The sequence below is a fragment of the Desulfosporosinus nitroreducens genome (genome assembly GCF_023897015.1).
GTDB lineage: Bacteria > Bacillota > Desulfitobacteriia > Desulfitobacteriales > Desulfitobacteriaceae > Desulfosporosinus > Desulfosporosinus nitroreducens.
This window is the reverse complement of record NZ_JAMHFY010000008.1, coordinates 1-188,602: the sequence shown is the minus strand read 5'-3', so window position 1 is coordinate 188,602 and position 188,602 is coordinate 1. Positions and strand designations below refer to the sequence as shown.

The following is a 188,602-nucleotide window of genomic DNA, read 5'->3' as shown; positions in this document are numbered from 1 at the left end:
TAGCCATTGTATACTTTTTAATAAAATTTTAGTAGATAAAATAATTATAAATAACGTTAATATACTTCGCTAAAGACTGCATTAGCGAAATTAACTTAGCGTCGTCCAGCAAACTCATCTTTTGAAATCCCAAGTCCTGCCGCTAACCGTGCAAGCGTATAAATCCGAACCCTAGCCTTATGGCCGGCTTCAATATTACTCAGATACTTAGGGCTTATTCTTGTTTTAGCAGCTAACTGCGCCCTGGGATAGCTGTCGCTTTTTCCTCTGTTAGGCTATTTGCTGTCCAAGAGTTTTATTGTGTAATAGCAAGTGAATCACTCCTCTCCTGCAATAAGACTCCCACCGTTTTAGTGAGAGCCAAAAGCGACTGCTGCCTCTTCAGGAGTGATAGCCTGTACGGATTTTTTTCATCCATCTGCCACACAAACCATCCATCATCATACAATATACATCTTCAATGGTACCTCTAAGTCTTGCATCTTCTTAAGAAGGGCGATAGCTTAGACCTAGGGAATGGACTCTTTCTATTGTCTGCCTAAAAACTTCAGAGCTCCCCCAATTTATCCCTGTAAATAAGTCCGGTATGAATTGCTTTAACCCGATAAGATAATATCCTCCATCATGAGCCGGTCCCAGAACGACATCGTGTTGTTCAAGTGCTTCAAAGGCACTCTGGAGTATCCGCACAGTTAAATGAGGTAAATCCGAACCAACCATAACTGTGAACTTATAGTCTTGGAGCGATATTCGGAAAGCTTGACTCGTCCTCTCCCCTAGATTATCCCCTTCCTGAGAAATAAATTGGCTCTCTTTCGGGAACATCGACATAAACTTCTCGGTGAGTTTTTCCGAATAAAAGATATTCGCGGGCTTCTTGAGTTCTCTTTGAACTTTAATGATATCCTTCAAACTCCGCAGAAAGATGAGGCATAAGCCTCGTTTTCGTCTTCCCTGGAACCGGAACTCGGGTCATAAGAATGAGTGCTTGAGAATTCACTGTGCCATCCATATTTGCTTCCTTTCACCCATATCCTCTTCTTAAACCCTTTGAAAGAAACTTTGGATTAACTCGAAGATAAAACTCTAGTTTTAATAACTGCATAAGCAGAAGTATTCGAATGATTCCTTTTCGAAAACGCCTTGAGCTGGTTTGAAGAGGCCTCTGAACCATTTGTACTTTGGTCGCTCGCTTAAGTCGACGAGAGAACTCAAGATCCTTCATCACAAGAGGCTGCTGCTCTGCGAACTTCTTCGTTTTGCAGCAGTCCCTTCAACTATCGCAAACCCTCATGCACCTGGGCCCGCTGCCTTACAGTCTCTCCGCTATTTTCCCGATCAGCCCGCTAACCTCACTCTTATACTTTTCATGAGCTTCCGGGTCCGCCGGAGCCAGCTTAGTCAGTTCCTTCAGCAACTCTTCGAATTCTTTGGCTATATTGTTGTAGAGAAAGCTGACTTTGTTGGCGGACAACTTGATCCGGGTGGCTTTGATATCCTTTTCCAGGGCGGCGATTTTCGCAGCTGAAGCCTCGCCCTCCTTGGCTGAGTTCAATTTCTCTTGTAACGTCTTGATGGTTAACTCTTTAGTGTGGATGGCCGCTTGGAGACCTGAGGCCTGTTTTCTCAACCCATCACGCTCAGAGGTTATTTCCGTGACTGCACCCTGGTTGACGGTCAGAGCATTTTGAAGCTCCGCTTTTTCGTTAAGGGCCTGGTCCCTTTCTTGGACTGCCTGTTTAAGCTCCCGGGTCGACATACTCGCCACATCATGCTCTGCCGTAAAGGACTCCCGTTCCTCCTCGGAAATTCCCAGAAGGATAATCGCCTGTGTGTAGCTCAAATTCGGAATCGATTCCGAATTTGAACTGTCCTGGTGGCCGGCGGCGAGCTTGGCCCCATACTCTTCAAAGAGGCGCATGAGTTTATTGGCCGTGCTTTGGGAGTAACTCACCGAGTTCTCCAGCCACTTTCCCCATTCCCCATGATTGACCATGGATTTGGCCTCCGTCAGGCGCCGTCCGATCTCGACGGAGCTGTAAAGCAGCATTCTGCCGGTCTGATCTTTAATACTGTTAATTTCGGCCGCGATAATCTGCGGCGTCCGCTCGGTTATTCCCTTCATCATGATTTTCGAGCTCCTCTGCTTATTCATAAGCTTTTCCGGAAGAAAAGCTCCCATAAGAAGAAGATGGATTTGAACAACCTTACTCATAGCCTATGTGTTCAAGCCCTCACTTGTGACAAAATAATGGCAAGACCATAAAGCGCATAGGCACTTTACGGTTTTGCCATTATTTTGTCTAAATACCCTAGACAAGGGTAACCCCTGCCGGACAAGGTGCATATGATAAGAAGGACAAACCAAGGCTTGACCAGTGAAATTCAGAATAAGGGAGGACTATGCCATCCTGTTGTGCCTAATTCCGCGCTTCAATAAACCCGCGTGTGCGAGCGCGTTCGCGCCCACACCAGTATTTCCTGTGTTGTGTACGGTAATATATTTCGCGGTCATTGCCTTCGCGGGTCTGCCCGAAACCCCAGTGGGGATAATATCTTTAATAATGTTCATTCGCAACCCCCCTTTGTCACTTAAGGAAGGTAATCTTGATATTAACGAATTAAATATGCTTATACTAAAAAAATAAGTTGGATGAAACACACCTCAATCATCGACAGGGCAACGATCTTTCCGTGACTTCTAGCGCTAGATTCAGGTTCTAGTGCTCGCAAGGGCATCGAGGTTCAAGTCCTCTCGACCGCACCACATTGATATTAAAGGCCTTAGGGCCTTTTTTCTTTTGCCCTTGTTGACACTAAAAATATGAAAATAGTCAACAAAAATATATAAGCATTTGTTATAGATCACGGATTTCGCACTAACTATTACTAGGGTTTCTAGCAATGACGATGATCTTACACTGCTAGAAACCCTACAATAAAACTATAAGCCACTGTAAAATTTATTTGCGCAAAAAATCTAAACCCAAAAATTCTGTTTCATTACATTTTGTCCCTGAACCTATCTTGTAACCCCATCTTCTTTCTAAGAATGACAATAATTTTATTCCTCTATCCAAAATGTTCTTAGCGTTCCATTCCGAGTAATTTGTCAATTCAATTTCCGAGTAAGAACCATATTTATAACCAACCATATTTTTATCGTTACCAACCTTTTCAGGAAAGGGTTTATTACTAAGACTAGAATTTTTGGCTTTTGAAATTGGAACGCGGATGGAAATTGAGCAATTTTATAGTTATGAATCATGGAACAATTTCAAAAACAGTACCTTGGTTAAAATCAGTCACTTTCATAGAGCCATAAACCCCTAAATATAGTCTGGTTTGATCCAGATTCGTTCCCAAACTAACATAAAAGGCTGATTGAGACCCAAAATTATAATCGGTTTCAATAACACTAAAATCATTTAGTTTACAATCTATTCTTGCCCTGGTATAAGCTAAAACCCCTCTAACGGTCGGTAGAGATTTATCATCCCGAGCTAAGTCGATAAACACAACGCTTCCCGTTAAATCGGGGATTTCATTCCCCATATATGGCTGGACTCCAGTAAGTGCAGTTCCTCCAAACTTATCGGGTCGGGGATCTTTATGAAAATAACTAATATGAGGCTGAAGACGCCGCGCTGAAGTTTTTACTGCTTCATTGTAATAAGCAATTGTTTTTTGATTTAAAGTCGGATTGGCAGAGCAGTCTCTTATTATCGAAGCAGGAAAAGCACCTTCCCACCCTCGCCAGCCAAAGTTAATAAATCCTTCTTGGTCAGGTTCAGATTTCATTACATAAGCATGAATAAGCCGAGTAACCGGTATTGCTTTATAATGAACAAATGAAAAAATCGACTCTACCAGATCCTGTCCGGCATTTCCCACATATTTGATATACTGATTATAAAACCTTTGAAATGAAATGCCTGATATATTACGAACCCCTTTGGCAATTACTGTAAGCGTTTCCTGAATAGGTACGGGAAGTTCATTAAAACGTGTAACTACGGGTGGATTATTGATAAATATAGTTTTAACTACATCAATTTCAATTATTTTACCGGCGATTTCCATGTCATCCTGGCTTAAATTAAATGGATCATACCCTGATCCACCATCTCCGGTTGTTAAAATAAGTTTTCCTGTTTCAGGTGAAAAGTTTAAGCTATTGACACCATTATGATTAAAAAATGGTCTTCTTAAATTAAGTAATGTCCGCCGTTTTTGAAGTTGACCATTCGAATGTAAAATCCATTCTTCAACTGTATCAATATGATCATAGTGAATTTCTCTATTTATCCACTTTAGGTTTAAGGTTCTGGGGTCACATGGGTTAGGCATAAAAGATTCAGGAAGAGCACCTGGACCTTGTGTTCCAGCTACTGAATAATGAAGATAAAACAGGCCGTTATAATAAAATTCGGGATGAAACGCTAGACCTATCAATCCCCGTTCATCATATCCACGACCAGAAGCACCTAGTTTTATGATTTGCGGGCGAATATCTAAGAAAGTCCCTATGACTCCGTTTCCAATGTAAAAGATCTCTCCTGTCTGGGTTGCAATAAATAATCGTTCGATTGAGTCACCCGGAAGTATCGTTGTTTTTAAAACAGTGGGTAAATTTATCTTACTAATGATGGGCCGTAAACTAACTTTTATCAACTACTTTATACTCCTTCTTATTGTTATCTTTCATAAGAATATGATTAGAACTGTTATATTAGTACCAAGTTTGGGCCAGGGAATCTGATGAGGCATTGCACTATTTTCCACACCAGCATCTGGAGAATCCAGGGCAGTCATTGGGGACGTGCCTAAATTTGTACATCGAATCTGTATCTCTGGGGCAAGTTCCCGCCGTCACCCCAACGATTTCCACCTGATGATACCGAACACACTGAGACTGTCTAGGTACAACCCATTCAGAGTTTAAAACAGGTTGTCCATAAAACTAAAATTTACATTTCTCATGCAAATACCCTATAGGATAGACTTTTAAAAGGTCTACTCTATAGGGTACAGTTAAAGGCAGTTCTCGTTTATTCCTTAAGTCATTTTTCTCCAGGCCTTCCCTAACATCATTGCACTACCTATACCAATAAGTAGAGTTATCTTTTTTAAATTCAAAATATATTAATGTTTTATAGCATTATAAATTCCGACTTTATGTAAATATCTTGACTTTGCAACATCCTCCGGTACAGGAAACTTAACGTCAGGACATAAATCAATTCCGGCCTTGCGGTAGGCTTCTGACCAAAGTGTTGAACAAAGGCTACTATCCTTGTTGTCGTAGAGCCATACCCAGTTAAACAAGTAGCGTGAGGCAGAAGCTACTATTTCAGGCATACAAGTAGAGGAAATAGTTGAATAACCCCACCAAACCCTTCCTGGGCAAGCAATTCTTTCGTTCTAAATGTAGTAAATCAATCTAGCAAAAAAATACATAATTCCCTTAAAATAGGGAATATTAATCTAAATAATATTTTTCGAGGTAAAATGCATGGAATTATCCCCTCTCTTCTACCATTGGTTTGTTCGTCCAGATTTTTTAAACAATTTGTACATAAAAGGTGTCTTGGGCCGATATTTTAATTTTACTGACCAAAAGGTACTTGATTTTGGTTCGGGAATTGGGTCAGCTAGCTCCCTATGTTCGAAAAACCACTATATAGGGGTAGATCCGGATTCTCGACGCATTGCTTATGCCAAATGTTTAAACCCGGGTTACAACTTTCTAGTCTTGGAAGGTACCAATCTGCCTCTGAAGGACAATTCTGTCGATTACATCCTTACGTTATCGGTATTACATCACATCGCTTCAGAAGATTTCTTACCTTATCTCTCTGAGTTTCAGCGAATTCTAAAGCCTTATGGTAAAGTTGTTGTCTTGGAACCATGTCTATTAAAAAATTCATTTTTTTCTAACTACGTAATGAAATTATGTGATAACGGTAGCTTTATTCGAGATTACGACTCTTATATTAAAATGTTTGAACTTAAAGACTTTAAAACCGAATTCCTAACACAATTTAAGAAGGTTTTATATAATGAGATTCTATTTACAGCAACAATCGCATAAAAATGATGTTTTTTATCTGTTAACATTACGCTTAATAAATATTCGAAAAGGTGAAAAATGGAGCCAGGATATGTTAAACTCTTGAAAAACCATCTACTGGAACAAAGAGTGCTTAAGGCCAAAGAACATCTGATAAGGTGTAATCTTTGTCATGATATTATACCCTTTTTTGCTTTTTCAATCAGGAACGAAAGTTTATGTCCCAGAAGCTTTCGGGGCACTATTTACACCCAACAGAAATAAAGTCTGGCAGTTAAGATCTCCTCCTTGTAATGTGTTTTCGACATCTACGTGATTTGATCTGAAATCTCCACGATTTTTTCCCATGCACTCCTTTCTAGCCTATCGAAGTAACTATCAACCCGTTTCCGCCAGTTTGCCTGCTTAAATTTATCACTTAAAATACTGAGCAATTGTTCCTGTGCTGAGGGTTCCTGAGTTAAGGGATAAACTAAACCTTGAGTTGTAAGGTATTGCTGATTAAATTGTTCCTGTCCAGGTAGGGCGGAATAGACAAAGATAGGTATCCTCTTCCGAAGAGCTTCACTAATTGTTACACCACCTGGTTTAGTCACAATTGCATCGACTTGATCGTATAAGAGCGCCATTTCTCTCTTCGATGAAATATAAGGAAGAGGATAAATGTTTTTAATCTGCCAGGAGATGATTTTTGCAAGGAGTCTTTTATTATTACCACAAAGAACAGTGCAATTAAAATTTGTAGAATTTTTCAAGGTCTGTAGAAGCTCGTTTATATTTCCTAATCCGCTATTTCCACCTGCTATCAGGATATGGTAAGGCGGGAATAATTTCGGCTGACGTGTCGTAGGGGCCAACCACTCATCGACCGGAATACCGGTTATAAATACCTGATGTTTGGGTACTCTATATTTTTGTACTAACTCGTTTTTCAACGGAACATCCGCAACAAAATGGTAATCGATTCCCATACGTCCCCAAATGTTATTGATAAACAAATCGGTATAAACGTTAATGACAGGGGTCTTAATTTTTCCTTGAACTTTCAGACAGGAAATCAATAGAGATGGATAAGCTTGGGTACAAATTATTAGATCAGGCTGCTCTTCTGATAGCAGACGTTGCATCTTTGTTAGGAACAATCTTTCATACACTTGCGTATATTTTTTACTACTTGACGGGTAAACGAAGTAACTATAAGCCCAATTGTAAGTTTCGGGAGAGTGACTAATCCAGTTTAAATAGAGGTTCGTAACGGCTCTTTCCAGTCGTGGGCTAAAATAACTCAGGAAGTCAATACTCGCAAATTCTCCTTGAATCCGTTTTTTAAGAGAGCTAATTAAGGTATTGGCCACCGAGTGATGCCCTGTAGGTATGGTTAAAAACGGCAAGAACAAAATCTTCTTCAAGCTTCTTCTCTTCTTTCTTCACGGACTTCCTCGTAGGGTAATGATTATTTGAAGCTTTACTATTATTCCTCACAGATCCCTTTTAAGTAACTATCTTTACAAGAAATTTAAATCCTAATAAAAATTGAAATCCTCATATGAAGAGGACTCAATAAAGAAGGAGGAAGGAAAAAGCAACTAGGGCTAATATTTACAATGTATAATACTTTTATTCTGTAAAGTTTACTATTCCCTCCAAAATATCACCGGTTGTAAAGTCATAATAGGAAGGATCTCTGTTTAAATCCCTAAAATACGCCTCAATCGTATCGACTGCCGCCGGAGCCATGGCTGCCCCCATATTAAAGGGGTTAGACCCATATCGATGACTCGGCCAATAGTAGCCGAGGTTACTATTGGACCCTCGCCTTGATCCGAGATAGAGACTTATTCCTAGACCTCTTTGATGATGCAGTGGAACTTCACAACCAAAGGTTAAGGAGTTGCTTTTTGCTAAACAGCCCTCCCCTTTTGGGTTTTCGACATCGATGAACTCTATAAGGATGGTTCAGAAGACTTGACCCTGCTTAATACTTGGTTAAGGGTAAGACGGAGAATCATTCCCGGCGTATGCATGCCTATGCCTATCGTTAAAGGTTGTAACGCCTTGGTAATAGTGGACATGACCGCCCCTGAGAAGGTAAATGGCAGGTCCAGTTACACCTCCATAGTAATGAACATGTCCATCATCCAGGGTGGTAGCCCCATGGTAATGATGGACGTGGGTATTTCCTCTTAAAATTCCCGGAGTGGTAATACCGAACATTCTGTGGGTATGACCGTCTTCAAATGTGGTTCGAAAGCTGTAGTGATGAACGTGATATATCTCTGCAGCATAATTCAATAAAATTCACCTCTCTTCTCAATCTTCATTCCATAATATGGTATTAGAAGAATAAAAGAGACTGACCACATTTGGCTTACCTGAAAAGATGGGATTATGGAACCGACGTCACTTACATAATATTTAAAATTTGATAGTGAAGTATACCTTCAGGAACATTAACCTCAACGATGGCTCCTTTGGCCTGTCCCAGAGCCGCTTTTCCGACTGGCGACTCATTGGAAATTCTATTAGTGTCTGGATTCGCCTCTGCCGAACCAACGATGTAGTACTCTTCTTCATCCCCAAAGTCCATGGCTTTCAGACGCACTTTTCCCCCTAGTGCCACGATATCTGTTCTTTCAACTTTATCAATAACTCGTACATTCCTGAGCATTTTTACGAGAGTTATGATTCGTCCTTCAATAAAACCCTGATCGTTCTTAGCTTCATCGTACTCTGAGTTTTCACTAATATCTCCAAAGTCCATGGCCTGCCTTATTCGTTCAACAACTTCCCGCCGCTTCACAGTTTTAAATAGTTCTAACTCTTCTTCAAGCTTTTTAAGACCTTCTAACGTTAGAATGACTTCTTTCTCAGCCATAATTTCTCGCTCCCTTTTCTCGTTCTGCGCATTGCGATTTTGATCGTGTTGATTCGCCTTCAAAATATTATGAAGATCTGCTCTTGTTACGTAAGCATTACTCGATATTTTTGCTTGTTTTTTAAAATATTATTCTATGTCTTCTAGCCTTCAATTCATTTCTGGGTAGATTTGCCCTATTTGTTCGGCTACTTTCTACATTAATTCCAAAAGATACTGCACGGCCCGCAGGACGAGCTGTAAGAGAGACAAAAACTACCAGCATACAGATTCACTCCTTGGATATAATAGTTATCAGAATGAAGCTGAGGGTTTTTCATATCCCATGGAATATTATTCTGTATTGGGGTGTCGCCAAGCGGTAAGGCACCAGACTTTGACTCTGGCATTCGTTGGTTCAAATCCAGCCTCCCCAGCCATTAATCTAGTAAACAGACAAAAATTTCGGTAAATTGAGAAATCAATTTACCTTTCGATTTACAAGGGTATGCAGTGGATTCTGTGAAATCAGACAATAGGAGAAGCGCAAAATGGAAATCTCAAGCCTAAAATCAGGCAAACTGATACATTTTTTCCTTTTGACTATTTTCTTCATAGTTTTTATATGGTCTGCTTATAAACCTTACCAATTAGTTACCTGGTTTTTAGAGGTTACCCCTATTGTTTTGGGGGCAATTATTATTATATATTCCTATAATAAGTTTCGTCTCACGACCCCCGTTTATTTGCTTCTATGTTTGGGTGCAATCATAGTCCTCATCGGGGGACATTACACCTATGGCAAAGTACCTTTGTTTAACTGGCTACAAGATTCTTTTAATCTTGGGAGGAATTACTATGATCGGTTTGGCCATTTTGTCAATGGTTTCGTTTGGGCCCTTACTTTACGGGAAATCCTGCTGCGAACATCTGCCTTCCAAAAAGGGAAATTACTCATAACCATTGTTCTCGGATTAGTTCTTGGGGTAAGTGCTCTTTATGAATTGGTTGAGTGGTGTGTGGCAATACTATTGGGCGGAGATGCAGAGGCTTTCCTTGGACTTCAAGGAGATATTTGGGACACACAGTGGGACATGTTTCTTGCATTAGCTGGGGCTATAATTTGCTTGTTAATTTTATCATCGATTCATGACCAATTTTTAATCAATGAAATCGACATTACAGTTTAGCGCCGAGCTGCCTTCAATATCGATCTTTCTTTTCCGTTAACACAATGCTTAAAATCTATTTGGAAAAGGTGAAAAATGGAGCCAAGTTACGTCAAACTCTTGAAAAACCATCAACTGGAACAGAGAGTCCTCAAGGCCAAAAAGCAACTAATAAAGTGTAATCTTTGTCCTCACCAATGCGGAGTCAACCGGCTCGAGAAGCATGGTTTTTGCCAGGCTCCCGAGATGGCTGTGATCGCTAGCTATGGTCCGCACTACGGGGAGGAGCCGCCTTTAGTTGGACACAATGGATCAGGCACAATATTTTTTGCATATTGCAATATGCGTTGTGTTTTTTGCCAGAACTGCGAGCTTAGTTTTAACGGCGAAGGGCAATTAACTACGAACGAGTCTTTAGCGGAAATTATGCTCCTACTTCAGAATCATTACCGCTGTCACAATATCAATCTTGTCACACCCACCCATTTTGTGCCGAACATCCTGGACGCTGTTTTTATGGCAGCTCAAAAAGGATTAAGCCTCCCGCTGGTTTATAATTGCGGCGGCTATGAACATCTTGAAACGTTGGCTTTGTTAGAGGGTGTGGTTGACATCTACATGCCCGACTTTAAGTATCATCTCGCTGAAAGGGGAAGCCGCTATTCCAATGTGGAGGATTATCCGGAAAAGGTGAAGTTAGCTTTAAAGGAAATGGACCGTCAGGTAGGCGGACTGAAGGTGAACAACGATGGCATAGCTTACCGAGGACTGATTATTAGGCATTTAATGATGCCAGGGGGACTTGAAGATAGTAAAGAAATCTTGAAATTCATCAAGCACGAATTGTCGCCCGATTGCGTAGTCAACTTAATGGATCAGTATCGCCCGGCCCATCAAGCGTCCAAATATTTCGAGATATCTAAAAGACTGTCTAAATCAGATTATAAGGAAGCTTTAACATTTGCCCAAAGACTTGGTTTAAACCTTGTAAGGTAACCAATAACTGGTCGGGCTTTTAATATCCTCGTTACCACTGATTCAGCCAACGGACTACTTCTCGTACTCCTGTGTAAGTCATCGTTTGGGCCATTAGACTTTTTCGAAGCTCAACGTTTTTCTATTGCGATCCACCTTATTATGGTTTAACGGATTATTCAAGCCAAGGGAGTAAGCCATTTTCTAAGGAAACCCAGTTAGAAGGCTAGACGGTGAGTATTGGAGATCTAGAGGTACAGCGGGAGAAGTTATGCTTGAGTTTTCACATGTTAATAAAGTTTCTAGTTTTGCAGACCTTTCAGGGCTAAAGAATGGTGGCATCATGGCTAGTAGTTAGGTATATTAAAATACATTTGACTCTCATCTGAAACGGCGAGAGCCTTTTTTGTTTGTTAAGTAAAATATGTAAAAGGAGAGCCTAGCTGCTCTCCTTTTGTGGCAGTTCTCCTTGAAGTTAGTGGCTTTATTTCTCCAAGAAGTCAACCATCTGATTCTATTATATCCAAGTATCAATCATGTAAGCTGGTATTTTTTGTCTGTGCGTCTCTGGATAATAGACCTTATTATGAAAGACACTTCCAAAATGTAATTTCATATTATATGCAGCACCAGGTAAAGAAATATTCTATGAAAAGCTAACCTTTAAGAAAATGAAGACAGGGATGGCATTATTTTGTAATGCCACTAAAATGCAGAAGAAGGGTTTTACAGAATGACCAGAAGTCCTTACCTGTAAATTTTATCTCATCTGCTTAATAATCAGAGCAGGCGTTCTGATTAGAGGCGAATATATGTAGTATGAAAACAATTGCCGCACCTGTGGAAATGGTCTGAGCTCGCCGTTCAATTGAGATTTAAAAGCTTTATTGGGAGTAAGTAGGCGTGAGTTTTCTTATGCCTAACTTCGGATAATTAGCTATGAATAATCCTGCTAATAAAAGCGGAAACCAAATGAAAGGGCATTTAATGGATATAAATGGAAGTTGGTAGAATGGGTGATCTCTAGAACTGACCTTTTTGTATGGCCATAGCCTTAATGACTGGATTGGATATTATGGAGTATACTGAATTTAAATCGAGACGTTGGGGTTAGAAACTACTGTTAACCAATTTAAATATGATAATATTAGATATCATTATCTAAGGAGATTTAATTATTATGAAGAAAATCCTATATCAGATAGCGACAGTACTTCAAATTTTATTAATTATAACCGCCTATTTAATTCAGACATTATCAATGAAAAAGATGGGAGTAATGCGATTTATCGTCTATATGAACCACACATGGAATAATTTATACCCTATCGATAAATTTCAACATATTACGATTACTATCTTGGCTATATTGACTGTTATCATTCTTATTATATTTTTTAAGATTAATAAAAACGGTACTGTTTTAGATAAAGTGGCTTTGCGTATGGTCGTTTTACTAACAATCATTACAATGGTATCTGTCATTTTTACCTTAGGATTCTCAACAGCAGACTATCGATCCTATTATTTCATCAGTTTTATTTTGGCAATGGTCACATTGATACAAGATATTAAGATTTCCGTCTATTTAAGAAAGCTAGCCCATTAATTACTGTACTCGCTCGCTTTTTGAGATTAATAATTCTGGGGTATAGGTCTACCATGTTTAATTAACACAAGTATCGAAAAAAGTCTGAATGCTTATGCAATCAGACTTTTTTCGATGTTATTTATTTTTTGTATTTTGCTGCTGCTTCTTCAGGAGTGATAGCCTGTACGGGATTTTTTTCATCCATCTGCCACACAAACCATCCATCATCATACAATTTTACATTTTTCCAACCATTTTCATAGGCCATTAGCCAAGGGATAGTTGCTCTCCAACCAGTTCCACAGTAAAATGCAATTTCATTATCTTTTGTTATACCCTGTTCAGTCCACATGGCTACCGCCTTATCAAAGTTGATAAACGTTCCATCTTCATTGAGGTAATCAGTTTCATCATGACCCCAAACTGCTCCTTTGGGTTCACCTGCTCTTTTAATATAACTATATCCGCTTTTCTTACCCGTAAATTCATCTAAACTCCGAATACTTACCAATCTGAAGTTGTTATCTTTTGCCAGCTTATCTTTTACTTCGTCAGACGATAAGACATAGTCCGGATGTGCAGGTATTGTTACACCAAAATCTTTTGAAGTTGCTTTAGCAGTTTCTATACCGTCCTTAGTTGCATACCCTGCATTTTTCCAAGTGTTCAATCCACCATCGAGGACTTTTACATTTTCAACACCAGCCCAAATACATACGAATGCAACTCTCGCTGCACCTGAGTCTGCACCATAAATGATTACATTAGTATCTTTGGTTATACCATAATTTTTCATTACCTGTGTAATTTCCGCGCCTGTTCTGATATCCCAATTCTTTTCTTCTTCGATTTCATCTGTATTTAGATGGATCGCTCCTGGAATATGGGCTTCTGTGTATGCTTTATCCTCGCTAACCTGGCCCCAAGCGGCCTCAATAATTACATAATCTTTTGACTCTGGTTGTTGACCCTCAATGACACTTTTTACCCAATCTGCGGATACAAATACCTTTGTCTTTTCGACTGCCTTAACGGTCGGAGTTTCTGCCGCAGGCTTTTCCGGTGTTGCAGTAGAACTGCAGCCTGTTGCAAATGTAGCTACCACTGCAATACAAATAAGAATAGCAAGTAATTTCTTTTTCATTAATTTTTTCTCCTCACAAAATATAATTGGGCAAACCTTCTTATAGTTAATTTCGCCGCTCACCAACCCTATTGAATCTTACTGTGGGGTCAACGGATGAAATTATAATTTTCCACCTCCATATTTTTGAAAATGTCAGAGACTATTTTAAATGAATATATCCAAGTTAAATGTTATCATCGATACCTGCTCATGTAAATATATTATCACAATATATTTATGCAAATACATTTGCGAATAGTTATCCATCCTGCCCCAGCTTTGCCTGGAGCCTTTTCTTAAACCCTAAACTTAAAAAAATGAGAACCATGAAACCGCTAACCGCCCAGAGAGCATACTTCGCCGATAACGTCATATTTTCCCCGAGCCAGGAGTAGATAAGGGTTGCTGGAAGTTGGCCCACCCCCGTTGCCCAGAAGAAGCTCCAAAAACTGATGCGTGTAAGGCCTGCCGCATAAGAAATAATATCGAAGGGCACTACGGGGATAAGTCGAGCAATAACAATAGAATACTTTCCATAGGTTTCGAAGAAACGATCGGTCATTTCAAGCCCTTTTGTCCCAACCATCTTTTCAACCAACGGGCGGCCATAAGCCTTGGCTATAAAATAACAGACTGAAGCGCCAATCATTGCCCCCGTCCAAGAATAAACAGCACCCCAGAACCATCCAAATATCCAGGAGTTTGCAAATGTAATGACGAAGGCTGGCAAAGGAGAGGCCAAGGCCTGAAGAACCATGAGTGCCATAGAAACCAAGGGCGCTAAAATACCAAAGCTCGAAACATACAATCTTAGCCCCTGGATATCTGCCTGAGCGATTAAACGAACCGCAGTATTGACCTCATGTTTAAACCCTGGTAGGAGAAGATAAAGTAAGACTAGCCCAATTAAGCACAAGGTAACCATTCCGCTGATAATTTTCCGTTTTGAAAACGGCACAAAAGCTCACCTCTCTTATACCCCTAACTACCGGAAGAACTGTGAAGGTCCTGAAAGAACTTCCCAATCTGCTTCCCAATAAATTTCTCTACACCGCTTAACACTAATCCCACGGTGAGTTTCACCCGCCACATCACGAGGATTCGACCCCACTTCAGCCCATAAAAGATTGGCGCCAGCTACCGCCCCGTGGACATTGGGTTCATGAGTACAATTTCCGAGAATATGGTGTCCCATCGCTAAGCGGACCACGGCTAGAATATGGGCCATTTTCCCTTCACTAAGCATTCCATACTGACTCAAGGGCGTGGTGGGAATCGTAATACGCCGCATTGCTCCACTGAATACCGGGTTCGCTTCTCGAGCGATGAGGGTTTTCTCGACGAGTTCTTCCACCGTGTGTTCAGGTCCTACAGGTTCCACACAATTTCCTAGGATAAGTCCTGCTTCTTTCGCTGCTGCAAAGCTCTCTAGCCGTCTCTTCGGATTGATGGCTGTCGTATTCCCTTCTCCTAAGCGTAGAGCGTGATAAACACCATTTATACCGACCTGTTTAAGCTCTAAGGCTTGCTCGTAGGAAAAGTCCCCGATATTGGCTACGAGTACGCTTTCCTTTTGAAGCTTATTCCTAACCTCGTGCGCAATCTCAATAAACCGTTCAAAACTAAAGTTTGCAGTGGTCATTAAGTAGATAGCATTTGCACCCGCTTCTTCTAAATCAAGACATCGGCTGATAATCTCAGCCGTTGGGAGAACAGAGGGCTCAGGGAACACTTTATTGCACGCCGCAAAGGAACAAAACTGGCAGTTCTTCGGGCAAGGTCCGATATTGATTCCAACCTGACCGTGAATTTCTGCTTTACCTCGGGATACTGATTCACTGATTTTACGAGAGGCGTATTGAATCGCATAAAAGGCTTCACTTTTGCTTGGAACTCGGAAAAGCTCTTCGATCTCTTCTTTATCCAGAATTTCTCCTCTTAAAGCCTTATCGAGACTTCTAAAGGCCTCGGTCTGGTTTGCTTCTAATCTCTGCATCTACTTTACTCCTCCCAATTGATCAATGAATTTCCAGGCTTGATGGTCTTTGTTAGCAGGATTTGTCATGAAGACCCGAAGATCTTCAATGGTATCTAAGTCTTGCATCTTCTTAAGAAGGCGATAGCTTAAGCCAAGGGAATGGACTCTTTCTATAGTCTGCCTAAAAACTTCAGAACTCCCCCAATTAATCCCTGTAAATAAGTCCGATATGTATTGCTTTAACCCGATAAGATAATATCCTCCATCAAGAGCCGGTCCCAGAACGACATCGTGTTGTTCAAGTGCTTCAAAGGCACTCTGGAGTATCCGCACAGTTAAATGAGGTAAATCCGAACCAACCATAAGGGTGAACTTATAGTCTTGGAGCGATATTCGGAAAGCTTGACTCATCCTCTCCCCTAGATTATCCCCTTCCTGAGAAATAAATTGGCTCTCTTTCGGGAACATCGACATAAACTTCTCGGTGAGTTTTTCCGAATAAAAGATATTCGCAGGCTTCTTGAGTTCTCTTTGAACTTTAATGATATCCTTTAAACAAGCCTCGTGAAAACCTGCGCATTCCTCCGCAGAAAGATGAGGCATAAGCCTCGTTTTCGTCTTCCCTGGAACCGGAACTCGGGTCATAAGAATGAGAGCTTGAGAATTCACTGTGCCATACATATTTGCTTCCTTTCACTCTTATCCTCTTCCTAAACCATACACCCTTGAAAGAAACTTTGGATTCACTTGAAGATAAAACCCTAGTTTTAATAACTGCATTACAAGAAGTGTTCGCAGGATTCCTTTTCGAAAACGCCTTGAGCTGGTTTGAAGAGGCCTCTGAATCACTTGTACTTTGGTCGCTCGCTTAAGTCGACGAGAGAACTCCAGATCCTCCATCAGAGGAATGGGACGAAAACCACCCAGTTTCTGAAAAACCTCTCTCTTCACGAATATTCCCTGGTCTCCATAAAAGCTTTTAAACCATTTCGCCCTTTGATTCGAACTCCAGGCAATACACTGATAGATAAAACCTTTGGAATCAAAGGTAATTTCAAAACAACCTCCGCCTATGCCTTGTTCCGTCGTTTTTACAATATCGAGAACATAATCCTTCTCCAACTGCGAATCAGCATGTAAGAACCATAAAATCTCTCCGCATGAATTTTCCGCCCCCCGATTCAATTGTCCACCACGTCCTGGAGACATAATAATCACTTGATCTGCATATCGCGAGGCGATCTGGCACGTTGAGTCAGTGCTCCCCCCATCGACGATAATGACTTCTAAGGTGACCCGTTCTTTGTTTTCATGTAAAGTCCGAAGGGTATTTTCAATCACAGCCTCTTCATTTAACGTCGGAATAATGACCGACACTCGGGGTTTGGTTTCCATTGGTACTCTCCCAAAACTCATAGAAAACTCCTGCCGTCATAAAGGTTATTCGTTTACATCCTTTATACCCTATTTTATCCATAATGCTTTGCTTTTTACGCAACTCCGAACACTGAGTTGTGCCAAATGTCTGATTAAATTCTTCGGAAAGCTTGCGGGCGTATTTATTTGAGAGTTTTGTTTCATATCGGTTATCCAGGATACCTAATACCATATGGGCACCAATTAAAGCGCCACAGGTAGACCCGCACCCCATTCCATGTTGAAAGAACCGTCCTGAAGCTATAATCGCTTGATCAAGATTCAACTCCCAAATATCATTGGCTGCAAGCAATATACTCTGACAGCAATTAAAACCTTTACTGAAATAATGGGCGGCTTGCCTCTCTATCGTCGTGAGGAACTCTTTTTTCTCCAACATCTTGTCGTCCTTCCTTTATCCATATCCATCCTCCCCAAAGACTGGAGAAGCTGACAAGTAGTGCAAATAGAATTGAAGCGGTGAGCGCAATAGGACCGGAAATTCCCATAGGAGCAAATAACGCGATATAAGCCCCCTCCCGTACGCCATAGCCATTGATTCCTATGGGGAGCATCGCGGCCACAGAGGTTGCCGGTATGATTACAGCGGCCTGGATAGGATTCAAGTCAGTTACCGAAAGGGCTTTGAATATACACCAATTCACCATCACAACACACATCTGGAAGAGCACAGATCCGATTAACGCATAGAACATTAAACTCGGCTGGTTTCTTAAGCGCATTCCATGAGATATTATTCCTACTAAAAAACTTTGAGCCTTCGGCAAGAAACCCAACCGCTTTTGTAGCCATCCAGTAAAATGAGGAAAAAGAAAAAATGATAGAATAAGAATCCCCACAAACATGACCGCCCCAAAAAATGCTAAAAGATAAGGTATTTGAACTTCAGTCAACAAAATAGCAAGGATTGCTGTAAGACAAAGACCGATTGTCGCTAAAACACGCTCGACAACTACGGAAGTCGTTGAGCCAGCCATTTCCCCGGTGACTTTGCCCACCCAATAAATTCTAAGTCCATCCCCACCAATACTCGAAGGGAGGAAGTTATTTAAAAAAAGTCCTGCCCAATAAGTTTTCCATAAAACCCTTAGAGGAACATGAAGTTGCGAGGCCCTTAAGATGAGCTGCCATTTATAGGCACTTACTCCCACAGAAATAACAACCCATCCTAAAGCCATTGCCATCCATATCCCGTTAACGCGAAGGAGAATTTGAGTGATTTGCTGCCACTCAATGGTACTGAACATCCAGGAAAGCATAAGTATGGAGGCAAGGATTTTTAAGGGGAGTAAAAATCTTTTGAAATTGCTTTGTTCTCTTAAAGTGCTTGCCATACTTCTTGTCCCCCTAAATAAAGAACCCCTCCATTAACGGCTGGAAGGGTTCGAATCGACTTACTTCTCAAGTAACTCACTATAAGGCCAGCCGCTTTGGCCTTTCTCGAGGGTGAACAAACGCGATTCATCAATTCCTTGATCATAAAGATACTGATAGGTACGCTCGGCTCCCCCTTTACCTGCAGGGCAAACAATTACGATGGGATCTTTAGACGCTTTAAGTTGGGGAAGAATTTTAGCGAGCTTCGCTTTCTCTTCCTCTGTTTTTACTGGATAAGCATAGGTTGGGATAACCCCTTTGATATGATGTGCATCATATTCAGCCTCAACTTGGATATCCACGATTTGAAGGGGGGATTTCTTCTCGATTGCCTCTTTCAGTTGATCTGCGCTATAGTATTTCCAATCCTTAATGGCTTTCGGAGCGGGCTGAGCAGTTTGGCTCGCTGCTGCAGATTCTGCAGGTTTATTCTCCGCACTGGTCTTGTTCGCTGTGATACTCGATCCACAGCCTGTTAAAAGGAGAGTTAGTCCTAAGGCTAAAGAAATTGCAACCGTTGAAATCTTTTTCACTCTATTTTCCTCCTATGTCTGTTCATTTACAAAAACAGATTAACAGTTAAATATCATGCTGTCAATAACCATTTATTTATGTTGTCATATTATTTTTTAGTTATAAACATATTTACCGAACCGCCCGTATGAATAATGCTGATCCGCAAATAAATTCAATGAGCTGTTCGATCATCCTTAAATGGGAGTTTAGCAAACCAAAGTGCCAGTGATGAAACCCTAAGCAAAGCTTTCATACAGAAAGGAATTATTCATTAATTTAATTTATAGGTACTTTTTATAACTATTTTCAATCTAAAGAGGATATCCTCAAATATGCCTTGGCACAAAAAATCAGTGAGGCTAAAAGATCGCTAGAAGAACTGAACCAATCATCGATTAATCCTCCACAAAAAATCTCTCAAATTTTATTGATTTTAGGTAAGATATTTGAAGATAATCAACAATTATTTAAATTATATCGTAACCAGTCACTATCACCAATACAACCGCCACATGGTCCGGAGTTTAAAGACCTTTTAGTAAATGTTATTCAGGAAGGGCAGGAAAATGGAGAATTTAGAGTCACTATTCCAATTGAAATAGTGACTGAGATGTTCATGGGCCTGATCCAATCAGCTATAACTAGCCGTTCACAAATCCCTTTCAAGGAAAACCTTAAATACAAATTAGCTTTGTTTCTGGAGGGACTAACGGAGAAAAAATAGCAAGCAATGTTTTTTTACATGCAATTAACCCCTTGCTGTACGCAAAGGGTTAATTGCTTTTTGTATTATAGAACTAATACTTATGACTTCGCTTTCTTCCGGCAGAAGGCCGAAAGTGCCGTCTTGATCCCTGTTTATGCTGGCGTGATGTACTTGGAGCAGTAAACGAATGTGGTGTATTAAAATCCACTAATATTAGCATCAAGAACACAGGAATAGGCATTTCTGAGGAAGATCTCCCTTTGATCTTCGAACGATTTTACCGTGCCGATAAATCCCGAACTCGTGAGACGGGGGGAACTGGGTACAGACCATTTCTTTACTTACAAAACCTAGACTTGTATCATCACTAACTACGACTCAAGTATCCACGCTCTTATCCCATTATCCTTTTCTTCACCACAGGAATTACGATCGGCATGAAGACAATCATGCTCAGAATGAAAACCCAAATCATACCCCCGACCCGGGCCACAGAAGTATAGGCATTTCCGTTCACTAAAGTGATGGCCAGAAAAATAAGGGTTATAGTCAGTGAAAGCGCAATATAAACCACGGAAGCCTGCCTAGCGGCTTTTGATTCTAAATCGTTCATTGTAAGACCTCCTCCCTTAGCGTGCTGTTTGTGGTTGAGGCACTGGGGGCATACTGGTTTTTACCTGTTCCCTCCGAAATGATGGTTGGTAACGCTTTAAGAGAAGCGTGTTAATCGTCACTGATACCGAACTCATAGCCATAAAGAAGGAAGCAAGTTCCGGACTAACTAGAAACCCTGTGAAAGGATACAGGATACCTGCAGCTAAGGGAATTCCCGTGATATTGTACACGAAAGCCCATACCAAGTTCTGTTTGATCTTGCGCATGGTAGCCCGTCCGATTTCAATGGCTCCGACCACATCGCGGATATCGTCCTTGATGAGGATGATGTCGCCTGTTTCTTTGGCAACATCTGTTCCAGATCCAATCGCAATCCCCACGTTGGCCTGAGCTAAGGCTGGGGCATCATTAATCCCATCTCCAACCATGGCCACATTTAGGCCCTTCTCTTGCAACTTAATCACTTCTGCAGCCTTATCTTTGGGCAAGACTTCGGCCAGTACTGTCTTAATCCCCACTTGTCGAGCTATGGCTTCAGCCGTCCGTTGGTTATCTCCGGTAATCATGGCTACTTGTACACCCATCTGTTGCAAGCGCTCTACGGCCACTTTTGCATTTTCTTTCAGGATATCAGCCACTGCGATAATTCCGGCAGCCTTATTATCAACAGCCATTAACATGGCTGTCTTTCCTTCTTCCTCCAACTGCTCCATCTTCTCACTTAGGTTTCCGATATCAATATTTTGTTGCTGCATCAAACGACGGTTTCCTAACAAGATTATCTGTCCTTGATAGGTCGCCCGCACACCGTGTCCAGGTATAGCTTCAAAATCATCGGCATCTCCAACCGACAATCCTTCTCCCTTAGCCCCCCGTACGATAGCTTCACCTAAAGGGTGCTCAGACGGTTTTTCAGTGACCGCTGCTAGCGCGAGAATATCATCCCGATCAAAGCCCTCTGTCGCAAACACGTCAGTTACCGAGGGTTCTCCTTTCGTCAGAGTACCGGTCTTATCGAAAACAACTGCATTAAGCTTGCTGCTCGCTTCGACGGCATCAGCCCCTTTGAATAGAATACCGTTTTCAGCACCCTTACCCGTACCTGCCATAATGGCACTGGGTGTAGCCAAGCCGAGAGCGCACGGGCAAGAAATAATCAAGGTCGTCACTGACAAGAGAAGTGCAAAACCAAAGACACCGACTTCTGCTAAGCTATAGGGTGAGAGTATAAACTGGCTTGTTGGTGTGAAGAAAGCCCCGTAACCGATAAAGAACCAGAAGAAGAAGACGATCAAAGCGAGGATATGCACTCCAGCGATAAAATGGCCTGCTACAAAATCGGCTAATTTTTGGATGGGCGCCTTGGAAGCCTGAGCGTCTTCCACCATTTTTATGATTTGGGCCAAAGCAGTTTCGCTACCAACCCTTGTTGCTTTGAATTTAAACGAACCCGTCTTGTTAATCGTGGCACCTGTGACTTGGGACCCAGCTCGTTTTTCCACTGGCATACTTTCTCCAGTGATCATCGCTTCATCGACTGCTGAATAACCTTCCGTAACTTCACCGTCTACGGGTATGCTCTCCCCTGGTCGCACAACCACGATATCCCCGATCTTCACCTCATCGGCGGCGATCTCTACTTCTTCACCACTACGGATTACTCGAGCGGTTTTAGCCTGTAAACTCATCAGATTGCGAATTGCCTCCGAAGTCCGACCCCGGGTGAGCGCTTCCATAAAGCGACCTAAAACGATGAACGCCGTAAGTAAAGCGGCTGACTCGAAAAAGGTCGCTCCCCGTCCGCCGAAGCCGGCATCGGGCCAGAAGGTATTGATTGTCGCAATAATATAGGCAGCACCAATCCCGGTTGCATAGAGTAAATTCATATCCGTTGCGCCACGTTTTAATCCGTTCCAGCTGTGTTTAAAAAACTGCCACCCGGGTATAAAGGCTATTGGTGTGGTCAAGGCCCAAAGGACATACACGTTACCTAAAAACTCTGGGACAAAATAAGGAAAGATCCACATATCTCGGAACATGCCAATCATCACCAACATGGCCAAAGGCCAAGCAATCCACATATTGCGAGTTTGGAACCGGAATTCCTTTTGCCGCGCCTCTTTCTCCCGGTCTAAAGCTTCTTGACCTGTCACCTTTTCGCTAACCTCATATCCCAAGGCTTGGATCTCTTTTTTGATCCGAGTTTTATCCACAGCACCGGGATAAAACTTTACCTTAGCTGACTCGGCCGGTAAATTAACGACAACAGAGGTTACTCCTGGCATTCCCTTAACGGCCTTCTCAACTTTAGCAACACAAGCTGCACAACTCATACCCCGCACAGTGAGCAAAACTTCCTCCTCCGGCACTTCGTAACCGATGTCTTGAATCATTTTTACCATCTGGGGTACTCCTGCCTGATTACTCTCATAAGTCACAGCAGCTTTGCCTGAAAGCAAATTGACATGAACTTCTTGCACACCGGTCATGGTTTTTAAGGTCTTTTCAACTTTTGCCACACAAGCTGCACAACTCATACCCTGTACCGGTAAACTTACCTGTGCAAGATGTTCGTTTCTTATCGTTTCACTCATAACTTGTACCTCCAATCAACCATCTGATTTCAGATTCCTTTCGCTTTATATTATCTACCAAAGATTATCTCAACATCCGGAACACCGTTTTTAAGACTTCATCCACTACCGCAGTGTCACCGCTTTCCAACCGTTCCCTTACGCATGATTTCATGTGCTTTTCCAAAAGCAACTTCGAGACCCCGTCGAGGGCAGATTGGGCCGAGGCTATCTGATTCAGGACGTCATCACAATAAGTTTGACGCTCGATCATTCCTTTAATGCCCCGTATTTGACCCTCGATTCGGTTCATCCGGGCGACAAGCTGTCGGATTGTCTTTTCGTCATGATGGCTCCTAGGTTTGCCTCCTTCTTGGTTCAGATCCTTGCAATCAATAGAAATATCTTTTACCGGATTATTCATTCACTCACCACCAATTCGAATATACTATAGAGGGGTACCCTATTTGCCTTAACAAAAAAAAATGCTCAAACTCACTCGTGGATTAATCTTATGTCTTACAATAATCCCCAAATACGATAAACTCATGAATTAGTTGTGAATTTCTTGTGAAGAGACCCTAATTTGACAGAATGGATGTGTCAGTATGAGCGGAAGTTTTAGACCCTAAGAACATTAATGTCCGTGGATATCTTTCTGTTGTTGCGTCTGCTGCTGTTGCTGAGATGGTGGTATGACGGCTGATATCGCTTGCGGCAAGGATGTAATAACCAAAATAATCGAGATAATAGAAGATATAAGATACACCCACGCAGCAGGACGGTCATAACTCCACTTACGTTTTGCAACACGTATAAACCACGCCGAAATAACAAGGGAAACTAGTAGAAAGATAATCTTTGTTGACGGAGATAGAGATAATAGACCTGAGCTTAGAGTGGTTAGACCCAATGCGATCAAAAGAGTATGAACCCAGTGGTGCGAAGACGCTATAATTGCAAACAGAACTGAACCAATTGCTTTGATTATGCCTCTCTTCTTTTTTACGTCCTGAACTACTTCGCTTTTGCTCATATGTGACCTCCTTAGCAACTTCTACATCCTCAGTGTAACTCTCTGATTCGAGGATCTCATGAAAAAGTTGTGAATTTCTCATGAAGCCCCCATTGAAACAGTTATAGGGGGGATATCCCTCATGTCTAAAAGGCCCAGACCCTTAATACGGTCTGAGCCTTTTATTAGCCTAAGCTAAGATTATTCGGCTTCATGAAGATTTATCTTCCCATTCTTCCCATGGACCCCATCCTGTTCTGGCTGCTTGATTTTTGGGCAGGCTGTTGAGAAGCGTTAGCATTGTTCGAATTGTTTGTTCCGGCCATTCCTTGTATGTGTTTGGGATTATTCACCTGGCCATTTCTTTGGGTATTCATTGGCATATTTTGCATTTGGTCATCCATAGGCATATTCTGCATTTGAGCATTTTCGGACATGTTTTGCATCTGAGGATCGGTCACCATGTTTTGCATTTGGTTATTCATGGTAGGGTTGGAACTCATCATTTGATCGTAGACATCTGTCTGGGAGGGAACTGTTTGATCTGGCTGAGTGGTTTCTACCTTCTCCACTTCCGTGCTTGTTACATCATTGTTATCCATATAGGCCTGTGCGTACGTAGTCTTTGGATGCATATTGGTTGTATTGCTGCCAATTGTAGTAGCATTTACAGCCCCCGCTAATCCCAATACCATAGCCATTGATAGTGTAACCATTAAAGCTTTGTTCTTCATCATAATTCATTCAAATCCTTTCAAAATACATCTATTGGTGTTTGCTTGATAGATCTAATACGGATCCAATTTGAGATTCTTTCAATCTAGCGATCACCTCCTGGATCACCAATATATTCGTCCACCTGTTTAATTATCGAGGGGTAGGTTAAGAAATTCTATGATAAGCATTTTTCACAGGGTACCCCCTGAAATTTCCGATACTTATACGAAAATCTATTAAATGGAGAGGTTTAAGTGTCAAACGATTCAGCTACTAAGAATTAAGCTAGAATATGCCAAAATTAGAGGGAATACTGAAATAAAACGAGAATAATATGTAAAGGAGGATGAGGATGAGCATATTCAAACTAGGTTTATTCGGTGGAATGACGGGCATTGGTATTATGTACGCGTTGATTATTCATAAAATCTCAATGTCACTTTTTAATAGTCTATTAGTTCAGAGTATTATATTGGGTCTCGGATTCGGAATGTTAAATTTTCTATTTGCACACTGGTATTTCTACAAATACACTGAACTTAAAAATCATTCAGAGACGTTGAAGTCCCAGCTTGTTATTGACAATCTAACGGGTTTGTATAATCGCAGGGCGTTTAATTTAGAATTAGAAAAGATAGATGTACCGATTTATTCTGTGATTTTTATCGACGTTGATAATTTTCGTGTTTTTAATAATCAATATGGCCATAAAATAGGGGATACAGTTCTTCGTAAAGTCAGTCAAACAATCAAAAGAACAGTACGAACCGAGGATATAGCCTACCGATATGGCGGAGAGGAAATTGTGGTTTTACTAAAGAATTGCCCTAAAGTAATTGCTAAGGAAATTGCTGAAAATATACGCACCCGAGTTAGTGAATTAAATAATAACCTATATCCACAGATAACAATTTCTCTAGGGGTAGCAAGTTGTCCAACAGATGGAGAATCTGTACAGGATGTAATCGAGAAATCGGATGCTGCATTATTGCTTGCGAAAAATTCAGGAAAAAACTGTACGGTGTGTTTTTGATTTTACAGATTGATAGACAGAATCAATTTAAGTTGAAGGGGCAGTCTCAAATTATAGAAACTAAAATCCGTTTCTATTTTGAGACTGCCCTTATTTTGTGTCAATAACTAAATACCTATCTATAGACAAATATTCATAGTTATAGTATCCTTGATTGTATATTTATATCCAAGTAATTTGCTATGTTTAGGGGGTATTATTTTGAATAAAGTATGGACAACTGACTATAATGAACTCAACGACTTTGAAAAGCTAAAGCTAGTAAATGATGGCTTAGATATTGTTGAAAGACTTCCGAAGTACCAAAAATCCGGATTTGAATCCATTGATCTTAAAGAACGTAATCTCTTAAAATGGGCAGGAGTCAATGTTCAAAAACCACGGAATGCAGGATATTTTCTAATGAGAGTGAAAATCCCCAGTGGAGTTATGAATTCTGATCAAGCCCGTGTCTTAGCAACAATCGCCAAAGATTATGGTCGAGGAATTCTCGATTTGACAACTCGTCAGGCATTCCAGTTTCATTGGCTCACGATAGAAACTATCCCTATGGTTATGAAGATCTTGAATAAAGTTGACTTGCAAACCATCGGGTCCGAAGGAGACTGTCCACGAACAATTATAGGGAATCCACTTGCGGGAATAGATCCTAATGAAACAATCGATACTCGGGAGCTTGTACAGGAGGTTTCCGAATTTTTTCAGGGAAACAGAGAGTTTTCAAATCTCCCGAGAAAGTTCAAAATTTCGATTTCAGCAAATGTTTATAACGTTGGGCATGCTGAGATCAACGATTTAGCATTCACACCGGCGATTAAAAAAGATGGCAAAAATGAACGTTACGGATTTCATGTTTATGTGGGCGGAGGTTTATCAGCACAACCCTATCTTGCCCAGAAGTTGAATCTATTTGTACATCCTGGTGAAGTGTTAAAAGTTTCAATTGCTGTTACAACTCTTTTTAGAGATTATGGTTATAGAAAGAATCGTCGACACGCGAGGCTTAAATTTCTCTTGGCGGATTGGGGAAAAGCTAAGTTTGAAACTGAACTTTTGAAACTAACTGGCCCTCTTGAAACAGCTGGAATTGACTTAACTCGTGGCTGGAATGCTGGGTATTTTTACGGTGTTCATCCTCAAAAACAATCAGAGCTCAACTATGTGGGGTTATCCGTACCTCTAGGTCGGTTATCTGCTGAAGATCTACTTGAAGTTGCGGAATGTGCCGATAAGTACGGAGATGGTTCCATTCGGACGTGTCTTTCGAAAAATCTAGTACTTGCTAATATACCAACTGAAAATATAGCGGCCCTCCTAGCGGAAAAGATTATCCGGCGTTTTACACCATATCCAAAGCCCTTTGTGGGATACACGGTTTCGTGTACTGGAAAGGAATTCTGTACTTTGGCTTTAGTCGAAACAAAAGAGTTTGCCTTGAGATTGGCACAAACTCTTGATAAAAAGGTTAAGTTAGATACTCCACTTCGAATCCATGTAAATGGCTGTCCTAATTCCTGTGGGCATTTACAAATTGCTGATATTGGATTAAGAGGTACGATAGAGAAGCTGAATGGTGAGGCCGTCGAGAAATTCGAACTATCCATTGGAGGAAGCCTCGGAATGAGTACAGGATTTGCAACCACGCTCCAAGGCGTGATCCCCTCCGACAGAGTTCACCAAGTTCTAGAGGACTTTATCAACTTTTACAAAACTCAAAGACATTTCCAAGAGTCATTCAATGATTTTGTTTCAAGGCTCGGAACTGAAACCTTTCAGGAACTTCTTAATCCCTATATAGAATCCCCAAGCAAATTAGCTTGTTTTTAGGTAGTACCCACTAGAGTTCACTAGCAATGATGATTCTGATGCTACTCAATGCATTTGTATTTCCAACATTATTGGAGCAACAGGTCACCCAGGTTACTACAGTACCTCTCTTAACCAAGTAGAACGTGGAGCTGTGAGTAAGGCTATACGATTTTCCCATGAAAAAGTTGTGAATTTCTCATGAAGATGGGATATAACGAAACTAATTTCGCTACATCCCATCTTCATAATGAGGAATTAAAATTCAAAACCATCATAAATTCCAACAAGGAACAACAAAAAGAAAAATGGCTTTCTCTTATGCAATAAAAGAGAGCCATTTTTCTCAACGATATCTATAACTTATGCGTAAATGGTGATGTTTACTCTATTAATTACTCGGGTAGAAACGTTGCGCAGTCAGTCATTTCAGTGCTCTTTGCATTTGGGGATTGAACTTCAATTTTATCTGCATGGCAATGATCCCCTGAACCATAATAATGGCATGTATTTACGATACATTTGATCCCACTGTTAGGTTGAGCCATTTTTTGAGCGCGTCCAGTCATGTAAACATTCCTCTTTTGTTTTTAAGTTCTATAGTATTTTGGTCTAACGAAAATGATTTTATGAATTTAATTTATGTATCCTTCTTACCACTAAAAAACACGTTATTCAGTATGAGGGTCCGGCAGCAAATGACACTCCCAGCAATTCGGTTTTACAGCAGCGTAATTATGACATGAAACACAAAATTGCTCCGACGTTTTTACTCCTGGTTTATAATGACAGTTCAAGCACGTTTGAAAGCTAAGTCTGTATTCTTTCCCTTTACTATTAATATACTCCGTTTTGCCCTCACGCACGCCTTCTTCTCTCCATTGGTACAGAAGTTTCATATGATTAGCCTTCATAAATTCCGTTGACTCAATACACTCCTTAACCTCTAGTTGCCGGATAGCTGGAGTATCCAAATTTATGACAGGCCCCTTGTTAGATTTCCCTAAATTATAAAAGAGAGGAATGCTCAGTAAAGCAACAACGAATATAAGCCCCGCAATTATTCTTCTTCCTTTGAACAATATCCAATACCCTCCTTTTGAGGTGGAGATGCCTTAGCCCATAACTCAAATTTCATACAGAACCTAGTACCACGTCTCTTTTAGCCACTCACTTTTGACATATTATCTCTAAATGTGTGATTTATTATGTAAAATGATTTGATCCAAGGATCGGCATAGCCTTAAGAGTTAACATAAAAGCGACTAAGGATTGACTCCTCAGCCGCTTTTTATATGTTTACGGTACTTACTTAAACCTTCTGTATAGACAAAAGGGGAATTACTTTAATAACCTCATTATTTAACTTCAATCGATCGAATAATTGGTCCCTGCCAATTCTGTAACCAGACTTGCCCCGTATATCCATTTACATCAAGTTCCGCATAATCCTTGTCATCTTTTTGAACCATAAATTCATAATACCCCGGTGCTAGTTCGGGTTTTCCGATCGAGTATCCTTGTCCCATTTTGGTTACGAACTCTTGAGCGTTATTAGTAGCCTGTTCTTCGCTAACTGTAACGGCTCCATCGTTTCCCCAATTCATATGTCCATATTTTGTGTTCCACATAATATTTGGCCCCATGTCAGTTATGATCCGTCCCCCATTCTTGAAAACCATAACTTCGTAGGCTTTAGCCCCTGTCCTTCCCTCATTAAACTCTACCCCATAAACATTTGAAAATTCATGGAGCTGGGAAATAACAAGGTCCTGGTTAATCTTCTGTGCGTAAGCTTTTGCAATTGCCACGGCTTGATCAGATGAGGCAACTTCACCGTTGGTGAGATCAACTCCCAGGCTTTTAGCGTCATAGCCTCCACCCATCATGCCATAACCACCCTGCCCCCCCATCATACCGTAGCCACCCTGGCCCCCCATCATGCCGTAGCCACCCTGGCCCCCCATCATGCCGTAGCCACCCTGGCCCCCCATTATGCCGTAGCCACCCTGGCCCCCCATTATGCCGTAGCCACCGCCATATCCGTTAACACCCTGGGCCCCCATCATGCCGTAGCTACCACTATATCCATCTAATTCAGGAGTAGAAACAGAATCCGGGTTATTATTTGTGGAAGAAAGCGTTAATGTTGAGAGCTGAGGAGTAGTTTCTTGAATCTGAGTTGTTGCCACCACCGGTACATAACCGAGGGTCTGTCCTACAGATTTTGCTGCAACCGAGCCTGAATTTAGTGCAAACGCCGTACCCGAAAGCGCCACTAAGCTTACAATTGAGAGTCCTACGATCCATTTTGTCTTTTTCATATCTTTACCTCCTTAAAGTTTACCCAAGACCACTTTCAAAGCAGCCTTGTCTTCATGGCTCAAAGTATATTGGATCAATTCGATTATGCTGTGAATGAGTTGTGAATTTCTTATGAAGAAGGAGAGCCAGACTGAGTTTATTAATCCACTAATTCACAAGAAATTCATAGGTCTTTCATAGGAAGTTCATAAAGAAATGGTACCTTGAGCTAGTTGGGTGACAACTTGCAACAACGAAAGGAGCTGTCATTGTTAATGAAAAAACTAATTAGCTTAGCTATTCTTGGTGCTTTTCTAATGCTGGCACCTGCCCAAACAGTTCAGGCTGCAGTGGGGGATACCTTATTAAGGTTTGGATCAAATACTCAAGCAGCAGTAAAAGCTTTCCAAACTGCTCAAACCTTGAGCTCAGATGGAATCGTTGGTCCAATTACTGGTAAGCAACTCAACTCTCTTTATATTACTAAAGACGGCCAGTCGAATAATACCCAACCCCGTCAAGAGAAGGTAAATGCTATTATCTCTACTGCAAAAAAGTATATGGGTGTTCCATATTTATGGGGTGGCCTTCAATAACCTCCAGCCGGGGGACTTAGTCTTCTTTTCCATGGCAAAAAACGGGAATGTCGACCATGATGGCATCTATATAGGAAACGGTCAGTTTATCAACTCTTCCAGTTCTAAAGGTGTTACCGTTTACAATCTTGGTCCCTACTGGAAATCTGTATACGTTGGCGCCAAGCGAGTATTTTAGTCATTTTAGGCAAGATTGACTGGCTTTTTAAACTTAGCGAGATGTCTAAGAGGCTCAGACCCTTAATAATGGTCTGAGCCTTCTTTTATCCTAAGCAGGGGTAGGCAGGAAAATTTCCATTAACTTTTTCATCGGGTACCCCCCAAAATTACCGATAAGTATACGAAAACAATCTATTAAGTGGAGGGGTTGAAGTGCCAGAACTAACGATTCAGCAATCTTTACTACTAGCGAAAAAAGGAAACGTACTAATTAGAGAGGAATTTATACAAAATCACAAACCATTTATTGTAAAAGTTAGCTCCCAACTCTGTAAACGCTATCTGACTTGGGGACATGATGAGGAGTTAAGCATTGCTCTACTTGCTTTTAATGAAGCTATAGACGGTTATAAACCTGACCAGAAAGCGTCTTTCTACAGTTTTTCCAAAACAGTTATTGCAAGACGACTGATAGACTACTTTCGCAAAGAGTCTAAACATCAAGTACTCTCTCTTACTCCATTGGAGGCTGAGGAAGATAATCTCTATGACTATGAGTCAGCATCGTCGTTTAAACACTATAAGGAGGAAGAACAAAATAGTAATTTTTCCGAAACTGTAAAAATCTACACGACAGTTTTAGCCGAGTATGGAATAAAATTGGAAGACTTAGTGGAAGTTTCCCCGAAGCATAGAGACAGCAAGGCTACTCTCTGGAGAGTAGCCCAAGAGCTTTGTGAGCACCCAAATTTATTAATGCAACTAACTAAAACTAAGCTTTTACCTCTCAAAGAGTTGGAACTCTTAACAGGCGTGAAGCGAAAGGTTCTAGAAAGAGGCAGGAAATATCTAATCGCGACAGCTTTAATCCTATCAGACCCCGAATTCGTGTCTTTAAAAGGGTTTACACAGGTAGATTCTATAGTCAAAGAGAGGAGTTAGCCATAATGAAAAAAACGACTGGCATTGTCATGAAGATATCAAAAAAAGTCACCATTCTTTATACTGAAAGTGGTGACTATTTAGAAATTAAAACGCCGAAGGCTACTCCTACCCTGGGGCAGGTTCTTGATATCGAGCTACCTGTTCATAAACCTTTAAGTCATAGACTCATCAAATTTGGTTCAATCGCTGCAATTCTACTACTCGCCTTGTCTCTAAGTGTCTTCAACTTAGTCTCAGGAGCTAATAATGCTGTAGCAGCTGTTGTGCTGGATATGGATTCTAGTATGGAATTATTAATTGACGGAAATGCAAAAGTTCTTAAGGTAATTGATGAAACTCAGGACTCACCATCGAACTTACAACTTCAAGGGATGGACATTTACACTGCAGTAGACTTGATTATTGATAAAGCGAATGAACATGGAGTCTTTAATCAAGCAAATACCCTGATTCTAACTAGTGTTATACCCGTAGGAGACCAACCATTAGATGTTATCGATCAGACCAGACTCCGAGAATCTATAGAGCGCCATATGCTTGAAGAGAACATTTCTGCATACATGATGGTTAGTAGAACAGATGAAGATACCCGTAAAGCGGCTCAAAGTCTTGGAATGAGTGTGAATCAGTATCAGATTTACAAGCGGATTCAGGAGAAGGGCTTGATTGTAACTGCAGATGGTTCTAATCCTAAGGATGCCCTTCATATGTTGGCTGAGGCAAATACAACCTTAACCACACTTTTCCCGACAGAAAGCATGGCTATTTCTCACCAAGTCGGGATGCAAGAGGAGATGCCCGACTCAATGGGAAATCCGATGATCGGTGAGAATACTCATTCAAATGATTCCTCCAATTCAGGAGGATCAAATCAAAGCTTACTCAACAATGATTCAATATCCTCAGGATACACTATGCCTGGCAGCCAACATAAAAGCAGTAATTCTTCAGAATCTATGCCAATACCCATGCAAAGTAACCCAGATAACTCAGATGGCTTAAGAGAACATCAAATGAAGCGTTAAGTACTGTGCATTGACAAAGTCAACTAATAACGCCCATGTTTAACAATGTTCTGTATTGAAATAAAAGGCAGAGACGCTATGCTCCCTTAGTGAAAACTAGATCGAAATAATCAATAAGAGTGATTTCTCAAGTACTCGGCCGAACATGGAGGAAGATATCAAAAAGAGGATGCTCTTGTGAGACATCCTCTTGCCTGCACCTGGGCCCGCTGCCTTACAGTCTCTCCGCTATTTTCCCGATAAAACCGCTAACCTCACTCTTATACTTTTCATGAGCTTCCGGGTCCGCCGGAGCCAGCTTAGTCAGTTCCTTCAGCAACTCTTCGAATTCTTTGGCGATATTGTTGTAGAGAAAGCTGACTTTGTTGGCGGACAACTTGATCCGGGTGGCTTTGATATCCTTTTCCAGGGCGGCGATTTTCCCAGCTGAAGCCTCGCCCTCCTTGGCTGAGTCCAGTTTCTCCTGTAAAGTCTTGATGGTTAACTCTTTCGTGTGGATGGCCGCTTGGAGACCTGAGGCCTGTTTTCTCAACTCATCCCGCTCATAGGTTATTTCCGTGACTGCACCCTGGTTGGCGGTCAGAGTATTTTGAAGCTCCGCTTTTTCGTTAAGGGCCTGGTCCCTTTCCTGGACTGCCTGTTTAAGCTCCCGGGTCGACATACTCGCCACATCATGCTCTGCCATAAAGGACTCCCGTTCCTCCTCGGGAATTCCCAGAAGGATAATCGCCTGAGTGTAGCTCAAATTCGGAATCGATTCCGAATTTGAACTGTCCTGTCCGGCGGTGAGCTTGGCCTCATACTCTTCAAAGAGGCGCATGAGTTTATTGGCCGTGCTTTGAGAGTAACTCACCGAGTTCTCCAGCCACTTCCCCCATTCTCCATGATTGACCATGGATTTGGCCTCCGTCAGGCGCCGTCCGATCTCGACGGAGCTGTAAAGCAGCATTCTGCCGGTCTGATCTTTAATACTGTTAATTTCGGCCGCGATAATCTGCGGCGTCCGCTCGCTTATTCCCTTCGCCATGATCTTCGAGCTCCTCTGCTTATTCATAAGCTTTTCCGGAGGAAAAGCTCCCATAAGAGAAGATGGATTTGAACAACCTTACTCATAGCCTATGTGTTCAAGCCCTCACTTGTGAGAAAATAATGGCAAGACCATAAAGTGCATAGGCACTTTACGGTTTTGCCATTATTTTGTCATAAATACCCTGGACAAGGGTAACCCCTGCCGGACAAGGTGCATATGATAAGAAGGACAAACCAAGGCTTGACCAGTGAAATCCAGAATAAGGGAGGATTATAAATGCCTATCATTTCGTCAGGGGTGGAAACCGAGATGGTTGTCCGTTATCAGATCGGTATGACTGCCGACGGTTCCCCGGTTTTCCGGCAAAAAAGCTTTTCCGGGCTGAAGATGGACGTGTCCGATGAGGATCTTTACGAAGTAGCAACCACATTATTCGATTTGCTGGAATACCCGTTGGTATCCGTAACCCGGAATAACCGCTTTGACCTGGCTCAGGAATAGATCCCTGTTCAATCGATCATACGAGGAGAGGGGGTATTGGTATGGCAAATACTCAGAAGACCCTTCGGCTGACCTTTGTTACAACATTGGGGAGCACATTTACCCTTACGCTGCCGGCACCACGGGCAGACCTGACCGCAGCGGAAGCTGAGGCCGCTATGGACCTCATCATTTCAAAAAATATGTTTGTCACCACCGGCGGCGAATTGATCGGCAAAAAAGATATAAAAATAACGGATTCAACAACAACCGATTTGTATGATCCGCCCATATATTAAAGCCTGCCAGAGGGGAAATGCCTCACCTGCCGATGGCTGTTGATTTTGCGGCCCAAGGGCCGCTCTTATGGATAAAAACCTGGCCCGGCTCCAAACATGGCAGTTCAAATTCGGAATCGATTCCGAATTTGAGCAGAAACCAGGCAGTGATCCTCCTAAGCTAATGCTTAAAAAATTCTTCTGCTTTATTCGGGTGGATCTCGAAGACCGCTGTCGATGGGCAGACGGTTCAGTACAACAAAAGATTCATCTATGAACATCATAAATCCCTAAATAGTCGCAAAACAATTAATATTGTAGAAAAGCAGGAAATTCAGAATTCTTAGCGAACTTTATTTATTGAGAAGAAGGAGGAAATGAGATATCGTAAAATGAGGTTAAGACAAAGAAATGTAATCCTTCGGTAGCGAGATACTAAACTTGCGAAGGTGCCCTTACATATTCATCTAAAAAGGAGAGAAGCTTATGAGAGGAAGATATTATGTAATTGATAACCGAAACAAGAAATTAAATGGGAACTTTAAGGCCGCCGTAAGAGAAACTGCTGATATCATTTATTTAAGGACATGGTACGACTATAGTGCTGCAAAAGAAGACCAAGAAGATGGTAAAAGAGCGATTATTTCGGTGAGCATAATCATCGCATTTTTATTCTTCTATACTTTTATTGTTATGGTTTCAAATTATAATTAAATAAAATCTTCATCTTCCAAGGCTTTCATTTATAACAAATCTAGAGTAACTGCTATTAAACGCCGAAATCATTCAGAAATGAACTGATTTCGGCGTTTAATGTTGTCTACACTGCCGCCCGAACATTCACGACTTGATTCTGTTCCAGTCAACCTCTAAAACATTAAAGGACAATTCCGTTTCTTTACCCAATTCTTTGTAACTTCTTCACATTTACTAATAATAAAAAAACCTGCAAAACCAAATGGTTAAGCAGGTTTAAGGCAATACAGCACAATAAATAACTAGCCTTAATTAATCAATAGTTTTTATCAGCGTAACCAACCCAGCCGCCTTCTTTAACAAGTGTCTTGTCAAACTCGCCGACTTTGAAATCAATTTCTTCTGATTGATCTGATGAAGTTACAATGATCTTCTCTTTATCAATGTCAATTGCTATTGAAGTCTCTTTCCCCGCGAAGTTTTCAAAAAGATATTCGATCTTATCTTTAGGTAATTCAATGGCAAACATACCGCAATTATACATATTCTGTCTGAATATTCTTGCGAAACTTTCAGCAATCACTACATTGATTCCATTTACTTCAAACGCCCATGGAGCATGCTCTCTGGAAGAACCACAACCAAAATTCGCTCTTGTTACAAGCACAGCTTTGTCTTTAATATCTTCTTTAGTGTTAAATCCGGCGAGAGACAAATCCTCTAATAAATATGGTTTCAATGCCTCTTTAGTGATTTCAGTAAGATACTTTGCCGGAATGATTTCATCGGTATTGATATCACTTCTATCCAAGAATAAGACTTTTCCGCTAAATTCTTTCATTTTTCCCTCCGATACTTACGCTTTATAAAATTGTGAATTGGTTATTTTTCCTACAATAGCTGAAGCTGCAGCAGTAGCAGGACTCATCAGATGAACCGTACCGCCTTTTCCCATTCTGCCATTAAAATTTCGGTTTGTTGTAGAAGCACAGGATTCACCATTAGCAAGAACCCCATTACTCATGCCAAGACAAGCCCCGCATGTTGGGTTTGTAACGCAGAAACCAGCGTTCTGGAAAATCTCAATTATTCCTTCTTTTAAGGCCATGGAGTAAATATCCGGAGTTGCAGGGCTCACAATTGCACGAACATCATCACTTATTTTTTTATCCTTGAGGATACTTGCAGCAATCCTCAGATCTTCTATACGACCATTGGTACAACTTCCTATATAAACCTGATCAATTTTTGTATCTGCCATTTCATTGACTGTTTTTACCTGGTCTGGTTTGAACCCGAAAGTTACCATTGGTTCTAAATTAGTAACATCATATTCATACACTTTTTCATAGGACGCATCCGCATCGGAAATCCATTTTGAGTATTCTTTCAAAGCATCTTCCCTTGTGCTAAATTCGTCTTTAATGAATTCCCATAGGTATTCCACTGTTGTCATATCCGGATAGCATATTCCACAAGTGCCTCCGGCTTCAATTGCCATATTACATAATGTCATACGTGATTCCATTGACATTGCATCGATAACCGGTCCGGTAAATTCTATGACCATGTTAGTTGCACCATTAACCGTCAGTTTTTTAATAATAAAAAGTATCAAGTCTTTGGCATAAACCCCTGGTTTTAAGGTGCCATTAAGCACAAATTTAATGGTTTTCGGAAAATGAAAGGCACATACACCTTTAAATATACCTACTTCAAGGTCAGTGGTTCCGACACCTGCAGCAAAAGCTCCAAACGCTCCATGAGTACATGTGTGCGAATCCCCCATGATAACTGTATAACCCGGTCTTACAAATCCTTTTTCCGGGAATATTGCATGACAAACACCATTTCTTCCAATGTCAAAAAAGTCTTTGATACCATGCCTTTTAGCCCAATCGCGCAGTATCTTTCCTTGTTCAGCAGTTTTAGAATCTTTTGCAGGTGTTACATGGTCTATGACAGCTTTTATCTTTGTGGGATCGAAGACCCTGTCCATTCCCCTTGCCATTAGATCTGTGATAGCAATCGGTGTGGTAATCTCGTGACAGAAAACCCTATCCAATTTTAATACATGGGTATCAGGAAACGGCATGTTTACCCTGTGTGCATCAAATATTTTCTCAGCTATTGTTTTTCCCATTTTCTTCTCCTTGTTATCTTAAAAATAATTTTTTGCTGATTATTTAAACCTTCTATTCCCATTCTATAATAAATCCTTGCAGTATAAAAGGGATATTTTTAACAACATATTAAATCCTGCTCTCAAAGCATCTTTTTCGTGTATGATATGCAACAATTTATTGTCCGTTTCTTGTCACGTCATTCCTTGTTTTGAAGTACCTGTCTACTTTCTTTGCAAGTTCCTTCAAATCTTCATCAATCTAGGAGATGAAATCAACGAACATTCATCGGACATGCTGAATAGAATAGTTTATATCAAGAACCTTCTCATCTTATTGGATCCTATATATGGGGAGGTGACGTAGAATGTTTTTAATTGGACTCTTAGGATTTTTGGCGTTTATAGTCGCATTATTACTGTTAATTTCTCCATGGTTATGGCCCGTCGGACAAATCCCTGTACCTGCACCAGTAGCAGGTTAAAGAAACTGGCCTAGGTTTAACGCCTAGGCCTTTTACATTGGAATTCCTCCTGTAGGGAACTTGAACCTCCTGTGACAAGAATACTTGACAGGCATATTGCCAAACTCGAAGCTAGAACTTTCCTATTAAATATGAAGTCCCCCTCCAGCTTTATTATACATAAAGCAAAATTACAAGAATAGCGCCTATCTATGATTTATCCATGATGAACTTGGACATGCTAGACCTGCAACACTAAACGATATGTAAGCCAGATGGAAATGTATGATAGAATCTGCGATTTGAAGAGTAGGCATGAGTTAAGCAACATGGGCTACTCGATTCGCAACCTCTTTAAATATTTTTAATTAACAGGGGTTTTTCTTTTTATGTCGAATTTTGTTAGTTGGACATAAAATACCAAATCTTTTTTCATTAAGGGGGTGATATTATGAGTTATCAAATCGATGGCGCCGTTGTTAAGGAGCAGGATATTACTTTTGCTATTGTGGTAGTTAAACCTCATATAATCAAGAGCAGCGTTGAGACTCAAGCAGCAAGAGATGCTTATCGTCATATTTTTCCTGGTATGCCAATCATCTTAATGGGCGAAAACGCGGAAGGAAAACCTGCTTATTATGGGCGAAAAGATATCGTCAAATTTCTTGCAAAGGTAGATCCCCACAGAATTCCATGGAAGCGTTATATAATTACTTGATAAGTTCAGACCCTAGCAGTCATATTTTATAGCCTCCTCAGAGAAACTATTGTTACTTAAAATTACATGCAAAGCCCCTGATCATTACGATCAGGGGCTTTGCGTTTGCTTTTTGTGTCTAAATAACCAAGAACACTCAATTGAAATGTAAACGATATCCCATGTTTTTAATCAGGTCGTCATGCCGATCTTTTATTCTTCCAATAACATCCAACGGACATGCTGAATAGAATGCATAAGGAACCATCTCAATCTTAGAGAATCTAAAATAGAGGAGTGAGGTATATGATTCTAACTGCATTAATCACAATTATTATCTTATTGTTAATCATCATATGGGAACTGTTAGCAATACTCCAAAGACCGCCTAGCCCACCCATCCCACCTAAACCACCAAAATCGCCCAACTTAATAAACCTGTAACCGTTTAGCCTAGGTATAAATACCTAGGCCTTCTTTCTGACTAATTGAAGTCTCATATATTACAATCCATCCATTTAGCTGTATTAATTATTTCCTCAAGGACAGAAATCAAGGGAACTTAGTTACTTTGTCCAAGGTAACATACACAGTATTAATCTTTGCTGACATCTTTTAACCCCCAAACGTTGATTGGAAACTCGTCCAAAAGAATTCCATCAAGGTATACTTCTGATCTATATTCTCCATTGACACCTAAGATTGTGTTCCTTAAATTCATGTCAAAAAAAACGCCCAGTAATTCTTGAGGTAAGTTATTGATATTACGTTGAGGTGGAATTGTAATATTATCCCCAGAATCAACGATCACCAGCGAGTCTGGCTTAGGCCCAATAAATTTATACTTAATACAATGCTCTACGCTAGTATCAAGATCAATAATACCAACGCCAATTACAAACGAAAATTGGCAAGGAATCAATGGAGGGGTTAAAACATTTAATGGATTAATCAGATGAACTCTCGGTCCATTAGGATTCATTTCATTCAAGTGTTCTTGCGCGTATATAAACGTGGTAACACGAGCCACAGTTTTCAACTCCCCTCTTTATATGATTAGATTATTACATACCCTTGTCCAAAAACATGTCGAAAATTGGCTGAACATTATAAATTCAAAAGGCCCTCTCAGGGGTTCACCCCCTCCAAGAACCTTCAAAGGACATGCTGAATAGCATGTATTGAGACTCATCTGAACGAATACAAAAGGAGTGAAATGTATGCTGACCGCATTAATAATCATTATTGTTCTATTATTAATAATCATCTTGGAACTGCAAGGACTCAGAAGACCACCAGCTCCACCACCAAAACCATGCAGATACTATTAACGATTAGCTTTGAATTTTAGCCTAGGTATAATAACCTAGGCCCTCTTTCTATTTATAAACCTAAGAACATTTAGGGACATGCCGAATAGTATATAAAAGGACTTCTCCTTCTTATGGGAATCTAAATAAGGTGGTGAAGTGAATGCTTTTAGGTCTTTTACGTGTCATAGTAGCATTGTGGAGAATTATTACTCGATTGCTCGGATTCATTGGAAAAATCACTGTACCTGCACCCGCGAATTCTTAAAGGTTTGGGCCTGGGCATTTATGCCTGGGCTTTCTTCGTACTGGTCTCCAGACTCTAAATTATCTCGCTTAGCCTGATCTGAACATTAATGGACATGCTGAATAGTATACAGCAAAAGCCCTCCTGCTCCTCCTCTCATTTGATCAGTGCCTTATATTCCTGCATCCTCAATTAAGCCACATTTCCGTACGAAAATGTGGCAAGCGCCTGCAATGTCCTATTACGGGGTTAATTCACTTGACTGTGTTTATTACTGTAACTAACTGATTAAAGATGTAGCTTGACATTAGCTTATACCCCTTGTCATTTGGATGAAGTCCATCTATCAAATAGTCTGTTAAGGTGACTTGATCTTGTGGAAATACACTCCATACATCTAATAAGTGCGATTCAGTCTTAGCAGATACATTAATAATTGTTGTTCTGATGCCTAGAAATAATGATTCGTCTGCAGAAACCATTGGAGGTTCAACGATGCAAAATATATCCGCATCAGGCGCTTTGCTTTTAATGTCATAGATTAACTGCGTATATTTTTCACTGAACTGATCTGGCGTGTCAAAGTTTCTATCTATTCTTCCTGTGCAAATAAAGACAGCGTCTGTAGTATTTACTATCTCTGTTGCTCTCGTTAAACTATAATCTATGAGATGTCCTGAAGAAGCCTTGTTGTTCCAGACTATGTCATTTGAGTATTTGTTGGATAAAGACGTTTTAAGCTCAGAATTCCATCCAGTTGTTGCTGGATCCGAAGCCCCTTGACTGACTGCAATTGAGTCCCCAAGGATCACGGCGTTTACTGTACCGCTTTTTAGCCTGCTAATACCCGTTAAGGTATAAACTTCAGTAGCTGTTGGAGTGGCCATAGCTAACAGCAGTGTTGCAGATAATAAAAATATAATTATCTTCTTCATGGCTCTTACTCTCTTTCTTCATTCCAGATACTACACCTTATTTTATTACTTTATCTTTACTTTCAAAGTGTTTGCTGATTAATCCGTCTTGCATAGTCTTCTACTGTTTTCTAATTATATCTTCAAAAATCCATTTCATGCAGGCAAAAATATTATAATAGTATCAATTATTATTCATTAACCTCTGAAACAGGGGTTATCTTTTATTTCAAGAGATTGGAATACACACGTAGATTACTAGATTCTTATAGAAGTGCCTAATAAGAATTTCGTGCGTAAAGTCCTATTCAAATATGACTAACGACATATGCTCATATTATCCTTTCTCTTGTAAACTGTAGGAAAAAGTTGAAAGGGGTTTTATGAGCAATGTATGTAAAAGCAACCAAACTTGGTACTTTACTAACCACTCAAATGTTGGGTGAAAAAGAAGAGACTCCTTCTTCGGTAGGTGATTGCATCACTCGAAAAATGACACCTGACGATTGGGAGAAATATGGTCCATTAAATTTGAGCGAAAGTAAAATCATTAAGAAATCTAAAACTTTTAATAGGGGTTCATCTCACGTCCGACCGTAAGAATGCGGTCGGCTTTTTCATGAGAACTTCTATCTATTAATAACGATTTCTTTTCCTTCTTTACGTAACTTAGCAAATTCAGCTGTTGCTGTGAAAAGTACGTCCGTGGAGGAGTTAAGTGCCGTTTCGAAAGAGTCTTGTAAAACACCTACGATAAACCCTACCCCAACTATCTGCATAGCAATGTCATTTGGGATTCCGAATAAGCTTGCGGCTAGAGGAATAAGCAATAGCGAACCACCAGCTACCCCTGAAGCACCGCAAGCGCTTACAGCCGCCAGCACACTAAGAATTAATGCCGTAGCCATATCCACTTCAATGCCAAGTGTGTTAACCGCTGCAAGCGTCATAACAGAAATGGTAACAGCCGCACCAGCCATATTGATGGTAGCGCCTAATGGAATGGATACCGAATACGTATCCTTATCTAAGCCTAGATTTTCACACAAGCTCATATTTACAGGAATGTTTGCCGCTGAGCTCCGTGTAAAAAATGCCGTAATACCGCTTTCCCTTAAACACTTGAACACAAGTGGATATGGGTTTTTACGAATGTTTAGGTAAACAATAGTTGGATTGACAACAAGAGCTATAAAAACCATACATCCAATCAGAACTGCAAGTAATTGTCCATAGCCAAGTAAGACTTTGATTCCACTTGTAGCAATTGAATCAAATACGAGGCCCATGATACCTAACGGTGCAAATTTTATAACCCACCTTACTATCTTAGTTAAGGCTTCGGAAAAGTTCGAGATGATCGTTTTTGTAGAATCTGGCGCATTTTTTAAAGCAAAGCCAAGAATCAATGCCCAAGACAATATACCGATATAGTTGGCATTAAAAAGTGCTTTTACCGGGTTGTCAACAACATTCATCAATAATGCTTTGAGGACCTCTACTACACCGCCGGGAGGAGTGACATTCTCTGCGCCCGCAGCAAATGTTAAGGTTACCGGAAACATAAAGCTTGCAACAACCGCTACCAGTGCAGACACAAATGTCCCTAATAGATAGAGGAAGATAATGGGTTTCATATTGGTCTGATGACCGCTCTTATGTTGAGAGATGGCTGACATGACCAAGAAGAAGACCATCATTGGTGCAATTGCTTTCAAAGCACCTACAAATAAAGATCCAAAAATCGTGATTGGTTTTGCTATTTCTGGGATCGTTACCGCCAAGACAATACCGATAATCAAACCTATAATTATTTGTTTTACAAGGCTCAATTGATTCCACTTGTTCATTAGATTACTCATAATCACATACCTCCAATAGTACCCTTTTTCTTTTATTTTTTTGTATATAAAAACTAAGACACTCATAGGGGACTTCCCTAGGTGCCTTTTAACATGGTCCTTTGTTGTCTATGACTGAATTATAGTATTAATTCTGTTCTAGCTTTTTAATTAACTGTAGTTAACTTTTGAAGTTGTTTAATCTTCACAATTATACTTCCCCAAATAAGCATTAAAATTCTATCGGTAATGAAATATTATAAATGTATTTCAACTAGGGTTAAGAGCAATGGAATACTGCTAAATTTTTTGGGGGAAGATTAAAGATAGCTTAATTTGATTGCGAGGGATAAATTGTGCAACTTGAATTCAAAAGAAATCTCGGGGTAAAAGATCGGATAATTCGTATTGCAATTGGATTAATTCTGGTGATTTTAGTAATGATGCATGTAGTCACGGGTTGGATGAGTTCATCTGCTCTTTTTATTGCTGGCCTCATGATTTTTGAAGCTGTAATCGGCTACTGAATTTTTTATGATATAATGGGTTGGTCAACCCGCGAACGAATTGATCTCCATTAAATATTCAAGGAAGCTTTAAATAAATTAAGCAGGACGAGTTCGGTTTGTCCTGCTTTCACTCTCAAAAGGGGATGTGCCTAATGCCTGGCAAATTAAAGATTGAAATAGTTGATGATAAAAATGTGCTTCAAATCTATGAATCCGAACCTGGAAAACTTACGTTTGTGATGTACCCAGACGACCCTAAAGATGAAACCTTTCTCGAAGTCGACATGGATACATCTGAGTTCTCTTCATTACTTAAAAGATTGCTTGATACTTCAGATGAGGTTCATTAATTAAAATGATTTCCTAGCAATTAACCAACTATTATTAATAAGCAGCCTAAAATGGCTGCTTTATTAATAATCTTACCCAAATTTATCTCTTTCCTCTTAATTGAATTCCCCTGTTTGATTATTTAGTTGTACTATCAAGCATTTACATTTAAATGTAATGAAATCCCCAGATAAGAATTAACACAAGCGCAATCGGATAAATTACCATCTGAAATATGGTCAGTGGCAGGCTTTTTCTGTACTTATAATATTGTGACATATCAGCCCTCCTTCTATTAAATTACATAATCGAGAATATTCTAATGCTAGTGAAAAATGTCTGACAAATAAAAAGGCAGTAATAACAAGGCCTGATCAGTCGGAATATTGGGAAAGTAATTTCTTTTTATGGAAGGTATTTCCAATTAACATCTTGAACTGTTAACTTAAATTTCTTTTTGGAGGTTAGCAGCAATGAAAAATTGCACCCTTATAGCAAGCCCACTTAATGAAGAAGGACTTTGGTTGGCAGAAATAATCGGAGTTAAAGGTTGTATAACACAAGGCAATGATCTTATGGAGGTAATACAAAGAGCCGAAGAATTGAGAGACGCCCTTGATACCATTAATGGACTTCAATTCAAAGAAGAGGAACCGGCGGAGGAAGAACAAGTGCAGAACGACAGTGATGTGATAGGTTATTTTGTATCACATAAAAATAAGGCCAATGGGTCAATTTGTTCTAATACAAACGAAGTGTTAGGAATTATTGAGGAATTTGATGTTATAGATGACAGGGGGAGTAAAGCATTTAGAAGACACTTAGGGATTATGATAACTCATTTATCTTTACAAATTCCTACTCTTTGTATAGGACCTTGGACTATACAGTGCAAATCAATTAAAAAACAACTGGCGTCTGCCCCCAAATGGGATGGCTGGAAGGATAAATGGAATGGAAGTGAGGAAACGGCCTAAGACTCTTCAGGTTGCTCTCTAGCATAAAACATAAAGAATAAAGAATATAAAAATAATCCCTGAAAGCTCAGCTTCCAGGGATTATTTTCTCTCTAAGTAATTCAATATTTGATAAAACCTTATTCAGATATCTTCCCCAGCTAGATTCCAGGCAATTGCTCTTTTTGAAGAAGCTTATATCACCGTTAATAAACGGGAATTAACTCAAGTATAGATCATCATATTAGTCTAAGTATTCATTCGTTGGTAGCATTCTTAAAAATGAGGGTATCATCCCGATTAAGAGTAAGGTGATAATCAATTTCATGGTTTTAACATCTCCCTTCCTAATTTTTTTAAGGGTCTATAATTAATATAATCTATATATGTTGCATTTCCGTGACCTATTTGTGTAGAATCTGTGAGGAATTTTCTATGTGCTCGTCTCGCGTATTGAGTTCACTGTGACATGAAAGAGTAATGTAGCATAACCCATAGCCCAAAACGGAGAAACAAATGGATGTAATCAAAAAGTCCAGTCCGCTCATATAAATCCCCCCCAAAATTTTTCTATATAATATTAATAACGTATTTGGTGCTTGTTTTCTGACGGTCGTTATCGAAAAATAACGAATTATTACGTTAACCTGGAACAGAATGGATAACCTAAATATCCCTTATACGAAAAAAACGGACAGCAAATGCTGTCCATTTTGGTATTACTATATATTACTACTTGAAAGTTCCTCAAGTAATTTTAACATTTTAAACCCATCCTATTTAATGTTGGGCCCAGCGGAACGAATATCAGCTGAAACGTCATCAAATCTTTTGAAATTCTGACGAAAGCTCTCTGCGAGAGAGTTTGCCGTTTTGTTATAAGCCTCAGTGTCTTCCCAAGTATTACGCGGAGTTAAAATTCCAACAGGTACACCTTTTACCGCTTCTGGTACTAGAATACCAAAGACCGGATCAGGACGATAAGCAACCTTCTCCAAGTCTCCATTTAAAGCAGCTGTTATCATAGCTCTGGTAAACGTTAGATTCAGACGTTTTCCAATTCCATAAGGGCCGCCGGACCAGCCGGTATTTACCAGATAAACCTTAGCCTGATGCTGTTCAATGCGATTTCCTAACATTTCCGCATAAACGGCCGGGCTTAATGGCAAAAATGGTTCCCCAAAACAAGTCGAAAATGTGGCTTCAGGTTCTCTGATTCCTAGTTCCGTACCGGCAAGCTTTGATGTATAGCCGGATAAAAAATGATACATGGCTTGTTCTTTGGTTAGCTTGGCAATCGGCGGTAATACCCCAAAGGCATCGGCGGTCAAAAAAACAACCACACGCGGATGGCCGGCTAGACTAGGTATTAAAGCGTTATCAATATAAGTTACAGGATAACCAGCCCGCGTATTTTCAGTAAGAGAGTTGTCTTTGTAATTTGGCACCCTGCAATTTGTATCTAAAATAACATTCTCCATAACTGTCCCGAAATGAATGGCATTCCAAATTTGGGGTTCTTTTTCTTGAGACAGGTCAATGCATTTAGCGTAACAACCGCCTTCGAAATTAAATACTCCGTTTTCGGACCAACCATGCTCATCATCACCAATTAGACTGCGTTCTGGATCAGCCGATAAAGTAGTTTTCCCCGTGCCTGACAGACCAAAGAAAAGTGCGACATCTTGATTAGCTCCGACATTAGCCGAACAGTGCATAGGCAAAACTTCACGGAAAGGCATTAAGTAATTAAGGACACTGAAAATTGACTTTTTCATTTCTCCAGCGTACTCAGTACCGCCTAAGATAATGACTTTTTTCTCAAGTGATAAAATAATATAAGCTTCAGAATTCGTTCCGTCTGTTTCGGGATCCGCTTTTAGACCTGGCGTACATATCATGGTGAATTCTGGTTGATGGCTTTCTAGTTGTTCAGCAGTCGGTTTAATAAATAACTGTTGGACAAAAATATTGTGCCAGGCATATTCATTAATTACTCTTATTGGCATACTGTATTTGTTGTCTGCCCCTGCAAACCCTTCAAACACGAAGTATTCTTTAGTTTCCAAATACGCCAAAGCCCGCTGATAAAGTTTATTAAATGTTTCAGGGCTAATAGGTTTATTAACTTCTCCCCAAGCAATCTGACTACGCACCGAAGACTCCTCAACGATAAATCGATCCTTTGGAGAACGGCCAGTGTAGTTTCCGGTAGTACAACAAAGCGCACCGGTATTAGACAGCACTCCTTCCCGCCGATCTAATGCTATTTCCACAAGCCTGCTTACAGGCAAGTTCCTGCCGACAGGAGGATTTATGGTAAACAAGCGACCTACACTGGAACTGGTATCCATCTTCTAATTAACCCCCTAGATTCTTCAATATGTATTATGCATACCAACCAACCATGACCAGAAATCCAATACAGGAATATTTGACCATTGTATACATTGAACAATCATTGACTCTATAGGTTATATTAACAGAAACCGCCAAGCTTTTCCAAGTATTTTTTATTTGGGATAAAATAGCCATTTTTGATGAAATCTAAGTTAAAATCAATTTTAGATAGTGAGGTATAATTTATGGATGATAAATTTATTTCTCGGTTAAAAGAATTCTATAAATTAGAAAAGTTTCAAGTTGCATTTTATGAATCTCAAATCTCGACCTCGACAAATGAATACTACATTAAAGCGTTCGAAAAAATGATAGAAATCGAAAAGGGTCACGCTGATTTTTTTGCCCAAGTGTTAGACAAGGCAAATATTGAAGTACCTACTATTACTGGTTCAGTCTTTAAATTAGCAGGTGGCTTTATTGGAGATATGGTGGGATTAACCGGCGCCAGTAACACCTGCAAGCTCGGTGTTGCTCTGGAAAACAAGGCCATAGAGGCCTATCGCACTTTTATCACCGAGAGTAAAGATAAGCATTATTCTGAGCTTCGAAATACACTTATGGATTATCTGCTCGATGAAGAATTCCACACACTTTGGCTTAAGGATTACATGAAAAAACATCCTAATTAAACCATTTAGAGTTTTTCTGTCCGCGAGGCAGGTTTTTTTCTCTTTCTATCGAATCACTAGATTAGAGGTGATTTATAATGAAAACTCAATATCTTGTGATCCCTGTTTCTGACGAAGATCGTAAACGTCTTAATTATGTATGTACTAAACTTGGTATTACTATTGAACAATTCTTTAATACTGCTCTTCGTGAAGGAGAAATGGAGATTCTTAGCACTGATGCATTTAAACAAGGTGGTACGTTTTGGAATAATGAAGAACATCCGTTCAAGAATGACTCGGAATAAGCTAAATACTATTACTTTATTGTCATTTATATTATAATGTATCTAGCTGTCCAAAAGTCGTTAATACAAACTCAACATTAGTAAAGGTGGAGAAAGAACGTTATGAATGACAATAATAAATCTGATTTAGACCGCTTAGCTGAAAACTTGGAAAAGAACGCTGAAAAATCCGAGCAAAAACTTGGTATGGTAAGCTTTACTGATTTGTTTACACCATCTTTTATGAGCACTTATACTCAATTTGCAAATTTTGGTGAGCTACTCACTGTTGGAAAGTTTAACGTAAATAGTCTAGAAGACTTTATGGCTCTCCTCAATGACGATTTTGACTTATTTATAAAGAAAAAAACCAAATTCAAAAACTGGGATGAAATGCAATCTACTGCTGTTTCTGATTATTTTAAGAAGCAGGAAGCTTCAAATTAGCATTCTTGCCCTCCGATGTATAAAAGCCATCACCTCTAAATTGATCAAGGTGATGGCTTTTGCCATACTCTATAGGATGTATTACTTATCTTTTCGCTTTAAAACCATCTCTTTAGCGGCATCATGAATAGTTTCCAGCTTGTATCTTTTATTTTTTTGAGTTACTCCAATAAAGTCAAACCTTTCAGCTTTTACATGCGTAAGAAATCTTTCCATTGAGGTGAGACATGACGTTATTCCATTACCGCTTCCCCCTGCTGCGGCAACGGTTATCACTGGTTTTTCTTCGAAAAACGTCTTCTCTTTTTTCAATGCCTCGCAACGTCTTAACCGATCAGTGAAAGATTTCGCTGATTCACTCATTTCTCCCCAATAAACTGGGGTTATTAAGACAAAGGCATCCATATCCGCCATAGAAGCATGTAAATTTTGAAAGTCATCCTTTACTTGACATTCATGCTCATTGCGGCAAGTTCCCCAGCCATTGCCACAGGCATGGCAGTTGCCGATCCGTTGCTGATTTAGGTTTACCATTACGACTTTTGCCCCAGTCTCTTCTGCTCCTGCCTTGGCAGCGTTTCCACAGGCAGCAGTCAACCCATCAATATTTGGGCTGCTTGTTAAAATCATCACGTTCATACTTCTCATATCCTTACATTACTTATTTATTTATTTCCCTATTGTATCAGTAAAGCAATGTCCCTGAAAGGATTTTTATGCCATATTTACTCGAATTATATTCTATGCTCTAAAATTGCCTTAGCAACAATAATTCATTATGATATAATTACTAAGTCACATGTTACAAAACCTAAAGTGACACGAAGGTGTATGCTTATGGATATCGTTATATATGCTAAAAAGATGTTAAGCAGTAGATTTCCCGCCTTAACCCATGGTAATTTCCGAATTTATTGGCTTGGACAATGTGTTTCTTTAATTGGAACATGGATGCAAAGCATTGGGCAAACATGGCTTGTATTTTCTTTAACAGGATCTCCAATGCTGGTGGGCTTATTAGGAGCTATTCAATTCTTACCGATTACTTTCTTTTCATTGTTTGCTGGTGTGATGATTGACAAATATCCTAAAAGAACCATCCTGCTGATCACTCAATTCATTTCAATGATTTTGGCCTTCACATTATTTATGCTAGTCTTCACTCATACAGTCCGCTATGAATACATTCTTATTCTGGCTTTAATACTAGGATTCCTAAACACTGTTGATATACCTACAAGACAATCCTTTACTATTGAATTGGCAGGCAAGCAGGATTTAATGAACGCCATTGCTTTAAATTCTGCTACCTTTAATTTGGCAAGAATTATAGGGCCGGCTATAGGAGCCTTAATCATGGCTTCCTTAGGACCCGCATGGTGCTTTTTTCTCAATGGATTAAGCTTTATGGCAGTTCTTATCAGCCTGCTTAAGATTAAGGTCAAGCCTTATGTAAGAAAGAAAGTTAAGAACAATATACTTAAAGAGATTAAGGATGGGTTGAAGTATATAGCTGGTGAGCCACCCCTTCTTAAAACGCTTTTGATGGTATTAATTATCGGAATTTTTGTTTTTAACTTCAATGTCTTAATTCCAGTCTTCACGAAAAATGTGCTTCACCAAGGAGAATATGTCTATGGATTCTTGATGTCGGCCTTAGGCGCGGGATCATTTTTGGGAGCTTTAATGGTATCCTTAAACAGCAAATCCGGTCCTAAGGCTAATGTTTTGATAGGCAGCGCTGTGGTGGTTTCCATCAATTTAATCTTAATTAGCGTTACTAAAATGTATTATTACACTGGGGTACTATTAATTATCACCGGGATCTTTAATATTTGGTTTAGCACGACGGCTAATTCAATCCTCCAGATTAATGCTAAAGATGAATATCGAGGAAGAGTGATGAGTGTCTATTCTCTCGTCTTTGCCGGAGCGAGTCCAATTGGAAACATGTTTGCTGGTTTTGCAGCAGATAGGTTTGGGGCTCATACGGCCTTTTGGCTTACCGGGGCATTAACCCTCATTTCTATTGCATTGTTAATGTTAGGATTCAAGATTTATATTCAAGCTAATAAGCCATCCCTAAAACTCACTTAAGGAAAAAACAAAACCCAATATTTCGGATTTAAAAAAAACGACTGTAAATATAATATGTTCCAGCGATACTTGCTGGGATTGCACACGCTATTATGTATGCCCAAATTGTTGGCTTGATTAGATCATTCCAAATTCTTGTTTTATGCAATATTTTTCACCTCTGAGTCTTCGAGTACTACTATATATTTTGACCGAAATATTGGTAAAATACTCGTTTCTACTCCGGCACGTGTCCATCATATTGACACATGCCGGAGTTTTTTACTTAATTTAATCAGTACATGATTGGGCTATTAGCATTACCGTTTGGGATTTGTGTTGTTGAGCCCTTGCATGATCCCCTTATCATGAAAGACCTCCTTAACCTCTAAGGTTAACATGCCGCCCTTAGCATTCTTGCCTCCATTATCACCGTACTTTGGAGTTTTATCATCTTCTATTACACTCACTACACCTGCCGGTTCCCAGGGCTGACGATTTAATTGAGATGCATGTTCTTTATCATTTTCATTTCTCATTAAATTTGCCTCCTCAATGTTTTTATTGTTCCTCTGATTAATTCAAACTGGCTTAGCTCGAACATTTTTAGATTCCCCCATAGAATTAATCTTACTCATATTGCTAACTTGTCATTAAGTTTGTTACGAGGTTAAGAATTTAGAAATATTTTAACTTTAGGTATCCTATCTTCCGCTTTATGACATAATATAAAAGCTTTTACTATATTTCAAAAAAAGAGGACAGAGGCGGATGCAATGAGTATACAACAACTTTATATCAATACGGAAACGTCTATTCCCAATCTCCAATTCACGGAACTCCTCTTTGTTGAGGATCAGTTGCAGACTGTACTCCAAAAAGCCGATGGTCTCATTCGACAAACCTGTATAAGTTTGTTGCAATCCGGTGGCAAAAGAATTCGACCACTCCTCACCCTTTATAGTGGTATGTGTTTTGCTCCCTTAAATCCATTAATGATTGAAGCAGCTGTTGCGTCAGAACTTATTCACATGGCTTCCCTGATTCATGACGATGTTATTGATGAATCAGCTACTCGACGAGGAAAACCAACAATAGTCTCGGAATATGGTAACCATGCAGCAATATTAACTGGAGACTACCTCTTCGCTGAAGCCTTTAATATCCTTTCTAAACAACAGTTATTAACCAGTATGACCTTTCTGGTTGATGCCATTCAAGCTATGTGCCATGGGGAAGTTCATCAAGCGGATGATCAATTTTCGAGCTCGGTTGACACGGAAGGTTATTTTAATCGAATTGCTAAAAAAACCGGAATTCTTCTGGCAGCATGCTGTCAATCTGGGGCTATCCTGGCAGGTGCCAAGCCAGAAGAGCTGGGTCTAATGAGAGAATACGGACTAAATCTAGGTTATGCCTATCAGATCACTGATGACATCCTGGATATTAACGGGGATACTGAATCGCTTGGTAAGCCGGTCGGAGCTGATCTGGTCAATGGAAATATTACTCTTCCAATACTATATCTTTTAGAAAAACCGATTTATGGGAGCTGGCTAAAGGAAATCATGGGACTTCGTAAAATTACATATCAAGGCACTCAAAGCATCAAAGAAGCTCTTATTAATACGGGATGTATTGATCAAGCTTATCTGACCGCAACTCAATGTATTAACCATGCCAAGGAAAGCCTGAATGGAATTCCTTCGAGCCATTATAAAACAACACTGATCAATCTCGCTGATTCGATCTTACACCGCAGAGTGTAAAATCATGCGACAATAAAAGGGATCCATTATGGTCTATTCAAAGCCATTATGGATCCTTCGCAATTTATATGTTATCGACTCTTTCAGTCCCTTATTCTAAATAACTTTACTTTTTCGAAGTTGCCGACACAATCGATAGAGCAACTTAACTCCTACCCCGCTCCTGTCTAATAGTTTCTTCACAATAGACTGAATGTCAACATCCATGCTCTTTTCATCGGACAGATACATAGCGAGAAGTCCTTTAATGACAACTTCATGAAACTTGGGATATTCCAAAAGCTGTGCTTGTTTTAGGGAATTTTCCAGAAATAAGTGCATGCGCTCATAAATCATATCCGCATGTTCGTAATAGGCTACGAAATTTAACTGATTCGTCTCGTGATCTTCGCGCAGATCAATGAAGTAATCCAATAGGATGTGGAGGCCGCATATCCAGGGGAAATAGGCACTAGTAATCATCTTAACTTGTCGTATTGGTAATTTGGGATGATGAGCCACTGCATACAGACAGAAAATTCCTAAGGTCGACCCTGTTGCAGCTGCAAATTCCCAGGCCGTAATCTGAGAATCGTTCGATATATGAGGGTCAATCCACTCTAGCATTTTCGCTTCTCGTTTATCCATTGCTAAATGTTTATAAGTTTGTAAGTAAGAATATAGCTCAGCTAACTTAATGGCTTCCTCTTGAACTGTTTTATACGACGGCAACTTGCGTATACTTTCTTGGCAGGCTTTGACCAACTGTTCCAGGTACCCACCATCCTCGCGATAAGGATAGTATAAATAATAGTCTGAAGGAACCGCCTCAGGATCTAAGGCTTCTTGCATGGCTAAATGCAATTGTGAGAATGCTTTTTCGTCTTGCACTTCAAGACTGTCCACAAGATTATCCAAATAATCGCTCATAGTTTGATAAGCTACGATAAATCGAATAGTTTCTGCCCTATTTATGCCTGGATAAAGAGCATAAATACTCCCTCCTTGGCAGTGAAAGGCTTTTAAGCGAATACTCTCTACGGCTTGTTGACTTAATCGTGCATCAGGCGCCTCTCTAGCTTTTTGCTTCCAGACTTTTAGCTCTTGTTTCACAATTGGAAAGACCTTCATTACGTATAGATAAATCAACTTCACGCTATTTGAGGGCTTGACATCCGAAGTAATACTCATATATTTATTTCTCCTTATTTAGAAAACTTAACTAGCAACTTTCTAAAATATTGTTTCCAAAATAATCCACTTCAACCCCAATTTATATTCCTGAGGTAAAATGTAAGTAATTATTTATCTTTTTAATTTCAAATATACATACTTCATCTTTAATGTGAACATCCTATATAAGTGTTAAATATACCGAGAGGAGAATTACTATGAATACTGCAAATCCCGAATTAACAGCAAAAAATTTGACCATTTTAAATGACCAACTTGGCGCAGAAGCATTGCTAGTTCATAAGTTTGCCCAAGCAGCTCAATCCGTTCAAGACCAAGCCATTAGTTCCCAACTTACTTCCATTTCCCAACAACATCGTAAGCATTACGATACCTTGCTCAATTATTTGAATTCCCATCAGTAAACAGAAAGGACGGGATTTAATATGCAAAATACGTTGTCTGAACAGGAAATTTTGACAGATTTATTGACCTCAGAAAAGCATACTGCTTCCAGTATTAATACGTTCATTACCGAATCGACGTGTGCTAATTTAAGGCAAAACTTAAAGGATATCCTAACGGAAGAACATAGTATTCATGAAAACCTGTATAATGTAATGAACCAAAAAGGATGGTATCCGACTAGTGATGCTCAGGCCCAGGAAGTTCAAAAGACCAAAGATAAGTTTAACTCCTTACAGCTTTAAATTTTAAATTGATCTATTTCTGAAAAAAGCAAAAAGACGGGGCTTCTGCTCCGTCTTTCTATCTGTGTGATTATTACTCTTTTTCGATTTTTACAGTCTTGACTTCTTTGATTTCTTTAACTTCTTCTGGTTTTTCATCTTCAGTAGCGGATTTGAATTCTTTAATCCCTTTTCCAAGGGCTTTCCCCAAATCCGGGAGTTTTCCTGGTCCAAAAATAACTAGAGCAATTACAAGGGCGATTCCCGCAGTCACTGGAGTAATTAATCCAAACGTTGTTAGCATATTCAGGCACCTCCAAAACTATCTACTCATCATCTAATCATATACTTAACATAATTAAATTGCAAAACCAAGCATTATGCTTATCCTACCTCATTAATCGATAACCTGCAATATGTTATCACTGGAAACTAAAGAAAACTTGTCTATCGACAAGGCGTTAGGCGATCGCCTTAGTTGTTTCTGACAATATGAGAAAAAGACCGCATATGCGAGTCTTTTTATTCATTCTCCTTAAATAGTTTTTCATAGCCAAGATACAGATTCCAAATAATATCCCATAGTTCTCCATGTGCTTCAGTTACTTTAATCCCTAGTTCTTTAGCTTCTCGACGTCCGATTGGATATCCGTGGGAAAAGTATCCTTCCGTTAACGCATGGGTAACGATGGAAACCTTTTCCGGAGAATTTTTAAGCATATAGCGCGATAATAATGTTTCTGCATATTGCCTTGATGCCTTGATTGTCTTTTCGTAGTCTCCGATAAGCCAAGGATCAAACTTAGCAAGCATTGGAGCAGCAATATCGGTTGCAACTTCAGGGGTAGAACTATTGACAATTAACCTTTGAAAAAAATCTAGGCAATGCCAAACTGCTTGAACGGGTACTAAGACGTCTTTATAAATTGGATGCTTAACCAATGGATCAATGGGACCTAGTTCGGAGATCGGTCCCATCACCACCTCATCTGCCCCTAGGGCGAGCATCGAAGCAGCTGATTTGGCAACAAACGGAACAATTACTGCAAATTCTTCACAAAACTCTCGAATGAGCATCACAACTTTATAAGGTGTATCCACCGCTCCCCCATAACTGTGTAGAACTAAATCAATCTTCTTAGTATGCCCTATTTCTTTCAACTGTTTATACAGGGGGACCAAGATCGAATCATCTAACGGTGTATAAGAAAAATAGACTAAGACTTTTGACTCTCTTAATTCTTCTAAACGTTCGATATAACAAACCCGTTCCTCTGCTTCCAAACCGGTCGCCTCCCAGTTCCATCCTCACATCCCATATTATTCCTGCAGGGCTTTTGTTGTGAGTACTGGGAGGATATATTGTGATCTGAATAAGTTTATTTTAAAGTCAATCTCTCACAAAAATTGCCTCCTTGCTAAAATAGTATTAGCTAGGAGGCATTGAATAACTCTACCATTGTCCCATTTACAACATCTGTTGAATCTTGCTTAATTAATGTCTGGTATCAAAACGTTCATTTTGTCCATTACCTTCAGTCATCGCTATAGCTCCTTTAATGTCCGCATTCATCGTGGTGCTGATGTTCATGGCAAACTGAGCCAGTAGTTTTTAGTTTGCCTTGTGAATAGAGATCTGCTGCAGCCTTTGCCAGCCCTTTTGCGCCTGTGATTACTTCGATACCCTTCTCGTTAAATATTTGGATCGCGCCACCACCCATACCACCTGAAATAATAACATTGATTCCTATGTCATTTAAGAAGTTCGGTAAAAAGCCCGGCTTATGCCCGGGGTTTGGGATGGACTCACTCTTAACAATCTGATTGTTTTCAGTTTCAAAGATGCTGAAACTCTCGCAATGACCAAAATGCTCTGTAACCATTCCATTATTACTTGCTACTGCGATTTTCATGTTATCTTCCTCCATTTTTACCTAAAATTTACAATACATGATCAAGCCAGTCCCCATCAAAAGATTCATACATGCCTTTATCAAGTTGCTAAGCTGATCGGTTTGTTCATATTAAACTTACAACACTAAACTTTCATTGAATAACAGTTTAATTGTCTTATCAAAAACAACTTTGGCAGCACGTCCTGCTTCGCAATCCATCTCAACAATGCTCTGACCTTGGTTGATTGCTTTAACCGCTTCCGGGTCATAGGGTATTCTTCCTGCACAAGGCAGATAGAGTTTTTGACAAAACCACTCTATCCTTTTTGTATTTTCAATATTGGTGTCATATTTATTAATACAAATGGCGATTCTGGTATGGAATTTTTCCGCTGTTTTAATGATGCGTTCCATATCACTAATGCCTGAGATAGAAGGTTCTGCAACTATTAGCACCATATCAACACCGCTAAGCGAGGCAATGACCGGGCATCCTATACCTGGAGATCCATCAATGATTGCAAGCCCAGAATCTGTAGCCACTGACTTCATCTGCTTTTTCACCTCGGTGACAAGCATCCCTGAGTTACCGCTCCCCATTTTGAGCTCTGCAGTTGAAAATAGGTCATCATTCACGTAGAGCATTAATTCTCCTGCCAGGGCAGGTTTGAGCGATACAGCTCCTGCCGGACAAACGGCTTGACAAACGCCGCAACCTTCACAACCATAGTAATCAACTTTATAATCAATATCCGCCTGAATAGCATTAAACCGGCAGTTTTGCCTGCACAAATCACATTGCACACATTCATTTAGATCAATATGTGCCTTGGGCATTCCATAATAGCCTGAGCGTTTGGCAACGGATGCCTGATTCATTATTAAATGCAAATTAGGTGCATCCACATCACAATCTGCATACACTTTAGCCTTTGATAACTGGATAAAAGCACTGGCGATTGTTGTCTTTCCCGTACCGCCCTTGCCGCTAAGAATTAGCAACTGTTTCATGTTGCACCTCCTTAGCCACAATTTGAAGCATGGAAGAGAACATATCACGATACTTTTGGTTCTCTCTAACTGAGATGAGAGCATTTGAATTCAGTGTTCCAAGCTCACTGTCAAAGGGTATCTTGCCTAAAATCTTAATATCCTTTTCTCGGCAAAAGTCTTCAGCAGGATTTTCTCCCTCCAGACATTTGTTAAGTACTGCGGCATGCGGCTTTTTGAACAACTTTACAAGTTCATAAACCATATTGAGATTATGTACTCCAAACAGGGTGGGCTCGGCAACCATAAGACAATAGTCTGCATCCTTGATGCTTTCCATGACAATACAGGCACTCCCAGGTGGACAATCTATAAAGGTCAATGCTTTCCCTGCTAAATTGTTATTCAGGAGCTTCTTGATAAGGGGGACGCCGGATGCTTCACCGGTATTTAATATTCCAGTAATGACACTGACATTTTCTGAAACACCGCTCTGAACTTCTCCAATAATTTTGTCTTTCTCCGACAAGGCTTTCTCCGGACAAAAAAGTACGCACCCTCCACAAGAATGACAAACGTCATCAAACACGATCACCTTGTTGATGATAAAGGCTATAGCATTGAACTTACAAAAATCAATGCATTTCCGGCAACCAATACAAAGCTTTTGATCTGCGAAAGGAATTTTAATTGAGACGCTTTCTGATGTAATGTTCTTGGGCTTAAAAAAAAGACGTCCGTTTGGCTCTTCAACATCGCAGTCCATATAGATAGCTTCCTTAGCTGCCGAAGCCAGATTTACAGATACAAGTGTTTTTCCTGTGCCTCCCTTGCCGCTTAGCACAGCTATCTTCATGCTATTAGCCTCCATGACCATGAAACCCAGGATGGATATCTTCTAACAAGGATAGCTTCCCGTCATTTAATGCATCAATATTGTCTTGAATAGAAGCATTTACAGTCTTGTATAATTTGATATTGGCTGCCTTGAGAACATCTGCGGCATTCTCCCCACATCGAGGAGTAAGTAAAGCGCTCACCTTGCTGTCTACAATCGTCTGCGCGGCCTTGATCCCAGCGCCGCCTTGGCTGGCTGCTGCACTGTTATCTAAAAAAACACTCTCCTTTGATTCGGTATCATAAATCAGATAATAAGGGGTACGACCAAAGGATTGGCAGACACTTGTTTCCGTGGATTTGTCATCTACTGGAATTGCAATTTTCATTGAGAATCCTCCTTAACACTTGTCTTTGTTGATTTGCGGTAATTGTTTATAGCATCACGCAAAGCACTAACTCCTAGATTTGAACAGTGCACCTTAGCCTCAGGGAGACCATCCAGTGCCTGGATAATATTTTCTTCGGTAATAGCCAAAGCATCCTCCAGGCTTTTTCCTTTAGCCAATACTGACGTCATACTAGATGTTGCAATTGATGCACAACAACCAAACACCAGATAACTAATCTCTTGAATGTAATTATCTTGTACTTTTAGAAAAATGATGAGTTCATCTCCGCATGAAGAATCCCCACATACTCCCTGCGCATTGGCATCAGGCATACTGTAAGCATTTTGTGGACACATAAAGTGTTCTATCACTTTCTCAGAATATATGATCACTCACCTCCATTATCCTCAAGCCTAAAACTTCTATCGCATTTATGTCTGAGGCAGCCACCACAACCGCATGTTTTTTCAAGTCCGTCACACAGCTTATAATCACCGCCCTCAATTCTTAACATTTTTCCGTTGACCAAGGAATCTGCCAGTTTTCTCCTCGCATCATTATAAATGCGCTGGACGGTTGTACGTGCTATATTCATTTGGTCGGCTGACTCTTCCTGGGTAAAACCTTCTAAGTCAATGAGCCGTATCGTCTCATACTCATCAACTGTCATGATTACAAAATGTTCTTGATTGATTAATGTATTTAGTGGCCCAAAGCTGTTGCTTTCCGGCAAGCAACAAACTTTTCTCCATTTTCTGGGTCTTGGCATAATTCGTACACCTCAATTATTTCATTAAGAAACTTACAAGCCTGCAGGCGTGCTTTCAACTACCAGTTATAAAATCTCTAATTGCTTGCTAATATCAGCAAGCCTTTTTTCAAGTTGCTCTTTTCGCTCTTGTAACAATTCCTTTTGCGTTTTTGATACTATTAAATCTTTTGTGAAATTTCTTCCTGGGCCCCTTCTGTAACCTGACCCTTGGCCTAAGCCAGCACTGTTCATTGATTCGCCCATAGGACCCGTTCCATCTCTTCTAGGCACACTACCGCCCCCTTTAGTTATTGACATATGCCCTTTATAAATTGAATTATACTCTATTTTGAACATATGTCAATAACTATGTGTTCTGTTCACTGGTGACCTCCCTCAATACCAAGAAAGTTTTCTTTCTCAGCGTAAATTCAGACTTTTTATTTGCTGCACCTTACCTCCCTCCATTAAAAACACAACTATTCCAGATATTAAGAAATTCAATGCATAGGATAATAAAAAACGTTTATTGACATATGTTCAATACAGAGTATAATAAAATCGAATGGGGCATATGTCAATAACTAAGCACTATATTGACATGAATTATATCATATTAAGATTATCTTTTTACTCACTTCGTTATTAGGCGATAAGACGCATCCCAAGGAATAACTACATATTTTGGAGAGTTAACTTGTCGAAAGAGGAGAGTTAAATATGATCAATCAAAAAGATTTACGCCCAAAGGATATGGGACGATCAGATGAGCAACTAATCAAACTTGAACCTGAACAGCTAATGCCTTTATTTCCGCCCTATGATAAACCTGGAATGGAACCGCCCTTAACCGATCCTAAGCCTGCATGGAAAGAAAAATTCTGTACATCTTTGGATGGCTACGTCGGAATCGATACGTTGATTCGCCCAAAAACCAAAGCTGAAGAGGATGAATTTGTACGGAAATTCCTCAATGGTTTAGAAAAAAGCTTTTCAGATGCCAACAATGGAGTGCTCCAGCCCCTCTTATTATCCTTTGAATACTGCGCAAAATGTGATACGTGTTCAGCGGCCTGTCATATCTACGAAGCCTCGGGAAACAATGAGCTGTATCGCCCAATTTTCCGCTCCGAAGTTCTTCGAAAGATTGTAAAGAAGTACTTTACCAAAAGCGGAAAGCTTCTAGGCAGTTTTGTCGGAGCTGATATCGATGTAAATTGGGAAACAATTGCTCGGCTTGGAGAATTATCCTATCGATGTAATCTTTGCCGTCGTTGTGCTCAGACTTGTCCATTGGGCTTAGATAATGCCATTCTCACGAAAGAAATCCGAAAAATATTTAGCCAAGAAATGGGCATTGCTCCTCTTCCCTTGCATACCAAAGGTACGATGCTTCAGATAAAAACAGGTTCGTCTACGGGAGTTAGCAAACCGGCTTTCTTAGATACGATAGAGTTTTTAGAAGAGGATATCGAAGAGAAGTATGGCTTAAAAATCAAATTTCCGATGGACAAAAAAGGTGCAGATATTCTTCTATTACATAATGCGGGCGAATATATGGCTTGGCCTGAAAACCCCATAGCTTTTGCCATTCTCTTCGAAGAAGCTGGCCTAAACTGGACGCTTAGCAGTGAAATCACAGGATATGACAATGTAAACTATGGCATCTGGTATGATGATTTTCAAGCTAAAACTCTGGCCACAATGCAGATGAAAGTTGCCAAAGAATTAGGAGTCAACCGAATAGTCATCGCAGAGTGCGGACATGCCCATAAGGCTTCGGCGCTAATAGCGGATCGCATGGTGTTTGCAGATGCTAAAGTTCCAGTTGAGAGTTGTCTCCCTCTTCTTTGGGATATGGTCAGGCTCAAACAATTAAGGTTAGATCCCCGAAAAAATAACTTTCCTGTAACGCTACATGATCCTTGTAATTATGTTCGAGGAATGGGGATTGTGGAACCGCAACGAAATGTCTTAAAAGCCATATGTCCTCAGTTCAGAGAAATGACACCGCATGGTGTTGACAATTACTGCTGTGGCGGCGGCGGTGGTTTTGCTATTACGAATTCTATGAACTTCTCTGAATGGAGAAACAAAGTAAGCTCTCGTATGAAGTTTAACCAGATCCTAGGAGCCTTTCAGGATAGTATGAAAAATACTGCCTTGCCTAAATATGTGTGTGCACCTTGTTCTAATTGTAAAGGAGCTATTCGCGACATTCTAGAGTTTTACGAGGCGACAGACAAATTTAATGTTCAATATGGCGGTTTAGTAGAATTGATGGTTAATGCACTTGTAAGTATGGAAAAACCATTTTTAGAGTTCTTGGAATAATGATTGTGCATTTCTTAATTTAATGAGGGGGAGCTTTCATGAAAGTAATTATTGTAGGCGGGGTTGCTATTGGTCCTAAAGTGGCTGCACGTTTAAGGCGTATTAATCCGGATGCTGAGATTACCATCCTAGAAAAAGGAAGTCTAATCTCTTACGGAGGATGTGGACTGCCATTTTATGTCGCTAACTTAGTGCCCCGATTAGAAGATTTAATGACGACCTCCTACGGTGTAATTAGAGATACGGAATTTTTTGCGGCACAAAAGAATGCAAAAGTTCACACTCAAACAGAAGCTATAAAAATTGACAGGAGTAATAAAAAGGTTTGGGTCCGAAATTTGCTTACTAATCTCGAGGATGCCTTGCCTTATGATTATTTAGTTCTCGCAACCGGGGCTAAGCCGAGTATACCGCCAATTCCTGGAGTTAAGTTAGGACGGATATTCACCATGCATCATCCGCATGATGCCCAAAGTGTCAAGGATTTGATTAAAACAAAGCAGGTGAAGCATGTCACTGTAATTGGGTCCGGGTTAATCGGAATAGAAACAGCGGATGCCCTAGTCAGCCCTCGTTTGAAGGTTACAATGTGTGAGGCAGATTCTCGGGTATTGCCGAAGTTACTTGATTCTGACATGTCCAAACTGGTTGAGCAAAAAATAAAGGGACATGGCGTTGATTTGCAACTTTCCTGTAAAGTGAAGGCTTTCGAAGGGGATGCTGAAGACAATGTATGCCGAGTCATAACAGAACAAGGAACAATTGAAACGGAAATGGTGATTATCGCCACTGGCGTTCGTCCAGAAATTGGACTTGCCAGAGAGGCCGGGCTCACGATTGGCAACACAGGAGCAATTCAAGTCAATGAGCATCAGATGACCAATGATCCGGCTATATATGCTGGCGGAGACTGTGCCGAACAACGCCATCTTCTTACAGGGGAACCTGTTTATATTCCGCTGGCCTCGACCGCTAACAAGCAAGGCCGCGTAATCGCAGATCATATTGCTGGAATCCCCGCTCGCTTTGCCCCAGTCGAGGGAACCTCTATTCTTCAAGCCTTTGATCTTACTATCGGTCGCACGGGATTAAGCGAAGAAGAGGCTCGCAAACGCGGATACAATGTCGTAACCAGTGTGAGCAGTGGCCTTGATGCTACTCACTATTATCCCATGCATGCTCTTATCACGATTAAATTAATCGCTGAACAGGAAAATGGCCGCTTACTCGGCGCCCAAGTCTGTGGCATAGGGGAATGTGCCAAAAGACTAGATGTACTGGCAACCGCGCTTAAATTTGGCGCTAAGGCAGAAGATTTGATTGATTTAGACCTAGCCTATGCACCGCCATTTGCCACCGCTATTGATGTGCTCATACATGCTGCTACAACGTTAGAAAACATGCGTCAGGGGATAGCGTTAGGAATCACAGCGGAAAACGTCACAAAACGCTTAGAAGCCGGGGAAAAGCTCTGCATACTTGATATTCGTGAGCCGGACGAAGTGGCGGCTAACCCGCTGTCCCTGAATGGGACCATGGTGATTGGGTTAGGCGAACTGCGAGATCGTTGGGAAGAGATCCCAAGGGATTCTTTGATTATAACTGTATGTGGATTAGGAATAAGGGGCTACGAAGCGGCATGCATGCTCCAAAGCAAAGGTCTCTCTCAAGTGGCGTTTCTCCAAGGAGGACTTAATGTTGGAAGTGCCTTCTTTAAACAGTAGTCCCTCCGGCTGTTGAGAAGGTATTTCCTTGACTTTCCTGTCACCATCCTCCCTCGCCTTATTCATAGAGGAAACATGACAGGAATCATAGTGAAAGCACGTTGACGTGGACAATCAACGTGCTTTTCATATTGTTAAAACTTCCTTCCTTAGCAAAAGTTGAGATACTCCCTCCAAAAAATATGGTCTAAATGGAAGAAATTTATTAATTACCTCTATAGCCTGAACTTTACAACAATATTTATGATATGATATTTATTGTCTATATTGTTTTAGGTGACTATGTGAGGGGGAGATTGGTCAGTGTCGATCAATAGTGCTTTTCATTCCCAAAGGAAATGGAATATCGGGTTTATCCTTTTTCTCACATTGTTGCTCGTTCTCCTTTCTCAAATAAGTATCCGTCTTACGCTAATTACGGCTCTAGGAATAAGTTTGGGTTTTGTTTTACAGAAGTCTCGCTTTTGTCTTGTGTCTGCATTACGTGATCCTATATTGATCGGTATGACTCAACTTACTCGAGCCTTTCTTTTGCTTTTAGGGATTAGTATCCTTGGTTTTGCACTGGTTTCCTGGGGAGCTTCGCAGAGAAACATCCCGTTATCCCTCAATGTTTTTCCCATGGGCGTGCATACTGTTGTCGGTGGTTTGTTGTTCGGGATAGGGATGGTGTTGGCTGGCGGCTGTTCAACCGGAATTATAATCCGTATCGGAGAAGGTTTTGCAATGCAGATGCTGGCTTTTTTCGGTTTAGCTGTAGGCTCAGTTTTAGGAGAGCGATCGTTGAAAAGCTGGAGATATACCTTTGGTGAATGGCCTGGAATTTTTTTGCCGGACATTTTCGGTTGGGTTCCAACCCTTATTCTTGAAATAATCGTTTTATTAACCTTATGGCAGTTAGCTAGATGGTGGCAAAAAAAACAATTAGGGGAATAGGTGAAAGCTATGACTCGTTTTTCAATTGATATATGGGGAGAAATGTGTCCAATTCCCCTAATTAAAGCAAAACAGAAGTTGTCGTCCATGCAATGCGGTGATATTTTAGTCCTAGAAACTGAACACAGTTGTACCTCAAGGGGTATTGTTGTATGGGCAAAAGCCAATCGATATATTATTGAAGAAAAAGAAGTGGCGAATGGAATATGGCATCTTGAGCTGACAAAAACGCATGATTAAAGAGAGTGTGTAGCAATGAAAAAGACTTTACAGACAATCATCCATGGCCCTTGGGCTTATTGGATAGGGGCAATTATTTTAGGTCTGCTAAACATACTTGTGCTGATCGTGAGGCGCCAACCCTGGGGAGTTACTTGGAATATAGAAATTTGGGCGGAATGGATCGGTACTAACCTTGGAGTTCTCAGTGACCGAGGATTTACGTTTGAGGGATTAATGGCTGCCTCAGGAACCTATTTGAACCTCGGTTTGTTACTGGGTGCTTTTTGGGCAACATTGGTGGCTTCACAAGTTCGCTTTCGACCAATCCGGGATAAAAAGTTCTTTTTTTCTGCATTAATCGGTGGACTGCTCATGGGATACGGAGCACGAATTGCGTATGGTTGCAATGTAGGCGCCCTGTTAAATGGAATTGCTTCTAGTTCTCTTACTGGATGGATTTTTGCATTCGCGGTCTTTTTGGGAACATGGCTAGGATCAAAACTCCTCCTTAAATATTTAATGTAAAGAGACAGCCGACGCTGTCTCTTTACATTTGTTCCTATTTTCAACAAAGGCAACTTTCTTCAGGATTCGTAAGGAATTTAATAAACAGCTTTGCCTTCGTCGTAAGTGGTCGATTATTAGGATAAACAATATTAAAGATGAGAGGCATTTCCATGTCCATAATCCTTAGGACTTTAAGCGTCCCCGTGTAAGCTTCTTTGCGAACTGCGAGCAGTGGCATAACTGATCCCCCTAATCCTGCCTCAACGGCAGATTTAATGGCATAGATATTCTTCATCTCGGTAATCACTTTCAGCTGATTCACAGAATAGCCATGACGAGCTAAAGCTGTTGCTAAAATCTTACGTGTGCCTGATCCATCTTCTCGCATAATTAGCGGTTGTTTGAGGAAGTCTTGTAGGGAGATAACGTCTCCTTCAGCAGGATGCTGAGGAGGAACAATAAGTACTAATTCATCCGATGCAACATGAAGGGATTTAAGGGTAGAAGACTCTGTGTCCCCTTCCACAACACCGATATCAACGACATCAGAAATCACCATACTAAGGACCTCTTCGGCATTGGCGATATTTAGGCAAAGCTCGACCTCCGGGTATTGTTCTTTAAACAAATAGATCGAACAGGGAAGAGAGACATTTCCGATAGTGGTACTTGCCCCAATTATGACTTGATTGTTTTCATGCTTGAAGACAGTTTCGATTTGTTGTTCCATTTCGTCTTGAAGGTCAAGGATCTTTTGTGCATAGTTATAAAAGACTTCGCCAGCCTTGGTAAGCGTCACGCCCTGTGGAGTTCGGTCAAGCAATTGCCCCTGGTAGTATTCTTCTAAATTTTTAACATGTGTGCTAACGGCTGGTTGACTCATATGCAATAATTTTGCTGCTTTTGAAAAACTTTGTTGACGCGTTACCATACAAAAGATCTTGAGTTGGTTACTATCCAATACAATTTCACCATCCTCTAAGTTTCTAAGGAATTAAACATATATCAGTATTGTATAGCCAAGCACTATAGAATTCAATCAACCAAGCTTTGGCCTCCAGTCATTTCTGACTATCTGCCACATACTTCTTCCCCCTCGTCGCTTCAGTTGCAGTCTCATTCTCCTCCCGAGGAAGGTTTATCCTTCGAGACATCATGACATTTATGGCAGTCATCGGAAGACTGTTTATCCGGGTCCTGACGACATTGACTATCAATAACCTGCGGAATTAGATATTTTTCTCCATTTGTTTTACGATAACTGAACCATTTGCCGTCTTCCTGACGGACGTAAGCTAATTCCTCGCCCTTTGCCGTCTTCAGAATGACATCCCCCATTTCGAGAGATGGAAAGGCTGGATTGATGCGTGCTTCCACCCAGGCCATATCGGATTTATCCGTTATCTCCCACTCAATGGGCTTACTAACCGTACTTCCATGGCAATCCCGACATTGGATTTTCAACGCTTTCCATTCAGAGGAATACATCTCCCCGTCTCCCATGGTCTCCTGGCGGGTATGGCAGTCTACACAGTCCAAGTTGACTTCGCATTTGGTAAAGACCAATCCCGGGGAATATACATTCTGCCAGCGCGTCTCCAGACTTTCCTTATCCGGGGGTGGCGAAGATTTAACACGGTCTAAATCAGAGCGAGGAATAAAATCCATAGTATCGACCTTATAATCTCCCTGATTATGACATTGATTACACTGGGTGTAGGGGATTTGCACGGTTAGAGAGTGGGACATCCCATAACCTGATTTTGACCGAGGGATCGTGACATCCTTTCCCTCATAGGTGTGTTGTGGATTGCTTAATACATGACAGCTCTCACACCCGTTGGCCTGGACTTCTTGCCCCAGTAGTTCTCCCCCGGTCAGGTGGCAAACTGCTAAACAGTTCTGCTGAAATTTCGGCTCTTCCCCACGCTGGTTAAAAGGCGCTGGAAAATCCGCCGCGGTCTCTCCAGGTTTCAGCAGCACCCGTGGCGGAATATCCAGCCCGTGCATATATCTGCTCATGGAGAGTTCTCCTCCTTTGCTGGCCATCAAGGCAGTGGTCAGCAAATCTACTTGATTGTCAGACTCTTGCCGATTTCCGCTGTGACATTGCCCTACTTCCGAGTTCCCTCCACAACTTAGGCGAGTCACCTCTAACTGACCAGGATGCCCCCCGCCAAACATCCCCTCATGGGCAGTCTGCTCATCCACAGACAGGGCATTCCCTCCGTGACAAACTGTACAGCCAATACTATCACTGGGGTGAGAAACAGAAATTTCTTCGATTCCCAAATGACAAGTGGTGCAACGTTCAATGCGACCATTTGATAAGCGTATCTCCTGCAGAGCCGGCTTCTTATCCTGCCACACCTTAATTTCCTGTGCCAGTTTTTTTACATGCTCTTCTCCTTGAACAGTGGACATAGTTCCTTGAAGCTCTTCAATCTGCGCTTGGAAATACTTTCTTTGCCAATCCTGCCAAGGGGATGCGCTAAACGAATTGATCGCCAGGAAAACCATGGTGAGGCAAAAGATAATGGCTAACCCCAGAAGTACTATTAATCGTAATCGCTTGGTCATGTCGAAAAATCCTCCTTCACCCCATAAACATATATAAGAAAGTTAATCCTACCCAAACCAAACTTAGGATCAGGAAAATTATCCAGGCCCATGTCTTTCCCACTTTTCGCCCCCACCAAGGCAGGATTAATAATACTGCCATAGACAGAAGAGGTAGAACCCACCCACTCAGCCACGCCGGCCACTGTTGTAACAGCCACTGGATTGCGCCAAATACCCAGGGAGCTTTGGATATACTTACCGCCTCAGCCTTCGGTGAGCTGTCCAAAGGAACTTTCACACTAGCAGTCAACGCAAATAAAAGACCCAACCAAAGAAAAATACCAATATACTCCCTTACCTGTAATTCAATCAACGGTACTTTTTCCTGACGTCCGCTCTGCTCAACCTCTGCAGGCACTTGAGGCCTGTCACTTTCTTTTAGGTCCATGTATTCTCACCTCACGTCAGAGCATGTTCGTTTTTATAAGTTTTCTTTACCCTAATCTAGTCTCCACCTACAAAGCCGTTCTTATAAAGGTCGCACCCCACCGCCTCGTCGGATCCGCCAAAAATGAAACATCTGCAGAAAACCAACGGCACCTGCTAAAATAAAAACGTGCCAGACAAACATATTTAAGGTACTGCCATTGAGGGGGGATGGTTGTCCAAAAAAAACAGTTGCCAAAGCTTGTCCCCCTGGTAACGATGTAAACAAAGCTTGACCAACGGTTGCCGCGGCCCCGCTTTCTTGCCCCCCTCGAAGCAGGTAACCGGAATAATCTAAGATTACTGTCAAGCCAAAAAGCACTACCCCCGTAATCCAATTAAGCTCGCGTAAAGGTCGGTAAGCCCTTGACCATACAACCCGTACCATATGCAGAAAAACACTGATCACCATCATCTGGCCTGCCCAGAAATGCAGGGATCGGACGAATCCCCCGTAAGGCAGCACCGAATTAATTTCACTCAGAGAAGCAAAAGCCCTATCTCCGGGCTGGTAATAGAACAAGAGTAACACACCCGTAATAGTCAATACTATAAAGGCCAAAAAAGAAAATCCACCCAAACAGAATGTGGCTCTTAACCGTAGAGCACCCGCTCTTATTTGGCGGGGGCGAATATGTCCCGTAAAGGAATTGTCTCCTTGCTTTCCCATGTTATTCTCCCCATCCAGCTTAATCAGAATTGCCTTCCCTGCTCATCACTTTGCCTACCAGTTAAGACCAGCGGCACTAGCAGTAAAGCTATTATTTGACAGCCATCTAATGTCCTATACTGCTGGTTGGTGTAGCAGATAAAAACCGTCTTTCTCCTTCACTTCAGCCCGAACTAAGGGACTCACCGCCGGACCTAATACAGGCTGCCCATCCCTGTCGAAGTGGCTTCCGTGGCAGGGACAAAGCCACTGATCCTGTTCAGAGTCGTAATTCACCTCACACCCCAAATGAGTGCAACTGGCCCACATCGCTTCCACTCTATCGTTTCCTTGCCGCAACCAAAAGCGGGTTTGGCCTAGTCGTTGCCAATTTATCTTCAAGGGCATCTCACTGCTGGCAATACGGGCCACAGCCAGCGAATTTTCTTTAGCTCTTAAATAGTGACTGACAGGGTAAAGACAACCTACCCCTAGCACTAACAGAGTCTTTCGCCCCAGACTTAATACTTGCCGCCTGCTATAGAGTGACTGATCAATTGTCAACAGGTCCACCCCCTTTTAAACGATGTTTGTAAACTTCGCACTCTAAAACTTTAGGAAGGATAATTTAGTCTATTATGCTATTAATGTTATTTTCAATTTTAAGGTTAAGGCATGATTCTCCTGCATAAAACCATAGTGGATCGTATAATTTAAATACTTTTACTTTTACAGTTGAATCATGCCTTTGATGCTAAAAGAAACGAGCTCTAAGCCCGTATAAGTAAGAATAGAATAGAAAATTTAACATAACTTGACAAGATCATTTAAAACAGCTGTCCAGTATACACAACGAAATATCTCAAACTCAATCCCCCAATGACTACCATCCCGCAAACCGGTAAAATCACATTTTTGTGCTTTGTGATACCATAGAATGATAAAAGTAAGGGAACTATTAATCCTACAATAACGACGCCTAACCAGAACAGGGCAGCCATGCTTCCACCAAAGAATATAGGTTCAACCGATAGATAAAGAATGGCGATTAAAACTATCTCAAGCATAATTAGAACCATATCAACTTTTTTATAGGCTGTTAGATCCCCGCAGTTACAAGCACCAATCAAGGTTGCTGCTAAACCAGTCGAAGAAGCAGACACTAAAAATAGAATCGGCAAGAATGGAACTGCCTCAATACCAAGAAACGGTGTGTGCCAGAAGTTATTGGTTGTAACAGCGGATAATAAGAAACCAGTGTAGGTCGCAGTCCCAATAGAAAATAAAACTCCCAAGCCAGCCACCGGTTTACGAAACGCTTGAAGGCCCTGGCCTGCAGAAGCAGCGGCTACTTCTTTGTTCGCAGATGTAATCTGAATCTGTTTTTGCGCTACAGCACTTGACCATACAAGATAACCATAGACAACTGACAAGGCTGTGAAACCTGAGACGATAAAGACGCCGATCGACATGACGGATCCCATATTCACATTAAGAAGAAGCTTCCAAAAGCTTAACGGACGACCTAAGTCAACAACTAATAACCCCAAACCGACAATAATACTAACCACAGCAAGGTAGGCCCCGGACCGAATTACCTTTGGATACTGCTGTTTGCTGAAAAGATCCGTCAATGAAGCAGTTAAGAAGGCTCCGCCGGCAATCCCAGCCAGGAATAAATAAATAGCTATCAATCCGCCCCAAGCAACTTCATTGACACTAACACCCCAAATAACATCCACGTTACTTCACCACCCCTTCATAAATGTAATAAACACCTGGGTGAGTGCCTAACTCAGGTTTGCGAACTTCTCCTTTATGCTTTGCCAAGAACTGAGAAGCTTGGCTAAGTGGGTCATTAAGGTCGCCAAAGATTAATGCACCCCCGACGCAGGTTGAAACACAAGCAGGTTTTTCCCCTTTAGAAACCTTTAATTCGTAACAAAAGGTACATTTGTCTACCGCACCAGTTTCATTGTTGAGAAAACGAGCATCGTAGGGGCAGGCAGTCATACAATACAGGCAACCAACACACTTATCCTCATCGACTAAGACCACTCCATCTTCATTGTAGTAAGAAGCTTTTGTCGGACAAACACTGACACAAGGTGCTTTTTGGCACATTTGACAGGCTTCTTTTACAAAATATAGCGAAACATTTGGATAGGTTCCCTTCAGCTCATTTGCAGGAGTCTTCGTTCTAAACTTTCCATCTGGTACATTATTTTGGAACTTACAAGCGACTGTGCACGCCTGACAGCCAATACATTTCGCCAGATTAATGATCATGGTATACTTTTTAGCCAACAAAATCACCCTCTTTCTGTAAATTTAGCTGTCTAACTTCAAGAATTGTGGCAATCTCAGAGTAAACTGGACGATCAGAATTCTTAATCCTTGGTAAAATACTTTTTAAAAAAGGGGTTAAATGCTTTTTTTGAAACTCCATCAAGGCTTCAGCCTGTCCATTTCGGGCTAGCAAGGCACAGAACTCTAATTCCACCGCTAAATGGTCAGGAAGTTCTGCACTTTTTTCTCCCATAACGTACCCACAATTTGCGTAGAATTGTTGAACATTAAAAGCCTCTTTACCTAGCACTAAACCTTTTTCCCCGCTATAAACCGAGGCATAAGGGGAGGCTTCAACTGCACCCGTTTCAAAAAGTGGAATATAGTGTTCCCATAAAGCATTGAGCCGCTGCTCCCCTGGGGGAAATCCCCTGCAAAAGGTTGATAATTTTTGAACCGCTTCGTCTATTTCTGGAATTACTTCAGACCAAAGATCAACTAACTCTTCTAAATGATCCGAGACATCTTGATTAGGTCGATGAAAAACTGCTGCAAACGACAAATACAGTTCGGCAATCATGCTTTTGTCCATTAGGCTTTCCGAACCGTTACGAACGTGGTCGAGGTAACAGTGTTGCCAACTTCCCCAATTTCATTCGGGATTAAGTGATTATCATTGATGCCCTTACCAAAGGCTCTTTTAAGCTCCGGTGAAACTCGACCAAAACCATGATAACAGAAAACTGTATCCGGTCGAATTCCTTCGGTCATTTTTATTTTACCCTTATGCTCATTTAGACCAGAGGATATAACAATCTCATCTCCGTCTTTCAAGCTGAGTTTCGTACAGCTTATTGGATTCATCCACAACGTGTTTGTCGGCATTAACTCATTCAGGATCGGAACATTGGCCGTTCCTGCATTCGTGTGTACAGCTACTTTACCCTGGACAAAACGGAATTTCCCTTCTTCTGGTTGAGGATGACTAACATATTTCGGAACACCTTGTTTTGTTGCTTCTTCAACATCTACAGAGAAGATTTCAATCTTTTTACTATGGTTCGACAAAACGGTATCCATGGAGGCTTTGGCATCGTTAGCACGAACATAGAACGCGTTCATCCCAGGAGGAGTCCAAACCCCCATTTCCTTCATTTTGTCTAAGGTTATACCCGTAGGACGGAGTTGTTGAGTCACAAAGTCTTCCATATCCTTAAATTCAAAATAATCACCAAGGCCCATTTTCTCTCCAAGTTCTTTATAAATCTGCCAGTAGGGTTTTGTATCCGGATAAACCAGTGGTACCGCAGGTTGCCTTATCACATATTTTGGAGTTAATCCCGCCATATCAAAAATCGGTTCATAGCGTTCTAAATAGGTGCATTCCGGTAATACCACATCCGAAAAATAAGCGGTGTCAGTCATATAAACATCACAAGTTACCAAGAGGTCTAGCTTTTTGAACGCCTCTAAAACCCTCGGACTTTCAGTAAGCGATATATAGGGATTAAATCGATGGACAAGCCATGCTCGGATAGGGTAGGGCTCTTCAGTTAAGATGCTCTCTACAATTTTCCCCACGGCCCCATCATAAGCCGGAATGATTTGACCGGGTGTGCCTTTAACGCCTGTGCCATCAATTCTTCCTTTAGAAGCCTTGGGGAAACTCGGTTGTGTAATATTCCCTAACACTTTAGCGTGAACGGCTTGATCAGGGAAATCTTTTAAGAAATTTGCCGGTTTGGTTCGATAATATCCACCTGGAACTTCTAAGTTTCCAATCATCATATTAACGATCAGAATTGCCCGACGCAGTTGATAGTCATTGGGTGTATAAGCTGTTCGCCAGCCAAAGTCTAAGATAGCTTGAGGTTTGGCAGCCGCAAACTCTCTAGTTATCTGAATGATTTTGTCTTTCGAGATTCCAGTCTCTTTCTCTGCCCATTCAGGAGTTTTATCCTTTACTTCTTCAGCCCATTTCTCAAAACCCTCAGTATATTGAGAGATAAAGTTTTGATCATAGAGATTTTCCTGAATCAAGATATTAGCCATGGCCATCACAAAGGCCAAATCAGTGGTGGCTTTGATAGGAAGCCATTCTCCTTTTGAGGCAGTAATACTAAAACGCGGATCGAGTACTACCAGTTTAGCCCCATTGCTAAGCGCTTTGGAAACAGCTCTGGTCTGAGCAACGTGAATTCCTTCAAACCAGTTTCGACCAATCGAGATAAGATATTTGGTATTGGCATAATCAGCAGCAATCGCTTCATTCCCAAAGGTAGTGTCTAAGGCCACGGAACGAGTCATAGGGCAAGTTGCCTCATGTGAAAACACATTCGGGGAACCCAGAGCTTTGCCAATCGACCGGAAAAACCAATCATGGGGTCCTTTACGACTAGCCAAGGCGATCGCTTCCCCGCCGTATTGATCCTTGACGTTATATAATTTATCAGATATATAGGTGTATGCTTCGTCCCAACTTACTTCTTTAAATTTCCCTTCCCCTCGTTCACCTGTACGAATCATCGGTTTCTTAATCCGTTGGGGGTCATATAGCAGCGACGGACCTGCATTTCCTCTAGCACAGATTACGCCACCGAAAGCTGCATCATCCGGATGACCATCAATCTTGACAACTTTCCCGTCTTTGACTTTAACAGCAATGGGACACTGGTTTCTACACATTTCACAGGAAGAAAAAACATTTGTTTCAAGATCCTTATCTATAGCCTCAGCTTTTAACGAGTCCAGTTTATTAAAGGTACCGAACCCACCCACGAGCGCCATGGTAGCGCCAGTTCCATAAAGTACACCCTTTAAGAAATTTCTTCGTTTCATAGTTTTCCCTCCATCCCTCACAACATCATGACAGCCTTGATAATTTGACAACCACAACTATTCTAACAGCCGCCTACCATTTCCTGGACCTCAGGCTTCGGCTCTGCAGCATTACCACCGCTAGTATTTGTTTCACTGCTTTTAATTGTGTCAGCGCCGCTGTTGTTGCCGGCTGAGCTGACGATCCCTCTCCACTGTAACATGCCCCCAGTTAAGACTTTAACTTTGTTTTGGTCATAGCCATTCTCTACCAGAACATTCCACGCTGATTGGGCGCGGCTGCCATTAAGATCGATTAATACAAGGTCTTTGTCCTTACTAATCTGGGCAAGGTTGTTCTTCAAATCACCTAAAGGTCTGTTAAGCGCCATCTTAATATGCCCAGTGGCAAATTCTCTGGCTTCCCGTACGTCAATTAACTGCCACCCTTTATTATCCTCTATGGCCGCCTCCAATTCATCGACCGATAAGTTGGCTGTAGACGGTATATCGGCGGGAACGCCTTGGACCGGTTGGGTGGTATTCTGGTTAACGTTAGCCTTCGACGGGTCTTGCTCCTTGTCAACGGTGCCCACCGTTGACGAGCTATTGCCGCAGCCGACTAAAAAAGTCATGCCAAAACCTAATAACAATAAATAGATAACGGTCAAACCCATGGATCGCATTGACATCGACTTAGCTTTCAAAGTTTTCGCCCTCCTCTTAATAATTAATTCACAAGTCCAATTAAGATGGTTTCTTCAATTATCGTCAAGAAACTTATTGATATATTATTCGCTAAACAGCAAATTTCTCCTGCTACTATTAATTAATGCTCTTATTCTTTAATGTTATAAGTATATAATAAAAATTTATAGGCATATATTTTGTTTATCATTAATAAACTAGTTCATACTTAGAGAACATTTATCTTATTCTTTATTATTATAGGTATATAATAAAAGTTTATAGGCTAATTCAATTGTGATAAAGGTATTTTTCACATACCCATCGAATGTTAACTTAAATTACATATTCTAAATTAAGCTTAGAATATAGTTTAAAGTTGAAAGGATGTTTTAAATGCTAAAAAGGAAATTATCTCCCATCTTGTCCCTTTTCCTGATTGTCGGCTTTCTTGTTACTGGTTGTGGTCAAGCAGCACAGCCCGCTGCCACTACTCCGTCAACTCCACCAGTAACAACTTCATCTACTCCTGCGGAAGACCCCGCAAAAGAAATTAAAGGGGCTATTGAAACTTATTTCAATGATATTGGCTCCAATGTTAAAAATTCCTATAAGATTGCTGAGAAAGACTTAAAGGATGAGCTCGATAAAAACCCTGATAAATACGCAGTATTGGATCTTCGTCGAGCAGAAGATTATGCTAAAGGGCATATCAAGGGAGCGATTAACGTGCCCTATGGCCCAGATATCGCCAAAAACCTCGATAGCATTCGTGCAATCGCCAAAGACAAAACCTTAATCGTTGCTTGCTATACCGGACAGACCGCTGGGCAAACGAATTCACTTCTCAACGTTGCAGGAATCAAGACCCTCTCCTTAAACTCTGGTATGGGTGGCAGCAGTACTGTAGGCTTTGAGACCAGAGGCTGGTTGGGACAGAAGTACCCGACAGTAACAGAACCGACTGCAATGCCGACGGTTCCCGCAGTTGCTAGTAAGAGCAAAGCAATTGACGAGGCAGTCAAGAAGTATTTTAATGAAGTACCGAAAGACTCCTATAAGATTGATCTCCCGGTTATGAAAGATGCCCTGGCTAAAGAAGCTGACAAATACTACATTGTTGATGTTCGCACAGCAGTAGATTACGCCAAAGGCCACATTAAAGGCGCCGTGAACATTCCCTACGGTCCTGACGTCGCGAAAAACCTCGATTCGATCAAGGATAAAAGCAAAGGCAAAACTGTCGTTGTCTATTGTTATACCGGACAAACGGCTGGACAGACCGACTCCTTGCTTAATATCTTTGGCATTCCCACAAAGAGTCTGAATTACGGATTCGGTATGGCTGGCTTTAGCAAAGGCTGGAGTTCTGACAAATCTTACGAAGTTGTTCAATAATTGCTTTTAATATCAGAAACAGAACCACCTTTAATAAAACGAAAGAAGAGATGGCTTAGCCATCTCTTCTTTCGTTTTAAATGTATCACTATAGCTTCTAACTGCTCAACCTCGTGGCATCCTCGTATACATAAGAGTCGTTACCATCTTGAAAGAAACCTAGGCAGGTTAAATCGGAAATTGATATGCTCAAGCAATATGATCCAAAACTGATTTGTCGGACACGGGTAAGTTAGAGTACAATAAAACATGCGGGGAAAAATGAGTAAAATGGTTTAGAAAAGAAAGTTATAAAGGAAGGTAGTTTATGTTTGAAGAAAACCAAAACATTACTAGAATAAATTTAGATGGTAAGGAATTTATTCTTATCGGAACTGCACACGTATCAAAGCAAAGTGCTGAACTAGTGAAGGAAGTTATTGAATTCGAAAAGCCGGACTCTGTTTGTATCGAGTTGGATGAACCTAGATATCAGACAATTATTGAGGGTAACAAGTGGAAAGAGACCGATATTTTTAAGATTATTAAAGATAAAAAAGCCACTTTACTCTTGATAAATCTTGTAATATCCTCCTTTCAAAAGCGTATAGCAAAACAATTTGGTATTAATGCTGGTCAAGAAATGATTCAGGGAGCTGAATCGGCCAAAGAAATAGGTGCAAACTTGGTATTGGCTGATAGAAATATTCAAATAACCTTTGCTCGTATTTGGAAAGGTGTAGGGTTTTGGGGTAAAGCTAAGCTTCTGACAGGGATTTTCTTTAGTATTTTTGATGATGAAGACATTTCAGAAGAGGATCTTGAAAAGATGAAATCTCAAGATATGCTTAATTCTATACTTAATGAGTTTACTGTAAATTTTCCTAAATTAAAGCTTCCTCTAATTGATGAGCGAGATCAGTATTTATCTCAGAAAATTAAAGAAGCTCCAGGCAGTAAGATTGTCGCAGTTTTAGGAGCGGCTCACGTTCCTGGTATTAAAGAAGAACTAAAAAAAGAGCATGATTTAGCGCTTTTATCTCAACTTCCTGCTAAATCAAAGGCTCTTAAAGTTATTGGTTGGTCAGTTCCACTCCTTATTTTGGCGGTTATTGTCTATACTTTCATAGCAAATCCTTCTGCTGGAGTTCAGCAAACTATAAGTTGGGTGCTATGGACTGGATCTTTTGCAGCGCTGGGAACTGCGCTTGCTTTTGGACATCCTCTTACTATTCTTACAGCCTTTGTAGTCGCTCCCATAACTACCTTACATCCACTAATTGCAGCTGGATGGTTTGCTGGTATTGTACAAGCTTATATCCGACGCCCCAGCGTAAGAGATTTCGAAAATCTTTCTGAGGATGTTTTTACTCTTAAAGGTTTTTGGAATAATAAGGTGACACGGATTCTGCTTATAGTTACATTAGCAAACTTAGGCGGCTCTATAGGGACAATAATTGGCGGGGCTGATGTAGTCCGTTTATTCATAGAGAATTTGTAGAGCGATATGAATGATGAGCTCTTCTAATATGCGAGAAGCACGTTGGCAATCAACTTGCTTCTCGCATATTTTGTTCTTAAGATACGTTTCAAGCAGTAAATTGTTTGTTACAGTGCCTTTAGGACTTTAAGGGTGTTGGCAATGTAAATTGTGATATTACTCATGCAAAAAGACTACTTTCGATGATCGAGATAATAACGGTAGTAATCCTCATAACCCGTTACTTGAGTAAGCTCGTTACCATTTTGATAGTGGTCTGCACTAAAAGCCACGAATCCACTTACATGGGCTGACTCTATGGATAATTGCTCACGGATTCGACTTTGTTGCGCTGGCAAATATTCCGTTGCATTCACCTCAAAAGTTTCGGTAATCGCAAAAAGAATCATGCCGATTTCGTCGGCAGCCTTCTTGGTGTAAGCATAGATTTCATCTAAATGCTCCAACGTGTTAAAACCTGCCCCGATGCTATCTTGCAAAGCAAGAATATCTATCCCCGTATCTTTAAGAATATGGTGAACAAAATATGACCAAGAGGCCAAGGTTATATTCCAAGTCAACTGAGCCTTATAAAATGGGGCAATCATGATATTTTTCTTACTATAAACCTTGATCGTACCAGCGATTTTTTGGAAGAATCGGTTTAACTCGGCTTGTTGGACAAAACTTAGAGCCGTCAACGGGTGAAACTCATAGGGAATATACCAACCAGTAAGTGCTCTATGCCCACCATACATCGTAACAATCTCTGTGACGATCACTTTGTTAACTTCGGCCTCATCATCTAACCACGTCTGATCATAAATGTTTTTTGACCACCAGTCATCATTAAACCCTAGACCGATACGGACATTCATGCCAATGGTATCAGCAGCACACAGGGCCGTCTCAACCATATCAATACTGTTGCAAGTATATCCATCCATCTTTGTCGGATAAACAGCGTAATGTGATTTGGTATCAGCGATGTTCTGAAGGATTATTTCGTTGATGCCTATTTTTTGTAACATTTTATACTCTTCAATCCAGCGATCAAAGTCCCAGTTTTGACAGTACCAATATTGAATGAAAGAGCTGCCGAACGTTGGTTGAATCTGTGTTTTCTTAGGGAACCGCCGGAAAAAGTAACAGATCCGCTTCCACCAATTATTAAGCACCCGCCCTATCTTCATTTTTTTCCACCCCTTTTCCTTTGATTCACTCTATTTTCTTTCAGCTGAATTCTTCTTCGCCACTGGGTAAGCAGTTTCCCTTTTCTTCAATATATTCTATGAACAACTGTCAGGCTGGTTAAGAAACCCCTAAGATAATCGAATCAAAAACTTCACATTTGCATATAGGAGTGATACTCTTATAGGGCAATTTAATTAACAAAGAGTCACTTAACGAAATTCATTGACCTAGGCCTTTTTAAGTACTCTAGAATTGACTGGGGTGATTGTGCTATAGATATTGTCTTCCGTGAGCAAAAAGGGGAAACGACTGGACATAATTTAATAAAACCTAACAATATTCCTACTCCTAACAAATGGTCAAACAATGAAGTCACTGTCGCTTGGCTTGGACACGCCAGTTTTTTGATCAACTTCTTTGGTACAAGAATTCTTATTGATCCTGCCCTAAACTCACATATAGGTATTACACCCATAGGTAACCTAACAATAGGGCCCAGCCGTTATATAGATTCGGCTCTGAAAAGTGACGAAGTTGGTCCTATTGATTTATTACTTCTATCGCATGCTCATACAGATCACTTCGATTATCCAACCTTACGCAAGTTGCAATCACCCGATACCCTTGTCATTACCGCCAAAAATACCCTTCCCTTGTGGAACGGTATGAAGTTTAAGTCCATAGAAGAAATGCACTGGCAAGAAAGCAAGTCTTTGGCCGGAGTCAACGTCAAGGCAATCGAAGGCAAACACTGGGGAGCCCGAATACCATGGAAGAAAGGTATGGAAGCAAACAGTCTGCTATTATCTAAAAACGATGTTAATCTATTTTTCGGAGCCGATACTGGCTATACTGAACTCATTAAACAACAACTGAGTGAGGTACCGATTGATTTAGCCATAATGGGTATTGGCGCCTACTCTCCAAAGTCCTTTGAAGCTAGCCATGCTACTCCAGAACAGGCCTGGAAAATGGCCGAGGAAATCTCGGCGAAATGGATTATACCCATGCATTGGGGATCGTTCAGCCTATCCCGAGAGCCCATGGAAGAACCCATTATCCGTTTCCGTCAAGCTGCATCAGGGCAAATCGAAAAGGTTGCTATCCAAGAAACAGGGGTTACTTGGATACTGCCACGTTAATATGAAAAAGGCCAACCACGATGGTTGGCCTTTTTGCTAAAGTCACAGTTTAGTATCGTCCACTCCGTCAAGCCAGTCTTCTATGACCTTAACCACGGAGGCGATGCATCCATCTTGAAATGGAGAAACTAAGTTAGCTGACTTAGTTAAATCTATAAAGGATTGACTGCCCCCGGCCTGACAGAGCCTCAGGTAATCTGCCCAAGCGGATTCGCGATTTTCACGGGACCTTATCCAGAACTGGAAGGCACATATTTGAGCTAAGGTGTAGTCTATATAATAAAACGGGTCCCCAAAAATATGCCCTTGTTGATGCCAGTAACTGCCCTTTTCAAGATAGTCATTGTCTTCATATTCTCTATGCGGCAGGTATTTTCTTTCAATCTCTCTCCAGGCTGCTTTTCTATCCTGTGGAGAGGCCTCTGGATGATCATAGACAAAATGCTGAAATTCATCCACACTGACCCCATAAGGGATAAACAGTAAGGCATCACTCAAATGGCTAAACTTATATTTATCAGTGTCACCTTTGAAAAAAAGTTCCATCCAAGGCCACGTGAAAAATTCCATGCTCATCGAGTGGATCTCGCATGCTTCGTATGTTGGCCAATGATATTCGGGAATTTGAAAATTTCTGCTGCAATAAACTTGAAAAGCATGTCCTGCTTCATGCGTCAAAACATCGATATCCCCTGATGTCCCATTAAAATTCGAGAAGATAAAGGGAACCTGATATTGACTAATATAAGTGCAATAGCCGCCCCCCGCCTTGCCCCTTTTACTTACCAAATCCATTAGTTCATTTTCCACCATAAACTCAAAAAATTCACTGGTCTCTTTTGACAGCTCATTATACATACGTCGACCGTTGCTCACTATCCATTCAGAATCCCCTTGAGGAGTAGCATTACCCGTTTGAAAACTGAATTTCTCATCATAATATGGCAGAGTATCTAACTCCAGCCGTTTTCTTTGTCGTTCTCGCAACTTGCTTCCCACTGGGACAATAGACTCTTTAACCTGCTTACGGAAGTCTGCCACCATTTCTGGGGTGTAGTCTGACCTAAGCATCCTGGCATAACCAAGTTCAATATAATTTGCAAAACCCAGCTTTTGGGCCATCCGTGTCCTGATTTTAACCAAGCCGTCATAGATTTCATCCAGCTTTACTTCATTAGCCTTAAAGAAAGCATATTTAGCCTCATTGGCACGTTTCCTCGTGGCTCGATCAGTTGATAGCTGAAAAGGAACCAACCCCGGCAAATTTCTTTCTTCACCTTCAAACATTATCTTCGCCGAAGCAATGAGTTTGGTATATTCACTAGATAGTTTGTTTTCCTGTTGCAAGTCTTCAATGATTTCTGGTTCGAAGGTTTTGATTGTTAGATCGGCTTTGACAAAAAGCTGTTTTCCCCATTTTTCTTCTAAGGCCTGTCTGAATTTAGATTTGACCAAGGACCGATAATATCGGGAGATCAAGCCCTGATAAATCGGTGTTCCTTCGTCAAAAAAGGCCTGCTCTTCCTCGTAAAAAGGGTCCGTAGTATCAATGGTATGCCGTATATGTACAAGTTGCTCCATTGACTCAAATTCGCTTCTTAGCTTATTAAGCGCTACCATCACAACGTCCTGTTGCTGAAAATCTTCAGCCTGATCGAACTTTATTAAAAGGTCAGAAAACTTGGTCTCTACCTCTCTTAAGTCTGGCCGTATATAAGCAAACTCTTTAAATTTCATGGCATTCACCTTCCTTATGTCTGATTCTACCTTTATTATTTCACAGATTCAAATTTACAAGTACAAAAGTCTTAGTAATAGTTTAAGCCGGGAAACTAAGAGTTTTTCCCCGGCTAATGATTGCAGCGTGACTATGACTATATGGTTTTGTTTAAATAACTAATGTACATACGCTAAGTTCCATTTCCTTTTCTTGAAGTTCAGCTATCTTAGGCATCGCTTCCTGAAAATGTTTTGAGTTTATATGTCTTTGCAACGCTTCATTGCTTACCCAGTCTTCAACAAAACTTAGCATCTTTTTATTTTTAACATCCTGAAACAACTGATAACTAAGACATCCATCTTCCTTTCTGGTTTCTGCAACCAATTCAGGAATGATGCTCTTTAATTCTTCAATCTTATCCTCTTTAATCGTTAGCTTAGCAATAACTTTAATCATATTCTTACCCCCTCATTACTTCAAGATTACATGTTCTAATTATACCATTTATAACCTATAATGGGATTAATATAATAATTTTTTACAAATTTAATAAAGACACTATTATGTATTAAACCACCCCTTGCGTTTAAACCACAGGAACATGGAGATACCGATACCGATCATTACTCCTAAAACTATGAAATAACCATATTTCCAATTCAATTCCGGCATATTTACAAAGTTCATGCCGTAAATTCCGGCTACGAAGTTTAACGGAATAAAAATGGTGGTTATCACCGTCAATACCATCATATTTTTATTCATCCAATTTGAGTTCATCGATAAATAACTGTCACGCAGGTCAGAAGTTATTTCTCGGTTTGATTCAATCATATCCGTGAGCTTTAATAAGTGATCATGAATATCAGAAAAATACAGTTTATGCTCTTTGAAGCTGGGTAGGCGCTCAGAATTTAATATTCTATACAACAAGTCTCTCATCGAAGTTACGATTCTTCGTAATTTCAGTAAATCTCCTCTTATTTGAAATACATCATCTAACAATTTATGGCTTGATTTATTATCCAGATTTGAGTCTATCCTATCTAATTTATCCTCTATCTCATAAACAGCCGGGAAATACTGATCTACTATTTTATCAAGAATTTGATATGCGACAAATGAGGGCCCTTTTTCCCAATTGCTTCGTTCTCCAGTCACTCGTTCCCAGGCTTCATCTATTTCGGTCAAACTTTCTGTATGGAAGGATATAATATAATTTTGGTCAACAAATAAGGATATTTCCGTTGGGCCAAGAGTATCCCTTTTTAAAGCATTAAGAATAAAAAAGCTGTATCCTTCATAGTAGTCTAATTTTGGTTTGTTTAATGAGTAAATACTGTCTTCAATAGACAACGGGTGAAAATTAAAGTACTTGCGTAACCAGTCTATTTCAGGTTCGCTCGGATTATTAAAATCAACCCAATACCATTGAAAGTCATTTTCAACTAAACTATCTAAATTGAAGTTAAAAGAAGCGTCTGAGTCCTTCTTTAGTCCAAAGGTTCGAATCAAAATAACTGTCCCCCTGTCTGTTGTCTCTACTCTTAACTCTTTATCTAATATTAGCTCTTAACTATATATCTTTATCTTTGTCTTTATCTTTACTCATTACTTTAACACTAATTTATACTAAAACCTGTTCACGTTGACTTTTGCCTTTGTCCAGCAGTTGATCTTGGTCCTCAAGGATTTCGTTGCGTAACCGATTGAGCAAACCTCGCATACTTAATAAAAGGTTTAAATAGTGAGACTTATATCATAATAAACCACTTTTACATTATATTCTCATAATACTGCTTTAAGCTCTGCCTATCAATCAGGGCAAGATGAAAGGAGACTAAACATGCCTCTCCTTACTACGAGACAGCCAAGGCAAACTTCTATCAAGACTTGAAAGATTATCTCTAAGGGTTCACGAAGCTACTGCTGCCTGCCTAATAATTAATGAATTATCTTTTAGCTCTTAGTTTTCAGCAGGAGTGTTTAGTCGTTTAGTCTGCTTCGAAAAGAATAGCTGAAATCGCAAAAACGCTGATAAAAGATCATCTTTTTCAGCGTTTTATTTAAGTAACAGACAGTAAATAAATATTTCTTGGATCAGTAGAGCCTAACAACTACTGCGAAGGTTTTTGGGGTATCAGTACGTTTACACCTGATTGATCATGACAACTCTGACAATAAACTTCGCCGCCCAAACCTTTCTTTTCATGACATTCATAGCACTGTTTCCAAGGTTGCTGGTTGTTCATGACAGCATACCCGTGTCCTTTGGGGCCATGAATCCAAGTTTCTTCCGGCACCGATGAATGTGGATTCGATGGATCGCTATTTTGTGAAGCATAAAGCACAGCTATCAAGGCTGCTATTAGGCCTAACGTAATAAGAGTTCTCACGACCCTTTTAGATTTCATGCAGAAGACACCTCTCTAATAAGGTTACCATAAATAACCCAGTTTACCCCTCTGTTCTCTTTCAGGACTAGCTTACGAGAGAGTTTTAAGGACGATCCGAGCTTGCTCTAAGGTTTGGTCTATGTCTGAGTCTGTATGTGCCATTGATAAAAAGACTGCTTCAAATTGACTGGGAGCTAAGTAAATGCCACGCTCTAACATTCCCCTGAAGAACTTAGCAAACCGTTCTACATCTGATGTACAGGCGCTGGCATAATCTTTGACCGGTATATTTGTAAAAAACGCGGAAAACATGGCACCAACGGCATTGGTCCAAATAGGAAGTCCGGCTTCTTGCGCAAGCTGTTTTAAACCTTCAGCAAGCCGAGTCGTCTTGGCTTGTAAATTTTGATATGTACCTGGTTGTTGAAGTAATTTTAAAGTCGCTAAACCGGCGTTCATCGCCAAGGGATTACCCGACAAAGTACCCGCTTGATAAATTGGTCCGCTAGGGGATATCTGGGCCATGTATTGACGCTTTCCACCATAAGCGCCTACTGGAAGTCCCCCGCCAATGACTTTGCCTAGACAGGTCAAATCCGGATCTATCCCATAATGGGCCTGGGCCCCTCCATAACTTACTCTAAAACCAGTCATTACTTCATCAAAGATAAGTAAAGCACCATACTCTTCTGTTAGACGTCGAACCCCTTGTAAAAACTCTCCCTCAGGTAAAACTACACCCATGTTTCCTGCAACTGGTTCTAAGATTACACAAGCAATCTCTTCCCCTTCGCGTTTAAAGATTTCTCTTAACCCTTCAAGATCATTAAACTGAGCAGAGATTGTGGTGGCTGCCGTTTGGGCCGGAACTCCTGGAGAAGTTGGAACACCAAAGGTAAGAGCTCCACTCCCAGCCTTAATCAGAAGTTGGTCAGCATGACCATGATAGCAACCCTCAAATTTAACAATTTTGGCCCTGCCAGTCACCCCTCGAGCCAGACGTAAGGCACTCATGGTCGCTTCCGTTCCGGAATTGACCATGCGTATCATCTCCATGGAAGGATAAGCTTTCAAGACTTCCTCTGCTAATACAGTTTCAACTTCGGTAGGTGCACCGTAACTCGTTCCGCGCTCGGCTACTCGCTTAATCGCAGCCACAACATCCGGATGAGCATGTCCAACAATCAATGGGCCCCAAGAACCGACAAAATCAAGATATTGATTACCGTCAATATCCCAGATATGGGCTCCCTGTCCCCGATCTATAAATACTGGGTCACGACCTACGGATTTGAAGGCCCTAACCGGCGAATTTACTCCTCCGGGAATAACAACCTGGGCCCTGGCAAACGCTTGGCGGCTTTTTTCATCTACAAAGCTCAATATTTTGCAGCCCCTTTCTAATCAGCCTCTTCTTCTAGAAAATATTGCATACTGCTCTTTTTTAATTCAGCAACACTAAAGAGCATAGAATAAGTCTTTACCCCAGTTGCCAGCGAAATTCTCCTCATGATGTCTTCACAATCCTCCGCCGAGCGACCATGTATCATGGTAAAGAGGTTATAGGGCCAATCAGGAAGTGTTGGCCGCTGGTAACAATGGCTAACTTCCTTAAAGCGTGCCATGATTTGCCCGACCGTATCCGCCTCTTCTGGATCAACCTGCCATACTCCCATAGCATTGGCTACGAAGCCCGCTTTTTGATGACGAAGAACTGCTCCAAAACGCCGCAGGATTTTTACTTCTAACAAACGATTTGCAACGGAAATAACCTTGTCAGTAGGCCAATGGATGCTTTCGGCCAGGACTGTAAAGGGAGTTGGGGAATCCGGTAGATTACCCTGAATTACTCGAATTAGGGCTATCTCATCATTCGTTAATTCATAAGGAGAGACTTCTTCATTATGCGCACCGCGCAATACATCATCCCCAGAAGCATTCTGGCCTTCTTCGCGTTCCATATCGTCAATAGACTGATCAAAATCGAAATTCACGTTGATTTTAAAAACCCGGGAGGCCGGAAGGGTAAAGATGTCGGTTATTCCCATCACTTCACGAATGTTTTGAAGGATGCTTTCTGCGACAGCGTGTGAGCGAGCTATTAGAGTAAACCAAACATTATAGGCGTGATCACGAATATAGTTGTGTGTCACCCCGGAAATTCCGTCAAGGAGTTCAGCCAAAACAGGGATTTTCTCTTCAGTGATCTTACCGGCACATAATGTACTGTAATACCCTAAACGGCGGGAATCAAAAACCCCGCCTAAGCGACGAATAATCCCTTCCTGTCTAAGTTGTTGAATTCGTTTAAAGGCGTCTGTTTCATTTATTCCAACTGCTTCCCCTAAGATTCGATAGGGATATTCGGCTATCGGAAAATCATTTTGGATGGCATTCAGTAAGGACCGATCGGTTGCATCCATACTAAACCCCCTTCCTTCCGTGATATAAGCACCACGGCTCCTCGGCCATGTAATCCCCTTCGTTATAATAGGCAGCACGTGCACGGCAACCGCCACAAGCACGTTTATACTGACATGATCCGCAGCCGCCTTTATAATCAAGGGTACGCAAGGTCTGCAATACTTCGTGATTACGCCAAATTTCATCAAAGGGAGTCTCTCTAACATCCCCTAGCGGAATATTTAAATAAGCACAGGGTTGGACTTGGCCCTTTGGTCCAATGATGCAATAAGCCGTACCAGCTAAGCAACCGCGGCTAAAGCGCATATCAACGCCCATTTGTTTAGCAATTCTCATAAACTGCGGGGCACATGTAGGTTTTAATTCGATATCGACGGTCTGCTGTTTTTTCATGATTCGAGTTAAGATATCTTCGTAGGCCTCAGCCCTTAAGGACTCTTCCTCGATGGACACAGCTCTCCCTGTCGGTACGAGGAAAAAGAAATGGTGAGCTACTGCGCCCATTTCTACAGCAAAATCCGTGATGGCCTCCACCTCGTGTGCATTCCAATCCATAACTGTTGTATGAATCTGGAATGGGAGCCCGACTTCGCGGCAATTTTTCATCCCACGCACTGCCCCGTCCCAGGCGTCCGGAAATTTGCGAAATTTATCATGCTTTGCTTTGTCAAGAGAGTCTAGTGATATACCCATTCCCATGGCACCGGCCTCTTTTAGTTGACGCGCTAACTCTATGGTAATTAGAGTTCCGTTCGTTCCGAAAACAGGTCGCAATCCAAGTGAGGTGGCATAGGCTACTAGTTCAACAATATCCGGTCTTAATAAAGGCTCTCCCCCACTAAAAATCATAATCTTGAACCCTGCTTTAGCAATTTGCTCTAGCAAAGTCCTTGCCTCAGACGTGCTGAGTTCATCTTCTGCTTTGCAACCTGCATCACGATAGCAATGATCACAAAACATATTGCAATCATTTGTCGTATTCCAAGAAACAATCATACTTAACGCTCCTCTCTAAGCCAACGGGCCACATCCAAAGCGTGATAAGTGATCAGCAAATCTGCACCGGCACGCTTCATACTCAGAAGGGCCTCTAAGACAATGCGCTTCTCATCAATCCACCCATTGGCAGCAGCAGCCTTGACCATGGCGTATTCTCCGCTGACATTATAGGCCGCAAGTGGTACACCGTATTTCTCTTTAGTTCGATATATTATATCTCCATAAGACAAAGCCGGCTTTACAATGATCATGTCGGCTCCCTCTTCTATATCCAAATCCGTCTCCAGCATAGCTTCATTGCCATTGGCTGAATCCATTTGATAGGTTCTGCGATCTCCAAACTGAGGGGTCGATCCCGCTGCCTCTCGGAAAGGTCCATAAAATCCGGAGGCGAACTTAGCCGAATAGGCCATAATCGGAATATGAGAAAAACCTTCTTTATCTAACAGTTCCCTGATAGCTGCGACTCGCCCATCCATCATATCGGAAGGGGCAACCATATCCGCACCTGCACGGACCTGAGAAAGAGCCGTCTTGGCAAGCAAGTCAAGCGTCGGGTCATTTAATACTTGTCCATTTTCAATCAGGCCACAGTGTCCATGATCCGTATATTCACACAAACAGACGTCCGTAATAACATAGAGGTTTGGGTAATGTTGTTTAGCTAATCGTGCAGCTTGCTGTACAATTCCATGCTCATGGTAAGCCCCTGACCCCACACTGTCCTTGCTCTCCGGAATCCCGAATAACAAGACAGCAGGTACTCCCAGTTCTACAACTTCATGAAGTGCAACTATAAATTCATCGAGTGAATAATTATATACTCCAGGCATGGAGGAAATCTCCATCTTTTTCTTTTCTCCAGGCATCACAAACATTGGGTAAATTAAGTTCTCAATTCTGATATGGTTTTCCCGTACCATACTGCGGATAGTCTCGTTAGCCCGCAAACGGCGGGGACGCCTTTTCAATTCCATCTTTAATAGACCCCCCTCTCGTCCTAAACCTCGTCATTTACCTCGTCGTATCCAGGCCAATGAATGAAATGAAATTGCAAAGAGAACCATTAAGCCAACCACAAAGAACCGCTTCCTGAAGCTTTGGTGAACGTGCAATTTCATTTCTATTCATTCAATTTCATTTCTATATCATTCACTTTATCCCGATCTCTTCATCCGTCAAATAGCATGCCGGATCGGACTCCCAGAAATCACCGGTAACAGCTTCCGCCCGTGTCCGGAAATTACCGTTACACATGTCTAAGTATTGACAAGCTGCGCATCGTCCTTTGAGCAAGGCTTTGCGGTCTTTGAGTCCAGCCATGATGGGATGGGTGACATCTGTCCAGATCTCTGCGATTTTTCGTTCGCGAACATTTCCAAACGAGATGTGCTGGGTGAACTGATCTGGATGCATATACCCTAGGGGATCAACTTCTCCAAAAGCTATACCCGAACGGTTTCCCCCGTTAAGGCCAATTAGATCCTTGATTCTTTGAGCTCTGGCGGGATCCTCTTTTAACGCTTGGATGTACATATATACTCCATCGCAATGATTATCAACCGTTAGGATTTCCTTTTTCAAGCCGCGTTCTTCGAAATCTCGAGTTCTGCGAATTATCGTGTCCATCGCTTGACGGGACTCTTCCGGCGTCACATCTTCTGCAATCATTTGGTTTCCTCGGCCCGAATAGACCAGGTGGTAAAAGCAAACGCGATCAATATTCTCTTCTTCGATGAAATCAAAGATCTTGTCTAGTTCTTTAATATTATGATGATTGATTGTAAAACGAAGTCCTACACGTTGGTCTACAGCGACGCAATTTTGAATTCCTTGCATTGCCGCTTTAAAGGCTCCTTCTTTACCTCTGAATTTGTCGTTAACATCTGCAAGCCCATCGAGTGAGATACCGACATAGGAGATCCCAATCTCTTTTATGCGGCTTGCCACTTCAGGCGTAATCAAAGTGCCATTTGTTGAAAGTGTTGCCCTAAGCCCTTTGGAAATAGTATACTCTGCCAACTCGAAAAAATCGGGGCGAATCAGCGGCTCTCCTCCAGAAAAGAGCAGAACGGGAGATTTGAATTCAGCCAGGTCATCGATAAAGCGCTTAGCTTCTTCTGTGGTCATTTCTCCCTCATATTTTTGAGCATCAGACTCCATATAACAATGCGCACATTTCAAGTTACAGGTCTTGGTCGAATTCCAAACGACCACAGGCCCAGAAAGAGTGGTTGTTCCATTTCGAGCACCATGCGAGTTTTTATTATAGCGCAGAGAGTCTCCGAAGTATTCTGTATCAAATAAGAGCTTTGTGACACTAATCATACTTTCACCCCTCCAATAAGGCTTCCACTAATCCCTGAATCGTATATTCGTTAGCCTCTTTATAGACCGTCAGACCAAGCTTTCGAGCAGTTCCACTGGTAATAGGCCCGATGGAAAAGAGAGAGACACCTTTTAGTAAAGAGATTTCTCCTTCCAAAAGTTCTACAAAATTGCGCACTGTCGAAGAGCTTGTAAATGTGACCATATGAATCTCTTTTTCACGAAGCATACGTTGCAATTCTTCTCGATTTGCTCCTCCGAGTACTGTCTTATATACTGGCACATCCCAGACTTCCAAGCCCATAGCCTTAAGCGATTCGGGCAAAATATCTCGCGCCTCTTCCGCCCGAGCCAGCAGCACCTTTTGACCGGCTGAAACACGGCCGGTAAGACCTTCAACAATCTTTTCGGCGCGGTACTCTTCCGGAACGTAGGCCGCACGAAGTCCTCTTTTCTCAATAGCCGCTTGCGTAGCCGGACCTATAGCAACTATCTCTAAGCCTATCAAATCACGAACATCTCGTTCTTGATTCTTAAGCTCTTCAAAAAACGCCTCTACCCCATTAACGCTGGTAAAAATAAGCCATTGGAACTGTCCAAGATCATTCAGCGCTTTGATTATATGCGAATTGTCAGTGGGAGGGGCAATGTCAATCGTCGGAAATTCCCAGGCCTCTCCGCCCAAAGCTTCGATTTCCTGTGATAACACACTGGCCTGATGACGCGCCCGAGTAACCACAATCCTTTTCCCAAATAAGGGCTTCTTTTCGAACCATTGGAGTTTTTCTCGCAGAGAGACGACTTCGCCGACGATAATAATAGAGGGATTCGTAAATTCCTGCATTTTAACCTCTTCGGCAATAGTATCCAGTTGCCCTACGAGGGTTCGTTGTTCTGGTCGGGTACCCCATTGAATGATTCCGACTGGAGTCGTTGGCTTCTTCCCATTCTCCATTAGTTTTTGAGCAATTAAGGGGAGATTTTCCATGCCCATGAGGAACACAAGGGTTCCATGGGATAGGGCAAGGTGGTCCCAATGAATGCTTGTTTCATTTTTCGTAGGATCTTCGTGTCCTGTGATAACCGCGAAGGAAGACGTCAGATCTCTATGGGTTACGGGTATACCTGCATATGCTGGAACTGCAATAGCGGACGTAATGCCAGGTACTACTTCAAACTGAATCCCTGCGTTGAGTAAAGCTTCGGCTTCCTCGCCCCCCCGACCAAAGACAAAAGGATCCCCTCCTTTTAGGCGGGTTACTATTTTTCCTTCTAGTCCTTTATCCACAAGAACTTGGTTAATTTCATCTTGTTTAAGTGTATGGCGATCCGGAGATTTCCCCACATAGATGAGTTCACAATCAGGGCGGGCTAATGTTAAAAGGCGCCGCGAAGCTAACCGATCATAGACTAAAACATCTGCTTTGGCAATACATTCTGACCCTTTAATGGTTATCAACTTAGGGTCTCCTGGACCAGCACCCACCAAATATACATATCCCTTACTCAAACCAAACACTCCTATTCAATCATCTTACCTTCGTCTCCTGGCCCGGAACTTCGCGCTTACAAAAGCGAACCTCTTTGATAAAGTGGCCCGCCCTCCTGCAAGAAGGCTAATCCGTGCGAAGACAGTGTCTTCGGGCTCCGGTGACACTTGGCCATCCATGGCCTGCGGATGACGGCACAAGACGTGCCTAGTGCAGGGTGCGCCATGGATGGCATAGCACACTGCCGCCGCTTTGGCCGAAACACATGTGTTTCGCGCCGCCCTCTCGCATCAGACCGCTTTAGCCCTAGTTTGGCCCACGACATCACGAGGTGAACGTTGTAACGCAAGTTCCCTATGTTCCCTATCGAATTTCCGCTAATATCGAGTTAGCCCCTAGTTCTATCAGACGATTGGCGACTTCGATGCCCACTGATTCGGGATCGGTCCCTTTGGCTTCCGACTTAATCAAGCGAGTTCCATCCAGGCTTGCCACCATTCCCCGAAGAATAATTTCTCCCTCAACCACTTGTCCTAAAGCCCCAATGGGAACTTGGCAACCGCCTTCAAGCTTACGCATTAATGCACGCTCTGCCTTTACCGCTTTTTCAGTGGCAATATGGTTTAGACCAGACAGCAATTCCGCGATATCTGAACGCTTCTCGTCGATTTCCACAGCTATGGACCCTTGCCCGACTGCTGAAAGCATCATATCTTCGGGTAAGATTTGAGTGATTCGCTCTTCCCATCCTAACCGTTTCACCCCCGCTGCAGCAAGGACAATACCAGCCATGTCAGACTCTTGCAATTTCCTCCATCGGGTTTGCAGATTACCTCTCAGATCCATAAAATTAAGATCCGGACGATAATGCTTAAGCTGTGATTTACGACGCAAACTACTTGTGCCGATAATAGCGCCCTCGGGTAAGTCCTCAATTGGGACCCCGTTTCGGCTTAGAAAAACGTCCCTAGGTTCTTCCCGTTCACAAAAAGCACTGATGATTAATCCTGGGGGTAATAATGTCGGCATATCCTTAAGACTGTGAACTGCCATATCAAGTTCATCGTTCAGCAGACCCTGTTCCAACTCTTTAGTAAACAATCCCTTGTCCCCAATTTTAGAAAGGGGAACATCCAATATTTTATCCCCTTTGGTTTTCATAGAGACAAGCTCAAAGTTAAGATGAGGATAAAGCTCGGTTAATTGACTTTGTACCCACTCGGCTTGCCACATTGCTAATTGACTATCCCGAGTTCCAATGCGGATGTTCTTCATTCAGCCCTCCTATGATACCCTTGCTTATGACTCTTTTTCAACATCAGATTTGGGCGTTCGCCCTCTTCTTTAACATTTAAATCAAATAAATTCTGTAATATTTCTGTATAGAGATGACCTTGGCTTGTATTGGCATACTCTTTAAGGTTAATAATTGGCAGATGCAAGAGATGATTGACGATGGAATTAGCCATAGAACGTATTACCTTTTCCTGTTTTGGAGTTAACCCTGTCAAATGCCCCAGAGCGCGCTCCACTTGCATATCTCTGATCTGTTCACCTTTTTCCTGTAAGGCTAAAATCGTCGGTACAACAAACAATGAATTGTGCCAGTTCAGAAATAATTCCATCTCTTCGTCGATAATCTTTTCTGCCTTGATTGCTGCGATTTCACGTTCTTGATGATGATGATCGATAACTCCCCGCAAATCATCAATATCAAATAAAGTAATATGAGGAATTTCCCCTACTTCAGGGTGTATATCTCGAGGCACCGCAATATCAATGAGCAACATAGGGCGATTCTTACGGTTTTTCATAATTTCCTGCATACGCTCAGGAAGCAACACAAAATGTTTCGAGGCAGTTGCGGATATCACTATATCCACTTCTTCAAGATACTGATCTACATCATCAAGCCGTACTGCCCGACCGCTGCACTCCTTTGCTAATACAACGGCTTTTTCATAAGACCGATTCGACACTAAAACAGTGGTGGCTCCTGCTGAAACCAAATGTTTGGCAGTCAGAGTACTCATTTCCCCCGCTCCCATAATAAGAATCCCTTTACCTTCAAGTTCTCCAAATTGTTGTTTGGCAAGCTCAACGGCTGTATAACTTATGGAAACTGGATGTTGATCAATCAATGTATCTGTGCGTACGCGCTTGCCTACTGCTAAAGCAGTTTGAAAAAACACATTGATCACTTTATTAGTGGCTTCTGCATCATTTGCTTGTTGATATGCCTGACTGACCTGTCCAAGGATTTGTGTTTCACCTCGGACCATCGAATCCAACCCAGATACTACCCGAAACAAGTGGCGGACAGCATCATACAAGGTATGCGCGTACAAATATTGCTCCAGGATATTTTCTTCAATTCCATGGTGACTGGCAAAAAAGTCCTTAATGGAGCGAATCCCTGTTTCTACATCCGTAGTAGCAGCATAAACCTCAGTACGATTACAAGTGCTGAGTATTACAACCCCTTGAATTGCTTGACAGTTTTTTAATTCTTTGAGGGCCTTCTGCATTTGAGAAGGGTGAAAGCTCATTTTTTCCCTTATTTCAACAGGAGCGCTCCTGTGATTTAATCCGATTGCGACAGGAAACATTTTTCTAACACCCCTTTCGCTTCGGTCAATCGTTGAGCTTTAATAAGCGTTCTAACTTCTCCGTCTGTAGCACGATTCCAAAAAATACTTCGCTTTTCCGGAGGCAAGTCAGACTTAGCTCTCTTTCTCCAACTTTTAAGCAATGTTAGATATTCAGCCATTTCATGACCGTATAAATCTTCTAACTCTGCTCGCACTTGTCGAGCTACAATGGGGCTGCTTCCTCCAGTTGATACTGCAATCTTCAGATCTCCTTGTTCCATAATGGAAGGTACTATAAAACTGCATTTCTCTGGATCATCAACAACATTCACAAGGCGATAACTGGCTTTAGCATCCTGTGAGACTTGCGCGTTGACTTCCTCGATTTCTGTACATGAAAAAACAAGCCTGGCATCTTGAATATCGTCAGATGAATATTCTTTTTCGACCCAAAAACATGATTTTCCATCAATCAGCTCCCGTAGCTCAGGAACAAGACGGGGAGAGATAACTCGCACCAAAGATCCATGGTGCAAAAGGGTTTGAACTTTCCTTAATGCTACATTTCCTCCACCGACGACCAAAACCGGCAGAGCGTTTAAGTCTATGAATATGGGATAATACTGCGACATAAACAATAGTCACCTTCTCCACTTTTCTCCTAGATTTAAATTCGTTCTATTTGGACATATTTCCTGCTAAAACTCATAGATTCTCGAATTATCAATTGTACAATTGTCTTATACAAGTATATTAGGTTGACTAATCGCGTAAGAATGCAACCCTGGCAAAAAGTAATTTACACCAAAGAACGTGAACAACACCGCAGCAAACCCAAATACCGTCATCCAGGCCGCCCTTTTCCCTTTCCATCCATACATCAACCTGGCATGTAAGTACGCCGCATAGATAATCCAGGTGATCAGCGACCACGTCTCTTTAGGGTCCCATGACCAATATGTACCCCAAGCATAATTTGCCCAAATTGCACCTGTAATAATGCAAAGAGTCAGTAATGGAAACGCAAATCCAATGACCTTGTATGACAGCTCATCGATTATGTCTAAGGCAGGGAAACGCGAAATTATTCCATGTGGATTTGATTTTTTCCCTTTGCCTTCTTCACCTATTTTTAGCAAATACATGATTCCTAATCCGAAGGATATGGCAAAAGCACCGTAGGAAAACATGGCTGTCACTACGTGAAAGGTTAGCCACTTACTTTTAAGTGCTGGTGGAATTGCCTGGGCAATTCTCTCCTCCGGTCCCATGCTCATGATAATAAACATCAAGATTAAAAAAGCGATGGGCATGACAAAAGCGCCGAGGGACCTCAGCTTATAGCGATACTCTATAAACAGATAAACAAATATAATACCCCAGACAAACGACAACAAAAACTCGTAGGAATTCGAAAGCGGCGGACGTCCTGCAATAATCATACGCAAGATGATAGCCGCAGTGTTAGCGACTAAGCCAACAATTGTAAGATATGTTGCAAATCGGCCCATTAATTCTTTTTTTGTGCCTATCCAAGCCCAATAAAACAACATACAAAGGGTATAGGCCATTAACATAACATAAAATGATGAAGTTTCAAGGTTTTGCAATCCCTGATCCACAGTGCTTATCCTCCCTTTTTCTGTACTAATCTTTAGACAGTCAGGCTTTATGTTGAGTTATTTTGCTTGAATGTCATGAATCAAACGATCAAACTCTTGCTGAACCCCACCTGTAACTTTGCCAGCCATCGTCCCCATTGTCAGTTCTCCATTGGTTCCCTGTCCAGATTCAAAAACTCCTAATACAACCATGGGACGCCAATAGAACGATAACAACAGTCCTAAAAGCAATAAGGCACATCCGAGCCAAACGACCATTACACCAGGGTCTTGTTTTACTTGTAATCCGGTAAATCCTGCGCTCCCCTCGAGAGTTAACTTATATTCACCCTGAACGTCAATAGTTTGTCCTGTGTTGAGTTGCCCCGTTTGTACAGGTTGGACGCCTTTACCTTTATAGACTTGATACTGAATAATCGGCTTTTGTGGATCGCTTTTTATTGCTGCGACAATAAGATAGAGTTCAGTTCCCGGAGCCTGAAAATAATTCCCTCCGCGATCTTGCAAAACTACAGGGATCTTTTGTCCCTTCAAGTCAACTGACAGACGAGCTCCATTGGCAAAACTGGATTGATAAAATGTTACCCCTTTATATGTAAGTGGATGATTCACGGAGATTGTTTTACGGAGTACTTCCTTTCCGTTTTCGATAATCCCCATATCTGTATACCAATTATCTCGTTCCCCATTTGCCAAGAAACGATCCTCGGCTGAGTAGATATGGACACTAAAATCTTGTTTAACCGTTCCTCTTGATACATTAATCGAGTTTATAGGTATAGTTGTACCAGCACTGGTCATCATAAAACCCTTAAAACCCATCGTTGTTCCTAAGATCGCTCCGATGACTAAGACAACAAATGAAATATGGGAAATAAGTGACCCCCAATTTCCTAGGCGTCGTTTAATCGCTATAAAACTCCAGCCTTTATCTCCTGTATTGGTTGTAACTTTGAACCCACTTCGTTGCAGCACTTCTTGAACAGAACTCTTCAGAGGTTCACTTTCTCCAGCTAATCTCGCTTTAACCTTATTGGGCACGGTAGAAACACTTTCAGGCGGCTTAAGCGCAAAGGTTCGATTATAAATCCCCTGAAAACGTTGGATACTGCAAACTATCAAATTGATACAAAGTAAACCCATTAATAAGCGAAACCAAATAGTACTATAAATTTGTGTAAAACCAAGAGTTTGCCAAATCTGGCCTACTTCTTTGGCCTTCTCTGGGTCTAAGTTCACTTGAGGAAAAACGGTTCCCACTCCTGAGACAAGAGCTACTAAGCCTAATAATATCAGCCCTAATTTCATTGAGCTGAACACGCGCCATATATACTCTACAATGCCCTCGCGTTGTTCTTTCACTAAATCGCCCCTTCTCTAGCTATCTCATTTCATTATTATGGAAAATCAAGCAAATGCTTCATACGTTTTTTATTATACCCCAAAATATGATGGATATGAAGTTTGGGCAAAGGGTAGGAGGTAGCAGTTATCAGTTATCACACCTCGCCATCGTTCCTCTTAATAACACCCTCTAAGAGCAAAGAATGTTTATAATTGATATTAGCTATAAAGGAAAATTCCAGCTTACTACTCATTGTGGACTGAAGAATACCAGAGAACATCTCAATGATTATTTCGGGTGGAATGTCTTTTCTGAACTCATTTTTGACTTGTCCTTCTATAATGATAGCGGATAGAATCTCCTTAAACCATTCCCCATGGGGTGCCTTCTTATCACCTTTATCGGGATTATGGTAAAATTTCATATATAAACTTATCAGTAACTGGTTTTCCTCATGAGTTTTTCCTACGGCTTGCAGCATTTGGGATAATTTTAGGGTTGCATTTAAAGTCGATGTCTTTATATCTTCACAAGTTTGTTTAGCATTCTCTATTCTTTCAGCAAGGCAGTATTTAAGAATAGCTTCCTTAGATTCGAAGTAATTATAAAAAGTACCCGTTCCAAGAGCCGCTTTCTCCATTATTTCCGCGATTGTAGTTTCATTCAGCCCTTTGCTAAAAAATAATTTTAAAGCAATTTCTGCTATCGTCTTTTTCGTCTGAATTTTCTTTCTCTCACGTCTGCCCATTTCCTGCATCATTTTTATCCCCCCAGAGATTCAACCCGTTTTTGAATGTTCGTGTTCACCTTATATGTTAAAAGTGAATCAATTCACTTTATTATATTTGCAGATACATACGTTGTCAACCGAAAATGAATGCATTCATTTTTAATCAATTCCGACTTCTTCAAGTGGGTGTTCCTTTTTTTACTTCGGTGACGATACTCTCCAGTACGATAGTCTCCGGTGGAGAGTATCGGCGAAGTCGTGGTCCCAATAGGAAATCCTACCGGCGTAGGATAGAGAATCGCCGAGCCGCCTTCCTATATAGAAATACTTGGCGGCGAAGGAGGTAGACTCCCGATCTCAATGTTCAGCTTTAGCTGAACGAGTTCACTGACGACGTCCGTATTAATAGGGCTTTTTGCTTATCTTATCTTTGAAACTTCTTGTAAATTAATCAAGCCCCGCAGACGAACTGCAGGGCTTGATCAATTTGCTTATAAGCTTGTGGTTTCTTCTAAAACTTGCGGGTCCGAATGAATTCAGCCAGCTCTTCCAAGGCTTTACGTGTAGGAATCTTAGGCAGTTCCTGCAGATGTTTTTTAGCCTTCTCAATATATAAATCCACAAGCTGCATTGACTGATCAATCGCCCCGGTGGATCTAATAAGGTCTATAGTTTCCCCTACTTCATCATCCGTCTTATCCATTTTCTTGAGTAAAGACTTTAATTGGGAAGACTCCGGGGAAGAATTTAGGGCAAGGATCATGGGTAAGGTCATTATCCCTTGACGCAAATCCCCCCCAATTGGTTTCCCGAATTCTGAGGCCTTAGCTGTAATATCTAAAACATCATCGACAATCTGAAAGGCCATTCCAAGAGAGTGACCGTAAGCCCCTAAGGCCCATACTTGTCGTTTAGGGGCTCCCGAAACCAAAGCTCCTAATTTGCAACAGGCAGAAATCAATAAGGCTGTTTTACGTTTAATACGGTAATAGTACTGTTTTAGAGTTTGCTCTACGTCAAAGGAACATTTAATCTGCTGAATCTCTCCTTGGCACATTTCAACACTGATTTCTGCTAAAATGCGTGCCACCTCTGGATGATCAATCTTCGAGATGAGCATCAGTGATTTTGCCAATAGATAATCACCCGTTTCCACCGAAACGATATTGCCCCATTTCGCTTTAACCGTCGCCCGCCCTCTTCTGGTCATTGACGCATCTACGACATCATCATGGACAAGGGAAGACATATGAATAAGTTCTAAAGCCATCGCAACTGGCATTATTTTTTCCAACGGATAGCCATAAAATTTACCGGCTAAGAGCGTAAATGCAGGGCGTAATCGCTTACCGCCGGCAGCCAATAAATGGACAGCAGAATCTTGGAGAATCGGATAACCCGTCTCCACGAATTTAGTCAGTTCTTTTTCAACCCGTTGTAAATCTGAATTTATCTGATTGAAGAGCCAGAGTTGTTTCAAAACCGATTCACCTGCTCGCACCCTTTTCTTCATAAGATACCATATCTAATGGCAGTTCCGCCAGTGGGTCCTTCGGGATTTCATCCTCGTAGGTCAGAAGTTCTTCATCTGATTTAGGATTTTCCGCCCCGCTTTGGGGTGCGTCTGTATCCTTTTCGGAAGCACGTGGCGCAGTAGTTTGTTCGAATGCTTTATTAATAATATTGCTAGGTGTATTTATTGTACTTTGGAATTCTTTAGTTAATTCATTCGTTGCTTTGCGAATTTCTAAAACAAGTTTACCAATCGACCGAGCGATAACCGGTAGGTCTTCAGGTCCAAACAGGATTAGTACAACAACCAAAATCAAGAGGATCTCACTTAAACCCATGTTTTGCCCCCCTTACTTTAATGCTAGCTCTTTTTCTCTGCTGCGAGCGACAAGATAGCCTAGCCAGATGCTCATTTCATAGAGGAGATACATTGGCCCAGCCATAAGGAGTTGGGTCAGTAAATCTGGAGTTGGCGAAACAACTACCGCCAAAATGACAATCGTGAGGATCGCCCAACGTCTTTTGGCAGCTAACATCTGAGGTGTTAATACGCCTATTCTAATTAAAACTAACAAGACAATGGGAAGTTGAAACACTAACCCAAAGGTTAAGAACATTGTCATAAGAAAACCAATGTAGGAGGTCTTCGTCAGCAATGGGGTATACGAAGTTACGGCATCACCACCTACAAAAAGCAAGAACTTAAGCCCAATTGGCAATACCACAAAAAAACATAACCCAACTCCGCTGAGAAAGAGGAGTACTGAGCTTGGAAAAATAAGATATAAGTATTTCCGTTCATTTTGCTTTAAAGCTGGCAGGACGAAACTCCAAATTTGCCAGAATACCAAAGGGAGAGCCAGGACTACCCCAATGAGCATAGAAACTTTAACTTTGACTAACATTGGCTCCAAGGGCGTTGTCGTTATGAACGTAATTTCTTGTAGTTGGATTATCGGATCTGCAAGATAGGCAAAGGCACGATCACTGAAAAACCAGCCGATAACAGTACCTAATAATATTGCATAGGCAGAAATAATCAGGACTTTACGTAAGGCTTTCAGATGTTCCAATAAAGGCAAATTCGCCTCACTAAGCTGTCGCTTGCGCCTGCGCATTCTCCTACACTTCCTTCCTGTACACCTTTAGGGATTCGTAGTGCGTATTACGTTGCACAGCTTGGAAACCGGCATCTTCAATACAACGAATAATCTCCTGTAACGGGACACGCGTCTGCACACCAGCAGCTCGAACCACATTTTCCTCTAACATAGTGCTGCCAAAATCGTTAGCCCCGAAACTCAAGGCAACTTGAGCCATCTTAGAACCTTGAGTCACCCAAGACGCTTGGATATTAGGTACATTATCCAGCATCAAACGTGCTACTGCCAGTGTCCTAAGATATTCAACCCCTGTGCTGCTCTCTCCACCCAATAAAGTGTTTGAAGGAGCAAAACTCCAAGGGATAAACGCAGTAAACCCACCCGTTTGGTCCTGGGCTTCCCGAACACGTACCATATGTAAAATTCGTTCTTCAAAGGTTTCGACGTGTCCAAACATCATGGTCGCAGTGGTTTTCATCCCAAGCTTGTGTGCCGTGGTCATGACGTCCATCCATTTTTGCCAACCAATCTTATTAGGGCTAATCAGATGTCGTACACGATCATCCAAGATTTCCGCTCCTCCCCCCGGAATGGAATCTAACCCTGCATTTCGAAGGCGAATGATAACTTCCTCAATCGGCAATTCAGATTTATTCGCAAGGTCCCATATTTCAGGAGGGCTAAATGAGTGAATGTGAATGGGGTAATGGGCTTTAATATCACGCAACAGGTTTTCAAAGTACTCTAAATTCAACTCAGGATGCAGTCCTCCTTGAATTAAGAGCTGAGTTCCCCCGACTGCAATAGTTTGTTCAATTTTAGCATGTAATTCGTCCTGTGACAAAATATATCCTTCAGGATCTCCCTGTTTACAATAGAAAGCACAAAATTTACATTGACAGGAACAAATATTTGTATAGTTAATGTTTCGGTCAATAACAAATGTCACCACTTTTTGGGGATGCATCTGACCTCGGACGAGATTTGCTCCTTGTCCCAAAGAAAGGAGATCGGCATTTTGCAACAGTTCAATTCCATCTGCTATGGACAACCGTTCACCAGCCAAACGTTTTTCAATAATTTTTAAGGGTTCCGTTTGCATGCACTTCTCCTCCTTCCCAGCTTAGCCGGTCTTGCAGACCCGATAGAGAGTATCCCGCTCCACGGCATCTCGCCCTGCCTTTTGAATGAGTTGGATCAAGGCACGCTTACTCATACTGTGATCTGACCCTTCCCCGGCCATAGAAGTACTTCGGTCTTCAATAACGGTACCGTCTAAATCATCTACTCCAAAAGCCAATGAAACTTGTGCCAATTTGGGACCTAACATCATCCAAAAAGCTTTAATATGATCAAAATTATCTAGCAGAATCCGCGAAATCGTTAGCATCTTCAGATCTTCATACCCTGTTGTATTTCCGACACCCATAGTTCCTTCCAATTTCGCAGTTTTCGAGAAAAAAGGAATTGGGCTAAAGCTTAAAAATTCTTTGGTCTGGTCTTGAAGTGTTCGAAGTTCTAATAAACCCTTAATCAATTCCTCTTGGTTTTTTTTACCGTAGACCATCATTGCGTTAGAGCGGTTTTCATTTTCTTCAAACGAAGCACAGATATCCCTATAATCAATCGGACGATTGACAATGAAATAGGTTTGGTTGCCATTTTTACGTTCGCGTATGAGATTAGCCATATATCCAAGTGTCAAAATCTCTTGACTGTTGATCAGGCGTAAGCCTTCATCAAAGTTCAATCGCTGACCCTCTTCAACCTTGACGATCAGGTCCCAAAGTTCGCTTTGCGCGTACAGCGAGGGCATAAGCCTACCCCTCCTTTATTTCAGCTCAATAAGATTATATCCAAAACCGAGAAAACAAAAAGCAGGATGCTTAAGTAACCGTTAAGGTCGAAAAAAGCAACTCCAATCTTTGAGAAATCGTCTGCCGAGACAAGACGATGTTGACGAAAAAGCAATACGATTGCGATCGCGACCCCCGCATAGTAGAGCCAACTCAATGACATTACCACTCCGACAGCGATAAAAAGCAACGGTGCGATGGTATGCAGAAATGCTGAAATCTCTAACCCTCTCTGTAATCCAAAAACGGCGGGAATAGAGTGCAGTCCTTCCTTGCGGTCAAACTCGACATCTTGACAGGCATAAACCACATCAAAACCTGCCACCCAGGTCATGACTCCCAACCCTAAGAGAACAGGCGCCAGAGCCCAATGACCGGTTATCCCGATCCAAGCTCCTGCCGGAGCTAAGCCCAGTGAAATTCCTAATACTAAATGGCAGGCCCAAGTAAACCGTTTAGTATAAGAATATAAAACCAGAAAAAACACAGCGATCGGCATCAAGTACAGTGCCAGTAAATTAAGTTGATACGCAGAAATGCCCAGAAGCAGAAATGAGAATACAACATATAGGTAAACCTCATCTACTCTAAGCTGGCCCGCGGGCAGTGCTCTCTGGGCCGTCCGAGGATTACGCGCATCAATATGCCGATCAACCAACCGATTCAAAGACATTGCGGCTGTTCTAGCCCCTACCATAGCCAGCGTTATCCACAAAAGCTTCATAGCAGAAGGAATACCTTCCGCTGCCAAAAAGGCCCCTAAGTAAGCAAAGGGTAGCGCAAAAATTGTATGTTCAAATTTAATCATTTCGAAGAAAACTTTTAGTTTATGCATACTCCACCCCGTTCGTTACGATCCTATCTCAAGAGGTTTATAATCTCCACTCAATTGCATGGCCAAATACTGATGAACTTCACGGAGAGGACAGAGTTCAAGTTGTGATTCCGCCGAAATATCCTCTAAGATATCATTCGCCCGCTGTAGAATTGACTGAACAACTGTAACCTCCATGCTTTCCTTCCAAGCTCCCCATGCTAATCCTATTTCCCAACCGAAAGCCTCCAGTTTTTCTTGCAAAGGAAGTGAGACCCCCGCGAGTTCAGCACTGAGTCGAGCAGCCGTCCCAGTTAAGGAGGCACTCTCTAATTCAATAATTTGAAGCAACTCATTCACGCTTAACTTCTTATCTCGAGAAAGCCATCGCGAAATACCCCCTTGGCTCATTGTTCCCATCACTTGAGCTAGGGGTTCTAAGAAGAGCAATAGCTTCTCTCGACAAAGTTCCAGAAAAAACTTTCCATATAACAAGTCTCCGACGAGCACTGGAAATTGTCTCAGCTCTTCAGCAAGATCATCATCATCCTTCATGAGCCTATGAACCTTATTAGCCATAAATATAAACTGAATAATACCAGCCAACGCTTCTGATTTACGGTTATTATCTGCACACGACCCACTTACAGCTAATACTATAGCGGGATTAACCGTTTGATCCAGCTCATTCATTTCTAGGTGTACTAATTCCTCAAAACCAGCTGGCTTAAAATTAATTTCCTCGCGCAAATGCGCCTGAACTGTGTTCAGTTCCCCACGGAAGCTGAAATCTACCGGAACCATCTTATCGCTCCTTGCCTTCCCACTCAGACATTAACCTATTATGTATTCGATATATTTATTCAATCTCCTGCCCTATATATGCAATATACTCTGATAATATGACATTATTATCGAAAGAATATGTACCTTTTCCTAAAATATAAATAGACCCTGCAACTTTATATTCGTAAGTTACAAGGTCTATCTAGTACCCGTAATAAAGAATAACCTGTCTTCTTCATCCGTACTCAACTTAGTCCGGAGTAAAATAAATATCCCTCCTAAATATTTACCGCTTCCTTTGGATCCTCAACAATACCACGCTTCATTTCTGTTGCTGTCATATGCCCTGCTTCGAAATGGTCGGTTAGATAGTTACAGGCATCCCAGGGATTGACACTGTCCCCGCACGTGAAGACGTCTACCGCCGCGTATCCGAGTTCTGGCCACGTATGGATGGCTAAGTGTGATTCAGAAATAACTACCACACCACTCACCCCTTGAGGACTAAACTTGTGAAATACAACCTCACGAACCTCGGCACCAGCTTCCAAAGCTGCGTTGACCATTAGTGCTTCGACCTTCTCACGATCATTTAAAATGTCGAAGCTACACCCATAAATCTCAGCCAACACATGACGTCCAAGAGAATTTGCCAATTGTGATCTTTGCCCCCTTTTCTACTAAAAAACAGGAAAGATCTGGGCCCGATCTTCATTTTCCTCAGATCATCCCCAAATTTCCATCACGTTAAATTTTAGCATAAAGTACGGTCTTGTCAATAAAATTTTATTTTATATCAAATCATTCTACTCAGCCTCACTTCAATATGTGTCGTTAAAATTCTTTACAATTAAAACCAGACTTAAACACACATATTATTTTGACAAAAACGTTAACTAAATCCGTTTGATGAAGCTAACTAAACTTTAGGATAACCAGCTTAACCAAATTAAATCCTATTTATCCTATCATCTCTATTGACTTGCAAGCACCAGTTATTCTAAACTTAAAATGACGAGGTATAAAGAGAGGTGAAATTATTTGAGCCTAACCTTAACGGCTGCTGAAGCAGCTAAAATTCTAAAGGTTTCTAAGTATACTCTTTACGAACTTGTAAAACGGGGAGAGATACCAGCGCACCACATTGGTCGCCAGCTTCGAATTGACCCTGCCGTTTTAGACCAATACCTGAGAGGAACCTATGGCGCCGCCAATACTCCGCCTGCGGCTGTATCTGCGCCCCCTCCTGTGTCGCCAACGATTCGCTTCATAGGAAGCCACGATCCTGTCGTTGAACTTCTGTTTGAGTTTCTTAAACATGCTCCCTTCCCTGTAGAATCCTCACTTTCCTTTAAAGGAAGCATGGATGGACTCATTGCTCTTTATCGGCAAGAGGCTGATATCTCCGGAATACACCTCTGGGACGATGTCTCACAAGACTATAATATTTCCTTCGTTAAACATGTTATCCCCGGCGAATCTGTATGTATTGTTAATCTGGTTCAACGCGAGCAAGGTTTTATTGTCGCCCCAGGCAATCCCTTAAATCTTCAAACTTGGGATGATATCACTATTGAAGGTCTGAACTTTATTAATCGTCAGAAAGGATCCGGAACCCGCCTCCGTCTCGACGCTTACCTGCGAGCGGCAAAGATTTCTCCGGGTCGAATCCTAGGCTATGAAAATGAAGAAACCACTCATTCGGGCGTTGCATGTCACGTTGCCAATGGACAAGCTGATGTCGGAGTCGGTGTAAAAGCAGCCGCCCAACGCCTGGGCCTCGATTTCATCCCATTATTCCAAGAACGTTATGATCTGGTTTGCTTGGGAAAAACCACCAAAACCCCAGTCTGGCAACAACTGATTAATATTCTAAAATCACCAGGATTTATTCAAGCTGTTCATCAACAAAATGGGTATGATACTTCTTTGACAGGGAAAATCCTTTTGAATCCGTGAACTCCACTAATGTGTTCTCTTTGCAATTTCCCCTTGTTTCTGGTCGTTAGGTATTTTCAAGTGGGTTTGCAAGTTGTGGAAATTGTTTGGGGCGGTTCCTAACTTGCATTCCTTGCATGCCTACTTAGGAATGGGCGCAACCATGTGAAAAATAACTTAAATTAGAGGAGGAAACTATTTAATGAGAAAGAACTTACTTACCCGTTTAAACTTTTTCGCTTTATTTATGATTGTCATCATGGTGACCCTCGTCGGATGCGGAACAACTGCAACACCAAGTCAAACAACACCCCCACCTCAAGCCGAAACTCCCAAACCAGAACGACCTGATATTATCTTAGCAACTACTACCAGTACACAAGACAGCGGTTTACTTGATGTGCTTGTTCCCGATTTTGAGAAAAAAACCGGCTACAAAGTTAAAACTATTGCTGTTGGCACAGGTGCTGCTTTAGCCATGGGGGAAAAAGGAGATGCTGACGTTTTGTTAGTCCATGCTCCCGCCTCAGAAAAAAAATTAGTGGATAATAAATCGGCTATTAACTATCAACTTGTAATGCATAACGATTTTATCATCGTTGGACCGGCAGCGGACCCTGCTAAAGTAAAAGAAACTAAAACTATCGCAGATGCCTTTAAGCGGATTGTTGATAGTTCCTCAATCTTTGTTACCCGTGGGGATGATTCCGGAACCGATAAAATGGAAAAAGGATTATGGACAAAGCTTAATATCAAACCAGCGACAGATAAGTACCAGTCGACTGGTCAAGGCATGGGACAAACTCTCACAATCACCTCGGAAAAAGCAGGGTATACTCTAACCGATCGTGCAACCTATTTGGCTACCAAGAAAAATTTACAACTTGATATTGTCCTAGAGGGCGACGCTTCTCTCTTAAATATTTATCATGTCATGCAAGTTAACCCTGAAAAATTCCCTAAAGTCAATGCTGATGGTGCTAAAGCCTTTGTCGACTTTATGATTGATGCTGAAACCCAAGCAACCATTGGCTCCTTTGGTAAAGATAAATATGGTCAAGCCCTCTTCTTCGCAGATGCAGTTAAATAAATAGGATCTAAGCTAGATACTGTCCTATAGTTTACTTGAATATCCGTATTAGTGTAAGCATGAAGTTTGGGGCTCGAAGCCGTAGTTCGCGATCTTAGTCTAGGTTCGAACCTCGCACATCGAGCTTCGAACTTCGTTTTAATCCTTGCATCGAAAGGGAAATGCAACGTATGGAAATGATCTGGCAAGGAATTTTAGCCGCCCTGCACCTCCTCCTAACCGGGGATCCTGAGGTGATTGACATCACGCTCCTCACCCTAAAAATATCGGGCACCGGAACTTTTATCAGCCTGCTTATCGGCATTCCATTTGGCACCCTTCTAGCGCTGAAACCCTTTCCGGGCCGTCGACTTGTCTTAAGTGTCGTGAATACGGGGATGGGCTTGCCTCCGGTAGTCGTTGGACTTTGGGTCTCAATCTTCCTTTGGCGCTCAGGCCCCTTTGGCTTTTTGAACATTATGTATACCCCAACGGCCATAATTATCGCTCAGGCAATCATCGCCTCTCCCATTGTCGCTGCCTTAACCTGTGCCGCTCTTCAACAAACCAACCCCAAACTCAGGCTGCAAATTCAAGCACTAGGTGCCACTCGCCTGCAGTATATATGGCTCCTTCTAAAAGAAGTCCGTTATTCTCTGCTTGCAGCCATTATCGCCGGGTTTGGGGCTGTTGTATCAGAGATTGGAGCTTCTATGGCAGTAGGGGGAAACATTGAAGGACAGACCCGTGTTTTAACAACTGCAACAGTCTTGGAAGTCTCTAAAGGCAACTTCGACATTGCTATTGCCTTAAGTATTATCTTATGCTTGCTAGCTTACGGAGCTACCTTAGGTTTAACCTTACTTCAACAAAAACAGCAAGGAGGGCCTTAGTTTGCTTGAAGCGAAGGAGATAAGCTGGATACAGGACCATAAAACTATTTTACACCCTCTTCATTTTCATCTATTGCCCGGAGAATGTGTTGGGCTAATCGGTCCCAATGGTTCTGGCAAAAGCAGCTTGTTGAAAATTCTCGCCTTTTTAGAATCTCCAACTTCTGGACAACTCTATTTCCAAGGGCAAGCAGTTCCAAAGTCGGTTCCGCTTACGATTAGGCGTAAAATTGCGATTGTCTTTCAGGAATCTCTCTTATTAAACACTGGCGTTTTTAACAATGTTGCCATGGGACTCAAAATTCGTGGCCTCCCCAAAGAAAGGATTCGAGAAAAGGTGGACTATTGGTTGGAACAGTTTGGAGTGATCCATCTTTCTAAACAATCTGCACGCTCCCTTTCAGGCGGAGAGGCCCAACGTGTTAGTCTGGCACGAGCTTTTGCTATAGAGCCTGATGTTTTATTTCTGGACGAACCATTTTCAGCCCTGGATGCACCCACCAAAGAAGGACTGCGTATCGATCTGGCTAAGGTTTTCAAATCTACTCAAACTTCGACCGTCTTAGTTAGTCATGATTTCAAGGACATCGCACATTTAACAAGCAGAGCCTTGATTCTCCTTAATGGACAAGTCCTGGCAGAAGGTCCTCCCTCTGAACTTCTAAAGAATAGCCATAAAGCTGAACTTCAAAAGAGTAGCCATATAGAAGAGGTTGACCGTTTCCTCGCGTATTTCTCGCTTTAAGCGAACTGCTTCCAGCAAACTGTATCATGTACATTAAACATTATTCAATTATAAAGAAAGGATAGGCTGCAACAAATTTTCTCCAGCTTGTTACAGCCTATCCTTTATACAAAAATTAAATTAAATCTATCCGAAAATATCGTTAAATCTTACAAATTCGTTTTTTTCGTTTAGCAGTTTATTCTCCAATTCCCCTTTGAACTTTAATCAACTCACTGAGAATGCTGACAGCTATTTCTTCCGGAGTTTCCGCACCAATTTTCAGACCTATAGGAGAATACAGCTTTTGCAAGGCTTCTTTGGCTACTCCCTCCTCTTCCAAGTCAACGAGTAATGATTTAACCCGTTTTCGACTGCCAATCATCCCGATATATGCGGCAGGGTGATTAATTACTTTCTTCAGACACACCTTGTCATAACGATGCCCTCTGGTAATAATCACGACAAATGTTTGAGGATTTATATCAATAGTCTCTAAGGCTCTTTCAAAGTCGGCGCATAAAACTTTATTAGCCGTGCTAAATCGGTTGACATTGGCAAAGGATGGACGGTCATCGACGACAGTTACTTCATACCCTACTATTTTAGCCATTGTTGCAAGCGGGACAGCAATATGTCCTGCGCCTAAAATCAACAATTGTACAACCGTTGTCGGTGGCTCAACCAGTAAGCGGTAAGCTGCTTTTGGGGATGAGCTTTCACACGGATTGAACTCAAAATCTAAACAGATTAAGAATGGCTGACATTTTCTGCTACCTATTTTGCCTTTCTCAAACCCAATATTATTTAGTTCCTTTTTACCTAGATCGCCCGTAACGTCTCCATTAGTCTTAATGACAAGCTTATTTCCCAGCCATGACTCTTCCGCCGCTTCGATCACAGTTACAAGTACCGGATGATTATGACTCTCTACAGCTGCAAGATAATCCTTATTAAGATCCGCATTTTCAACGGGGGTATGCGTCCCTATATACTCCATGAATAATTCCATAATACCCCCGCAGACCATCCCCTCCTCCTGGGCTATATCTGCGGTCATATTCAAACTATATGTTTTAGAGTCGTATTTTGTTAGAACATTGAGAGCCTCCCGTTTCGCCTCGGCCTCTCCACATCCGCCACCGATGGTACCAACTGTCGTACCATCCGCAAAAACTAGCATTTTCGCCCCGGGCTTGCGAGGTGTCGACCCCAGTACACTGGTTACGGTAATAAGGACAGCTTCTAAGTTTTGTTCAAATACTTTTTTTAGTCCAAGATACACTTGTTTATCCATAAGTTCTCTCCCTCTGGAACCGTCTTCACTTCAAAGGCATCTTTATTATATCAGTTTAGCACAGTTGATGGGAATAGTATAAGAACCTTTTACCAATTCCAGAGCTTAGGACCGGCTCATTACTTGACCTCCTGCTGAGAATGCGATACCATTTAGTAAGAACAGGTCATTTGTGTCACGGTCACGCCTTACTCTTTGGCCTTTTCAGCTGACTGAAATATGTATCATACAAACTTACCTTTATGATGTATTGGAGGCTGCCACATGGAAAAAATTAAAGTGCGTGATTCTGTTGGTGCCATTCTTATTCATGACATGACGCAAATTATCCCAGGTGTTATTAAAGGCCCTCGATTTCGCAAGGGACATGTCATAAGTGAAGAGGATATCCCTGTTCTCTTAAGTATGGGCAAAGAACATATTTACGTCTGGGATCAAAAGCCCGGCCTTATACATGAGAATGAAGCCGCGGAGCGACTCGCCCACGCAGTATCCGGTTCCGGATTAATCCTTGACGAGCCCAAAGAAGGGAAAATCACCCTAATGGCTGCCCACGATGGGCTTCTATACTCTTCAGTGGACGGAATTTTAGCTTTGAATACCTTAGATGGGGTCATTCTCTCCACACTTCACAATCATTACCCTGTGAAAAAAGGTGCCAAAGTCGCGGGAACCCGTGTTGTTCCTCTAATGATTGATGAGAAGGTAATTCTCGAAGCAGAGGAAATCGTCCAAACATTTACAACTCCTATTTTGGAAGTTAAGCCACTAAAGCCTGCAAAGGTCGGCATTACGATAACCGGCAGCGAAGTTTTTCACGGGCGAATTCAGGATAAATTCGGTCCAGTACTGCGCTCAAAAGTCGAAAATTGGGGTTCAACCGTCTTAGAGCAAACCTATGCAAGTGATGATGTATCCCTGATACAAGGTAGCATTCGTGATCAACTCGCTAAGGGAGCAGAAATGATCCTAGTTAGCGGCGGTATGTCTGTCGATCCCGATGATGTCACCCCGACAGCCATTAAAGAGATGGGAGCGGAACTGATCACTTATGGTGCGCCTGTTTTACCTGGTGCTATGTTTCTGCTTGCCTATATGGGAGATGTCCCCATTATGGGATTACCTGGATGCGTCATGTATTCTAAGACAACGGCCTTTGATTTAGTCGCTCCAAGATTGCTCACGGGAGAGAGATTGACACGCCACGACATTGTCAAACTTGGAAGTGGCGGTCTTTGTCTCGACTGCCCGGTCTGCACCTATCCCCATTGTTCCTTTGGAAAATAATCAGTTAGCATGTCGACAAGCTGAACGTCTTAAGAGCATATAAATATTGGTAAAGAAAACTAAGGCTACCGCTAAGCTGCAGGCGCGGAGGTAGCCTTAGTTGCATTTATGCGCTGGCCAAGGATAGCCGAATCTCCCTGTAGCCAAGACTCGAACAGGGATGTTCGAGGTTAGTATACCGCCATAGATGACAAGGTGTCGTGATGGCGAGAAGGGACTTTCCAGAAAGTATATACGGAAAGATTATACTTTCTGACTAGTACAAAAAAGCTCGTTGAGGAATTCCCCAACGAGCTTTTTGTATATTTCATTTGATTAGACACTCCCAATTACAGAGCGTTTTTATAGATTTGAATTACTTGTTCAAGTGTCGCAGTACGAGGATTGGTGAATTGACAAGCGTCTAATTTGGCATTGCCAGCCATTAGTTTAAAGTCTTCTTCTTTGACATTCAGTTCTTTCAACCCGGAAGGAATTCCAACATCAGCAGACAATGTAGCGATTGCAGTTAAGCATTTTTCTGCTGCATCCCTGACAGAAAGTCCATCAATATTTTCTCCCATTGCCTCAGCAATCTCTGCAAAACGATCGAGATTTCCGATCATATTAAAGCGTGAGACGTGGGGGAGAAGAATTGCATTACATACACCATGAGGTAAATTATAGAATCCACCTAATTGATGGGCCATTGCATGAACATAACCTAAACTAGCATTATTGAATGCCATTCCAGCTAATAATTGGGCATAAGCCATTTTGTCCCGAGCCTCAAAATCATCACCATTTGCTACAGCACGACGCAGATATCTAGGGATTAGTTTAAATGCCATTAAGGCGGCCGAATCGGTCAGTGGTGTGGCGGCTGTAGATACATATGCCTCAACCGCATGAGTGAGCGCATCCATTCCGGTAGCAGCTGTCAAACTAGGAGGTTGTTTCATCATTAATAAGGGATCATTAATCGAGACATTAGGAGTTACGTGCCAATCAACGATAGCCATTTTAATATGTCGTGCAGCATCCGTGATAATACAGAATCTCGTCATTTCAGCTGCCGTACCAGCAGTGGTATTAATCGCAATCATTGGAGCCATAGGCAACGGAGATTTATCTACGCCTTCATAGTCATTAATCTTTCCGCCATTACCTGCAACAAGGCCAATCCCCTTGGCGCAGTCATGGGAAGATCCCCCGCCAACTGAAACGATCAGGTCACATCCTTCTTTGGTATAGATGTCAAACCCATCATGTACGTTTTTATCGGTCGGATTTGGTTCAGCACCGCCATAAATTACAACTTTGACGCCTTCTTTTTCAATTATGTCAGCAATTTCCTGAGCCATACCCATTTTTTCGAGATAGGCATCGGTCACTAGCAGAACTTTTTTTCCACCCAGTAATTTTGCTTGCTTTCCTGTTTCTTGTGCTGCTCCAGCACCCATAAGGTTAACTGTAGGCATGAAATACCCATAAACTTGATGAACAATTGACATATACATTTGCCTCCTTTTTCTTGGCGTTTGTTACGCTTGTCTTTAAAGTATTGCAAGACCCATGCCAATAATCTGAATATTTGATTTCGTCGGGACCTAACCATTGATTCTCAAGACATTATTAAAAATAATCCTAATTTTATCTTAAATTAAAACTATTTACTGTTCTAATTTAACTCACTTTGCTCGGAACACAGTTAAGTTTTGGAACACTTTTTGATATTCAGAATACAGATTAACGAATCGATGCTTAAACTAAGAATGGATTAAATTGTTTATGAACAATTTAATCCATTCTGTATAGATCCCGATTTATTATATAGTTAAAATATTTCAATCGGTTCTTTAAACCCTCCTTGGTGATTAAGTTAACACAACCATAATTTTGTTCAAGTCGAAAGACATTTTCTAAAGGTATCCCTAGTACATGGCATAAGATTACTCTGTTTACCCCTGCATGTCCAACAATTAAAATTGTCGTTTCAACGGATTCGGAAAGGTATTCAAAGACTGGCTTCACTCTACCGTAGCAGTCAGAAAAACTTTCTCCCTTGGGTGGACGGTAATTCACGATATCCTTACCACGTTCTTTAAATTCTTCAGGATACTTAGCTTTAATTTCGGCGAAGGATTTTCCCTCCCAAACGCCCATATGCAATTCCCGCAACTCCGCACAAGTAGTAGGAATGATAGGGTGGGCAGAGGCAATGATCTCTGCAGTTTGTTGAGCTCTTAATAAATCACTGCAATATATGTTATCTATAGGTACTCGGCTAAATATTTTCTTCAATAGGATGGCTTGTTCACGACCAAGGGTACTTAGCGGCAGATCAGACTGTCCAATAAAGCGTTTCTCTTTTTCTAGTCCGATATCTCCGTGTCTTACTAAATAAATAAGCTTTCTAACCATGCTTCTTTATGCTCATTTTAGTTTACCGTTCTGATTCGACTCCCGCTGAACCTTAATCAGCTCGCTAAGAATGCTTACGGCTATTTCCTCAGGAGTTTCTGCCCCAATTTTCAGGCCGATTGGTGAATACAGCCTTTGCAAGGCTTCACAGGAAATTCCTTCTTCCTCCAATTCTTCAAGCAAGGCTTTAACCCTCTTCCGGCTGCCGATCATGCCAATATAGGAGGCTGACTGATTAATTACTTTGCACAGACACATTTTGTCATAACGATGCCCACGAGTAATAATGACGACAAAAGTTTGCGGATTGATCGTTATTTCATCTAAGGCACGTTCAAAATCATCACATATGATCTTATCAGCTGTAGGAAAACGATTCGAATTGGCAAAAGATCGACGATCATCGACCACTGTAACCTCATAGCCAACGATTTTGGCCATGGTGGCGAGGGGATGTGCAATATGGCCTGCTCCTAAAATCAACAATTGGACAACTGTAGTCGGGGTCTCCACCAAAAAACGGAATGTTGCTTTGTTTACGGTGGTATCACACGGCTCAAACTCAGAATCTAAACTAACTAAGAGCGGCTGACACCGTTTACCCCCTAATTTGATGCTCTCCAGTCCCACTCTCGTGAGTTCTTCTAAACCCAGATCACCTGTTACCTCCCCGTTATCCTTAACGAACATTTTTTTTCCTGCTAATCGCCCTTCAGTTGCCTCTATCACCGTTACGAGAACAGGATTTGCAGCTTCATTGACAGCTGACAGATAATCCTTCATGAGAGTGACCTGTTCCACTGGGCTCTGAGAACCTAAATATTCAATGAACAATCCCATGATTCCTCCACAAACCATTCCCTCCTCCTGGGCAATGTCTGCGGTCATATTCAAATAATGAACTTTCGGAGCGTGAGATGCTAAAACATTAAGAGCCTCCCGCCGCCCCTCTGCTTCTCCACATCCTCCGCCGATGGTTCCCACAGTCGTTCCGTCAGCAAACACTAACATTTTAGCGCCAGGCTTACGGGGAGTTGACCCCAGCACACTTATAATTGTAATTAGAGCCACATCCAAATATTTGTCACTCGCTTTTTTAAGCCCTTGGTATATTTCCTTTTCCATTAGCCTTGTCCCCCTAGATCAACCTTCCTTATTTCATGTAAAGGTATCTTAATAATTTGTTCTATTCTTGTCTGGATTCTTTCGGCGTTACTTAAGCGTTGCTTAATTTTCTCCGTTACCTCTTGATCGTTTTTATACTGCTCTACGGGGCCAGAAAATCTAGCCTGGAGTGAAATAATCTGGTCATCTATGACAAGCTTATCGGCCAAATAGACGATTTCTTTTTCTGTTATGGATGAATCACCCGGGTTCAGACAAATATCCGTATGTTCTGCAACAATTTCTGCTACCTTTGGGTAATTGACAAGCATTTCGGCTCCAACTTGGGCATGGTGGGGTTCACCTTTGGCCAAGTCATGTAACAGTGCAGCTGCCCTGATTAATTCGAGGTCCAAATTACTGCCAGACCTGATTAAATGGCTTCCCATTGCACTGCTTAACTGAGCTACCTGCTTGCAATGATTAAACACCTTTACAGACGTGTTAGCATTTTTTAAGATTGTATAACACTCTTCTTCTGTGGGGACTTGGGGATCGGTATCACCACAGTACTTCAGCATCTGCCGGTAATCCTCCGGTGTATCCATGTCGAGTAAAATACCCGGATCATCAACCTCAACATTGATGGCATCATGTTCATACTGTTCCAATAAAGCTCTCATTCCCCCCGGTTTATCCCAAGACATTACCTTGTTCACATAGCGGCTGGAAATTAAGGGGGGATGTCCCCTCATTCCCTGATAAGTTGGATAGATAATGCCGAACTCCGTTGTGAAGAACGTGCTCTGAAGCTTTTCCAAAGTCTCCCTGTTCACGATAGGATTATCGACCGGTAATAGGAAAAATCCTTTGACTGTTGGTAACAAGCTTTTAACTCCTGCTGTCACTGAGGAGAACATTCCTTCCGAAAAATTGGGGTTAACAATGGTCTGTACTCCTAATCTATCTAAGACTGGACACAATTCATTGGCCCGATGCCCAACCACCACTCGGATATCCTCAACCCCGCTCTTCAGAAAACTATTCACAGCTTTCTCTAAGACTGTGTCTCCCCCCAACGATAAAAGTGGTTTAAAGCGTTTCATTCGAAAAGAGTATCCTGCGGCAACTATGATCGCTGCTAAGAAATCCTCACCTGGTTTAGCAAGCAATTTAGGCACTCCCTCTCTTGTCTTGAATCTGTCGTTTAGCTGTACTTTTTCTAACTGTCACTTCAGAGCTTGAGAATAGATAAAAGAGCACCCTCAACCTGCCGCTCTGTCTGGCACCCTTTAGTACAGGGATTTTATCTAAAGCCAGTTGAACATTTCTTTTCGCTTCTAAGGAAACAGGTCCCTTTAGCTGAATATCGAGTTGTAAGTAGTTTGCTTTTTCTAGCAGGCTCTTTGTTAGGGACACCTCGAAATCAAGAACGTTATCAAGCGCAAACAAAACCTCATCAAAGTCTGCCATAGTTAAGAAATCTGCTGAAGTCAGATAAACCTTTTCTCTGGACTTTATTCGTTCCAGTCGCTTTAGTACCGTGTGGCAGGTACAAGGGCCTATCAGAAACCTAGAAATATCACCCGTACGATAACGAATTAAAGGCATAGCTGATCTGGTTAAAGTGCTAAAGACTATCTCGCCCAGTTGCCCATCCACAGCCGGCAGCCCTGAACTGGGATCGATAATTTCGATAAAGAGGTCTGCTTCTCTGAGGTGGTAACCACAGAAGCCCTCACATTCCAGTCCGCCTCCCAACCCCATCTCAGTCATGCCATAGTGATTAAACACCTTACACCCCCATGCCCTTTCGAGTTCTTCCACAATAGCCCAAGGTACATGGTCTGTACTTAATAAAACATTTCTCAAACTCAAAGAGGGAGTGTTGCCCTGGGAATCTTTATACCTCGCTAAACTCAATACTTGAGTAGGTATCCCTACTAATACGTTGATATTGTCCCGTTTAATTTGTTCTAGGGTGGACTCTGGATTCGTAACCAGACCATGGACAACCCCTGTTGCTCCTGCTCTTTCTAAACCTATACGCAATAAATCCCCGACACTTCCCGGTGTATCTCCAGGTAACATTATCAAAACCCTGTCCTCGGGCTTTACCAAGGTTAACATGCCATGTTGAAAAAAATCGATGGTCAATTCTTGATCCGCCTCAGTAAAGAACAAACGTTTAGGTTTACCCGTGGTACCGGAACTCTGCAAAGTGACGATCCTGTCGATCTCATTTTGAGGAACACACAAGAAATCGAGAGGATTATCCTTTAAATCTTCGGCTGAAGTAAAGGGCAGTTTTGAGATGTCTTGTAAACTTGACAGCTTACAATCTACTCCAGAGTACAAACGTTGATAAAATCGACTTTTACTGGTTACCAAGTTGAGTGTTTCTTGAAGTTTGCCCAACTGATAGTCCTCAATCAACTTTCGGGTTAAGACGCCTGAACTTTCTCCGGTAATCTTGTGCTTTATCCAACCCTCCAGGGAGGTGGTTTTGATGCCCAAGCCTATCTCTCCCTTCGATAAATTGAGTGCCCAAACTTATCCGTGAGGTTATAGGCGCAAAAAGGAATTAACTTGCCTTCAGGGCTTACCACATGTATGCAGCAATTCTTTAATCTGTCAATATCCAGATTCCACACGTCTTGAAAGGCCATACCGCTGATGGAAAAAGCATAGGTTTTTAGCTGTTGGATTAGATTATCCCATGAGTTATTAACGGGAGACTCAATTGTTAGCTTTTCTGCTCCTGACCACTGCCTGGCCACAAAGGTTCGTGTTTTTCTGGCTAATTCATCCGCTCGCTCTGGTCCGGCACAGCACGAATTATTGATAATTGCTTTCAAGCTGCCATCCTGTTGTCTCGTGAAGTTGCCGCTAAAAGAACAGCGTCCATTGTGAGGTTTCAGGTTGGCTGCTTTGATGAGTCCATCCGTCTGTTCCTCGATGGCTTGAATGACTTCGGGGAGTGTGATCCGGTCTTGATCCAGGGGTTCTTTAGGAATTCTCCCAAAATAACTGACAGGTTGAAAGTGCACCCCTCGGACTGCAGGAAGATTTTCCAGGGCAAACTTGATGATTCCTCCGATATTATGAGTGTTTATCCCTGGTATCAGCGTAGGTACTAACACAACCCCAATCCCATGTTGGGCACAGTTCTCTATCGCTTTGGCTTTAACCTCAAAGAGCCTGCGACCCCTGATTGCCTGATAAATCGAATCCTCTGTACCGTCAAATTGCAAAAACACGGAACTAAGACCAGCTTCCTTCAATCGGCCCACAAAGCCAGGATCTTCCGCCAGTCGCAAGCCATTCGTGTTAAGCTGGATGAAGTTAAAACCCAATGTCCTTCCCATCTCCAGTATTGCCGGCAAGTCATTTCTGAGGGTTGGCTCACCGCCGGATAACTGAATATTGACAGGGCCGCTGGCAGCAAGGACGTTTTTGTACCACCCTTCTATGACGGCCAAGGAAGGTTCGTCGAGCTCCGTTCCTGCATTAGCAAAACAAAATCGGCAGTTCAAATTACAACGCTGCGTAACTTCTATCAAGGCTGTACAAGTCGTCTTGTAATGATCTTCACATAAGCCGCAATCAAAAGGACAGCCTCTCTCAACCTGGGTAAAACACTCCTTGGGAGGGGTTGGAATCGTTGGTCTGACCCATAAATCCCATTGAGGGTTCCCCCGCCAAAGCAGAGTTCGATACTCCCCGTGTTCAGGGCATTGTTTCACCATATAAACCTTTTCTCCCTGAACCACTCTTTGCGCTGGAATCCTCTGCAAACATTCCGGACACAAACTCTCGGTACATGAACTTTCGGCCGTGGCAATTAAACATTTATCCATTATGTCCATATGCTATCCCTCTCTAACTGCAGTGAGCATCCTTTTGGGCGATTAGTTGAAAATATCCCATCTTCGCCTGCTTTAACGCAACCTGAACCAGGCTGGGCTCAACCGAATCTGCGCCTGAGCATGAGCCTAAAGAGGTCTTTAGCCAAAACTGGGTCATAGAGCCATGGGCCATGATTAGATCGACAGTCAGCTGGGTCAATAGGTTCGTATGATCCGTCCAATCAACGATCTTAAACCCATGTACGACAAGTTTATTAACGAATTGCTCCTTGGGTAACGCTCTTCGGATACAAGAGTCAATCTTGAGCTCCCGAAGCCCTTGGAGACCCTCAGGATTGCGTGCATATACATCATTTACGAGCAACCATCCCCTCGGTTTAAGCACCCTAAAAATTTCGTTTAGGACTTGATCCAGGTCTTCCATCACAGACAAGGCACATTCAGCCAACACTCCATCCATGTGGTTCACTGGAAAGGGCAGGTCTTCCCCCAGCCCTCGTATCAGGTTTAAGTCCGGATTCCTCTTTTTTCCACTCTCTAGCAATACCTCTGAAGAATCCAACCCTATAGCTTGGAGCTGATACTGAGAAACTAAACGTTCTACCGTTGCACCGCTGCCGCATCCTACATCCAGAACCCGTGCTCCCGTGAGCAAGTCACATTTTCCGATTCCCAGGTCGGTTAAAGCAAACCCGCCCGGTCTCAAAGTAACCCCTGTGGTCTGACTCAGCAGGTCACTCTCATACAATTTAAACGTATCATTTTTCATAGTCTTTAATCCTCGTCCATCGACTCAGGGTCTTCGGTATAGACCGCTAAAATTTCATATACCTTACTAAAGGTGGTTGAAACAATATTGCCGCATTGTACAGGATACTCATTGCCCTCATCCAGAGAGTGATCTAAAATTCCTGAGCATTTGATACTGCCATGGGTTTCTTCAAACCACTCCAGTAAGACATTAATCATACGGTTAATTTTAGCGTGGCTGAACTCGCTGGGACTCCCCTTCCCTGCGTTCAATCCTACTAAACATGCCCCCCCGGTAAGTGCACCACAGGTTTTCCCCGACCTGCCTATACCACCACATAACCCTTGCATTGCTTTAATTAAGTCAGAGTTTTCCTTTCCTTGTTCATCTAACCCGAGAATTAACATAATCTGACTACAACAGAATCCCTGAGTGGCTAATTGAAACAGGCGAAAGGCATCGACTGCCATTCTGCTCCCCCCTCTACTTATCCTCAAGGCTTTGTTCTACTTCAAACATTTTGCCTAAAGCCAGCTCTTCGGTGATCAACACCAAGCCGCAATTAAGGCATTTCAGTTCTTCAACTCTAAGATCATTTCCTAGATAGGTTATTTTTACCGTACCATGCTTTAGTTCACCACCACATTTTCCGCACTTCCATACGGGTTTGGGCGGCAGATTATCTGTCTTATTCATGGTTTCACTTCCTCGACAATTTCCATCCGGTGGCTATATGAGTTCAAGACTACAAAACCATTCTCTTGAGGTTGGTATTCAACCCAATATGTCACTCTGGCAGGGCGAAAATAGGCTAAATAGTTGTCGTTATCCGGATTGATAAATTTTCTTCCCGTGCCTTCCGCATGTTCAATTACCTGTTGAACATCTTCGAGCAAGATTAGTCTTTCTTCCATAAGCTTACTTATTTCTTCATTACATATTATTTTTATAGTCCTATAACCCCTTTCCTTTTCCTGCGGCGTTTGCCAGAATCTATGCAGTAACGTTCTTTTTAGTCTTGCCCGGTGCTCATGCCGTTGAGAAAATCCCGAATCAGGTCTGGTGGCAGCATTTTGCAGATCATCAGCAAAAATGAGATCTAATAAATGTAATGTACGCTTACCATGAGCAGCAAATCTATCTCTACACATGGCACAGTAGGCTACATAGTCCGCTGTGCTTTCTTTTATCCTATTTTCAACGATCTTCCGCGCAAGTCCCGGATTGGCGAAGGCTGTTAGGCCGCCAAAACCGCAACACTTAGTTAGTTCTTTACTATAAGGCAATTCTTCAATTTCACAACCTAGCCTGAGCAAGATATGGCGAACTGCTTCATGTATTCCTTGTTCATATCTAGTGGTACAGGGATCCTGTACAGCTACTTTCCCGTAATTTGTACCGGCCCCTTGAACGGGTAAGTCCATATCTTTTATTAATTCCCAAAGAGAAACAACTCCGGGTAATTTTTCCCTAAATATACTGTGACAGGTAGAACAGGCTACAATCAGCTGCGGTTTACCCAAGCTCTCCCATTCCGCAACCATCTCCTCAAAGCTGGTTTGAAACTGTCCCTGATCACCGCCCCAATGCGCAGGAGCGCCGCAGCAACGCAACATCAGCCCTACTCCTCCGGCAAGCTGTTCTGTTAAATAGGCATATACTTTTTCCACATGTTCCGGAGATGAGCCGCTCAATTGACAGCCTGGAAAGAAAACATATTTGCTGGAATCAAACCCTGGTTGATGTCTAGTCAAAGCAAATTGTTCACTGTTACTAAAAGCCATATCCCGCAGGGCAAAATCATGGGCAGACGGTGGCATTTTCCCTCTCCTAACCATACTTTCCCGGGATGCAAGACAAACCTGTCCCATGTCTAGATCATTCGGACATACTTCAGCGCACAACCCACACTGGGTGCAGGAATTAATCATCTTGTTGGCGTGGCGTGTGCCCATGACGATAGATTCGTTATTGTATATTTCCCGCAAATATTTTTTGGGATAACCACCATAGGACTCCAAATATTTGCAGGCTTTTACACATTCAAGGCATTGACAATTTAAGCACCTACCGGCTTCCCGGACAGCTTCTTCGCCAGTGTAACCCCCGGATTCATGACTCATGGGTACAGCAGGCAGGGATGGGATTTTGTTCAGGTTGACGAATAGATTCGATTCGAAGGCCCCTTCGCCATCGCGGGAGGCAGTTAGAGAGGCTCCTTGCAGGTACCTGTCGATAGATACTGCACCTCTCCGGCCATCAGCAACAGCATTGATTGGGGAATTATTGCCAAGCTGTCCACCAGCAAATACACCTGCTATTGGCGTAGTGCAACTTATCGGGTCAATTCTGCTATTCTCACCCAACAGTTCCAAGGCGTCTTCAGATTGTGCAGCAAAGCCAATATATAAAGCATCAAACCGTTCTTTTAGTTGAGACAAATCCTGTCGGGTTATTCCTGCATTACGCTCAATTGTCACATTTGGACGATTCAAAACTGAAAGTTCGTTCGTAATTACCTGAGCTGGAAGTTGTTGCTCTGGATGTTTCCACAAGTTTCCGCCCAAGCGATCTGATTTTTCAAACAGCGTAACAATGTACCCTTTTCGTGCTAGGTCATAGGCTGTAGTCAGGCCTCTTAACCCACTGCCAACCACCGCAACGGTCTGGCTTTTAGGGGGAACAGCTCCGACATTGGCAATTTTGGGAGCATGGTTTTCCAGACAGAATTTTTCTAAGTTAGAAATAGCTACGGTTGCTCCAACATCTTTACGTTTACACACATCCTCACAGGGATGGTCACAAATCCTGCTAATAATTCCCGGAAAGGGCTGTTTCTGCTGTAGTATTGATGCGGCGCTTTTCCAGTCTTGATTTTGAATGGCCTGCATCAGCTTACGAACATCTACATGGATTGGACACCCAGCTGTACAAGCGGGAGGATTTTCTTGGCTGCACTTACTTTCTAGCCTTCTCAGTTCAACCTGATCCATAGCAGCACCAACTTCTTTAATATTTGCTGTGTGGGTAACCACAGGGAACCTAAACTTGTTCAAACAATTTTTGGTCCCCTGTGGTAAAACTAATTATTACTGAGCCTTTAATCCCGCAAGTACTTTTTCAGGCAGGGCTGGTAACTTGGTAATCCTTACCCCGCAGGCGTTTGTAATTGCATTAATGATGGAAGCATGAGGAGAGGTCAGCGGTGCTTCACCAGCACCAGAAGCTCCAAAGGGACCATGTTCTCTTGGAGTCATAACATAATCGACGACAAGTTTGTCAGGTGCGTCTTTAATGAAGGGCAAACCGCAGCTAACCAGATCAATATGCTTTTTAAGATCTTCGAAATCTTCGCTGAGGGCCAAGCCAATACCTTGTACCATTCCGCCAAACATTTGCCCGTCAACGACTAGCTTATTAGCAAGGGTGCCAACATCAAATATTCCGTTCATGCCAAGAACCTTGGTTTTACCTGTCTTGACATCGACTTCCACTTCAGAGAGGAACGCTGCATACATATAAGTGGTGAAGGGGACTCCTTGTCCGGTTTCAAGGTCACAACCATTATACCCGGCTGGAGTGCTATATTTGCCTACAAAGTGGGTTGGTAACCCAGCTGCAACCTGTTCTGCATAGGTCCGGTAAGTTCCATCGGGTTTTTGAATTGCTTTTAACAGTTCTTCGCAAGCAATTTTGATGGCATTGCCGGTCATTACTTGCGAACGGCTGCCACCGGCAGGTCCGCTGGCGGGGACTTTAGAGGTGTCATTCATAACCAATTTGATTTGTTCGGGTTTAATTCCCAAGGGAAGCAAGGCCTCGTGGGAAGTAGCCAGTGTCCCCATGTCCGCACCTTGGCCGTGATCTTCCCAACCGTTGAAAATTGTGACACCGGTTTCAGTATAATCAGCCCAAGCCTCTGAACCGTCGGGGTTATCCAGACCGGCACCGTAGACGCCGAGAGAGATGCCTGCGCCGCGTTTCTTGTCGGCAGTGGATTCAGCTTCGGCCTTTTTCTTAGCTGCATCATAGAGGGGCTTAAGTTTATCCATTATTTCCACCATACTGTGTACGTCAGGCTCACTGCCGGTAGGAGTAGTATCACCAGGTCTGTAAACGTTTTTGTAACGCAGCTCAAAGGGGTCCATCCCTAGTTTTTCGGCCAGTTCATCCATCAATACCTCGGTTGCGAACAGGCTCTGCGGAGATCCGTAACCCCGGAAAGCCGAACCCCAAGCATGATTTGTGCAGACAGTTCGGCCATTGCTGCGAATATTAGGAATCATATAACCGGCGCCAATGAATTGGCTGCCCCGCAGGGTAACCAGATCACCAAACTCAGAATACGGACCATGATCGCAGCTCCAATCGGCTTCCATGGCAACCAGTTTACCTTCTTTAGTAGCCCCGTATTTAAGATTGATAAAGAACGGTGAACGTTTCCCGGTGTAAGTAATTTGTTGATAGTAGTCAAACTCCAAGAATACAGGTTTACCTGTAGCCAACGCAGCTACCCCTAGTAAGGCTTCTATGGTTGGGCTGAACTTATAACCAAAGGTACCGCCAGAGGGATTTTGTACGATAACCAATTTGTCTAGTTCCAGTCCCAGCCCCGGGGCAATCATAGCCTGATGGAGATGAATGCCGATGCTTTTGGAATGAATCACTACGCGGTCCTCTTCATCAATAAAGGCAAAACCAACGTCAGGCTCGATGGGCAGGTGGGGCTGGCGTCCTACATAAAAGTCGTCTTGAACAACTATATCTGCTTTTTCCATCAGAGGAGCTGTTTCCTCGCCTTTAATCACCTTGGTTTCCCAATAAACGTTAGGAGTTCCGGGATGAATCTCGATAGCGTCGTCTGCCATGGCTGCTGGGGCACTCATGTAGGCAGGGAGAATTTCCAACTCCACCTTAACTTTGTCAACTGCAGCTTGAGCATGCTCAGCGGTATCGGCCGCTACAATGGCGATGGCGTCACCAAATTGGAACACTTTTTCGTCGCAAAGGATCGGCCTGTCCCAACCATCCCCTTTGTTATTCGGAAAGGTGATTAAGCCGGTAATCCGGTTTTTGCCTTTGACATCTTTATGAGTGATAACTTTATATACACCAGGCATTTTTTCAGCTTCAGAGGTATCGATAGATATAATATTGGCATGAGAAACCTTGGCCTGAACCAGTTTCAACTGCAGAGTACCACAAGGCATTTTAACCCCTAAATCTGCGCCAAAGTCACAAGTACCGGTAACCTTGGCCAAAGCGGATGGACGAATGTAATTGCTTCCCCAGATAGAACCACTGGACGGCAGTTTTTCCCATAGATCTTCGGTCTTCATCTCGCCGCGAATCAACTTGGCTGCAGTCATAACCGCGTCAACCAAGGGTTTGTACCCTGTGCAACGGCAGGCATTTCTGTGTTTTTGGAACCAGTCGCGGACGTCTTCTCTTGTAGGATTGGTATTATCATCTAAGAGCTGTTTAGCAGATACAATAAATCCTGGACTGCAGAAACCGCATTGAGCAGCTCCATGGACCATCCATGCCAGCTGTACGGGATGTAAGTTATTCTTGGTACCTACGCCTTCAATCGTAGTAATCTGAGCATCATCGGCTACTCGTTTCATTTTTGTAACACAAGACCGGATGACTTTTCCATCCACAATGACAGAACAGGCACCGCATTGAGCTTTTCCGCACCCAATTTTCGTTCCGGTCATGTGCAGTTGTCCCCGCAACACATTTGCTAGGGTCACTTCACCATCGACTATCAATGTCTGAGGGACACCGTTAATAATGACATGTTTTTTAATCAATCTTTTTCTCTCCTTTTCTAAATCACATTTACTCTCTGTTCTGGTTACTTCATTAAGTCTATCGAGTTATTGTCTTGTCGAATTTCCAAACCTCCATTTCTTTTTCTCTTGTCATTAGCGACAATTTTTTAATTTGGTTTAGTTTGATATTATTTGTTCTACTTGGATATACTTATGATCTATGCAATATTCATGCCAATATTTCGACAATTCCATATTTGCCGATCCAGATGTATTTCCACACATAAAACAGCACTACTAATTGGAATAATTTGTCGAAAAATAACAGCTAAATTATGGAATATATACATGACAGTGAGAAGAGCATTCGCGCTTGACATATTCATCGCACAAATTTAAAAGCACCTCCCCATCATTAGGAAGGTGCTTTTAATTAAATTATCGACAATGTTAAAGACGAAAGCGATTGATTATGCGTAAAATACCCCGGTCTCTCGGACATCATACCCGCCAAGTGCCAGAACATCCTCTTGGAAGGCTTTACTTTGGATAACAGAAATCATCGCCTTCATGCGGGGTTCTTCAAGATATTCACGTGGAATTGCCAGATCATATCGTTCTTCACCAATCACAACATAATCTAAGCCCAAGGCTTCCGCCGCACTTTGAATACCCAATCCAACATCGGCTGCCCCCGAGGCAACTGCTATAGCAACCGCTAAATGCGTAAATTCTTCTCGCTCATACCCTAAAATTTGCTCTTTGCTAAGCCCTTGTTGCTGGAGCAAGAAATCAAAAAGCACTCGGGTCCCGGAACCGCCCTGACGATTAATAAATCGAACACCCGGCTTAGTAAAATCCGCCAGGGTCTTAATATTCAGCGGGTTACCTTTGGGTACGATAAGAACTTGAGTCCTATAGACCAAGTTCATCAAGGCGATATCTCTTCCCGGTAAAAACCGTTTTAAATAGGCGTGATTGTATTCCCCTGTCTCAGGATCGAGCAAGTGAATTCCTGCGAAATGGGCTTCCTCTTTGCGCAAGGACAGAATTCCAGCAAGACTGCCTACATGTGCTGAAGCAATGCCCCCATACCCGCCTCTAGCCTTCATATGACTGCTTAAAACATCCAGGGTAAGATCATGGGAGCCAATGCATACGAGAGTTTCTTCCAACTCCGAAACAGGGCGCAAAAGTTCTATTGGCACTGTTTCTCCCTCGTGAAACCCTTCCTGTAAGCGAGGAACCCGGAGCATCCCATCCGCCCTTACCAAGCTCATCGTGACACCCGCCCCTCTGCTCAAAGGAGCGGCAACCCAACGCTCTCCGACTTTCCCCACCTTAACCCGCACGAACTCTTCGCTGCCGAGTGAGGAAAAGACTTTTTTACTGATCACAGCATCTAACGAAGTCTGAGTATCTTTACCCAAACCTTGATAATGCTTCACCCAAGGTTCCAAAAATAAATGCGCGGTCAAGTAAGCCGACACCGGATAGCCCGGGATCCCAATAGCAGGCTTATCTTGAACTTCTCCTAAGACAACAGGTTTGCCTGGTTTAATGGCAACACCATGCAGATAAAGGGTTCCATGCTTGCCAACTAAATGAGACGTATAATCGTCCCGCCCCTGGGATGATCCGGCAATGATGACTAGAATATCCTGAGAAGCTGCCATTTGCAAGATTGCAGCTTCCAGTTGCTCTTGTTTATCCGGTGTAATCGGCCATATCGTTGCAGATCCACCCCATTCTTCCACTAAGGAAGCAAGCACAGTCGAATTACTGTCTACAATATCTCCCACCTGCAGATCAGCTTCAACGGGCCGGATTTCATCACCAGTCGGCAAGATTCCTACCTTAGGTTTGCATCGGACTTCAACCTCTATAACCCCAGCAGCCAGTAATGCCCCCTGGTCTTGAGGCCGAATGCGGTGATGAATAGGCAGCAGCACTTCCCCTTCAACAATATCCTCCCCTACTGGGCGAACATGATTCCAAGGAACGATAGGTGCTTGGAGCAGAATTCCCTTTTCGCCCAATTCCAAGACATCTTCGAGCATGACGACTGCATCCATTCCTTCAGGAAGCGGATCACCAGTATCTACTTGAATTGCTTGAACTCCAAGTTCTAACCAACGAGGCTCACGCTCCGAGATTCCATGGGTATCCTTAGCCCTAACAGCATATCCGTCCATCGCTGAAGCCGCAAAATGAGGCGAACTTTTTTTGGCTCTGACAATTGCCCCCGTGATTCTATGCAATGCTAGACGAACATCTATCGATTCGTTTTGGGGAAGACAACGCCCGGCAAGCTTGTCCATCATTAACTTTAGACCTTCTTGCCAAGCCGTATTTTCAAGATATATTTGTCGTTCCAAGTTTCTTTACCTCCTCTTCAAGACAGTTATATTTTAACGCAAGAGCCGGAAAGAAACCTCTTTCCCTGCTTCAATACCTTCTGTATCTAAGGGAATGTGAACTATGGCATCAGCTAGTACCATTGTTCTTATTAAGCCGGATTTTCCTCGAACCGGCTCAACCTGCCATCCTTCACCCTTCGGTATGATCCTAACTCGTACAAACTCCTCACGCCCGCTTCCTGAATATAAGTTTTGGGATAAGGCCCCTTTTGGCAGAGGATCAACTTGGGGGTTTAACAATGAACCATCCAACAACGGACGAACGAGTGTGTCAAAAACGACCATCGCCGAGGCAGGATGTCCTGGAAGTCCGAAAATTAATTTGCCATCAACCACCCCACCGATCGTTGGCTTACCTGGCTTAAGTGCTAAACCATGAAAAAGCAGTCCCGGCTCTCCTAATTCGCCGATAAGTTGGGCGGATAGATCACGTAACCCTACCGAACTCCCGCCGGAGAGCAAAACAACATCATTTTCCTTTAACATCTGGGCAAGCACTTTACGGAGCTCTTCCAAATCATCTTTCACTATTCCGTAATAGCGAGCATCTGCACCACTTGCTAAGGCCTGACCCAGCAAGGTATAGCCGTTAATATCTCTTGACTGACCAGGCAAAGGTTCTTGTTCAGGAGGAATGATTTCATCCCCAGTCGAAAGAATCCCGACGTGAAAACGAGGTAATACCGGAACATAAGCCAGTCCAAGAGACGCCAGGAGTCCCATTTCCTGGGCTCTGATTCGTGTAAATTCAGAAAGAATAATTTCCCCTTCGACCAGATCTTCCCCAATGTCAATGAGATTTTCTCCAGGTGCAACGGCCTTCGTGACACCATAAAGAGTTTCCCCAAAGTGTTCAAGCCGTTCAACCATCACAACTGCATCCGCTCCCTCAGGAAGCATTCCGCCTGTGGGCATTAGTAGTCCCGTCCCCTGTTCCAGTGTTTTTGAGGGAGCTTCACCCATTCGTATTTCGCCACAACACTCTATTAAGGCTGGCATACTTTCACTGGCACCAAATGTATCTGCCGCTCGAACAGCCATCCCATCCATCGTAGATTTACGAAAATGAGGTAACGCACAGGTCGCTGGAATATCCTGCGTTAGAATACGTCCCAGTGATTCAGCCAAAGGTATCTTTTCAACCCGCTGATAAAATGAGAGAACATAGGGTTTTAATGAGTCGATTGCCTCAGCCAACGTTTGGACCTTAAATAATTCACTGCTGCTTCCCATGCTCTATTACACCTTCCACGATCATATTTTTGTCATATAGAAAAAGGCAGAATTTTAAAGTACTAAACCCAAAATGAAAAATTATGTATTATTGATTTCAAAGCGTTCAAATTCCATAGTAAGTAAATCCACCTGCAACCATGCCCTGCGCAGGGCAGGCATACGTCCTGCCAATAATTTTACACCCTCTGCTACACTTAGGCTTGCTAAGACAGCGGGCGTGAACGCAGGATTGCCCCACGTACTCTCTACTCCCCGTTCCCCATTCCCAAATAAGCGCGAGACGCTAAAATCCCCGGGTAAACTAACTCCTATTTGGCCAAACCACCCAGCAATGCTAGCAAAAACCAGTGGTAACTTAAGGCGGTGACAGACCCTTTCCAACTCGACTCGAGTAGCTAGGGAGTCAAGAGCATCAAAAACCAAGTCGACTTCTCGAAACATTTCCGGTCCCTTTTCCTCCTTAAACCACTCTTTAATAATTTCCACTTTCACCTCAGAATTTACACTTCGCAATCTGTCCCGGGCAGCTTCCACCTTCCACTGCCCGATATTCAGTTCGGTCGCCATAATCTGGCGATTGAGATTACTAACCTCTAAGCGGTCCCCATCAATCAGCACTAATCGACCAACTCCGATTCGTGCGAGCTCTTCGGCTATATAACCGCCAAGCCCTCCACAGCCCACGATTGCAACACATGAGTTTGCCAGTTTATGCTGATCCTCATCAGTCAAAGTTTTCTTGTTTCGAACGTAACGACCTTCTATCGTCATTTAGCCCCCTCCCACAGGTGGAAAGAGTGCAATAGTATCTCCATCGTTCAAGAGGTGCTGTTCCTTAACATCCCGGCCATTAACCAAACAAATGGCCACTTCTTCCGGCAGAATATTCAACAGTTGGAGGACATCAAGAACCCGACTGTCTTCTGAAAGATTTTTCTCTTCAACTTTAAAACGACCATCTCGAAACGTCGCAAATAGTTTAACCGTCACACGCATTTCACTACCCCCCTCTCTGTTATATACCCTGGAAAGCCGATAGTTATTTGCACATCTTGCAGATGATGATTATTTGTTCTAGTATACCATGACTTCAAGGGGAGACCCTAAAAAAAGGTCCCCCCTCAATATTTGTTCATCGATTACCGTCTAGTCTAAGTTCGTAACAACAGTTTTAGTTTCGGATTTCTAACCTATGCTTGAAAATCCTAGATTCCCAGCATATTTAGACGCTCTGGGGTTGGCACACCTGCTTTATCCCATCCGCGTTCAGCATAGTACTGTACCAGAAGCTCAGGCAAGTTATGCATTTGTCCTTTTGAAGGACCGGAAGGAATTGGATCGTTTAATAAACGTTTAGGCAAGGTGTCATCGGCAGCAGAGTATCCAACTTTCAGGTTGTGTAAACGCTCTATATTCCAAATTCGTTCTCCACAAGCTAGAAGCTCCTCATCGGTATAATTAAAACCAGTCACAGCATTTACGAGTGATGTATAATCAGTTAAGCCCAGTGCGAAGGAAGAGAACAAACAGAGTCCTACAGCATCAATAACGGCTGTGAGATCTTGGAAAATCTTAGTCCATGTCGCTTTTCCTTCGAGGGAATTACGATCAAGTTTTTCTGGAAGCCCCAAAATTTCCGGAGAAATCATGTACCCGCGAACGTGACATCCTCCACGGTTGCTTGTTGCATAGGATAAGGCTTGCCCTTGTATGCCACGTGGGTCGTAGGCTGGCAGTTCTTGCTTCTTAACGCTCATTGAAAGTTCCGGGGCGCCATAGCTTTCTGCTAGATTATAAGAACCCATCGCCATTTTGGCTCCCAATCCTTCAACATAAGCGATTTTTCGTACCCATTCAACCATGCCTTTAGCATTGCCAAACTCTAACGGTGTACCATCGAGTTCTTCTGGTTTAATGTAGCCGCGCTGAACGAGTTCCATTCCCGCTGCAATTGTTCCACCGACAGAAATAGTGTCTAAACCTAGTTTGTTACATAAATCGTTAGCCTCATGAATTGCATCAAAGTCGTGGATACCACAATCTGAACCAAAGACCCAAGCAGTTTCATACTCTGGGCCTGCCCCTTCTTTGCCATCCCATTTACTATAGCGACCACATGCAATGGGGCAACGATAACAAGGATGCTTCTTAAGCAAATATTTCTCAGTCAAGGTTTCTCCGCTGATTAAATCTGCCTCAGGATCATAGGAACCTTGGAAGTTATTGACCGGATATACTCCTGTTTCATTGATAATATTGACAAGCACAGCCGATCCGTAAGTTGGGAGCCCTTGTCCTGTTACGCCATTTTCCCGAATTTTCTTCAAGGAATTAGCAACGACTTCTTTCATTTGGTCAGGATTCGCATTCTCTACTTTTCCTGTTCCACGGACTACAATCCCTTTAACGTTTTTAGATCCCATAACAGCGCCTACCCCAGTACGCCCTGCAGCCCGATAGAGGTCATTTACAATCGCTGCCATTAAGGAAAGATTTTCTCCAGCTGGTCCGATGGCTAAAACTTTCGCTTTGTCATCTCCAAATTCTTGTTTTAAAGCATCAGTTGTCTCATAAACATCCTTACCCCAAACCTTGCCTGCGTCCTTGATTTCCACTTGTCCATCCTTAATGGAAATATAGACAGGATGATCTGACTTGCCTTCCAAGACAAGCATATCATAACCAGCAAATTTGAGTTCTGCACCCCAATATCCCCCAGAATTCGAAGATGCGATAACCCCATTCAGAGGAGACTTGGTCACAACCATATACCTTGATGGAGTTGGGGCGTTTGTACCAGTCAGCACTCCAGAAGCAATAAACAACTTGTTCGCTGGAGAAAGCGCATCTACATCTGAAGCTACCTCATCCGCAAACATTTTGCCAGCAAGACCCCGCCCGCCTAAATATTTCTTTGCAAGTTCCATGCTTAAAGGCTCAGTACTAGTTTTTCCTTCTGTGAGATTAATTCTTAATATTTTCCCAGTATACCCACCCATGAATCTTCCCCCTTATTTCTATAAAATATTTTTACTAAACCTTTTCTTAAGAGAATAAATCTTTCTCTCATATAGAGATATAGCAATATTCATGCCATTTTTAACAATCAAAAAAATAGATTTAAATATTCTAATAAATCTAACTATATCAAAATAAAACAAATTAAAACAAATTAAAACAAGCAAGTTTATTTTCATTAAAGTGCCCTCCAAGGATATGTAGATGACCATTATTATTATGTTGCGCTAAAAGTGTTCCCTATTTGAGCATTTTACTCGGATAATATGTCCCAATATAGAACACTAATGGAATATTTATATTTTTTGGACTAGTTGTTTGAATTGAACAGATATGGTATTGTGAAAATATTAAAGACAAAAAAAACCATGTCAGAGAGGAAAGGAAAGCGATATATGGATAACTATTGGAAACGTTTTATAAATGGCGAGAGCGTTGAATCCGAAGTATCTCCTACCATCTATCGTTCCTGGCAAAGAAGCATTGAGTATCATGTAGACCATACTCTAATTTCTCATCAGGATATTCTTTCTACTCCGCGCTTAAGTGAACGCCGCGAGGCACAAGACACCCTGATCAGAGCGAGTGAACCCGTTTTGCCATACATTTTCAGCTTGCTTGGAAATACTAATTATACCGTGTTGTTGGGTGATAACGATGGCTACATTATCGAGGCCGTCGGAGATGCGCCCTTTATGAGTAAAGCTCAAAAAGTAAATCTAAGTCCAGGTGCCAGTTGGAGTGAGGAAATCCGAGGGACTAATGCCATTGGAACTGCCCTCCGCGATAATGCCCCCATGTCCGTCTTTGGTTGGGAGCACTTTGTGCATGATAATCATTTTTTGGCCTGTTGGGCTGCCCCAATTCAAAGTAGCCAGGGTACCCCGCTTGGGGTTTTAGATATTAGCGGAGATGCTAATCCAGACCGTCAAAAGATTTTAAATATTGCCATGATGGGTGCGAGTATGATCGAAAAAAACTTGCGACTTTTCGAGCTGGAAAACCAATTAAAATTTTACCAAGAAGGTTCCAAGTTAGCTTCCTCACTATTGCAACAAGGATTTCTGGCTATTGATCAAAATGGCGTCATTACTAACATCAACTCCTACGGTGCCGGACTGCTTGGCCGCAGACAAGAAGATATCATTGGGCGACTCGCTGGCGAAGTTTTTAGTACGCCAAAAGGATGGATGTTGAACGGACATTCCCTGAATCTCCATTTAAAAGATAGCTCAGGGAAAGAAATTACCTCCCACTTAAATCAGGTAGTCAATGAAGCCGGTCAATCACTGGGCGCAGTAGGAACGTTGCAAATCTCAAAGAAAGCTCCTCTGTCCAATATTACGTGGATAGGGACCAGCCAGCTTTCCCAGCGAACTTTGGCACGAGCTTCCAAAATTGCCTCAACCCACTCTTCTGTGCTCATTCATGGAGAAAGCGGAACTGGCAAGGAGATTATTTCTCATACAATCCATCAACTTAGCTCACGCAGCGAAGGACCTTTTGTCGCCTTAAACTGTGCCTCACTCCCAGCCTCACTCATCGAAAGTGAGTTATTTGGCTATGTTGAGGGTGCCTTCACTGGAGCGCGCAGGGGAGGAAAACCCGGTAAATTTGAATTAGCAAACAAAGGGACTATTTTCCTTGATGAAATTGGAGACATGCCCTTAAATGTTCAAGTTGCACTCCTTCGAGTACTCCAAGAAAAAGAAGTTTCTCGAATAGGAGATACAAAGGCGATTAAAATAGATGTACGAGTTATTGCAGCAACCCACAAGGATCTTACTGCCCTAGTCGCTGCGGAAAAATTCCGTCTGGATTTATACTATCGCCTGAAAGTCGTCACTTTAGAATTACCTCCATTACGCGAACGTTCTGAAGACATTTTAGAGTTTGTTCCGTATTTTATCGATAAAACATGTACATCCCTTGATCTTCCTCCACTAGGAGTTCAAGAGGAAGTATATACTCATTTATTGTCCCATCACTGGCCTGGTAATGTCCGAGAATTGGAAAACTGTATTGAGGGCATGGTAGGTTTAGCAGAAGGCCCTCTTCTAACGGTAGCTGACTTACCCGACGAAATCGTGCAGAACCTGGGTAAATCTGAATCGTCAGCCTCAACCGAACCCTTGCTTGATCAACATACTAAACAAGCAATCCTCTATGCACTAACCCAAACCAAGGGAAAAATCGCGCCAGCCTCTAAGCTTCTTGGGATTGGACGAAATACGCTCTACAGAAAGATAAAAGAGCTTGATATTAAGTTTTAAGTCCTGTATCTTCAGTGAATAAAGAATCCTAAAAACAAATAATCCCTGGAAGCCTAGTTTTTGCGGGCTCCAGGGATTATTTATTATATGCAGAGGGGACAGAGGGAATTTCTTGTATTTAAGCTCTGCCTACAGCTTTGAGCAAGCCTTGAATCAAGGCTTGCGGCCGCGGTGGACAGCCTGGTATAAAGACATCTACCGGTATGATATTATTGACTCCCCCGGAGCTGGCATAGCTTTTACCGCAAATCCCCCCACTGCAGGCACATGTCCCGACAGCTAATACAATTTTTGGCGCGGGGGTCGCCGCAAAAGTCTTATGCACTGCAATTTCTAAGTTTCTAGTTACTGGCCCAGTTACCATTAACACATCGGCATGACGGGGAGAGGCCACAAAATCAAAGCCCATACGTTGTATATCGTAAACAGGCCCTGTCAGAGTCGTCATTTCCCAGTCACAGGCATTACAAGACCCTGAATCAAGGTGTCGTATGTGAACTGAATGTTTAAAAGCCTGAACTTGAGGAGCTCTATCAACACTTTCCACGAATTCATATTGCTCACCTTGAACAATTGCGCGGGTACAAACCTCAACACAGTACCCACAAAAAATACATTTCTTGGGATCTACTATCCAAAAGGCTTCCTTCTTTCCGCTTTGCAATTTTATGGCCTTTGTTGGACATATGTCTGCACACTGACCACATTGAACGCAACTTTGCACCTGCCATACCGGCAACCCTTGAAAACCAGTCCCCGGAACACTTGGAGTTTGCGGATAGTCCGTCGTAACTGTACCTGTCTTTAAGCTCTTGCGAAAAAGTCTGAGCATCATAGCCCTCCTATTAAAACATACTCATAGCATCATCTATCCAGACAAGAATAACATAGCTCAAAACTCTTGTTAATTACCGGAAAATCAGGAATGATATTTCCTGGTACCGTTGAAGGAATCACCGGCCAATTAACATAGGACGCTGATCGCACCATATAGCGATATATTGTTTGATCCTTACCTATCATGATAAAATGTACATTTTCTCCCCTAGCGGACTCTGTCATTCCTACAGCATAATTGTAGGGAATCATCTCTCCTAAGGTTTGAATTAATTTACCATTGGGCATCGATGCTAGAATCTGTCTAATGATGTTGATGGATTCATAGGTTTCATCAATCCGCACTTTGACCCTGGCTAAAACATCCCCTTGCTCATAAACTGGCACTTTGAATGAAACGCAATTGTAAGCGGCATAAGGATGGTCCCGCCGCACATCCCGATCAACGCCTGAAGCTCTTGCTGCTGGTCCGACTGCATGCAAGTCCCTGGCAATCTGATTGAATAATATACCGGTAGTCTGGACTCTATCCATATAGGAATTAGTATCTAACAGAATTTCAACTAACTCTCTAAACTCAAGTTCAAGTTTATCTAACGTAGCTAAAATGAGGTCACTGTCTAGAACTGAAATATCCCTTCTAACCCCACCGGGGGTATTAATTCCTCTCAAGAACCTGCTTCCAAAAACTGTTTCGTTGAGTCTCATGATATCTTCTTTCAGACGTGCTCCATGCATCGTTCCGAAAGCGAAACCAACCCCTGCACAAATATTTCCAACATCCCCGACGTGATTATATAAACGCTCAAGTTCCAGAACTACCGTCCTGATATAATTGACCCTTGTGGAAACTTCAGTTCCAGAGAGTTTTTCTATGGCCTGACAATAAGATGTGGCATGAGAAAAAGAACAAGCCCCGCAGATTCGTTCCACGATTGGAAATGCATCTAAAGGAGTTTTTCCTTCAGTTAATTTCTCCATTCCTCTATGAGTGAAGAATAACCTGGCCTCCAAATTAATGACAGTATCTCCCACAGCACTAAATAGAAAATGCCCTGGTTCAATGATTCCCGCATGAATAGGCCCAACGGGAACTTGCATTACTCCTTCACCTTCAACCCTATCGTAGGATTGCCGGCCCTCCGTCCTTGGGACCTCAAAATCGAAACTGAAATCCTTACGCAAGGGATACAATCCCTCCGGCCAATCTTCATGGACAGCCAAGCACCTTTTGTCCGGGTGCCCAATAGGATCCAAGCCAAAAAGATCCTGAATCTCGCGTTCATACCAATGAGCTGCTGGAACTACCTCCGTTATCGAAGGAAAAGACAGCTCGGTTTCAGCTATGGACACACTCACAACAATCAGAAAATTTTCGAGGTCATTGGCAAAAGTATAAAACAGACGAAAATGCCCGGTATTGCCCCGCTCATCTGCAGCCGTAAGTTGAATTAAAGGGAAGCCCCAATCCCGTAATTTAACAGCCAGGATAGGAATTTCGTTCTTATCAATTTCCAGATGAAGCTCATTAAAATGGGCCTTAGCGATGATTACCCCTTCCCCAAAGCAACTAGAAATCATAGCAATGACCCTGTCTTGCCTTATCATCACTGGTTCCCCCCTATAAACACGGTCGTTACTTGTTGCAGAATGTCTTCTATAAATCCTGGGATGTATACCCCGAAAACAACTACAGGTACTAGTGAAATCAGAATAAGTGCATTGCCGAATTTCCCATCCTCGCCCACTTTAACCCTGGTCGGCGGTGTCCCCAAGGCCATCTTGCTAATCGCATAAACAAATCCCGTAAAGATTAAAGTAATTAAGATTAAGATTAAACTTGTAACCGCGTACCTCCCTTGAGCAAAGCCTGAACTAAGAATGATAAATTCGCTGGTAAAAATACTAAATGGAGGCGCTCCAGCGATTGCTAAGCCCCCAATCATTAAGGCCGGACCTGTTACGGGCATTGTTTTAAGTAATCCTTTTATTCTAAGAATCCTTTTGGTGTGATAATGTTGACTAACATTACCCGCTATGAAAAAAAGTGATGATTTGGTTAAGGCGTGATTAATCATGTGCAGGAAAGCACCATACAAGGCTAATTTACTTCCAAAGCCTACTGCAACAGCGATAATTCCCATATGCTCAATACTTGAATAAGCGAGCAACCTCTTAATGTCATGCTGAATAAGAATAAATGGTAAGGCAACAGCAATTGATACTACTCCAAAGATTAAAATTAAATTTGATGAGAACTGCGGCCCCAGGGATTCCGAAACAACCAAGTGAAAGCGAACAATACTATAAAAGGCACAATTTAAAAGCACCCCTGAAAGCATTGCACTGATCGGAGAAGGAGCTTGGCTGTGAGCGTCAGGCAACCAAGTATGCATAGGCGCTAAACCAACCTTTGTCCCAAAGCCTACTAAGGCAAAAATGAATGCTAGTTTAAGCAACATCGGATCAAGTCGTTCGGCGACCTGTCTCAGAGTCTGCCAATCCAAAGAACCGCTTTCGCCAGTCACCGAAACAGCAGCATAATGCAAAAGGAGGGTTCCGAACAAAGCAAAAATAATGCCTACTGTACAAATGATGATGTACTTCCAGGCAGCTTCCAAAGAATTCTTTTTGTTGTAAAAACCTACTAATAAAGCAGTAGCAAGCGTCGTCCCTTCGACAGCTACCCACATGATGCCCAGGTTTGCAGATACTAGCGCGAGAAACATGGTAAATACAAAGATATACATCCAAAAATAATACCATTTGACTCGACTTTCTGAAAACTCCCCTATTCTAATATCATGAGCGAGATAACCTACAGAGTACAAAGCAACCATCAACCCAATAATGGCGACCAGACAAAGAATCAAAGCACTTAATGCATCAATAACGATAAATTGACCCCAAACCACACTAGAGCCGGCAAAAACCTGTCGAGCAATGAGTAATGCCGTTAAGACGGTCGTCGCAGAGCCCACTATACTGATAGCCCCTAATAGTCTTCTATTCGAAACCATCATGCTTAAGAGTGCTATAACTAAGGGTAGAGCAAGTAAAATCAGCGGCATACAATCAACCCCGTAAATTCCTTAGATTTTTTGTGTCAATCGTGTCAAAGCTCCTATTAATTTGGAACACTAACACACCCATGATTAAAACACCTACTAAAATATCCATGAAGATTCCCAGCTCAACAACCAAAGGCATACCATGGGTTGTACCAATCCCAGCCAAAAAGATTCCATTTTCTATGACAACTAAGCCTACGATTTGCATAATTGGAAACTTTAGATTTATCATGAGAAACAACCCAATCAGCATCATGGAGATGGCAGCTGGCAACGCCTCGTGAATAAGACCAGATCCGTTTCCAATGACTTGCCCAGTCGCTAAATAAGATGTGAAAACGAGACAAAAGGCAAACAAAAACATTAGTTTCAAGCTTAGAAAGGATTCTACTGCCCTGTTGATTGCCACTTTATGGACAGCTTTATTTAGAACAAACGGAATTATCCCCGCTTTCACCACTAATGTTAGTAACGCAGCGATATACATCTCATAATTCCCAGTCGCCCATCCCAACGCAATACATAAAACCCCGAGTAAAACTCCTTGGATAATCACCGCCATAATCACATTATTAAACCGGCGGGCAATAATGATTAAAAAGACAGTTGCTAAGACAAGCTCTATTAAGAAATTAACGAGGCCCTGATAATTTTGCATTTCCACGTAAATTACCCCCTGAACACAAACTTAGAAACGAGTCCTATTAAGCCTATTAAAAAGGATCCCAGGAGTAAATCGGGTACCTTAAATAACCTGGTTTTAGCGAAAGAAGTTTCTACAATAGCCATGATTATCCCTATGACTGTTACTTTTAAAATAAACACCAGGGTGCCTAAAATCAAAGCTCCTATCCCAAAGACGGAAGCTATTCCCCAGGGGAAAAAGATATTAACCAGCAATGTAAAGATCAGCAACTGTTTAATCGAAACAGCCACTGACAGCAACGCTAGATTCTTACCTGAGTATTCCAACATCATGCCTTCATGGATCATGGTTAACTCTAAATGAGTATCTGGATTATCGACCGGAATTCGCCCGGTTTCCGCAACAGCCACAATAAATAAAGCCACAAACGACATTAGATGAGCGAGGGTTAAGACCCCCTCTCCGCCATTGATAACACTTTGTACAATTCCCGTCAGGTTTGTCGTCCCCGCAGCAACTGCCATAGTAAAGAGCGGCAACATAAACGCTGGCTCTGAGATTGCGGCAACGGCCATTTCCCTGCTGCTGCCCATTCCGCCAAAAGCACTTCCGGCATCTAAACCTGCCAGAGCCAAGAAAAATCGAGCAAGAGCGAAGAGGTAAATGATAAGAATGAGATCCCCAGTGAAGCCTAAAAAGCTTTTAGTTGCTACTACCGGAACTATTGCGGCTGCCATTAACATCGAAGTGAGATAAATATGAGGAGTTACTCTAAAAATCCATGAAGCATGTTCTGATACCACCGACTCTTTTTGCATATATTTATAAAGATCATAATAGGGTTGAAAAACACTAGGCCCCTTACGTGTTTGAAAAAAAGCCTTAGTCTTCTTGATTATTCCTGTGAGTAAAGGTGCAAATAATACAATCAAGAGCATTTGATAAGCACCGACAGCTGCTTCCCGAAGCACATAATCCCCTCCTATCTCGCAAAAATAAGCAGTACAACCAAGGTAACAAAGATATACGATAAATAAAGCTGAATACTTCCGGATTGTAATACCGTAAATTTATTTGCCAATTTTAAGAAAAATTTAAATTGAGGTCTGTAAAGAGTATCTTCAAAAAAGGGTTTAATGCCCCCTTTATATTTGATACGACTGGTAAAATACGGTTTAAGAACATATTCTTTCTCGATCTTTCTAGTTGGCCGCAATATTGCTCGAAACATGATTCGGATGGGTTTAGAAAAAGAGGTGGCAGTATACTCCATATTGGAAGTTTGAGCTACCCCGCAATTCCAGGTTTCATCAATTCGAGTATTTCTAAACTTGCCAAATCTATTGAAAATTAAATAAACTGACAAAGCACTTAACATCAAAACAGTCAGTATAATTACAGGGGATATGGAAGTGGCTCCAAGAACTGTCCCCTGCTCGATAAGCGAAGTAATGGCCAGCCAACGATACCCACCCATCTGAATCGTTACTACACTAAGGAGGCTAGCCGTAACAGGACTCAATAGGTCAATAACCAACGAGGGCACAACCCCAAAGAGAAAGCATAATGAAGCTAATAGACCCATGCCAACCAGCATTGTGCGAGGTACTTCTTTGGCCTTTTCCGCCTTGGTACTGCGAGGTAAGGCAAGAAACATAATCCCGAAGGCTTTGACAAAACAGGCAGCGGCCAGAGCACCTGTTAAGGCTAAAGCAGCTGCTAGAACTGGTCCCATAATATTAATGCCCGCTCCCAGATTTGCCGTACCCAAGCCCAATAATGATTGGAAAGTCATCCACTCGCTGGCGAAACCATTGAAAGGAGGGATAGCGGAGATTGAAATTGACCCAATAAGAAAAAAGAATCCCGTCCATGGCATTCTTTTTAAAAGCCCACCCATTTCTTCTATGTCTCTCGTATGTGTCGCATAATGAACCGCTCCGGCTCCTAAAAAGAGTAAACCTTTGAAAACCGCATGATTGAACGTATGAAATAAGCCCGCTGTCAAACCGATCATAGCAAGATGATGGCGGCCATCGCTAACAAAAATAAGAGCGGAGCCGATACCTAATAAAATTATTCCGATATTCTCTACGCTATGGTAGGCCAACAAACGTTTAATATCATGCTCCATTAAGGCATACATAACCCCCAGTAAGGCTGATACTGCCCCAATAATGAGGATTAATACCCCCCACCAAAGAGGGCCGGTCCCTAAGACCCCAAAGGTGATTCTAATAAATCCATAAATCGCTGTTTTTAGCATTATTCCGGACATGAGGGCTGAAACATTGCTTGGAGCAGCAGGGTGAGCTTTAGGTAACCAAATATGTAAGGGTACAATGCCTGCTTTAGTCCCAAATCCAAGGGTGACTAGAATAAAGATAACAGATTTCATAGTTGGGGAAAGATTTTGCGATATACCAGCGTATTGACTAAAAAGAAGATAACTGCCTGTTTCTTTATATAAAAGTAAAAATGCGATAATTAAAAACGCTGTGCCAATATGTGTCATCACTATATAAATAAAACCAGCCCGGCGAACTCGAGAATCCTGATGTTCAAATACTACCAAGAAATAAGACACTAGAGACATTATCTCCCAAAAAAACAGAAACATAAATGTATTACTGCTGGACACTAGGGCTAACATCGATAAGATAAAAAGGTTATAAAATAACCCCAAAACTCCTACATTTTGTTTGCCAATATAAGCTCTGGCATAGCCATAAGAAAAGATAGACGCCGATAGACCGAGGACCGAGATAACCGTAATAAAAAACGCTGTTAAAGGGTCAACACTAAATTGAAGGGCAGTCCCAAAAATTGACCAAGGCAAGATTATTTCTAACGAGCGCTCAGACAACAAGAGTGTCGGACCTAAAATTATACCAGACAGGCTAGCCAAACTGGCAAACGAATAACCCATTAAAATACTTATGTGTGGTTTCTTTTGCAGGACATAAGAGAGTATGGCTCCTAATAACAGAGATCCTAACATAAATACAAATAATAATTCATCAGATACTGGCATTTCTACCCCCCTTCCAAATTGTATAAATTAATATATTTATCCTAATATTAGCAGATAATGTGAATTTAATCATAAGCAACTACTTCATAAAGATCAATCAGCAAAAATAGCCTTTCTAAGCCAAAAATCATAATATTCCGTCGTATTTGCGCGTATAACAGCTTATTTCCCATGTTATCAACATTTTCAAGACAATCTTCCTAAGATATTTGTAAAATCCTTTAGCTCAAGCCTTTTGACGCCAGCTGGAATGTCTCTTTGGTTAACGACCGAATGAAAAGAGACGCCCCCAAATCATGGATGCGTCTCTTAATATATACGTTTAACCTACTTGTAAACCATAGTTTGCGCAAAGGGCAGCCAATCCCCCTGAGAAACCACTGCCGATAGCATTAAACTTCCATTCTCCTTGGTGACGATAAAGTTCGCAAACTACAAGCGCTGTTTCAACCGAGAAATCTTCTCCTAAATCATATCGCATGACTTCTTGTCCATTGGTTTCGTTTATAACGCGCACAAATGCATTTGATACTTGACCAAAGTTCTGCGATCTTTGTGCTGCATCATGAATTGTAACTGTAAAAGCAATCTTTTCTACATGGGCAGGTACTGTGGCCAGATCAACATTAACTTGTTCATCATCTCCATCACCTGCTCCAGTAAGATTGTCGCCTGTATGTTGTACTGATCCGTTACCCCCAACGAGGTTGTTGTAATATATGAAATCTTCAATACCACCGGCTTTACCATTTTTATCAAGTAAGAACACCGAGGCATCCAAGTCAAAATCCGACCCGCCAGAATACTTGTTGGTATCCCAACCTAATCCGACAATGATCTTCGTTAGACCAGGGTTTCCCTTAGTTAAGTCAATCTTTTGTCCTTTTTGAAGACTAATGACTGCCATAAAAACACCTCTTATTATTCATTTAGGACATACTTTATATCAAATTGAAGTTAGAAAACCAATTGACTAAAGCTTAATATCAAATCTTTAGATGAAATAAAGCTGTTACTCATCCGACCTCTGGCTTCTGACCTCCGACCTCCGATTTATACGTCTAATCCGAAATCTTTACACAATCCGGCTAAGCCGTTTTGGTAACCGCTGCCGATGGCATTAAACTTCCACTCTGCATTATTCCGATAAAGCTCACCCACCACAACGGCTGTCTCAACTGAGAAGTCTTCACCGAGGTCGTAACGAATTAACTCTTCACCAGATGCTTCATTTAAAACTCGTACATAGGCGTTGGAAACTTGTCCAAAATTTTGACTGCGCTCTTGGGCTTCATGAATTGTAATCGCAAAGGTAACCTTGGATACATTACTAGAGACGAGTGCTAAGTCAACCTTGATTTGCTCATCATCCCCATCACCAGCACCAGAACGATTGTCGCCAGTATGTGTCACTGAACCGTCAGGACTCTTTGGGTTGTTAAAAAAGACAAAGTTTTTTTCATCTGTGACTTTTCCTTCAGGATTTAACATAAAGACAGAGGAATCTAAATCAAAATCCTTACCGCCATCATACTTGTTGACATCCCAACCCAATCCAATAATAATTTTCGTTAGACCCGGGTTTGTTTTGGTAAGATCTACTTTTTGACCTTTTTGTAAACTAATTGCCATTTTATTATCCCCCTTAATATTTTTTGAAACTATTGATATCGACGGATAAGTTCACTTAAGGATGCATCATTCGTACCTTCACCAATGGCGGCGAATTTCCACTCATTGTTGTGACGATATACTTCTGCAACCACTAAGCTCGTTTTGCCAGCATAGCTTTCAGTTAGATTGTAACGACAAAATTCTTGCCCATTTACTGGATTAACTACCCTAATAAAGGCATTGGAAATCAGCCCAAAGTCCTGTTTGCGTTTAATACAATCATAAATATTCACCACGAAAACAATTTTTTGTACACTGCTAGGGACACTGCTTAGTTCCACATTAATTTGCTCATCGTCTCCATCCCCAGCACCCGTTAGATTATCTCCACTATGTTTTACACTCTTGTCACCGCTTTGCAGATTACCAAAGTAGACCAAGCGATCTTTAGAAGTAAGCTTTTCTTGTTGATCGAGAAGGATTGCAGATGCGTCACAGTCAATTGAAGCGCTTCCGCCGCTGCCCCCTCCGAAAAGGCCTCCAAGGAGTCCTCCCGATTTCGGTTTCGATACTTCATCCCATCCTAAGCCTACCATTATTTTTGATAAGCCAGGATTTCCTTTTGTTAAATCAATCTTTTGCCCTTTTTGCAAATTAATTCCCACTATGAATCCCCCTTTTTTAGATACCAGGTATTATATCATCTGTCTTCTCTACTTCTTCATTTTTTCCTTTATTTCTTCAAGCAAAATGTGAAAATAATGGAATACTTGTATCTTACCACAGGAAAGCTTTGGGGAAAAACCCAAAACATAATGTTTCACATAACTTTCACATATTTTGCAACCAGCAATTAATAATTCATTAATTAGTAATCACCTTTATTATTACATAGTTATTTTACCTCTCCACCCAATGTTTACCATTATATATTTTACAATTAATATGAATTTTATACTACTAACCCCTGGGACAGGGTACCATCAACACAATCTAAAATCTCTTCTCCAGCTTTAATTCCACTTTTCTCAGTAAATCTTATCATTTCCAAGTCAGAATTTCTCTGTGAATAAAGGGAATATAATTCTCCATGTGCTGGTGCGACAGCAAAATCTGCAGCTTTTAGCATATCCAGATCCAGCAAGGAATCTCCCGCTGCTATAACCAGGTCAATCCCTTCCTTTGCTCTGATATATTGGACAGCCGCGTTCTTATTGACATTCATGGGAACTAAATAAAGCTTTCTCCCTTGAATAGATAACTCCCAGTTTTTATCCCTCGCCCATAGTTTAAAGGCTGCTAACTCGGCTATGGGAATTTTTTCACGTTCTATTAAACAGTAAAAAAATAAGTCATCCGCTAATTTACCGGAATCCGGATTTACCCATGAAGGATGTCTTATTTCATTAAACCTACTGATGAGATCCTCTGCTTCCAAACAATTATCTTTAGAAGCAGAAATTTTTCGCATCCAGTCTTGATCTTCAATCCCGTTATAAAAGATTGTTCCGCCATTACTAGTTACAGCGTATTGATATGAAATGTTATATTCAAGAAAGTTTATCCTCTGATATTGAAGTTTAGTTCGAGTTGTTACTGGCACGAAAAGAAACTCTCGAGAAATCTGCTGTAATTTAGCTAGGGCGCTTTCAGTCATATAAGAAATATATCGATCCTCGAACCATTCAACCGGACGGGTTTGCACCTCAACCTTTTCGTTGATAATTGATCGGTATGAATAAATCAAAGTTTGATCAAGATCGCTCGCAAACATCTTTTTATTCATCATGATATTTGTTTAACTATGCCGCAACACGAGTAGGTAAGATAAGGATACTCTTCAACCGGAACTCCTTTATCCTCACAAAGCAACATAATATGTTTCAATTTGGTGTTCTCAATACTATCTACTAAAACCCTATCCGGTAATCGCCTTAAAAGAACTCTCGTTGTTTCTCCAATACCAGGTTTAATAAAGTTGATATCTTTAATCCCATACTTCTCTTTGATCGTTGTTAATGATTTTAAGCCTTGCCAAGAGACCTCAGCATTGTCATCAATATTCTGGAATTTCGCATCTTGCAGTTTCAGCTCTTTAAATTCCTTAGAAATTGTATCTACGAAAAGATTAGACACTTCTCCTTTTAGAAGTTCTTCATAAAATCTTGCCCCGTGGAATTCTTTATCTCCAATTAGATCAGTCCGAAATACAGTGCGACTAACCAGCCCCGAGACGGTTGAATTCAGACAAGCACTAGGGATTAAAAAGTCCTCTCTTGTTCCAAATGTTTTCACACAGTGCCCTGGATCTGCAAGGACTGCTAAATCACTATCTAATTCGAACTGGTATTTAGCTTTAAAATCTGCGCACGCTTGCCTTAAAACTTCGGTTATTGCCCCTTTGCCCGTCCAACCATCAACAAACTGAATTTTTGCACCCCTGTGATTCTGAAGAATATATAGTATCGCATTCTCATCAATACCTCTGCCTCGAATAATTGAAATGCTGTAATGAGGCAGATCTAAGCCCTTTTTTTCTAAGAGGTAACGTTTAATAAGGATTCCAATGGGAGTTCCTGCACGTGCCAAAGAAACAAGCACCATCTTTGGTCCGTTATTCTGAAAAATACGTTCTGACACTATACCCACTGCCTTGGCAACTTTAGTCGCACTCTCATGAAGTGTTTGATAGAAAAGATCGAGATAGTCCTTGGTTGGTTCATATTCTATCGGCAACATTTCTGAATAATGACCGCCAGACTGAATTTTTTGCTCACGAGTTTGAAGATCAGTCTCTGTCAATAAGCCATTAAGATTTTTAAGTAAAAAAACGACATCTTTAGGGTTATAACATCCTATTGGCACGGGTTCAGGAATGGGATGAGTGAAGAGCTTATCGTTCACCTAACAGTCACCTCTTTTCTTTTTTCATTATGCTAATTGCTGCTTAACAAAATAGTCTTGGATGGCTCTGGAAGAACTAATAACTAAAACCAGTCGTGGTATACCTATCTTATGAAAGACATTCAACAAGGAATTTAATCCCTCGGGACTAACTTCTCTTTCAAGGAACAAATACACCTCATCATAATAGTTTAAGGGGAGATTATAAACGTAATTAGTGATACTCTCATTGTCAGGACAGTTATAGGCAAAACCATTTTGAATCCCATACTGAGCTTTAGGAAAGGGATAGATTGGACTCCTCGTAGTGGAATGATACCTTATTCCATTTCCCATATAAGCTGAGATGAGCATGGGCAAATATATAAATTCGCCGGTTCCCAGGCAAAGAGTTTTTCCACCTGCCCTATCGCACTTTAGTGATTCAGCAATCCTCTTTGCCAAAGGCAGAATTTCCCGGTCCTCCCTGCTTGACAGTCCAAATCTCCCTGTTAACCTTAGATACGGTGACAGGCTGCTGTTACCCCTTGAATCTACGGAAAAAACCGAAATCACATCCTGCATGTTGAGGAATTTTTGTTCTTGATTCAAAGGGAAACCTTCTGGGAATGGGAAATCAGTCTCTGACACAAGGTCCCTTTGACCCATTTGCTCACAAAAGGGTTGGCCGCTAACCTCTATTTCCCCTTCTAAAAGGGAAATAGTATCAATTCTAATATCCAACTGTTGCTCCAGCTTTTTATAATTGTCCCTTTCTTCTCTCGTTCTCCAATCTAAGAGGGATAAGACAACATAATTCGTTTTGGGAAATTTCAAATGAATTGCCCTAATTATATTTAAAGCAGTATTTCCCGTCGTAATCTCATCATCAACGAGAACGACAGTTTTTGGATTTCTAAGTAACTCAGAGTCTATCGGATAACACCGATGATTAACAGCATGGGAATGGTCTTCACTAAAGTCAAGTTCAACCGGCAACAGCGGTATTTCTTCACGTGTTGTATGAAGGTAATATGCATTATCAAACAAACTAAACACTGCATGCCCCAGTCCTGTCGCTGTTTCGGCGAAGCCAATAAATAATGTTTCCAGGGGCAAGGCAAAGCGCGATTTTGTGATTACGGATTCATAAACCTTTCTCGTATCCTCATTCTTCTTCAGGGCCTGTATAATTGCTTGGGTATGGACATGATTGATGTTATGTATCTTACTCATGAATTGTACAGCAAGCGCAAACCCTGCAAGCAAAGGGACGAAAGGATCAACAGGCACATGTTTACCAAGAACGTTGCTTACAAATAAGAACCCTCGTTTCTTATTCTTTCTAGCCGCTAATGAAAATAAAGTCTGAGGGTCAAAATCAAAGGGGTTGCTTTCCAGGGCAACGGATACCCTTTGCCCTTCAAGGTTATACGTATATATCTTCGGTGAAGAGGCTGATGAAATTGTGTTGTTCATGAAACACTCCATAATTCTTTGCTCTTAACAAGATCTTTTGGGCCCATTTATAATGGGGTTTAACTTCATTCATTTTATTAGTATAATGGCTTTTCGTCACGCCTTGCAAGCCATTACTGTTTTCAATGATACTTAATGCGTCTAAATATTCTTCATGCCCGACAATGTACAAAGATTGTACGGGTATGATATGACTCGGATGAATGATGGTTTTCCCAATAATTCCATTTTCCTTGTCTAAAATCACTTCTCGGATTAGACCATCAACATATTTATTTAAAAGCTGGCTTCTAATCTTAGTTCTATTATTCCCCTGAGTATCATGGAACTGTTCAAAGGGACTCTTACGAAGCTGAGGTTTAAGAACTCTTCCTCCATTTGAGAAGTACTCCCAAACGGGTCCCGAGATTACATAATCGCTTTCAACACGTCCAAAAATGTTGATTATATCTGCGATGCAATCACGGATCACCGTGATATCATAGATGGTTACATCTGGTCCTCGACGGATACCATAATACCCGGAAAAATCTGTTGCCCCTATTCGAACATTTAAAACTAAGTCATGATAGCTGTCTAAGAGCCGCTTGGTTTCCATCAATTCATGGATGCGTGATTCGCGATAAATGGCTTGAGTACTTTCAATAATCGGCATTCCGTAAAAAGGACCGACTGATTGTTGATTGAGGCTCTTAACAGCTTCAAAATATTCATGACTTTCCGACGTAAATTTCGGAAAGATAAAACCTGTAATAAGCTTTGAACTGTCACCCATCTTATCCGTTAGTCTGAGGATCTGTTCTGCACTGCGAACCCTTATAAAAATGAGGGGAAGATCAATCGGTTCGATCTCCTGCTCGTTCAAAGCCTTATAAATTTCTTGTACTTGGGTTGTAATATTCTGCTCGGCACGAGGCACCTCTGCATCCCCGATGGAATCCTCCAGGCAAAACACGGTTGATGCAAGTCCCCTATTTTTTTTAGAGATTATATCTTTCGCTATTGTTTCTCTGGTTCCAGGCATATAAAGCGTCGCACCAAGTGCATGGGAAAGAATCCCTCGAGGAGTATTATTATCGAAAACCTCTGGAGCTCTAAAGAAGGTGGCTTCTGCACCCTCTTTTGTCAGATAGTTAAAATGTCTCACTTAATCGTACTAGCCAAAGCTGTACTTCTCTCCTTTCAATTTTCGAATGAAAACATGTGGCTTAGCCACATCTCAAGCTTACTACTAATTCCTTCCTATTTGGTGAAGTTTCGGTGAAATTTGTGTTAAATTTTGACTAAATTCAACTATATTATTAAGGCAACATAAAAGAAACCCGGATTAAACTAAACGTTAAAGCGAGTTTCCTTTAGTTGCTTTAATAATACTGCTATACTGCCATTTTGAAACCATTATTGCATCCCGCTGTAAACCGTTAAACTAGAATGTAAACACTTTCGAGTCGGCAGCTAAATCGATTAGGTGTGCGGCTGTAGATAATTTTGCGCCCTCGATAAATTCGTCCTCCCCGAAAAGCCTGTACCTTGCGCAAGGTGTACAAATATAAAATGCTACCTTCTTCTCGACTAAATAATCGATATAAGCTTTTGCATCATCTCCAGTCGGTGCCTTAACATTATCAGCTAAGCCCAAAACTCCATAAACCACAGCATCATCAACTAAGAAAACATTAACTTCATGACCCTTTTCTTTGGCGACCTTCGCAAGTTGAAATGCCCGGGTTGCACGAACCGGATCCTCAAGTCCGCGACTGAGGATAAATAAAAATTTCTCCAAAGTTATTCCCTCCTCAAACTTAATCTGTAACCTGTTATGTCTAATATCTTAGCTGCCAGTTTGAGCATATGCCCAATAGCAGTTTCTTTTACTCTTTCTCCATAAATTGTAATTCTCCTGTTAAAAAGTACAATACCACATAATTTTTTTTAGAAAAGTCTTAAAATAGATGTCCCTCTCATGTATGAGAAAGACATCTAAAATACTTGTGCTGAACAAGCCCTTAAAAGGACTTAAGTGACCCATTATAACCTTTAACACAATCAGACATCGATTACCCATAGCATCGAGCTCCCTCAAGTCGAAGAACGTACGGACTCAGTCTGATTTCTGACGACGACGACAGAGCCCAAATATACGCCTGACAGGACGAGCAGTCCTCCGGCTAAATGATACCAACTGATACTTTCGCCTAGAAAAACCGCAGCCAAAATTGCCGTATAAATAGGAAGAAGGTTATAGAAATAACCAGCTTTAGTAGGACCTACCGCTTGAATACCCTTGTTCCAAAGAATATAAGTGATCGCAGGAAACGATCAACTAGTAATCTTACGACTGCTTGATGTAACATGTAACAATCGCAATCTTTTGTTGCTTCTGCAAAAGGAATAAAAAATAGCCTTTTAGGTTAGCTTCCACCCCCAAAAGGCTATCTCTCGAAAATTTGTTATTACCAGTTTCTATCAATAGCGGTCCTCTAAGACCCGTCTTTCGAACATTAATATTAATAATTGGAATATGGAATTGATGTATCCGTCTTATATTAAATTTAATTTTTTGGCCTCTTCGCGGAGTTCGGCCCGAAAATCAGGATGTGCAATGCCCATTAACTCTTGCGCACGCTCTCTCATAGTCTTCCCTCGCAGTTGGGCAACTCCGTATTCAGTTACAACGTAATTAACTTCGTGACGGGGAACGGTAACCGTAGTACCGTGGTTTAACAATGGAGCAATTTTAGAAACTCGGCCCTTCTTAGTATTGGCTGTTGAACGAAGGCATATAAAGGCTTTTCCTCCAGACGAAAGTTGTGCTCCCCGGACGAAATCCAACTGACCGCCAGTACCACTATGTTGCCTGGGACCGATGCTTTCAGACGCCACCTGACCTGTGAGATCCACTTCAACCGCTTGATTTATGGCAATAAGTTTATTATTTTGACCTATTACATAGGAATTATTAGTCCAAGATGTGCTGTGCATCTCTATGGACGGATTCTCGTGCATCCACTTATAGGTTTCAGCTGACCCCATAGCAAAACATGCACATATTTTATTGGGACACAAGGTTTTCTTTCTTCCGTTTAGGACGCCTAATTCCCATAGATATTTATAGGCATCTCCCAACATCTCCGTATGGGCTCCTAAATCATGCTTATTTGCCAAGAGTCTTCCCAGTACATTAGGCATCCCACCAATGCCCAACTGTATTGTAGACCCATCCTCAATCATGTCTAATAACAAATCCGCAATAGCAATCTCCTCTGGAGTGCCCTCTGTCACCGGAGGAATCGTAAAGAGTGGTCGGTTGCTTTCTACGATACAATCAACCTGGGATATGTGCATAAAGTTATCACCAAATACATACGGTTGATTCTCGTTAACTTCCATGATGATAGTTGTATTGTCCATCTTTGCCACATCGTGAAAGTATAGAGGTGCAGTTGCAGTACAGAAATACCCATTCTTATCCATTGGAGCTGAAGCGGATATTACCTTGGCCTTACCTGGCTCAAGGTCTTGAATCCTGTACTTAAAAGAAGCAGCATTACCGCTTACATTATCCGGAATATAATTAGCGTAACCTTTACTTACACCTTCTCTCAATTTCGCAGAATTAATGAACACAGAACTTGCTCTTAGGTGAGGGTAAATTTCGGGTGTTATCCAATCTGTCGATGATGTAGGCCCAAGCCCAAGGACCTCAACATCATCAAATTCTCCTGCTTCAGCCCGTTTACCGATTGCATTTAAGATACCTATCGGTTCGCTGACGAATTGATTTGCCACAATCTTGTCTCCAGATTGAATCAGCTTCGCGGCTTCTTCCAGTGACTTTAACTTTCCTTTATATTGTTCTTTGAATTTCGAATACAAAAGAAACTCCCCCTTATGATACATGACAGTTAGTTAAATAATTAGGTGTTCTGCTGCTAAACCCCAATTTGTGATTTTATGATGCAATATATAGTGCCGATTAATTTTAAACACTATATATTGCATGTAAATTCACTAAATGTTTGCAGATATAGTCTTCCAAGCAACTAAATAATTCGGAATGTTTTAGGCTTTAACACCGGAAATGTTATCGATGCTTTTTCCTTTACTCTCAACAACAAAGAGATATGCAACCATTGCAGCCATTACTGATGGAATGGCAAAGTATACGAAAGTCCCAGTAAATCCGAAACCCATTTGTTGTACCCAACCAGCACCGATAGGGCCAATGAATCCTCCAACGCGACCGAATGCCTGAGCCCAAGAAACACCGGTATTTCTAAATTCGGTTGGGTAAGCTTCCGCCATGATCGGCTGTGTACCACTTATCGCCCAATTTATGGCAAAACCCACTATCACACCGCAAACAACAACTTGCCATTGGTTTCCGGCAACTCCCAGCAAGAGAATTGCTATGGCTGTGAATATCCAACCAAAAATAACATTTTTCCGGCGTCCAACTATATCTGCTACAAAACCGGTAGCCGCCCCGCCAATCATTCCAAATATATTTTGTAAAATGGCGAAAGAATAACCCTTAACCAAACCATATCCTTTTTCAACAAGAAGGGTAGGCAGCCAGCCTGATATTCCATATATCACCATTGTGCCAAAGAAGTACAATACCCAAATAGTCATAGTCACTTTGCGATATTCTGGACCAAAGATAGCACTCACACCAACTTTTTTACGAGCAGGTGGTGCAATTAAACTACCCAGAGCCCGTTCAGTTCCTACACCCTTAACAGCTATCTCCATCTTTTTGATTATTCCTAAAGCTTCTTTTTCTCGCCCTTTGCCTAAAAGCCAGTGTGCAGATTCGTTAAGTTTGAAAACCAATAATAAAGAGTACAGAGCAGGAAGCGCTCCGATAAGATAGACAACCCTCCAGCCAAAGGTAGGAACTACGTAGATAGCCACAATACCTGCAATTACCCAGCCAAAGACATAAAAACTCATGACTGATCCTATAAAATAGCCCCTATTTTTGGTCGGTGCATTCTCCGACATCATTGTTATGGCAATAGGGATACACGCACCAAGACCAATACCGCTAAGTATCCTTAGCAAGGCAAATGTTTGGAAACTTTGCGCAAAATAAATAGGCAATGTTAACAAGGAGTAAAAGGCCACAAAGAAAATAAGCGTCTTTTTCCTGCCAATGAAATCAGAGATAAGCCCTGACATCACTCCCCCAAATATTAAACCTATAACGCTCCAGGAAGAAAGACTTCCTGTTTGGATCTTTGTCAGCGCCCATTCTTTGGCCATCTGCGGCATTGTATACGCAACAATCATATAATCAAACCCATCAAAAAGAAGCGCCAGACCAACTAAAAAATAAACAGTCCAAGTATATTTTGAAACGCCTAAATCATCAACAATCTCAGAAATTGTGGATTTTTTATCCATTCCTTTGTAACCTCCCCTTATAAATACCATATAGGGCTGATGGTTTAAAACCATCCCTAACGTTCCTTATAACATTCCTTATAACGTTCTCTTTAATAATTCCGATGAATTAATTGACACGCTGGATCTCAAGCACTAAATATCGTTCAACGCTTTTACCAGAGAGATAGATAGATGTACGTCCCTCCGCTTTAACTCCGACATTGTTCTTGGCGCTCACCTCTTTTCGCATAAATTTTTGTAACTCCTATCGACCCAGACGATTCCTTTTTCCTGACCAGTCATGGCCAGGCATGATTCAATAGTTGCAATATTCATTCCAATTCAATTAGAATTTATATTCAATATTTTCAGATAATTAAAGCAGTATTTGGCCCTTTCTTCTCTTTACTTCCTGATTCTTATTAGTTTGAGAACTCTCTATTAGTCATTTACGAGCGTCAATTTTGACTTTCTTAGTCTTCTAATCCTTCTAGTTAGACTGGATAAACTGATATCCAGCTGTACAGCTGCTTCTTCCCTGCTCCCGCAGTGTGAAATCATCTGAGCGATATATTTATTTTCGAATTCTTCCATAGCATCATTAAGGGTCTTAGCTTGATAATTATATTCTAATGTTAGAGGTTCGCAAGCCGAATGGTATTTAGGGGGGATGTGTTCAGGAGTTATCACTGTTTCTTGAGCAATAATGATCAAGCGCTCTACTAAATTGGTTAACTCTCGCACGTTACCCGGCCAATCGTATTTTGACAAGATTTCAATTGCTTCTTTACTGAATTTCACATTGAGATTATATTTTTTGTTGAAATGATCCGCGTAATGTTGAGCAATTAAAAGTATGTCTTCTCTTCTCTCTCGCAAGGGGGGAATTGTGATGGGCAAAACATTTAATCGATAATACAAATCTTCACGGAAAAGTCCATGCATAACCATTTCCTCAAGGTTTTTATTGGTGGCAGCCAATATCCGTACATCAATCTCTTTTGGCTTAACCCCTCCCACCCTGGTTACTTTTTGATCCTGAATAACATTCAAGAGTTTGACTTGCATGTTTTTTGGTAAATCCCCTATTTCATCCAAAAAAAGTGTGCCTTTATTAACAAATTCAAAATATCCCGCTTTACCTTCTTTGCTGGCTCCGGTAAAGGCCCCTGTTTCATATCCGAATAACTCAGATTCCAAAAGATTCTCAGGAATAGCTCCACAATTAATTTTTAAAAACAAACCCGCTTCATTACGCGGGCTTGCCTTATGAATTATTTTAGCAATTAAGTCTTTCCCCACCCCAGACTCGCCTAGCAACAGCACCGAACTGTCGACATTAGCTACTCGATACGCCAAATCAATAACCTTGCGCATTTCTTTGCTATGGGCGATGATCTCCGAGTTATTATTTTTCTTAAGTTGATTAAGTTCTGCTAAATATTTCGAGGCAAGCACTTGAGTTTGCTGGTGTTTTTGCTTTAGTTGATTTAAATCCGTGATATCCCGCACGTTACAATAGACCCTGTGGATTTTTCCGTTACTATCGTAACTTGGAACACCAGTACTTAGAGCAATTTTGCCATTAATCGTATTAATCACTACAGTTTCTTTCTGACCGGACTCAATAACCTTCAACGTTGCACTGGCGTCAGTTATCCCCGCTTCGGTCAGTCCTTTTGTTGTTTTACCAATGGAATCCGGGTACTTAAGCCCCATAATTCGTTCTATCGAGGGATTGATGTATAAAATCCTGCTTTCTCCATCCGCTATAAGCAACCCATCATAAGAGTTTTCAAGCATTCCCAAATAGTCCCGATTTAGGTGCTCTAATTCCATAATTCGTTTCTGAAGTTGTTCGGGCAGTTCCTGGTTACTTATTTCTTCTGACGATCCCATTCAATCCACTCCTTTTTTGAGACTAAACAACAAGCTAGACCAAGATTTTATCAATCCTTTATATTTGAACGATTCTAATCTTTCATAAACCAATGTTGCATAGTAGGTCATGAAATTTGCCTAGATCGTAGTATTTGCATGGTTAGGGTTCAAAAATATCATTTGTATGAGACGTTGTTATATTTGTTTTAATATTTAGTGTCAGGACTGTGTACAAGGTACTAGGATCTATATGAAGGTTTTATGTCACAAGGAACTTATGTTTTTTATAGAATTGTATAGCCTTCTGGAGTTAAATGATTGCTTTAACCCCAAGAAGGCTAGAATTCACAATTATGGTATTAACCGGTTCCTGGGCTTCTTATATCCTGTTTAAGAAACCTTGATAACCATGGCTGCACCAGTGTCTCCGGCCGCACATCCAGTGAACAGACCATACCCTCCGCCTAGAATAGCCAGTTCCTCAATCATTTCCATAATTCCCCGACCGCCGGTAGGCCCTTGGGGATGCCCGTAAACAAGTGAACAACCGTAATTATTCATGGTCATAACATCAAGACCCATTTCGTTAGCCATGTACAAATCATTAGCCGTAAATGGATTATGAGACTTAATTGCTTTGACGTCCTTGATGCCAATCCCGGCTCTTTCTAGAGCCATTCTTGCTGAGGGGACTACAGCCATAGCCATATGCGCCTGTTCGGCACGGGCATAACCATAGGATACTATCTGAACTTCCAGGTTTTTATCTGTACTCAGTTCCCGCGCTTTATCTCTTGTGGTTACAATAAGCCCGCAGTTGCCATCCGCCGGATGGGTTTGAGCGCCAAATGAGTGTACCCCGCCTGGAATAACTGGTTTTAAGGGAGTCAAACTTTCCAGAGTCGTGGGAGTAATCCCTTCATCTGCTTCAACAATGCCCATTTTCTTTTTGCTTATTTTATATTCTGCGGGTATCATATAACGTTTTTGAAACGCTCGATCATTAGCCAAAGCATCCTGATATTGCTCGTAACGTCTGGCAGTAACCCTATCAACGTCTTCCTTTGTAATTCCGCCGGCCTTATTGACCACGTTTTCAGCAGTTTGAATCATGGCAACCCCGCCCCAGGGACCACCGTCAAAGTTATCCATCATCCAACTTTCCTTAATCACTTCGCCTCCTGGACCCTTTGGGTTAGGCCAAATTGTGAAAGGGCCATTAGAACAACGGTCTGTCAGCAAGCAAAATGAGGTTTCGTAAAGACCTGTTTCGATCGCTGCAGCGGCTTGATTTAAAACTGTCGTGGAAGTAGAGCAGGCCTGACTAATATGCATACCTGAAATATTTGGGGCACCCATTAGAGATGCAGCCCAAGGAGCATCGTAAAATGTATACAGTTGTCCGATGGTTTTACCAAAAACAAGGTATTCAAATATCTTTGGATCAATTTCTTTGGTGGCGAGCCATTTTTTAGCCGTCGACCCTGCCAGTTCAACAGCATGTTCATTTTGCAAACTCCCCTGCCAACGAGCAAAGGGTGTACTGTAGTAACCGCCATATGGAATATAAGCCTTTGAATACAATTAAAAAACCTCCTATATTCTATAAGTCAAAACCCCTCGGTTCTCCCACTGGAACTCGAGATGATCCCTGTCTGATATTTACTTGTTCTTAAACACTGCAGGGCGTTTATTGATAAATGCCTCAATGCCCTCTTGCAGATCCTCTGAACCAAAGATCTTTTCAACATGTTGCATTTCCATTTCCATTGCATCCTGCAACGGAATCTCAGTCCCCTTATTAACTAGATGCTTTGCATAACCCATGGCCACACCGGCCCCCTTAGCAAGCTTTTGAGCCAGCTTAAGAGCTTCTCCTAACGCTGTACCTTGAGGCACAACTTGATTGACCAGTCCAATCCGTAAAGCCTCATCAGCAGAAATGAATGTTCCTGTAAACATCAATTCTTTAGCTTTAGATGGCCCGATCAACCTCGCCAGTCTTTGCGTACCGCCGAGTCCGGGAATCAAGCCCAGGGTCACTTCCGGCAAACCGATCTTCATCTTTTCATCGGCTATTCTAATGTCACAGGCTAAAGCCAACTCACACCCTCCGCCCAAAGCCAGGCCATTTAAGGCTGCGATGACAGGCCTGGGCGTTTCCTCCAGATAAGTAAACATTTCTTTATAGATCGTCGCATTTTCTCTCGGACCGCTTTCCATCTGCTTGGGAAAATCTTTAATATCTGCACCTGCAACAAAACACTTTGCTCCACCCCCGGTAATTACCAAGGCACGGATCTCCGCATTTCCTTCTACTTCCTGCAGTACCTGTTTCAATTGCTCTCTAACATCCAAGGTAAGAGCGTTTACAGGCGGATTATTAATGGTAATAATCCCAACACCTTCAGTAATCAAAAGTTCAACGACCTTATTCTCAGCCATAATATTTTTTCCTCCCGTTACCTATTAATTGTAGGTAAAAAAGCCTTTGCCGGTTTTTCGGCCCAGATGTCCCGCTTGAACCAGCCGCTTGTGAACAGTACGTGGCCAAAACTTCATATCTCCTGTGCCCTCATACATAACGTTGAATACGTCTAAAGCAGTATCGAGCCCTATCAGATCTAATAAAGCCAAAGGACCGATAGGATGATTCATCCCTAGTACGCATGCTTTGTCGATATCCTCAGCCGAGGATAGTCCTGCCTCATACGCTGCTACCGCCCCGTTAAGCAAGGGAATCTGAAGATAGTTCACTAAAAAACCCGTGGTATCTTTTGCTTTGATCACCTTTTTGCCAATTTGTTCACAAAAAGCCGCTGAAGCCTGATAAGTTTCTTCGCTGGTCGCCAAACCCATTACCAACTCGACCAACTTCATTACGGGCACTGGGTTAAAGAAATGCAACCCTATAACTTTGTCCGGTCTTTTGGTAGCACTGGCTATTTCCGTCAGAGACAAAGCGGATGTGTTACTAGCAAGGATAGCCTCAGGCTTAACAATTTCATCAAGTTGTTTAAAGATATCTTTTTTCAACTGGATATTCTCAAAAACTGCTTCAATTACCAAATCTACCTCAGCCATTGCTTGATAATTGTCACATAAAATGATCCTGTCCAGCATATTCTGCTTATCTTGAGCGGATACTTTACCTTTATCCACTAGTTTTTGGACGACCTTGTCCAGCTTTATCTTTCCCTTTTGAGCTACTTCCAGATTTGTTTCAAAGAGTAAGACTTCGATCCCAGCTTGAGCAATGGTTTGTACAATACCAGATCCCATAGTGCCTGCCCCGCCAATAACAGCTGCTTTCTTGAATTCCATTGTACATCCTCCTTTATTAATTAACCTTTACACTTTAAGACATAACACAGTTCCTCAAAAAAACTACACTGCATACTTACCGTCTTCGGAAATAGCTGCAGCAATCTCCTGTCTTAGAGATACCGTGTTCCGAGTAGTATATTTGGTCAACCTCTGCAAATTATCCAGTAGGCTTGCCAATTCCTCACCTTCAGCAAGAGCTGTCAGGGTTTCTTTCGCCGAATATTCCAACAGGCCAACAGTAGAATTAATGTAGGCCATAGCCATATTCTGGTTAAGTTTTGCCTTGGTCCCACCATCATTGGCTGCTGCCTTTTGAGACCGAAGCCAGGCGCTTTCAATGGCAAAGGCTCTAATCGCTAAATCAGCCAGTCTGCCAAGTATTTCTTGATGTTTCTGCAAGTCTTTCCCATACTTTTGAAGCCCTGCACCCGTGGTCAGCAGGAAGATATCCTTTGCTGCCTGTACTAACCCCGCTTCCCCTTTTCTGACCAAGCTTCCGGCGGCGATCTCTCCCTTAAGTTTTTCGATGGCTTCCTGAAGGGGTAACTCCCCTTTAGCCGCTCGACGCAGCAGGGTAGTAGGAATCAAAACCCGGTTTATTTCATTGGTCCCTTCGAAAATACGGTAAATCCTTGCATCCCTATATAGTCTTTCGATAGTGTATTCGGAACTAAATCCATACCCGCCATGGATTTGTACCCCTTCATCTACAACATAGCCTAATGTTTCTGTGCCAAAAACCTTGTTCATCGAGCACTCCAGGGCATATTCCTCAATACCCTTGGCAGCTACCAGGCCCCCGTCATTACCCGAAGTATCCAGACTGTTCATCATGTTCTCTAACATGCCACCAGTCCGGTAGACCATGCTCTCGGTGACGTAAATTTTAATCGCCATTTCGGCCAGTTTCTCCTTAATGAGACCGAAATTTTCAATAGGTGTGCCAAACTGCTTGCGGTCATTAGCATAGGTTGCTGCTAGCTCCAAAGCAAATTTAGCCATACCAACAGAAGTAGCTGCCAGTTTAAAACGGCCCAGGTTCAGTATATTAAAAGCCACCACATGACCTCGACCGATCTCAAACAACAAGTTTTCTACCGGCACCTTTACATCTTCGAAGATTACTGATCGGGTGGAGGAGCCTTTTATACCCATTTTGTGCTCTTCCGCCCCGGTAGAAAGACCCTCAGAATCTCCGTCAACGATAAAAGCAGTGAACTTATCCCCGTCTATTTTGGCATAAACAATGAATATATCGGCCATTCCGGCATTGGTAATAAACTGTTTGGTTCCGTTTAGGATATAATACTTTCCATCAGGACTTAAGTCTGCTCTAGTCTTAGCAGACAAAGCGTCCGACCCCGCTCCCGGTTCAGTCAAAGCATAGGCCCCGACTTTTTCAGCGTTGGCTAATCCCGGCAGATACTTCTTCTTTTGTTCATGGGTTCCGAACATGACAATAGGCATACTGCCAATACCTGCTTGGCCACCTTGGGTCTGAGCAAAGGAACCTGCTCTTCCTATACATTCGGCAATGATGGTAGTGCTGATTTTATCCATCTCCATGCCGCCATATTCTTCCGAAATATCAGCACCATTAAGACCTAACTCACTGGCTGCCTCCAAAAGTTCATTAATTAGACCTTCTTTTTTGTTTTCCAGTTCATCCATTCTGGTCAGAACGCTATCCGTTATGAAACCCGCCGTCGTCCTATAAATCATTTTGTGCTCAAGCGTGAAATCCTCGGGCGTGAATATATCTTGGGGGTTGGTTTGCCCGAAGAGAAAACTTCCCCCTTTAGGTAAGCTACTCATTGGCTCACTCTCACTTTCATTGAGAATAATTATAGGATATGAACTCCATTATACCTCCTTCTTTATTTTTCCGAGATAAGATTTCTCATTATTCAGTATATTTTAAATATATGCAATTTTTGTGCCATGATAATTATGTGTGTCAACACTCCTTGTTCGCTCATCAGAGTTAGTAAGTTCTTGTACTGTGTGGGGTCATATTCTTTTGCTGGACCATAATTCAAGCCTCATGGTTAGCAGTCTCTATTTGATATCGTCTAATTGAACAGTCCTAAAAAGAGAGATGAGAAGATTAAAAAGGTCAAAATTGACGTTCAAAAATGACCACCTAATTCTTGGAAAAAGAATTGGGTGGTCATTTAAAGTCATTAGAGTCATAAATTTACCTTTTTGTCTTGAAATATATAATAAAATAGTAATTCAATTAGGATTAATATAGGTTCATAATATCATAAAAACAAGTTTCTTAGTAGTGCCTTAGTTCATGACAGCAGCCGCTGCTGTCATGAACTAAGGCACTAACCCTAATTCTTGGCACTGGCGTCGTTTTCGCTGCAAACGCTCCGGCTGATATAATTTAATTTACTATTTTGAGTATTCAATATTTTTCTTTTTGTGGTATTATCAACCTGTTGGCAAAGATTTCTAATTCCCCTTTGCATCTAAACGCGATGTTTAAGGTGCAAGGGGTACCAGTGAATCAATAATCGCCAAGAGGAGGTAAAGGATTTGGATGAGGCTTTAGCTGGATCATTTAAACGCACGATCGAGGAATTGCCCCTTCATAAATTTTTAGGACTAAAGATATCTTCAGTCGGGGAATTAGAAGCCAGCCTGATCATTGTCGTCGGGGACTCCACCATTAATCCTGCGGGTTCGTTGCATGGAGGCGTAATTTACCTCGTGGCAGATGTATCATCTTCCGTCGCCATTGAAACATCATTATCCAGTGACGAGCATGCCGTCACGATAGACACTCAGACGAGTATTTATCGAGGCACGACTGAAGGTGAAGTGACCTTTCAAGCACTGGTTGCCAGACGCACCCGTCGTTTAGCCTTTATCAATGTCAAAATCACGGACTCGAAAGGTCAGTTAATTGCTGAATCGAGAATAACCAAGGCAATCGTCAATGGGGTTCACTCGTCGAAAAAGGATTAGATGAGTTGTTGAGTATCATACACGGGAAAGATGTTTTGAGAGAGGTACTCGCACAGTAGAAAAATCATCACCATCGTTTAGCGTCGCAACATGTTTTACTCTTGCCTCTTTTACGTCAGAGTATAGGGATCTATCTCATCACTCATAGCCCATAGTTCTATTTCTCCAAACTCAATACCGGAAGAATTCCAGAGCTAGCCATAAAAAGGTTTTCTGTTCTGATGGTCTATAATTTTTTGCTGGTTTTGTATGACTCTGCAACTCACTTTCAAATAAAAAGGTACTTACAGCCTAGACATGTCTATAATCGTGTCAAGTCCATATGTAACAGTTCATCTTATATATCTTTCTAACTATTGAAGAAGGGGTACCGTACAACTTAATGTAACGGTACCCCTTCTGCCGAATTAATCTAAGTCAAAAAACAGAGTTGTATTTTTAAATGAGAATTTTAAGCCATGAACAGTTTGATATCCTCTTCAACACTTGAAATGCCTGCAATACCAAAGTTTTCAACTAGAACGTTCACCACATTAGGGGACAAGAAGCCAGGTAGTGTCGGTCCTAAGTGAATATTTTTCACTCCAAGGTGGAGTAGTGCCAGTAAGACGATCACGGCTTTTTGCTCGTACCATGCGATGTTGAAGGAGAGCGGTAGTTGATTAATGTCTTCTAGACCAAACACTTCTTTCAGTTTTAAAGCGATCACAGCTAAGGAATAGGAGTCATTACATTGTCCAGCGTCAAGCACTCTCGGAATCCCGCCGATGTCTCCTAAATCCAGTTTGTTATATTGATACTTTGCGCACCCTGCAGTCAGGATTACGGTGTCTTTGGGTAGTGCTTGCGCGAATTCTGCATAATAGTTACGACTCTTCATCCGTCCGTCGCAGCCAGCCATAACGAAGAATCGCTTAATGGCTCCCGTTTTGACGGCTTCGACGACTTTGTCTGCCAGAGCCATGACTTGATTGTGAGCAAATCCCCCGATGATCTCACCCTTCTCGATTTCCGTCGGTGCCGGGCAGTTCTTAGCGTGAGCGATAAGTGCTGCGAAGTCTTTAGGCTTTCCATCTGCACGGTCAGCAATATGCTTAACGCCTTCGAAGCCAACCACTCCAGTGGTGTAGACGCGATCTTTATAGGAATCTTTCGGCGGCACGAGGCAGTTGGTCGTTAAGAAAATTGGGCCGTTAAACGACTCGAATTCTGTCACTTGTTTATGCCAAGCATTTCCGTAGTTGCCGACAAAATTGTCATACTTCTTGAAGGCAGGATAGTAGTGGGCCGGGAGCATTTCTCCGTGAGTATAGACATCCACACCGGAACCCTGAGTTTGGATGAGCAACTCTTCTAGATCCTTCAAATCATGACCGCTGATCAAAATAGCTGGGTTGTTTCTAACCCCAATATTCACCTTAGTGAGTTCTGGATTACCATAGGAGGTGGTGTTAGCTTTATCCAGTAAGGCCATTACATCAACTCCGTATTTCCCAGCTTCTAAGACGAGTGCCACGAGATCACCTACAACAAGTGTGTCATCGAGGGTGGACGCTAAGGCTTTTTCGATAAAGGCGAAAATGCCCGGCTCTTTGTATTCTAAAGTATACGCATGCTCAGCATAAGCGGCAATCCCTTTTAGGCCGTAGGTGAGCAATTCTCTCAGTGAGCGAACATCTTCATTCTCTGTCGCTAAGACGCCCACATGTGCGGCTTTCGCTTCAAATTCCTCTGCTGGAGCCGTCCATGTTACGGCATCGTGTAAGTTTGCTGGAATTGACCCGCCCACTTCAAGGACTGCTTGTTTAAGATCTTCGCGAAGCTTGAGACCGTCTTGAATTCGTTCTACGAATCGGCTGCTATCAAAGTTAGCATTTGTAATCGTGCTAAAGAGGCTTTCCATAATGAACTTATCAACATCTTTGCGCTCGAGGTGGAGTTCACGCGCTTGAACCGCGTAAACGGCAATCCCTTTTAAGGTGTAGATCAGAAGGTCCTGCAATTTGGCAACATCTTCGGGTTTCCCACAAACCCCTTTAATTGTACAACCGGTTCCTTTAGCTGTTTCCTGACACTGATAACAAAACATACTCATTCTTGTTTCCCCCTAATTTTTTTATTATATAAATTTTTGACAACTCAAGTTCACTTGCTTTAGTTTAGATCAAATCAAAAAGTTATTCTGTGATTTGATGTGTCTTTTCAGTGTGATAAAAGACACAACTATTTACAATATTTTCTTCTCAACCCTTTTATGACGATTTGCAAAGGAAGTTACGTTATCAATTGTAGAGAGAAACCAAATGCTTGATTAGCTTCATCTAATTGGACCCGTCTTCTTGCCGGCGAGAGGAGGACTACTGAACGTGACTCATGGCCTGAGTCGCTTTTTGGGTAGCCTGATGACCTAAGTTAATTGCTTCCCCAAGCACACGCAAGGCTTCAGTTGGATTATGGAAGCCCATACTATTTTCTGAAGCCACAAAATCCCAGTTGAAACTAGCATCGCGATGAAGCTGACGAGCCTCTTCTAAAAGTTTTGGGTCAGCCTTCGGATCATTGGTCGCTTTGGTAAGAGCCTCAATAGCCCCCAATAGAATTAGTGCTTTTAGAGACTTCCATTTGCCCACGTTTAACCTCCTCTCTTCAGTCCTAACAAGCAATCCCACTTGCCTGATTTGTCACTAAATATAAATATTCCACATGTTTCCTTTTATTCCTCCAGTATCCAAAGGAATTCCAAATAATATCCGAAGGATTATAATTCAATGAAGCAATTATTACTTGTCTGAGAGATGAAAAAATGTAATTACTCCTCCTTTTCATGCTTTTAATGTTCCATAAAAAATGCCGCTACCTTTTATCAAAGTAACGGCCCCCTCCTTGTTATTAACTTTTGAACTACATACTGTTTCACTTTATCTCTAACCTCAATATTATTCTCCGGCCGAATTCTACACCTACTCGAAGAATCTTATGTACTGTTTTAGGCCATCGGCATTTTCAGCTTCCAGTTTCCCTCAGAAAATGCTCGTCAAAATAGAGATAACTACGGCATTTATCCCTCTTCTCGAATTCGATGACCATTATGTTCATAAAATCCGTGACATCTTCATCTTTCTGGCAATAGTTTATTAACGCTACATCTCCCCCGAAATCTTTAACCGTAAATGCTTTGTATTGGTTTTTCCGCCAAGCAGACCTAAAACGCATTTTGAATTATCTGCCCCCCATTCTCTCCTGCATCGCTTTGATCAAAAAATCATTCACCATTTTTTTATACGCTGCATGCACATCCTCGTCAATTGAAGCAAACTTGGTCATCTCATAAGCCAGTTCCTAAAATGCTTTGTCCAGGTTCTCGTATAAAAAAGCGATTTTATTGGCGGCCACCTTGTTATACGCGGCAGTAAGATTATCATTCATCCTTTGGATGCTCTTGTAACCTGCCTTTTCTTTGAGCTTGTCATACTCCAATTGCTTTTTCTCGACACCCTGCTCAAGTGCCCGGTTGGACTTCTGCAGATCGCCCGCCTTCGTCTTCAGGTTGTCGCGCTCCTTAGTCAGCTGAGTGTTTATGGCCTTTTCACCGTCCAGAACCTTCTGGAGATCGGCTTTTTCCTGAAGGGCCCGGTCCCGATCCTGAAATGCCTGTTCCCGATCCTGAAGAGCTTGTTCCCGAGCCTTCACTGCCTTCTGGAGTTCCCGAACGGACATGTTTTCAATATCCATCTCAGCGATGAACTGCTCCCGTTCTTCTTCCGGAACCCCGAGAAGGATGAGCGCCTGAGAATAGCTCATGTTCGGCAGTCGCTGCGTTTGAGCGCCGGCGTTGAGGGCAACAGGCTGTTTGTCCCCGTACGCATCAAAGACGAGCAGAAATCTTTGAGCAGTTCTCTCCGTGTAACTCACCGACTCCTCCAGCCACTTCAGCCATTCCCCATGCTGAAGCATCTCTTTGGCCTCCTTCAGCCGCCGCCCAACCTCGACGGCGTTGTTAAGTACTACTTTTTCGGTCTGCTCTTTAATCATATTAATTTCAGCCGCGATGACGAGCGGCGTGCGTTCTGTTATCAAAACGTTCATGATTATGCCAATCCCTTCTTGTACTTTATTCACATCATATGGGATTAGCTTGAAAAGCGTGACAGCCTCCTATAAACGGCTTGTCCCAAATGCGAAAACGTTGTCGTATTTGGGACAAGCTAATAAAATTTAAAAAAACGGTCCACAAATAATAACCTTCGGACAAGCAAAATCATAGGCTATACGGACAAGCCGAAATTCAAGCGACTTGTCCATGCAGAGGAAAGGATGTGAAAAAGATGGCGGTAGTAGGGATGCCTTTAAATTCGACGCTGGTTGTCGTATACCAGACCGGGCTCACCCCCGCCGGCGGCCCGATACTCAGGCAGAAAAGCCTGAGTGATGTGAGATCCGACGCCGCGGAACAGGCTGTTTATGAGGCGGCGCACGCTTTATTCGGTCTAGCGGTGCATCCGGTGATCGACGTACTCTATAGGAAAAACTTTGAGCTGGTCGATGAATAACCGGCCGAAAAATCTGATGGAAAGGAGGGGAAGGCATGGCCCTCATAACAAGTAGTGTGTTAAGGTTAACTTTCACAACAGCCGGCAGCAAAACGTTTGCGATTACAATCCCCAATCCGAAGCAAGACCTGCAGCAGGCAGAGGTTATGGCTGTGATGGACTCGATTATTGCCAGTGATCTATTCCTTACGTCCAGCGGCGCGCTGACCGGAATACGGGACATTAAGGTTATAGATACCACAACAAACGACCTTTTTGACCCGCAAGCTTAAGCGGCAGCTTTTAAGACAGCGTTAATTCAACCCCCGGCTGAACCAATGAACAGACTGCTGACAAAGTCATATTTGTCAGTAGTCTGCCCGGTCTCCTTAGCTCAGTTGCCGGAATATCCTATGCTTAAATAAGAATGTGCCATAGCAAATAATATTCACTCTATTTTATTAGAAAAGACCAAAATTAATGTAGCTAATGGCCCTAAAAATAGCGTTAATAAAAACCAATTAAAGCCTGATCTATTTTTGCCCTGTGCTATTCCAGCGTTTATTAATGACAACGTACCCCATCCCACTGCGTATTGATTTACTATTTGATTTGCATCCATAACTTATCCCTCCGGTAAAGCTTATTTAAAGATAATGCTCGTAATATTCTATCTCCGAAGGAAATTCCTAGAATATCCCGGTATTTGCATTGAATATTTGATTTTTCCTAAAATGATATAATTCGCCAAATGCAGCACCGCCAAAAATCAAAAACGCACCGACGATTTGAACCATACTCAGATGTTCGTTAAGAATGATTGCCGAGAAAACCAGAGCGGATAAAGGGTCAATATAACTACATATAGCCACTGACTGCGCTGGAAGTTCATTAATAGAAGAAAAATATAAATAACATCCAACCCCTGTATTTACCACCCCGAGAAATAAAATTGGGATAATATTTGTACCAGATATTGAAATTGTTCCTTTGTGCATCAGCAAGGTGTAAACAGCTACTACAGCACAGGCTGTAACAAGTTGAACCAGGGTAATTTCTAGGCCAGTAAGCCTTACCACTTTTTTATTCGAAATTATCATTGTGGCATAAAGCAATGCGGAAATTATTCCACACATAAGTCCCCAAGACATACCATCTGTTAAAAAATCCGAACCGTTTACTAACACCATACCCACAGCAACTAAGATAATACCGATCATTTTGTTTATTGTCATTTTTTCATGAAATATGAAAGGCGCAACTGCTATCACAATAACAGGTCCGCAATAATATACAAGAGTTGCAGTACTAACACTGGTTAGCCGATAGGCCTCAAATAAAAAAATCCAACTTAACCCCATAGAAATACCGGAACCCAACAGATAAAACCATTGCTTTTTTATTTGCTGGAATTGTGGTCTTTTCCTTCCGAATATAAAAACGAGTCCCAAGAACAAGCTACCTATTATGGTTCTTGATAATACGATTTCAGAACTGCTGAGTAAAATATAACTGGCTACTATGCCATTTGAGCCAAAAATAAGCAGAGATAATATGTATTTTACATACGATTTCATCATTTATTCTTGTTTCCTTTCGAAACCTTTGCTTCACCGAATATAACTAATCTAACACGCCATCTTGCTATTGTGTAGCCAAATTATATTTTTTTAAAATTATTTTTTTTAATTTGCTATTAAGGGAACCTTCCAAGTTCATTGTACCCATAGAACAATTCATGTTAATTAATTATCATATTGTTTAGACTTTCATTAAATTCCCGTGCCAAAAATGAAAATTCGCAAAACACCAACCCCTATTTGATTTTTCCGATAGAAATATTAACTCGGTAATTTCCGTATTTCAAAACGGAATCTAAAAAATCATTTAAATCCTCTTGGGAATTAACTTGGACTTTTAGCATATAACATCCCTCTCCGCTGATCCGATTAGCTTCCATTACTGATTCATTATTGGATAAAAATTCGCAAAATACTTCATGATTAGTTGTTTTCATAAAAATGGTTATGTAAGCGGTTAAGGATTTATTAAGCATTTTTTCATCAAGCAAAACGGTATAACCTTTTATTACTCCTAAATTTTCCATTCTTGAAATTCTATTGGAAACTGCTTGTCCGGTTAAATGAACTACTTCGCCAATGTCTCTAAATTGCATTTTGCAGTTTGATTTTAATAGTTTTAAAATCTTCAAATCAGTATTATCAAGCATTTCTCATTAAATCCTTTCCTGGAGAAAGCAAAAAACGTCCGATACTTTCCCGGCACAATTACATTAGTCTGTATAATAATTATAGCAACGGACTTTGCAGGAATACACAAAAATTTAAGGGAAAAGTTTGGAGGAATTATAAATGAAGAGAGCATTAATGGTGGTTGATGTACAATATGAATACTTTACAGGAAAGATGCCGGTTACGTATCCTGAAGGTAGTTTCGCTAATGTCCTTAAAGCTATAGATGCAGCCGATCGAAGTAAAATAGAAGTAATTCTAATCAGACATGAAGCACCGCAAAAGAATGCTACTACTTTTGTTAAAAACAGTAGAGGATGGAATATTCTTGAGGAGCTCCTCAAAAAAGAACATTTATGCATTATTGATAAAAAATTGCCAGGAAGCTTTACAGATACCGAACTTGAGGATTTATTGAAGAAAATGGGTATAGATACAGTTGTCATCTGTGGATACATGACTCAGATGTGCTGCGATACGACTGCAAGACAGGCAGTTCATCTCGGTTTCTCAGTTGAATTTTTGTCAGATGCCACCGGCACTATGGATGTATCAAATTATGCTGGAAAAATAACAGCGAAGGAACTTCACAACGCCATTCTTGTTACGCAAGCTATGCGGTTCTCCAAGGTGATTTCTACAGATGATTGGATTAAAGGGTTAAATTAAAAATAAAGTTCCAAAGATTTTTAAGGGGTGTTTAAATGTCAAAAAGAATGCTTAAAGAATCCGACTATAACACAATAATTTCTGTGCCGAATGGTTGGTGGGGTGAACTCCATATGACTGATATGTTACCGAGGTTATTCTTTAAGCATTTTAATATAAAAGCTATATAATGGAAAAAGACAATAAATTAATTGCCTTTTTAATCGGATTTATATCACAGGTCTATCCGAACCAAGCTTATGTTCATTTTACCGGAGTTCATCTGGAATTCAGGAAACGAGGTTTTGGCGGACTATTGTGCCAAAGATTCTTTGATGTTGTAAAACAAAAAGGATGTTATGTAGTATATCTTGTTACTTCCCCGCAATAAAAATGCTATTGCTTTTCATATGCATATTGGATTTCGTATTGAAGATGAAACTGCAATGAAGGTGGTGTAGCTATAAATGCTAATTATGATGGTCCAGGGGAAGACAGGGTTTTATTCAGAAAATCATTATAAGTAATTATTATAATCGCAGAGTGATTATCAGAAAGTTAGTAGGGAACTTATGGTCAGGGGTTAATTATAATGTTAGTCAGCTTCCTATTATTCAACGTCTCTGTCATTATTTTCATTCCCCTTCATTCACCACTTGCTGAAGAAGGATAAAACTGGATATTACAGACCCATAAGAACCCCTTCTTCAGACCATTTAGAGTACATTGAATGCTTTGTGAAGGCAGTTTTAATAGAACAGGTCCGAGACGAATTGGGATGGCATAATCAAAGTATTGCCAGTAGACTGCCCAAATGGGTACAGAACTCAAAATTGGGATGAAATTTTAAAAGGCATCATGAAACTAAGAGAAAAGCTGTGATTCACATTATTCTTAAACTTTGACGTGTTCGATAAATAGGCATGCTAAGGAGGTTTTATGTATGGATGAAATCAGCTTTTGCTGTGCGAGATTAAGGGATATGTATGAGGAGGTCGTTGGTACTGTTTCAGTTTTCCTCCATAGAACTCTTTAGTAATTGGTTCAGCAACATATTAAAATGCAGCTCGTAAAACACTAAAGCAGAAATCAAAGAAATGCTAAAAGCATTACATTAATCATTATTGATTTTTGTCTTAAAACTTATGCTCAATTTTTTTCTATAATCAAGTTCGTATTATGCCCTATGTTTCCGCTACTTCGCAGGATTATTCTTATTACGCTACCTTGAGGGTATTCTTATCTATAGTTAACCAGAGAAGTGCAGCTGTTTCATGACCTGCTGATAAACAAGGTCTAATCCTGGTTCTTCAACCGTAAAATCTTCGATCTCAACACCCTCCTTAAGGAGGCTTTGCAGTATCGCCATTTTCTCCTGCGATTCACAATAACAGCTCAGCGTATTATCTTGGATCTCAAATTGCCCCATAGTATTAGCACCCTGTTCCAGGCTAGAAATCATGGCTATCTGATCGGTAGAAACTCTCACTTCGATTCTCGTCATTAACTTGTAATCATGTTTAAGCTTTGCTAAAGACCCTTCAGCAGCCATAGAACCGCTGTTCATTATCGCCATGTTTTCGGCAAGCTCTTGAACGTCTGATAAATTATGGGAGGAAAAGAAAATCGTTGTTCCTTCCCTATTCCAAGTTCGTATCATCTCTTTTAATTCGAGGATTCCAATAGGGTCTAGCCCCGTTGTCGGTTCATCGAGGACGAGCAATTTAGGTCTGTGAATAATGGCTTGGGCAAGGCCAAGCCTTTGTTGCATCCCTTTAGAAAACGCCCCGACTCTCCTGTGTTTGACCTCTGCGAGTCCTACCTGTTCCAAAGCCTCTTTACAACGGGCAGACGAAACTCCTTTTAACTTTGCATAAAAGGTTAATGTCTCCCAAGCGCTTAAATTATCATAAAAGTTCATCCTTTCTGGCAGATACCCAATAAGATTCTTAATGTCTTTACTTTTTGGTCCGTATTGAAGCCCATCAATTAGAATTTCACCCGCCGTAGGATTCACCAAGCCTAGAATCATCTTGATCAGAGTGGATTTACCTGCTCCATTATGCCCAAGTAGAGCGAATACTTCGCCTTGATTGACTCGCATGTTAATTTTATTGACAGCGACGAAATCTCCATAGTTCTTTTCCAAATTATTTACTTCTAATATATATCCCATAGCATTCTCTCCTAATAATCTTGTTTTCGGCTAAATATCCAAACAGATAAACCCAAAGGTCCAAAGAGCCACAGGAAAAGAACCACACCCAGTAATACTTCACCTGAACCACTCCCCATCATTCGCGTAAGAGCTGCCAGGGTCGGACCAAATGTCTCTTCTCCACCCAATTGCAAAATAACCAAGACTCTGACCATATCGGCTGGGTTCAGGAGAAGAAGGGTTAGCAATAGGGGAACGACTACCGTAACTTGTTGCAAAGAGGCAATTCCAATGGCCAAAAAATCATAAACTAAAATGGTAAAAAACCATACAAAGATGGCTAAGGCTACTGCTTGAGAACGCCTAGTAGTAACTACCGATATCAGCAAGGACATACTCAAGAAAACAAGCGTTAAGACAATCGACAAAATCACAAATACCAAATAGTCGACAATATTTATGGTCCCTGTCTTCCAGGCAATAACTACCCCAGCACTTCCGAACCCTGCTAAGATGGAAGCCGTTAAAGCCAAGGCTAGTCCCAGGAACTTACCAATAATCACTTCGCTTTTGCTAACTGGCTGAGTTAAGAGAACGTGAAGTGAGCCCACTTCTTTCTCGCCTGCGATTGTCGAAGAGCCGATCACTAAAGCGATCAAGGGCAGAAGATATAGCACTAGATTCAAGAGGCTTGCTGTAACGCGATTAAACCCTTGATAGCCCCCAACCCCCATCCCAGATAGACCAAAGAACGAGATAAGCAAGGCTAATAAGCCGAAAATAATCGTAAAGGTAACCAACCAGCGACTTCGCATGGACTCCAGAAGTTCTTTTTCAGCAATGACCATTACGTTAGCTCCGCTCATCATACATTTCACCCCCTTTTTGCCTGTTGCCAATATAAACTAGTCCCTATCTGCAGATTTCTTAAAAGCTCACCGTCTGCTTTGCTGATAAGACTTCTTGCCAATTCATTAATGTGGCGTCTTCTAACTCGCCCCCAAACAATTGAGCTGCTTCTTGAGATCCAAACCCCACGATTCCAAAATTCATGGGAGTATTAATATGCGCTTTAATATACGTGGCCTCGGAAGCAATAATCCAGTCCATGGTATTATAATCCTTGACATAGACCACGCTCTCTTTTAAGGCTGGCTCTTGACTGTGCTTTTTGAGGTATAGCACCAAACAACCAATGTCATCAAATTTCTCCGCCTGACCTTCTTGAGTAACAATTTCAGCAGCATAGTGCAGGTCGATAATGCTCATATTACAAGTCGGGCAAATATCAAGGCTCGAGTCAATCAGCTGAGGAGATGTATCCACCTGCTTAGAACATCCCATCAATAGTAGACTCATGGCTAAGACAAAGATGATCGCTGCTATTTTTCGACTCATATCAGACCCCCCTTTGTTTTCTAACCCGATAAAATATCAACCCAGCAACGAGCAGCATAGCCATCGAATAACCACCTAATACTTTATTGCTACTTGCTGGCACCGAAAACTCAGCTAGATTCGGAAGCTGCAAGTTAATAGGTTCGACATATGGGTACGAATCCTTTACCTTCGGAACATTGATAATCGGAAACATTCTCTCTGAAAATTCTAGAGCGGTGGCTGCTGGACTATTGAGAAATAGTCGCACGGCAGGCGCCTTTTTCATCAAATACGTAAAGGGATCCCCGCTTAGGTAAGGAATATCTCCAATCCCGTTGCGGTCTAAATCAAAGCCCCGATAATCATTCCAATAATTTCCTTGACCATCTTTAGCAAACGCGTTTCCATCACCAACTTGACCGGCAATCATCGCCACTTGTTGCAAGTTGTCAATCAAATTATTACCCACGAAAAGATTATCCGTAGAACTCGAGATAAGATCGATGCCGACATCATTTGACGCGACTAGATTGTTACGAAACTCATTGCGCAGGGAAACATCAAAAAAGGCTCCACGCGTATTATCAATGAAAATATTTCCTTCGGCTAAGCTATCATCACAGGTTGCAAATAGGAGTCCATATGATCGGTGCCCTCGGCTATGAGCAAAAATATTTTCTGTAAAGGTTATATCTTTTGAAAACATCAAGGCCGCACCCGCGACATTGTTTAATAAAGTATTCTCTTGAAAGGTATTACTATCAGAGTACATATAGTGAATTCCGTAGCGGACATTAGAAATCCGGTTCCCAATCAGTTGATTATCGCTGGCATAATTGAAGTAGATCCCGTCGCGCGTATCCTTAATCGTATTATTGATAACCATATTCTCAGAGGCTGCAAACAAATGAATTCCGTCTCCGCCATCCCCTTCAAAGGCAGGATGCAATCCAGCGTATTGATTATCATCAGCTTGGGATTTTTCAAGCTTTTTCTGAACGGGCAGCCCTTGAATAAGATTCCCTTCCAGAATGTTTTGGGATGCTTTATTGAGGTATAGTCCAAACAAATTATCTAGGATATGGTTATCTTTGATAATATTCTTTTTAGAATAAATCTTGATTCCAGCATCCGAGTGCTCTAATCTCCTTCCACTGCCCCTCACCTCAAAACCCTGAACAGTGACACTATCCGCTTTGATAGTTATGGCATCCCCAATATTTCCTCCCTCGATTTTAGGATAGTTTAAACCAATCAGCTTTACACTCTTATCGATCAGTACTTGGCCCTTATAAACACCAGGCTGAACCGTGATTTCATCACCTGGTTCAGCCTTGGCTATGGCTTCGTTTATCGAGGTAATCGCTCCATTTGGGCTCACTTCGATAGTCTGAGCTTGAATTGGCTTAGTCCAAACTAATGCCCAAAAAAGAACCCCAAGGATCAAGCCTGGATAGTTGGCTTGGAATCGTTTTCTTTGTTTTCCCATGTCCTAAACCTCCAAAGCGCAATAATCATGCAACAAATACTTAGGCCTAAGAGGTAACCCCCGATACCAAAGCCTGTATGGGTTACGAAATTCGCTACGTCATTACTCCCAATCATTGGAGGTACGAACGGAGGGATTATAATGGGCGCTTTAGAATCTAATTCTGTTCCAAAGCGGTGTAACCAGTACCAAAGATCATACATTCCCAACCCCCCACCAATTATGAGCAGTACCAAGGTGCCTAGCCCAAACCATACTCTTCTTACCAACGCTGCGATAAACGCCAACCCTGCTAAGCCAAATGCTATGTAGGTCATATATTGCATTTCCGGGAAATCCGATTCTGCAATTTCCTTCATGCCAATATAATGGTTCAAGTTATTAATGATATCGATGCGACCCCCGATATGATCCATGAAAACAATCATCGATAACCCTTCAGGATACTGCGGCGCATCCAAACTCATATACCACAAAGGAAAGTAAGTACTCGCAATCAGACAAAGCCCTGCAACTAGCAGCAAAATTCTTCCTGACAGACTCAGCTTGCCTTGCAAAAATTTCATCTTAACCCCTCCAAGTTTTTCTCCCTAGTGAAACCCAATCCCCTTTAATTTTTTCAAGAGGAGCAACAGACCGTCTGGGTAATTCCCATCGGTCTGCACTCCGAATAAGGCTCGGATCTCAGTTACGATTTTGGTTTAATTAACAGATATCCTTGCATTTCTTGATGTAAGGCTGAACAGAAATTCGTACAATAGTACGGATATACCCCCGCTTTATCTGCCACGAATTCAAGTTTTTGAGTCTGTCCTGGTTGTGACTCACAGTTGATATCGTAGAACATGATCCCAAAGCCATGGGTAATATCCTCGTCAAAATCCGTATTCGTGATATACCAAGTTACATGATCACCTTCATTGATTTCAACCGCATCAGGGTAGTAGCGGCTCCGGAAGGCCATCATATACACCGTCACATTATTGCCATCCCGGACAACCTTGGCATCTTCCTTCGCATAGACAGCGCCTTCTCTTGCTTCATCCTTAGGATAGACTTCAAAGGTTTTGATTTTATCCGCTTTAATCATTTGTGCAAAATGTGGTTCTGGATCTGTTGGACTATCGTATAGAACTTTCATCTTAGAACTAGTGAGATCAATCAACTGCATACTTTCTGGATGGGAAGGTCCAACCGAGAGGTATTTATCTTTGGCTAACTTATTCAAGGAGACTAGGTATTTCCCATCAGGATTCACGGTATCCCCTTCGGCCGAAGCTAGGTGTCCTGGGCAATAGTGTACTTGTGTTTTATCAGTGACTTTAAAGTCAGTTAAACTCCATTTGGCGACGGCGCTTTCAACGAACAAACTCGTGTAAGCATTGCCTTTGTCATCAAATTGAGTATGCAAAGGTCCTAAGCCAACTTCTACTTCAGCGACCCGCGTCTTTTCATAATTCACAATTGGGAAGCCCCTTTCTTCCCCCTGAAAATCCTTAGTGTTAACACACTCCATGAAGTTTTCAAAACTAAAAACAGTGACAGTAGGAGCAAGTTTACCATTTCCAATAAAATATTTGCCGTCAGGGGTAACATCCACCCCATGTGGACTTTTTGCGCAAGGAACGAGGTAGACTGAACCTGGAACATCCATGGGATCAATGACCTTTGCTCCACCAATATCTTTTACCTTTCCGTCCTTAGCCGCTTGTTCGAGCATCTTCCAGTTAATTGCCATGATATAGTCCCGTTCTCTTTGGGAGGATTCCACTTCTAATAGGTGGTACGCTTCTTCTGTATTATAAGTTGTCAGGAAACACCAGCCGTCACTGACACCCTTACCAGCATCTGAAAGGTCGTAAGACCAAGGAGGAAGTAACACTTCCCACCCGACACTCATCTCGCCATCTTTGGGATCAATGGCTATGGCAGCCATAACGCCTTTATAGTCCTCTTTGAAGTTATCAAGCTCCGAGTAGGTACCATAGGGAATCGGACCAGCAAAACGTGAAGCCATCATGAAATACTCTGAATTTGGCGTTAGAAAGACCGAACCATGAGGACCATATACGTTAGGTACTGGCCCAAGGATCTGTTGAGTTGTGAAAGAATCTAAATTAACGCGGGCAACCCGACTGTTGGCATTATCATTCATGAAAAGCCACCGTCCATCATAATCACCTTTAGTTTCGCTGAGGGCCGGATGATGTGCATCCCCCCAAGCAAAATCCCCGAGCATTTCTTTACTTTCTGTCGTCCAGCCATAACCAACGGCGGACTCCTTATTAAAGACTGGAATTGAACGAATACGTCTCATGGATGGCACCCCATACACAAACAGTTGACCAGAGTGTCCACCCGATGCGAAGAGATAATATTCATCTAATTGACCGGGTGGGACATAGGTTTTCAGGGCAGCGTCGATGAGATCCTCTGACACGCCCTCTTTAGAAGCCTTCAATCCTCCCGTAGTAGTTGGGCTTATTTGAGACGATATGGAATAAGCCAATAATAAGCCGACAAAAAGCCCTGCAACAGCAACGAATAGAGTTTTTAGCTTTATTTTATGCATATACTCTCACCTCCAAGATTAATTATCTCTAGCTTAATGATTCTATTTATTTAGCCTTTACTTCTGCCGCCTTGCTCAACAAATCAAGGATTTGTTTCCTATCCTCAGCGGTAGTGCGCTGGGGAAGCAAATCGCCCATAGTCCCTTCAGGTTTTTCCAAAAACTCCTCAAGGCTTTTGCCAAATCGTTTCGGAGCATCCGAATAAGCAACGGAAAGATCTGGCCCTGTCGCTCCACCTAAGATATTGTAGAAGGAAACAGAATGGCACTGAATACACCCTTTTTGCTTAAAGATATCTCCTTCGAGAGTTTTAGGATCAATGGCGTCCGTCGGAGCTTGGGCCTGAGGCTGAAGTCCTGTATTGTAGACGGTTTGGACGGTATTATCAACGGTTGGAGGATTGCTTGGTGTGGCCAAAACATTATAACTAACCATAGTTAGAAAACCGATTCCCAACCATAAAACAAAGTTTGGTCCTACACCCTTCTTGAAAAGATTGAACACGCTTGCACCTCCTAGTACATCCTAACAACTTATTCTTTTACACCGATCACCGACAGTACGATCATGAAACACACGGTCAATATTATGAGCATGAGAATCTTACGCCTTCCCTTTAAGGTATTATTATTACTGCGATCAAGCCACGGAAGAAGTAGGACTCCCATGATCAACAACCCCGAAAGAAATAATCCTAATAGCTCAGGTACGATTTTCAGAAGCCCGAACAGCCAAAGGAAATACCATTCCGGAACAATCCGTGACGGAGTCATAATCGTATTTGCCGGGGGGCCTAACTCCTTGGGCCATACTCCAGCTAAGATAAACACTAATCCAAGGACCGCAAAGGCCATCACGACTTCCGTTAATAGATGACCAGGGAAAAAAGGTATCTCATCAGACTCCAAAGAACTTAGTTTTTGATCACGCTCCAATTTAACTTCCCCTCCTATAGCCCACCAGAAATTCCTTGCTTACGGATCATCAGAAAATGAATAACCATCGAAACAATTGCAACCACTGGTAAGATCACAATATGAAGAGCATAAAACCTAGTTAAGGTGTACCCGGTAATTTTGCTGCCTGCCTGGCTCAAGAGCAGTAACTGTTCACCGAGCCAAGGGAGCGAGCCCATTATTTTTGTACCTATGACAGCAGCCCAATACCCCAACTGATCCCAGGGTAAAAGATAACCCGTAAAGCAAAAAGCGAGGACAATAATCAACAAGCACGCTCCGATAATCCAGTTTAATTGACGCGGGGGTTTATATGAACCCGTATAGATGACTCGAAACATATGCATCAGCACAGCGATAACCATCAGGTTCGCGGCAACATTATGGATTGAACGAATTGCTGCTCCCATCCATACGTCTTGCTCGATAAACATCACACTTTCATAGGCCAGCTCGGGTGTCGGCTTGTAGTAAATAGCGAGCAAAATCCCCGTAATGACCTGAATTAAAAAGAGTAAAAATGTAATTCCTCCGAAGCAATACATGTAACTACGGGCATGTTTCGGTACGGGATGGCTCCCAAGTTCCTTAAACATTTCTGATAAGCTTTGTTCATTTTTTTTTGCAATTCCCTTAGGTTCGATAGCCAAAATTTAAACCTCCTTCAGTTGAGCCATGACAACCCCTTCTTCCAACCAAGTTGCCAATTTGAGCAGAGGTTTGGGAGGCGGTCCTTCTACCACATCTCCGTTGGCATTAAAAATTCCGCCATGGCACGGACACTCGAACTGCTGACCTTCAGCATTCCAAAGCACAATACAGCCAAGATGTGTGCAGACTCGAGAGAAAGCGATCATTTCATCTTCTCGCTTAAATAGCATGGCTGGAGCCCCATCATAGACAAACTCCACTGGCTCGTCCTGAAGATCTACTTCTTTAATTACCGCCATTTTGGGAGGAGCAGGCATTAATGATTTCGGGGGGTAAAGGGTTCCACCCAGCAAAGTCATAGGGGTTAGAACGGCTAAGCACGCTGGTATGCTCGCGGTTATGGTTATAAATTGGCGTCGGGATAGTTTTCGATTATTACTGGAATTCTCCATGGCTTTTCATCCCCTCCCCCTTCTCTAAAACAAAAAATCGCCATATATAAATGGAAATAGCGGTACTAATAAAAATCAAGCCAATTAATATGGCAACCCAACGGGAATTCCCAGCGATATAGCTTTTAACAAGCATCATGGCGAACATAAGAGCTGCCCACGCGTCTAAGCCAAGTAACACTAACCCATAAGAAGACTGATCTTCCTGATCAAGACTCATATGCACGACTTCCTTTCATCCGGTTAATTTTATCTTGGATATGTTTTTTGCAGATAATCCTCTATTTCCTTAGTTTGATCCTCCGTAACAAAGGCCCCAAACCCACGCATTTGGGTGATAACCTCAGACCACGACTCGGTACCGCTGGAATTTTGCACGGTAGTAGCCTCATGACAAGTGGTACAGACTGATTGAAAAGTTAAGTATTCTCTCCCTCCATGATTTTCTTTAGGCATTGGTTGCGCATAAGACGACATCGCCGACAGCCCTATTGCCGTGCCTACCATCATTAGAGTTATTCCTGTAGCTATCTTAGTGGAAAATCCTTTTGCCAAATTTCATCACCTCCTTAAAATAGCGGTGGGACTTATTTGTCTCTATTCAAATCTCTTTTCACGTTATTGGTTCAAGGTTTATCCGAAAAGGGTCCTTTCATCAATCCTAAGGCCAAACCCACTAAGGTTAGCACTCCTCCGAATCCATACAAATATTTAGCTGTTGTATGGCATTCCATAGGCGACATACAAACCCCAATCCCCCAATCAGTAGGCATCAAAATTACCATCACACCAAGGACTGCCAATAGAAAGCCAAGATAGCGACGTGCGACACCATGGCTAAACAGAACCATCAGCGAAACAATCACTATCAATATGCCAAAATAAATCTCAGCCTGCCCTGTATAATGACAGCGCATATGAGTCATATTGCCAGATTTCAATTCAATTAATTTCTGACACACGGGGGCTAAATGAAAGGGCGTAAAAATAATGAACATACCGATAATAGAACCCAAAATACCAGCTACTTTATTCCCTTTAGTTTGAGTGATCATGGTTTCCCCTCTTTCACACATTTATTAGGCAAGCACCTATAGAGCCTCATGGCTTTTCCCCGGCTTCGCTTTTAGAAGTAGCAGTCCTTTGTTTAAAGTGTAAACACGACTCGCCACACCCGTAAGAAAAGGGTCATGGGTTGCAATAACGACTGATTTACCTTTATCCGCTAACTCTAATAACCACGTACTAATTAGGGAGCGATTGACATCATCAAGCTCCGCTGTTGGTTCATCTGCTAAAATTAGCTCTGGATCGTGAACTAATGCTCTCACAATAGCAACCCGTCGTCTTTGCCCCCCGCTTAACTGATGCGGTAAAAACTTTGCTCGTTCCAGTAATCCTGATTCTTCAAGGAGTGATGTCACTTTCTGCTCTGCGCTTTTTTTATTAAAAGGTTTAGGCCCGATCCATAATGGCAGGAGTACATTTTCCCGAACCGTAAGGGTTGGGAGGAGAACACTCTGTTGTAAAATGAATCCTATCTTGCGTGAGCGTAGCTCTGCTAGCTCGTCTTCTACTAACCTATAAGTAGGTATACTATCAATCACTACCTCACCTTGAGTTGGTTTGAGCAGGCACCCTAAAATGAATAAAAGCGTGCTTTTACCGCAACCTGATGGTCCTAAAATAGTCAGTACTTCCCCCCGATCTATGCTTAAATCAACGTCTTGGAGAGGAATAATGACCTCTCCGAACTTATTGGCATACTGATGACTAACCTTTGATAGTTTGAGTTGCATAGTATATCCTCCTAACGAAGCTGGCCTTCAGATAAGGCAAGCACTGGATCAATGAACGCCGAACGTCTTGCTGGCCAAAGCGCGGCTAAAAGACTAATAACGAGTGTTGCTAGGATGAGACCACTTAGGGCAATCACTATTTGTGACAAATTGGGCATGAGAAAAGGAAATGAACTATATTCCTTGAGCATTAACTTGTAATGTATGAGCAAGCCTAAACCAAATAGTGACCCTAAGAATGAAGCAGTCAGTACCGTAATGAAGGACTCCGCCAAAATCATCTTGAAAACTTGGTTTCTCCTCGCCCCTAGGATCCGCAACAATCCCACTTCTTCCCGTTTTTCAAGCATCAAAGAGGAGTACCTCGTACAAAGGGAAGCTAACGTAATGGCACCTATGATAAGTACTAGAACCCATATTACTGAACGAAAAGCCACCAATTGTTCCTGCAAGTCTTGCATGAGTTTCCCTGCCGTCACAGCCTTTAAGCCAGGAATATTCGAGATCGTTTGCCCAATAATCTCAGGTGATACACTCTCACTCGTTTTGATTAAAACGGCGGATATCAAATCTTGAGGGTTTCCGGCACCATGCCAAATTTCCTGCAAATAAGGACTTTGGAAGGCGACTTGACGGGCTGTAGCAATAGGAACAAAAATTGTCCGATCAATACTCCCTCCTTTTGGCTTTAGATAACCAGCAACATCAAAAGGTTGCCCTAGAATGACGACCCGGTCCCCTAGGAAGGCAGGAATTTCGCTGCCGATAATCACTTCCTCCTGATTTAACTCTCTTCCAATCCCTTGGGCTAAGCCATTAACTAAGAAATCACTGGCAGGATCATATCCGACTAATCGATATTCATCCGGCAGGCTACAACAACTTTGATTGAGCGTTTGACTGAAAAATTGAGGAGTCGCTTTCTCCACACCGTCAATCTCTGAAACCTCCTCAATAACTTGTGCCTTCATGTAAATGTTGGCAGGGGAACCCGTAAATAGCACCTCTTCAGGGCTATACTCTGCCTGAGCTGGTAATACCAGAATATCTGCCCCCCATTGGTTAAGCGCACTTTTTGCACCATTCTCGATACTCCATAACATCAGCAAACTTGAAACTAACGCTGCACTACAAGCTGCCACAACAAAAATTGTCAAGGAGGATTGCCAGGGTCGTCGTACTAAATTCCTCCAAACTAGTTTTAATAGCAACTCATCACTCCTATCCTTCATGGCCTAGGTACAATCATAGCTTTTGCAAATCCCATGCCAGGCTCCATGGATGCGTCAACTCCGCCTAATTCAAGGTTTCATTAACAAAAGAACTGTGGCAACAGTAAAAACCACAGGTTTAGAGACGTTAATGTCCCTTCACCTGTGGCTTTTATGTCACAATTTGCTGAGAAGAAGGATTATTGAGACTATAAACTAGACAACCTGCCCTTACTAAGTATGGTATATAAATTGCATATAATCCTTTTTAACACCGATCTAAGGAAGCTGTCTATTTAAATACATACTGGGGAGGCCACTTATTATGAAACGCTTTAGGATAGTAAATTTAGCTCTGATGACTATCATTACTGCAGCAACGCTAACTCTGACTAGTTGCTCTGCCACTTCAATGGTTGAAAAAGGTCAAGAACCACCCACGAACATTCCAAGCTATAGTAAGACCCAACAACTTGATACCATCGTCAACCTTGGCTCAATCAAAATCAGAATCGATAGTGTTTCCATGATCAAAAATACTACAGAGTCTCAACCTGACCTCCAAGGCCATCTTGCCCTTGGATTAGAAGTCGGAAATATCTCGTCTGAAAGCGTCCGCTTCTATCCGGAACAAATTGTTGTGACGACGAATACCGGGGAACAACTTTTAGCCGATATGCCTGAGAGTGCAGACTTAGGAGGTCTTTTGGGAGGGGTCTTCCCACCGAAACGAATCTTACAGGGCTACGTAATGTTTCCACTCCAGAAATCAAGCCCCACTGATATTAGTGAGATTACAATTCTTATCAAAGCACCTCAGAATGAAAAAGACCAGCCTCTCGGTGACGATCATAGGCTGGTCATCCCTATTCAGCAATCCTAGACAAGTGGTGTTTCTTTAGAAGGCGATGAATGGTTTTCCGATCGATCCCAGCCCATTCTGCAGCACGAGTAATATTTCCATCAAAGCGGTCTAATAACGTTGGCAGATAATGAGCTTCAAGATGATTCATCCATAGTTCTTTCGCTTCCCGATAGGGAAGGTTCGTGGAGATCTCATTACCCTTCATAGGCTCTCTATTTACTTCCAACACCTGCTGGACCAAATCTTGAGTCCCCACAACTTCATTTTCGGCAAGGGTAACCGCTCTTTCCATGATATTCCGTAATTCACGCACATTACCCGGCCACGAGTACTGAGTAAGTAGCTCCATAACCCTTGGTTCACAACCCTTGATTACTTTTCCCGTTTTACGTGCAAACTTAGCACAAAAGTGCAAAACAAATAACGGAATATCTTCTTTCCGCTCCCTTAAGGGCGGAAGTTGTAAGCTAATGACATTCAAGCGATAGTAAAGATCTTCTCTAAATTCCTTACTAGCAACCATTTGTTCTAAGTCTCGGTTAGTGGCTGCCACAATTCGCACATCAACTTTGATCAGTTGATGACCGCCTACCCGCCGAAATTCTTTCTCTTCTAAGGCCCTTAAAAGTTTCGCCTGTAAGGCGAGACTTAACTCCCCGATCTCATCTAAAAATAAGGTTCCGCCACTTGCCAGTTCGAAGAGCCCCTCTTTCGTTCGATTAGCTCCTGTAAAGGCTCCTCTTTCGTAACCGAACAACTCGCTTTCGAGCAAGTTTTCTGGAAGGGAAGCACAGTCAATAGGAATGAATGGCCCGATCGAACGATGACTATTCTTATGAATAGTATGGGCAATAAGCTCCTTACCTGTACCGCTTTCGCCTAAGATTAATGTAGTTACGTTTGTCTTGGCAATTTTACCAATCTGCTTGAAAATAGTTTGCAACCCACCATTGGCTCCAATAAGATTCTCGCTATTAATCACTTCCTGGAGCTGATTGCGCAAGAGTTGGTTTTCTGCCTTTAATTCGATCTGTTGAAATGCTTTAGTAATCGTAAACTGTAGCTGGTCAAGCTTGAACGGTTTTGGCAAATAATCGAAGGCTCCATTTTTCATGGCAATGATCGCTGAATCAATGGAGGAAAAACCTGTGATCACCACCACGAGTGTTTCGGGTAGATTTTCTTTGATCCACTCCAAAATTCGGAATCCATCAACCCCGGGCATTTGCAGGTCTGTAATGATCAGGTCTGGAGTAATATCCAGCATCTTATTCAGGGCTTCCACACTGTCATTAAAAGTAACACTCCTATAACCCATGCGTTTGATAATTCGAGAACAAATCTCTAACATATCCTTTTCGTCATCGATTACAAGGATTGTGCGTTCCTCCTTCATGACGCATCACCCGCCTTTGCCTCAATGAATAACGGCAACAATAGACTGAAACAGCTTCCCTTACCTAGTTCGCTTTCGACCTTTAAACTTCCACCATGGTTTTCAAGAATTCCATAACTAATAGAAAGCCCAAGACCCGTTCCTACTCCTTTTTCCTTGGTCGTAAAAAACGGGTCAAAAATCCTATTCTTTATCTCGTCAGAGATCCCTGTCCCCGAATCGCTGACCTCAACTTGAACCATTTTTTGATCTAGATCAACCTTTGAACAGATACTAATTTCCCCACCTTCAACTATCGCATCTTTCGCGTTATTAAGAAGGTTCACTAAGACCTGCTCCAATTGCCCGGGATTCCCAAGGACCCACGCATTGCTCGCCAATTTTAAGTCTAACTGGATATTCTTACTTAGGAATTGACTTCTCAGCCAATCGGTGGTTTCGATAATCATGGTATTTAGGTCTAGGGGCGACATGCAATCCACCGTTTGACGTGAGAATGAAAGCAAGCCCTTAGTCGTTCTGGCAATCCGCTCAGTATGCTTCACCATTATTTGCATATCCTCAATCACTTGATCTGGCAAACTATTCTCCTCAGCCTCTAATAACAACCATTCTAGCCTCGAAAGAATAACCCCTATGGGGTTGTTGATTTCATGAGCCAAATTGGCCGACAATTGGCCAGCCGCCGCTAAGCGCTCAGATATAACAAGCTGTTCTTGAGCTTTATTCAATTGCTCAATCGATTTTTGCAACTCCTGATTGAGCTGATTGATTTCGGTATTGGCTTTTTCAAGATTTGCCTTTTCCTGGGCTAAACGTGAAAAGAGCCGAGCCCTTTGAATTGTAGCCGCAATCTGACTTACAACCGCTAATAGCAATTCCATAGAATCACGATGAAACTCTGTTTTCTGCTTACTTTTGAGAGTAACTACACCGAGCTTGTCAACTCCTGCAATAAGGGGTACGCAAACATGGAATTGATAGCAATTAGCACAGAATTCGGCCTCACAACAAAGTCTTTCTCCTTGTTCTAAAGTCAAAGGAAGTTGATCATTTAATGCTTTACAGCAATCATCTTTAATATATGTGCAACAAGTTTCCAAACGCCCCTCAGTGATGAGATGAAGTTCACATTTATAGGGAAAAAATATATTATCAATTTCTTTGATTATTGCACTCAGTAGATTGTCGAGCTTGACTGGCAAAAAACCCGTTAGATTGTTGATCTTGATGAGTACCGCCATCTCCCGCTGCAACTGCTCATATAATTGTTCAGACCCTGTATTCACAGTTTGACCTGACATTTTTCCCCTCCCTTTAAAACCCATGCTTTGCTTCATACGGACTAGCCGTGGCACTTTATGCTCTCTATTAACTCTAGAAAGTAAGTAATCTTTTCTTCACTGGCATCTAGAGGGGTTTCACAGCCTGTACCCATGACATAACCAAACTCTCGACGTTGCTCAAGTATCTGTCTTAAGGTGCTGGCTAATTGATTAAACGTTGCATTTCGGAACAACATGGGATTCATATTCCCCACGACAACTTTGTTCTGAAGACTGTGAAAGGCATCCGGAAGTTTAACTGCCGTATCAATCGTCACCATTTCGAGATTAAAGTCAGCCATATGATGCAATACCGAAGTGGTATTGCCGATAATTTGGAGCCACAGATAAGTCTCTTGCCGTTTCTTAATACGCTCGAACATTGCTTTAAGCTGAGGTGCTATGAAACTAGTAAATACTCCTTTTGATAAAACATCTGGTGAGGCCGAAGGGTCATGTAGCATAATAGCGTGTATACCAGTTTCACCCAGGGCTTCACAATAGCGTTCGGTAACCTGAGAAGTGAATTTTAAGAGCTCCATAAATCCCTCAGGATCATCGACAATTAAGTAAATAAGCTTCTCAATTCCATAAATTTGGGAGGCGATGGTCACGGGTCCTAAGACTTGTCCAACAATAAAGTGCTCTCCCGCATCCTTTTCTACAATAACCTTAGCAGCCTGCAGTATCAGTGGCATCCGTCCAGATGACCATGGATCCGGCACAGTTAGGCGATCAAGCTGATGCCAATCTGTGATCAGCGAGCTCGAAATGTATGGATAAGCGGAATTAGAAAACACCACTTTGGAGCCCAAGGCTTCAGCTTCTACACACGAATCCAGGCCTAAGCTCATAATGTCGGTCCTAAACTTTTTGACTGCCTCTAATTTCACAGCAACCATGATATCGGCCTCTGTAAGATATCTCTCAAGGGATATCCCCGCCAATCTAGCGACAAACCCACTATGTTCGAGAAAAACTGGAGCGCAGTCAACGTCTGTAAAATTCAAGGTGCCTAAAACCCTTGCTAACGATCTCATTCTCTCACCTCATCCGTTGGACATAGTGCAGGCCATCAAAAGCATTCTTGGCCACATAATCGACATTTAAATCCTCTGCCTTCATTTGCTGGAGAGCTGCGCCTCCAGCTACAACCGGGATCGTCAAATTTTGCTGCAGAAGAAATGCCCTAACTTCTCTGACCTGTGGAACGATAACACTAATCAGACCTGAAATGAAAATATAATCTGCCTTTGCTTCAACGGCCGCTTCTACAAATCGCTTAGGCTCCACGTCTTGGCCTAAATCAATAACTTTATACCCGGCACAACTAAGTAGGATCCGCACCACGTGTTTTCCTAACTCATGGATATCCCCCTTGATGGATCCTAGGATAATCGTGTCCAGTTGTTTCACAGGCTGATCCTGATCTAAGTGTTTGGCAATAACGTTATTCATCACTTCCAGCATGGCTCTCCCGGCTAACATGATTTCCAATAAATTGAACTCATCGGATGTGCATTTTACATCTAACGCCTTTAAAGCGGGTGATAAACCATGTTCTACGATGGTGTATACATCAATCCCAGAAGAAAGCAATTGTTCAGCAAGAGCAACTGCATCCCTATGTCTTCCTTGGATTACTGACTCCACTAGGGTATCTAGGTTATTCAACAATCCATCACCCCTTAGTTAAGTTTTACTGCATGTATCAAGACAGCCAGCCCGGCGGGTTTGGGGGGTACAAACTTGCAGAATTAAGGATTATTTATGTGATGAGTATTAAAATAATGACTTCAATTTATCCCCAATTTATATGGAGATCCAAAGGCTCCATGAAAGAATCCCCATACCATTTTAACCTCATATAGTGTGAATTGTAAACTTTCCGCTTGTTCCTTATAGGGAAGTAGCATAAGCTCGGGGTGCTTCGTTACGGCATCATAAAAGATAAGTATCTTCTTAAAACGGTCCGTTTTCAAGAAGGTTTGTAAATTTCACTTTATAAGCCCCTCCTCCTTAAAGGTTATGCTCCACGATGCCATTAAGGGGAAAAGCCCTGCACGGGGCGTAAATTGCCACTAAGAAATCGGGGAAGTGTTTGCCCTCAAGTAAAGACACGTACCACCTTGTTAACTTAGTCTATTCTGTTAAAACCCTTTAGTACCAAGGGTATCAGGCATCGGTCATACCGGTGCCTTTTCTTATTTTGTTATGCTTTATTACCTATTATTACCCTCGTTGCATTACTTTTTAAAAGCTGTGGGTCCAGGCGTTGTACCCCAATTAATCCACGGAGCCTCATAGAAAGTTTCGCGAAATTAGAAAAGCTGCAAAACTCTCGACGGATATAACGGTACATTCACTTCGCCACAAGACTCCTAGAACGTGGCGAAAGTCTTAAGACAGCCAAATATTACTGGGTCATGCGGATATAGCTACTACGGGTAATACCTACACGCATGTCATGCCTAAAGTAAAAGTCACAGCTGGTGTAAATATTAATGGCCTACTAAAAAAAGATAAAAAAAGATCCCCCCAAAATGGGAGGAATCTAATTGGAAAAGCTAACTAAAAAACGGTTGCATTATTTCACGGTTTTGCCTTTTTCAGTAAGGCTGAAACCCGCATGTTTACTGGTCGGAGCGACATGATTTGAACATGCGACCTCTACCACCCCAAGGTAAAAAGTTGGCCTAAGCGAAACTTTAATCATTTTACCACGGATGCAGACTTTCTAACACCTTGACTTTACTTAAATTTGTTTCGTATATTCAACTCTTACAATATACTTTAAGAGTTATAAATATAGTAAAATTGGATGGTAGGTTTTTTGGTAGGTATGGAGGTCATGAATTTGGTCTATTTTTTATCCCCATTTCTAGCCTTTAACCCTAAGCGATAAGCGTTTTCTATGCAATAACTTTCTGCTAAGTAAATCGATTTTTCGTATTCGAGGAATAATAACCCATGGTCAGGACCTAGGAGGTTTAATATCTGCCGTCCCAATTTTCTTGTTTTGGATTCCATTCCTGAAATATTAACACTCTTATTCACATCGTTAAAGAGTTTTTCTATTACACTAAATGACTTTGTAAATTTGCTAGATCTTGAATGACGCCTTAATCTTACCTTAAACAAATTTCATTTCTCCTTCATTTACCACTTGCCTAAGAAGGATAAAACTGGATATAATACAGGCATAAGAACCCTTCTTCGGAAGTGTTTTTGTGATGGGAAGTCCGGACTCTCTCCAGGGTGCACGGGCTTCCTTATTATTTTACTTTCGTTTTGATACTTTTTTTCCACTGGCTGGTTTCCCCATTAGCTCAATCGTTATGCCAAAATCTCCAGATAGCACCTTATACTTCTCCCCATTGAGCTGAAAGATCTCCCCAGCCGAAAGGCCCGATTCGTCTATGTCGCCTCCAAGATTGATTTTTCGCCTAGTCCACGTTTCTCCGCCATCGTCGCTTACCTTAGCTTCTACCAGCGCATCCGCTATGTCCAGATCCTCATAACTTTCTTCCACTAGCTCATGCTCATACTTAAATTCATCCTTATTCAATTCTTGCTCTTGCATTTCCACGACAATTACTCCCTTCAGAACATATAATCTTTAAATATTAGAACATATGTTCTATTTATCTTCAAGGGGTATTTTGTCGAAATCCTTCCTTGCTGCTAGCTTACAACTAGTATTTCTATTATCAGAAACAATTTATTCACTTAAGTATATATTACCATGTATAACCTCTTCGTCGCAGGAGTTAACATATTTTTGCCGAATTCAAATCATCGGTGATGAGTATTGAAGCAACACAGACGATGTAGACTCTATGAAGTTATGACAAAAAAAGGTATCACACAAAAAGACCTGAAAGAAATAACTGGGTATTCTCAGTCGCACATATCTCAAATTGTGAACGGCAAGGATCTTTACTTATCTACCGCCCAAGAAATAGCAATTGCTGTAGGCGAGAAAGTGGATTATCTTTGGCCAGATTATTTCCATGAATGAAGACCCCGGCATAAATGCCGGGGTCTTAGTTTGTCGCAAAACCATTAAGAATGTCGGAAAGCAGGAAATGCCATCAATTAGTTGAACTAAGCAAATAAATTAGAAACTCGAGAAAAAGGGTTGAACCGATTGAAAAAAATCACGTACTTATTATTAATCGGACTTATGTTTATGTTGTTAGGGTGCGGATCAACAGGGACATCCAGTCCTGTGAGGAAAGATCTAACGATGGCGGACTTTATTAAGACATTCGCCGATGCTGGGATTAAAGAAGATGCCGAGAAGAAACCATTTTTCACAATGATCGGAGCGAAAGATGGTGTAGGTTTCGGAACAGATGAGAACCCTAAGGCTAAAATTGTAATTTACGAATATAATTCTAATAAGGATTTAGACCAAGCAAAGAAAGACTTTGTCAATGTAATGAAAGACTGGCCGATTAATGGAATGTTTGTATTAGAATCAAGCGACGATAAGGCCAGTGAGATATTCAAGAATCTTAAATAGCCTTATTGAGTCGATACAAAGAATTGAACATGATGTCCACGAAATTAAGATGGAAGCAACCAAAAAGGAGAGCAACTAAGCTCTCCTTTCGTATGCCGCCGTGAAATTCCCTTCCCGGCGGCACCTGTTGATTGTCAATGAAAATTGACCCCTTTTTTGGGGTCAGGTTTCAGTATAAATCAATAGCACCTTTATGCCCTTGTAATCCTGACTGAATATTTCGGTGTGATAGCGGTTCTTCCGCATATTTGAGTATGTATGGTCAAAATAAAAAGCTAATATATAATCTTAGCCCTGAGAAGATCCAAAC

At 41.8% G+C, this 188,602-nt stretch carries 193 protein-coding genes, 1 tRNA gene and 5 pseudogenes; 52 read left to right on the top strand and 147 right to left on the bottom strand.

The window, feature by feature from the left end; all coding sequences use genetic code 11:
* Positions 1–95 precede the first annotated feature (95 nt).
* The 5 genes and pseudogenes from M8E35_RS26910 to M8E35_RS11460 form a co-directional block, all read right to left on the bottom strand.
* Positions 96–233: pseudogene (locus M8E35_RS26910) on the bottom strand (helix-turn-helix domain-containing protein); the annotation flags it as partial.
* Positions 234–486: 253 nt separating this feature from the next.
* A complete protein-coding gene (locus M8E35_RS11475; protein WP_252469166.1) occupies positions 487–912 on the bottom strand; it encodes a TIGR04282 family arsenosugar biosynthesis glycosyltransferase in 426 nt (141 codons plus the stop codon).
* Between the two features lie 400 nt (positions 913–1,312).
* A complete protein-coding gene (locus tag M8E35_RS11470; RefSeq protein WP_252469192.1) occupies positions 1,313–2,128 on the bottom strand; it encodes a DUF3102 domain-containing protein in 816 nt (271 codons plus the stop codon).
* Positions 2,129–2,401: 273 nt separating this feature from the next.
* On the bottom strand, positions 2,402–2,572 hold the full coding sequence (locus M8E35_RS11465; protein ID WP_252469164.1) for a hypothetical protein: 171 nt from the start codon (positions 2,570–2,572) through the stop codon (positions 2,402–2,404).
* Positions 2,573–3,264: 692 nt separating this feature from the next.
* Entirely contained in the window at positions 3,265–4,674 is a 1,410-nt protein-coding gene (locus tag M8E35_RS11460) for a PQQ-dependent sugar dehydrogenase (protein ID WP_252469163.1), read from the bottom strand.
* Between the two features lie 841 nt (positions 4,675–5,515).
* On the opposite strand from M8E35_RS11460, the gene M8E35_RS11455 reads away from it, so the two are divergent.
* Positions 5,516–6,094 (top strand): class I SAM-dependent methyltransferase, encoded by a 579-nt coding sequence (locus tag M8E35_RS11455; RefSeq protein WP_252469161.1) that lies wholly within the window; start codon positions 5,516–5,518, stop codon positions 6,092–6,094.
* 287 nt (positions 6,095–6,381) lie between these two features.
* Here M8E35_RS11455 and M8E35_RS11450 read toward each other — a convergent pair whose 3' ends face one another.
* The 4 genes and pseudogenes from M8E35_RS11450 to greA all read right to left on the bottom strand — a co-directional run bounded on the left by M8E35_RS11450 (position 6,382) and on the right by greA (position 8,948).
* Positions 6,382–7,482, bottom strand: a complete 1,101-nt coding sequence (locus M8E35_RS11450; RefSeq protein WP_252469159.1) for an MGDG synthase family glycosyltransferase — start codon at positions 7,480–7,482, stop codon at positions 6,382–6,384.
* Between the two features lie 238 nt (positions 7,483–7,720).
* Positions 7,721–7,890 (bottom strand): annotated as a pseudogene (locus tag M8E35_RS11445) (stage V sporulation protein AD); the annotation flags it as partial.
* Positions 7,891–8,059: 169 nt separating this feature from the next.
* Positions 8,060–8,365 carry a YmaF family protein gene (locus tag M8E35_RS11440; RefSeq protein ID WP_252469157.1) on the bottom strand — a complete coding sequence of 102 codons (306 nt, stop codon included), beginning with the start codon at positions 8,363–8,365 and terminating at the stop codon, positions 8,060–8,062.
* Between the two features lie 112 nt (positions 8,366–8,477).
* On the bottom strand, positions 8,478–8,948 hold the full coding sequence (gene greA, locus M8E35_RS11435) for a transcription elongation factor GreA (protein ID WP_252469155.1): 471 nt from the start codon (positions 8,946–8,948) through the stop codon (positions 8,478–8,480).
* A 344-nt stretch (positions 8,949–9,292) separates the two neighbouring features.
* On the opposite strand from greA, the gene M8E35_RS11430 reads away from it, so the two are divergent.
* The 5 genes and pseudogenes from M8E35_RS11430 (at position 9,293) to M8E35_RS11410 (ending at position 12,680) form a co-directional block, all read left to right on the top strand.
* Positions 9,293–9,367, top strand: a tRNA-Gln gene (locus tag M8E35_RS11430).
* A gap of 111 nt (positions 9,368–9,478) precedes the next feature.
* On the top strand, positions 9,479–10,117 hold the full coding sequence (locus M8E35_RS11425; RefSeq protein ID WP_252469153.1) for a DUF2238 domain-containing protein: 639 nt from the start codon (positions 9,479–9,481) through the stop codon (positions 10,115–10,117).
* Between the two features lie 75 nt (positions 10,118–10,192).
* Positions 10,193–11,092, top strand: a complete 900-nt coding sequence (locus M8E35_RS11420) for a radical SAM protein (protein WP_252469151.1) — start codon at positions 10,193–10,195, stop codon at positions 11,090–11,092.
* A gap of 569 nt (positions 11,093–11,661) precedes the next feature.
* Positions 11,662–11,808: pseudogene (locus M8E35_RS11415) on the top strand (GNAT family N-acetyltransferase); the annotation flags it as partial.
* A 443-nt stretch (positions 11,809–12,251) separates the two neighbouring features.
* On the top strand, positions 12,252–12,680 hold the full coding sequence (locus M8E35_RS11410) for a hypothetical protein (protein WP_252469149.1): 429 nt from the start codon (positions 12,252–12,254) through the stop codon (positions 12,678–12,680).
* A gap of 121 nt (positions 12,681–12,801) precedes the next feature.
* Here M8E35_RS11410 and M8E35_RS11405 read toward each other — a convergent pair whose 3' ends face one another.
* The 8 genes from M8E35_RS11405 to M8E35_RS26710 all read right to left on the bottom strand — a co-directional run bounded on the left by M8E35_RS11405 (position 12,802) and on the right by M8E35_RS26710 (position 19,113).
* Entirely contained in the window at positions 12,802–13,806 is a 1,005-nt protein-coding gene (locus M8E35_RS11405; protein ID WP_252469146.1) for a sulfurtransferase, read from the bottom strand.
* Positions 13,807–14,047: 241 nt separating this feature from the next.
* Positions 14,048–14,713 (bottom strand): TVP38/TMEM64 family protein, encoded by a 666-nt coding sequence (locus tag M8E35_RS11400; protein ID WP_289710796.1) that lies wholly within the window; start codon positions 14,711–14,713, stop codon positions 14,048–14,050.
* Positions 14,714–14,773: 60 nt separating this feature from the next.
* A complete protein-coding gene (locus tag M8E35_RS11395; RefSeq protein WP_252469142.1) occupies positions 14,774–15,784 on the bottom strand; it encodes a radical SAM protein in 1,011 nt (336 codons plus the stop codon).
* Positions 15,785–16,447, bottom strand: a complete 663-nt coding sequence (locus M8E35_RS11390) for a TIGR04282 family arsenosugar biosynthesis glycosyltransferase (RefSeq protein WP_252469140.1) — start codon at positions 16,445–16,447, stop codon at positions 15,785–15,787.
* Between the two features lie 18 nt (positions 16,448–16,465).
* Positions 16,466–17,161: a TIGR04283 family arsenosugar biosynthesis glycosyltransferase gene (locus M8E35_RS11385; protein ID WP_252469138.1), complete on the bottom strand. Its 696-nt coding sequence runs from the start codon at positions 17,159–17,161 to the stop codon at positions 16,466–16,468.
* Complete coding sequence (locus M8E35_RS11380; protein WP_252469136.1) at positions 17,115–17,582, bottom strand: C-GCAxxG-C-C family protein; 468 nt, start codon at positions 17,580–17,582, stop codon at positions 17,115–17,117. The genes M8E35_RS11385 and M8E35_RS11380 overlap by 47 nt, the downstream gene beginning before the upstream one ends.
* Positions 17,521–18,537: a lysylphosphatidylglycerol synthase transmembrane domain-containing protein gene (locus M8E35_RS11375; RefSeq protein WP_252469134.1), complete on the bottom strand. Its 1,017-nt coding sequence runs from the start codon at positions 18,535–18,537 to the stop codon at positions 17,521–17,523. Before M8E35_RS11375 ends, M8E35_RS11380 begins: the two co-directional genes overlap by 62 nt.
* A gap of 60 nt (positions 18,538–18,597) precedes the next feature.
* Positions 18,598–19,113 carry a rhodanese-like domain-containing protein gene (locus M8E35_RS26710; RefSeq protein WP_252469132.1) on the bottom strand — a complete coding sequence of 172 codons (516 nt, stop codon included), beginning with the start codon at positions 19,111–19,113 and terminating at the stop codon, positions 18,598–18,600.
* A 320-nt stretch (positions 19,114–19,433) separates the two neighbouring features.
* Here M8E35_RS26710 and M8E35_RS11365 point away from each other — a divergent pair, with 320 nt between their 5' ends.
* Complete coding sequence (locus tag M8E35_RS11365) at positions 19,434–19,820, top strand: hypothetical protein (RefSeq protein WP_252469130.1); 387 nt, start codon at positions 19,434–19,436, stop codon at positions 19,818–19,820.
* A gap of 194 nt (positions 19,821–20,014) precedes the next feature.
* A pseudogene (locus M8E35_RS11360) lies at positions 20,015–20,125 on the top strand (ATP-binding protein); the annotation flags it as partial.
* A gap of 71 nt (positions 20,126–20,196) precedes the next feature.
* Here the strand turns inward: M8E35_RS11360 and M8E35_RS11355 are convergent.
* The 5 genes from M8E35_RS11355 to M8E35_RS11335 form a co-directional block, all read right to left on the bottom strand.
* Positions 20,197–20,415 (bottom strand): hypothetical protein, encoded by a 219-nt coding sequence (locus tag M8E35_RS11355; RefSeq protein WP_252469128.1) that lies wholly within the window; start codon positions 20,413–20,415, stop codon positions 20,197–20,199.
* A gap of 16 nt (positions 20,416–20,431) precedes the next feature.
* Positions 20,432–23,011, bottom strand: a complete 2,580-nt coding sequence (locus tag M8E35_RS11350) for a heavy metal translocating P-type ATPase (RefSeq protein WP_252469126.1) — start codon at positions 23,009–23,011, stop codon at positions 20,432–20,434.
* Between the two features lie 64 nt (positions 23,012–23,075).
* The gene (locus tag M8E35_RS11345) at positions 23,076–23,414 is read right to left on the bottom strand and encodes a metal-sensitive transcriptional regulator (protein WP_252469125.1); all 339 of its coding nucleotides are present in this window, start codon (positions 23,412–23,414) and stop codon (positions 23,076–23,078) included.
* Positions 23,415–23,627: 213 nt separating this feature from the next.
* Positions 23,628–24,026 carry a hypothetical protein gene (locus M8E35_RS11340; protein ID WP_252469123.1) on the bottom strand — a complete coding sequence of 133 codons (399 nt, stop codon included), beginning with the start codon at positions 24,024–24,026 and terminating at the stop codon, positions 23,628–23,630.
* 200 nt (positions 24,027–24,226) lie between these two features.
* Positions 24,227–24,742, bottom strand: coding sequence for a hypothetical protein (locus M8E35_RS11335; protein ID WP_252469121.1), 516 nt, complete (start codon positions 24,740–24,742; stop codon positions 24,227–24,229).
* Between the two features lie 332 nt (positions 24,743–25,074).
* Between M8E35_RS11335 and M8E35_RS11330 the strand changes: the two genes are divergently transcribed.
* Both M8E35_RS11330 and M8E35_RS11325 read left to right on the top strand, forming a co-directional pair.
* Positions 25,075–25,755, top strand: a complete 681-nt coding sequence (locus M8E35_RS11330; protein WP_252469119.1) for a GGDEF domain-containing protein — start codon at positions 25,075–25,077, stop codon at positions 25,753–25,755.
* 201 nt (positions 25,756–25,956) lie between these two features.
* The gene (locus M8E35_RS11325; RefSeq protein ID WP_252469117.1) at positions 25,957–27,582 is read left to right on the top strand and encodes a nitrite/sulfite reductase; all 1,626 of its coding nucleotides are present in this window, start codon (positions 25,957–25,959) and stop codon (positions 27,580–27,582) included.
* Between the two features lie 374 nt (positions 27,583–27,956).
* On the opposite strand, the gene M8E35_RS11320 is transcribed toward M8E35_RS11325, so the two are convergent.
* The 3 genes from M8E35_RS11320 to M8E35_RS11310 form a co-directional block, all read right to left on the bottom strand.
* Positions 27,957–28,130, bottom strand: a complete 174-nt coding sequence (locus M8E35_RS11320) for a DUF1540 domain-containing protein (protein ID WP_252469115.1) — start codon at positions 28,128–28,130, stop codon at positions 27,957–27,959.
* Between the two features lie 102 nt (positions 28,131–28,232).
* A complete protein-coding gene (dsrJ, locus tag M8E35_RS11315) occupies positions 28,233–28,643 on the bottom strand; it encodes a sulfate reduction electron transfer complex DsrMKJOP subunit DsrJ (protein WP_252469113.1) in 411 nt (136 codons plus the stop codon).
* Between the two features lie 276 nt (positions 28,644–28,919).
* Positions 28,920–29,885 (bottom strand): PepSY domain-containing protein, encoded by a 966-nt coding sequence (locus tag M8E35_RS11310; protein WP_252469111.1) that lies wholly within the window; start codon positions 29,883–29,885, stop codon positions 28,920–28,922.
* Between the two features lie 255 nt (positions 29,886–30,140).
* Here M8E35_RS11310 and M8E35_RS26905 point away from each other — a divergent pair, with 255 nt between their 5' ends.
* The 4 genes from M8E35_RS26905 to M8E35_RS11295 all read left to right on the top strand — a co-directional run bounded on the left by M8E35_RS26905 (position 30,141) and on the right by M8E35_RS11295 (position 32,590).
* On the top strand, positions 30,141–30,461 hold the full coding sequence (locus tag M8E35_RS26905; RefSeq protein WP_373887438.1) for a C40 family peptidase: 321 nt from the start codon (positions 30,141–30,143) through the stop codon (positions 30,459–30,461).
* Positions 30,397–30,639, top strand: coding sequence for a C40 family peptidase (locus tag M8E35_RS26900; protein ID WP_373887437.1), 243 nt, complete (start codon positions 30,397–30,399; stop codon positions 30,637–30,639). The genes M8E35_RS26905 and M8E35_RS26900 overlap by 65 nt, the downstream gene beginning before the upstream one ends.
* Before the next feature lie 194 nt (positions 30,640–30,833).
* The gene (gene sigI / locus M8E35_RS11300) at positions 30,834–31,562 is read left to right on the top strand and encodes an RNA polymerase sigma-I factor (protein ID WP_252469109.1); all 729 of its coding nucleotides are present in this window, start codon (positions 30,834–30,836) and stop codon (positions 31,560–31,562) included.
* A gap of 5 nt (positions 31,563–31,567) precedes the next feature.
* Complete coding sequence (locus tag M8E35_RS11295) at positions 31,568–32,590, top strand: anti-sigma factor domain-containing protein (RefSeq protein ID WP_252469107.1); 1,023 nt, start codon at positions 31,568–31,570, stop codon at positions 32,588–32,590.
* A gap of 214 nt (positions 32,591–32,804) precedes the next feature.
* On the opposite strand, the gene M8E35_RS11290 is transcribed toward M8E35_RS11295, so the two are convergent.
* Positions 32,805–33,617 (bottom strand): DUF3102 domain-containing protein, encoded by an 813-nt coding sequence (locus tag M8E35_RS11290; protein ID WP_309446459.1) that lies wholly within the window; start codon positions 33,615–33,617, stop codon positions 32,805–32,807.
* Positions 33,618–33,896: 279 nt separating this feature from the next.
* Between M8E35_RS11290 and M8E35_RS11285 the strand changes: the two genes are divergently transcribed.
* From M8E35_RS11285 to M8E35_RS11270, 4 genes are all read left to right on the top strand, one after another.
* The gene (locus M8E35_RS11285) at positions 33,897–34,121 is read left to right on the top strand and encodes a DUF1659 domain-containing protein (RefSeq protein WP_252469103.1); all 225 of its coding nucleotides are present in this window, start codon (positions 33,897–33,899) and stop codon (positions 34,119–34,121) included.
* Positions 34,122–34,162: 41 nt separating this feature from the next.
* Positions 34,163–34,399 (top strand): DUF2922 domain-containing protein, encoded by a 237-nt coding sequence (locus M8E35_RS11280; protein WP_252469101.1) that lies wholly within the window; start codon positions 34,163–34,165, stop codon positions 34,397–34,399.
* 67 nt (positions 34,400–34,466) lie between these two features.
* Complete coding sequence (locus M8E35_RS11275) at positions 34,467–34,655, top strand: hypothetical protein (RefSeq protein WP_252469099.1); 189 nt, start codon at positions 34,467–34,469, stop codon at positions 34,653–34,655.
* A gap of 209 nt (positions 34,656–34,864) precedes the next feature.
* Positions 34,865–35,092 (top strand): hypothetical protein, encoded by a 228-nt coding sequence (locus M8E35_RS11270; RefSeq protein WP_252469098.1) that lies wholly within the window; start codon positions 34,865–34,867, stop codon positions 35,090–35,092.
* 298 nt (positions 35,093–35,390) lie between these two features.
* On the opposite strand, the gene M8E35_RS11265 is transcribed toward M8E35_RS11270, so the two are convergent.
* Together M8E35_RS11265 and M8E35_RS11260 are read right to left on the bottom strand one after the other, a co-directional pair.
* Positions 35,391–35,915 carry a 3-isopropylmalate dehydratase small subunit gene (locus tag M8E35_RS11265; RefSeq protein WP_252469097.1) on the bottom strand — a complete coding sequence of 175 codons (525 nt, stop codon included), beginning with the start codon at positions 35,913–35,915 and terminating at the stop codon, positions 35,391–35,393.
* A gap of 15 nt (positions 35,916–35,930) precedes the next feature.
* Positions 35,931–37,217 carry a 3-isopropylmalate dehydratase large subunit gene (locus tag M8E35_RS11260; protein ID WP_252469095.1) on the bottom strand — a complete coding sequence of 429 codons (1,287 nt, stop codon included), beginning with the start codon at positions 37,215–37,217 and terminating at the stop codon, positions 35,931–35,933.
* Between the two features lie 894 nt (positions 37,218–38,111).
* Between M8E35_RS11260 and M8E35_RS11255 the strand changes: the two genes are divergently transcribed.
* Positions 38,112–38,378 (top strand): hypothetical protein, encoded by a 267-nt coding sequence (locus M8E35_RS11255; protein ID WP_229250748.1) that lies wholly within the window; start codon positions 38,112–38,114, stop codon positions 38,376–38,378.
* A gap of 574 nt (positions 38,379–38,952) precedes the next feature.
* Here the strand turns inward: M8E35_RS11255 and M8E35_RS11250 are convergent.
* Both M8E35_RS11250 and M8E35_RS11245 read right to left on the bottom strand, forming a co-directional pair.
* On the bottom strand, positions 38,953–39,387 hold the full coding sequence (locus tag M8E35_RS11250) for a hypothetical protein (protein ID WP_252469093.1): 435 nt from the start codon (positions 39,385–39,387) through the stop codon (positions 38,953–38,955).
* 781 nt (positions 39,388–40,168) lie between these two features.
* Positions 40,169–40,849, bottom strand: coding sequence for an SGNH/GDSL hydrolase family protein (locus M8E35_RS11245; RefSeq protein ID WP_252469091.1), 681 nt, complete (start codon positions 40,847–40,849; stop codon positions 40,169–40,171).
* Between the two features lie 369 nt (positions 40,850–41,218).
* Here M8E35_RS11245 and M8E35_RS11240 point away from each other — a divergent pair, with 369 nt between their 5' ends.
* Positions 41,219–41,428 carry a hypothetical protein gene (locus M8E35_RS11240; RefSeq protein WP_252469089.1) on the top strand — a complete coding sequence of 70 codons (210 nt, stop codon included), beginning with the start codon at positions 41,219–41,221 and terminating at the stop codon, positions 41,426–41,428.
* 29 nt (positions 41,429–41,457) lie between these two features.
* Here the strand turns inward: M8E35_RS11240 and sstT are convergent, their stop codons facing one another.
* Positions 41,458–42,690, bottom strand: coding sequence for a serine/threonine transporter SstT (sstT, locus tag M8E35_RS11235; protein WP_252469087.1), 1,233 nt, complete (start codon positions 42,688–42,690; stop codon positions 41,458–41,460).
* 335 nt (positions 42,691–43,025) lie between these two features.
* On the opposite strand from sstT, the gene M8E35_RS11230 reads away from it, so the two are divergent.
* The 3 genes from M8E35_RS11230 (at position 43,026) to M8E35_RS11220 (ending at position 44,485) form a co-directional block, all read left to right on the top strand.
* Positions 43,026–43,196, top strand: coding sequence for a YgaP family membrane protein (locus tag M8E35_RS11230; protein ID WP_252469085.1), 171 nt, complete (start codon positions 43,026–43,028; stop codon positions 43,194–43,196).
* 134 nt (positions 43,197–43,330) lie between these two features.
* Positions 43,331–43,528: a hypothetical protein gene (locus M8E35_RS11225; protein ID WP_252469083.1), complete on the top strand. Its 198-nt coding sequence runs from the start codon at positions 43,331–43,333 to the stop codon at positions 43,526–43,528.
* Between the two features lie 504 nt (positions 43,529–44,032).
* Positions 44,033–44,485 (top strand): type II toxin-antitoxin system HicB family antitoxin, encoded by a 453-nt coding sequence (locus M8E35_RS11220; RefSeq protein WP_252469081.1) that lies wholly within the window; start codon positions 44,033–44,035, stop codon positions 44,483–44,485.
* 755 nt (positions 44,486–45,240) lie between these two features.
* Here the strand turns inward: M8E35_RS11220 and pckA are convergent.
* Positions 45,241–46,818, bottom strand: a complete 1,578-nt coding sequence (gene pckA / locus M8E35_RS11215) for a phosphoenolpyruvate carboxykinase (ATP) (RefSeq protein WP_252469079.1) — start codon at positions 46,816–46,818, stop codon at positions 45,241–45,243.
* Between the two features lie 231 nt (positions 46,819–47,049).
* Here pckA and M8E35_RS11210 point away from each other — a divergent pair, with 231 nt between their 5' ends.
* The 3 genes from M8E35_RS11210 (at position 47,050) to M8E35_RS11200 (ending at position 48,209) form a co-directional block, all read left to right on the top strand.
* Positions 47,050–47,496 (top strand): demethoxyubiquinone hydroxylase family protein, encoded by a 447-nt coding sequence (locus M8E35_RS11210; RefSeq protein ID WP_252469077.1) that lies wholly within the window; start codon positions 47,050–47,052, stop codon positions 47,494–47,496.
* A 77-nt stretch (positions 47,497–47,573) separates the two neighbouring features.
* Positions 47,574–47,783: a hypothetical protein gene (locus M8E35_RS11205; protein ID WP_073029572.1), complete on the top strand. Its 210-nt coding sequence runs from the start codon at positions 47,574–47,576 to the stop codon at positions 47,781–47,783.
* 102 nt (positions 47,784–47,885) lie between these two features.
* Positions 47,886–48,209: a hypothetical protein gene (locus M8E35_RS11200; protein ID WP_252469075.1), complete on the top strand. Its 324-nt coding sequence runs from the start codon at positions 47,886–47,888 to the stop codon at positions 48,207–48,209.
* A gap of 81 nt (positions 48,210–48,290) precedes the next feature.
* On the opposite strand, the gene M8E35_RS11195 is transcribed toward M8E35_RS11200, so the two are convergent.
* A complete protein-coding gene (locus M8E35_RS11195; RefSeq protein WP_252469073.1) occupies positions 48,291–48,848 on the bottom strand; it encodes a flavodoxin family protein in 558 nt (185 codons plus the stop codon).
* 198 nt (positions 48,849–49,046) lie between these two features.
* Here M8E35_RS11195 and M8E35_RS11190 point away from each other — a divergent pair, with 198 nt between their 5' ends.
* Entirely contained in the window at positions 49,047–50,306 is a 1,260-nt protein-coding gene (locus M8E35_RS11190; protein WP_252469070.1) for an MFS transporter, read from the top strand.
* 299 nt (positions 50,307–50,605) lie between these two features.
* On the opposite strand, the gene M8E35_RS11185 is transcribed toward M8E35_RS11190, so the two are convergent.
* Entirely contained in the window at positions 50,606–50,824 is a 219-nt protein-coding gene (locus tag M8E35_RS11185; RefSeq protein ID WP_252469068.1) for a hypothetical protein, read from the bottom strand.
* Positions 50,825–51,061: 237 nt separating this feature from the next.
* Here M8E35_RS11185 and M8E35_RS11180 point away from each other — a divergent pair, with 237 nt between their 5' ends.
* Entirely contained in the window at positions 51,062–52,054 is a 993-nt protein-coding gene (locus tag M8E35_RS11180; protein WP_252469066.1) for a polyprenyl synthetase family protein, read from the top strand.
* Between the two features lie 96 nt (positions 52,055–52,150).
* On the opposite strand, the gene M8E35_RS11175 is transcribed toward M8E35_RS11180, so the two are convergent.
* Entirely contained in the window at positions 52,151–53,224 is a 1,074-nt protein-coding gene (locus tag M8E35_RS11175; protein WP_252469064.1) for a tetraprenyl-beta-curcumene synthase family protein, read from the bottom strand.
* Positions 53,225–53,424: 200 nt separating this feature from the next.
* Between M8E35_RS11175 and M8E35_RS11170 the strand changes: the two genes are divergently transcribed.
* Both M8E35_RS11170 and M8E35_RS11165 read left to right on the top strand, forming a co-directional pair.
* A complete protein-coding gene (locus M8E35_RS11170) occupies positions 53,425–53,631 on the top strand; it encodes a ferritin family protein (RefSeq protein ID WP_252469062.1) in 207 nt (68 codons plus the stop codon).
* Between the two features lie 21 nt (positions 53,632–53,652).
* Positions 53,653–53,916: a spore coat protein gene (locus M8E35_RS11165; RefSeq protein ID WP_252469061.1), complete on the top strand. Its 264-nt coding sequence runs from the start codon at positions 53,653–53,655 to the stop codon at positions 53,914–53,916.
* 73 nt (positions 53,917–53,989) lie between these two features.
* On the opposite strand, the gene M8E35_RS11160 is transcribed toward M8E35_RS11165, so the two are convergent.
* The 9 genes from M8E35_RS11160 to M8E35_RS11120 form a co-directional block, all read right to left on the bottom strand.
* Positions 53,990–54,199 carry a Sec-independent protein translocase subunit TatA/TatB gene (locus M8E35_RS11160; protein WP_252469059.1) on the bottom strand — a complete coding sequence of 70 codons (210 nt, stop codon included), beginning with the start codon at positions 54,197–54,199 and terminating at the stop codon, positions 53,990–53,992.
* Between the two features lie 218 nt (positions 54,200–54,417).
* Positions 54,418–55,179: an SDH family Clp fold serine proteinase gene (locus M8E35_RS11155; RefSeq protein ID WP_252469057.1), complete on the bottom strand. Its 762-nt coding sequence runs from the start codon at positions 55,177–55,179 to the stop codon at positions 54,418–54,420.
* Positions 55,180–55,451: 272 nt separating this feature from the next.
* The gene (locus M8E35_RS11150; RefSeq protein ID WP_252469055.1) at positions 55,452–55,808 is read right to left on the bottom strand and encodes a NifB/NifX family molybdenum-iron cluster-binding protein; all 357 of its coding nucleotides are present in this window, start codon (positions 55,806–55,808) and stop codon (positions 55,452–55,454) included.
* Between the two features lie 117 nt (positions 55,809–55,925).
* The gene (locus tag M8E35_RS11145) at positions 55,926–56,801 is read right to left on the bottom strand and encodes an ATP-binding protein (protein ID WP_252469053.1); all 876 of its coding nucleotides are present in this window, start codon (positions 56,799–56,801) and stop codon (positions 55,926–55,928) included.
* Positions 56,779–57,636 (bottom strand): nucleotide-binding protein, encoded by an 858-nt coding sequence (locus M8E35_RS11140; RefSeq protein ID WP_252469051.1) that lies wholly within the window; start codon positions 57,634–57,636, stop codon positions 56,779–56,781. The genes M8E35_RS11145 and M8E35_RS11140 overlap by 23 nt, the downstream gene beginning before the upstream one ends.
* 4 nt (positions 57,637–57,640) lie before the next feature.
* Complete coding sequence (locus tag M8E35_RS11135) at positions 57,641–58,006, bottom strand: NifB/NifX family molybdenum-iron cluster-binding protein (RefSeq protein WP_252469049.1); 366 nt, start codon at positions 58,004–58,006, stop codon at positions 57,641–57,643.
* On the bottom strand, positions 58,003–58,401 hold the full coding sequence (locus M8E35_RS11130; protein ID WP_309446457.1) for an iron-sulfur cluster assembly scaffold protein: 399 nt from the start codon (positions 58,399–58,401) through the stop codon (positions 58,003–58,005). The genes M8E35_RS11135 and M8E35_RS11130 overlap by 4 nt, the downstream gene beginning before the upstream one ends.
* Positions 58,398–58,778, bottom strand: coding sequence for a DUF134 domain-containing protein (locus M8E35_RS11125; protein WP_073029588.1), 381 nt, complete (start codon positions 58,776–58,778; stop codon positions 58,398–58,400). Before M8E35_RS11125 ends, M8E35_RS11130 begins: the two co-directional genes overlap by 4 nt.
* A gap of 66 nt (positions 58,779–58,844) precedes the next feature.
* Positions 58,845–59,051, bottom strand: coding sequence for a DUF5320 domain-containing protein (locus M8E35_RS11120; protein ID WP_252469047.1), 207 nt, complete (start codon positions 59,049–59,051; stop codon positions 58,845–58,847).
* Between the two features lie 429 nt (positions 59,052–59,480).
* Between M8E35_RS11120 and M8E35_RS11115 the strand changes: the two genes are divergently transcribed.
* From M8E35_RS11115 to M8E35_RS11095, 5 genes are all read left to right on the top strand, one after another.
* On the top strand, positions 59,481–61,094 hold the full coding sequence (locus M8E35_RS11115; RefSeq protein WP_252469045.1) for a (Fe-S)-binding protein: 1,614 nt from the start codon (positions 59,481–59,483) through the stop codon (positions 61,092–61,094).
* Positions 61,095–61,132: 38 nt separating this feature from the next.
* Positions 61,133–62,818, top strand: a complete 1,686-nt coding sequence (locus M8E35_RS11110; protein WP_252469043.1) for an FAD-dependent oxidoreductase — start codon at positions 61,133–61,135, stop codon at positions 62,816–62,818.
* A 303-nt stretch (positions 62,819–63,121) separates the two neighbouring features.
* A complete protein-coding gene (locus M8E35_RS11105; protein ID WP_252469041.1) occupies positions 63,122–63,754 on the top strand; it encodes a YeeE/YedE thiosulfate transporter family protein in 633 nt (210 codons plus the stop codon).
* A 9-nt stretch (positions 63,755–63,763) separates the two neighbouring features.
* Entirely contained in the window at positions 63,764–63,994 is a 231-nt protein-coding gene (locus M8E35_RS11100) for a sulfurtransferase TusA family protein (RefSeq protein WP_252469186.1), read from the top strand.
* Positions 63,995–64,009: 15 nt separating this feature from the next.
* Complete coding sequence (locus M8E35_RS11095; RefSeq protein ID WP_073029592.1) at positions 64,010–64,501, top strand: YeeE/YedE thiosulfate transporter family protein; 492 nt, start codon at positions 64,010–64,012, stop codon at positions 64,499–64,501.
* A gap of 40 nt (positions 64,502–64,541) precedes the next feature.
* Here M8E35_RS11095 and M8E35_RS11090 read toward each other — a convergent pair whose 3' ends face one another.
* The 10 genes from M8E35_RS11090 to M8E35_RS11045 form a co-directional block, all read right to left on the bottom strand.
* Positions 64,542–65,444 (bottom strand): selenium metabolism-associated LysR family transcriptional regulator, encoded by a 903-nt coding sequence (locus M8E35_RS11090; protein ID WP_252469039.1) that lies wholly within the window; start codon positions 65,442–65,444, stop codon positions 64,542–64,544.
* A 155-nt stretch (positions 65,445–65,599) separates the two neighbouring features.
* Positions 65,600–67,063: a hypothetical protein gene (locus M8E35_RS11085; RefSeq protein ID WP_252469038.1), complete on the bottom strand. Its 1,464-nt coding sequence runs from the start codon at positions 67,061–67,063 to the stop codon at positions 65,600–65,602.
* Between the two features lie 16 nt (positions 67,064–67,079).
* The gene (locus M8E35_RS11080; RefSeq protein ID WP_252469036.1) at positions 67,080–67,493 is read right to left on the bottom strand and encodes a hypothetical protein; all 414 of its coding nucleotides are present in this window, start codon (positions 67,491–67,493) and stop codon (positions 67,080–67,082) included.
* Between the two features lie 81 nt (positions 67,494–67,574).
* The gene (locus tag M8E35_RS11075; RefSeq protein WP_252469033.1) at positions 67,575–68,201 is read right to left on the bottom strand and encodes a cytochrome b N-terminal domain-containing protein; all 627 of its coding nucleotides are present in this window, start codon (positions 68,199–68,201) and stop codon (positions 67,575–67,577) included.
* A 114-nt stretch (positions 68,202–68,315) separates the two neighbouring features.
* Complete coding sequence (locus M8E35_RS11070) at positions 68,316–68,744, bottom strand: Rieske (2Fe-2S) protein (protein WP_252469029.1); 429 nt, start codon at positions 68,742–68,744, stop codon at positions 68,316–68,318.
* A gap of 263 nt (positions 68,745–69,007) precedes the next feature.
* A complete protein-coding gene (nrfD, locus tag M8E35_RS11065; protein WP_252469026.1) occupies positions 69,008–69,922 on the bottom strand; it encodes an NrfD/PsrC family molybdoenzyme membrane anchor subunit in 915 nt (304 codons plus the stop codon).
* Between the two features lies 1 nt (position 69,923).
* Positions 69,924–70,487, bottom strand: coding sequence for a 4Fe-4S dicluster domain-containing protein (locus tag M8E35_RS11060; RefSeq protein WP_252469023.1), 564 nt, complete (start codon positions 70,485–70,487; stop codon positions 69,924–69,926).
* Positions 70,480–71,061 (bottom strand): TorD/DmsD family molecular chaperone, encoded by a 582-nt coding sequence (locus M8E35_RS11055; protein ID WP_252469022.1) that lies wholly within the window; start codon positions 71,059–71,061, stop codon positions 70,480–70,482. Before M8E35_RS11055 ends, M8E35_RS11060 begins: the two co-directional genes overlap by 8 nt.
* Positions 71,061–73,307, bottom strand: coding sequence for a thiosulfate reductase PhsA (gene phsA / locus M8E35_RS11050; protein WP_252469020.1), 2,247 nt, complete (start codon positions 73,305–73,307; stop codon positions 71,061–71,063). Before phsA ends, M8E35_RS11055 begins: the two co-directional genes overlap by 1 nt.
* A gap of 62 nt (positions 73,308–73,369) precedes the next feature.
* Positions 73,370–73,993, bottom strand: a complete 624-nt coding sequence (locus M8E35_RS11045) for a rhodanese-like domain-containing protein (RefSeq protein WP_252469018.1) — start codon at positions 73,991–73,993, stop codon at positions 73,370–73,372.
* A gap of 376 nt (positions 73,994–74,369) precedes the next feature.
* On the opposite strand from M8E35_RS11045, the gene M8E35_RS11040 reads away from it, so the two are divergent.
* Positions 74,370–75,371 carry a rhodanese-like domain-containing protein gene (locus tag M8E35_RS11040; RefSeq protein ID WP_252469016.1) on the top strand — a complete coding sequence of 334 codons (1,002 nt, stop codon included), beginning with the start codon at positions 74,370–74,372 and terminating at the stop codon, positions 75,369–75,371.
* A gap of 307 nt (positions 75,372–75,678) precedes the next feature.
* Positions 75,679–76,851, top strand: a complete 1,173-nt coding sequence (locus tag M8E35_RS11035; protein WP_252469014.1) for a TraB/GumN family protein — start codon at positions 75,679–75,681, stop codon at positions 76,849–76,851.
* A gap of 173 nt (positions 76,852–77,024) precedes the next feature.
* Here the strand turns inward: M8E35_RS11035 and M8E35_RS11030 are convergent, their stop codons facing one another.
* Positions 77,025–78,023: a DUF4434 domain-containing protein gene (locus M8E35_RS11030; protein ID WP_252469012.1), complete on the bottom strand. Its 999-nt coding sequence runs from the start codon at positions 78,021–78,023 to the stop codon at positions 77,025–77,027.
* Positions 78,024–78,296: 273 nt separating this feature from the next.
* Between M8E35_RS11030 and M8E35_RS11025 the strand changes: the two genes are divergently transcribed.
* Complete coding sequence (locus tag M8E35_RS11025) at positions 78,297–79,166, top strand: MBL fold metallo-hydrolase (protein WP_373887439.1); 870 nt, start codon at positions 78,297–78,299, stop codon at positions 79,164–79,166.
* A 42-nt stretch (positions 79,167–79,208) separates the two neighbouring features.
* On the opposite strand, the gene M8E35_RS11020 is transcribed toward M8E35_RS11025, so the two are convergent.
* From M8E35_RS11020 to speD, 24 genes are all read right to left on the bottom strand, one after another.
* On the bottom strand, positions 79,209–80,903 hold the full coding sequence (locus M8E35_RS11020) for a M3 family oligoendopeptidase (protein ID WP_252469010.1): 1,695 nt from the start codon (positions 80,901–80,903) through the stop codon (positions 79,209–79,211).
* Between the two features lie 151 nt (positions 80,904–81,054).
* Positions 81,055–81,342 (bottom strand): putative quinol monooxygenase, encoded by a 288-nt coding sequence (locus M8E35_RS11015; protein WP_252469008.1) that lies wholly within the window; start codon positions 81,340–81,342, stop codon positions 81,055–81,057.
* 105 nt (positions 81,343–81,447) lie between these two features.
* The gene (gene corA / locus M8E35_RS11010) at positions 81,448–82,401 is read right to left on the bottom strand and encodes a magnesium/cobalt transporter CorA (protein ID WP_252469006.1); all 954 of its coding nucleotides are present in this window, start codon (positions 82,399–82,401) and stop codon (positions 81,448–81,450) included.
* Positions 82,402–83,003: 602 nt separating this feature from the next.
* Positions 83,004–83,300 (bottom strand): hypothetical protein, encoded by a 297-nt coding sequence (locus M8E35_RS11005; RefSeq protein ID WP_073029607.1) that lies wholly within the window; start codon positions 83,298–83,300, stop codon positions 83,004–83,006.
* A 72-nt stretch (positions 83,301–83,372) separates the two neighbouring features.
* Positions 83,373–84,665, bottom strand: a complete 1,293-nt coding sequence (gene hemL, locus M8E35_RS11000; protein WP_252469004.1) for a glutamate-1-semialdehyde 2,1-aminomutase — start codon at positions 84,663–84,665, stop codon at positions 83,373–83,375.
* Positions 84,666–84,682: 17 nt separating this feature from the next.
* Positions 84,683–85,705, bottom strand: a complete 1,023-nt coding sequence (ahbB, locus tag M8E35_RS10995) for a siroheme decarboxylase subunit beta (RefSeq protein ID WP_252469002.1) — start codon at positions 85,703–85,705, stop codon at positions 84,683–84,685.
* Position 85,706: 1 nt separating this feature from the next.
* On the bottom strand, positions 85,707–86,702 hold the full coding sequence (gene nirJ2, locus M8E35_RS10990; RefSeq protein ID WP_252469000.1) for a putative heme d1 biosynthesis radical SAM protein NirJ2: 996 nt from the start codon (positions 86,700–86,702) through the stop codon (positions 85,707–85,709).
* Positions 86,703–86,704: 2 nt separating this feature from the next.
* A complete protein-coding gene (gene hemB / locus M8E35_RS10985; protein WP_252468998.1) occupies positions 86,705–87,682 on the bottom strand; it encodes a porphobilinogen synthase in 978 nt (325 codons plus the stop codon).
* A 175-nt stretch (positions 87,683–87,857) separates the two neighbouring features.
* Positions 87,858–89,033, bottom strand: a complete 1,176-nt coding sequence (gene nirJ1, locus M8E35_RS10980) for a putative heme d1 biosynthesis radical SAM protein NirJ1 (protein ID WP_252468996.1) — start codon at positions 89,031–89,033, stop codon at positions 87,858–87,860.
* Positions 89,034–89,037: 4 nt separating this feature from the next.
* Positions 89,038–90,543 (bottom strand): uroporphyrinogen-III C-methyltransferase, encoded by a 1,506-nt coding sequence (gene cobA / locus M8E35_RS10975; RefSeq protein ID WP_252468994.1) that lies wholly within the window; start codon positions 90,541–90,543, stop codon positions 89,038–89,040.
* A gap of 343 nt (positions 90,544–90,886) precedes the next feature.
* Positions 90,887–91,798 carry a hydroxymethylbilane synthase gene (gene hemC / locus M8E35_RS10970; RefSeq protein WP_252468992.1) on the bottom strand — a complete coding sequence of 304 codons (912 nt, stop codon included), beginning with the start codon at positions 91,796–91,798 and terminating at the stop codon, positions 90,887–90,889.
* Positions 91,795–93,132, bottom strand: coding sequence for a glutamyl-tRNA reductase (gene hemA, locus M8E35_RS10965; protein WP_252468990.1), 1,338 nt, complete (start codon positions 93,130–93,132; stop codon positions 91,795–91,797). The genes hemC and hemA overlap by 4 nt, the downstream gene beginning before the upstream one ends.
* Positions 93,108–93,746, bottom strand: coding sequence for a precorrin-2 dehydrogenase/sirohydrochlorin ferrochelatase family protein (locus tag M8E35_RS10960; protein WP_252468988.1), 639 nt, complete (start codon positions 93,744–93,746; stop codon positions 93,108–93,110). The genes hemA and M8E35_RS10960 overlap by 25 nt, the downstream gene beginning before the upstream one ends.
* A gap of 108 nt (positions 93,747–93,854) precedes the next feature.
* Complete coding sequence (gene ccsB, locus M8E35_RS10955) at positions 93,855–94,736, bottom strand: c-type cytochrome biogenesis protein CcsB (protein WP_252468986.1); 882 nt, start codon at positions 94,734–94,736, stop codon at positions 93,855–93,857.
* A gap of 57 nt (positions 94,737–94,793) precedes the next feature.
* Positions 94,794–96,098: a cytochrome c biogenesis ResB family protein gene (locus M8E35_RS10950; protein WP_252468984.1), complete on the bottom strand. Its 1,305-nt coding sequence runs from the start codon at positions 96,096–96,098 to the stop codon at positions 94,794–94,796.
* 137 nt (positions 96,099–96,235) lie between these two features.
* Entirely contained in the window at positions 96,236–96,841 is a 606-nt protein-coding gene (locus tag M8E35_RS10945; protein ID WP_252468981.1) for a TetR/AcrR family transcriptional regulator, read from the bottom strand.
* Between the two features lie 481 nt (positions 96,842–97,322).
* Positions 97,323–98,291: a polyprenyl synthetase family protein gene (locus M8E35_RS10940; protein WP_252468979.1), complete on the bottom strand. Its 969-nt coding sequence runs from the start codon at positions 98,289–98,291 to the stop codon at positions 97,323–97,325.
* 7 nt (positions 98,292–98,298) lie between these two features.
* Positions 98,299–98,661, bottom strand: a complete 363-nt coding sequence (locus M8E35_RS10935) for a Sec-independent protein translocase subunit TatA/TatB (protein ID WP_252468977.1) — start codon at positions 98,659–98,661, stop codon at positions 98,299–98,301.
* 12 nt (positions 98,662–98,673) lie between these two features.
* Positions 98,674–99,441 (bottom strand): twin-arginine translocase subunit TatC, encoded by a 768-nt coding sequence (gene tatC / locus M8E35_RS10930; protein ID WP_252468975.1) that lies wholly within the window; start codon positions 99,439–99,441, stop codon positions 98,674–98,676.
* Between the two features lie 4 nt (positions 99,442–99,445).
* Positions 99,446–100,528 (bottom strand): cyclic dehypoxanthinyl futalosine synthase, encoded by a 1,083-nt coding sequence (gene mqnC / locus M8E35_RS10925; RefSeq protein WP_252468974.1) that lies wholly within the window; start codon positions 100,526–100,528, stop codon positions 99,446–99,448.
* Positions 100,529–100,549: 21 nt separating this feature from the next.
* Entirely contained in the window at positions 100,550–101,242 is a 693-nt protein-coding gene (locus tag M8E35_RS10920) for an FO synthase (RefSeq protein ID WP_252468972.1), read from the bottom strand.
* Positions 101,243–101,262: 20 nt separating this feature from the next.
* Positions 101,263–102,117, bottom strand: a complete 855-nt coding sequence (locus M8E35_RS10915) for a UbiA-like polyprenyltransferase (protein WP_073029623.1) — start codon at positions 102,115–102,117, stop codon at positions 101,263–101,265.
* A 15-nt stretch (positions 102,118–102,132) separates the two neighbouring features.
* Positions 102,133–102,900: a polyprenyl synthetase family protein gene (locus M8E35_RS10910; RefSeq protein WP_252468970.1), complete on the bottom strand. Its 768-nt coding sequence runs from the start codon at positions 102,898–102,900 to the stop codon at positions 102,133–102,135.
* Between the two features lie 260 nt (positions 102,901–103,160).
* Positions 103,161–103,538, bottom strand: a complete 378-nt coding sequence (speD, locus tag M8E35_RS10905; RefSeq protein WP_073029624.1) for an adenosylmethionine decarboxylase — start codon at positions 103,536–103,538, stop codon at positions 103,161–103,163.
* 385 nt (positions 103,539–103,923) lie between these two features.
* Here speD and M8E35_RS10900 point away from each other — a divergent pair, with 385 nt between their 5' ends.
* From M8E35_RS10900 to M8E35_RS10885, 4 genes are all read left to right on the top strand, one after another.
* Positions 103,924–104,841 (top strand): helix-turn-helix transcriptional regulator, encoded by a 918-nt coding sequence (locus tag M8E35_RS10900; protein WP_252468968.1) that lies wholly within the window; start codon positions 103,924–103,926, stop codon positions 104,839–104,841.
* 181 nt (positions 104,842–105,022) lie between these two features.
* Positions 105,023–105,910, top strand: a complete 888-nt coding sequence (locus M8E35_RS10895; protein WP_252468966.1) for an ABC transporter substrate-binding protein — start codon at positions 105,023–105,025, stop codon at positions 105,908–105,910.
* A gap of 170 nt (positions 105,911–106,080) precedes the next feature.
* Positions 106,081–106,782, top strand: a complete 702-nt coding sequence (locus tag M8E35_RS10890; protein WP_252468964.1) for an ABC transporter permease — start codon at positions 106,081–106,083, stop codon at positions 106,780–106,782.
* 1 nt (position 106,783) lies between these two features.
* A complete protein-coding gene (locus M8E35_RS10885) occupies positions 106,784–107,527 on the top strand; it encodes an energy-coupling factor ABC transporter ATP-binding protein (protein WP_252468962.1) in 744 nt (247 codons plus the stop codon).
* A 178-nt stretch (positions 107,528–107,705) separates the two neighbouring features.
* On the opposite strand, the gene M8E35_RS10880 is transcribed toward M8E35_RS10885, so the two are convergent.
* A complete protein-coding gene (locus tag M8E35_RS10880; RefSeq protein WP_252468960.1) occupies positions 107,706–108,803 on the bottom strand; it encodes an XdhC family protein in 1,098 nt (365 codons plus the stop codon).
* Between the two features lie 264 nt (positions 108,804–109,067).
* Here M8E35_RS10880 and M8E35_RS10875 point away from each other — a divergent pair, with 264 nt between their 5' ends.
* The gene (locus tag M8E35_RS10875; protein ID WP_252468959.1) at positions 109,068–110,090 is read left to right on the top strand and encodes a molybdopterin-binding protein; all 1,023 of its coding nucleotides are present in this window, start codon (positions 109,068–109,070) and stop codon (positions 110,088–110,090) included.
* A 329-nt stretch (positions 110,091–110,419) separates the two neighbouring features.
* On the opposite strand, the gene M8E35_RS10870 is transcribed toward M8E35_RS10875, so the two are convergent.
* The 16 genes from M8E35_RS10870 to M8E35_RS10795 all read right to left on the bottom strand — a co-directional run bounded on the left by M8E35_RS10870 (position 110,420) and on the right by M8E35_RS10795 (position 130,649).
* Positions 110,420–111,583, bottom strand: a complete 1,164-nt coding sequence (locus M8E35_RS10870) for an iron-containing alcohol dehydrogenase (protein WP_289710784.1) — start codon at positions 111,581–111,583, stop codon at positions 110,420–110,422.
* 286 nt (positions 111,584–111,869) lie between these two features.
* Positions 111,870–112,493 carry an alpha-ribazole phosphatase gene (cobC, locus tag M8E35_RS10865; RefSeq protein WP_252468956.1) on the bottom strand — a complete coding sequence of 208 codons (624 nt, stop codon included), beginning with the start codon at positions 112,491–112,493 and terminating at the stop codon, positions 111,870–111,872.
* A gap of 12 nt (positions 112,494–112,505) precedes the next feature.
* On the bottom strand, positions 112,506–113,618 hold the full coding sequence (locus M8E35_RS10860; protein WP_252468953.1) for an XdhC family protein: 1,113 nt from the start codon (positions 113,616–113,618) through the stop codon (positions 112,506–112,508).
* Complete coding sequence (locus M8E35_RS10855; protein ID WP_289710783.1) at positions 113,618–114,769, bottom strand: DVU_1551 family NTP transferase; 1,152 nt, start codon at positions 114,767–114,769, stop codon at positions 113,618–113,620. The genes M8E35_RS10860 and M8E35_RS10855 overlap by 1 nt, the downstream gene beginning before the upstream one ends.
* Before the next feature lies 1 nt (position 114,770).
* Entirely contained in the window at positions 114,771–116,114 is a 1,344-nt protein-coding gene (locus tag M8E35_RS10850; RefSeq protein WP_252468950.1) for a DVU_1553 family AMP-dependent CoA ligase, read from the bottom strand.
* A 2-nt stretch (positions 116,115–116,116) separates the two neighbouring features.
* Positions 116,117–117,466: a radical SAM (seleno)protein TrsS gene (gene trsS / locus M8E35_RS10845; RefSeq protein WP_252468947.1), complete on the bottom strand. Its 1,350-nt coding sequence runs from the start codon at positions 117,464–117,466 to the stop codon at positions 116,117–116,119.
* 13 nt (positions 117,467–117,479) lie between these two features.
* Entirely contained in the window at positions 117,480–118,235 is a 756-nt protein-coding gene (gene trsM / locus M8E35_RS10840) for a DVU_1556 family methyltransferase (protein WP_252468944.1), read from the bottom strand.
* Positions 118,236–118,240: 5 nt separating this feature from the next.
* Entirely contained in the window at positions 118,241–118,687 is a 447-nt protein-coding gene (locus M8E35_RS10835; RefSeq protein WP_252468941.1) for a DVU_1555 family C-GCAxxG-C-C protein, read from the bottom strand.
* Between the two features lie 13 nt (positions 118,688–118,700).
* Positions 118,701–118,913 (bottom strand): DVU_1557 family redox protein, encoded by a 213-nt coding sequence (locus M8E35_RS10830; RefSeq protein ID WP_252468938.1) that lies wholly within the window; start codon positions 118,911–118,913, stop codon positions 118,701–118,703.
* Positions 118,910–121,210 carry a pyridine nucleotide-disulfide oxidoreductase/dicluster-binding protein gene (locus M8E35_RS10825; protein WP_252469178.1) on the bottom strand — a complete coding sequence of 767 codons (2,301 nt, stop codon included), beginning with the start codon at positions 121,208–121,210 and terminating at the stop codon, positions 118,910–118,912. The genes M8E35_RS10830 and M8E35_RS10825 overlap by 4 nt, the downstream gene beginning before the upstream one ends.
* A gap of 96 nt (positions 121,211–121,306) precedes the next feature.
* The gene (locus M8E35_RS10820) at positions 121,307–124,033 is read right to left on the bottom strand and encodes a molybdopterin-dependent aldehyde oxidoreductase (protein ID WP_252468935.1); all 2,727 of its coding nucleotides are present in this window, start codon (positions 124,031–124,033) and stop codon (positions 121,307–121,309) included.
* A gap of 431 nt (positions 124,034–124,464) precedes the next feature.
* Positions 124,465–126,372, bottom strand: a complete 1,908-nt coding sequence (locus tag M8E35_RS10815) for a molybdopterin biosynthesis protein (protein ID WP_252468932.1) — start codon at positions 126,370–126,372, stop codon at positions 124,465–124,467.
* Between the two features lie 33 nt (positions 126,373–126,405).
* On the bottom strand, positions 126,406–127,647 hold the full coding sequence (locus M8E35_RS10810) for a molybdopterin molybdotransferase MoeA (protein ID WP_252468929.1): 1,242 nt from the start codon (positions 127,645–127,647) through the stop codon (positions 126,406–126,408).
* Positions 127,648–127,728: 81 nt separating this feature from the next.
* A complete protein-coding gene (locus tag M8E35_RS10805; protein ID WP_252468927.1) occupies positions 127,729–128,421 on the bottom strand; it encodes a HesA/MoeB/ThiF family protein in 693 nt (230 codons plus the stop codon).
* A complete protein-coding gene (locus tag M8E35_RS10800) occupies positions 128,422–128,646 on the bottom strand; it encodes a MoaD/ThiS family protein (RefSeq protein WP_252468925.1) in 225 nt (74 codons plus the stop codon).
* Between the two features lie 209 nt (positions 128,647–128,855).
* A complete protein-coding gene (locus M8E35_RS10795) occupies positions 128,856–130,649 on the bottom strand; it encodes an aldehyde ferredoxin oxidoreductase family protein (RefSeq protein ID WP_252468923.1) in 1,794 nt (597 codons plus the stop codon).
* A gap of 414 nt (positions 130,650–131,063) precedes the next feature.
* On the opposite strand from M8E35_RS10795, the gene M8E35_RS10790 reads away from it, so the two are divergent.
* A complete protein-coding gene (locus M8E35_RS10790; RefSeq protein ID WP_252468921.1) occupies positions 131,064–132,941 on the top strand; it encodes a sigma-54-dependent Fis family transcriptional regulator in 1,878 nt (625 codons plus the stop codon).
* A 118-nt stretch (positions 132,942–133,059) separates the two neighbouring features.
* Here M8E35_RS10790 and M8E35_RS10785 read toward each other — a convergent pair whose 3' ends face one another.
* From M8E35_RS10785 to M8E35_RS10685, 23 genes are all read right to left on the bottom strand, one after another.
* The gene (locus tag M8E35_RS10785; RefSeq protein WP_252468919.1) at positions 133,060–133,773 is read right to left on the bottom strand and encodes an NADH-quinone oxidoreductase subunit B family protein; all 714 of its coding nucleotides are present in this window, start codon (positions 133,771–133,773) and stop codon (positions 133,060–133,062) included.
* A 32-nt stretch (positions 133,774–133,805) separates the two neighbouring features.
* Complete coding sequence (locus M8E35_RS10780) at positions 133,806–135,386, bottom strand: hydrogenase large subunit (protein WP_252468917.1); 1,581 nt, start codon at positions 135,384–135,386, stop codon at positions 133,806–133,808.
* Positions 135,386–136,849: a hydrogenase 4 subunit F gene (locus M8E35_RS10775; protein WP_252468915.1), complete on the bottom strand. Its 1,464-nt coding sequence runs from the start codon at positions 136,847–136,849 to the stop codon at positions 135,386–135,388. The genes M8E35_RS10780 and M8E35_RS10775 overlap by 1 nt, the downstream gene beginning before the upstream one ends.
* A gap of 4 nt (positions 136,850–136,853) precedes the next feature.
* On the bottom strand, positions 136,854–137,507 hold the full coding sequence (locus tag M8E35_RS10770) for a hydrogenase (protein WP_252469177.1): 654 nt from the start codon (positions 137,505–137,507) through the stop codon (positions 136,854–136,856).
* A gap of 11 nt (positions 137,508–137,518) precedes the next feature.
* A complete protein-coding gene (locus tag M8E35_RS10765) occupies positions 137,519–138,466 on the bottom strand; it encodes a respiratory chain complex I subunit 1 family protein (protein ID WP_252468913.1) in 948 nt (315 codons plus the stop codon).
* Between the two features lie 11 nt (positions 138,467–138,477).
* Positions 138,478–140,529, bottom strand: coding sequence for a hydrogenase 4 subunit B (gene hyfB / locus M8E35_RS10760; protein WP_252468911.1), 2,052 nt, complete (start codon positions 140,527–140,529; stop codon positions 138,478–138,480).
* Positions 140,530–140,851: 322 nt separating this feature from the next.
* The gene (locus M8E35_RS10755) at positions 140,852–141,436 is read right to left on the bottom strand and encodes a TerD family protein (RefSeq protein ID WP_229249099.1); all 585 of its coding nucleotides are present in this window, start codon (positions 141,434–141,436) and stop codon (positions 140,852–140,854) included.
* A gap of 146 nt (positions 141,437–141,582) precedes the next feature.
* Entirely contained in the window at positions 141,583–142,161 is a 579-nt protein-coding gene (locus M8E35_RS10750) for a TerD family protein (protein ID WP_252468909.1), read from the bottom strand.
* A 29-nt stretch (positions 142,162–142,190) separates the two neighbouring features.
* The gene (locus tag M8E35_RS10745; protein ID WP_252468907.1) at positions 142,191–142,808 is read right to left on the bottom strand and encodes a TerD family protein; all 618 of its coding nucleotides are present in this window, start codon (positions 142,806–142,808) and stop codon (positions 142,191–142,193) included.
* A 287-nt stretch (positions 142,809–143,095) separates the two neighbouring features.
* Positions 143,096–143,917, bottom strand: a complete 822-nt coding sequence (locus M8E35_RS10740; RefSeq protein WP_252468904.1) for an HAD family hydrolase — start codon at positions 143,915–143,917, stop codon at positions 143,096–143,098.
* A gap of 11 nt (positions 143,918–143,928) precedes the next feature.
* The gene (locus M8E35_RS10735; RefSeq protein WP_252468901.1) at positions 143,929–145,047 is read right to left on the bottom strand and encodes a cysteine protease StiP family protein; all 1,119 of its coding nucleotides are present in this window, start codon (positions 145,045–145,047) and stop codon (positions 143,929–143,931) included.
* A 27-nt stretch (positions 145,048–145,074) separates the two neighbouring features.
* The gene (locus M8E35_RS10730; protein ID WP_252468899.1) at positions 145,075–146,505 is read right to left on the bottom strand and encodes a phosphoribosyltransferase family protein; all 1,431 of its coding nucleotides are present in this window, start codon (positions 146,503–146,505) and stop codon (positions 145,075–145,077) included.
* Complete coding sequence (locus M8E35_RS10725; protein ID WP_252468897.1) at positions 146,456–147,652, bottom strand: HpcH/HpaI aldolase/citrate lyase family protein; 1,197 nt, start codon at positions 147,650–147,652, stop codon at positions 146,456–146,458. Before M8E35_RS10725 ends, M8E35_RS10730 begins: the two co-directional genes overlap by 50 nt.
* Before the next feature lie 279 nt (positions 147,653–147,931).
* Complete coding sequence (locus M8E35_RS10720) at positions 147,932–148,288, bottom strand: DsrE family protein (protein WP_252468894.1); 357 nt, start codon at positions 148,286–148,288, stop codon at positions 147,932–147,934.
* Positions 148,289–148,584: 296 nt separating this feature from the next.
* Entirely contained in the window at positions 148,585–148,803 is a 219-nt protein-coding gene (locus M8E35_RS26895; RefSeq protein WP_366946815.1) for an EamA family transporter, read from the bottom strand.
* Positions 148,804–149,046: 243 nt separating this feature from the next.
* Positions 149,047–150,381: an acetyl-CoA hydrolase/transferase family protein gene (locus tag M8E35_RS10715; protein ID WP_252468893.1), complete on the bottom strand. Its 1,335-nt coding sequence runs from the start codon at positions 150,379–150,381 to the stop codon at positions 149,047–149,049.
* Positions 150,382–150,567: 186 nt separating this feature from the next.
* Positions 150,568–151,914: an MFS transporter gene (locus M8E35_RS10710; protein ID WP_252468890.1), complete on the bottom strand. Its 1,347-nt coding sequence runs from the start codon at positions 151,912–151,914 to the stop codon at positions 150,568–150,570.
* 109 nt (positions 151,915–152,023) lie between these two features.
* Positions 152,024–152,146 carry a hypothetical protein gene (locus M8E35_RS26490; protein WP_289710781.1) on the bottom strand — a complete coding sequence of 41 codons (123 nt, stop codon included), beginning with the start codon at positions 152,144–152,146 and terminating at the stop codon, positions 152,024–152,026.
* Between the two features lie 191 nt (positions 152,147–152,337).
* The gene (locus M8E35_RS10705) at positions 152,338–153,795 is read right to left on the bottom strand and encodes a sigma-54 interaction domain-containing protein (protein ID WP_252468887.1); all 1,458 of its coding nucleotides are present in this window, start codon (positions 153,793–153,795) and stop codon (positions 152,338–152,340) included.
* A gap of 372 nt (positions 153,796–154,167) precedes the next feature.
* Positions 154,168–155,361, bottom strand: a complete 1,194-nt coding sequence (locus tag M8E35_RS10700; protein WP_252468884.1) for a thiolase family protein — start codon at positions 155,359–155,361, stop codon at positions 154,168–154,170.
* Positions 155,362–155,439: 78 nt separating this feature from the next.
* Positions 155,440–156,222: an enoyl-CoA hydratase gene (locus M8E35_RS10695; RefSeq protein WP_252468881.1), complete on the bottom strand. Its 783-nt coding sequence runs from the start codon at positions 156,220–156,222 to the stop codon at positions 155,440–155,442.
* Between the two features lie 24 nt (positions 156,223–156,246).
* Positions 156,247–157,101 (bottom strand): 3-hydroxyacyl-CoA dehydrogenase family protein, encoded by an 855-nt coding sequence (locus M8E35_RS10690; protein WP_252468878.1) that lies wholly within the window; start codon positions 157,099–157,101, stop codon positions 156,247–156,249.
* Positions 157,102–157,164: 63 nt separating this feature from the next.
* Positions 157,165–158,919, bottom strand: a complete 1,755-nt coding sequence (locus M8E35_RS10685; protein ID WP_252468876.1) for an acyl-CoA dehydrogenase FadE — start codon at positions 158,917–158,919, stop codon at positions 157,165–157,167.
* Between the two features lie 729 nt (positions 158,920–159,648).
* Between M8E35_RS10685 and M8E35_RS10680 the strand changes: the two genes are divergently transcribed.
* Positions 159,649–160,080, top strand: a complete 432-nt coding sequence (locus M8E35_RS10680; protein ID WP_252468866.1) for a PaaI family thioesterase — start codon at positions 159,649–159,651, stop codon at positions 160,078–160,080.
* Positions 160,081–160,531: 451 nt separating this feature from the next.
* On the opposite strand, the gene hcp is transcribed toward M8E35_RS10680, so the two are convergent.
* The 4 genes and pseudogenes from hcp to M8E35_RS10660 form a co-directional block, all read right to left on the bottom strand.
* Entirely contained in the window at positions 160,532–162,175 is a 1,644-nt protein-coding gene (gene hcp, locus M8E35_RS10675) for a hydroxylamine reductase (RefSeq protein ID WP_252468865.1), read from the bottom strand.
* 262 nt (positions 162,176–162,437) lie between these two features.
* Positions 162,438–162,710 carry an ammonia-forming cytochrome c nitrite reductase subunit c552 gene (locus M8E35_RS10670; protein ID WP_252468864.1) on the bottom strand — a complete coding sequence of 91 codons (273 nt, stop codon included), beginning with the start codon at positions 162,708–162,710 and terminating at the stop codon, positions 162,438–162,440.
* Positions 162,711–163,083: 373 nt separating this feature from the next.
* Positions 163,084–163,293: a hypothetical protein gene (locus M8E35_RS10665; RefSeq protein ID WP_252468863.1), complete on the bottom strand. Its 210-nt coding sequence runs from the start codon at positions 163,291–163,293 to the stop codon at positions 163,084–163,086.
* A 6-nt stretch (positions 163,294–163,299) separates the two neighbouring features.
* Positions 163,300–164,166 (bottom strand): annotated as a pseudogene (locus M8E35_RS10660) (DUF3102 domain-containing protein).
* A 239-nt stretch (positions 164,167–164,405) separates the two neighbouring features.
* Here M8E35_RS10660 and M8E35_RS10655 point away from each other — a divergent pair.
* The gene (locus M8E35_RS10655; protein WP_252468862.1) at positions 164,406–164,630 is read left to right on the top strand and encodes a DUF1659 domain-containing protein; all 225 of its coding nucleotides are present in this window, start codon (positions 164,406–164,408) and stop codon (positions 164,628–164,630) included.
* 35 nt (positions 164,631–164,665) lie between these two features.
* Entirely contained in the window at positions 164,666–164,902 is a 237-nt protein-coding gene (locus M8E35_RS10650) for a DUF2922 domain-containing protein (protein ID WP_252468861.1), read from the top strand.
* Between the two features lie 155 nt (positions 164,903–165,057).
* On the opposite strand, the gene M8E35_RS10645 is transcribed toward M8E35_RS10650, so the two are convergent.
* The 3 genes from M8E35_RS10645 to M8E35_RS10635 all read right to left on the bottom strand — a co-directional run bounded on the left by M8E35_RS10645 (position 165,058) and on the right by M8E35_RS10635 (position 166,839).
* Positions 165,058–165,231 carry a hypothetical protein gene (locus M8E35_RS10645; protein ID WP_252468860.1) on the bottom strand — a complete coding sequence of 58 codons (174 nt, stop codon included), beginning with the start codon at positions 165,229–165,231 and terminating at the stop codon, positions 165,058–165,060.
* Between the two features lie 67 nt (positions 165,232–165,298).
* Positions 165,299–166,189 carry a DMT family transporter gene (locus M8E35_RS10640; protein WP_252468859.1) on the bottom strand — a complete coding sequence of 297 codons (891 nt, stop codon included), beginning with the start codon at positions 166,187–166,189 and terminating at the stop codon, positions 165,299–165,301.
* Between the two features lie 236 nt (positions 166,190–166,425).
* On the bottom strand, positions 166,426–166,839 hold the full coding sequence (locus M8E35_RS10635; RefSeq protein ID WP_252468858.1) for an Lrp/AsnC family transcriptional regulator: 414 nt from the start codon (positions 166,837–166,839) through the stop codon (positions 166,426–166,428).
* Between the two features lie 142 nt (positions 166,840–166,981).
* Between M8E35_RS10635 and M8E35_RS10630 the strand changes: the two genes are divergently transcribed.
* Positions 166,982–167,530 carry a cysteine hydrolase family protein gene (locus M8E35_RS10630; protein WP_252468857.1) on the top strand — a complete coding sequence of 183 codons (549 nt, stop codon included), beginning with the start codon at positions 166,982–166,984 and terminating at the stop codon, positions 167,528–167,530.
* 169 nt (positions 167,531–167,699) lie between these two features.
* The gene (locus tag M8E35_RS26890) at positions 167,700–167,900 is read left to right on the top strand and encodes a GNAT family N-acetyltransferase (protein ID WP_366946810.1); all 201 of its coding nucleotides are present in this window, start codon (positions 167,700–167,702) and stop codon (positions 167,898–167,900) included.
* Between the two features lie 858 nt (positions 167,901–168,758).
* Here M8E35_RS26890 and M8E35_RS10625 read toward each other — a convergent pair.
* The 15 genes from M8E35_RS10625 to M8E35_RS10555 all read right to left on the bottom strand — a co-directional run bounded on the left by M8E35_RS10625 (position 168,759) and on the right by M8E35_RS10555 (position 180,178).
* Positions 168,759–169,685 (bottom strand): ABC transporter ATP-binding protein, encoded by a 927-nt coding sequence (locus M8E35_RS10625; RefSeq protein ID WP_252468856.1) that lies wholly within the window; start codon positions 169,683–169,685, stop codon positions 168,759–168,761.
* A gap of 11 nt (positions 169,686–169,696) precedes the next feature.
* Positions 169,697–170,533 carry an ABC transporter permease gene (locus tag M8E35_RS10620; RefSeq protein WP_252469175.1) on the bottom strand — a complete coding sequence of 279 codons (837 nt, stop codon included), beginning with the start codon at positions 170,531–170,533 and terminating at the stop codon, positions 169,697–169,699.
* 61 nt (positions 170,534–170,594) lie between these two features.
* Positions 170,595–171,065, bottom strand: coding sequence for a nitrous oxide reductase accessory protein NosL (locus tag M8E35_RS10615; RefSeq protein ID WP_252468855.1), 471 nt, complete (start codon positions 171,063–171,065; stop codon positions 170,595–170,597).
* Position 171,066: 1 nt separating this feature from the next.
* The gene (locus tag M8E35_RS10610) at positions 171,067–172,536 is read right to left on the bottom strand and encodes a NosD domain-containing protein (RefSeq protein ID WP_252468854.1); all 1,470 of its coding nucleotides are present in this window, start codon (positions 172,534–172,536) and stop codon (positions 171,067–171,069) included.
* Positions 172,491–173,102 carry a hypothetical protein gene (locus M8E35_RS10605; RefSeq protein ID WP_252468853.1) on the bottom strand — a complete coding sequence of 204 codons (612 nt, stop codon included), beginning with the start codon at positions 173,100–173,102 and terminating at the stop codon, positions 172,491–172,493. The genes M8E35_RS10610 and M8E35_RS10605 overlap by 46 nt, the downstream gene beginning before the upstream one ends.
* 122 nt (positions 173,103–173,224) lie before the next feature.
* Complete coding sequence (nosZ, locus tag M8E35_RS10600; RefSeq protein WP_252468852.1) at positions 173,225–175,108, bottom strand: Sec-dependent nitrous-oxide reductase; 1,884 nt, start codon at positions 175,106–175,108, stop codon at positions 173,225–173,227.
* Between the two features lie 46 nt (positions 175,109–175,154).
* Positions 175,155–175,613 carry a cytochrome C gene (locus M8E35_RS10595; protein ID WP_252468851.1) on the bottom strand — a complete coding sequence of 153 codons (459 nt, stop codon included), beginning with the start codon at positions 175,611–175,613 and terminating at the stop codon, positions 175,155–175,157.
* Positions 175,614–175,642: 29 nt separating this feature from the next.
* Positions 175,643–176,044: a cytochrome b family protein gene (locus tag M8E35_RS10590; protein ID WP_309446455.1), complete on the bottom strand. Its 402-nt coding sequence runs from the start codon at positions 176,042–176,044 to the stop codon at positions 175,643–175,645.
* A 14-nt stretch (positions 176,045–176,058) separates the two neighbouring features.
* Positions 176,059–176,661: a cytochrome b N-terminal domain-containing protein gene (locus M8E35_RS10585; protein WP_252469171.1), complete on the bottom strand. Its 603-nt coding sequence runs from the start codon at positions 176,659–176,661 to the stop codon at positions 176,059–176,061.
* A 57-nt stretch (positions 176,662–176,718) separates the two neighbouring features.
* The gene (locus M8E35_RS10580; protein WP_252468850.1) at positions 176,719–177,168 is read right to left on the bottom strand and encodes a QcrA and Rieske domain-containing protein; all 450 of its coding nucleotides are present in this window, start codon (positions 177,166–177,168) and stop codon (positions 176,719–176,721) included.
* Positions 177,152–177,388, bottom strand: coding sequence for a hypothetical protein (locus M8E35_RS10575; protein WP_252468849.1), 237 nt, complete (start codon positions 177,386–177,388; stop codon positions 177,152–177,154). The genes M8E35_RS10580 and M8E35_RS10575 overlap by 17 nt, the downstream gene beginning before the upstream one ends.
* Positions 177,389–177,417: 29 nt before the next feature.
* Positions 177,418–177,723 carry a hypothetical protein gene (locus tag M8E35_RS10570; protein WP_252468848.1) on the bottom strand — a complete coding sequence of 102 codons (306 nt, stop codon included), beginning with the start codon at positions 177,721–177,723 and terminating at the stop codon, positions 177,418–177,420.
* A 71-nt stretch (positions 177,724–177,794) separates the two neighbouring features.
* On the bottom strand, positions 177,795–178,223 hold the full coding sequence (locus M8E35_RS10565; protein ID WP_252468847.1) for a DUF4418 family protein: 429 nt from the start codon (positions 178,221–178,223) through the stop codon (positions 177,795–177,797).
* Positions 178,224–178,259: 36 nt separating this feature from the next.
* Complete coding sequence (locus M8E35_RS10560; RefSeq protein ID WP_252468846.1) at positions 178,260–178,967, bottom strand: ABC transporter ATP-binding protein; 708 nt, start codon at positions 178,965–178,967, stop codon at positions 178,260–178,262.
* Positions 178,968–178,978: 11 nt separating this feature from the next.
* A complete protein-coding gene (locus M8E35_RS10555) occupies positions 178,979–180,178 on the bottom strand; it encodes an ABC transporter permease (protein WP_252468845.1) in 1,200 nt (399 codons plus the stop codon).
* Positions 180,179–180,503: 325 nt separating this feature from the next.
* Here M8E35_RS10555 and M8E35_RS10550 point away from each other — a divergent pair, with 325 nt between their 5' ends.
* Positions 180,504–181,061 carry a hypothetical protein gene (locus tag M8E35_RS10550; RefSeq protein ID WP_252468844.1) on the top strand — a complete coding sequence of 186 codons (558 nt, stop codon included), beginning with the start codon at positions 180,504–180,506 and terminating at the stop codon, positions 181,059–181,061.
* Here M8E35_RS10550 and M8E35_RS10545 read toward each other — a convergent pair.
* From M8E35_RS10545 to M8E35_RS10520, 6 genes are all read right to left on the bottom strand, one after another.
* Positions 181,045–182,439 (bottom strand): sigma-54-dependent transcriptional regulator, encoded by a 1,395-nt coding sequence (locus tag M8E35_RS10545; protein ID WP_252468843.1) that lies wholly within the window; start codon positions 182,437–182,439, stop codon positions 181,045–181,047. The genes M8E35_RS10550 and M8E35_RS10545 overlap by 17 nt on opposite strands.
* Positions 182,436–183,743: a GAF domain-containing sensor histidine kinase gene (locus tag M8E35_RS10540; RefSeq protein ID WP_252468842.1), complete on the bottom strand. Its 1,308-nt coding sequence runs from the start codon at positions 183,741–183,743 to the stop codon at positions 182,436–182,438. The genes M8E35_RS10545 and M8E35_RS10540 overlap by 4 nt, the downstream gene beginning before the upstream one ends.
* A 41-nt stretch (positions 183,744–183,784) precedes the next feature.
* A complete protein-coding gene (locus tag M8E35_RS10535; protein ID WP_252468841.1) occupies positions 183,785–184,804 on the bottom strand; it encodes a uroporphyrinogen decarboxylase family protein in 1,020 nt (339 codons plus the stop codon).
* A gap of 4 nt (positions 184,805–184,808) precedes the next feature.
* A complete protein-coding gene (locus tag M8E35_RS10530; protein WP_252468840.1) occupies positions 184,809–185,438 on the bottom strand; it encodes a cobalamin B12-binding domain-containing protein in 630 nt (209 codons plus the stop codon).
* Positions 185,439–186,626: 1,188 nt separating this feature from the next.
* Entirely contained in the window at positions 186,627–186,905 is a 279-nt protein-coding gene (locus M8E35_RS10525) for a hypothetical protein (protein ID WP_252468839.1), read from the bottom strand.
* A 139-nt stretch (positions 186,906–187,044) separates the two neighbouring features.
* Positions 187,045–187,347, bottom strand: coding sequence for a hypothetical protein (locus M8E35_RS10520; RefSeq protein ID WP_252469169.1), 303 nt, complete (start codon positions 187,345–187,347; stop codon positions 187,045–187,047).
* Positions 187,348–187,575: 228 nt separating this feature from the next.
* Here M8E35_RS10520 and M8E35_RS26885 point away from each other — a divergent pair, with 228 nt between their 5' ends.
* The gene (locus M8E35_RS26885) at positions 187,576–187,785 is read left to right on the top strand and encodes a helix-turn-helix transcriptional regulator (RefSeq protein ID WP_373887436.1); all 210 of its coding nucleotides are present in this window, start codon (positions 187,576–187,578) and stop codon (positions 187,783–187,785) included.
* 129 nt (positions 187,786–187,914) lie between these two features.
* On the top strand, positions 187,915–188,292 hold the full coding sequence (locus M8E35_RS10515; RefSeq protein WP_252468838.1) for a hypothetical protein: 378 nt from the start codon (positions 187,915–187,917) through the stop codon (positions 188,290–188,292).
* Positions 188,293–188,602: the final 310 nt, after the last annotated feature.

Bases quoted from the DNA above. Each gene is read 5' to 3' on its own strand.
- M8E35_RS10755 (WP_229249099.1), bottom strand. From the start codon at position 141,436: ATGGCAGTCATTAGTCTTCAAAAAGGACAAAAGATTGACTTAACTAAG.
- M8E35_RS10575 (WP_252468849.1), bottom strand. From the start codon at position 177,388: ATGAGTCTTGATCAGGAAGATCAGTCTTCTTATGGGTTAGTGTTACTT.
- M8E35_RS10800 (WP_252468925.1), bottom strand. From the start codon at position 128,646: ATGCGTGTGACGGTTAAACTATTTGCGACGTTTCGAGATGGTCGTTTT.
- M8E35_RS26890 (WP_366946810.1), top strand. From the start codon at position 167,700: ATGGAAAAAGACAATAAATTAATTGCCTTTTTAATCGGATTTATATCA.
- phsA (WP_252469020.1), bottom strand. From the start codon at position 73,307: ATGAAACGAAGAAATTTCTTAAAGGGTGTACTTTATGGAACTGGCGCT.
- M8E35_RS11285 (WP_252469103.1), top strand. From the start codon at position 33,897: ATGCCTATCATTTCGTCAGGGGTGGAAACCGAGATGGTTGTCCGTTAT.
- M8E35_RS11160 (WP_252469059.1), bottom strand. From the start codon at position 54,199: ATGCTAACAACGTTTGGATTAATTACTCCAGTGACTGCGGGAATCGCC.
- M8E35_RS10625 (WP_252468856.1), bottom strand. From the start codon at position 169,685: ATGGGATATATATTAGAAGTAAATAATTTGGAAAAGAACTATGGAGAT.
- greA (WP_252469155.1), bottom strand. From the start codon at position 8,948: ATGGCTGAGAAAGAAGTCATTCTAACGTTAGAAGGTCTTAAAAAGCTT.
- M8E35_RS10635 (WP_252468858.1), bottom strand. From the start codon at position 166,839: ATGCTTGATAATACTGATTTGAAGATTTTAAAACTATTAAAATCAAAC.
- M8E35_RS10830 (WP_252468938.1), bottom strand. From the start codon at position 118,913: ATGAATAAGACAGATAATCTGCCGCCCAAACCCGTATGGAAGTGCGGA.
- M8E35_RS10710 (WP_252468890.1), bottom strand. From the start codon at position 151,914: ATGGATAAAAAATCCACAATTTCTGAGATTGTTGATGATTTAGGCGTT.
- M8E35_RS11455 (WP_252469161.1), top strand. From the start codon at position 5,516: ATGGAATTATCCCCTCTCTTCTACCATTGGTTTGTTCGTCCAGATTTT.
- M8E35_RS11030 (WP_252469012.1), bottom strand. From the start codon at position 78,023: ATGAAGATAGGGCGGGTGCTTAATAATTGGTGGAAGCGGATCTGTTAC.
- cobC (WP_252468956.1), bottom strand. From the start codon at position 112,493: ATGGTTAGAAAGCTTATTTATTTAGTAAGACACGGAGATATCGGACTA.
- M8E35_RS10775 (WP_252468915.1), bottom strand. From the start codon at position 136,849: ATGCCGCTGATTTTACTTGCTCTACCCTTAGTTATAGCACTCTTAAGC.
- M8E35_RS10540 (WP_252468842.1), bottom strand. From the start codon at position 183,743: ATGTCAGGTCAAACTGTGAATACAGGGTCTGAACAATTATATGAGCAG.
- M8E35_RS11170 (WP_252469062.1), top strand. From the start codon at position 53,425: ATGAATACTGCAAATCCCGAATTAACAGCAAAAAATTTGACCATTTTA.
- M8E35_RS11345 (WP_252469125.1), bottom strand. From the start codon at position 23,414: ATGAATAATCCGGTAAAAGATATTTCTATTGATTGCAAGGATCTGAAC.
- M8E35_RS11330 (WP_252469119.1), top strand. From the start codon at position 25,075: ATGAGCATATTCAAACTAGGTTTATTCGGTGGAATGACGGGCATTGGT.
- M8E35_RS11465 (WP_252469164.1), bottom strand. From the start codon at position 2,572: ATGAACATTATTAAAGATATTATCCCCACTGGGGTTTCGGGCAGACCC.
- M8E35_RS10535 (WP_252468841.1), bottom strand. From the start codon at position 184,804: ATGAGATCGTTAGCAAGGGTTTTAGGCACCTTGAATTTTACAGACGTT.
- trsM (WP_252468944.1), bottom strand. From the start codon at position 118,235: ATGAAAAATGATACGTTTAAATTGTATGAGAGTGACCTGCTGAGTCAG.
- M8E35_RS11405 (WP_252469146.1), bottom strand. From the start codon at position 13,806: ATGAAAAAGAAATTACTTGCTATTCTTATTTGTATTGCAGTGGTAGCT.
- M8E35_RS11270 (WP_252469098.1), top strand. From the start codon at position 34,865: ATGAGAGGAAGATATTATGTAATTGATAACCGAAACAAGAAATTAAAT.
- M8E35_RS10740 (WP_252468904.1), bottom strand. From the start codon at position 143,917: ATGTTTGCGAGCGATCTTGATCAAACTTTGATTTATTCATACCGATCA.
- M8E35_RS11125 (WP_073029588.1), bottom strand. From the start codon at position 58,778: ATGCCAAGACCCAGAAAATGGAGAAAAGTTTGTTGCTTGCCGGAAAGC.
- M8E35_RS26900 (WP_373887437.1), top strand. From the start codon at position 30,397: ATGCTATTATCTCTACTGCAAAAAAGTATATGGGTGTTCCATATTTAT.
- M8E35_RS10610 (WP_252468854.1), bottom strand. From the start codon at position 172,536: ATGGGAAAACAAAGAAAACGATTCCAAGCCAACTATCCAGGCTTGATC.
- M8E35_RS10605 (WP_252468853.1), bottom strand. From the start codon at position 173,102: ATGAAATTTTTGCAAGGCAAGCTGAGTCTGTCAGGAAGAATTTTGCTG.
- M8E35_RS11410 (WP_252469149.1), top strand. From the start codon at position 12,252: ATGAAGAAAATCCTATATCAGATAGCGACAGTACTTCAAATTTTATTA.
- M8E35_RS10805 (WP_252468927.1), bottom strand. From the start codon at position 128,421: ATGACGATAGAAGGTCGTTACGTTCGAAACAAGAAAACTTTGACTGAT.
- M8E35_RS10550 (WP_252468844.1), top strand. From the start codon at position 180,504: ATGAAACGCTTTAGGATAGTAAATTTAGCTCTGATGACTATCATTACT.
- M8E35_RS10545 (WP_252468843.1), bottom strand. From the start codon at position 182,439: ATGAAGGAGGAACGCACAATCCTTGTAATCGATGACGAAAAGGATATG.
- M8E35_RS11180 (WP_252469066.1), top strand. From the start codon at position 51,062: ATGAGTATACAACAACTTTATATCAATACGGAAACGTCTATTCCCAAT.
- hemC (WP_252468992.1), bottom strand. From the start codon at position 91,798: ATGAAGAACATCCGCATTGGAACTCGGGATAGTCAATTAGCAATGTGG.
- hcp (WP_252468865.1), bottom strand. From the start codon at position 162,175: ATGAGTATGTTTTGTTATCAGTGTCAGGAAACAGCTAAAGGAACCGGT.
- M8E35_RS11140 (WP_252469051.1), bottom strand. From the start codon at position 57,636: ATGAAGATAGCTGTGCTAAGCGGCAAGGGAGGCACAGGAAAAACACTT.
- M8E35_RS11200 (WP_252469075.1), top strand. From the start codon at position 47,886: ATGAATGACAATAATAAATCTGATTTAGACCGCTTAGCTGAAAACTTG.
- M8E35_RS11190 (WP_252469070.1), top strand. From the start codon at position 49,047: ATGGATATCGTTATATATGCTAAAAAGATGTTAAGCAGTAGATTTCCC.
- M8E35_RS11310 (WP_252469111.1), bottom strand. From the start codon at position 29,885: ATGAAAAAGACAAAATGGATCGTAGGACTCTCAATTGTAAGCTTAGTG.
- M8E35_RS10705 (WP_252468887.1), bottom strand. From the start codon at position 153,795: ATGGGATCGTCAGAAGAAATAAGTAACCAGGAACTGCCCGAACAACTT.
- M8E35_RS11085 (WP_252469038.1), bottom strand. From the start codon at position 67,063: ATGACCAAGCGATTACGATTAATAGTACTTCTGGGGTTAGCCATTATC.
- M8E35_RS11100 (WP_252469186.1), top strand. From the start codon at position 63,764: ATGACTCGTTTTTCAATTGATATATGGGGAGAAATGTGTCCAATTCCC.
- M8E35_RS11295 (WP_252469107.1), top strand. From the start codon at position 31,568: ATGAAAAAAACGACTGGCATTGTCATGAAGATATCAAAAAAAGTCACC.
- ahbB (WP_252469002.1), bottom strand. From the start codon at position 85,705: ATGGATGCAACCGATCGGTCCTTACTGAATGCCATCCAAAATGATTTT.
- M8E35_RS11420 (WP_252469151.1), top strand. From the start codon at position 10,193: ATGGAGCCAAGTTACGTCAAACTCTTGAAAAACCATCAACTGGAACAG.
- M8E35_RS26490 (WP_289710781.1), bottom strand. From the start codon at position 152,146: ATGCGAAAAGAGGTGAGCGCCAAGAACAATGTCGGAGTTAAAGCGGAG.
- M8E35_RS11385 (WP_252469138.1), bottom strand. From the start codon at position 17,161: ATGGAAACCAAACCCCGAGTGTCGGTCATTATTCCGACGTTAAATGAA.
- M8E35_RS10665 (WP_252468863.1), bottom strand. From the start codon at position 163,293: ATGCGTTTTAGGTCTGCTTGGCGGAAAAACCAATACAAAGCATTTACG.
- M8E35_RS10810 (WP_252468929.1), bottom strand. From the start codon at position 127,647: ATGGGAAGCAGCAGTGAATTATTTAAGGTCCAAACGTTGGCTGAGGCA.
- M8E35_RS10615 (WP_252468855.1), bottom strand. From the start codon at position 171,065: ATGAGTCGAAAAATAGCAGCGATCATCTTTGTCTTAGCCATGAGTCTA.
- M8E35_RS11165 (WP_252469061.1), top strand. From the start codon at position 53,653: ATGCAAAATACGTTGTCTGAACAGGAAATTTTGACAGATTTATTGACC.
- M8E35_RS11210 (WP_252469077.1), top strand. From the start codon at position 47,050: ATGGATGATAAATTTATTTCTCGGTTAAAAGAATTCTATAAATTAGAA.
- M8E35_RS11080 (WP_252469036.1), bottom strand. From the start codon at position 67,493: ATGGACCTAAAAGAAAGTGACAGGCCTCAAGTGCCTGCAGAGGTTGAG.
- M8E35_RS11380 (WP_252469136.1), bottom strand. From the start codon at position 17,582: ATGTTGGAGAAAAAAGAGTTCCTCACGACGATAGAGAGGCAAGCCGCC.
- M8E35_RS11135 (WP_252469049.1), bottom strand. From the start codon at position 58,006: ATGAAAATTGCAATTCCAGTAGATGACAAATCCACGGAAACAAGTGTC.
- M8E35_RS10585 (WP_252469171.1), bottom strand. From the start codon at position 176,661: ATGTTTAAGGAACTTGGGAGCCATCCCGTACCGAAACATGCCCGTAGT.
- M8E35_RS10640 (WP_252468859.1), bottom strand. From the start codon at position 166,189: ATGATGAAATCGTATGTAAAATACATATTATCTCTGCTTATTTTTGGC.
- mqnC (WP_252468974.1), bottom strand. From the start codon at position 100,528: ATGCAAACGGAACCCTTAAAAATTATTGAAAAACGTTTGGCTGGTGAA.
- M8E35_RS11320 (WP_252469115.1), bottom strand. From the start codon at position 28,130: ATGACTGGACGCGCTCAAAAAATGGCTCAACCTAACAGTGGGATCAAA.
- M8E35_RS10870 (WP_289710784.1), bottom strand. From the start codon at position 111,583: ATGTCAATTGTTCATCAAGTTTATGGGTATTTCATGCCTACAGTTAAC.
- M8E35_RS11110 (WP_252469043.1), top strand. From the start codon at position 61,133: ATGAAAGTAATTATTGTAGGCGGGGTTGCTATTGGTCCTAAAGTGGCT.
- M8E35_RS11350 (WP_252469126.1), bottom strand. From the start codon at position 23,011: ATGAGTGAAACGATAAGAAACGAACATCTTGCACAGGTAAGTTTACCG.
- M8E35_RS10835 (WP_252468941.1), bottom strand. From the start codon at position 118,687: ATGGCAGTCGATGCCTTTCGCCTGTTTCAATTAGCCACTCAGGGATTC.
- M8E35_RS11185 (WP_252469068.1), bottom strand. From the start codon at position 50,824: ATGAGAAATGAAAATGATAAAGAACATGCATCTCAATTAAATCGTCAG.
- M8E35_RS10620 (WP_252469175.1), bottom strand. From the start codon at position 170,533: ATGAGCGGAGCTAACGTAATGGTCATTGCTGAAAAAGAACTTCTGGAG.
- M8E35_RS11290 (WP_309446459.1), bottom strand. From the start codon at position 33,617: ATGGCGAAGGGAATAAGCGAGCGGACGCCGCAGATTATCGCGGCCGAA.
- M8E35_RS10690 (WP_252468878.1), bottom strand. From the start codon at position 157,101: ATGGAATTCAAGAAAGCAGCTGTTATTGGCGGGGCAGGCACTATGGGA.
- M8E35_RS11195 (WP_252469073.1), bottom strand. From the start codon at position 48,848: ATGAACGTGATGATTTTAACAAGCAGCCCAAATATTGATGGGTTGACT.
- M8E35_RS11015 (WP_252469008.1), bottom strand. From the start codon at position 81,342: ATGATTAAAGTTATTGCTAAGCTAACGATTAAAGAGGATAAGATTGAA.
- M8E35_RS10565 (WP_252468847.1), bottom strand. From the start codon at position 178,223: ATGATCACTCAAACTAAAGGGAATAAAGTAGCTGGTATTTTGGGTTCT.
- M8E35_RS26905 (WP_373887438.1), top strand. From the start codon at position 30,141: ATGAAAAAACTAATTAGCTTAGCTATTCTTGGTGCTTTTCTAATGCTG.
- M8E35_RS10520 (WP_252469169.1), bottom strand. From the start codon at position 187,347: ATGCAAGAGCAAGAATTGAATAAGGATGAATTTAAGTATGAGCATGAG.
- M8E35_RS10560 (WP_252468846.1), bottom strand. From the start codon at position 178,967: ATGCAACTCAAACTATCAAAGGTTAGTCATCAGTATGCCAATAAGTTC.
- M8E35_RS10785 (WP_252468919.1), bottom strand. From the start codon at position 133,773: ATGCTCAGACTTTTTCGCAAGAGCTTAAAGACAGGTACAGTTACGACG.
- hemA (WP_252468990.1), bottom strand. From the start codon at position 93,132: ATGTTTCCTGTCGCAATCGGATTAAATCACAGGAGCGCTCCTGTTGAA.
- M8E35_RS11115 (WP_252469045.1), top strand. From the start codon at position 59,481: ATGATCAATCAAAAAGATTTACGCCCAAAGGATATGGGACGATCAGAT.
- M8E35_RS11260 (WP_252469095.1), bottom strand. From the start codon at position 37,217: ATGGGAAAAACAATAGCTGAGAAAATATTTGATGCACACAGGGTAAAC.
- M8E35_RS11280 (WP_252469101.1), top strand. From the start codon at position 34,163: ATGGCAAATACTCAGAAGACCCTTCGGCTGACCTTTGTTACAACATTG.
- M8E35_RS11245 (WP_252469091.1), bottom strand. From the start codon at position 40,849: ATGAAGAAGATAATTATATTTTTATTATCTGCAACACTGCTGTTAGCT.
- M8E35_RS10645 (WP_252468860.1), bottom strand. From the start codon at position 165,231: ATGGATGCAAATCAAATAGTAAATCAATACGCAGTGGGATGGGGTACG.
- M8E35_RS10920 (WP_252468972.1), bottom strand. From the start codon at position 101,242: ATGCCCTCGCTGTACGCGCAAAGCGAACTTTGGGACCTGATCGTCAAG.
- M8E35_RS10685 (WP_252468876.1), bottom strand. From the start codon at position 158,919: ATGAGTAGCTTACCTAAAGGGGGAAGTTTTCTCTTCGGGCAAACCAAC.
- M8E35_RS11175 (WP_252469064.1), bottom strand. From the start codon at position 53,224: ATGAGTATTACTTCGGATGTCAAGCCCTCAAATAGCGTGAAGTTGATT.
- M8E35_RS10655 (WP_252468862.1), top strand. From the start codon at position 164,406: ATGGCGGTAGTAGGGATGCCTTTAAATTCGACGCTGGTTGTCGTATAC.
- M8E35_RS10650 (WP_252468861.1), top strand. From the start codon at position 164,666: ATGGCCCTCATAACAAGTAGTGTGTTAAGGTTAACTTTCACAACAGCC.
- M8E35_RS11225 (WP_252469083.1), top strand. From the start codon at position 43,331: ATGCCTGGCAAATTAAAGATTGAAATAGTTGATGATAAAAATGTGCTT.
- M8E35_RS10860 (WP_252468953.1), bottom strand. From the start codon at position 113,618: ATGGAAAAGGAAATATACCAAGGGCTTAAAAAAGCGAGTGACAAATAT.
- sstT (WP_252469087.1), bottom strand. From the start codon at position 42,690: ATGAGTAATCTAATGAACAAGTGGAATCAATTGAGCCTTGTAAAACAA.
- nirJ2 (WP_252469000.1), bottom strand. From the start codon at position 86,702: ATGATTGTTTCTTGGAATACGACAAATGATTGCAATATGTTTTGTGAT.
- M8E35_RS10895 (WP_252468966.1), top strand. From the start codon at position 105,023: ATGAGAAAGAACTTACTTACCCGTTTAAACTTTTTCGCTTTATTTATG.
- M8E35_RS11395 (WP_252469142.1), bottom strand. From the start codon at position 15,784: ATGCAGAGATTAGAAGCAAACCAGACCGAGGCCTTTAGAAGTCTCGAT.
- M8E35_RS11275 (WP_252469099.1), top strand. From the start codon at position 34,467: ATGGATAAAAACCTGGCCCGGCTCCAAACATGGCAGTTCAAATTCGGA.
- M8E35_RS11095 (WP_073029592.1), top strand. From the start codon at position 64,010: ATGAAAAAGACTTTACAGACAATCATCCATGGCCCTTGGGCTTATTGG.
- M8E35_RS11145 (WP_252469053.1), bottom strand. From the start codon at position 56,801: ATGAAACAGTTGCTAATTCTTAGCGGCAAGGGCGGTACGGGAAAGACA.
- M8E35_RS11040 (WP_252469016.1), top strand. From the start codon at position 74,370: ATGCTAAAAAGGAAATTATCTCCCATCTTGTCCCTTTTCCTGATTGTC.
- M8E35_RS10580 (WP_252468850.1), bottom strand. From the start codon at position 177,168: ATGGAGAATTCCAGTAATAATCGAAAACTATCCCGACGCCAATTTATA.
- M8E35_RS11005 (WP_073029607.1), bottom strand. From the start codon at position 83,300: ATGAAATCTAAAAGGGTCGTGAGAACTCTTATTACGTTAGGCCTAATA.
- M8E35_RS10730 (WP_252468899.1), bottom strand. From the start codon at position 146,505: ATGAACAACACAATTTCATCAGCCTCTTCACCGAAGATATATACGTAT.
- M8E35_RS11150 (WP_252469055.1), bottom strand. From the start codon at position 55,808: ATGAAAATCGCAGTAGCAAGTAATAATGGAATGGTTACAGAGCATTTT.
- M8E35_RS11355 (WP_252469128.1), bottom strand. From the start codon at position 20,415: ATGAACGATTTAGAATCAAAAGCCGCTAGGCAGGCTTCCGTGGTTTAT.
- M8E35_RS10825 (WP_252469178.1), bottom strand. From the start codon at position 121,210: ATGGATCAGGTTGAACTGAGAAGGCTAGAAAGTAAGTGCAGCCAAGAA.
- nirJ1 (WP_252468996.1), bottom strand. From the start codon at position 89,033: ATGATTAGTGTCACAAAGCTCTTATTTGATACAGAATACTTCGGAGAC.
- M8E35_RS11020 (WP_252469010.1), bottom strand. From the start codon at position 80,903: ATGAAATTTAAAGAGTTTGCTTATATACGGCCAGACTTAAGAGAGGTA.
- hyfB (WP_252468911.1), bottom strand. From the start codon at position 140,529: ATGCCAGTATCTGATGAATTATTATTTGTATTTATGTTAGGATCTCTG.
- M8E35_RS10935 (WP_252468977.1), bottom strand. From the start codon at position 98,661: ATGGGTTTAAGTGAGATCCTCTTGATTTTGGTTGTTGTACTAATCCTG.
- M8E35_RS11255 (WP_229250748.1), top strand. From the start codon at position 38,112: ATGAGTTATCAAATCGATGGCGCCGTTGTTAAGGAGCAGGATATTACT.
- M8E35_RS11425 (WP_252469153.1), top strand. From the start codon at position 9,479: ATGGAAATCTCAAGCCTAAAATCAGGCAAACTGATACATTTTTTCCTT.
- pckA (WP_252469079.1), bottom strand. From the start codon at position 46,818: ATGGATACCAGTTCCAGTGTAGGTCGCTTGTTTACCATAAATCCTCCT.
- M8E35_RS10945 (WP_252468981.1), bottom strand. From the start codon at position 96,841: ATGATGCAGGAAATGGGCAGACGTGAGAGAAAGAAAATTCAGACGAAA.
- M8E35_RS10750 (WP_252468909.1), bottom strand. From the start codon at position 142,161: ATGGCAATTAGTTTACAAAAAGGTCAAAAAGTAGATCTTACCAAAACA.
- tatC (WP_252468975.1), bottom strand. From the start codon at position 99,441: ATGCGCAGGCGCAAGCGACAGCTTAGTGAGGCGAATTTGCCTTTATTG.
- M8E35_RS11035 (WP_252469014.1), top strand. From the start codon at position 75,679: ATGTTTGAAGAAAACCAAAACATTACTAGAATAAATTTAGATGGTAAG.
- nosZ (WP_252468852.1), bottom strand. From the start codon at position 175,108: ATGCATAAAATAAAGCTAAAAACTCTATTCGTTGCTGTTGCAGGGCTT.
- M8E35_RS10695 (WP_252468881.1), bottom strand. From the start codon at position 156,222: ATGGCTGAGAATAAGGTCGTTGAACTTTTGATTACTGAAGGTGTTGGG.
- M8E35_RS10630 (WP_252468857.1), top strand. From the start codon at position 166,982: ATGAAGAGAGCATTAATGGTGGTTGATGTACAATATGAATACTTTACA.
- M8E35_RS11340 (WP_252469123.1), bottom strand. From the start codon at position 24,026: ATGAGCAAAAGCGAAGTAGTTCAGGACGTAAAAAAGAAGAGAGGCATA.
- M8E35_RS11075 (WP_252469033.1), bottom strand. From the start codon at position 68,201: ATGGGAAAGCAAGGAGACAATTCCTTTACGGGACATATTCGCCCCCGC.
- M8E35_RS11400 (WP_289710796.1), bottom strand. From the start codon at position 14,713: ATGGTTACCTTGTGCTTAATTGGGCTAGTCTTACTTTATCTTCTCCTA.
- M8E35_RS10875 (WP_252468959.1), top strand. From the start codon at position 109,068: ATGGAAAAAATTAAAGTGCGTGATTCTGTTGGTGCCATTCTTATTCAT.
- M8E35_RS10790 (WP_252468921.1), top strand. From the start codon at position 131,064: ATGGATAACTATTGGAAACGTTTTATAAATGGCGAGAGCGTTGAATCC.
- M8E35_RS11375 (WP_252469134.1), bottom strand. From the start codon at position 18,537: ATGGCAAGCACTTTAAGAGAACAAAGCAATTTCAAAAGATTTTTACTC.
- M8E35_RS10780 (WP_252468917.1), bottom strand. From the start codon at position 135,386: ATGATAAGGCAAGACAGGGTCATTGCTATGATTTCTAGTTGCTTTGGG.
- M8E35_RS10770 (WP_252469177.1), bottom strand. From the start codon at position 137,507: ATGCAAAATTATCAGGGCCTCGTTAATTTCTTAATAGAGCTTGTCTTA.
- M8E35_RS11240 (WP_252469089.1), top strand. From the start codon at position 41,219: ATGTATGTAAAAGCAACCAAACTTGGTACTTTACTAACCACTCAAATG.
- M8E35_RS11390 (WP_252469140.1), bottom strand. From the start codon at position 16,447: ATGTATGGCACAGTGAATTCTCAAGCTCTCATTCTTATGACCCGAGTT.
- trsS (WP_252468947.1), bottom strand. From the start codon at position 117,466: ATGGACATAATGGATAAATGTTTAATTGCCACGGCCGAAAGTTCATGT.
- M8E35_RS10910 (WP_252468970.1), bottom strand. From the start codon at position 102,900: ATGGTTCCGGTAGATTTCAGCTTCCGTGGGGAACTGAACACAGTTCAG.
- M8E35_RS11055 (WP_252469022.1), bottom strand. From the start codon at position 71,061: ATGGACAAAAGCATGATTGCCGAACTGTATTTGTCGTTTGCAGCAGTT.
- M8E35_RS11335 (WP_252469121.1), bottom strand. From the start codon at position 24,742: ATGATGAAGAACAAAGCTTTAATGGTTACACTATCAATGGCTATGGTA.
- M8E35_RS10795 (WP_252468923.1), bottom strand. From the start codon at position 130,649: ATGGGTGGGTATACTGGGAAAATATTAAGAATTAATCTCACAGAAGGA.
- hemB (WP_252468998.1), bottom strand. From the start codon at position 87,682: ATGGAATTGAAAAGGCGTCCCCGCCGTTTGCGGGCTAACGAGACTATC.
- M8E35_RS10890 (WP_252468964.1), top strand. From the start codon at position 106,081: ATGGAAATGATCTGGCAAGGAATTTTAGCCGCCCTGCACCTCCTCCTA.
- M8E35_RS11265 (WP_252469097.1), bottom strand. From the start codon at position 35,915: ATGAAAGAATTTAGCGGAAAAGTCTTATTCTTGGATAGAAGTGATATC.
- M8E35_RS11205 (WP_073029572.1), top strand. From the start codon at position 47,574: ATGAAAACTCAATATCTTGTGATCCCTGTTTCTGACGAAGATCGTAAA.
- M8E35_RS10880 (WP_252468960.1), bottom strand. From the start codon at position 108,803: ATGGATAAACAAGTGTATCTTGGACTAAAAAAAGTATTTGAACAAAAC.
- M8E35_RS10960 (WP_252468988.1), bottom strand. From the start codon at position 93,746: ATGTCGCAGTATTATCCCATATTCATAGACTTAAACGCTCTGCCGGTT.
- M8E35_RS11470 (WP_252469192.1), bottom strand. From the start codon at position 2,128: ATGATGAAGGGAATAACCGAGCGGACGCCGCAGATTATCGCGGCCGAA.
- M8E35_RS10915 (WP_073029623.1), bottom strand. From the start codon at position 102,117: ATGCATAAACTAAAAGTTTTCTTCGAAATGATTAAATTTGAACATACA.